The 230686-nt window shown below is 29.0% G+C and carries 226 protein-coding genes, 1 other RNA gene and 1 pseudogene (2 of these 228 only partly in view); 80 read left to right on the top strand and 148 right to left on the bottom strand.

Annotated features, from left to right (window positions below):
• The 4 genes in view from LXD69_RS13120 to LXD69_RS13135 are tightly spaced (at most 58 nt apart) and all read left to right on the top strand, a layout consistent with a single transcriptional unit that may run on beyond the window.
• Nucleotides 1-541: the end of a CusA/CzcA family heavy metal efflux RND transporter gene (locus LXD69_RS13120; protein ID WP_246915739.1), read on the top strand. 3809 nt of this gene lie to the left of the window's left edge; the window shows 541 of its 4350 coding nt (coding positions 3810-4350); its start codon lies beyond the left edge, outside the window; the stop codon is at nucleotides 539-541.
• Between the two features lie 8 nt (nucleotides 542-549).
• On the top strand, nucleotides 550-1779 hold the full coding sequence (locus LXD69_RS13125) for an efflux RND transporter periplasmic adaptor subunit (protein WP_045966961.1): 1230 nt from the start codon (nucleotides 550-552) through the stop codon (nucleotides 1777-1779).
• Nucleotides 1780-1819: 40 nt separating this feature from the next.
• The gene (locus tag LXD69_RS13130) at nucleotides 1820-2107 is read left to right on the top strand and encodes a heavy metal-binding domain-containing protein (protein ID WP_246915740.1); all 288 of its coding nucleotides are present in this window, start codon (nucleotides 1820-1822) and stop codon (nucleotides 2105-2107) included.
• A 58-nt stretch (nucleotides 2108-2165) separates the two neighbouring features.
• Nucleotides 2166-4139: a heavy metal translocating P-type ATPase gene (locus tag LXD69_RS13135; RefSeq protein WP_246915741.1), complete on the top strand. Its 1974-nt coding sequence runs from the start codon at nucleotides 2166-2168 to the stop codon at nucleotides 4137-4139.
• Between the two features lie 51 nt (nucleotides 4140-4190).
• Here the strand turns inward: LXD69_RS13135 and LXD69_RS13140 are convergent, their stop codons facing one another.
• Nucleotides 4191-5897, bottom strand: coding sequence for a M14 family metallopeptidase (locus LXD69_RS13140; RefSeq protein WP_246915742.1), 1707 nt, complete (start codon nucleotides 5895-5897; stop codon nucleotides 4191-4193).
• 186 nt (nucleotides 5898-6083) lie between these two features.
• Between LXD69_RS13140 and LXD69_RS13145 the strand changes: the two genes are divergently transcribed.
• From LXD69_RS13145 to LXD69_RS13155, 3 genes are all read left to right on the top strand, one after another.
• The gene (locus tag LXD69_RS13145) at nucleotides 6084-6290 is read left to right on the top strand and encodes a hypothetical protein (protein ID WP_246915743.1); all 207 of its coding nucleotides are present in this window, start codon (nucleotides 6084-6086) and stop codon (nucleotides 6288-6290) included.
• Between the two features lie 81 nt (nucleotides 6291-6371).
• Nucleotides 6372-7712 (top strand): radical SAM/SPASM domain-containing protein, encoded by a 1341-nt coding sequence (locus LXD69_RS13150; protein WP_246915744.1) that lies wholly within the window; start codon nucleotides 6372-6374, stop codon nucleotides 7710-7712.
• Nucleotides 7713-8159: 447 nt separating this feature from the next.
• A complete protein-coding gene (locus tag LXD69_RS13155; protein ID WP_246915745.1) occupies nucleotides 8160-9557 on the top strand; it encodes a DEAD/DEAH box helicase in 1398 nt (465 codons plus the stop codon).
• 578 nt (nucleotides 9558-10135) lie between these two features.
• Here LXD69_RS13155 and LXD69_RS13160 read toward each other — a convergent pair.
• A complete protein-coding gene (locus LXD69_RS13160; RefSeq protein ID WP_246915746.1) occupies nucleotides 10136-11023 on the bottom strand; it encodes an alpha/beta hydrolase fold domain-containing protein in 888 nt (295 codons plus the stop codon).
• Between the two features lie 129 nt (nucleotides 11024-11152).
• On the opposite strand from LXD69_RS13160, the gene LXD69_RS13165 reads away from it, so the two are divergent.
• Nucleotides 11153-11788, top strand: coding sequence for a class I SAM-dependent methyltransferase (locus tag LXD69_RS13165; RefSeq protein ID WP_246915747.1), 636 nt, complete (start codon nucleotides 11153-11155; stop codon nucleotides 11786-11788).
• Nucleotides 11789-12004: 216 nt separating this feature from the next.
• Here the strand turns inward: LXD69_RS13165 and LXD69_RS13170 are convergent, their stop codons facing one another.
• From LXD69_RS13170 to LXD69_RS13195, 6 genes are all read right to left on the bottom strand, one after another.
• Nucleotides 12005-12355, bottom strand: coding sequence for a hypothetical protein (locus LXD69_RS13170; protein WP_246915748.1), 351 nt, complete (start codon nucleotides 12353-12355; stop codon nucleotides 12005-12007).
• Nucleotides 12356-12398: 43 nt separating this feature from the next.
• Entirely contained in the window at nucleotides 12399-12890 is a 492-nt protein-coding gene (locus LXD69_RS13175; protein WP_246915749.1) for a GNAT family N-acetyltransferase, read from the bottom strand.
• 213 nt (nucleotides 12891-13103) lie between these two features.
• Nucleotides 13104-14006 (bottom strand): class A beta-lactamase, subclass A2, encoded by a 903-nt coding sequence (gene bla / locus LXD69_RS13180; RefSeq protein ID WP_246915750.1) that lies wholly within the window; start codon nucleotides 14004-14006, stop codon nucleotides 13104-13106.
• Nucleotides 14007-14176: 170 nt separating this feature from the next.
• Nucleotides 14177-14758 carry a hypothetical protein gene (locus LXD69_RS13185; RefSeq protein ID WP_246915751.1) on the bottom strand — a complete coding sequence of 194 codons (582 nt, stop codon included), beginning with the start codon at nucleotides 14756-14758 and terminating at the stop codon, nucleotides 14177-14179.
• 119 nt (nucleotides 14759-14877) lie between these two features.
• Entirely contained in the window at nucleotides 14878-15351 is a 474-nt protein-coding gene (locus LXD69_RS13190; protein WP_246915752.1) for a glycosyl-4,4'-diaponeurosporenoate acyltransferase CrtO family protein, read from the bottom strand.
• 524 nt (nucleotides 15352-15875) lie between these two features.
• Nucleotides 15876-17411, bottom strand: coding sequence for a SulP family inorganic anion transporter (locus LXD69_RS13195; RefSeq protein WP_246915753.1), 1536 nt, complete (start codon nucleotides 17409-17411; stop codon nucleotides 15876-15878).
• Nucleotides 17412-17770: 359 nt separating this feature from the next.
• Between LXD69_RS13195 and LXD69_RS13200 the strand changes: the two genes are divergently transcribed.
• Nucleotides 17771-18706, top strand: a complete 936-nt coding sequence (locus tag LXD69_RS13200) for a protein-glutamine glutaminase family protein (protein ID WP_246915754.1) — start codon at nucleotides 17771-17773, stop codon at nucleotides 18704-18706.
• 145 nt (nucleotides 18707-18851) lie between these two features.
• On the opposite strand, the gene LXD69_RS13205 is transcribed toward LXD69_RS13200, so the two are convergent.
• Genes LXD69_RS13205 through LXD69_RS13220 form a run of 4 tightly spaced genes read right to left on the bottom strand, consistent with a single transcriptional unit; the run spans nucleotide 18852 to nucleotide 21532 of the window.
• On the bottom strand, nucleotides 18852-19622 hold the full coding sequence (locus LXD69_RS13205) for a hypothetical protein (protein ID WP_052705083.1): 771 nt from the start codon (nucleotides 19620-19622) through the stop codon (nucleotides 18852-18854).
• 2 nt (nucleotides 19623-19624) lie between these two features.
• Complete coding sequence (gene coaD, locus LXD69_RS13210; protein WP_045966989.1) at nucleotides 19625-20083, bottom strand: pantetheine-phosphate adenylyltransferase; 459 nt, start codon at nucleotides 20081-20083, stop codon at nucleotides 19625-19627.
• Nucleotides 20084-20090: 7 nt separating this feature from the next.
• A complete protein-coding gene (locus tag LXD69_RS13215; protein WP_246915755.1) occupies nucleotides 20091-20555 on the bottom strand; it encodes a hypothetical protein in 465 nt (154 codons plus the stop codon).
• Nucleotides 20556-20560: 5 nt separating this feature from the next.
• Nucleotides 20561-21532, bottom strand: coding sequence for a D-alanine--D-alanine ligase (locus LXD69_RS13220; protein ID WP_045966992.1), 972 nt, complete (start codon nucleotides 21530-21532; stop codon nucleotides 20561-20563).
• Nucleotides 21533-21628: 96 nt separating this feature from the next.
• On the opposite strand from LXD69_RS13220, the gene LXD69_RS13225 reads away from it, so the two are divergent.
• Nucleotides 21629-22234, top strand: coding sequence for a PASTA domain-containing protein (locus LXD69_RS13225; RefSeq protein ID WP_045966994.1), 606 nt, complete (start codon nucleotides 21629-21631; stop codon nucleotides 22232-22234).
• 9 nt (nucleotides 22235-22243) lie between these two features.
• Nucleotides 22244-23278, top strand: a complete 1035-nt coding sequence (locus LXD69_RS13230) for an RluA family pseudouridine synthase (RefSeq protein ID WP_045966996.1) — start codon at nucleotides 22244-22246, stop codon at nucleotides 23276-23278.
• Nucleotides 23279-23351: 73 nt separating this feature from the next.
• Here LXD69_RS13230 and LXD69_RS13235 read toward each other — a convergent pair whose 3' ends face one another.
• From LXD69_RS13235 to LXD69_RS13275, 9 genes are all read right to left on the bottom strand, one after another.
• On the bottom strand, nucleotides 23352-24833 hold the full coding sequence (locus LXD69_RS13235) for a S41 family peptidase (RefSeq protein ID WP_246915756.1): 1482 nt from the start codon (nucleotides 24831-24833) through the stop codon (nucleotides 23352-23354).
• A 324-nt stretch (nucleotides 24834-25157) separates the two neighbouring features.
• A complete protein-coding gene (locus LXD69_RS13240; protein ID WP_246915757.1) occupies nucleotides 25158-26603 on the bottom strand; it encodes a hypothetical protein in 1446 nt (481 codons plus the stop codon).
• Nucleotides 26587-27984 carry a class I SAM-dependent methyltransferase gene (locus LXD69_RS13245; RefSeq protein ID WP_246915758.1) on the bottom strand — a complete coding sequence of 466 codons (1398 nt, stop codon included), beginning with the start codon at nucleotides 27982-27984 and terminating at the stop codon, nucleotides 26587-26589. The genes LXD69_RS13240 and LXD69_RS13245 overlap by 17 nt, the downstream gene beginning before the upstream one ends.
• Nucleotides 27981-28157: a hypothetical protein gene (locus LXD69_RS13250; RefSeq protein ID WP_246915759.1), complete on the bottom strand. Its 177-nt coding sequence runs from the start codon at nucleotides 28155-28157 to the stop codon at nucleotides 27981-27983. The genes LXD69_RS13245 and LXD69_RS13250 overlap by 4 nt, the downstream gene beginning before the upstream one ends.
• A gap of 84 nt (nucleotides 28158-28241) precedes the next feature.
• Entirely contained in the window at nucleotides 28242-28697 is a 456-nt protein-coding gene (locus LXD69_RS18105) for a c-type cytochrome (protein WP_246915760.1), read from the bottom strand.
• Nucleotides 28698-29158: 461 nt separating this feature from the next.
• Nucleotides 29159-29605: a DUF417 family protein gene (locus LXD69_RS13260; protein ID WP_045967000.1), complete on the bottom strand. Its 447-nt coding sequence runs from the start codon at nucleotides 29603-29605 to the stop codon at nucleotides 29159-29161.
• A gap of 74 nt (nucleotides 29606-29679) precedes the next feature.
• The gene (locus LXD69_RS13265; protein WP_246915761.1) at nucleotides 29680-30228 is read right to left on the bottom strand and encodes a carboxymuconolactone decarboxylase family protein; all 549 of its coding nucleotides are present in this window, start codon (nucleotides 30226-30228) and stop codon (nucleotides 29680-29682) included.
• Nucleotides 30229-30308: 80 nt separating this feature from the next.
• Entirely contained in the window at nucleotides 30309-31151 is an 843-nt protein-coding gene (locus LXD69_RS13270; RefSeq protein ID WP_246915762.1) for a helix-turn-helix domain-containing protein, read from the bottom strand.
• Between the two features lie 13 nt (nucleotides 31152-31164).
• Nucleotides 31165-32376: a bifunctional alpha/beta hydrolase/OsmC family protein gene (locus LXD69_RS13275; RefSeq protein ID WP_246915763.1), complete on the bottom strand. Its 1212-nt coding sequence runs from the start codon at nucleotides 32374-32376 to the stop codon at nucleotides 31165-31167.
• Nucleotides 32377-32750: 374 nt separating this feature from the next.
• Between LXD69_RS13275 and LXD69_RS13280 the strand changes: the two genes are divergently transcribed.
• Nucleotides 32751-33164 carry a hypothetical protein gene (locus LXD69_RS13280; RefSeq protein WP_045967004.1) on the top strand — a complete coding sequence of 138 codons (414 nt, stop codon included), beginning with the start codon at nucleotides 32751-32753 and terminating at the stop codon, nucleotides 33162-33164.
• Nucleotides 33165-33460: 296 nt separating this feature from the next.
• Here the strand turns inward: LXD69_RS13280 and LXD69_RS13285 are convergent, their stop codons facing one another.
• The 13 genes from LXD69_RS13285 to LXD69_RS13345 form a co-directional block, all read right to left on the bottom strand.
• Nucleotides 33461-33988, bottom strand: coding sequence for a GNAT family N-acetyltransferase (locus LXD69_RS13285; RefSeq protein WP_246915764.1), 528 nt, complete (start codon nucleotides 33986-33988; stop codon nucleotides 33461-33463).
• A 24-nt stretch (nucleotides 33989-34012) separates the two neighbouring features.
• On the bottom strand, nucleotides 34013-34603 hold the full coding sequence (locus LXD69_RS13290) for an HD domain-containing protein (RefSeq protein ID WP_246915765.1): 591 nt from the start codon (nucleotides 34601-34603) through the stop codon (nucleotides 34013-34015).
• 218 nt (nucleotides 34604-34821) lie between these two features.
• On the bottom strand, nucleotides 34822-35289 hold the full coding sequence (locus LXD69_RS13295) for a DinB family protein (protein ID WP_246915766.1): 468 nt from the start codon (nucleotides 35287-35289) through the stop codon (nucleotides 34822-34824).
• Nucleotides 35290-35460: 171 nt separating this feature from the next.
• A complete protein-coding gene (locus tag LXD69_RS13300; RefSeq protein WP_246915767.1) occupies nucleotides 35461-35826 on the bottom strand; it encodes a nuclear transport factor 2 family protein in 366 nt (121 codons plus the stop codon).
• 267 nt (nucleotides 35827-36093) lie between these two features.
• Nucleotides 36094-36645: a hypothetical protein gene (locus LXD69_RS13305; protein WP_045971359.1), complete on the bottom strand. Its 552-nt coding sequence runs from the start codon at nucleotides 36643-36645 to the stop codon at nucleotides 36094-36096.
• Entirely contained in the window at nucleotides 36635-37126 is a 492-nt protein-coding gene (locus LXD69_RS13310; RefSeq protein WP_246915768.1) for an RNA polymerase sigma factor, read from the bottom strand. Before LXD69_RS13310 ends, LXD69_RS13305 begins: the two co-directional genes overlap by 11 nt.
• Nucleotides 37127-37972 carry an alpha/beta fold hydrolase gene (locus LXD69_RS13315; RefSeq protein ID WP_246915769.1) on the bottom strand — a complete coding sequence of 282 codons (846 nt, stop codon included), beginning with the start codon at nucleotides 37970-37972 and terminating at the stop codon, nucleotides 37127-37129. It lies immediately after the preceding gene.
• A gap of 248 nt (nucleotides 37973-38220) precedes the next feature.
• Complete coding sequence (locus tag LXD69_RS13320; RefSeq protein WP_246915770.1) at nucleotides 38221-38784, bottom strand: hypothetical protein; 564 nt, start codon at nucleotides 38782-38784, stop codon at nucleotides 38221-38223.
• A gap of 327 nt (nucleotides 38785-39111) precedes the next feature.
• The gene (locus LXD69_RS13325) at nucleotides 39112-40221 is read right to left on the bottom strand and encodes a GNAT family N-acetyltransferase (RefSeq protein ID WP_246915771.1); all 1110 of its coding nucleotides are present in this window, start codon (nucleotides 40219-40221) and stop codon (nucleotides 39112-39114) included.
• A complete protein-coding gene (locus LXD69_RS13330; protein ID WP_246915772.1) occupies nucleotides 40221-41213 on the bottom strand; it encodes a polysaccharide deacetylase family protein in 993 nt (330 codons plus the stop codon). The genes LXD69_RS13325 and LXD69_RS13330 overlap by 1 nt, the downstream gene beginning before the upstream one ends.
• 6 nt (nucleotides 41214-41219) lie before the next feature.
• On the bottom strand, nucleotides 41220-41783 hold the full coding sequence (locus tag LXD69_RS13335) for a T9SS type B sorting domain-containing protein (protein WP_246915773.1): 564 nt from the start codon (nucleotides 41781-41783) through the stop codon (nucleotides 41220-41222).
• Nucleotides 41780-43075, bottom strand: a complete 1296-nt coding sequence (locus LXD69_RS13340) for a hypothetical protein (protein ID WP_246915774.1) — start codon at nucleotides 43073-43075, stop codon at nucleotides 41780-41782. Before LXD69_RS13340 ends, LXD69_RS13335 begins: the two co-directional genes overlap by 4 nt.
• 173 nt (nucleotides 43076-43248) lie before the next feature.
• Nucleotides 43249-43740: a hypothetical protein gene (locus LXD69_RS13345; protein WP_246915775.1), complete on the bottom strand. Its 492-nt coding sequence runs from the start codon at nucleotides 43738-43740 to the stop codon at nucleotides 43249-43251.
• 557 nt (nucleotides 43741-44297) lie between these two features.
• Between LXD69_RS13345 and LXD69_RS13350 the strand changes: the two genes are divergently transcribed.
• Genes LXD69_RS13350 through LXD69_RS13360 form a run of 3 tightly spaced genes read left to right on the top strand, consistent with a single transcriptional unit; the run spans nucleotide 44298 to nucleotide 45151 of the window.
• Nucleotides 44298-44477, top strand: coding sequence for a hypothetical protein (locus LXD69_RS13350; RefSeq protein ID WP_246915776.1), 180 nt, complete (start codon nucleotides 44298-44300; stop codon nucleotides 44475-44477).
• Nucleotides 44478-44492: 15 nt separating this feature from the next.
• Nucleotides 44493-44750, top strand: coding sequence for a hypothetical protein (locus LXD69_RS13355; RefSeq protein ID WP_246915777.1), 258 nt, complete (start codon nucleotides 44493-44495; stop codon nucleotides 44748-44750).
• Nucleotides 44751-44761: 11 nt separating this feature from the next.
• Nucleotides 44762-45151: an IS110 family transposase gene (locus tag LXD69_RS13360; RefSeq protein WP_246918883.1), complete on the top strand. Its 390-nt coding sequence runs from the start codon at nucleotides 44762-44764 to the stop codon at nucleotides 45149-45151.
• Nucleotides 45152-45484: 333 nt separating this feature from the next.
• Here the strand turns inward: LXD69_RS13360 and LXD69_RS13365 are convergent, their stop codons facing one another.
• The 16 genes from LXD69_RS13365 to LXD69_RS13440 all read right to left on the bottom strand — a co-directional run bounded on the left by LXD69_RS13365 (nucleotide 45485) and on the right by LXD69_RS13440 (nucleotide 56539).
• Nucleotides 45485-45931: a hypothetical protein gene (locus LXD69_RS13365; RefSeq protein WP_246915778.1), complete on the bottom strand. Its 447-nt coding sequence runs from the start codon at nucleotides 45929-45931 to the stop codon at nucleotides 45485-45487.
• Between the two features lie 181 nt (nucleotides 45932-46112).
• A complete protein-coding gene (locus LXD69_RS13370; protein ID WP_246915779.1) occupies nucleotides 46113-46631 on the bottom strand; it encodes a hypothetical protein in 519 nt (172 codons plus the stop codon).
• Nucleotides 46632-46832: 201 nt separating this feature from the next.
• On the bottom strand, nucleotides 46833-47930 hold the full coding sequence (locus LXD69_RS13375; protein ID WP_246915780.1) for a DUF418 domain-containing protein: 1098 nt from the start codon (nucleotides 47928-47930) through the stop codon (nucleotides 46833-46835).
• An 11-nt stretch (nucleotides 47931-47941) separates the two neighbouring features.
• The gene (locus LXD69_RS13380) at nucleotides 47942-48457 is read right to left on the bottom strand and encodes a GNAT family N-acetyltransferase (RefSeq protein WP_246915781.1); all 516 of its coding nucleotides are present in this window, start codon (nucleotides 48455-48457) and stop codon (nucleotides 47942-47944) included.
• A 104-nt stretch (nucleotides 48458-48561) separates the two neighbouring features.
• The gene (locus LXD69_RS13385) at nucleotides 48562-49122 is read right to left on the bottom strand and encodes a Crp/Fnr family transcriptional regulator (RefSeq protein ID WP_045967018.1); all 561 of its coding nucleotides are present in this window, start codon (nucleotides 49120-49122) and stop codon (nucleotides 48562-48564) included.
• A gap of 232 nt (nucleotides 49123-49354) precedes the next feature.
• Nucleotides 49355-49747: an ACT domain-containing protein gene (locus tag LXD69_RS13390; protein ID WP_246915782.1), complete on the bottom strand. Its 393-nt coding sequence runs from the start codon at nucleotides 49745-49747 to the stop codon at nucleotides 49355-49357.
• Nucleotides 49748-49930: 183 nt separating this feature from the next.
• Nucleotides 49931-50383 (bottom strand): DUF1569 domain-containing protein, encoded by a 453-nt coding sequence (locus tag LXD69_RS13395; RefSeq protein WP_246915783.1) that lies wholly within the window; start codon nucleotides 50381-50383, stop codon nucleotides 49931-49933.
• Entirely contained in the window at nucleotides 50380-50802 is a 423-nt protein-coding gene (locus LXD69_RS13400; RefSeq protein WP_246915784.1) for a VOC family protein, read from the bottom strand. The genes LXD69_RS13395 and LXD69_RS13400 overlap by 4 nt, the downstream gene beginning before the upstream one ends.
• Before the next feature lie 48 nt (nucleotides 50803-50850).
• A complete protein-coding gene (locus tag LXD69_RS13405) occupies nucleotides 50851-51303 on the bottom strand; it encodes a helix-turn-helix transcriptional regulator (protein WP_246915785.1) in 453 nt (150 codons plus the stop codon).
• Nucleotides 51304-51485: 182 nt separating this feature from the next.
• Nucleotides 51486-51881, bottom strand: coding sequence for a hypothetical protein (locus tag LXD69_RS13410; RefSeq protein WP_246915786.1), 396 nt, complete (start codon nucleotides 51879-51881; stop codon nucleotides 51486-51488).
• A gap of 223 nt (nucleotides 51882-52104) precedes the next feature.
• Complete coding sequence (locus LXD69_RS13415; RefSeq protein ID WP_246915787.1) at nucleotides 52105-52698, bottom strand: hypothetical protein; 594 nt, start codon at nucleotides 52696-52698, stop codon at nucleotides 52105-52107.
• A 175-nt stretch (nucleotides 52699-52873) separates the two neighbouring features.
• Nucleotides 52874-53557, bottom strand: a complete 684-nt coding sequence (locus LXD69_RS13420; protein ID WP_246915788.1) for a hypothetical protein — start codon at nucleotides 53555-53557, stop codon at nucleotides 52874-52876.
• Nucleotides 53558-53735: 178 nt separating this feature from the next.
• Nucleotides 53736-54272 carry a DUF2199 domain-containing protein gene (locus tag LXD69_RS13425; RefSeq protein WP_246915789.1) on the bottom strand — a complete coding sequence of 179 codons (537 nt, stop codon included), beginning with the start codon at nucleotides 54270-54272 and terminating at the stop codon, nucleotides 53736-53738.
• Between the two features lie 460 nt (nucleotides 54273-54732).
• The gene (locus LXD69_RS13430; RefSeq protein WP_246915790.1) at nucleotides 54733-55020 is read right to left on the bottom strand and encodes a hypothetical protein; all 288 of its coding nucleotides are present in this window, start codon (nucleotides 55018-55020) and stop codon (nucleotides 54733-54735) included.
• Between the two features lie 246 nt (nucleotides 55021-55266).
• Nucleotides 55267-55908, bottom strand: coding sequence for a hypothetical protein (locus LXD69_RS13435; RefSeq protein ID WP_246915791.1), 642 nt, complete (start codon nucleotides 55906-55908; stop codon nucleotides 55267-55269).
• A 187-nt stretch (nucleotides 55909-56095) separates the two neighbouring features.
• Nucleotides 56096-56539: a DUF6896 domain-containing protein gene (locus LXD69_RS13440; protein ID WP_246915792.1), complete on the bottom strand. Its 444-nt coding sequence runs from the start codon at nucleotides 56537-56539 to the stop codon at nucleotides 56096-56098.
• 618 nt (nucleotides 56540-57157) lie between these two features.
• On the opposite strand from LXD69_RS13440, the pseudogene LXD69_RS18110 reads away from it, so the two are divergent.
• Nucleotides 57158-57520: pseudogene (locus tag LXD69_RS18110) on the top strand (transposase); the annotation flags it as partial.
• 284 nt (nucleotides 57521-57804) lie between these two features.
• On the opposite strand, the gene LXD69_RS13445 reads toward LXD69_RS18110, so the two are convergent.
• The 7 genes from LXD69_RS13445 to truA form a co-directional block, all read right to left on the bottom strand.
• Complete coding sequence (locus LXD69_RS13445; RefSeq protein WP_045967037.1) at nucleotides 57805-58224, bottom strand: hypothetical protein; 420 nt, start codon at nucleotides 58222-58224, stop codon at nucleotides 57805-57807.
• 889 nt (nucleotides 58225-59113) lie between these two features.
• Complete coding sequence (locus tag LXD69_RS13450) at nucleotides 59114-59875, bottom strand: YoaK family protein (protein ID WP_045967038.1); 762 nt, start codon at nucleotides 59873-59875, stop codon at nucleotides 59114-59116.
• A 142-nt stretch (nucleotides 59876-60017) separates the two neighbouring features.
• Nucleotides 60018-60185 (bottom strand): tyrosine-type recombinase/integrase, encoded by a 168-nt coding sequence (locus LXD69_RS18095; protein WP_369793052.1) that lies wholly within the window; start codon nucleotides 60183-60185, stop codon nucleotides 60018-60020.
• Between the two features lie 312 nt (nucleotides 60186-60497).
• A complete protein-coding gene (gene lpdA, locus LXD69_RS13460) occupies nucleotides 60498-61886 on the bottom strand; it encodes a dihydrolipoyl dehydrogenase (RefSeq protein WP_246915793.1) in 1389 nt (462 codons plus the stop codon).
• Between the two features lie 134 nt (nucleotides 61887-62020).
• Entirely contained in the window at nucleotides 62021-63838 is a 1818-nt protein-coding gene (locus LXD69_RS13465) for a BamA/TamA family outer membrane protein (protein ID WP_246915794.1), read from the bottom strand.
• Nucleotides 63839-63874: 36 nt separating this feature from the next.
• Nucleotides 63875-65626, bottom strand: coding sequence for an ABC transporter ATP-binding protein (locus tag LXD69_RS13470; protein ID WP_045967045.1), 1752 nt, complete (start codon nucleotides 65624-65626; stop codon nucleotides 63875-63877).
• A gap of 59 nt (nucleotides 65627-65685) precedes the next feature.
• Nucleotides 65686-66420 (bottom strand): tRNA pseudouridine(38-40) synthase TruA, encoded by a 735-nt coding sequence (gene truA, locus LXD69_RS13475; protein ID WP_045967046.1) that lies wholly within the window; start codon nucleotides 66418-66420, stop codon nucleotides 65686-65688.
• A gap of 135 nt (nucleotides 66421-66555) precedes the next feature.
• Between truA and LXD69_RS13480 the strand changes: the two genes are divergently transcribed.
• A complete protein-coding gene (locus tag LXD69_RS13480) occupies nucleotides 66556-67050 on the top strand; it encodes a metallophosphoesterase family protein (protein ID WP_246915795.1) in 495 nt (164 codons plus the stop codon).
• A 116-nt stretch (nucleotides 67051-67166) separates the two neighbouring features.
• Nucleotides 67167-69554, top strand: a complete 2388-nt coding sequence (locus LXD69_RS13485; RefSeq protein WP_246915796.1) for a hypothetical protein — start codon at nucleotides 67167-67169, stop codon at nucleotides 69552-69554.
• Between the two features lie 90 nt (nucleotides 69555-69644).
• Here the strand turns inward: LXD69_RS13485 and LXD69_RS13490 are convergent, their stop codons facing one another.
• Entirely contained in the window at nucleotides 69645-70058 is a 414-nt protein-coding gene (locus LXD69_RS13490; protein ID WP_246915797.1) for a DUF4293 domain-containing protein, read from the bottom strand.
• Between the two features lie 188 nt (nucleotides 70059-70246).
• Here LXD69_RS13490 and rho point away from each other — a divergent pair, with 188 nt between their 5' ends.
• Nucleotides 70247-71971, top strand: a complete 1725-nt coding sequence (gene rho, locus LXD69_RS13495) for a transcription termination factor Rho (RefSeq protein ID WP_045967053.1) — start codon at nucleotides 70247-70249, stop codon at nucleotides 71969-71971.
• 129 nt (nucleotides 71972-72100) lie between these two features.
• Here the strand turns inward: rho and LXD69_RS13500 are convergent, their stop codons facing one another.
• The 4 genes from LXD69_RS13500 to LXD69_RS13515 all read right to left on the bottom strand — a co-directional run bounded on the left by LXD69_RS13500 (nucleotide 72101) and on the right by LXD69_RS13515 (nucleotide 76059).
• Entirely contained in the window at nucleotides 72101-72889 is a 789-nt protein-coding gene (locus LXD69_RS13500) for a hypothetical protein (protein WP_246915798.1), read from the bottom strand.
• Between the two features lie 486 nt (nucleotides 72890-73375).
• A complete protein-coding gene (locus LXD69_RS13505) occupies nucleotides 73376-74719 on the bottom strand; it encodes a hypothetical protein (RefSeq protein WP_052705088.1) in 1344 nt (447 codons plus the stop codon).
• Between the two features lie 4 nt (nucleotides 74720-74723).
• The gene (locus tag LXD69_RS13510) at nucleotides 74724-75215 is read right to left on the bottom strand and encodes a T9SS type A sorting domain-containing protein (RefSeq protein WP_045967080.1); all 492 of its coding nucleotides are present in this window, start codon (nucleotides 75213-75215) and stop codon (nucleotides 74724-74726) included.
• A 265-nt stretch (nucleotides 75216-75480) separates the two neighbouring features.
• Complete coding sequence (locus tag LXD69_RS13515; protein ID WP_246915799.1) at nucleotides 75481-76059, bottom strand: DJ-1/PfpI family protein; 579 nt, start codon at nucleotides 76057-76059, stop codon at nucleotides 75481-75483.
• Between the two features lie 191 nt (nucleotides 76060-76250).
• Here LXD69_RS13515 and LXD69_RS13520 point away from each other — a divergent pair, with 191 nt between their 5' ends.
• Nucleotides 76251-76565: an HPF/RaiA family ribosome-associated protein gene (locus tag LXD69_RS13520; RefSeq protein WP_045967084.1), complete on the top strand. Its 315-nt coding sequence runs from the start codon at nucleotides 76251-76253 to the stop codon at nucleotides 76563-76565.
• 161 nt (nucleotides 76566-76726) lie between these two features.
• Here the strand turns inward: LXD69_RS13520 and clpB are convergent, their stop codons facing one another.
• Nucleotides 76727-79318, bottom strand: coding sequence for an ATP-dependent chaperone ClpB (gene clpB, locus LXD69_RS13525; RefSeq protein ID WP_045967086.1), 2592 nt, complete (start codon nucleotides 79316-79318; stop codon nucleotides 76727-76729).
• Between the two features lie 217 nt (nucleotides 79319-79535).
• On the opposite strand from clpB, the gene LXD69_RS13530 reads away from it, so the two are divergent.
• On the top strand, nucleotides 79536-80456 hold the full coding sequence (locus LXD69_RS13530) for an archaemetzincin (RefSeq protein WP_246915800.1): 921 nt from the start codon (nucleotides 79536-79538) through the stop codon (nucleotides 80454-80456).
• 93 nt (nucleotides 80457-80549) lie between these two features.
• Nucleotides 80550-80945, top strand: a complete 396-nt coding sequence (ytxJ, locus tag LXD69_RS13535; RefSeq protein WP_045967088.1) for a bacillithiol system redox-active protein YtxJ — start codon at nucleotides 80550-80552, stop codon at nucleotides 80943-80945.
• 39 nt (nucleotides 80946-80984) lie between these two features.
• On the opposite strand, the gene LXD69_RS13540 is transcribed toward ytxJ, so the two are convergent.
• From LXD69_RS13540 to fahA, 4 genes are all read right to left on the bottom strand, one after another.
• A complete protein-coding gene (locus LXD69_RS13540; RefSeq protein ID WP_246915801.1) occupies nucleotides 80985-82457 on the bottom strand; it encodes an N-acetylmuramoyl-L-alanine amidase in 1473 nt (490 codons plus the stop codon).
• 7 nt (nucleotides 82458-82464) lie between these two features.
• Nucleotides 82465-83325: a TolB family protein gene (locus tag LXD69_RS13545; protein WP_045967097.1), complete on the bottom strand. Its 861-nt coding sequence runs from the start codon at nucleotides 83323-83325 to the stop codon at nucleotides 82465-82467.
• Between the two features lie 139 nt (nucleotides 83326-83464).
• A complete protein-coding gene (locus LXD69_RS13550; RefSeq protein WP_045967098.1) occupies nucleotides 83465-84643 on the bottom strand; it encodes a hypothetical protein in 1179 nt (392 codons plus the stop codon).
• A gap of 167 nt (nucleotides 84644-84810) precedes the next feature.
• Entirely contained in the window at nucleotides 84811-86097 is a 1287-nt protein-coding gene (gene fahA / locus LXD69_RS13555) for a fumarylacetoacetase (RefSeq protein ID WP_045967099.1), read from the bottom strand.
• Nucleotides 86098-86207: 110 nt separating this feature from the next.
• On the opposite strand from fahA, the gene glyA reads away from it, so the two are divergent.
• Complete coding sequence (gene glyA, locus LXD69_RS13560; RefSeq protein ID WP_045967101.1) at nucleotides 86208-87482, top strand: serine hydroxymethyltransferase; 1275 nt, start codon at nucleotides 86208-86210, stop codon at nucleotides 87480-87482.
• A gap of 62 nt (nucleotides 87483-87544) precedes the next feature.
• On the opposite strand, the gene tyrS is transcribed toward glyA, so the two are convergent.
• Nucleotides 87545-88753 (bottom strand): tyrosine--tRNA ligase, encoded by a 1209-nt coding sequence (tyrS, locus tag LXD69_RS13565; RefSeq protein WP_246915802.1) that lies wholly within the window; start codon nucleotides 88751-88753, stop codon nucleotides 87545-87547.
• 474 nt (nucleotides 88754-89227) lie between these two features.
• Between tyrS and LXD69_RS13570 the strand changes: the two genes are divergently transcribed.
• A complete protein-coding gene (locus LXD69_RS13570) occupies nucleotides 89228-89752 on the top strand; it encodes a hypothetical protein (protein ID WP_152640684.1) in 525 nt (174 codons plus the stop codon).
• 196 nt (nucleotides 89753-89948) lie between these two features.
• Here the strand turns inward: LXD69_RS13570 and LXD69_RS13575 are convergent, their stop codons facing one another.
• The 16 genes from LXD69_RS13575 to LXD69_RS13650 all read right to left on the bottom strand — a co-directional run bounded on the left by LXD69_RS13575 (nucleotide 89949) and on the right by LXD69_RS13650 (nucleotide 103871).
• Nucleotides 89949-90971 carry a hypothetical protein gene (locus LXD69_RS13575; protein WP_246915803.1) on the bottom strand — a complete coding sequence of 341 codons (1023 nt, stop codon included), beginning with the start codon at nucleotides 90969-90971 and terminating at the stop codon, nucleotides 89949-89951.
• A 543-nt stretch (nucleotides 90972-91514) separates the two neighbouring features.
• A complete protein-coding gene (locus tag LXD69_RS13580) occupies nucleotides 91515-92177 on the bottom strand; it encodes an HAD family hydrolase (protein ID WP_045967109.1) in 663 nt (220 codons plus the stop codon).
• Between the two features lie 320 nt (nucleotides 92178-92497).
• On the bottom strand, nucleotides 92498-92704 hold the full coding sequence (locus LXD69_RS13585) for a tautomerase family protein (protein WP_045967110.1): 207 nt from the start codon (nucleotides 92702-92704) through the stop codon (nucleotides 92498-92500).
• A 59-nt stretch (nucleotides 92705-92763) separates the two neighbouring features.
• On the bottom strand, nucleotides 92764-93582 hold the full coding sequence (locus LXD69_RS13590; RefSeq protein WP_246915804.1) for a nuclear transport factor 2 family protein: 819 nt from the start codon (nucleotides 93580-93582) through the stop codon (nucleotides 92764-92766).
• A 186-nt stretch (nucleotides 93583-93768) separates the two neighbouring features.
• Nucleotides 93769-95244, bottom strand: coding sequence for an FAD-binding protein (locus tag LXD69_RS13595; protein ID WP_246915805.1), 1476 nt, complete (start codon nucleotides 95242-95244; stop codon nucleotides 93769-93771).
• Entirely contained in the window at nucleotides 95241-96077 is an 837-nt protein-coding gene (locus LXD69_RS13600) for a TauD/TfdA dioxygenase family protein (protein ID WP_246915806.1), read from the bottom strand. The genes LXD69_RS13595 and LXD69_RS13600 overlap by 4 nt, the downstream gene beginning before the upstream one ends.
• Before the next feature lie 13 nt (nucleotides 96078-96090).
• A complete protein-coding gene (locus tag LXD69_RS13605; protein ID WP_246915807.1) occupies nucleotides 96091-97092 on the bottom strand; it encodes an L-tyrosine/L-tryptophan isonitrile synthase family protein in 1002 nt (333 codons plus the stop codon).
• Nucleotides 97093-97499: 407 nt separating this feature from the next.
• Nucleotides 97500-97919 carry a MoaF-related domain-containing protein gene (locus LXD69_RS13610; RefSeq protein WP_045967113.1) on the bottom strand — a complete coding sequence of 140 codons (420 nt, stop codon included), beginning with the start codon at nucleotides 97917-97919 and terminating at the stop codon, nucleotides 97500-97502.
• 13 nt (nucleotides 97920-97932) lie between these two features.
• Nucleotides 97933-98115 (bottom strand): hypothetical protein, encoded by a 183-nt coding sequence (locus LXD69_RS13615; protein WP_246915808.1) that lies wholly within the window; start codon nucleotides 98113-98115, stop codon nucleotides 97933-97935.
• A 78-nt stretch (nucleotides 98116-98193) separates the two neighbouring features.
• On the bottom strand, nucleotides 98194-98787 hold the full coding sequence (locus tag LXD69_RS13620) for a Crp/Fnr family transcriptional regulator (protein ID WP_045967114.1): 594 nt from the start codon (nucleotides 98785-98787) through the stop codon (nucleotides 98194-98196).
• Nucleotides 98788-99475: 688 nt separating this feature from the next.
• Nucleotides 99476-100057, bottom strand: a complete 582-nt coding sequence (locus tag LXD69_RS13625; protein ID WP_045967463.1) for a Crp/Fnr family transcriptional regulator — start codon at nucleotides 100055-100057, stop codon at nucleotides 99476-99478.
• 60 nt (nucleotides 100058-100117) lie between these two features.
• Entirely contained in the window at nucleotides 100118-100870 is a 753-nt protein-coding gene (locus tag LXD69_RS13630) for a LytR/AlgR family response regulator transcription factor (protein ID WP_246915809.1), read from the bottom strand.
• A gap of 3 nt (nucleotides 100871-100873) precedes the next feature.
• Complete coding sequence (locus LXD69_RS13635) at nucleotides 100874-101893, bottom strand: sensor histidine kinase (protein WP_246915810.1); 1020 nt, start codon at nucleotides 101891-101893, stop codon at nucleotides 100874-100876.
• A gap of 66 nt (nucleotides 101894-101959) precedes the next feature.
• Nucleotides 101960-102694 (bottom strand): hypothetical protein, encoded by a 735-nt coding sequence (locus tag LXD69_RS13640; protein WP_045967118.1) that lies wholly within the window; start codon nucleotides 102692-102694, stop codon nucleotides 101960-101962.
• 148 nt (nucleotides 102695-102842) lie between these two features.
• Nucleotides 102843-103289 carry a GNAT family N-acetyltransferase gene (locus LXD69_RS13645; RefSeq protein ID WP_246915811.1) on the bottom strand — a complete coding sequence of 149 codons (447 nt, stop codon included), beginning with the start codon at nucleotides 103287-103289 and terminating at the stop codon, nucleotides 102843-102845.
• Between the two features lie 12 nt (nucleotides 103290-103301).
• Entirely contained in the window at nucleotides 103302-103871 is a 570-nt protein-coding gene (locus tag LXD69_RS13650) for a hypothetical protein (RefSeq protein WP_246915812.1), read from the bottom strand.
• A 180-nt stretch (nucleotides 103872-104051) separates the two neighbouring features.
• Here LXD69_RS13650 and yaaA point away from each other — a divergent pair, with 180 nt between their 5' ends.
• The gene (yaaA, locus tag LXD69_RS13655) at nucleotides 104052-104810 is read left to right on the top strand and encodes a peroxide stress protein YaaA (RefSeq protein ID WP_045967122.1); all 759 of its coding nucleotides are present in this window, start codon (nucleotides 104052-104054) and stop codon (nucleotides 104808-104810) included.
• A 233-nt stretch (nucleotides 104811-105043) separates the two neighbouring features.
• On the opposite strand, the gene LXD69_RS13660 is transcribed toward yaaA, so the two are convergent.
• From LXD69_RS13660 to LXD69_RS13750, 19 genes are all read right to left on the bottom strand, one after another.
• On the bottom strand, nucleotides 105044-105934 hold the full coding sequence (locus tag LXD69_RS13660) for an HAEPLYID family protein (RefSeq protein WP_246915813.1): 891 nt from the start codon (nucleotides 105932-105934) through the stop codon (nucleotides 105044-105046).
• An 85-nt stretch (nucleotides 105935-106019) separates the two neighbouring features.
• On the bottom strand, nucleotides 106020-106406 hold the full coding sequence (locus LXD69_RS13665; RefSeq protein WP_246915814.1) for a hypothetical protein: 387 nt from the start codon (nucleotides 106404-106406) through the stop codon (nucleotides 106020-106022).
• Between the two features lie 480 nt (nucleotides 106407-106886).
• Nucleotides 106887-107357, bottom strand: coding sequence for a zinc-binding dehydrogenase (locus tag LXD69_RS13670; protein WP_317236321.1), 471 nt, complete (start codon nucleotides 107355-107357; stop codon nucleotides 106887-106889).
• A complete protein-coding gene (locus tag LXD69_RS13675; protein WP_246915815.1) occupies nucleotides 107254-107853 on the bottom strand; it encodes an alcohol dehydrogenase catalytic domain-containing protein in 600 nt (199 codons plus the stop codon). The genes LXD69_RS13670 and LXD69_RS13675 overlap by 104 nt, the downstream gene beginning before the upstream one ends.
• 59 nt (nucleotides 107854-107912) lie before the next feature.
• Entirely contained in the window at nucleotides 107913-108485 is a 573-nt protein-coding gene (locus tag LXD69_RS13680; protein WP_246915816.1) for a Crp/Fnr family transcriptional regulator, read from the bottom strand.
• A 592-nt stretch (nucleotides 108486-109077) separates the two neighbouring features.
• Complete coding sequence (locus tag LXD69_RS13685) at nucleotides 109078-109566, bottom strand: DUF7000 family protein (protein ID WP_246915817.1); 489 nt, start codon at nucleotides 109564-109566, stop codon at nucleotides 109078-109080.
• Nucleotides 109567-109662: 96 nt separating this feature from the next.
• A complete protein-coding gene (locus tag LXD69_RS13690) occupies nucleotides 109663-110148 on the bottom strand; it encodes a hypothetical protein (RefSeq protein WP_246915818.1) in 486 nt (161 codons plus the stop codon).
• A gap of 420 nt (nucleotides 110149-110568) precedes the next feature.
• Entirely contained in the window at nucleotides 110569-111348 is a 780-nt protein-coding gene (locus tag LXD69_RS13695; protein WP_246915819.1) for an alpha-ketoglutarate-dependent dioxygenase AlkB, read from the bottom strand.
• 10 nt (nucleotides 111349-111358) lie between these two features.
• On the bottom strand, nucleotides 111359-112585 hold the full coding sequence (locus LXD69_RS13700; RefSeq protein ID WP_246915820.1) for a hypothetical protein: 1227 nt from the start codon (nucleotides 112583-112585) through the stop codon (nucleotides 111359-111361).
• 228 nt (nucleotides 112586-112813) lie between these two features.
• Nucleotides 112814-113431, bottom strand: coding sequence for an alpha-ketoglutarate-dependent dioxygenase AlkB family protein (locus LXD69_RS13705; protein ID WP_045967130.1), 618 nt, complete (start codon nucleotides 113429-113431; stop codon nucleotides 112814-112816).
• Nucleotides 113418-113663, bottom strand: coding sequence for an Ada metal-binding domain-containing protein (locus tag LXD69_RS13710; protein ID WP_045967132.1), 246 nt, complete (start codon nucleotides 113661-113663; stop codon nucleotides 113418-113420). The genes LXD69_RS13705 and LXD69_RS13710 overlap by 14 nt, the downstream gene beginning before the upstream one ends.
• A gap of 2 nt (nucleotides 113664-113665) precedes the next feature.
• Nucleotides 113666-114373, bottom strand: coding sequence for a 2OG-Fe(II) oxygenase (locus LXD69_RS13715; protein ID WP_045967134.1), 708 nt, complete (start codon nucleotides 114371-114373; stop codon nucleotides 113666-113668).
• Nucleotides 114370-115122: an SDR family oxidoreductase gene (locus tag LXD69_RS13720; protein ID WP_246915821.1), complete on the bottom strand. Its 753-nt coding sequence runs from the start codon at nucleotides 115120-115122 to the stop codon at nucleotides 114370-114372. Before LXD69_RS13720 ends, LXD69_RS13715 begins: the two co-directional genes overlap by 4 nt.
• Before the next feature lie 68 nt (nucleotides 115123-115190).
• Nucleotides 115191-116042: a bifunctional helix-turn-helix domain-containing protein/methylated-DNA--[protein]-cysteine S-methyltransferase gene (locus tag LXD69_RS13725; protein WP_246915822.1), complete on the bottom strand. Its 852-nt coding sequence runs from the start codon at nucleotides 116040-116042 to the stop codon at nucleotides 115191-115193.
• Nucleotides 116043-116190: 148 nt separating this feature from the next.
• The gene (locus tag LXD69_RS13730) at nucleotides 116191-116682 is read right to left on the bottom strand and encodes a hypothetical protein (RefSeq protein ID WP_052705100.1); all 492 of its coding nucleotides are present in this window, start codon (nucleotides 116680-116682) and stop codon (nucleotides 116191-116193) included.
• A 595-nt stretch (nucleotides 116683-117277) separates the two neighbouring features.
• Nucleotides 117278-117805, bottom strand: a complete 528-nt coding sequence (locus LXD69_RS13735) for a hypothetical protein (protein ID WP_246915823.1) — start codon at nucleotides 117803-117805, stop codon at nucleotides 117278-117280.
• Nucleotides 117806-117943: 138 nt separating this feature from the next.
• Complete coding sequence (locus tag LXD69_RS13740) at nucleotides 117944-118894, bottom strand: hypothetical protein (RefSeq protein WP_246915824.1); 951 nt, start codon at nucleotides 118892-118894, stop codon at nucleotides 117944-117946.
• A 152-nt stretch (nucleotides 118895-119046) separates the two neighbouring features.
• Nucleotides 119047-119982 carry a S41 family peptidase gene (locus LXD69_RS13745; RefSeq protein ID WP_246915825.1) on the bottom strand — a complete coding sequence of 312 codons (936 nt, stop codon included), beginning with the start codon at nucleotides 119980-119982 and terminating at the stop codon, nucleotides 119047-119049.
• Between the two features lie 141 nt (nucleotides 119983-120123).
• Nucleotides 120124-120726 (bottom strand): tyrosine-type recombinase/integrase, encoded by a 603-nt coding sequence (locus LXD69_RS13750; RefSeq protein ID WP_246915826.1) that lies wholly within the window; start codon nucleotides 120724-120726, stop codon nucleotides 120124-120126.
• Nucleotides 120727-121038: 312 nt separating this feature from the next.
• On the opposite strand from LXD69_RS13750, the gene LXD69_RS13755 reads away from it, so the two are divergent.
• Both LXD69_RS13755 and LXD69_RS13760 read left to right on the top strand, forming a co-directional pair.
• A complete protein-coding gene (locus LXD69_RS13755; RefSeq protein WP_045971329.1) occupies nucleotides 121039-121560 on the top strand; it encodes a helix-turn-helix domain-containing protein in 522 nt (173 codons plus the stop codon).
• A 268-nt stretch (nucleotides 121561-121828) separates the two neighbouring features.
• Entirely contained in the window at nucleotides 121829-122239 is a 411-nt protein-coding gene (locus tag LXD69_RS13760; RefSeq protein WP_246915827.1) for a hypothetical protein, read from the top strand.
• A 581-nt stretch (nucleotides 122240-122820) separates the two neighbouring features.
• On the opposite strand, the gene LXD69_RS13765 is transcribed toward LXD69_RS13760, so the two are convergent.
• Nucleotides 122821-123636, bottom strand: coding sequence for a tetratricopeptide repeat protein (locus LXD69_RS13765; RefSeq protein WP_246915828.1), 816 nt, complete (start codon nucleotides 123634-123636; stop codon nucleotides 122821-122823).
• The gene (locus tag LXD69_RS13770; protein WP_045971323.1) at nucleotides 123621-124181 is read right to left on the bottom strand and encodes an RNA polymerase sigma factor; all 561 of its coding nucleotides are present in this window, start codon (nucleotides 124179-124181) and stop codon (nucleotides 123621-123623) included. Before LXD69_RS13770 ends, LXD69_RS13765 begins: the two co-directional genes overlap by 16 nt.
• 313 nt (nucleotides 124182-124494) lie before the next feature.
• On the opposite strand from LXD69_RS13770, the gene LXD69_RS13775 reads away from it, so the two are divergent.
• From LXD69_RS13775 to LXD69_RS13840, 14 genes are all read left to right on the top strand, one after another.
• The gene (locus tag LXD69_RS13775) at nucleotides 124495-125811 is read left to right on the top strand and encodes a S8 family serine peptidase (RefSeq protein WP_246915829.1); all 1317 of its coding nucleotides are present in this window, start codon (nucleotides 124495-124497) and stop codon (nucleotides 125809-125811) included.
• An 81-nt stretch (nucleotides 125812-125892) separates the two neighbouring features.
• Entirely contained in the window at nucleotides 125893-128673 is a 2781-nt protein-coding gene (locus tag LXD69_RS13780) for a CHAT domain-containing protein (protein WP_246915830.1), read from the top strand.
• Nucleotides 128674-128864: 191 nt separating this feature from the next.
• Entirely contained in the window at nucleotides 128865-130631 is a 1767-nt protein-coding gene (locus LXD69_RS13785) for a T9SS type A sorting domain-containing protein (protein ID WP_246915831.1), read from the top strand.
• Between the two features lie 222 nt (nucleotides 130632-130853).
• Nucleotides 130854-131273: an IS1/IS1595 family N-terminal zinc-binding domain-containing protein gene (locus tag LXD69_RS13790; RefSeq protein WP_045971315.1), complete on the top strand. Its 420-nt coding sequence runs from the start codon at nucleotides 130854-130856 to the stop codon at nucleotides 131271-131273.
• A 98-nt stretch (nucleotides 131274-131371) separates the two neighbouring features.
• Complete coding sequence (locus LXD69_RS13795) at nucleotides 131372-132607, top strand: hypothetical protein (RefSeq protein WP_045971811.1); 1236 nt, start codon at nucleotides 131372-131374, stop codon at nucleotides 132605-132607.
• Nucleotides 132608-132631: 24 nt separating this feature from the next.
• Nucleotides 132632-132889 carry a DUF4212 domain-containing protein gene (locus LXD69_RS13800; protein WP_045971313.1) on the top strand — a complete coding sequence of 86 codons (258 nt, stop codon included), beginning with the start codon at nucleotides 132632-132634 and terminating at the stop codon, nucleotides 132887-132889.
• Between the two features lie 25 nt (nucleotides 132890-132914).
• Nucleotides 132915-134669, top strand: a complete 1755-nt coding sequence (locus tag LXD69_RS13805) for a sodium:solute symporter family protein (RefSeq protein WP_045971311.1) — start codon at nucleotides 132915-132917, stop codon at nucleotides 134667-134669.
• Between the two features lie 364 nt (nucleotides 134670-135033).
• Nucleotides 135034-137724, top strand: coding sequence for an ATP-binding protein (locus tag LXD69_RS13810; RefSeq protein ID WP_246915832.1), 2691 nt, complete (start codon nucleotides 135034-135036; stop codon nucleotides 137722-137724).
• Nucleotides 137725-137739: 15 nt separating this feature from the next.
• The gene (locus LXD69_RS13815; RefSeq protein WP_045971307.1) at nucleotides 137740-138102 is read left to right on the top strand and encodes a response regulator transcription factor; all 363 of its coding nucleotides are present in this window, start codon (nucleotides 137740-137742) and stop codon (nucleotides 138100-138102) included.
• Nucleotides 138103-138288: 186 nt separating this feature from the next.
• The gene (gene acs / locus LXD69_RS13820; protein ID WP_045971305.1) at nucleotides 138289-140199 is read left to right on the top strand and encodes an acetate--CoA ligase; all 1911 of its coding nucleotides are present in this window, start codon (nucleotides 138289-138291) and stop codon (nucleotides 140197-140199) included.
• A gap of 97 nt (nucleotides 140200-140296) precedes the next feature.
• Nucleotides 140297-142732, top strand: a complete 2436-nt coding sequence (locus tag LXD69_RS13825) for a WG repeat-containing protein (RefSeq protein ID WP_246915833.1) — start codon at nucleotides 140297-140299, stop codon at nucleotides 142730-142732.
• A 77-nt stretch (nucleotides 142733-142809) separates the two neighbouring features.
• Complete coding sequence (locus tag LXD69_RS13830; RefSeq protein WP_246915834.1) at nucleotides 142810-143382, top strand: DUF2867 domain-containing protein; 573 nt, start codon at nucleotides 142810-142812, stop codon at nucleotides 143380-143382.
• Nucleotides 143363-143722, top strand: coding sequence for a cupin domain-containing protein (locus tag LXD69_RS13835; RefSeq protein ID WP_246915835.1), 360 nt, complete (start codon nucleotides 143363-143365; stop codon nucleotides 143720-143722). Before LXD69_RS13830 ends, LXD69_RS13835 begins: the two co-directional genes overlap by 20 nt.
• 7 nt (nucleotides 143723-143729) lie before the next feature.
• Complete coding sequence (locus LXD69_RS13840; protein WP_246915836.1) at nucleotides 143730-144218, top strand: AAA family ATPase; 489 nt, start codon at nucleotides 143730-143732, stop codon at nucleotides 144216-144218.
• A 24-nt stretch (nucleotides 144219-144242) separates the two neighbouring features.
• Here LXD69_RS13840 and LXD69_RS13845 read toward each other — a convergent pair whose 3' ends face one another.
• The 4 genes from LXD69_RS13845 to LXD69_RS13860 all read right to left on the bottom strand — a co-directional run bounded on the left by LXD69_RS13845 (nucleotide 144243) and on the right by LXD69_RS13860 (nucleotide 147980).
• Nucleotides 144243-144536, bottom strand: coding sequence for a hypothetical protein (locus LXD69_RS13845; protein WP_045971298.1), 294 nt, complete (start codon nucleotides 144534-144536; stop codon nucleotides 144243-144245).
• 150 nt (nucleotides 144537-144686) lie between these two features.
• Nucleotides 144687-145937, bottom strand: a complete 1251-nt coding sequence (locus tag LXD69_RS13850; protein WP_246915837.1) for a hypothetical protein — start codon at nucleotides 145935-145937, stop codon at nucleotides 144687-144689.
• 19 nt (nucleotides 145938-145956) lie between these two features.
• The gene (locus LXD69_RS13855; RefSeq protein WP_246915838.1) at nucleotides 145957-146706 is read right to left on the bottom strand and encodes a hypothetical protein; all 750 of its coding nucleotides are present in this window, start codon (nucleotides 146704-146706) and stop codon (nucleotides 145957-145959) included.
• A gap of 11 nt (nucleotides 146707-146717) precedes the next feature.
• On the bottom strand, nucleotides 146718-147980 hold the full coding sequence (locus LXD69_RS13860; RefSeq protein WP_246915839.1) for a hypothetical protein: 1263 nt from the start codon (nucleotides 147978-147980) through the stop codon (nucleotides 146718-146720).
• A 216-nt stretch (nucleotides 147981-148196) separates the two neighbouring features.
• Here LXD69_RS13860 and LXD69_RS13865 point away from each other — a divergent pair, with 216 nt between their 5' ends.
• The 4 genes from LXD69_RS13865 (at nucleotide 148197) to LXD69_RS13880 (ending at nucleotide 150981) form a co-directional block, all read left to right on the top strand.
• Nucleotides 148197-148826: a response regulator gene (locus tag LXD69_RS13865; RefSeq protein ID WP_246915840.1), complete on the top strand. Its 630-nt coding sequence runs from the start codon at nucleotides 148197-148199 to the stop codon at nucleotides 148824-148826.
• Nucleotides 148827-148831: 5 nt separating this feature from the next.
• Nucleotides 148832-149539, top strand: a complete 708-nt coding sequence (locus LXD69_RS13870; protein WP_246915841.1) for a hypothetical protein — start codon at nucleotides 148832-148834, stop codon at nucleotides 149537-149539.
• Nucleotides 149540-149887: 348 nt separating this feature from the next.
• Nucleotides 149888-150187 carry a hypothetical protein gene (locus tag LXD69_RS13875; RefSeq protein ID WP_246915842.1) on the top strand — a complete coding sequence of 100 codons (300 nt, stop codon included), beginning with the start codon at nucleotides 149888-149890 and terminating at the stop codon, nucleotides 150185-150187.
• Nucleotides 150187-150981 (top strand): sensor histidine kinase, encoded by a 795-nt coding sequence (locus tag LXD69_RS13880; RefSeq protein ID WP_246915843.1) that lies wholly within the window; start codon nucleotides 150187-150189, stop codon nucleotides 150979-150981. Before LXD69_RS13875 ends, LXD69_RS13880 begins: the two co-directional genes overlap by 1 nt.
• On the opposite strand, the gene LXD69_RS13885 is transcribed toward LXD69_RS13880, so the two are convergent.
• The 11 genes from LXD69_RS13885 to LXD69_RS13935 form a co-directional block, all read right to left on the bottom strand.
• Entirely contained in the window at nucleotides 150978-151778 is an 801-nt protein-coding gene (locus tag LXD69_RS13885) for a TatD family hydrolase (RefSeq protein WP_246915844.1), read from the bottom strand. The genes LXD69_RS13880 and LXD69_RS13885 overlap by 4 nt on opposite strands.
• A gap of 114 nt (nucleotides 151779-151892) precedes the next feature.
• Nucleotides 151893-152348 carry an SUKH-3 domain-containing protein gene (locus LXD69_RS13890; RefSeq protein WP_246915845.1) on the bottom strand — a complete coding sequence of 152 codons (456 nt, stop codon included), beginning with the start codon at nucleotides 152346-152348 and terminating at the stop codon, nucleotides 151893-151895.
• A gap of 5 nt (nucleotides 152349-152353) precedes the next feature.
• Nucleotides 152354-153037: a hypothetical protein gene (locus tag LXD69_RS13895; RefSeq protein WP_246915846.1), complete on the bottom strand. Its 684-nt coding sequence runs from the start codon at nucleotides 153035-153037 to the stop codon at nucleotides 152354-152356.
• A gap of 7 nt (nucleotides 153038-153044) precedes the next feature.
• Nucleotides 153045-153752: a DUF434 domain-containing protein gene (locus LXD69_RS13900; RefSeq protein WP_246915847.1), complete on the bottom strand. Its 708-nt coding sequence runs from the start codon at nucleotides 153750-153752 to the stop codon at nucleotides 153045-153047.
• Between the two features lie 69 nt (nucleotides 153753-153821).
• The gene (locus tag LXD69_RS13905; RefSeq protein ID WP_246915848.1) at nucleotides 153822-154841 is read right to left on the bottom strand and encodes an RNA ligase; all 1020 of its coding nucleotides are present in this window, start codon (nucleotides 154839-154841) and stop codon (nucleotides 153822-153824) included.
• A gap of 118 nt (nucleotides 154842-154959) precedes the next feature.
• Nucleotides 154960-155670, bottom strand: coding sequence for a hypothetical protein (locus LXD69_RS13910; RefSeq protein ID WP_246915849.1), 711 nt, complete (start codon nucleotides 155668-155670; stop codon nucleotides 154960-154962).
• Between the two features lie 157 nt (nucleotides 155671-155827).
• Nucleotides 155828-156748, bottom strand: a complete 921-nt coding sequence (locus tag LXD69_RS13915; RefSeq protein WP_262916270.1) for a phosphatase domain-containing protein — start codon at nucleotides 156746-156748, stop codon at nucleotides 155828-155830.
• Between the two features lie 167 nt (nucleotides 156749-156915).
• Nucleotides 156916-158100, bottom strand: coding sequence for a hypothetical protein (locus tag LXD69_RS13920; RefSeq protein WP_246915851.1), 1185 nt, complete (start codon nucleotides 158098-158100; stop codon nucleotides 156916-156918).
• 150 nt (nucleotides 158101-158250) lie between these two features.
• Complete coding sequence (locus tag LXD69_RS13925; RefSeq protein ID WP_246915852.1) at nucleotides 158251-159528, bottom strand: methyltransferase domain-containing protein; 1278 nt, start codon at nucleotides 159526-159528, stop codon at nucleotides 158251-158253.
• 79 nt (nucleotides 159529-159607) lie between these two features.
• Nucleotides 159608-159790, bottom strand: coding sequence for a hypothetical protein (locus LXD69_RS13930; RefSeq protein WP_246915853.1), 183 nt, complete (start codon nucleotides 159788-159790; stop codon nucleotides 159608-159610).
• A gap of 323 nt (nucleotides 159791-160113) precedes the next feature.
• Nucleotides 160114-160608: a DinB family protein gene (locus LXD69_RS13935; RefSeq protein WP_045971259.1), complete on the bottom strand. Its 495-nt coding sequence runs from the start codon at nucleotides 160606-160608 to the stop codon at nucleotides 160114-160116.
• A gap of 669 nt (nucleotides 160609-161277) precedes the next feature.
• On the opposite strand from LXD69_RS13935, the gene LXD69_RS13940 reads away from it, so the two are divergent.
• The gene (locus LXD69_RS13940) at nucleotides 161278-162303 is read left to right on the top strand and encodes an alkaline phosphatase D family protein (protein WP_246915854.1); all 1026 of its coding nucleotides are present in this window, start codon (nucleotides 161278-161280) and stop codon (nucleotides 162301-162303) included.
• A 366-nt stretch (nucleotides 162304-162669) separates the two neighbouring features.
• Here the strand turns inward: LXD69_RS13940 and LXD69_RS13945 are convergent, their stop codons facing one another.
• The 3 genes from LXD69_RS13945 to LXD69_RS13955 all read right to left on the bottom strand — a co-directional run bounded on the left by LXD69_RS13945 (nucleotide 162670) and on the right by LXD69_RS13955 (nucleotide 167047).
• A complete protein-coding gene (locus LXD69_RS13945) occupies nucleotides 162670-163167 on the bottom strand; it encodes a hypothetical protein (RefSeq protein ID WP_246915855.1) in 498 nt (165 codons plus the stop codon).
• 611 nt (nucleotides 163168-163778) lie between these two features.
• Complete coding sequence (locus LXD69_RS13950; protein ID WP_246915856.1) at nucleotides 163779-164330, bottom strand: hypothetical protein; 552 nt, start codon at nucleotides 164328-164330, stop codon at nucleotides 163779-163781.
• Between the two features lie 185 nt (nucleotides 164331-164515).
• Nucleotides 164516-167047: a zinc-dependent metalloprotease gene (locus tag LXD69_RS13955; RefSeq protein WP_246915857.1), complete on the bottom strand. Its 2532-nt coding sequence runs from the start codon at nucleotides 167045-167047 to the stop codon at nucleotides 164516-164518.
• Nucleotides 167048-167254: 207 nt separating this feature from the next.
• On the opposite strand from LXD69_RS13955, the gene LXD69_RS13960 reads away from it, so the two are divergent.
• The 5 genes from LXD69_RS13960 to LXD69_RS13980 all read left to right on the top strand — a co-directional run bounded on the left by LXD69_RS13960 (nucleotide 167255) and on the right by LXD69_RS13980 (nucleotide 170407).
• Entirely contained in the window at nucleotides 167255-167884 is a 630-nt protein-coding gene (locus LXD69_RS13960; protein ID WP_045971248.1) for a hypothetical protein, read from the top strand.
• 82 nt (nucleotides 167885-167966) lie between these two features.
• Complete coding sequence (locus LXD69_RS13965) at nucleotides 167967-168917, top strand: NAD(P)H-dependent flavin oxidoreductase (protein WP_045971246.1); 951 nt, start codon at nucleotides 167967-167969, stop codon at nucleotides 168915-168917.
• Nucleotides 168918-168980: 63 nt separating this feature from the next.
• Nucleotides 168981-169433, top strand: coding sequence for a DUF4442 domain-containing protein (locus LXD69_RS13970; protein WP_246915858.1), 453 nt, complete (start codon nucleotides 168981-168983; stop codon nucleotides 169431-169433).
• Nucleotides 169434-169526: 93 nt separating this feature from the next.
• On the top strand, nucleotides 169527-169892 hold the full coding sequence (locus tag LXD69_RS13975; RefSeq protein ID WP_045971243.1) for a hypothetical protein: 366 nt from the start codon (nucleotides 169527-169529) through the stop codon (nucleotides 169890-169892).
• 56 nt (nucleotides 169893-169948) lie between these two features.
• Nucleotides 169949-170407, top strand: coding sequence for a hypothetical protein (locus LXD69_RS13980; protein WP_246915859.1), 459 nt, complete (start codon nucleotides 169949-169951; stop codon nucleotides 170405-170407).
• A gap of 267 nt (nucleotides 170408-170674) precedes the next feature.
• On the opposite strand, the gene LXD69_RS13985 is transcribed toward LXD69_RS13980, so the two are convergent.
• Together LXD69_RS13985 and LXD69_RS13990 are read right to left on the bottom strand one after the other, a co-directional pair.
• The gene (locus LXD69_RS13985; RefSeq protein ID WP_246915860.1) at nucleotides 170675-170881 is read right to left on the bottom strand and encodes a hypothetical protein; all 207 of its coding nucleotides are present in this window, start codon (nucleotides 170879-170881) and stop codon (nucleotides 170675-170677) included.
• Between the two features lie 6 nt (nucleotides 170882-170887).
• A complete protein-coding gene (locus LXD69_RS13990) occupies nucleotides 170888-171964 on the bottom strand; it encodes a glutaminyl-peptide cyclotransferase (protein WP_246915861.1) in 1077 nt (358 codons plus the stop codon).
• 89 nt (nucleotides 171965-172053) lie between these two features.
• On the opposite strand from LXD69_RS13990, the gene ffs reads away from it, so the two are divergent.
• The 3 genes from ffs (at nucleotide 172054) to fsa (ending at nucleotide 173789) form a co-directional block, all read left to right on the top strand.
• Nucleotides 172054-172152: signal recognition particle sRNA small type (gene ffs, locus LXD69_RS13995), an RNA gene on the top strand.
• An 86-nt stretch (nucleotides 172153-172238) separates the two neighbouring features.
• Nucleotides 172239-173042: an SDR family oxidoreductase gene (locus LXD69_RS14000; protein ID WP_246915862.1), complete on the top strand. Its 804-nt coding sequence runs from the start codon at nucleotides 172239-172241 to the stop codon at nucleotides 173040-173042.
• Between the two features lie 90 nt (nucleotides 173043-173132).
• Nucleotides 173133-173789 (top strand): fructose-6-phosphate aldolase, encoded by a 657-nt coding sequence (fsa, locus tag LXD69_RS14005; protein WP_045971233.1) that lies wholly within the window; start codon nucleotides 173133-173135, stop codon nucleotides 173787-173789.
• An 87-nt stretch (nucleotides 173790-173876) separates the two neighbouring features.
• Here fsa and LXD69_RS14010 read toward each other — a convergent pair whose 3' ends face one another.
• Nucleotides 173877-175280: a thioredoxin-like domain-containing protein gene (locus tag LXD69_RS14010; RefSeq protein WP_045971231.1), complete on the bottom strand. Its 1404-nt coding sequence runs from the start codon at nucleotides 175278-175280 to the stop codon at nucleotides 173877-173879.
• A 162-nt stretch (nucleotides 175281-175442) separates the two neighbouring features.
• Between LXD69_RS14010 and LXD69_RS14015 the strand changes: the two genes are divergently transcribed.
• On the top strand, nucleotides 175443-177059 hold the full coding sequence (locus LXD69_RS14015) for an ABC-F family ATP-binding cassette domain-containing protein (RefSeq protein WP_045971229.1): 1617 nt from the start codon (nucleotides 175443-175445) through the stop codon (nucleotides 177057-177059).
• Between the two features lie 47 nt (nucleotides 177060-177106).
• Here the strand turns inward: LXD69_RS14015 and LXD69_RS14020 are convergent, their stop codons facing one another.
• Genes LXD69_RS14020 through LXD69_RS14030 form a run of 3 tightly spaced genes read right to left on the bottom strand, consistent with a single transcriptional unit; the run spans nucleotide 177107 to nucleotide 178547 of the window.
• Entirely contained in the window at nucleotides 177107-177313 is a 207-nt protein-coding gene (locus LXD69_RS14020; RefSeq protein WP_045971227.1) for a (4Fe-4S)-binding protein, read from the bottom strand.
• A gap of 57 nt (nucleotides 177314-177370) precedes the next feature.
• The gene (locus tag LXD69_RS14025) at nucleotides 177371-177652 is read right to left on the bottom strand and encodes a GNAT family N-acetyltransferase (protein ID WP_246915863.1); all 282 of its coding nucleotides are present in this window, start codon (nucleotides 177650-177652) and stop codon (nucleotides 177371-177373) included.
• A gap of 13 nt (nucleotides 177653-177665) precedes the next feature.
• Nucleotides 177666-178547 carry a pirin family protein gene (locus LXD69_RS14030; RefSeq protein WP_246915864.1) on the bottom strand — a complete coding sequence of 294 codons (882 nt, stop codon included), beginning with the start codon at nucleotides 178545-178547 and terminating at the stop codon, nucleotides 177666-177668.
• Between the two features lie 115 nt (nucleotides 178548-178662).
• On the opposite strand from LXD69_RS14030, the gene pyrR reads away from it, so the two are divergent.
• The 4 genes from pyrR to LXD69_RS14050 all read left to right on the top strand — a co-directional run bounded on the left by pyrR (nucleotide 178663) and on the right by LXD69_RS14050 (nucleotide 181593).
• Nucleotides 178663-179208, top strand: coding sequence for a bifunctional pyr operon transcriptional regulator/uracil phosphoribosyltransferase PyrR (gene pyrR, locus LXD69_RS14035; RefSeq protein ID WP_045971219.1), 546 nt, complete (start codon nucleotides 178663-178665; stop codon nucleotides 179206-179208).
• 28 nt (nucleotides 179209-179236) lie between these two features.
• Entirely contained in the window at nucleotides 179237-180166 is a 930-nt protein-coding gene (locus LXD69_RS14040; RefSeq protein ID WP_246915865.1) for an aspartate carbamoyltransferase catalytic subunit, read from the top strand.
• 116 nt (nucleotides 180167-180282) lie between these two features.
• Nucleotides 180283-180615 (top strand): hypothetical protein, encoded by a 333-nt coding sequence (locus LXD69_RS14045; protein ID WP_045971215.1) that lies wholly within the window; start codon nucleotides 180283-180285, stop codon nucleotides 180613-180615.
• Nucleotides 180616-180684: 69 nt separating this feature from the next.
• Nucleotides 180685-181593: a ribonuclease Z gene (locus LXD69_RS14050; protein ID WP_246915866.1), complete on the top strand. Its 909-nt coding sequence runs from the start codon at nucleotides 180685-180687 to the stop codon at nucleotides 181591-181593.
• A 60-nt stretch (nucleotides 181594-181653) separates the two neighbouring features.
• Here the strand turns inward: LXD69_RS14050 and LXD69_RS14055 are convergent, their stop codons facing one another.
• Complete coding sequence (locus tag LXD69_RS14055) at nucleotides 181654-182523, bottom strand: cation diffusion facilitator family transporter (RefSeq protein WP_246915867.1); 870 nt, start codon at nucleotides 182521-182523, stop codon at nucleotides 181654-181656.
• Between the two features lie 312 nt (nucleotides 182524-182835).
• Here LXD69_RS14055 and pdxH point away from each other — a divergent pair, with 312 nt between their 5' ends.
• The gene (gene pdxH, locus LXD69_RS14060; protein ID WP_045971209.1) at nucleotides 182836-183483 is read left to right on the top strand and encodes a pyridoxamine 5'-phosphate oxidase; all 648 of its coding nucleotides are present in this window, start codon (nucleotides 182836-182838) and stop codon (nucleotides 183481-183483) included.
• Between the two features lie 594 nt (nucleotides 183484-184077).
• On the top strand, nucleotides 184078-184575 hold the full coding sequence (locus tag LXD69_RS14065; protein ID WP_045971207.1) for a CAP domain-containing protein: 498 nt from the start codon (nucleotides 184078-184080) through the stop codon (nucleotides 184573-184575).
• Between the two features lie 92 nt (nucleotides 184576-184667).
• Here LXD69_RS14065 and LXD69_RS14070 read toward each other — a convergent pair whose 3' ends face one another.
• Genes LXD69_RS14070 through LXD69_RS14080 form a run of 3 tightly spaced genes read right to left on the bottom strand, consistent with a single transcriptional unit; the run spans nucleotide 184668 to nucleotide 195215 of the window.
• Complete coding sequence (locus LXD69_RS14070; RefSeq protein ID WP_246915868.1) at nucleotides 184668-186575, bottom strand: OmpA family protein; 1908 nt, start codon at nucleotides 186573-186575, stop codon at nucleotides 184668-184670.
• An 11-nt stretch (nucleotides 186576-186586) separates the two neighbouring features.
• Nucleotides 186587-187495, bottom strand: a complete 909-nt coding sequence (locus LXD69_RS14075) for a PorP/SprF family type IX secretion system membrane protein (protein ID WP_246915869.1) — start codon at nucleotides 187493-187495, stop codon at nucleotides 186587-186589.
• A 37-nt stretch (nucleotides 187496-187532) separates the two neighbouring features.
• Nucleotides 187533-195215: a T9SS type B sorting domain-containing protein gene (locus LXD69_RS14080; protein WP_246915870.1), complete on the bottom strand. Its 7683-nt coding sequence runs from the start codon at nucleotides 195213-195215 to the stop codon at nucleotides 187533-187535.
• A 791-nt stretch (nucleotides 195216-196006) separates the two neighbouring features.
• Here LXD69_RS14080 and LXD69_RS14085 point away from each other — a divergent pair.
• Genes LXD69_RS14085 through LXD69_RS14095 form a run of 3 tightly spaced genes read left to right on the top strand, consistent with a single transcriptional unit; the run spans nucleotide 196007 to nucleotide 199521 of the window.
• Nucleotides 196007-196522 (top strand): SixA phosphatase family protein, encoded by a 516-nt coding sequence (locus LXD69_RS14085; RefSeq protein WP_045967407.1) that lies wholly within the window; start codon nucleotides 196007-196009, stop codon nucleotides 196520-196522.
• Nucleotides 196491-198602, top strand: coding sequence for a polyphosphate kinase 1 (gene ppk1, locus LXD69_RS14090; RefSeq protein WP_246915871.1), 2112 nt, complete (start codon nucleotides 196491-196493; stop codon nucleotides 198600-198602). The genes LXD69_RS14085 and ppk1 overlap by 32 nt, the downstream gene beginning before the upstream one ends.
• A gap of 28 nt (nucleotides 198603-198630) precedes the next feature.
• The gene (locus tag LXD69_RS14095; RefSeq protein WP_045967406.1) at nucleotides 198631-199521 is read left to right on the top strand and encodes a Ppx/GppA phosphatase family protein; all 891 of its coding nucleotides are present in this window, start codon (nucleotides 198631-198633) and stop codon (nucleotides 199519-199521) included.
• 95 nt (nucleotides 199522-199616) lie between these two features.
• Here LXD69_RS14095 and tpiA read toward each other — a convergent pair whose 3' ends face one another.
• From tpiA to LXD69_RS14120, 5 genes are all read right to left on the bottom strand, one after another.
• On the bottom strand, nucleotides 199617-200366 hold the full coding sequence (gene tpiA / locus LXD69_RS14100) for a triose-phosphate isomerase (protein ID WP_246915872.1): 750 nt from the start codon (nucleotides 200364-200366) through the stop codon (nucleotides 199617-199619).
• A complete protein-coding gene (locus LXD69_RS14105) occupies nucleotides 200366-200863 on the bottom strand; it encodes a TlpA family protein disulfide reductase (protein WP_246915873.1) in 498 nt (165 codons plus the stop codon). Before LXD69_RS14105 ends, tpiA begins: the two co-directional genes overlap by 1 nt.
• Nucleotides 200864-200969: 106 nt before the next feature.
• Nucleotides 200970-201377, bottom strand: coding sequence for a hypothetical protein (locus LXD69_RS14110; protein ID WP_045967403.1), 408 nt, complete (start codon nucleotides 201375-201377; stop codon nucleotides 200970-200972).
• Entirely contained in the window at nucleotides 201377-202486 is a 1110-nt protein-coding gene (locus LXD69_RS14115; RefSeq protein ID WP_045967402.1) for a BT_3928 family protein, read from the bottom strand. Before LXD69_RS14115 ends, LXD69_RS14110 begins: the two co-directional genes overlap by 1 nt.
• 67 nt (nucleotides 202487-202553) lie before the next feature.
• Complete coding sequence (locus LXD69_RS14120; protein ID WP_045967401.1) at nucleotides 202554-203096, bottom strand: DUF1599 domain-containing protein; 543 nt, start codon at nucleotides 203094-203096, stop codon at nucleotides 202554-202556.
• Nucleotides 203097-203190: 94 nt separating this feature from the next.
• Here LXD69_RS14120 and folP point away from each other — a divergent pair, with 94 nt between their 5' ends.
• Nucleotides 203191-204018, top strand: a complete 828-nt coding sequence (folP, locus tag LXD69_RS14125; protein WP_246915874.1) for a dihydropteroate synthase — start codon at nucleotides 203191-203193, stop codon at nucleotides 204016-204018.
• Between the two features lie 18 nt (nucleotides 204019-204036).
• Nucleotides 204037-204774, top strand: a complete 738-nt coding sequence (locus LXD69_RS14130; protein WP_200894125.1) for a hypothetical protein — start codon at nucleotides 204037-204039, stop codon at nucleotides 204772-204774.
• A 58-nt stretch (nucleotides 204775-204832) separates the two neighbouring features.
• Here the strand turns inward: LXD69_RS14130 and LXD69_RS14135 are convergent, their stop codons facing one another.
• The 3 genes from LXD69_RS14135 to uvrA all read right to left on the bottom strand — a co-directional run bounded on the left by LXD69_RS14135 (nucleotide 204833) and on the right by uvrA (nucleotide 209108).
• On the bottom strand, nucleotides 204833-205279 hold the full coding sequence (locus tag LXD69_RS14135) for a hypothetical protein (RefSeq protein WP_045967398.1): 447 nt from the start codon (nucleotides 205277-205279) through the stop codon (nucleotides 204833-204835).
• A gap of 107 nt (nucleotides 205280-205386) precedes the next feature.
• Nucleotides 205387-205860, bottom strand: coding sequence for a 23S rRNA (pseudouridine(1915)-N(3))-methyltransferase RlmH (gene rlmH, locus LXD69_RS14140; protein ID WP_045967397.1), 474 nt, complete (start codon nucleotides 205858-205860; stop codon nucleotides 205387-205389).
• Nucleotides 205861-206318: 458 nt separating this feature from the next.
• A complete protein-coding gene (gene uvrA / locus LXD69_RS14145) occupies nucleotides 206319-209108 on the bottom strand; it encodes an excinuclease ABC subunit UvrA (RefSeq protein WP_246915875.1) in 2790 nt (929 codons plus the stop codon).
• Between the two features lie 344 nt (nucleotides 209109-209452).
• Here uvrA and LXD69_RS14150 point away from each other — a divergent pair, with 344 nt between their 5' ends.
• Nucleotides 209453-210037 carry an RNA polymerase sigma factor gene (locus LXD69_RS14150; RefSeq protein WP_045967394.1) on the top strand — a complete coding sequence of 195 codons (585 nt, stop codon included), beginning with the start codon at nucleotides 209453-209455 and terminating at the stop codon, nucleotides 210035-210037.
• Nucleotides 210038-210089: 52 nt separating this feature from the next.
• The gene (locus tag LXD69_RS14155; RefSeq protein ID WP_200894124.1) at nucleotides 210090-210233 is read left to right on the top strand and encodes a hypothetical protein; all 144 of its coding nucleotides are present in this window, start codon (nucleotides 210090-210092) and stop codon (nucleotides 210231-210233) included.
• A 15-nt stretch (nucleotides 210234-210248) separates the two neighbouring features.
• Here LXD69_RS14155 and LXD69_RS14160 read toward each other — a convergent pair whose 3' ends face one another.
• Nucleotides 210249-210908: an endonuclease III domain-containing protein gene (locus LXD69_RS14160; RefSeq protein ID WP_045967393.1), complete on the bottom strand. Its 660-nt coding sequence runs from the start codon at nucleotides 210906-210908 to the stop codon at nucleotides 210249-210251.
• A gap of 67 nt (nucleotides 210909-210975) precedes the next feature.
• Between LXD69_RS14160 and bcp the strand changes: the two genes are divergently transcribed.
• Nucleotides 210976-211428, top strand: a complete 453-nt coding sequence (gene bcp / locus LXD69_RS14165) for a thioredoxin-dependent thiol peroxidase (protein WP_246915876.1) — start codon at nucleotides 210976-210978, stop codon at nucleotides 211426-211428.
• 36 nt (nucleotides 211429-211464) lie between these two features.
• Here bcp and LXD69_RS14170 read toward each other — a convergent pair whose 3' ends face one another.
• Nucleotides 211465-212919, bottom strand: a complete 1455-nt coding sequence (locus LXD69_RS14170; protein ID WP_045967479.1) for a hypothetical protein — start codon at nucleotides 212917-212919, stop codon at nucleotides 211465-211467.
• Nucleotides 212920-213039: 120 nt separating this feature from the next.
• Between LXD69_RS14170 and LXD69_RS14175 the strand changes: the two genes are divergently transcribed.
• From LXD69_RS14175 to LXD69_RS14215, 9 genes are all read left to right on the top strand, one after another.
• Nucleotides 213040-213804: an MBL fold metallo-hydrolase gene (locus LXD69_RS14175; protein WP_246918887.1), complete on the top strand. Its 765-nt coding sequence runs from the start codon at nucleotides 213040-213042 to the stop codon at nucleotides 213802-213804.
• A gap of 4 nt (nucleotides 213805-213808) precedes the next feature.
• Nucleotides 213809-214306 carry a hypothetical protein gene (locus tag LXD69_RS14180; RefSeq protein WP_052705112.1) on the top strand — a complete coding sequence of 166 codons (498 nt, stop codon included), beginning with the start codon at nucleotides 213809-213811 and terminating at the stop codon, nucleotides 214304-214306.
• Between the two features lie 72 nt (nucleotides 214307-214378).
• The gene (locus LXD69_RS14185; protein WP_045967391.1) at nucleotides 214379-215404 is read left to right on the top strand and encodes a quinone-dependent dihydroorotate dehydrogenase; all 1026 of its coding nucleotides are present in this window, start codon (nucleotides 214379-214381) and stop codon (nucleotides 215402-215404) included.
• A gap of 30 nt (nucleotides 215405-215434) precedes the next feature.
• Nucleotides 215435-216298 (top strand): hydroxymethylglutaryl-CoA lyase, encoded by an 864-nt coding sequence (locus LXD69_RS14190; RefSeq protein ID WP_045967390.1) that lies wholly within the window; start codon nucleotides 215435-215437, stop codon nucleotides 216296-216298.
• 1 nt (nucleotide 216299) lies between these two features.
• Nucleotides 216300-216686: a hypothetical protein gene (locus LXD69_RS14195; RefSeq protein WP_246915877.1), complete on the top strand. Its 387-nt coding sequence runs from the start codon at nucleotides 216300-216302 to the stop codon at nucleotides 216684-216686.
• Between the two features lie 135 nt (nucleotides 216687-216821).
• Nucleotides 216822-218024, top strand: a complete 1203-nt coding sequence (locus LXD69_RS14200) for a DUF4856 domain-containing protein (protein WP_246915878.1) — start codon at nucleotides 216822-216824, stop codon at nucleotides 218022-218024.
• A gap of 59 nt (nucleotides 218025-218083) precedes the next feature.
• The gene (locus tag LXD69_RS14205; RefSeq protein ID WP_235270881.1) at nucleotides 218084-219199 is read left to right on the top strand and encodes an imelysin family protein; all 1116 of its coding nucleotides are present in this window, start codon (nucleotides 218084-218086) and stop codon (nucleotides 219197-219199) included.
• Between the two features lie 89 nt (nucleotides 219200-219288).
• The gene (locus LXD69_RS14210) at nucleotides 219289-220578 is read left to right on the top strand and encodes an HTTM domain-containing protein (protein WP_246915879.1); all 1290 of its coding nucleotides are present in this window, start codon (nucleotides 219289-219291) and stop codon (nucleotides 220576-220578) included.
• Entirely contained in the window at nucleotides 220559-222997 is a 2439-nt protein-coding gene (locus tag LXD69_RS14215) for a TonB-dependent receptor domain-containing protein (RefSeq protein ID WP_246915880.1), read from the top strand. The genes LXD69_RS14210 and LXD69_RS14215 overlap by 20 nt, the downstream gene beginning before the upstream one ends.
• 221 nt (nucleotides 222998-223218) lie before the next feature.
• Here LXD69_RS14215 and recG read toward each other — a convergent pair whose 3' ends face one another.
• From recG to LXD69_RS14240, 5 genes are all read right to left on the bottom strand, one after another.
• Nucleotides 223219-225318, bottom strand: coding sequence for an ATP-dependent DNA helicase RecG (gene recG / locus LXD69_RS14220; protein WP_246915881.1), 2100 nt, complete (start codon nucleotides 225316-225318; stop codon nucleotides 223219-223221).
• A 166-nt stretch (nucleotides 225319-225484) separates the two neighbouring features.
• Nucleotides 225485-226084, bottom strand: a complete 600-nt coding sequence (locus LXD69_RS14225; RefSeq protein WP_045967383.1) for a hypothetical protein — start codon at nucleotides 226082-226084, stop codon at nucleotides 225485-225487.
• 135 nt (nucleotides 226085-226219) lie between these two features.
• Nucleotides 226220-226915 (bottom strand): aspartyl/asparaginyl beta-hydroxylase domain-containing protein, encoded by a 696-nt coding sequence (locus tag LXD69_RS14230; protein WP_246915882.1) that lies wholly within the window; start codon nucleotides 226913-226915, stop codon nucleotides 226220-226222.
• A 1-nt stretch (nucleotide 226916) separates the two neighbouring features.
• Nucleotides 226917-227417 carry a hypothetical protein gene (locus LXD69_RS14235; RefSeq protein WP_246915883.1) on the bottom strand — a complete coding sequence of 167 codons (501 nt, stop codon included), beginning with the start codon at nucleotides 227415-227417 and terminating at the stop codon, nucleotides 226917-226919.
• A gap of 9 nt (nucleotides 227418-227426) precedes the next feature.
• The gene (locus tag LXD69_RS14240; RefSeq protein ID WP_246915884.1) at nucleotides 227427-228152 is read right to left on the bottom strand and encodes a Dph6-related ATP pyrophosphatase; all 726 of its coding nucleotides are present in this window, start codon (nucleotides 228150-228152) and stop codon (nucleotides 227427-227429) included.
• Nucleotides 228153-228238: 86 nt separating this feature from the next.
• Between LXD69_RS14240 and LXD69_RS14245 the strand changes: the two genes are divergently transcribed.
• Nucleotides 228239-230296: a M1 family metallopeptidase gene (locus tag LXD69_RS14245; RefSeq protein WP_246915885.1), complete on the top strand. Its 2058-nt coding sequence runs from the start codon at nucleotides 228239-228241 to the stop codon at nucleotides 230294-230296.
• Nucleotides 230296-230686 carry the 5' portion of a patatin-like phospholipase family protein gene (locus LXD69_RS14250; RefSeq protein WP_045967378.1) on the top strand. 518 nt of this gene lie beyond the right edge of the window, so 391 of the gene's 909 nt are visible here — the first part of the coding sequence; it begins with the start codon at nucleotides 230296-230298; its stop codon lies beyond the right edge, outside the window. Before LXD69_RS14245 ends, LXD69_RS14250 begins: the two co-directional genes overlap by 1 nt.

A 230686-nucleotide genomic window follows, 5' to 3' on the forward strand; every position in this document is an offset into this window, starting at 1 on the left:
ATTGCAATTAGCAAACAATCAAATTAAAATAGCAGAAGCAAATCATAAGCTTGAAAAATCAGCTTTGTATCCTGAATTTAGCGCGGGCTATTTTATGCAATCTATGGTTGGTAATCAAGAAGTTAATGGACAAACCGTTAATTATGGAAACAACTTAGACTTTAAAGGGTTTTCAGTAGGAATTGCACTACCCATTTTTGTAGGAAGTACTGTTGCAAAATCAAAAGCAACCAAAACAAGTATTGAAGTTGAACAGAAAAACTTTGAATACCTTCAAGAGCAAATAAAAAGTCAATATGACCAGCAAATGGAACAATTAAATACTTATAAATCATTAACAGATTATTATAGTACCATTGCCATTCCAAATGCAAACGATATTATTAAAAATGCTTCAAAAGGATATCAAAATGGAGCAATATCTTATGTTGAATATGTTAATAGTTTAGAAACAGCTTTACAAATTCAATTAAATAATACAGAAGCTGTTCGTAATTATAATCAAACTGTGATTAACTTACAATATTTAATCAATCAATAACATTAGAAATGAAAAAATCAAAAATCATATATATAATACTTGCTATTGCTACACTTGCTATAATTCTTTATTTTGCTTTTCGTCATACTGAAAATGACGGACATAATCATGATGGGCATAGCCATGATGAAACAGAAACTTTAGCAGAAGAGTCAGTATCAAATATTAAAGAAGTAGAACTAAATGAAGCTCAATTTAAAGCTGCAAATATTGAATTAGGAACTTTTTCTTTAAAAAATTTAAGTGAAGTAATTAATGCTAATGGATATACAAAATTGCCTCCACAAAATCAAGCAGATGTCTCAGTTCATACCACAGGAATCGTAAAATCAATTTTAATAGAAGAAGGGCAATATGTAAAAAAAGGGCAAACAATAATAACTATTGAAAGTCCAGAATTTACAAAGTTGCAAGAAGCGTATCTTACTTCAAAGAGCAATTTAGAATTTTTAAAATTAGAATTTGAAAGACAAAAAACATTGAATGATGAAGAAGTGAATTCTAAAAAAGTATTTCAAAAAACAAAAGCAGATTATGAAATAGAAAAAGCTCGTTTTAGCTCTTTGCAAAAACAACTCAATGTATTTAATATTAACGCAAGCGGACAAACTACTTCAGTTGTAAGCGTTGTTGCACCTATTTCAGGTTATGTAACCGAAATATATATTAAAATAGGTAGTAATGTGGAAATAGGAAAACCATTATTATCTATTGTAGATAATTCAAAATTACATGTTGACTTATTAGTCTATGAAAAAGATTTATATAAAGTAAAAGAAGGACAACAAGTACGATTTATATTAACAAATCAAGATAATGCTGAGGTTAAAGGAAAAATTTTTAGTGTAGGAAAAGCATTTGAAAATGATACCAAATCAATAGCGGTTCATGCCGATATTATTAATAAAGAACAAAGACTTATTTCAGGAATGTATGTAAATGCTTTAATAGATATTGGAACCAATGCAGTAAGTGCTTTACCAATTGATGCTATAGTAAAAGCCGATGGTAAAGAATTTATTTTTATTTTAGAGGAAAATATAGATGAATCAACCAAAAAAGAAAAAACGTTTCATTTTCAACGAATAGAAGTGAAAACAGGAACAAACCAATTAGGTTATGTACAAGCATCATTATTGCAAAAAGTAGATAAAAATGCAAAAATAGCTCTTAAAGGAGCTTATTATATTCAAAGTCACTTAATCAAAAATGAAGGTGGTGGAGGACATTCACATTAAGAACACTAAATATATTTATAAATTTTTAAAGACAAGAAAAATGAGAAAATCAATTGCAATTATGGTATTTGCTGTTGCAACATTATCAATGACATCATGTAAAAATGAAGAAAAGAAAGTAGAAACAACAGAAGATCACACAGGTCATGATCACACAGAAGGAGAGATGCACCTTGCCCATTATGTATGTCCTATGGATTGTGAAAAAGGGAAAGTTTATGAAGAAAAAGGAGCTTGCCCTGTTTGCAAAATGGATTTGGTTGAAGTAGAAAAAAATACTGAAGGACATAATCATTCTGAAGAAGGTCACGAAGGACATAATCATTAATAATAATGCACTTGGAATTACTTTTTAATTCCAAGTGCTATTTTAAACCTAAATTATTATGATTTCAAACAATATTAATTCCACTGATTGTTGTTCAAATGAAACAAAAGTAAATCATAATCATAAAGAAGAAAGCGATCATAATCATGATCATTCAAATGGTAATGAGAGCACTTTTAAAATGTTTTTGCCAGCAATAGTTTCATTTGTATTACTTATAATAGGAATATGTTTTGATAATTATTTTCCTCAGTCATGGTTTTCTGGCTGGACAAGAATACTATGGTATAGTATTGCTTATTTACCCGTTGGATTTCCTGTACTAAAAGAAGCTTTAATTAGTATAAAAAAAGGAGATGTGTTTTCAGAATTTTTTCTAATGTCGATTGCAACACTTGGAGCTTTTGCAATAGAAGAATATCCTGAAGGGGTTGCAGTTATGCTTTTTTATACTGTTGGAGAAGTATTTCAAAGTTTAGCTATTACTAGAGCTAAAACAAATATAAAAAGCTTATTAGATCAACGTCCAGATGAGGTTACTATTTTAGATGAAAACAATAAAACTACAACGGTAAAATCAGAAACTGTAAAAATCGGACAAATCATCCAATTAAAACCAGGAGAAAAAGTAGGATTAGATGGCGTTTTAATATCAGAATTAGCTTCCTTTAATACTGCTGCTTTAACAGGAGAGAGTAAACCTGATACTAAAAAGAAAGAAGATATTGTATTAGCAGGAATGATAAATCTAAATACTGTTTCTCAAATAAAAGTGACAACAGCTTATTCAGATAGTAAATTATCTAAAATTTTAGAAATGGTTCAAGATGCTTCTTCTAGAAAAGCACCAACGGAATTATTCATAAGAAAGTTTGCTAAAATTTATACTCCAATTGTGGTTGTTTTAGCCATTTTAATATGCTTGTTGCCTATTTTATTTGTTCAAGACTATATCTTTAGTCAATGGTTATATAGAGCTTTAGTCTTTTTAGTAATTTCTTGCCCTTGTGCTTTGGTAATTAGTATTCCATTAGGTTATTTTGGAGGAATTGGAGCAGCAAGTAAAAACGGTATTCTAGTGAAAGGAAGCAACTTCTTAGACATTTTGGCTACAATTCAAAATGTGGTTATGGATAAAACAGGAACCATGACAGAAGGCGTTTTTAAAGTTCAAGAAGTTGTTTTAAAATCAGAATCTAATAAAAATGAAATTTTACAAATAGTAAATACATTAGAAAATCATAGTACACATCCTGTTGCCACAGCTATTCATGAATTTGTTGGAGAAATAGATACGACTATACAACTTGAAAATGTAGAAGAAATCGCAGGTCATGGTTTAAAAGCAACTATTAATAACAAAGAAATATTAGTTGGTAATTTTAAATTAATGGATAAATTTTCTATTTCTTATGATATTGATCCAGCGAGTATTGTATATACCACTATTGCTATTGCTTATGGTAATGAATTTATAGGATATATAACTATTGCCGATAGTATAAAAGAAGATGCTTCATCTACAATTAATAAGCTTGAGACATTAGGAATAAAATCAACTATGTTAAGTGGCGATAAAAGTTCAGTTGTACAATTTGTAGCCAAAACATTAAACATTAAAAATGCCTTTGGAGATTTATTACCAGAAGATAAAGTAAATAAAGTTAAAGAAATTATTGCAAAGAACGAAACAGTAGCTTTTGTAGGGGATGGAGTAAATGATGCACCAGTAGTAGCTTTAAGTAATGTAGGAATTGCAATGGGAGGATTAGGAAGTGATGCTACAATTGAAACAGCAGATATAGTCATTCAAGATGATAAACCAAGTAAAATACCAATGGCTATTGCTATAGGAAAACAAACTAAAAAAATTGTTTGGCAAAATATTATTTTAGCATTTGGAGTTAAAGCAATTGTTCTAGTTTTAGGAGCTGGTGGTTTAGCAACTATGTGGGAAGCTGTTTTTGCGGATGTAGGTGTTGCTTTATTAGCTATTTTAAATGCAGTTAGAATTCAAAGAATGAAATTTTAAATTATATAAGCCTCAGGTATAAAAATCTGAGGCTTATAATAATATTTTTAACTATTTTATTCTATAAACAGGATATTGCAAGTGGGCTTTTTCATAATATGGAGAATGTTTATAAACCCAATCTAATTGAGCTGTTCCGTTTTCAGCAAAAGCCTTGTCAGTTTGTTTTTTAGCGTCGAATTCGGCTTTTATAGTAGGGTTTTTATCTAAAAAAGCTTTCGCTAAATCTTCAAAAACATAGGCTGAAAAATATTCTTTTTGCTGTAAAATAGGGTCAAAGAAATTCCAGTTGAAATAACTATCAATCGCTTCAGGTTCTAATGTTTCAAGTAAATATTTAACTCCTTTTTGTTGCGTTTTAATTAAAAAATCACCTTTTCTAAAGGCTATTTTTTCTATAGATTTAGAAACTTTAGTATTATAATGACCGTAGTGACCTTCATAAGAGTATCTTGAAGTTTCATAAGCCGTTATTTTATAGCTTTCTACTTCTATTATAGTATCATTTGAAAGGGCTTTCATTTCTATAGCATTCAATTTTAATAAATCTAAAATGGGCCATTGTGATTTTGAAACCACATAATATTCAGGAATTACGACTTCTTTCGTAGCTTTATAATCATTATAAAAAGGTATTTTTTTAGTAAAAGGCTGTTTTTTATCATAATATAAACGATTTTTACCTGATATTTCACTAGGTTTATAATCACCTTTGTATCCTTTAAATTCAATCTTAGAAACTTTGCTAGAATCAATTTCCCATTGTAATGGATATTTCATTCCAACTTTATAGTTCTTCAGGTTTTCCGATTTTAGTTTTTTTATTTTTTGATAATTAGCATCTACATAATTAACTGTACTAACCATATACTCATACGTAACATGAACTCTATCTTTATACGGTTTTAACATGTGTGTTTCTGGAACAGAACCAAGCGAATTAAACAAAGTTGTATAGCCTGTTGCATAGCGTGGAGAGTCCATAAACTGAGCAAAACCATCATCTGGTTTATCACCATGAACATTAACATAAGGAACACTTTCTATTTTTTTCTTTTTCAAATCTTTCATGATACTTGGATGCATTTCATTTTTATAAAATTCTCCCAATTTCCCGCCTAAACGTTCATGCTGAGTAGCAATACAAGTAAATGTGTATTGATAGTCAGCACCATTAGAAACATGATTGTCAATAAACATATCTGGATTAACTAAATGAAAAATCTCTTGAAAACTTCTCGAATTTTTAGAATCTGATTTTATAAAATCTCTATTTAAATCATAGTTACGAGCATTTCCTCTAAATCCATATTCTTCAGGTCCATTTTGATTGGCTCTCGAATGTGAATTACGGTTCAAACTTCCTCCAATATTATAAACAGGAATAGTTACAATAATAGTGTTTTTAGGTACTTTTATTTTAGCAGTTGCTAAATCTCTGAAATACATCATTGTAGCATCAATACCATCTGGTTCACCAGGATGAATACCATTATTAATTAAAATAACAGCTTTATTTTGATAATAATCAAAACTAGTATTTTGTGAGAAAGTAACAATATGTAAAGGTTCTCCACTGTCTGTTAAACCCATTTCTTCTATCTGAATAGTATTAAATAGGCTAGCTAAAGTCTTATAATAAGCAATACAATCTTCATAAGTAGTAGATTGATTTCCATTTCCATTTTCGAAAGGAGTTTGTAAATTTTGTGCTATAATTAAAGATGAGGTTAAGAGAAAGAATAGTAGTTTTTTCATGTAGTTTTATTTTTTAATATTTTTCTAGCTTTTTAGTAAAAAATAAAGTTACACTAAAAAACGATATTTTAATTTTTGCATTAAACTATTTTAGTCAAACTAAAAAAAGTTTATATTTCTTATATTATATAAGTAAGAAATGTATTTTTATTGTTTAGATTTGTTTATTAATTTAATTTTAATTTTATGTTTAAAGACAAGTTTAGAAAAGAATCATTCAAAAATGAAGATTTTGAAGTAATCACAGTGCAACAAGCCCGTTCAATAGTTGGTGGAGCATGTTCAGTTTTAGAATCATGTACTACATATAATGGTTCGTGTCCACACCTTACTTCATGTGGGACTTATAGTAGTAAAGAGATCACTGATCCAGGGACCCCTATTGAACCTTAATTTATTTTAGAGGAGACGTTTTAGAACTACTCCTCTAAATTTATTTACTGAATTTGTATTGTAAAACTTTAAATTAGATTAATGAAATTTTCAAAATACCATATTGCTACTGACGAATTAAGTGAAGTAGATATGAAGAATAAACGTATTATATTCTCTACTCGTTCATCTACTTCAATTTTAGTAGAAGAAGAATTATATCAAAAGGCTATTACAAATGATTTTTCGGGGATGAATAAAAAAATTTTTAACACATTAGTTGAAAAAGAATTTATAATACCTGTAGATGAAAATGAATTCAATTATGTAATTAGTACAAATAAGGAAGCAAGGGATAAGGTTAATTTTCTATCGATGACTATCCAACCAACAGCTAATTGTCAATTAGGTTGTCATTATTGCGGGCAAACACATTCTAAAGATACTGCGAATGAGAATGTCATTAATAAATATGTTGAAAGAATAGAAAATGTGTTTTCAAAAAATGAAGTTTACAATGGTCTTTCAATTACATGGTATGGAGGAGAACCATTAATGGGATATTCTTCAATAATAAAAGCATCAAAAAAAATGATTGAAGTATGTAAAGTAAGAAACTTTACATATATTTCAAATATGATAACCAATGGTCTTAGTCTAAAACCTAAGTTATTTGAACAATTAGTTAGAGAATGTAATATAACAGATTATCAGATCACATTAGATGGTACTTCTGAAAGTCATGATACAAGAAGAATAACAAAAAAAGGTGAGCCTACTTTTGATCTTATAATGAAAAATATTGTTGATGTTACTAGTACAGAGACTTATTCAAATTATAAGTGTAATATTTCTATAAGGGTAAACATTGATAAAACTAATTATCAATATGTTGATCCTTTAATAGAATTGATTAAAGAACTTGGATTACAAGATAAAATATCAATTTATTTTGCACCTATAACTGATTTTGGAGGTAATGATGCTGGTAAAGAATCTCTTTCTCTTGATTTCTTTGCACAGAAAGAAATAGAATGGTTATTTAAATGTTATGAATATAAGATTCGTATTAATAATATTTTACCTCAAAGATCGTATAGTGTTTGTATGGTTCAAAATAAAAATGATGAAGTTTGGGATGCTTATGGAAATATATATGCTTGCTGGGAGTTTCCATACTCTGAATATGCTAAAGGAGATAGTTTAATAGGAAATTTATTTGATACTGAAGAAACTTATAATAAAAATGCAACATTACGTAATTGGGATGATGTTTTAGATTCTGGAAAAACTTGGTGTAAAACATGTAATCATTTACCTGTATGTGGAGGCGGATGCCCTAAACTTTGGCATGAAGGAACCCCTGCTTGCCCTACATTTAAGTCTAATTATAAAGATAGATTACTATTAGATTATTTCATAAAAAAAAATGAAAAAAAATGAAACTTAATTATATTAAATGATTGATGTTTTAAAATTAAAACTAAATTATTGAGGAGGCTATAGGGATACTATCAAGTACTGATTTTTGTATAAAATTAGTACTTGATTAATTAAAGATGAAAAATAGTGTTACATTTTTTTATCCATGGTATAAAGCTTGCTAAAGCTTTCAAGAATAAGATCATTTTATACAAGGTCAAAGATTCTTTTATCATTAAATGTTTGTGTTAAATTTGAATTAAATATTATTTTTGATTGAGTATATTCAAAAACGGTTACATTTTTATTTAGCCATGAAACAATAATAGAATCATTTTGGGCATAAAAAATATTGATAAAGAAACTTTTTCACTGTGATTATTTTCTCAAATGTAAGGAAAAAATACATTCTTCAATTAATTGAATATCAAAATTCGGAAATCGTAAATCAAAGCCTATCTTTGCCAGATGAATAGAAATCCACTTTCCAATAATGTTCTTTTGAATTTAGACCTTCAAAGACTAAACGAAATGCAAGAAGTAGCTCAAAATGCTATTTTAAATGATGCGAATGTTTTATTACTTTCTCCAACTGGTTCAGGCAAAACATTAGCTTTTTTATTGCCTATTTTCCAAATGTTGGAAGAAGAAATAAAAGGTGTACAAACTGTAATTTTAGTTCCTTCTCGTGAATTAGGTTTGCAAATTGAACAAGTTTGGAAAAAAATGGGAACTCATTATAAAGTAAATATGTGTTATGGTGGTCATTCAATTGATACCGAGATTAATAATTTAAGTAATCCACCTGCATTATTAATTGGAACACCAGGAAGAATTGCTGATCACTTGGATAGAGGAAGTTTTCAGACTGAAAATGTAAAGACATTAGTTTTAGACGAATTTGATAAATCTTTACAACTAGGTTTTCATGAAGAAATGTCTTATATCATTGGAAAACTAACCAAATTAAATAAACGTGTTTTGGTTTCGGCTACTTCCGGAGTTGAGATACCAAAATATACAAAAGTGGTTAACCCAACTATTCTTGATTTTATTGAAGAGGATAAACAAAATGTAAATTTAGACACTCGTATTGTTTTTTCGAAATCAAAAGATAAATTGGAATCGCTTTTTCAATTGATTTGCTCGTTAAATTCAGAATCGGCTATTATTTTTTGTAATCATCGAGAAGCGGTAGAACGTATTTACGATATGTTGCTTTCAAAAGGAGTACTTTCCACTTTTTATCATGGTGGTTTAGATCAAGACGAACGTGAACGTGCTTTAATACAATTTAGAAACGGAAGTGTTTCGTTTTTAATTACAACCGATTTAGGTGCACGTGGTTTGGATATACCAGAAATGAAACATGTAATTCATTATCATTTGCCTTCCAAAGAAGATGAGTTTACGCATAGAAACGGTCGTACAGCTCGTATGCTTGCAACAGGAACGGCTTATGTAATTATTCATGAAACGGAGAAAAAAACAGACTATTTTGATTATGGGAAACGAAGATTAGATGTTTCTAATGCGAAATCGTTACCTAAAGCTCCTATTTTTCAAACCCTTTATATTAGTGGAGGGAAAAAGAATAAGTTGAATAAGTTTGATATTGTTGGTTTTCTTTCTCAAAAAGGAGAACTAGAAAAAGACGATATTGGTTTAATTGAAGTGAAAGATTTTATTTCGTTTGTAGCTGTTCGTTATACGAAAGTAAAAGAGTTACTTACCAAAATTAAGGACGAGAAAATGAAAGGGAAAAAGTATAAAATTGAAGTTGCAAGACAAGTGATGAAAAAAGAAGAGGAAGATGTGGAAACACATCCGAAATTTACTTCTAGAAAAGAGAATAATAGGAGATAATTAATTTTTTTTCTTTTTGAACCATTAAGAGATTAAGTTTCATTAAGTCTTAATTTTCTTAATTCCTTACTGGTTAAAATTCAGTAAACTTAAAGTTTTTCTAGTCATTCAATTGCGCTTTAATTTGTTTTAAATGAGACATTTTTCAGTTTTTATAAAATATTTTGCAATTATTTCAATTGTTATATCCTTATTAGTAAATTTTGGATTATGTTTAAATGAAAGTAACTTTCAGTGTTTAATTTCTTTTAGAAATGTATTTCTTTATTTATTATTGCTTTGCTTTGTAGTTCATAATAAATTTACTTTAGTACTGTTAGTTCTTTTAAATACTTTATTTTGGCTTCAGTTTTTTCAATTAGAAAGTAATATTACTTATTTCAATAATCCAATATTATATTTTAATCAGAATTTGTATAGAATACTGAATTTAGCGAATTGTAACGAGTCAGTTTTAAAAACTGTAATAATTATTCCTTTTGTTTTAAACCTATTTTTTTTATTCATCGAAATACCTTATCGAATACTTGTAATATTTAGTGAGAGAAATAAATCGTATTAATGAAATTTTGAAGAGTTTAATCATTCAATTGCGCTATAATTTGTTTTAAAGCTGTTTTTGCCTCTTTCATAACCGGTAGATAAGGCCAAATGTGAGGCATATTTTTTCCTTCAATAACTTCAATAGTATTTTGGGCTTCAGTTAATTTCTGAACGACTATTTTTTGGTCAGGATACGTAATGTCATTTTTAGCTAAAAATAAAATAGTGTTTGGAAATCCGTTAAAACTACCATTTATAGGAGATAACATTACATTGTTTAAGTCATTATTTGTAGCACACATTTTTTTAGCACTTAGGACACCCTTTTTAGACAACATAGGATCAATGGCTTCTATTTTGTCTATTTGCGGATGTGACATAGTTGCATCCATTACAGGTGAAACGAGTATAATCTTATTGGGTAATTCGCTATTCTTCTCAATTAATCTTTGAATTAAAGCGGTAACCAAAGTTCCTCCTACAGAATCACCTATAAGTGTAATTTGTTTTGAGGAATACTTTTCTAGTGCAGTTTTGTATACTAAATCTATATTTTCTGATATTTCTTGAATCTTGTTTTCAGGGGCTTTTGGGTAATCACACATCCAAACGTTGTGATTGGTTTGTTTTACTATTTCTTTAATAGTGTCCCAATGATGTTTTGCAGGACCTGAAATAAAAGCACCTCCATGAATAAATAGAAGCAGTTTAGTACTAGTTTCATTTTGTTGTATTTCGGTGATTTGGGTTTTTAAAATGGAAAAACGTGCTACATTACTTTTTCTAAAAAAAGCCTCTTTAGGATGGTGAATATCTTCTTTTCTTATTTGTTTATAATCAATTGGGTCTTGACTAAATTTTTTTTTAATACCTTTTAGTTTTATAACTAGCAAAGTAATATAATAGCTTAAGCTTTGTTTCATGACTAGTATTTCAATTATAGGTAAATATATTAAAAAAACAACATATAAAGCCATACCGTTTATGTCTGAATTTAAAGTTATATTTTTTTAATACATTCGCATAAGAACGATAAATAGGTTCAATAAAATATGCAAAAAGAAAAGTGTTTATTATGTAATTCAACTGCAACGGTTTTTTGCGAAAAACCACATCATTTATTTCACAGATGTGATACTTGTCAAGGTATTTTTAGACCTAAGCATACTTTTTATGATGCTTTTACAGAAAAGAATCATTACGAACAACATAATAATGATGTGAATGATATTGGTTACCAAAACTTTGTTGCTCCAATAGTGAATCAAATTCTTAGCGATTTTTCTCCAGAAGACAAAGGACTAGACTTTGGCTCAGGAACAGGACCAGTCATTTCTAAAATGCTAAAAGAAAAAGAATATCAAGTTGAGAATTATGATATATTTTTTGAAAATGTACCAGAACGATTAATTCAAAAATATAATTATATTTCTTGCTGTGAAGTGATGGAACATTTTCATGAACCTTTAAAAGAATTTGCATTACTACATTCTATGCTTTTACCTAATGGGAAATTGTATTGTAAAACAGAACTTTTTAAAAATCAAATACCTTTTGAAAATTGGTATTACAAAAATGATTTAACTCATGTTTTTATTTATCAAGAAAAAACATTAGATTGGATACAGGAAAAGCTACAATTTAAAAGTGTAGAGGTAAAGGATAAGCTAATTATTTTTGAGAGATGATTTTACTATTGATATTAAAATGATGATTTATTTTTTATTATATCGAGTATAAAGTTCTTTCTGTTTTCAATGCTGTCTTTTAAAACTTCAATCATTTTATAATCATATTTTAAATAAGTTTCTTTCATTTTATCAAATGTAAATAAAGCTTCTTCCCAAGTTTGTTTTCGTTCATTATCAGTTTCATATTTTGGATGTTACTTAAAGTATAGTAGGTTAGGATTTGTAAGTATTAAAATTCACTTCGACTTTTTCAAATTTTTTATCTTTTGATAGAATAGAGTTTATTTTGTGTAAACATTCTTGATTATCTTTAGACATTAAGAAAGCTAAGTCCCAAATGTCTTTTGAATATAAAAATGTTCCCATATCTGAATCAATTTCAAATAAATATTCATCATTCATCCAAAGATCGCTAATTTCTGTAATTTTTGGATTTATTTCTATAATTGAATTAAATAAATCAGATATAAAATTTTCATTCTCAACGCCACTAATAAAAGCAATTAATAAATTTTTAGAATTATATTCGGGACGAAAATGGTATTTATATTTTTTGCTTTCCATAGAATTAGAATAGATTCAATTTTTATTGAAATAGTTTAACTTTTTATAGTGTTAGTTCTAGAATTTCACCAGGAAGCCCATCAAAATCTTTAAATTCTTTTGATGTAAATCCATTGTTTGTTAATATTTTTCTTGATGCTAAATTTTTAGGATCTATAATTGCAAAAATTCGTTGAATTGATTCTTGATTTCTCCCAATTTTTATTAATTGTTCTCCAATTTTATTTCCAATTCCTTTTCCCCAATATTTAGGAAGAATCATATAGCCAAGTTCAACTTCTGGACTATTCTTTTCTTTAATTTCAAGTTTTGCTAATCCGATAAATTCGTTAGTTTCAGCGTTGAATACTTTAAAACTTCCAAAATGTTCATTAATTTTATTTTTTTTAATTAACTTCTCAAAATCAATTTTTGCTTCATCTACTTCAATTGCTCGTTCAGTAATCATTTCCATTACTTTTTCATTGTTAACCAATTGAAAAAAATAAAGAAAATCTTTTTCATTGAATTTTTCTAATTTAATTTTATTATCCAAAGTTTTAATTTTTATTAACTATTAGTTTGTAATAATTAATTCACTGTTGTGTTATAATTTATACATAAAGTATTACAAATATAAAACTATCTTTTAGAAAAATATCAGAACTGATTAAGCTTATTTTTAAATAGAGAAGGAGTTATTTTTTATGATTATAATAGTAATGTGTTTTGTTATATGAATGAATAAAAGTGTCTATAAATGGTAATTTTATTTGTTTTTTGCTTCGAAATAATCCCAAGTTAGTTTTGCAATATCAGCAATTATTTTTTCGTTTGTTTCTGTACTTTCTTTTGAGTTTGTTACAAAAATGTTAATAAAAAAGTGTCCATTTTTTGTAAATACAATACCAATGTCATTTACTGCTGGAGTTAATCCTTCACTGTTTGTATCTGAAGTTCCCGTTTTGTGAGCAACAATTGTTCCTATTGGCAATTTTCCTTTCAATCTTTTATTTCCTGTCCAAGTTTCTGACATCACTTTCCAAATAAAATTATGGCTTTCTTTAGAAAGTAATTTTTTCTTGTTATAATAAAATAATTCTAATAACTCACTTGCGGCTTTAGGTGTTATCCAGTTTTGAAATTGCACATTCCATTCTTTGTGCATTTCTTCTTCTGTTGCTTTTATTGAAATATTTTTAAAATTTATTGAGTAGAAATAGTCTTCAACTTTTTTTGTTCCTCCCAAGAGTTTTAATAATATATCGCAACCAATATTGTCACTGTCAGATACTGTGTATTTAATAACCTCAGATAACGATAATGTTGTTCCATTAGGATATTTTTCTCGAATAGGACTCCATGTATTTTGATGTAAATCTTCTTTTGTAATATTTATTTTTTGATTTAAAGATAATTTTCCTTTGTCAACTTCTGAAAGTACAGCTAGAGCAATAGGAAATTTATATACACTTTGCATTGGCAGGTGTTTGTCTCCATTAATAGATAAAGTATCTTTTGCATTATTTCCAATTATTGAAATTCCAATAGTGGCATTTTTTGTTGCAACTATTTTTTGTATTTTTTGTCGTAATGGTTCTATTGTTTGAGCAAAAGTCTGACAAGAGAGATATAGAATTAGTAAAGTTGTAAAGCGAAATGTCTTAATCATTGTTGTTTTAAATATTTTTAAGTGATTGACAAAAAGTAATTAATATTCAATAATTTGTAATAGTTTATAATTGGTATAAGCTATTATTTTGTTTATCAATTTACAAAATTAAGAAAACGACTTAAAATAAATATCTAAATCGTTTCTGTTTTTATAAACCGTTAATAGCATTATATTTCATCTTCATCATTTTCTAGAAATCTAAATTGATTTGCTTGTTGAAGTTTAGCTAATTGTGTTAATTCTGCTAAATAGTTTTGTTCTTGAATTGAAAAAGTAGTTGCTAATTTTGCAGAACCAGCAGAGCCTATTGCATCAAAAATTTCATCAATAATATTTAATAATGCATCTAACCATTTAGGTAGTTTTATTCCTAATGCTTCTAAAATCATTCGAAATATTTTTTTAATCTCTTTTACAATTCTTGAAAGTCCTAATTTTCCAAAAAGTGATCCTAAACTAGGGAAAATTCCTTTCGCATTTTGTACAAGAGAGATTCCAGAAGTAATATTTATAATTTGATTTACTTCTTTAATTTGTTGTCTTGAAGATTGCTCAACACTCTCTTTTACATACTTATTTAGTTCGGTTACTTGACTAATTAAAGTAGGAGAGAATGCTCTAATAACAGCTTTTTCATCTTCATCATTTGCATAATCAATTGCTTTTTTAGTATAACCAGATGTTAAATCTAAAAAATCATTTAAGAACTGTTCAAGTACATTGTTGCTTTTTGTTTCTGACGTTGCCATAATATTTCTTTTAAAGTTTAGACAAAATTCAGAATATTTATTTGGTTGATTCAGAGTTGTATAACCCTTTCTGTAAGGTTGATTCACTTAACTTTAAATAGATTGTATTTATTAAGTGATTAATTTGGGGTTTCATCTCTTAAATGTAGTATAGTATTTTTTTTCCTTTTGATAAGTTTGTCAATTCGTCTTTTGTTCTCTTGTTGCAATAATGAAGGATATAAATTCATTAAAATATTTACAAACATTATTGTTAATCCAAATAAATAGTTGTGAGAAATACTTTTATATATGGCAATAACAGTTACAAATATAAATCCAATTAGATGACTTATTTCAGCAATTGTCATCTCTTTTCGTATTTCAACCAATTCGGTTTTATTAGTCAACTTAATTTTTTGATTGAAGAATTTGAAAAAGGTATTTTTTACAATCCATTTAAAGTATTCAATCCCAATATTTTTATTCTCAATAAAATTTAGGTTTGATATTTTTTTGTAGTATTCAGTTTTCATTATAATACCATTAAAAATCATTCCAATTATCCAAGAGATAAATGATACTGATACTCCGAATGTCAAATATTTAATCATAAGTTGTTTTCAAATTGTAAAAATATTAGACTGTTTGCAGTTGTTGCGTAAATTTAGAATAAAATTTTAAAAGATAAAGTCCGTTCTCTAGTTTATATCCTATTCCAAGCATTAACACCAAAGTCAACCTTTTTTAAAACTATATCCTTGTCTAGAATATAAAATTTCAGTTTGAAAACAAAATTTGTCTGTAATAGAAATTTCACTCATGATTCCAAAATTTAAAGCTGAACAAGTTCTAATCTATTAGTATTCTCCACTAATATTTGTAAAATTAAGACCTCATTTAATATTAAATTTGATATTTTGAGCATTGATAGTTGTTAATCCAAATACTGCAATTACAGCTACTAAAAGTAATTTTTTCATAATTTTTTAAGTTTGTTTAATTTGATACAAAGCAAACTTGTTTTTGGAGTTTAATTTTTTAGAATACTTTTAACTTTTTAACAAGGTTTAAGAAATGAGTTATATAATATTAAGCTTTCAAATATTTGATTTGGAATTGTTTAATATTCTTTATACTATTTTCCAGGAACTACCTTATAAGTAGGATCTTCCATAATATTTACATCGATAATGGCTTCTGCATTTTTAAGTAATTCTACGCAGTCATTACTTAAGTGTTTTAGATGTACTTTTTTACCAACAGCAGCATAGCGTTCTGTAATTTTGTTAACTGCATCAATGGCACTCATATCTGTAATTCTACTTTCTGCAAAATCGATAATTACTTCACTTGGATCGTTTTGTACATCAAATTTTTCTGAAAAAGCGGTTGTCGAACCAAAAAATAAAGGTCCGTATAATTCATAGTGTTTGACTCCATTTTCATCGATATATTTTCTAGCACGAATGCGTTTCGCACTTTCCCAAGCAAATACTAAAGCTGAAATTATTACTCCAATTAAAACGGCTAAAGCTAAATTGTGTAAAAAAACAGTAATTAATGTTACTACAAGCATTACGAAGATATCATGTTTTGGCATTTTGGTAAAGGCTTTAAAACTAGCCCATTCAAAAGTTCCAATGGCAACCATAATCATAACGCCTGTTAAAGCAGCCATAGGTAATAATTCAATTACAGGTGCACCTACTAGGATAATTACTAAAATGGTTAAAGCCGCTACTATTCCTGATAATCTAGCTCTTGATCCTGATGATAAGTTGACTAAAGTTTGGGCAATCATAGGACAACCACCCATTCCAAAGAAAAAACCATTGGCAATATTAGCGGTTCCTTGCGCTAAACATTCACGGTTGCTATTTCCTTTTGTTCCAGTGATTTCATCGACTAAATTTAAGGTTAATAAGCCTTCTGTTAAACCAACTGCCGCCATGATTAATCCATAAGGTAATATAATCTTTAATGTTTCTAATGTAAATGGAATTTCAGGAATATGAAAAGGAGGTAAGCTTCCACTTACAGAGGCAATATCTATAACTTGTTTTGTATCAATATTAAAAACTAGTACTACTGCAAAAACCACTATAATAGCGACTAAAGAAGCTGGAATAGCTTTTGTAAATTTTGGTAAAATTAAAATTATGGCAATTGTTAGAGCTACTAATCCTGCCATAATAAAGAGAGGAGAACCTGTTAACCATTCTTTATTTCCATTGATAACTGTTTTGAATTGTTCCAATTGAGACATAAAAATGATAACGGCTAATCCATTAACAAATCCAAACATTACGGGTTGTGGTACTAATCGGATAAACTTACCAAGTTTTAGTAAACCAACTATAATTTGGATGATTCCAGCCATGGCTACCGCAGCAAAAACATATTCTAAACCATTGGATTTCATTAAAGCAATTAAAACAATAACTGTAGCACCAGCACCACCAGAAATTAATCCAGGACGTCCACCTAAAACAGCAGTGATTAATCCCATGATAAAAGCACCATATAATCCTACAAGAGGAGGGAAGCCTGCTAGGATAGCAAAAGATAATGATTCGGGAATCATAGTCATAGCCACTGTTAATCCGGCTAAAATTTCGGTTCTGTAATCTACTTTTTGTTTAAAATCGAATAGATTGAGTACTTTTTGCATTAGAATTTGAGCTTTGAAAAAATTAAGCGGCAAAGGTAAGGTTTTCAAATTTAAGGAGCAGCATAGTGTTTTAATGTGTTTTTAGTTCTTTATATTTTAAGAGGTTAATTTTTAGTTGATAAGTATATTCCATTTAAAAAAATAAGGAAACAACTAATAGATTGATGTTTAAAATGGGATAAAAACAATTCTCTTTATTGATTTCATAGTTTAATTTTTTCTAAAATTCCAATAAATTAAACAAAATAAGGTATGATTGTTATAAAATTTTATTTTTTGAATAAATTACAGAAAACCTGCCACTTAACTATTGGTTTTGTTTGGTACATTGCGTTATAATAAACAAACAAATAGATAATATGAAAAAAAATCTTTTAAAGCTAACCTTACTATTAGGTTTGGCAATTGTACTAGGATCCTGTAACAATGAACAGGAAAAGAATCCTCAAGAAGTAAATCCACAAACTTCTGATGATTATATAATAGGTCTAATCAAAAAGTGTGACGATTGTGAAGTTTCAACTTCCAAAACTTTTTTTTATTGTGGAATAAAAGCGGGTGCTTCTTATGTAGAAAATGATAGCCCATATCTTAATGATATTAAAGAAAGTATTTCAAACGGAACTCCAATTAAAATTTATTTTGATGAAAATGAGCCAGAAAGAATAATTTCTGTAGTTAAAATTTCAAATAGTGAAGAAAAGAATTGGAATTTAAATGTGAAATATGATGAAACACCATTTAAAACTATTGAGGATTTAAATAGGAAGGTTTCAACTCAAAAAGCTTCTAGTTTTGATTTCACAACAACTGAAGCAGTCAACTTTTTTAATGCTATGAAAAATAAAAGTTGTGCTATAAACAATCAAAATTTGTGTATTCCATTTCAATATGCAAATGATGGTTGTTATGCAAGAGCCCACATGATGAGACAACACATGAATTATGCTAGTAAAGATTGTTATAAGATTTTTGCTTATGGAAATTTAAAAGTAAATACTTCGTCTACTGGAGTATGTGGTATTGCATGGAGGTATCATGTAGCTCCTTTAATTTCTGTTAATGGTGTTTGGAATGTAATTGACCCTTCTTTATTTAATCAACCTGTAACCATTACAACTTGGTTGAATAAAATGAAATATAACGGAGGTACTGTTGCTACAACAAGTTATCAAAATTCTAGCGTGTATTATTATGATTATGTTTCAAATTATACACAATATGATAATAACTATACAGATACTTATAGTACTTTGGCTAATTATAGATATAGACAAACTAGCTGTTCTTTTTAATACTAGTTGTTTTATTTGTGTAAAATCTAATTAGTAGTATATCAAATACATAATTGAGCTGTAATAATATTAATGGCTTTGTTAAAATTTTAATTTTTGACAAAGCTATTCTGATATTTAAATGTGAAATTTACGCACTAAGTTTCTATAATATTTTTTTTGCCTCTTTTGGATCGTTTAGATTTATCCAAAAAATATGCATAGCTTCATTTTTATCTCCTGTTCCGTTTTTATTAGTGTCTTGTTTGGCATAAATGTACATGATATCATTTTTATAATCATAAGTAGATTTAATGACGCCATAATCAGAAGGAATTAATTGAGTTTTTTTAGTATTTAATTTATCAAAGTGATATAATTTTCGTAAGTCTTTTTTATTGATTAATGTATCGTTATTTGTGTCTTCATCATAAACTGAAACCATGAAATAATCACGATGAATGGGTTTGTTTTTTAAAGAATCTTTTCTAACACCAGGATAATAGACTGTTTTTATTAAGACAGGTTTTTTGAATAGAAAGCTGCTTTTTTCATTAGCTAAATTATAATGAGCAATGTTTATTAAATTATATCCATTTATAACATCCATTCCAGGCATAAAATATTTATAGTTTTCATCATCATCTCTATAGTTATAGTAACTACTATCTTCGTAGTAATTTATATTTTTGTCTGCTTCGGGTTTAATTTTATATATAGAAATTAAACGAATACTGTCTAATCCAGTAAGAATTACTTTATTTGATGTAGTTGTTAGATTTCTACTTGTTGCAATTGTATTTATAGTATCGGTATTATCTAATGCCTTTTGCTCATCTAAAGTTAGATAATCTGCATTTTTTATTTTATTCGATTTATCACAGCTTATAATACTTAATAAAAATAATAATGCTAAAACAACTTTTCTAATATACATATTTACTTTTTAACAATTACCGATTGAGGAACTAGTTTGGTTATATCTCCACCGTTTCTCAGAACATCTCTCACAATACTAGATGAAATATAAGAAGTGCGAGCAGCCGTTAAAAGGAAAACGGTTTCAATTTTCGATAAACTTCTATTAGTATGTGCAATTGCTTTTTCAAATTCAAAATCGGCTGGATTTCGAAGTCCTCTTAAAATAAATTCGGCATTTTCTTTTTTGCACAAATCTATAGTAAGTCCTTGATAAGTAATTACTCTTACTTTGGGTTCGTCTTTAAAGGCTTCTTCTATAAAGTGTTTGCGTTCTTCAAGTGAAAACATGTATTTTTTTTCAGCATTTACACCTATTGCAACAATTATTTCGTCAAATAGTGAAACACCACGTTTAATAATATCAAAATGTCCGTTAGTTATAGGGTCAAAAGATCCAGGGAAAATAGCTTTTCTCATGATAAAATTATTTTAAAGAGTCGGTTATGTTTTGAATATCTATATATGAATATTCACCTAAAATGTATTTGTATTGTCCATTTTTATTAATGATTAAAACACCGTAACAATTTCCTTTTTTGTCAAAGAAGTTTTTTAAGAAATAAAAACCTATATCATCATAATGTGTTTTGTTATCAAGTATTTTTTTCGCGGCTAATTTATCAGCATATACAAAAATGTTTCGATGGTTTTCTGGATTTACTTTAGTGTATACTTTATTTGTTAACCAAGTATAACTCTTTTCTAATTCACCATAATTTTCATAAGAACAATAATCTTTAGGAAAACGATAGTTGATAATAATATATTCTTCTTCTGTCCAGTTGTAAGCGTCTTTTATAGCTGTTATTTGGTTTTGTGGAATTGTTTTTTCCTGTGCAAAGGTAAACTGTACAGTAATAAAAAAGAAAAGGATTAGATTTTTCAGCATTTTAATTAATTTTTTAAGGCTTCTTCAATAGCATTTTCAAAAAGTTGGGCTAATGAAATTCCAGCTTCATTAGCTTGTTGAGGTAAAATACTTTCATTAGTTAGTCCAGGAACAGTATTCATTTCTAGCATGTGAGGTTCATTGTTAACAATGATAAATTCACTACGAGAAAAGCCTTTCATTTTTAGAACTTCATACGCTTTTTTTGCAACAGTTTCTATTTTATGTTTCAATTCGTCAGAAATTCTTGCAGGAGTAATTTCTTGTGATTGCCCTAAATATTTGGCTTCATAATCAAAGAAATCGTTGTCAGATACAATTTCGGTTATAGGTAATACTTTGGTCTCTCCTTTGTACTTGATAACACCTACAGAAACTTCAGTACCATCTAAAAAACTTTCTATAATAATTTCATTATCTTCTTTGTAGGCTATTTCAATTGCAGGTAAAAATTCTTCAATTGTTTTTACTTTTGAAATTCCAAAACTTGATCCTGATTTATTTGGTTTAATAAAGCAAGGTAATCCAATGGTTTTTAAAATTTCATCAACATTTATTTCATCACCTAAATTTAAATAATGCGAAGTAGCTGTTTTTATTCCGTATGGTTTTAAAACAGATAATAAATCACGTTTGTTAAAGGTTAGAGCTGCTTGATAATAATCGCAAGATGTATGAGGCATTTTTAATAACTCAAAATAGGCTTGCATTAATCCATCTTCACCTGGTGTACCATGAATCGCATTAAAAACCACATCAAAAAATATTTTTTCACCATTAATTGTAGTAGTAAAGTCGTTTTTATCAATAGGATATTCAATATTTTCTTTTACACAAACCCATTTTTCTTTTAAGATATGTATTGGGAATGCATTATATTTTTCTTTGTTCAAATTATTATATACAACACCACCGCTTGTTAATGAGATTTTATATTCGCTTGAATAGCCACCCATTATAATTGCAACGTTTTTCATTCTTATAATTTTTAATCGTATGACCACAAAATTACATTATTTATTCAAACTAAAAATCTTTTCGATTTCTTATATTTGCTGAAATAACTATAAATTATGAGTGTTATACATTTTTTAAAGAGCAAATCGTTTTTTATACAATTAGCTATAGCTTTTACTATAGTAATTGTATTAGGTTTTTTATTAATACAATTTTTAGATTTTAAAACGAATCATGGTGAAGAGATTACAGTTCCAGATTTGTCTAAGATGCAAATTACAATTGCAGATGAAAAATTAAAAGAATTAGGGCTAGAATTATTGCTTTTAGATACAGTAGATTATAGAAAAGATATGCCTCCTTATTCCGTAGTGGAACAAGATCCTAGAGCGGCAACAACAGTTAAAAATGGAAGAAAAATATATGTTAAAATAAATTCTGGAGGTTTTACAGAAGTTATATTGCCTCCATTTAAAGATAAAACATATCGTCAAATTAGTGCTAATTTGAAGTCATTAGGATTAAAAGAAGGAAGAGTTACGTATCGAAATTATATTGCAAAAGATGTTGTTTTGAGTATTTCTTCTGGAGGAAAAAATCTTAATGCAGGAGATAAGATAAAGAAGAATTCTACGGTTAATTTTGTTTTAGGAGATGGAAAAGATGTTTTTGATGGAACAAATTTAGGAGAAATGCCATCTATAGAAAACGATTCAATATAATAAAAGATTATGAGTGATAAAAATGTAGAGGAAATTGATGACGATTTGCATGAGCATTATCGTTTTGAGGTGTCAAAAGGACAACAAGCTTTGCGTATTGATAAATTTTTAATGAATTTAATTGAAAATTCAACACGAAGTAAAATTCAGAAAGCAGCCGATTCGGGAAATATTTTTGTAAATGATAATGTTGTAAAATCAAATTATAAGGTAAAGCCAGATGATGTAGTGACTGTAATGTTAGAACATCCACCTTATGAACATTTATTAGTAGGTGAAAATATACCTTTAGATATTATTTATGAAGACGACCAACTCATTGTAGTAAATAAACCAGCAGGAATGGTAGTTCATCCAGGTCATGGTAATTATTCTGGAACTTTAGTAAATGCATTAGCTTATCATTTTGATAATTTACCAATGAATAGTTCTGAGCGTCCTGGTTTAGTTCATAGAATTGACAAAGATACTTCAGGGTTGTTAGTAGTTGCTAAAACTGAGCTTGCAATGGATTATTTATCGAAACAGTTTGCTGCTAAAACATCAGAAAGAGAATATGTAGGAATTGTTTGGGGAGATATTAAGGAAGAAGAAGGGACTATAGAAGGAAATATTGATAGACATCCAACAAATAGAATGCAAATGACGGTTTATCCTGATGGAGAACAAGGAAAACCAGCAGTTACGCATTATAAAGTTTTAGAACGTTTAGGGTATGTTACGGTTGTTTCTTGTAAGTTAGAAACAGGTAGAACACATCAAATAAGAGTGCATATGAAATATATTGGCCATACTTTGTTTAATGATGAGCGTTATGGCGGTAATTTAATTTTAAAAGGAACAACTTTTACAAAATATAAGCAGTTTGTGGATAATTGTTTTAAAGTGTTACCTAGGCAGGCATTACATGCTAAGACATTAGGGTTTGAGCATCCTGTAACTAAAGAGTTTATGCGTTTTGATACCGAAGTTCCTACTGATATGCAAGAATGTATAGAAAAATGGAGAGTGTATTCTAAAGCACAAACTTTTACTGAGGAATAATATAAAAGACAAAAAACATCGATTATAAAACGTTTTATAATCGATGTTTTTTTGTGTCATATTTGAAACACAATTATTTTTTGTTTATGATTTTTAATGTTTCCATTATTTCAGGGTCTTCTTCTTTTATAAAATAATTGTATCGCGTTTTTTCAGATAGTGTAACATTAGGAGTGATTTTTTTTTCAGGAACTTTTTTGTAAACTTCGTCTGAAAGCGATAAAACAAGTATAGGAATTGTCATTGTTAAATTTGAAGTAGGTAATTTATATTCAAGAGAGTAACCTGCTGTTATTTCATGATGAGAACCGCCTATTTGTTCTCCAATAATTTCACCTCTTTGATTTAATTTAAATTGAGAAGAAAAGTAAGCTGAAGCAGATATTGTATTTCCACCTATTAACAAATAAACGTTTCCTTTAAAAGCATTTTCTTTAGGGTTTATAGTTTTATTATCAATATACTTTATGATGTATTGATCTCCAATTTTTTCTGCTCCTTGTTTTATATATTCAATAAAGCCAGGTAATGTATTGTTTTCATCTATTACTACTTCACTAGCTGCTATAATATGCTCAGTATGTGGGAAATTAAAATGATTAATTTTACCTATTACGTTATCAATAAATGGAGATTTAGCAATATAAGAATATAATAAAGCAGGTATTTCTATGTTTCCGCCAGAATTGAATCTTAAATCTATAATTAAATTTTCCGTTTTTTTATGTTTTATATCATTAAAGGTTGAATCTAAAAGTTTATTAAATTCAAGATAAGAGTTTTCTGTTTCACTTTCTATCCAGTTAAACGAATTGAATTGTAGATAATATGTATTTGAATCTGTAAAATAATTAGTGTTGATTTGATTTCTTAGTTCTTTTCTATGTAAAGGATAAATTCTCTCATTATTCATAACATTTAAGTAATCTTCAATTTTAATTCCATCAATTGTTGTTTTTAAAATTTGTGAATCATTCAATGATTTTCTATAAGTAATTTTAAATTGATTTGGGTTTCCAATTCGTAATAAATAGACTAAAGAAAATTGGCTTTCAAACATTTTGTAATCGTATGTTTCGTGTTCACCTTCTCTCATTAATTTTTTATATAAATCTGAAATGTTAACATCATTAATGCTTTCTATAATACTACCATATGGTATGCTTGTTTTTTTAGAATTGACAATTAGTTTCTTATTTATTACTTTTATAGGAATAGGAAAAACAGTATTGTTCTTTAAAAATGGCATCATTACATCTTCAGGAATATTGAATGCTGCATGTTCATCAAATTTTGAATTGATTTTAGAATCAAAAATGAAATTAAAAAAATCTATAATGGTTAATGAGTCTTTTTTTAATTCTGATGCTTTAACTTCAAAGAAGTTGTTTAAATTTATTTTATCTTCTTTAGTTAATTTAGTAGATAGTTGTAATGTTATATCTCTAATTATTTCTAAATCTTTTTTTAGATCTTTTGTAGCTTTCTTTTCTTGTGAAAAACTAAAGTTGAAGTAGTTTACTGAAATTAATAGATATAGGATTGTTTTTTTCATGATAAAAAATTTAAGGTTATTCTTTATCAAGAATTAGGCCATTGTTTAAAATCATATTGATTTTTTCAAATGAGAATTGATATTAATCTCTTTTTTTAGAATTACTTAGGCTAGAATGTACCTTTTAGAAATTTATGAAATTTTTTTGAGTAGTAAAGTAAACTATCTTTCATAATTAGATAAATAAAATTTAAATAGCTTTTCAATTTATTTTGATATAATAATTCGATTGCTTTATTCTTATCTATTTTGAAAGAATATGAGAAAGTAATTAGTAGGATTTTATTAACAGGTATTCTTTGTAAAGTGATTTGATTTATAGTTCTATTCTAAAGCTTTATATACTTTACTATCATCATTTTTATCATATTCAGCATAACTATCGTCTTTTTGATAGTTATTAATTAAATTTTTATTTTCGCTTAAATATGAGAATAGTGTACGAAATAGATTTACAGAGGTCTTAAGTTTTTTGTCATATAGAGTATGAGATTTTTCGAAACTATTCCATTTAATAGCTAATTTTGCTCCAAAAATAGAATTTAACAATATTTTATTTTCTGTTTTTTTAATAGATTCTAATGTGTAATTAAATCCTACAAATCCACCATGATCGGCAGCTATTATTATAATTGCTTCGGAATCATTATTATTTATAAATGTAATAGTTTCTTTCAACCATTGATTTGCGGATTTAATTTTTTCTTTATATTTTTCTCTTTCTTTTTCTTTCCCTAAACTTCCGTTTTTATGAACAGCTATATGACTCGGTGTAAAGCTTTCTATGAAGTAGAAGTTTGAAGTTTCTTTATTTTTTAAAATTTGATTCTTTAATTCAGGAAAAATTTCTTTATAAATTCCCCATCCATCTCTTATATACGGAACTTCATTATAATTAAAATTGCAATAGTCAAATTCTATTTTTGGTCTATTTGATAAAAGATAAGGCCTTTCTGTTATAAATAAGGTTTTATAATTATTCTGTTTAAATATGTTTAAAGTAGGATTATTTCCTAATATATAATCTCTTGCATTCTTAAATCCTGTTTTCTCTTTTGAGTAATGATGTTTCATCATGAAAGAAGAAGAATTAGATTTTAGAGTAGTACTATAATTGCTTCTAAATTTTTCATAGTGTGTGAAATTATTTACAGATAACCAAGAATCAAATTCTGAATTGTCTATATCATAGATTTGATTTCTTAAATTGTATTGATTTGTATATCCATCCATTTGTATATAATAAATGTTAGGTCTCTTTTTAAATTGACATTTTTCAATTTCATCTGGTTGGATAGTCCAGTTATTATTGTTATTAAAAAGTTCAGAAAAGATTATTCCTATCTTAAATAAAGGGATTAATGACATGATTGAGACAATAACAAGCATGATTTTATAATTATTTATTTTATACGAAATAAGAACTATTAATCCAAATAAAATTAGAAATATCTTATAAAAGGTATGATGAAAGTTGATGTTCTGTCCAATATAAAATGTAAAGGATGAAGATAATATAATGAATAAAATTTGTCTTCTTTTATTTCTAAACCTTGTTTTAATTATTATTTTATCAATAAAGAAGCAAAGTATTGATGGAATTAAAATATAGTATCCAATGAAAAACAAAAGTTGAGAAATGGAATTTGCATTTTCAAAATTATTTGAATAATAAAACAAGAAAGCATAAAGACCAATAATTATCCCTCCAAAAAGAGGATATTCTTTCTTATTTTGTATAAAATCACTAAATTTAGATTTCAAACTCATTGAAAGTAAATGTTTTACGTTTTAAAAAATATAAAATTCTATTTGATTCAGTAATCGATTCTTTTCTTATAATGTCAAAATAAATTGTATATTCTTTTTCAAAATTAGTTTCATTATAAAAATGAAAATGTTCTTTAAAACCTCTTTTACTTTCTAAAAGAAACTTTACCCATGAATCTTCTCTTGTAGGAAATTCAAGAAGTAATTCTGGCGCTAATTCTGCAAAAAAAGAAGCTGACATTTGAAATGGAATATTCCCAGAAAGACTAATATGATGTATTACTGCTAATGCCAAGCATCCGTCTAATTTTGTTGTTTTTATTCGTTTAATAAATGAAAAACGTTCTTGATTATTAAATCCATAGTTAGAAGAAGGGTTTAAAATATCAATAACAAGTGGAATATTTTTTTTCTCTTTATTTTTAAGTATTTTTTTATAGTTTTGTTCAACAGCATTTGGGTCAATATCTGGGACAATTGCAAAATCCAAATCATTTAAGAGTTCTCTAGAAAAAGTGCCATCATTCCCTCCAATATCAATAATTTTTTTACCATTTATTGATTGTAACCACTCATATGTTAAATCCTTTTTCTTTTGATAAGAAGTTTGATTATAATTAGTTTGATTATAATAATTATCCCACTCTGTATGATTCTTTTGTTTTAAGTTTTGTATAAAAATGTACAATGAATCTATTAATTTTAATTGAGATTTTTTTGAAGTGACGCTCTTAACTTCTTTATTTGTTTTAGCATATTTTGTATCATATTTTGCTAATAAATGAATATTTGTTAAAATTGTAGGACTACAATAACTTTTTATGGGCAATAATTTTGAAAGTTTTTTTAATGAGATTCCATCAATTTCGCTAGACAATGTTTTTAGAAAATCTAATCCATAGTAATGACTTAAAACTAAAGGACCTAAAAAATGAGTGATGAATTGTTTATATGCAAGCCAAGGTTTATTTTCTTGATAGAAATCAAATGATAAGCTATCAATGAAAATTGGTTTTCCATTGTGAAAAGTAATATTAAACGCTGATGCATCTTTTAATGTAAAATTATTTTCTAGGCAAAGTTTTTGTATTTTTAAAGTTAATAATGCAGCATGCTTATATTGTAGAAAACTCCATTCATATGGGTAACTAATAAAAGGAATTTTTTCTGCATTTATAATTATTTCTTTGTTAGATTTAGAAATTTCTGAATGAGGGATTAAGTATTTTTTTTTAAATAATTCAGTATAAAACCCTTTATCAGTAAGCTTATTATATTGCTCAAAATAAATAGGATGTATGACTCTTTTAATTAAATCTTCATCAAGAAAAACATATCCAGAAGGATCTCTAAAAGAAGAAGTTATTCTTTTTGAATTCATTTGTTATCTTCTGTTTCATCCATAAAATCATCATTTCCATGATTTTTAACTCCAAAAAATGATTTTATTTTTGTTATTAAAGTTTTATAAAAAAGAGTAATACCAGCTATTGCACCAACAATAAATTGAACAATTAAAGCACCAGTTCCTGGGTCAAAGTATAAAGAAAACATTTTTTTTTTCAAATTTAGTTAATTTATTTGATTTTATATACTATAAACGTATTATGATGATTTCGTTTACTCTTTTTAAAATCTTCATTCTAAATAGTCTAACAAAAATCCATATTCTTCTTTTGATAAATTAAAATTATGATTGTATTCATAATCAGAATATTGGGTTAAATATTTTAAATCTGAATTGTTTATTTTGATTAAAGAATCTTCCTTTGTAATAAAATGAAACCAAAATTCTTCGGAACATTTCTCATATTTTAATTGTAAATTTCTAAGTGCAGGTCCAGTCATGTTTCTATCTAAACTGTGACAAGCTGCACAATTGCTGTTAAATAACTCTTTTCCTTTGATTGCATTTTCTGAGTAATTTTGTGACATAGTACCACAAATCATAGTGGATTCTGTATTTCCACAAACAAAATAATGTGAAGTGTTATTTTTATAAATTAGATATGAAATACCAATTGTTATAGCTAGAAAAGAACTAGATAAGAATATAATTTTATTTATGAATTTTGTAATGTGTGCTATTTTCAATATTGTTATGTATTAATAATAGAAAATAATTTTAGACTTCTTTATATTTTAATTTTCAAGTAGGACAAACTAATTCTGAGTTCTCTTCTTGTAATTGCAATCCTGATACGTTTTCTTTAAAAAGGAGTAATCATTTCTAATTACTCCAAATTTACATTTTTTAATTTTATTTTTCAGTATGTTTTTAGATATTCTCTAATTCCATAACAAGCAAGTACATCTTCTTCTGTAGCTGCTACAACTTATGTATTGTCTATTTCAGTAAGCTTCTCAATATAAGTTTTAGATGCGAAAATGGTTTTGTTACGGTTTATAATTTTTACATTTTTGGTAAATCCAGATTAAAACATTCTTTCTTCAAGAATTGAATTGTTTTTATTCTTTTATAATCTTATCTACTTTTGATTCATTTATATCAATTTTTCTAGTTGTTTTTGAGTGAAGGATTATACAATTATTTTTTAGGCTTTATTCTTTAATTTTTTATGATTTTTTCCCCACACTAAAAGTGAAATAGCTAAGAAAGGAATATCTTTTACTAAGAAAAATTCGGTTACAGGAAATCCATCTACCATTTTCCAAATACCAGGAGTAGTAGCTAAAAAGCTTAAAGTAGTTATAAAAATAATAGTAGAAGCTATACCTGCTATCTTACCAATTTTTACATTCCAAAATGAGACAATTAATCCAATGGCAATTATAATTTCTGAAATTCCTATTAAGTTTGATACTCCTTGCACTGATAAAATGGAATATAACCAATTCATTCCAAAATGATTTGCGACTAATGGTTCAATTGCTTTAGCTTCAAAAAGGGTAAATTTAAATAGTCCAATCCATAATAAAGTTATTGCTACACCAATTACACCAATTGTATATCCTAGTTTTTCTATATTTATATTTTTCATAAGTATTTGATTTGTATTTTTTAAATGATTTTTTATAGTTGGACAACAAAGTCGCCCAACTATTAGATTTTCTATTATTTTACTTCTGGAGCTAAAGGGAAGTCAATTGCAAAACCAGTAAGATTGTGAATGTAATTACTAATGATTTTATCTCCTACAATGATCACCACATCAATTAAGTTTGATTCTGTGTAACCTGCTTCAAAGAAAGTATTTTTAATTTCATTTGAAACATTTCCTTTGTTCTCAACAACGGCTTTTGTAAAAGTAACTAAGGCATTTAATTTTGAATCAAAAGGAATATTCCCTTGTCTAATTTCAATTATTTGGTCATCAGTAAAACCGTTTAATTTTCCTAAAGCAGTGTGAGCTGATTGACAATATCTACATCCATTAATTTGGCTAGTTATTAAATTAATAATTTCTCTTTCTTTTGCTTTTAATGTAGATTTTCTATTTTGAAGAGCAAGATAATCGGCAAGTGCTGTATCATTTTTTGCAAAATAGGCATATAAATTTGGAACAAATCCTAGTCCTTTTTCTAAATTATTAAAAATAACTTGATTGTTTTTTGAAACTTCATTCTTTGTTGGAATCGAAAATTGTAAATCTGTAGTGTTCATATTATTCTTTTTTTATGTTATTAATTATGTACACTGCAAAGATGCGATAGAAAACAAGGCTAGGAGTAGACGTAAAATCCTTAGGTGTTAACAATTTTTCCCATAACGGATTTTTCTCTAAATTCTGAAGGCGAAACACCTTCATTGTTTTTAAAAAAACGACTAAATGTTTGAATGTCTTCAAAACCGATTTCATAAGTAATCTCTTTAATACTTAGATCAGTATATATTAAAGTACGTCTTGCTTCAAGCATAATTCGTTCTTGAATTAATTGATGTGGTGTTTTATCGCTCACTTTTGAGAAATAATTGGAAAGTGTTTTAGAAGATTTATTCATTAATGTAGCATAATCTGCTAACCTGTGATACGATTTAAAATGTTTCTCTACTAAATAATTAAATTCCCTTATCATATCAAGTTGTTTAAAATTGGGGATTTGTTTTTGCTCCTTATATATTCGAGTACACAAAATGAGGAAACGTTTTAACATTACTTCAAGCATTTCTAATTGCAGGTTATCTTTGGAATCGAGTTCCATTTCAAACATTCTCAATAGAATTGTAAATTTTTCGAGTTCTTCAGGTGGAATCATAAATGCAGGAACTTGTGAAGCACCAAAGAATAAAATTCCTTTGCAACCTACTTCACTATCATGATTAGCAATGCAGAAAAAAGCTCTGTTAAATCGAATAAGTTGAACTTCATTAATTTTGTTTATTTCAAGTTTATGAAATTCTGTCAGAAAGATAATAGTGCTTTTATTCGCTTTAAATTCAATATTGTCAATAGTTATATTATTATTATCAGAAGTAAACCACAATATCATTAAAGATTCGGGAATTTGTTCTTTTAGTATAATACAATTATCTTGAACAATGGTTTCAATATGTAGGTATTCATTGTTTTTTCCAGTATAAATCATAAAAAGAGACTATTTATATAAGTTCTGTTTCAATTACTACTGATGAAACTAATGTTTTGTGAACAGGACATCGTGATGCTATTTCTTTTAATTTTAGTCTTTGAGATTCGTCTAAATTTCCTTCAAAAGTTAATTTTTTAGTTATATAATCAATATATTGAGGTTGCTCATTATCCATATCTACTAGGTGTTTTTTAGAATGTGTTAAGTAGACATATACCTCTTTTAAATCCCATTTTTTTCTTTGTGCATATAATTTTAAAGTCATGGCAGTACAAGCTGCTAGACTAGCATTTAAAAATTCATAAGGACTAGGTCCAAAATTATCACCACCAAAACTTTCAGGTTCGTCTGCTACTAAATTATGAGAATTAGTTTGAATTTGTGTAGTAAAATTATATTCATTTAAATTAAGATATCCTACTACTTGTTCTCCTTCTGTAGAAAGCATTATATTTTCTTTTTCGGGAAGATAATGTAATACCCAATTGCTTATTAAATTGCCTGTATAACGACTATCTTTTTCATTTGTAAGTAAATGATCTGCTTTATTTAAGCTTATAAAGCTTTTAGGATGCATGGCATTATGATATATTTCATGAGCATTGTTTATACTCACAATGGTATCAATAGGACTGTGAAGAATTAGAATGGGTTTTCTTAACGAATGAATAACTTCGTTTAACTTAATAGTACTGAATCCTTCGATAAAATCATTATCAATATAAAATGGTCTGCCACCAATGTTAACTTTAACTTTTTCATTTGGTTTTAGATCTTCTATCTGAGTAATAAAATGTTTTTTTGTGTGTTCAATATTTGAAGGTGTTCCAATGGTTGCTACCGCTTTTATATCTGTTAATTTTGAAGCAGCAACAATAGCCGCAGCACCACCTAAGGAATGACCAATAAGTAATGAAGGAGCTTCAAAATGCTCTTTAAAATAGTTGTGAACAGTAATAATATCTTCAATATTAGCAGAAAAATGGCTTTCGGCAAATTCTCCTTCGCTTTTTCCTAAACCTGTAAAATCAAATCGAATTACACCAAAGCCATTTGCCGTTAATGATTTACTAATATTCCGAACTGCATTAAAATTGCTATGACATGTAAAACAGTGTGCGAACAATGCAAAATAATTGGGTTTTTGATTAGCTGGTAAATCTAAAGTGGCTTCTAAAAAAAATCCTTTAGTATTTTGAATTCTAATAATGTTACTTTTCATAATATCCTGTTTGTCATAAAAATACTAAAAATATTCAATAAATCAATGCATTAGAACTAATGTATGGTTGTCTAAAAAAGAGAATAAATGCATAATACATTTTACTTTTAAATTAAGGTATATTTTATAATTCTATTTTTTTAATTTTTAATATTGTCTTATTAAGACTCAAATGGATGAAAAAATATCATTAAATATAAGTTATATCTAATTTTTTTTAGAAAATAAATTATAAAAAAGCTTTTTTGGTGTTTTATAATCAGGATGAATGAAATTTTTTAATTTATTAATAATGTTTTGTTAATAATTCTATTATAGATTTTAATTTTAAAATTCATAAGTTAGCAGTATATAAACAATTAAATATACAAATAATGAAATTTATTGGAAAAGTATTGATGCTTACTGCATTAAGTCTATTCTTTTCGTGTGAAACAGAAGACAGTGTTCAGGAAATGGCTACAGAAGCTAAAGTAGAAAATCAAAAAGTTGCAAGTAGAGTAGCAAGTTTTGATGTGTACATTAAATTGGTAGATTGGAGAACAGGTCAGGATGTGCCTGCTAGTACATTACCGGGATATGGTGCTACTAATTTAGCTACAGGAGAAACTTTTTTTGATTCTCAATATGAGCCAGGTCTTTTCGAAAGTCTTCCAGCAGGAACGTATAGATTTGATGCTCGTGATGGATATTTTGATGGAGCTTCATCTGCGGTTGTAGAAGTTAGTGCTGCTAACGAAACACCAGAAGGATGGGTTGTAGCAACATTAAGATATTGGTCAGAATAAATTACAATGCTATAATATTAAAAAACCTCGTTTTATATAAAATGAGGTTTTTTTATGAATTTCTGTAGTTAATCTTTTTTAAAATTGATGATTATGGAAGTAGTACAGTCTTAGCGTTTGTAGTAGCTACTTGATAACGATCAGTTTATATTCTTCTATTTTTTGCAATAAAGCAGGACAAATTGGCTTATCCATAACCTTTTCTTTGATTAAATTTCTCTAACTGTATTAACTTTTAGAATTTCTTTTCTGGATAGTTTTTCTAACAAATAGGGTTTGTTATGTATTTATCGTTTTTATAATGAAGTAATTATATGACTATTCATTTTTAATTTCCAATTAAACAAGGTCTCTGTTTCTCCAACTTTAATAAAATTATTTCTTTCAAGAACTTTGAATGATGCAGTATTTGTTTTGTCTGTAGAAGCTAGTATTGATTTTACACTAGACTGTGTTTTAGTCCATTTAATCATACCACTTACGATTTCTGTCATAAATCCTTTGTTCTGAAATTCATCATAAGTACCGTAACCAATTTCTATTTCGCCATTTGTATTTGGTTCTCCAATAATACATAAATCTCCTATTATTTTGTTATCTGCTTTTGAAATTGCGGTCCAAAGTGTTGAATATAAAAAGTTTTTAGTTGAGTCTGCTACATTTGGAAGGATTGTTTGTTCAAACGCTTCTTTTAGTTCAGGTGAAATTGCTCTTGTAGTTGTATTTAAGTTGAGTTCTTCCTCTAATGAATTATCACATTTAGTATATTTTACTAATTGATTATATGTTAATGGTTTTAAAATAAGTCTTTCTGTTTCTATCATTTGTTTGGGTTTTTTATAAGTCAATTATTTTTTTAAAATTCCTTTTTCTACACTTTCATTAATTAAATTCTCGGCATAGTTCCAGATGGCTGTTGAACCGTTTTTAATTGCCTTCTTCTTATCGTAAACTTTTTGATAAGGGACATTAAATTCTACCCATGTTCCACCATTATTAGAGACGTTTTGTAGCAGTGGTTCAAATCGGTCCATTGATTTTGCAAATTTTGCTTCATTTGTGATTCCTTCTTCAAATTCTTCCCAAATAGCGATAAATTCTTTTGCTTGTTCTGTGGGTAAAAGTCCGAAAATTCGCTTTGCGGCAATGAGTTCTTCTTCTGTATTTGTATGGTTTTTTGTAGTGTCATAAATAAATGTATCACCTGCATCAATTTCTACGATATCGTGGATTAGAACCATTTTTACAACTTTAAGTACGTCAATTGGTTTATCAGAATGTTCTGCTAAAACAATTGTCATCATGGCTAAATGCCAACTATGTTCTGCGTCATTTTCGCATCTATCACTGTTGAACAATTTAGTTTTACGTTGAATGTATTTTAATTTATCAATTTCTTTGATAAAATTTACTTGTTTTAATAAATTTTCAACTTGCATTGTTCTATAAATTTTTAATTGTTACTATCATGTTTATTAAAACGACTTGTAGAATTTTAGAAGAAACTTACACATAATGTGCTTGTATAAGATTAGCCATCTGATTTAAACACCTAATTTAGCAAATAAAAATGAAATAGAAAATTTGCAAGAACTTTTAGAAGTAGGAGAGAAAAAACTATTATTTATAGCTTATTGTTGTACATCGTTTTATATTTTTAATCCCATATTTCAGGTCTATTAATTTTCATAGCTCTTAAGTATGAAAGGAATTGTCCTGCGTGAACAGATTCGTGATATCCAATCCGCAATAAATATTTTCCAAGGATTTTTTTTTCTCCATTTCCAGGATGAATGATTTCAGTTTCGTTTAATTCCTTATCCGAAAATTGTCTAACACTTTCTAAAAATGTTTTTCTATAAGATTCGGCAAATTCAAGTTCATCAGCAACGCTAATAAATGGTCGATTTTTCCAAGGTGTTTTATAATTAGTCATATTACCTTTATTAATAATGATATTCCACCCATAATCGGCTTCTAAAACATGTCTAATCATTTCTATCGCGGTCATTGCTTTTTCATCAGGTTTCCAATTGTAATAATCTTTTGGAAGTCCTGTCCAAAGTTTTATGCTTTTTCTTCTTATTTCTGTAAAATTTAAAATTATAAGTTCGGATTGCGTCATTTCTTTTATTTTCTAGAATATTGTTGTTTCACATTACAGGCGAAGTTCTGGTGTTACAAATGGTTTGAGACTAAATTAACCTCATTATTTGTATTTATCAAACTATCGAATTCCGTCATAATAGTTGTTAGTAACTCAACTCGTTTTTTGTGTCTTAGTGTTGATGGATAGCTAAATTTGAATTCCACTTCCTGCAATTATTTTCCACGAAGTATCAAATAGTTTCCATACTCGTAAATATCTAAATTTTCCATCGATGATTTGGTCAGCATATTTTGTTTTTAAATGAAAAGTAACTGCAACAGTGGCAATATTTTCAATTATTTTTATTGTTTGGTCAGTGGCCAAAATGTCATAAACAGTTATAATACCAGAACGATAATTTTCGATGTCCATTTCTTTAGTGATTGTTTGTCCTGTGGGGATATTGAAAATTAGGCTGTCATGCAAAAGTTCGTCAAGAATTTTGATGTCTCCAGATATCATTGCTTTTAAAAGTCTGTTTTCACATTCAATTATTTGCTTCTCTTTTGTCATAATTTATTGTGTTAATTTGTTTAAAATTAATGCCTTGCTAAAACTATATTATGAAAAATTAAGTAGCTTTATTTCAGGATGAGTCATACTTGTTTATAACGGTTGTGTGTATGAGCAGTATCGGAATAAGAATGTCGAACTTTTTGGTTTAGACTAATGTAAGTTACTTGCAAATTTCATTCTTTAAATTTAGAAATAATAAATGAATTTGCAAGTAAGGATAAGGAAAGTACAAACTTTTTATTTCGGTTATTTAAATTAAGTAGGCTACTTTATATTTAGTTGTTTTAAAAAATTACTTTCTTTTATTATGTTGTTCGCAATAATTATTGCTAATATAAAAAGTGATATAATTCCAGAGATTAGGATGTAAATATAAAACCCTTCAGAAAACTCTCGTTTAAAATAGGGCAACAGTTTTGTAAATCCAAAAACATATATAGTAAAACAGATAGGTGTAATTATATAGTTTATGGTCAATCTTAGTTTGTAATGTCTTTTTAGATATTTTTTAAACGATACATTATCTAATGAAATTAATTGATTTTCTTTTTGATAAAGTGAAGCGAATTCTAAAATAATGCGAAAAGTTAGACTAGAAATCATCAATACAAGACCAAAAGTAAAATTATTCCATTGATTATTGATGTTATAAATAGAATAGATTAACAATATTAGGACTGTTAATGCCATAACTGTTATTGCTATAAATTGTCCATACCGTTGTTTTTTAGCTTTTTTGATAATGGTTTCAGGAGATACTATGGTGAAATTACTTTTGTTCTGATTCCATAACTGAGTTAATTTATCATTTTCCATTTGTAATACATTTTAAAAGTGATTGTCTAATTCTGTTTAGCCGAGTTCTTAATGTACCGTGTGTCAAACCTACGGTTTCGGCAATTTCTAATTGAGAAATTTCTTCTAATTCCATTAAAATAATGGTTTTGTTGTTTTGGGTAAGTTGACTAATACAATGGTACATTTGTTCTAGTTGTTCTTCCTTTTTTGTGTATTCCGGTTCTGTAGTAGCTGAAACAACCAGTTTATCGCTAATTTGGGTGTGTAGTTTGGTTTTTCTCAAATCAGCCAAACATATATTGACAGCAATTCTATAAATCCATGTACTTATGGAAGATTTTCCTTTAAAGCTTTTTCTGTGTTGCCAAACTTTTATAAAAGTTTCTTGTTGCCACTCTTTTGCCAAATCTTCATTACCAGAGGCATAACCCAAACACAATCGGAATACTTTAGAAGCATGTGCTTCATATATTTCTGTGAATTGTTTTTCTAGGTTCATTTAATTTGATGCTAAAATCTTTTGAATTTGTTCTATAAACCATTCTGGTTTGTCGAACATCACAAAGTGTGCAGTATTATCTGCAATTATCAAATCATATTTTGATAGATTACCATATTGACTTTGATAAGTTTTTGTAACCATTTCTTTTCCAAATGGTTTATCCGCTGCAATTATTGTTACAGGAATAGAAATATTTTTCAAATCCTCTCTCAAATCTAGTTTAAGATAATCGGTATATCCATAAACATAGGTTTTTCTATCCGCAGAAATTATCCAGTTTTGAATTTGTTTTTGAATTTCTGGATTTAGGCTCATTCCTTTTGCTATACCCTGAGCCATCTGTTCAAAATCATTCTCATTCATAGACAATTGTTGGTTATTAAAAGGGCTGTCATAGGTTAAATTTTCAGGATTAAAATTTGGAATCATAATTGCACCTGCGGCAGGAAGCGCATCTACCAATACAATTTTTGATATTTCATTGTTTTCTCTGCTTGCAAGCCATATTGCAATTGTTCCCCCTAAACTATGTCCAATAACAGTTAAATTTGTCAATTGATTTTGTTTTATATGCTTATCGAGAGCTTCATTTACTTTTGGTAACCAAGGGAAATCTATTGTTTTTTTTCTTCCAAAACCTGCAAGTGTTACCACATGACATTCGTAATTGTCTTTTAATTGATTAACTATACTGTCCCAACTTTCACCTGGTACTGTAAAGCCAGGGATTAACATTATAGGCTTACCCTTACCTATAATTTTTACATGAATGGGTTGATTATTTTCTTGTGCCTGAGTTGACAGAGAAAAAAGGATTGCTAGGACTAAAAAAATATTTTTCATAATTTCTATATTTAAATTTAGCTTTAGATGCAGAAATTATAAAATGTTACATCTCTATCTTTTTTATTTTTTGTCTGCGAAGTTTTTTATCATGGAATACACAACGTTTCTCAGCTATAAGTAACGGTGTGGGTTAGCGGTTAATTTTGCAAGTATACACCAAACTGAAAATCCGCAAGGATTTTCAGAAGTAGGTGAGAATAAGCAATTACTTATAACCTTATTGTTATATAACGTTTTTATTCTGTTTAAAATCGGTATCCAATTCTCAAATGTAAATTCGCTGCTGCTTCATTTTCATTTTCAAGAAATCCAGCTTGTTTAGCAAAAATGTATCTATATCCAATCCCAATTCCTGCTTCATAATTGAAGTGTTTTCCGATGCTTCTTCGTATTCCCCAAGTTGGAATTATTGAAATGTCACTTATTACATTTATATTGTCTGTATTTGAAATTACAAACCAGTCTGGATGATAACTTGTTTTCAATGACACAAAATTCCCACTATTTCCGTCGATTTTTTTTGATTTACTTTCTCTTTTGTTCAGGTTGTAATACCAACGAGGTTCCGCAGTAATTACCGGTGTCATTAAAAAACCTGTTTTATCGTAAAAATCACCGCCCCAAATTCCGCTGTCAAATCCTATTTCAGTCCGCAATGCTATCGAGTTTGATAATTTCGATTCGTTGTGAACCCAAATTCCAAGAAAACCAGTTTGGATTCCATAAGTTGATTTTTCTACACTAGAGTTTTGAGCTTTAGCTATAAAAGTCAGCCCGCAAAAGATTAAAGTTAAAAAGATTCTTCTCATTTGGTTTGATTTTTGTTTTTAAGCTCAATTTTTGTTAAAATGTTTTATAATATTGAAATGTATGACTCGTTGCGGGAAAATCAGCTATGATTTTCTATTGAAAACAAAATATAATGAATTGCAAACCGCAATGAGCTATACACGCTGTTATCAATACTTATTTTTTCAGTTTTCTTAAATGACTGGCAACGTTCCGCGGCTTCACACCGTAGCGGCAATTTAGCAAAAAATATTATAAAAAAGATGAAATAGGAGTAAACAGAGTATTTTCCAAGAATGATAAACTAGCTATGGCTTGAAACCGCTGTTACAGGAAGCCTTTATTATCTATGCGAATGAACAATCTCCATCTCCAAAATTCATTCTCACATTACTAAAATCGGTTTTATTAAATTTTTTAGAAATAATAGATTGTTTAATTTTTTTGTTTTTGTACAAGAACAAATTTGATTTTTTGAGGTTGTGGCAGATGGCTTCATCATAACAGATTATTTCCCTAGTGTTTTGTGTAGCGGCCTGTAGTTTTATAATATTTGAAATAGCAGCTGTATTTTTTAAATCATAATATGTAAATAACACTTTTGTGACATAATTTCTTTTCTGCAGAACAACAAAACCTATGCAAACATTTTTTTCAATTATCTTAATTAATGAAAATTCAAATTCATTATCATAAATTGAAAATTCGTATTTTATTTTGTTTGTTAGGTTTATTAATGGTGCCTTTTGTACCCAGTTATATGCTTTTAGCCATTCAAAAAAGGCTTTGCCTTTATTTGAGATGTCATTTTTATTAAATTGATTTATGAGGCTTAAAGTTTCGTCATCAATAATATTAACATACTCTAAAGATATACCTGTTAGTTTTCCTGAAAGGATTATTTTTTGAAAGTATAACTTTATGTTTATAAAAAAATTGAAAAAATGATCAATTTGATTAAAAAAAGATGAAAGTCTTTTTGTTTTGGGAAAAAGGGTTGGTATGACAAAAGAAAGATTACTTCTTAAAACGGCTTTTATTCCAATGTTTTCTTTTAAAGTTGTAAAATACCCTGATTTATCGTAAACTCTTCTTGCGCTTGGCGTGAACTGTGAAATACCAATTTTACCATTATTTTCTGAATACATGGCATTTAAGATTTCACGACCAATTCCCGTACCTTTCGTCTTTGGGTGTACCCACCAGGTTGATAACCAACCAATTTTTTCTAAACGATTGTTGATGTTTATTTTATCCATGAACAGGCCCATGTAGCCCACTAATTCATTATTTAAATAAGATAGTATTAACACTATATCATTGTCTTCAAGATTTGGATTTTTATGATGCGCATACAGCCGATGCTTACTAATCGGTAAAAAGGAATGGTTCCAGAACTGATTATCTGACAATAGTTCTGGAATGTCTTTTTTATTAATTTTTTTTATTTCAATCATTATCTTTTAATGTTGTATTTACCAATAAATTTATTGAAAAATTTATATAAGTTTTCTGTAACAATTTGTTTTTCTACTTGTTTTGTGGGATTTTCCAAAGAAAACCTTTGAATTATCCTTTTATCAATATCTTTTTTTAAACCCGAATTCCCAAATATCCTTATCGTATTGTCATACTCAAATAATTCGTTTAATAATTTTTTTGAAATTGATTTGTCTGAAAAAGGAAATGCAAAAAAAGAGTAGTCAATTTTGAAATTTTCCTTAAGCCAATCAATAGAATTGATTATTTCTTTTTTTTGTTCCTCGTGTGTTAATTGATTTAACGGTGGATGTGTCATTGTATGGCCACCAAAATAAAAACCGTCATTGATCATTTCCTGTATTTGTTCTTTTGTAACGTAGGGTTTGTGCTCTTTTAGAAATGTTTTGATTTCAATAGTTAACAGCTCTAAAATTTCATTTACTTTTTCTCTTTCTGAAAATTTGATGTTGATGAATTTTTGTTTGAATTCTTCGATAGTTGTATACTCAATAGATAAAATTTGGCTTATTTGGTCTACTACTGATTTTTCAAAATTATTTTTCTTTAGATGTGAAATGATGATACTGATATAATGTTTGTATAATCCTTCGTTATTGTCTACAAAATTTGGGTTGATAAAGAATATTGCTGTAAGGTTATTCTTTTTTAGGATTGGGTAAATGACAGAATAAATTTCCTCTAAACCATCATCGAATGATATTAAAAAATTATTTTCAAGCTTTTTATTTTCTAATAAATCATTAGGGCTTATAGGTTTATAATTTGCAGTTAAAACATTTATATCATTTAAAAATTGTTTGCTATTTTTAAATTCGTATAAGTTTTCTATGTGTGGAACTTGATTATCTCTTACTAAGTGATAGTAAGGAAAAATAGATTGTTTTTTAAATGTTGACAAAAATCCTTTTTTTGATACTTTATACAAAGCGTTCTTAACTATTCCCATAATATATTATCTTTTTAAAGAAAAATGTGATTTGTATTCTTTTTGGTTACCATTACAATCTGTATATACAAGTTTAAACCAATAGTCAGATGAAAATAGATCTTTTGAATTGTACTTTCCATCCCAGTAATCTTGGTTATTCATTAGTGTTTTAACTAATTTACCATACCTGTCATAAATATAAACATTGGAAAAATCTAATTGGTTAGCCCAATTTACTTTCCAAAAATCGTTATAACCGTCTTCATTGGGTGTGAAAAAATTGTTATAGAAAAAGCTTAATGGACAAACCGTGCAGGGTTCAATTCTTGCTAAATATACAGAAGCTTTTTTAATATAGGTGTTTGGCTTTAAAACAATCACTTTCCCTGCTTTCATTCTTATCTCATTATTTGATGCTATAACTTTATAATTGTTTTCTGTTGTAATTGAATTTTGAGCGTTGTATGTATAATTGGAACTATTTTCAATATCGGATAACAAATAACTTTCATTACAGTCGGAGTTGATTGTCTGACTTAATGACAAATTGCAAATAATTAAAAATAGTAATAAAAGGAATTGCCTCATTTTGATTTCAATTTTTTAATTTCTTCATCTTGTTTTTCCACTTTTTTATTCAATTCAATTAAATACAAAGTTAGTTCTTCTACTTTAAGTAATAAAAGTTTATTCATTTCTCCAAGTTCAATACCGTCTTTTTTTACCTCTTGGGCAGATGGAATATATTTTAAATGCTTATTTTTTTTAATGAATGTTTCAACATTTTTCAAAGGCTCTAATTTATATTCTTTATCAAATACAAAATCAGCCCAGTCAGAACTTAATGCAACTCGCACTTCTTCTGTTAAAATTCCACCTTTTGCAAACAAACTGTATGATGAAACATCGACATCACCAACCTGGTTAGGAAAAATACTGGTATTGATTCCAACTTTTCCATTAGTATAAATATTATCACTGATAGAAGTTGCAAAAGTATTGTCGGGCCTGAACCAATCATAATCATTTGTTCCGCCACCAATGAGTGTCGAGGGATTATATTCAAACACATTCCCGGCATTATCGGTTCCTAAAATTCTAAATGGGTTAGTCGCATCGGTCAAATTTTCAAATCGAACTGTTCCATTAATATGAAATAATGAGGTAGGAGTAGCAGTACCGATTCCGACATTGGTACCGTTATCAAATATCTGTGAACAAGTCAAATCTGTCGCGCTTTTTTTGAGCAAAAAATTTGTATTAGCGCAGCTATTGGTTAAACCACCGCCGAATGAAGTCGATAATTGTCTGCTTACATTTCCATTGGCATCCGTTGTTAAGACATAAGTATTTGAAGTTGTTGTGGCTATGTTTTCAAGTCGAACCGTTCCATTAGTATGAAATAATGAGGTAGGAGTAGTGGTCCCTATTCCAAGATAACCATTTGCAAGCATTCTCATCAGTTGAGTATTTCCATTTTCCCATGCAAACAATGGCCTGTTAATTACATTTGTGGCAGTTGTACCCCAAGGAAAATTTCCACTCGGACCTGCTGTTAAATTTAAATTATTTCTTATTTCAGCTCTATAAATCATCATTGGAGAATTGCCATTATCCTGCGCTGAATTAGTAGTAATAAAATGACGGAAAACGTACCTATTATCCGCTTGATGATGTGCCCATAATGATGGAATGAATTGACCATCAATATTTGTTGAGTTGGTGATTTCAAGTAGTTCATTGTTAGCATCAGTAACACTAAAATTTGTTATTCTTTCAGCATTACCAGGACTACTTGTACCTACATTTTGAAATTGACTTTGACTAAATACAAATAGGTTCGTCAATATTGTTAATAATGATAAGATTCTTGTTTTCATTTTTTATATTCTACGGTTTTAAGGTTTCCTGTAACGGTTTCGGTTATTAGTAATTGTTTGGTTTAGTACTTAATTAACTCTGCAAGTATACACCAAACTGAAAATCCGCGAGGATTTTCAGAAGTAGGTGAAGATAAGTAATTACTTATAGTCATTGTTGGCAGTTCGTTTTTTTAATTTGTATAACATCTTATTAGTTTGTCGTTTGATTTCATCCATTCGAAATACTTTTCAGGAAATGGATTGATTTTCAAAATCGAATCATAATGTGTTTCCATAAAATCTTTTTCATATTCAAAGTCGTAGAAGTTATTCAGCGATTTATGTTTCTTAATTAATTCAGTTTTATGGGTCAAGTATAATTCAAGCATAAAGTCAAACCGTATCATTTCATCAAGTATGTTATTTTTCCCGATATATACTTCAGGAAAGTCGTAACCTTGATTTACAATGGAAATATAAATTTCAGATTCATTTTTAAAGGTTTCAAATCCTATTTTCTGATTAAAAACTGTGAATCTGTTTTTCAACAAGTAAATACTTGCATTTTTTTTTAATTGAATAAATAAAGGGTGGATATTCGCTTCCCATCGATTTTCATTAATATTAAGTTCTACTTTGGGTTTACTTTTAAAAAGGTCAGAAATGAATTTTCTAATTTTCAATGTGTTTTCTCAGTTTTCTTAAATGACTGCCAATGTTTTGCAGCTACACTTCAGTGGCGTTAACTGATAAGCGAGCCATTACAAATATAGACAAACTTTGGAAATCCGAAGGATTTTCCAAGTAAAAACAGCCCAAACCATTGAGTGTAACTGCTGTTATGGTGCGTAAACTTATGAAAGAAAGACAAATAACGTTACTCAAAGTATTTTCACGACGAAGTATATTCTTTTCAGATTTAATTTTCCGTAATATTTTCTTTCTGGAATAGAGTAGAAGCAAACATTTACGTTTAGCTTTTCAAAATCATTAAACTTTCCAAACGCTGGTGCTTTCGTTAGCCGAAAAATTCGCGAATGAGACTAACAATTCGGCGATAGAAATTCCGCAAAGTATTTTCAAAACGTTATTTTTCTTTTCTTACTTTTCTAAGTTTAGAATTTCATTAATTTTTTTTCGGAAAGCTGATACGTGTCTGCGGAGTATATGCACTATAACGTTCCGATGCTCGTTATTTTTTAAACTTAGGTTGGAACGTTTTGGTTTTTAATCCAGCGATGTGAAGACAGGAGATAAGGAGCGTTATCAAAAAACAGATGCTTTAGATTCCAAGAATTTGTCTAATCAACTAAAAGCAGGAGTTTTAAAAGGAATTTATATTCCAACGGAAGCGCAGGAACAATTTATGAGCTTAGCTCGACACGGCACTCAGATAACCAAAAAGCTTCGTCAAACATAATCACATATAAAGAGTATGTTGCTTTTTCATGGTATAAAAGTTCCAGATCAGTTTGATAATTTGAATTGGAGTAATGATTTTATTAGTTGGTTAGAGCAATTAAAGTTTAGCACGAGTTGTGGTAATTTGGCTTTACAAGGTAAAATAAGACTTTATAAATTTATCAAATCAGAATATTTAGAAATTGCAAATCAGATGCGATTGCATTGTAGAAAAAATAACAAAAAAGATTATTATCTTCTAAAATCCATCCCAGAATTGGCGGTTATTTAGCCAGTGTAATTATAGCCGAATGTGGCGATTTACGGAGATTTAATACCGAAGCGCAATTTAGCTCTTATATTGGATTAGTTCCTGGAGTTTATAATAGTGGAGATAGTGAAAAATGTTTGGGAATCACACCAAGAAGTCGCTCACAATTTAAAAGTTACTTGATAGAAGCTGTTTGGGTTGCCATTAGAAAAAACATTGAAATACAAAAATATTATAGAAAACACCAAGATAAAAACGTAAAAAGCATCATTTTTAAAGTAGCTCATAAAATGGCACGAAGAATATTATCTGTCATCAAAACCGAAACACTTTATCAAATAAATCATAATTTAGGTAGTAGAACAATAAAAAATAAACAAAGTATAACTATCTTAATAAGCTCAATCATACAAGAGAAATAGACTACAAAACAGCCGTGGTGGCTCGCCTTGTCGAGGCCACATCGCCAAGCAGGTAGCTATTTTATTTATTCTTACAATCATACCGATACTGGTGACTGCGATTAAAAGCAGATCACGTATAGGAGCTGGCTGGAGCTTTAAGAATTTAAAACAAAGAAATATGAAGTAAAAGAGGAAAATCTTTCTTAGCATCATTGATAAAGTTAGTTGCCAACTTTACCAACAGGCCGTATTATGGACTATTTAACTCGAGAAAAAATTAAATACAACCTTATTCAAAGTTGTTAATAACTTAATGGTGCTTTACATAGGAACGGTTGTTAGCAGTAGTTTTTAAAACTTTCTTGAATAACTTCGTCTTAAAAAATCTCGGGTCAATTTACTTTTCAAAATAAATAAGTTAACTTCAATTATTTTTAAATATGAACTGTCAGTCAATTTTGAATATTCATTTATATCTATTTCATTTAGATATAATTTATGTTCAGAATTTAATTCGTTGTAAAATATTACAGTTTTATTTCGGGAATCTGTATTTATTGTCCTGATTTCTTTTTCAATTCTTTCATTAATTTTTCTCAAACTATCATTTAGCCCATCAATTACAATATCCTCTTGAGCTCTTGCTTTTAATAAAGAATTATCATATTCTGTCATCTCTATTGTATAATTTTTAAGCTCATCTAATTTTTCATAAAAAATCTGTTTTTCATTATTCTTACATGATGAAAATAGAGAAATGAAAACGGATAATAATATTATTGAAGTAAAGTTTTTCATAAAATTACATACAACGTTAGACCGCTTGTGGCAGTTGCATAAATTTAAGGTAAAAGATTACAAGTACAAAACTCTTCGTAGAATTTTCGGAGACTTGAGCACTTTGTGCGAACTGGCGTAGCAAATTCCGAATACAAACTAAACCTAGCAATTGCTACAAATGGCTGTTGTGCGTTCGGCTTTATTTACTTTTATCATCGAGGTTTTCTAAAAATTTGATTGGATTATTCAAAAAACTATGAGCGTCTGAATTCTTAATACTAGCTTTGATTTCTTCAAAATCAGCGTTCATTAATTTGCCTTTTCTATCCATAAACATCCAATTGTTTTCTTTACTCAATTCAATCATATTTTTCAAGAAAGTAAATCCATCTTCGCGTAAATCCGCTCTAAAGGAAAATTCAGTTATTGAGAAAGTCTTTTCATTTAGACCCATGAAAGCATCATTATCTAATACTTTAGATTTAGTTTTCCAATTAAAATTTGTTTTGTCGTTACCCCAATCAGCTCTTTTTATAAACGAGTCAATTTTTGGTGTTATTTCATCAGCTTTTTGGTCAATTTCTTTCCAATATAGTTCTGCATCAGATTCAAAATATCCAGTTTCTGTGTTAATTCTTATTTCGTTGGGAATCAAATTATGTTTTTTTAAAATTCCTTCTTTAGAAACAATCGCTAAATAATATTGATAAATTGCCATTTATTTTCGTTTTTTATAAGCTTACGTACAACGTTCCGGTGCTTGGCGAGGTTGCGAGCTTCGGAACTGATTATTTTCTGTTAAAGATAAAATTTCTTGCGAAATGTAAACGTGTATTTACTACAAAATTAGCAATCTTCCCAAACGCTTGTTAGCAGAAGTACTATTTTTTAATGATTATAAAAACAGAAAGTGTAGCCATTATTTCAAACGAAAAGACTGCATTTTACCGTATGTGAAAGACCGCCAGAACCATTCCATAGGTCCGTATTTGAAACGTCTTAACCACCATCGACTATACAAAAGTTGAAATCCGTAAATCATAAGTGTCATTAGCAAAAGCAGACCTGCATTTACTTTGCCTTCCAAATCAAAAATGCGGAAAAAGCCTACGCAAATTATTGTTTGTACAATGTAATTGGTTAAAGCCATGCGACCAACATAGCCCATAGGATTTAAGTATTTTGCCATGTTTTCACGCAAAGAAAGTAAAGACAAGGCACTCACATATACCGCCGCCAAAGCCATATCACTTAATCCCTTCAGGTGCGTTTCTATTCCGCCAGGTTTTGTAGTAAAAACCGAAACAATTACTCTTAATCCCACCGAAATAATTAATCCGAAGATGATAATTTTTGGAAGTAGGTCTTTGTATTGTCGCAATTTTTCAAAGACTTTGATTTGTCCCGCAATTCTTCCCAAGAAAAACATTCCCATTACGAAAGGTCCCATATGTGTTAACCCAAACAAGATGCTTTTTAGAATGCTATCAGACGGAGCACCGGAACCTTCACCAAAAACAGCAGGAAAGGCTGTAACTAAGCCCGATAAGACAAAGCATAATGCTGCCAAGACGAGTAGCCATTGATTGGACAATTTCCGAAATGCCAGCAAAACGAAGCCTAACAAAGCATAAATTCGCAATACATCGCCCCACCAAAAGAATGAATGTAAAATACCAAAGCCTAAGAGTATCAACAATCTGCGTGGATAAAAGGACAGAATATTACTTCCTTTGGCTTCGGCTCTTGATAATTGTACCGAAAATCCTAAACCAAATAAGAAGGAGAAGATGATATAGAATTTACCTTCCGTAAAATATTCGTTAAACCATAAAGCCAATTGGTCGTACCATTTTGGAGACTCCGAGTTTATAATCATTTGCGAAAAATCGTGATTGGGCAATGAAAACGCCATAATATTCACCGCCAAAATTCCAAATACAGCAAATCCACGCAGGATATCCAAAATGTAAATTCGCTCACTGGGTTGTACAATTTGTTGATTATCTTTTGTCATTAGAACTTATTTTAATGGTTAATCATTACTTTTTCAAAACGGAAAGAATAATCCAATCCATCGCTACTTGTATGTGGCATATGAGGATCTTGGTTGCGTGGGTTGAAAAACTCTACAATCTTAAAACCGCATTTATTCACATAAAAATGAATGTTCCGCTTCTCAAAATAAGGTGTGTGTGTTTCCCAAACCTTGGTTTCGGGATACATCTTTTCCACCATCGCCCACGCCTTAGTGCCCACACCTTTGCTGTGGACATCGGGGTTGATGAAAAATAAGTCTAAAGAGTTGTGATGAGTTATTTTATGTATGGAAAGTATGATTCCGCCCACCCAAACGCCATTGTTCAGAATACGGTAAGCTACCGATTTTTCTCTATTAAGTGAATTCTCGATATCATTTTCTGGCAAAATCATTTCATCTGATTCTCCAAATTCTTCTGTATAAGCTTTTTGAAAAGCAATTTGATTGTATTTAATAAACTGCTGCTTATGTTCTTTTTCTAAAAGTTCTAAGGTGATTTGCATTTCATTTTATTTTGGGTAAAAATACAACGAAAGGAAAGGCAAGATTTTGACATTTGTCAAAAAAGGAGCTGACAGGAGAAAGGGATTGAAATGAGAATGTTATGTTACTTTTTGCGGATACGGCTTATTGTTTCGAGTGTTACACCCAAGTACGACGCGATGTGCCCCAACGATACACGCTGCAATATTTGAGGATTATCTCGTACTAGTTCATCATAACGTTCGGTAGCTGAAAGAGTTTGTAAGGAGAAAATTCGGTCCTCCAGAGCAAGTGAATAGGCTTCGGTAGCCAATCGTTCTATAGTGTTGATTTCAGGATAAAGGTTGCACAATTCATATAAATTTTTCCTTGAAATAGAATGAATGATACTATCTTCCAAGAATTGTATATTTTCTTTGGCAGGAAATTTAAAAAAGAAGGTTCTTGAAGAAGTAACTACTTCATTTTCTGTTGCGAAAAGGGAGTTTATTTCTTTATCTCCTTTTCGATAAAACATTCGAACTAATCCTTTTTCAATAATAAAAAGTCCAGAAGAAGTTTGTCCCTCTTTGATATAAAAACTACCTTTTTTATACTCGTGTCGCACGACTCTATTCTGAAAATCCAGTTCAGCTTCTGGGGATAAACTTCCAAAATTTTTAAACTCTTTAACTAATAGATTCATTTGATATGCTAAACTTTTGTTGTTTGCTAAACTTTAACGGGAAGTCAAAGTATTTTTGCTAACGGTTGGTTGTGGCAGTTGCATAAAATTATAACAAAAGTTTACAAGTACAAAATTAATCGTAGAATTTTCGGAGACTCGAGCACTTTGTGCGAACTGGCGTAGCAAAATTCCGAACATAAACTAAACCTAATAATTGCTACAAATGACTGTTGTGCGTTTGCTTTTATATTTATTCTGAAAATTTATTTAGGATTTCCATTGCTTTTTCAGTGTCATTTTTGTCTACAAAAATATGGTCGTGATAGAATGCTGCAACTACATTACAACTAATTCCATTTTCTGACAAAGCTTTTGAAAATGCAGCAGTTAGTCCAACAGCTTCTAATGAAGAATGAACTGTTAATGTAATCCACGAAGCAATAAAAGAATATTTTAGATTCAATTTGTCTGCAATTTCTATTTTAGTAATTATTGTAATACTTTCTTCTTCTCTGAAAGACATTACAATTTCATTCAATTTTATTTTTTCTAAATCTTCGATTTCGCAGAATACAAATTCGCCTACATTGTGTTTAGGTTTCATTGTTTTTAAAAGTATTTCTAAATTTTTTTCTCCGTTCATTTTTTTATTTTTTTTCTAGCGTTTTATTTGGCTAAAGTGATGCACAACGGTTTGAGGCTTGCCGAAGTGGGGGAATTAGACGAACAAATGTTCAGTTTTGCACAGGTACCAAATAGAATTACTAATGTTCAATTTAGCACATCTGCCCTCATTTTGGCAAATCCTTGTTAGCGGTTCGTTGTTCTACGCATTAAATTGTCTTAAATGGTGGTCATTATGTTTAAATGCAAAAATTCCGATTTGCTCCTTGGTCATTTTGCCAAAGAAGTCGTGAATGAAATTGTCGTTTGAATAGTTTTCGTAGGATTTAATCTGTTCTATCCAAATTGATTTTAGAGTTGTTAAGTCGTTAACTTTTTCCTTAACTGTAAATGCTTTTCCTGCTGGCATATTTTTGCCGATTGGCTTATCGTCTTTTGTGTTGCTCTTTAATGCCATTCTGCCAAATATTTTTCCAATAAAATCTTGTTTGTAAACAAAATCTTTCGTTCCTAAAACCCACTCGTTCCATATTGTACAGTGCTTGTGCATTTGATAAACATTCATCTTACCCCAAACAGGTTCGTTTTTTTCATTTAGTGAATTAATTCTCTGAACTAACTCATCTCTTGTAGATTTGTCAAATATTGTTTTCATTTGTCAAAGTTGTTTAAAGGCTGTAATGAAAAATAGTTGCCTGAATCATCTCTAAATAATGCTTCTGTACCATAGAATTCTTTTGTAGGAGGCTTAATAAATTCTACTCCTTTTTCTTTCAGTTCTTCGTATGTAGCGAAAATGTCATTGCAGGTCAATACACCACAACCAAATATTCCTTTCTTAATAAGGTCAATTAATGATTCCGCAACTTCTTTTGGAAACATTTTGCTTACTTTGACTGGAAACAATACAAGCTGTAAGTCTGGTTGTTCAGGTGGTGAAACTGTCAACCAACGACTATCTGCTCCCATTGGAATATCGTCTACAAGTTTGAAGCCTAACTTGTTTACATAGAAGTCATAGGCGCTATTTTGGTCTATGACGTGAATGTTTGTAACTGTCAATTTTGTTATCATTGCTTTTTCTTTTTAATTATTAAACTCAATGCAAAGGTTAGCAATAAATTATTTATTCTCATCTCCAAAATTGCTATTCTTTGTCCAACCGTGCATAAATGAATAACAACTTGGTACAAAAGTTAAAGGCGAAGTTTCAATTTTCGCTTTTCTTTCATTGTATTGGTTTGTGTAATCGGAAGGAGTCTTGCCAACTAACTTGGTAAAGAGTCCGCTAAATGTGCTTACGCTATCAAAACCAACCAAAAAGCAAACATCTTTGACAGATTTGTTTAATTGCAAATATTGTTGAGCTTTTTCAATTCTTACTGTTGTGAGATATTGGTGTGGCGTTTTTCCGTAAATAGATTTGAATAATCTTATAAAATGAAATTTGGAAAAATATGCTTCGTTCGAAATGTTGTCAAGGTCAATTTTTTCAGAATAGAATTTGTCAATGTAAAGTTTGGCTTGAACAATTCGTCTGTACAAATAGATTTTTGGATATTGTTCTGTTGTCATTTTCTTGTCTTGTCAATATTTGTAGGATGTCGCTTTACAATGACCGCTAACGGTTTACAGCTAGCCGTCTGTGGCGACGATTTAAGAGTAGCTTTAACAAATATAAAATTTTTTTGGTTATCTGCGGTTTTTCCGAAGGAAAACCAAACCCAAGCCATTAGTTTAACTACTGTTGTAGGTAGTTAAAAAGTAGTTTTATTAAATTTGTTGTCTTTTAATTCGTAACCCAAAATATCGTTACCAATTAGTTTTTCTTTTTCACTACAATCAGCACAAATAAATTTAGTAAATTCATTTTCAGAGGTTCTGGTAAAGCCGCGATAATTGTCATCTATTACCCAAAATATATCAGTATTTTTTATTCGTTTAAAAATTTTAACATCTTTAATTTCAGACCAAAATTCGATTTCAAATTCTTTGGTATCATCAATTATTCTTATTTTTTTGTAGTACTCTGGATCTCTGAATACTAATAAGTTTTCTGAAATTGATATTTTTATTTTGACATTTTTATCATTTATCTCATAACTTTCTTTAGGGAAGTTTGTAGCTAAAAAATATAAGCAAATCGAAATCAAGGTAAATATTATTAGTCTTTTCTTCAAAATTCAGTTATTAATTACCTATAACGTGTTGTCGCTTATGGCAGTTGCGTAAATTTAAGACAAAAGTTTACAAGTACAAAAGTCCTCGTTGAATTTTTGGAAACCCGAGCACAAAGTGCGAACTGGCGTAGCAAAATTCCAAACATAAGCCAAGTTTAGCAATTGCTACAAACCGCTGTTGGCAGATCAGTTTCTTTCAGATAATATTTACATTTATATTTTCTCTTAAAAAGTTTTTTGTAGTTTCAATTTCTGTTAAATTAAGTTCTAGGTGTGAAAATATATAATTTTTGTTTTCACTTTGTTTAAATTCAATATTGTTTTCATTAATAATTACTTTTTCGACAGTTTCAATTTTAAGTGTTTCAAAAACTTTTCCATTTTCAAGATATAAGTTTCCATTTTCTTTTCTTATTAAAACGCTTGGAATAAAGATTAGTCCTTTAAAAATTAATATTATTCCTGATAAAAAAGTTAATATTACTGTAGTTTTTCCTTCATATTTAAAAAACAATATTAATGAAATTAAACAAAAAAATACGCCACCAATAAAAGGTAAAATATGATAATAGCTATCATTTTTACTTCTAATTCTGATTTCGTTTTTAGGTTTATTTTTTAGATATTTATTTGATTTGTAAATGTCAAGAATTAAGAAGAAAATCCAAATAAAAGGAAAAATTTGACTTAATTCTGGAATGTATTTATCAATATCAATAATAAATGAAATTACAATAAATAGTAATACTACAATTGTAAGTATTATTTCTGATTTTGATTTAGTTTTCATCGATTTTTCTGTTTTTTAGCAAGTTTCCCAAACTGTCTGTCAACGGTTTCGGCTATGTGAAGTGGCGTGGTTTAGCGTTAAACATAGCTAGTATACACCAAACTGAAAATCCGCAAGGGTTTTCAGAAGTAGGCGAGAACAAGTAATTACTTATAGCCATTGTTGTAGTGCGTTTTTATTTTTCGTTCATATTTATTAAAATCCATGGAAATTTATCTGGATTTGGACAAGTCCCAATTAGGTTTTCACATTCTTCATTATTCAGAAAATCGGTAAAATTCAAAATTGTTACTTCTCTTATACAGAAACACTCCGCACAATCATCTTCGATATCCATTCCGTGATACTCCTTTTCGTGTTCCTCGATAAATCTGTTTATCCAGTCTAAACTTGGAAATACTAATTTTACAAGGTCAGGTTTAACAGGTACGCTATCCGTTTTAATTCTCCATTCACGTTCCCAAGTAAAGTCTAACCTTCCATCCATCACTGGGTCATAACTCACATATCTCCAATTTATGTCAGCATTAGCTCTCTGTTTTTCCGCCTCTTCACGTGTTGAGTAAATTACAGGTCGACCACCATTTTGAAAAACATCTTTTTTACAATATTGAAGTCCAAATGGTGTGTATCGCGAGAAATATTTTGATTCCAATTGTCCGTTGTTGGTCAGACATCTTATGGGCGATTCTGTATAACATACGCAATTGTGTCCGCCTAATATCATTCCATTGCTACCTTTTAATTCTCCTGCTTTTATAATATTTTTCAGATTTTGGTATGCACTTTCATACTCCAAAGATTTATCCTTTCCTTTGGTGAAATGAATTAAATTTTCGCAATGGTCAATTCTAATCATAAGTTTAGTTCAAATGGTACACAACGGTCTGCCGCTTGTGGCAGTTGCTTAAATTTAACACAAAATATTACAAGTACAAAACTCCTCATGGAATTTTCGGAGACTCGAGCACTTTGTGCGAACTGGCGTAGCAAAATTCTGAGCACAAACCTAACTTAGCAATTGCTACAAATGGCTGTTACCCGACGTTTTTAATCATTTCGTATATTCTGTTTTCTGCTTCTTTTTTTAAAATTCCGTTATAATAATCTCTTACAAATGGATGATCAAAATCTTTGTGAGGAAAAATTTCGGGTCTATCATTTCCTTTTTTTGTCATTACATCGCAAGGAATTGAAGACGTATCTCCATATTCAGCAATATTGCTACATAACCAACCAAAATAGCCAGTTTCGTGATTAGGATTATTGAAGTTAACTTTATAGTCTGAATAGTTTTTTTCGCTTAAAGAAACCCATAAACCATATTCTAGGTTTTCGCAAGTATCATTAACTTTTTGAGTTAATGTTACTCTTATAAATCGGTCAGTTTGGTCTTCATAATGAATTTCACAAAAGTCGGTTTCCAATTTTCCAATTTCGGATTTTTCGTTTTCCGAAAGATTGTGATAATTTACAGGTGAATTAAATGCCAATGCTGGCCATTCGGCATGTGTTTTTTCACATTCAGAGCATTTAAATTCTGTTGATTTATTTTTCTTTCTTTTCCAGAACATTGTTAAATTATTTGAAAAAATAGATATAAGTTAAGAACTAAACAAATTCCGAAAGCTCCTAACATAATTTTTGTCAATATATTTCGCCAACTTTTATTGAAAAAACAGAACCCAACGCATAAAATCCCAATTCCAAACAGCCATTTTGAATATTTCAATTCTGGTGGGTCAAAACTAGTTTCAGTCAAAAAATTATTGTGATTGTAATATATCAATACAAAATCAAGAATTCCTATAATCAGAAGTATGTATTTTGTTCTAGTTTTCAATTTTTGTCAAATGTTGGGTAACGATCCGCGGCTATAAGTAGTGGCGATGAGCCAAGACCAAGCCAAAACAAATATAACGCAAACTTTTGAATTTTCAGAAACCCGAGCACTTTGTGCGAACTGGCGTAGCAAAATTCGGAAGTTTGCCCTTGCCTGAGCCATTACTTTTAACTGCTGTTGTAACTAGTATTTTATCTTTTTAAGTTAGCCATAAATTTTTCGGATAATTTAATGTCTCTTAATAAAAAAAGACCTAAAATATAATCAACATTTTCATATTTATAGTTTAGTCTTTTCAGATTGAAATTAACATTTTCTTTTTTCCAATCAATTTCGTTAATGACTTGAGGATTTGAATTGTTTTTTTCATAATTAAATTTACCAAGTTCTGCAATTAAGTTTTCTCTAACTTTTTCAAATTCTGTGGTTTCAAAGCTATCTTTTGTCAGTGGATTACCAAAATTTATTTCAATTGCCATTAATTTATTTTCAAAGTAAACAAGATTAATGTTGTTTATTTCGATAGTCCCGATTTTAAATATTTCATTCCCAATATAAGTATATGAAATAATTCCATCTTTTTTAGACCTTTCTTCTATTCAGTTGAATTTTCATAGCTTGAACCAAATTTAAATTTATCTAAAATATCTGATGTTTTTGTTTGACAAACACAATTAATACTTATTAGCATTGTTATGAAAAGAATACTTTTTTTCATCGTTTTTTTATTCTCCACAATGCATTATTCTTTGTCTTTCTTCAAAGTGTTTTAAAATAATTCCACTTACTGGATTTATATGCAAAATTTCTTCATCAGAGAAACACTTTTCTTTGTAAAGAGTATTGAATATAATCCAATGATACTCCTTTGTTTTAGTGTCAAATTCTAGCCTTCTTGAAAATGGTTCAACAGGGGTTTTCAAGTTTTGTTTCTTAACGATGCTATCAATCTTATTTTCGGATAACCAGTCAGAAGGTTTGTTTTTTAAAAGAAATTTAGGAATTTGGTCAATGTAAACTCCTCTAATTAAATTCAGGTTTGAGTCCAATTCTACATAAACAGTTTTTGTTGTGTACGGATATTTAAAATCAGGATGATTTAACACAAAATTTATATGTTTCCCATCGATGAATTTTCCTTTCGTTTTTCTCCCTTTGCTAATATCTTTCCATTTATATTTTCCAAAGTTAGTTTGGTATTTATAGTCAGAATTTGCTCCAAGTTCAAAGTATTTAAACAAGGAATCTCCAACCGCTTCTTTCAAATATAGTTCGGCTTTTTGAATTACTTCCGAAGTTGGATAAGACTGTGAAAAAGAGGATTGACAGATGAATGTTAAAATGAAAATTGTTAATATTCTATGCATTTCTCAAATGTGTGGCAACGTTTTGGTGCTTTTGGCAGTTGCGTAAATTTAATACAAAATATTACAAGTACAAAACTCCTCATGGAATTTTCGGAGACTCGAGCACTTTGTGCGAACTGGCGTAGCAAAATTCTGAGCACAAACCTAACTTAGCAATTGCTACAAACGGTGGTTGTGCGTTCGTTTTTTATTCATTTATAGATTCTATTTCACCAGTTTCGTATAATTTTTCAATTAAAGATTTAAGTTGTTGCCAATTAATTCCTTCTATTTCTTTTTTGTATTTTTCAGTAGATTTCATGTAAGATAAAAGAAACCAAGAATTAATTTGTCCAAATTCAGGTTGATTACTTAGGACAACTTCAACTTGTTGTTTATGTTTCTTATTATAAAATCCACATTCACAACCATGAAAAGCGTAATTCCAGCGTTTAGAAAGTTCACCATTTATTGGTATTTCTTCGTTATTTCTTGAAATTAATTTTTCATAATCTTTTTTATTTTCAATATCAAGCCCATATTTTTCTGCAAGTTTACGCATCAATTTTTTTCCGTCACTTCTATAATCAATTATGGCTTCTTTAACAACATCAAGTTTTATTTTGATATTGTTATTTTTAAAGAATTCCAACCAATTTTTTATTGTTTTTTTGATGTATATTTTTTGTTTAACGGTTTTCCGAAAATGAAGCACAACTAGTTTATAAACGCACAAATCAAACTAGTTTTATCCCTAATTGGCATGTTATGCGTATGTTTTTGTTTGAATTTATGCGTATAATTTTTAATTATGTAATTCAAATATAAAAATATTTGCTATATATCGAATGGATTGATAATGTTTTTCAATGATGTGCTGCTGACGTGTGTGTATCATTGTTGCTTTTGGACTACTGTTCCCTAATAAATCTTGAATTTAGCGCAAATCAGTTCCGTTTTTACTTCGGTTTCTTGTATAATTTTAAAAAAAGCTTAATTGCATTTATAAATTGTCTTTGATAAGGGCTCAAAAAATTATTGTTAATAATAGATTCAATAGTTATTGTGGACGGTTGTTAGTAGACAATTTTATTTTTAGGAAAAGTTGTGACAATTTTTTTTTGTTTTTTTTGTTTTGTCACAAATCTGTGACAATTCATGTTCATGAAAATAATTTTGTCACAGATTTGTGACAAAACTTTTTTAAGTTAACTATTTTGTCACAGCTTTTGATTGGATATAATTTAGTAGCATCTAACTTATATAGTGAAAAGAACATTATAACTAATGCATCAAAAGCTTATTCAAAATGAAACCTATGCCAAGAAAATGGTTCGATTGCGAAGTCAAATAGTAGAACCTGCTTATAGGAATACTAGTAAATTTTACAAATATGAAGCGAGTCAATACAAAAGGTATTAAAAATGCAAACAAACATGTACTCATGGCAAGTTTAACCTATAACTTGAAGAAATATTTACGTTTTACCATCTAAAAACCAAGTGTTTTAGCCCAAGTTATTTCCTTAAAACAAGAGAAATACCTTCTCTCTATAAAAACGATGTTTTACAACTTTAAAAACACGATTGTAAGCTATTCTAATAGTAGCATTTGTATGGCAACTAAAAAATAACCTCCTTTAAATTGCTTTAAAAGAGGTCAAAATTTATGATTTAAAAAAAATAAGGGTTGTGTAACAGCTACCGGTGTTGTATGATGGGGCTATTTTAAATTAAAAACCCTATTTATTTTTACTTTATACAAGCTAAAACTTTAGAAGTTTTCAGTAAGTGCTAAACACAAAATATTTCAACTAGTTAAAGTAATTTTTAGAAATATATCTTTAACTAAAGATTTTAGTCTTAAAATTGTAATTAAGATTTTGCTTATGTAAAGTAAATGTTGCAGAGAATTAATTTATCTCATAGTTCTCTTAGATATATCCTCGTTATATTTTAATACAAATAAGTCAATCTTATCTTCAACTAAATTACCATCTTTATCTATAACATTATTTTCAATCAAGAATTTAACTCTTTGCTTCCAAGAATCGAAAGGTTGAGCTACTTCTAGTTTTTTATTATATTTTATAAAAAATATTTTTAAATAATCATCATCACGAGTTTCTCTAGTTTCGTTATCGTGATAAAAAATAAAAATTTCTTCATCATTTGTATTTAATCCATATAAATGAATTTCACCACTGTAATTTTTTAATTCATAATTCATAATTTCTTTATCATCTAAAATCAACTTGTTTTTTTTAAGTTTTACATTTTGAGAAAAAACTGAATAATTAATTGATAATAAAAGCAATAATAATAATTTTAATTTCATCTTGTTTTATTTAATTTGTGAGTATTTAAAATCTACTGATACAGTAAATTTTATAGTTACTAATAGATTAATTACTTTAATTTGCTAATTTAAAAATATTTTTGAGAAAAATATAAAAGCTAACGCGAAATTTTTTTGTTAACGATTTTCAAGGCACTATTATATGACGTCCAAGCCGACTGTTGGGAGACCGTCGTGCGAATACAACAATATTTTCACGACGGTCGAGCGAAGTCGAGCCTGACATTGGGAGAAAGAGTCCTAAAGGGCGATTTTTCCCAACTAGTTTATAAGCGCACAAATCAAACTAGTTTTATCCCTAATTGGCATGTTATGCGTATGTTTTTGTTTGAATTTATGCGTATAATTTTTAATTATGTAATACAAATATAAAAATATTTGCTACATATCGAATGGATTGATAATGTTTTCCAATGATGTGTTGCTGACGTGTGTGTATCATTGTTGTTTTTGGACTACTGTGCCCTAATAAATCTTGAATTTAGCGCAAATCAGTTCCGTTTTTACTTCGGTTTCTTGTATAATTTTAAAAAAAGCTTAATTGCATTTATAAATTGTTTTTGATAAGAGCTCAAAAAATTATTGTTAATGATAGATTCAAGAGTTATTGTAGACGGTTGTTAGTAGACAATTTTATTTTTAGGAAAAGTTGTGACAATTTTTTTTTATTTTTTTTGTTTTGTCACAAAACTGCGACAAAATAATTTTTATGAACATGAATTGTCACAGATTTGTGACAAAACTTTTTTAAGTTAACTATTTTGTCACAGCTTTTGATTGGATATAATTTAGTAGCATTTAACTTAGCAAGTACACACCAAACTGAAAATCCGTGAGGATTTTCAGAGAAGTAGGTGAGAACAAGCAATTACTTATAGCCATTGTTGTGTGCCGTTTTTTTTCTCTGTTTATATTTTCTTTTTGTACGGATTAATTTATATCTAAAATCATCGTAAAATAAACTAATTAATAAAATTATTGCTCCAAAAATCAGAGTGTTTAATTTTAAGTTAAGTCTTGAGTAAAGATAACCACCTATTATTCCTCCAAGAAAGAAGAAGCAAATTATATAAATCCGCAGTTTTATTGTCGATTTAATTTTTTCACTATTCGGATGAGATTCAGGAAAGAAAAGTTGCGATAGTTCAATTCCTAAATCTGTGAATAGTCCTGTCAGATGTGTTGTCCTTACGATAGCATTTGAAATTTTTGTCACAAAAGAGTTTTGAAGTCCCATTGCAAAAAGTAGCAGGCAAACAACTAAATCAGGGTATTTTATTTCTCCAGTATTGCTTAAGATAGCAATTGATAATAAAATCAGACATTCAATTATTGTTGGTAAAACAAAAACATTAAGTTTTCTATTTTGCTTGAATTTTTCGATTAGGAAACTTGATAAAAAAGAACCAAAGAGAAAGGAAAAAATAAAAAGAAAGTAAACTGTTCCTTTCCAAAATTCGAAATTTGAAACATCACTAATAAAAAGAGCAAAATGACCAGTTACATTGGTTGACAATTGTTTAAAAGCTAAAAAACCTGTAACATTCACAATTCCAGCGACAAAAGACAAAATCGTAGCAATTCGCAGATTGTGTTTTAAAGTTCTGCTTTTGCCTTGATGTCTAAACATTTTATTTCCATTTAGTTTGGTTTTTCAAATTGCACGCAACTAGTTTATATACGCTATTCTATTTCGCTTATCGCATGCTATATTGTTGTATATGCAATACAGAGTACCATTTTCATATACTCTCAAATATACTAAAAATACATTATAAGTCATCAAACGGGCTTTTAATTTTTTGAATAGAATTGATACTTACGTGAGTATATATTTCGGTAGTCTGGCTACTGCTATGCCCTAAAAATTCTTGTATATAACGTAAGTTGGTTCCGTTTTCTAGTAGGTGTGTTACATAGCTGTGACGCAGCCATTTAATGTAACGGGTTTGTTAATTTTGGCTTCTTTTGTTGCTTTTTTTATAAGTGGGTTTACCTAAATAATGTCCTTCAAGAAGATAGGTTTTGGGCTTATGTATTTTATAATACTCGGTAAAAGTTCAAGTATTTTTGGACTTAACGGAACAATTCTGTCTTTTTTTATTTGGCTTTTTATACGAAAATAATGCTTTTTTTAAATCAATATTTAATATTTTTAATGTCAATAATTCGCTCGACGCCATATTTGAGAACGAAAAAGTCCGGTTTGTATATACACAAACCGGACTTTTAAATATATTGTTTCTTGTTTTCTATAAGTGAATTACTTCTCCATAAGCATCGGCAACAGCTTCCATTACTGCTTCACTCATTGTTGGGTGAGGGTGAACAGCTTTTAAGATTTCGTGTCCTGTAGTTTCTAGTTTACGTGCTACAACTGCTTCTGCAATCATATCAGTAACTCCAGCACCTATCATGTGACAACCTAACCATTCGCCATATTTAGAATCAAAGATTACTTTTACAAATCCGTCTGGTGTTCCAGCTGCTTTTGCTTTTCCTGAAGCTGAGAAAGGGAATTTACCTACTTTGATTTCATATCCTTTTTCTTTAGCTGCTTTTTCGGTTAATCCAACAGATGCAATTTCTGGAGTAGCATAAGTACAGCCTGGAATATTTCCATAATCTAATGGTTCAACATGTAAACCAGCTATCTTTTCTACACATAGGATTCCTTCGGCAGAAGCAACGTGTGCTAATGCTTGTCCTGGTGTAACATCTCCAATTGCATAATATCCAGGAACGTTTGTTTGGTAGAAATCATTTACTAAGATTTTGTCTCTGTCTGTAGCAATTCCTACTTCTTCTAGTCCTATGTTTTCAATATTTGTTTTGATTCCAACCGCAGAAAGTACAATATCAGCTTCTAAGATTTCTTCTCCTTTTGCTGTTTTAACGGTTGCTTTTACACCTTCTCCTGTAGTGTCTACTTTTTCTACAGATGAGTTTGTCATTATTTTGATTCCTGCTTTCTTTAAAGAGCGTTCAAATTGTTTAGAAATATCTTCATCTTCAACAGGAACTACATTTGGCATAAATTCTACAATAGTTACTTCTGTACCCATTGCATTATAAAAATGCGCAAATTCCACTCCAATGGCACCAGAACCTACTACAATCATTTTTTTAGGTTGTTCTGCTAGTGTCATTGCTTGGCGATAACCGATTACTTTTTTACCATCTTGTGGTAAGTTTGGTAATTCACGAGAGCGAGCACCTGTAGCAATGATAATATTATCAGCAGTATATTCTGTTACTTTTCCATCAGCAGTTGTAACGGCTACTTTTTTACCTGGTTGTACTTTTCCAAAACCATCAATTACATCGATTTTGTTTTTTTTCATTAGGAATTGTACTCCTTTGCTCATACCGTCAGCTACGCTTCTTGAACGTGCTACTACTGCCGAAAAATCTTTATCTACGTTATCTACTTTTAATCCGTAGTCTGAAGCGTGTTTAAGATAGTCAAAAACTTGTGCCGATTTTAATAAGGCTTTTGTTGGGATACATCCCCAGTTTAAACAAATTCCACCTAAATTTTCTTTTTCAACAACGGCTACTTTAAAGCCTAATTGTGAAGCTCTAATTGCTGTTACATATCCTCCAGGACCACTTCCTAAAACTATGATATCGTATTTCATTTCGTTATTTTTTAACTTTTAGTATCAGTTTGCGAATTTAAGGAAATTTTTTAGAATTTTTTATTTTGTTTTAAGTTAACTGCTAACAGAAGTTTGATATTTGTTTGTTAAGTATGTAATATACCGAACTAAAATTATTCATACTTTATATATTCTGGTTTTGATAGTTGAAAAGTAGGCATTTGTATTTCTGTGTTGTCTATTGCATTTGTTTTGAATAAATTTTCACCTTCAAATGGGATAGAAGGGTAGTAGGCAAAAGAGATTTGGAAGCTATTAAAGACTAAATAGTCATTGTTTATAAGTACGCCTATTGCTACTTTAGAGTATGTTTTACTTTTTAGAAATGACTTTGAATTATCGGTTAATGAGCCTAGCGATAGGTTCATGTATGGACTAAAACGGAATCCTATCCAGCTTTTAGGAATATAAGTTTGCGTTTGTAGTGTTAAGAGCCATTTTTTTGTTCCTGTAATACGCGATGTGAATTTTCGTAAACCATAGTCTCCATCTAAATTTAGTTTGTCTTTTTCTGAAGGGTTTCGGTTATTCCCAATGATGAAATAGGGTACAATAAATTGACGTACTTTCCAACTACCAATATGCCATAGTGGACTTAAATAATTGAATCCAATTTTATAAGCTAATTGATTTGTGTTACCATTGTTTAAAAAGCTTCCCCATTCTGAAAAGCCGCTTAAATATCCAAAATTAAATTTTTTACCATAGGAAATTTTAGCACCAATATAAAAATTATGAGTATCGTTTCTGTCTTGATATCCTAATGTAAGTGCATAAGTATAGCCATAAGGAACATCTTCTATAATATCATAGTTATAGATAAATGTGTCTTGATAATATCTTTGTGAAGAAATACCAATATGTGCTATAAAGTTTTTTGAATTGCTAAAATAGTGATAGGGATCTAAAAAGGTAGGAGGCCCTTGAGTGTATTGCTTATTATTGTAAGTGAATGCTGCAATTAAATTTTTTGTCTTGTTTTTATATGTTTTTTCTTTATTTAGTTTAAAAGCTCTTCCATACCAATATTCTTGATATTCTGATTTTACTGGGCTTGTGTTGAGTGTGTCTGCAATATAAAAATATTCAGTTGCTAATCTGTTTTCAAAATAAATACCACCTGCGTTTTTGGTTAAAGGAGAAAAGAAGGGACGTGATAGTCCAACACTACGATTGCTATCTCCATTAAAATCGTTTTCATAATTTAAATTTAATGAGATATAAGTTCTTCTAATATTATTAATATTATAATTGGTACTTATGGCTTTCTCATTGGTATCAATTTTCTTTTTGTAATTAGCAGAAATTTGATGACCTATTCCTAAAACATTTCTTTCAGTTAGTTTTGCATTCCATTGATTTGTAGAAATATTTCCCGATGGAATCAACGTCCATGAGTCTAAAACTCTAACAGCAATGTCAATGGAATCATTAGCTTCATCAATAGGAATTGGTGAAATAATTACTTTTCTAGCATAGCGTTGGCTACGAATTAAACGTTCTGATTCTGTTAAAAAAATACTATCGCAAATATCATTTTGTTTAAAAAGCAATAGGTTTTTAATAGTCTGTTCTCGTGTTTTAAAATGCAAACTATTTCCAATTTTATCTATTTTCTTTTTAGGTTTTTTAGCACTATCCTCTACAGAATAACCAAAAGGGTCTAATGTTTCTATATAAATATTACGAATGATTTTTCCATTGGCAATATTATGTTTGATATTATTATTAGAGGTTTTAGTTTCTTTTTTTGATTCCTTATTGATTGCTGAAGCTTTAAAAATCAGGTCGTAAACCCATTTGTTTACTTTTCCTTTTTTAGAAATTTTGTGTGCTTTTTTGTATAGTGCTAGTGAATCTTTTTCTGTTTGTGTGCTTTTTTTTATGGTATCGTTTGTTTGCGCAGAACAAATATGAAATGTGCAGAGCATTAGAACTATAAAAAAACAATGCTTCATAATTGTTCTTTAAATTACTTTTGTTTCAAACTGCGCTTCATAAAGGTTTTTATAATATCCGTTTTCTAGTTTTAATAATTCATTGTGAGATCCAGATTCGACTATTTTTCCTTTATCCATTACAATAATTTTATCTGCTTTTATAATAGTTGCTAAACGATGCGCTATTACTATTGAGGTTCTTCCTTTTGTAATTTTTTCGGTTGCTATTTGTATCAATTCTTCCGAATAGCTATCAACTGAAGAGGTTGCTTCGTCTAATATAAGAATACTTGGATTACTAACGTAGGCTCTCAGAAAAGCGATTAATTGTCTTTGACCAGATGATAGCATTACACCGCGTTCTTTTACATTATAATCATATCCATTTGGTAAACTCATAATAAAATTGTGAACACCTATTTTTTTAGCAGCAATTAATACATCTTCTCTGGTTATTGAAGAGTTGTACAAGGTAATATTGTTATAAATTGTATCGGCAAAAAGGAAAACATCTTGTAAAACAATGGCTATTTGTTTTCTTAAACTATCTAATTTATAATTTTTAATATCAATTTCGTCTACACAAATAGTTCCAGAATCAATTTCATAAAATCGGTTTAATAAGTTAATGATTGTTGATTTTCCTGCTCCTGTGCTTCCTACAATTGCAATGGTTTCTCCAGAACGAACGTTCAAATTAACTCCTTTTAATACTTCTTCACCTTTTATATAGCTAAAACGGATGTCTTTAAATGAAATATTTCCTTTAAATTGAGTAGCATCTTTGGTTCCCTTATCTTGAATTTGACTATCTGTTTCTAAAACCTCAAAAACACGTTCGGCAGCAATAATCCCCATTTGCATTACATTAAACTTATCGGCTATTTGACGTAATGGATTGAATAACATAGAAATTAACATGGTATAGGCAAATAAGTCTCCGAAAGTTGTTGCAGAGTTTCCACTTAAAATATCTAATCCACCATACCAAACTATAGCTCCAAGTGTTAATGATGAAACAATATCAGCAATAGGGAAGAAGATGGAGTTATATAAGATGTTTTTTAACCAAGCTTTATTGTGTTTTTGATTAATTTCTTTGAATTTTTCAGCTTCAATAGTTTCACGATTAAAAAGTTGCACAATCTTCATACCTGTTAATCGTTCTTGTACAAAAGTATTTAAATTGGAAATTTGATTTCGCACTTCATTGAATGCTACTTTCATTTTCTTTTGAAAAATATTAGTAGCGTAAATTAAAATTGGCATGGCCAAAAGTACGATAAGGGTTAATTTCCAGTTCATATATAGCATAATACCAAGAACCACAATCATTTTTAAAATATCACTTACAATCATGAAAAGTCCTTGACTAAAGATACTAGCAATAGATTCTATATCTGAAACAGTTCGTGTAACAAGTTTTCCAACAGGCTCGGTGTCAAAATATTTCATTTTGAATGAGGTAATATGTTTAAAAAGTTTGTCTCGAATGTCTTTTATAATATCTTGGCCTAACCAGTTTGCCCAATAGGTGAAGTAGAATTGTGAACTTACTTCAAGAATTAATACAAGACTCATTAAAATAATATAGTATAATAAGCCTTCTGCATCATGATTTTTCAAGTAATCATCAACAGTTTGTTTTAATAGATAAGGTCTTATTGCAGCAAAAATGGATAATAGAATAGCCCAAACAATAACCCAATTAAACCTTTTTTGATATGGTTTTGAATATTGTAGTACTTTTTTTAATGATTTGGACTTTATTGCACTCATATTTTTATTTTCACTACTGAATTTTTTATTCTTTTCTGTTTTTTTAATTGCTTTTCGGCTTAAATATATGGATATTTTACTTTTACTAAATATAATCCGTGTGCAGGAACTGAAAAACCAGCTTCTTTTCTGCTTTTACTTTCAATTATTGCTTTAAAATCGGTAATAGAAACTTTTCCTATTCCTATGTTTATCATTGTTCCCACAATCGCTCTAACCATGTTGCGAAGAAATCGATCTGCTGTAATTGTAAAGACTAAATGATGTCCGTTTTGTTGCCAAAAAGCTTCAGAAATTTTACAATTAAAAGTATTAACATCGGTATGTACTTTTGAAAAACATTCAAAATCTATATATTCAAATAGAATTTTACAAGCCTCATTCATTTTATTTACATCAAGTGTATTGTAGTAATGCCAACTTCCTTCGTGTAAAAAAACGTCTTTAAAAGTATGTATATAATATTCATAAGTTCTACTTATGGCATCAAAACGAGCATGAGCATCATTATGAACCTTAAAAATAGTATAAATGACAATATCTTTTGGTAAGTATGAATTTAGTTTTTTTATCCAAAAAGCCGTATCAATTTCATTGTCATAATCAAAATGTGCATACATTTGTTTTGCATGAACACCGCTGTCAGTTCTGCCAGCTCCAACAATTTCTATAGTGGTTTTAAATAATAGATTTAAGGCTTTGTCTAGTGTTTCTTGTATAGAAATAGCATCAGGTTGTTTTTGAAACCCAAAATAATTTTTCCCATTATACGCGAACTCAATAAAATATCTCAAGATAGGTTTATTTTTAGCAAAGCCACAAAGTTACAAAATTCCAATTCCAAAAATCAATTTATAAATCCCAAACTTTGTTAAGAAAGTATAAAATTTTGTACAATTGAATTACAAACAATGTATTATTTTTGCTAGATGAGAAAAATACTATTACTTTCAGATACCCATAGTTATATAGATGATCAGATCATGAAATATGTTCGTCAAGCAGATGAAGTTTGGCATGCAGGAGATATAGGAGATTTGATAGTAACAGATACTATTAAAAAAGAGAAACCTTTACGAGCTGTTTTTGGCAATATAGATAATCATGAAGCTCGGAAAGAGTTTCCTTTGCATAATAGGTTTATGTGTGAAGGAGTTGATGTTTGGATTACTCATATAGGAGGTTATCCAGATAAGTATAATGTTGAAGTAAGAGAGGAAATAAGAAAAAATCCTCCAAAGCTTTTTATTTGTGGACATTCGCATATTTTAAAAGTGATGCCTGATAAAAAATTGAATTTGCTACACATGAATCCAGGAGCAATAGGCAAACATGGATTTCATCAAATACGAACAATGTTGCGCTTTGAAATTGATGGTGATAAAATTCAGAATTTAGAAGTGATTGAAGTAGGGAAGAAGTAGTAATTAATTTTTGTTTGTAAAAGCAAAAATGAATGTTTAATTTTTCTAAATTTTTTTCTATATTTGACATGCTTCATAGTTACTATTTCGCATAGCGACAATTTTAAATTTTAACTATGAATACAGACTTAATAAAACAAAAGAGTAAAGCTAAAAAATATTCTGAAGCTCTTAATCTTTTATTAGAACACACCCAAGAGGACATTATTAAAAGTAATCTTCTCGATAATTTATTATTTAATTATTTTTCGAAAGAGGAAGTACATTCTGAAACACTTGAAATAAAATTATCAGAATTATTTCCTGAAAACTTTGTAAAAGCTGTTAGAACAACCCAAGTTTTTCTTGATACTAATCGATTAACTTTTTTTAAGAATCTTCCATTATTACAAAAGTTCATGGAACATTTAATGTTATGGGAAAATCTTCAAAAAGAGGAGCTCAAACTGTGGAATACTATTTCAAAAGAATCATCTGAATTATTTAAATTTGAAGTAGATTATGTTTTGTCAGAAGTTGTATTTTGGCTTGAAAATGAAAGATATTCGGATAATTCTCAACAAAAGCTAACTAAATTAGGCACTATTTATAATTTTTTTATAGAATTCTATTTGCATTCTGCAAAAGAACCTGTAACCATAGCGGCAGAAAATTTCAATCAAACTTTTCACAAATTAGTATTAGAAAAAATAAAAAGTAATAAAATAATTGATCCCAAAATCCATTCTATTTTAACAGCTATTAGGCATTGGATCTCATTTAATGAAGATGTATTGCAAGCATATTGCTTTGATTTAGAAATTAATCCATTAATTGAAAATGATTGCCTTTACTTTGTTCAAAATCCGAAACATTATTATAAGTGGAAACTCGATGGATTACGATATAATAAAGTCAGTTTTGATTACCAATTAAAAGCGAAAGAAGCGATTTCAAACCTGATTATCCAAAATAAATTGATAATTCCAGGGAAAACCGAATCTGATTTTGAGATGAATTTTGATGCTGCCGTCAAGTTGAAAAAAATTGAACTTTTTCTGCACGATGCAACAATTCCTAATTATATACATAATGGAAAAAAAATAAGCATAGATAGGATTTTTCATGGTATTATTACTGATGCAACTCATAAATTATATCGATATGAAAATAATATTGAACAATTTAAAAGCGTCAGTACCGATTGGTTTGATAATTATTTAAAAATAATAGCACTTTCAGTAAAAAATAAAATAGAAATACTTCCCTATGTATTAATAAAAAAAGAGACTTATGTAGCGCTTGTTAAAGAGGTAACAGGTATTTCTGAAGAAGACACTTCGCTTTCATTCGACATACTGTCCTACAAAACAAATAAAAAGAAAGGCTTTAACCGGTTTAACATCAAGTATAACGTTTGGACTAAACCATTTTTTAAAATGGGTAGTTCCTTTTTTTGTCCCATGCTTTTTTTTGCAACTAATGATTGGTTTTTTGCGGCTACACAAATGGCTATTCAGCATTTAAATTGGAATTTTTCAGAAAGAAAAAGTACAGCAACTGAAATGGAAATATATTTAGGAGATAAGTTTGAACAAAAAGGATACAAAGTAAAAGTAATAGAAGACAAAGAAGCAAAATTGGTTAAAGGAGATGTAGATATTATAATTGAAGACGCAAACACAACGCTATTTGTGCAATTAAAAAGGACTTATTTCAGGTTGTTGACAAAAGACGCTTTTAATGAATCAGTACAATCCGATAAGAAAGCTAGTCAACAATTGAATGATGCTGAAATATCACTTAAAGAAGAAAATAATATTTATAACTTGAAACAAAAACCTGTTAAATGGATTGTTTCTACTTCTTTTGAAGGTATAAATACAAATATTAAAGGCTGTAGAAAGATAAACTATTTTGATTTGCTTTTTGCTTTAGAAAATAATAAAATAAAATCATTAGCAGAATTAATTGCTCATCTTGAAAAAGACAGAAATATGATTAGTCTTGATGATTTAGAAAATAATTTAGATGTTTTAAAAGATTTTGGCTTACCATTAGAGCTTAAAGAACCAGAAACTTTCAAAAAATGTCTATATTGTTTTAAAAAAGACATCAATTACCTTGAAATGTTAAATAAAGGAATTTCATTATATAACAAGAATGATATTAAAGCAATAAAGATACTTGAACAGTGTGCAAAGATTAATGAGAATGATGTTATTGTTTATGCGACTTTGGGTAATTGCTATGCTAATTTAAAAGAAGTCACTTCTATGAAAAAGGCATTTGAAAACGCATTGGCAATAATTCCAAATGATCCTTATGTAAAAAGAAATTATGCTTTGGCTTTAATTGAAAATGAAAGCTATTATGATGGATTAATCAAACTATTAGAACTAATAGAAGACTATGGTTATATTGAAGATGTTCTTTTTATCTTTAAGAATAATTTTTCTACTTATAAAAATAGACTTACTATTGAAGAAAGAAAAGCAATACAAGAACGATACAATTTTATTTAAGTATATTGAAATAACTACAAGTATAAAAATAAAAATCCGAATCAATTAAGATTCGGATTTTTAACGCACTAATAAACTAAGATGTTAGGTTTATCGCAATCGATCCACAGATTTTACGAGATCTTCGTCCTTTTTAATTGCTCTGTTTGCCAGAACAAGTAAAACGATAGAAATGGCAGGAAGTACAATCCCAATACCTTTCTCTGAAACTTCCGTTTCTCCAGATAAGCTTAGTGTTCGATACACAAAAAATCCTAGTAAAATAAAGTTTAATATTATTGACAACCTGTTTAAAACAAATTGTGTTTGTCTTTTTTTATAACTAAATATACTAATTAGGGTTAACAATGATATTGATCCAAATAAAACCATATATGATACAGACGAAGTAAAGTATACGGCAACTTCATTTTCTGCTTCTTTCCACAAAGGGAAAAAGAAAGGGAGTATTGCTGTCATTGCAATACTAATAATCAAATATAAAGTTTGAATTCTTTGAATCATTTATTCTTACTTATTAACAAAGCAAAAATAGTTTTTCTTTTTTTAAAAAACTATTGTTTTATTCAATTTTATTCGTATTATTGCATAGTACAAGCGTAAGTACTTCATTCTACGATTTGTATAATCTCAAAAAAAATCTCATTATTTTTTTGTTAACCTATCAAAAATAATTTATTCATTATATATCCATGTTTGATATTGAAGTATTAAAAGAGATGAAACTCTCTGACTTACAAGAAATTGCAAAAGTTGCAAAAGTTAAAAAATATAGAACACTAAAAAAAGAAGACCTTATTTATCAAATTTTAGATGTTCAAGCGGCTAACCCTGATACAATTAAGGCTGAAGATAGCTTTAAAAAGGAAGTAGAAGCCGATACAAAGCCTAAAAGAACTAGGGTTTCAACTACTAAAGTAGAGAAGAAAGTTCAGCCAGTTAAAGAAGAAACTCTTTTCTCAGAAGAAAAAGAAATTCCTGTAAAACCAATAGCTAAACCAATTCCAAATAAACCTGTTAAACAGGCTCCTGCTAAAGTAGTTAAAGAGAAGCAAGCTCCTATTGCTAAAGAAGAAGTTTCTAAAGAGGTTGTAGAAAAGAAAGATAATCCCAAAGAAGTATTATCAGAAGCAACAAAACAAAGCACTCCAGAAACACCATCTGCTAAACAAAATTTACCTCAAAAAAATGTAAATCATAAAGCAAATCAGAATAATCCAAATCATCCTGCATATAAAAAGCCAAATGGTAATAATGGAAATTCAAATCCTAAAGCAAACTTTAGAGAACCAGATTATGAATTTGATGGAATTATTGAAAGTGAAGGTGTTTTAGAAATGATGCCAGATGGTTATGGTTTTCTTCGTTCATCAGATTATAATTACTTAGCTTCACCAGATGATATTTATTTATCAACTTCTCAAATAAGATTATTTGGATTAAAAACAGGAGATACAGTAAAAGGAGTAGTACGTCCTCCAAAAGAAGGAGAAAAATATTTCCCATTAGTTAGAGTCTTAAAGATAAATGGTCATGATCCTCAAGTTGTTCGTGATAGAGTATCATTTGAACACTTAACGCCTGTTTTTCCTAAAGAAAAATTTAGACTAGCAGAAAAAGGAAGTACATTGTCTACTCGTATTATTGATTTGTTTTCTCCAATAGGAAAAGGACAACGTGGAATGATTGTTGCCCAACCTAAAACAGGTAAAACAATGTTGCTAAAAGATGTAGCAAATGCAATTGCAGCTAATCATCCAGAAGTATATATGATTGTTTTGCTAATTGATGAAAGACCAGAGGAAGTTACAGATATGCAACGTAGCGTTAAAGCAGAAGTTGTAGCCTCTACTTTTGATAGAGAACCACAAGAGCATGTGAAAATTGCTAATATCGTTTTAGAAAAAGCAAAGCGTTTAGTAGAATGTGGACATGATGTTGTAATTCTTTTAGATTCAATTACTCGTTTAGCAAGAGCTTATAATACGGTACAACCTGCTTCAGGAAAAGTGTTGAGTGGTGGAGTTGATGCAGGAGCTTTGCAAAAACCCAAACGTTTCTTTGGAGCTGCTCGTAATGTAGAAAATGGAGGTTCTTTAAGTATTATTGCAACTGCACTTACAGATACTGGTTCTAAAATGGATGAAGTTATCTTTGAAGAATTCAAAGGAACAGGTAATATGGAGTTACAATTAGACAGAAGAATTTCTAATAAACGTATTTTCCCAGCAATTGATCTTGTTTCGTCTAGTACGCGTAGAGATGATTTACTATTAGATGATAATGCTATTCAAAGAATGTGGATATTACGTAAATATTTAGCAGATATGAATCCTATTGAAGCTATGGAGTTTATTGAGAAAAGAATTAAAACTACTCGTAATAACGAAGAGTTTTTAATTTCAATGAATGAATAGTTAAAAACAGATTTACTATATAACAAAAAAGTTGTGATTTTATAATCACAACTTTTTTGTTATATATGCTTTTAAAAAACAGAGATAACAAACCTGTTATCTCTGAACCTCGTTGATTGACATTGTAATTTATTCGCACCAAACAACTAAGTTTACCACTATTATTCCATTTTCGTTTTCTAAACTTCTTGAAAGTGTTATATTTTTTGAAGAAGTGCCACAAAAATAATCATCATAAGAATCAAATGTATAGTTTCCTGGTTCTAAAGAAGTAAAACAAGTACCCTCTTGATTATCTGGATACAAATATTCTCCAGTTGTAGTATTGTGGCAGTAAAACCCAGCCGTATATGTTGTTGGATTTCCATTATTGTCGACAGCTTGAATGCAAACATTGAAAGGTTTTATCGCTTGTTTTATTGCTTCAATTTGATTAATAATATTTGTAGCAGTATTGTTTTGAGCGTTTAAGGTTGTTCTAAAATCAGCTAATAAGTTAATTGCAGTATTTGTATTTCCATTATTAATTGCTGTTGACATATTGTTAGTTAAAACCAATAATTCATCATTAAAACTTAATAAAGAATTAACTAAAGGCGTAATTTCTAAAGCAGAAAAAGGAACTGTGGAATTATTACTAGCAATAGCGATGTAATTGTTTATTTCATCTACGAAATCTTGCACCATATTTACATGGTAATTTACTTTGGTTGCAAATGCCGTAGCATTTGGATTTCCTAATATTGTTAACTCTTTTCCTAATTGATTAACCGCTTCATTAGCTATTGAAACTTCTTCTTGTACATTTTCTGTTGATTGTATAGCATAGTCTAAATTTTGTTGAGTAATTAGCTGTGCTACAGATTCTTTAATACTAAAAATAGATAGTACTAAAGCAAATAAGATAATTTTTTTCATGTTTGTTTATTTGTTTTTAAATTTGTTTGTAGTTCAAAGATATTACTTTGTTTTCAAATGTAAGCCCTCATTTATATTACTAAATCTTTAAATATGTAAGATGTTTACTATAAAATGCATTTTAGTAAACTATAAAATGATATATTTTTAACGTCTATTAGATGAAGTTTGCCTTAGCCTTACTTATAAGATGATTGTGTATAATATGATTTTGTATGTAGTAAAAAAAAATCACCCAATATTAAACTGAGTGATTTTAAGGTTGAATAGCGAGTAATTTTTAAAAAAGAACATTTTCAGAATTATCTTTATAATAAGTATTATACTTATCTGTTATGTTTTAAAATTAATCAAGACAAAAATAGGTGATAGTTTGGGTTTGTTTATAGGTATAAATACCTGTTTTTATACTTTATTAAAATAAAAAACACCTAATATTGTTTTACAAATATTAAGTGTTTTCATAATTAAAAAAGTAATTATTTGTTATTGACCATCTGCATTGTTGGTTTGAGTTGTAGCTTCTTTAATAGCTTTTTGATTTCTTACGAAATTTTCTGATTGCTCTTCACTAGCACCATATAATTCAGGATGTAAGTATGTACCTTTAAATTCTTTTTCTTTTTCAGGAATGATTCTATTTTCATTTGCAAATTTATCAGCTCTTACTGCTGTTATTTGCCAGCTTACTTCAACATTTGGAGTACTAGTTTGTATTACAAATTTGTTTCCTGAAATTTTTTCTTTAATAATTGCTTGTGAGAAAGAACCTATACTAGTTAATTGATATCTAAAGTCTTTATTTGCTGCTTCAAAATACTTAGGTAAAGTTACAGTAACGTATCCATTGTTATCAGTTGTAGCATTTCCAGAGTAAATATTCATCATTTCAGGTGATTCTACAAAACTGTGGATTAAATATTGGTTTTTAGGATCTAATGGATGATCAATTTTAAATGTACCACCGCCTTTTGCTATATTACCTGTAACATTTAAATTTCCAATAATATTTACATCTCCTGTAAAATCTGAATTTCCATCTACAGAAAGCTGAACTCCAGTGTTCATATTGTAATTAGTTCCTAATCTCAATTGTCTTAAATTAGTATTTCCTTCTCTACCGAATCTTGCAATTGTATCTGAAGTTGGACATCCTCCTATTATATAAAGGTTGTTTAAGGCTCCATTGTGTTGAAGTTTGATACCACATTCAGAAGAAGAATAATTAGTGTCTTCTGCAAAATGTAGTTCTCCAGAGTTTACATTGTTAAAATTGTTCATGTTACCAATAGCCATTTTTGGTGATCCTGTATTGGTTACATAAAAATTTAAGTTTGAATTATTTACATTTGGACCTACTACAACACTTCCAGTATTTGTATTATTAATATTGTTACCATTAGTAGTCCATTCTGCACCTGCAACTCCACCTGAGTTTTTTGAAAACAATGCATAAGGCACACTTAGTAATTGACTTTCTCCAGTTATAGTATAAGAAGTTCCACCAGTTGGATCTGTTTCAGTTTTAATAAAATAAGAACCCGTAGACCAATCAATAGTTGTGAAATCACCAGATACTACTGTTCCATTTCCTATTTCAATGCTAATAAGACCGTTTGTATTTGTGGTTGGTGTTTGAGTTTCAACATAAACAGGTGTCCCTGTAGAAGATCCTTCTAAAATGCTTATTTGCATTCCTACAGTAGTTGAAACGATTAAAGCATCACTAGCATCTCTTACTACTGCTTGATAGCTCATTTTTTCTGGAGCTTGACTAAATATATTTAATGAAAATGCAATAATTGCTAAAAAAGAGTATAATTTTTTCATGGGATTATTTTTTAATTATTTTATATGTTTTTATTTCTTGATTTTGGTTTAGGATTTTTAGAAAATAGATTGATGATGGTAGTGAAGAAACAGATATATTTGTTTCATTGCTCGTAATTTTTTCACTTTTATATACTTTACCATTTAAATCTATTATTTGGAAGTGTAAAGCTAAATTGTTGTCATTAATTAAATTTAATGTAAGGTTATGGGCTGTTGGGTTTGGATATATTTTTACATCTTGTATTAAGTTTGTAAAATTTTCAGTACCTAAAACTTCTGAAATTTCGTAAGGTTGTTGAACACCTTGAGAAATACTTCCATTTGATCCAGTTTGAGTAAGGTATACGACTTGTCCTACTGAGTAGGAAACAGAGCCGTTAGAGCCTGTTAAGTTTCCGCCAGCCGAGGTAGGGGATTCTTGCGCTAAACAATTTAATATACTGAATGTACAGCATGTAATTGTTAATAGTAGTGTTTTTTTGTTTTTTACCATAGTATCATTTTTTTAATTACATTAATATAATTGACAAAAATTAGTAGGTTAAGTAATTTAAGTATTATGTTAAATAATAGATTTAAATTAAATATTTATGTTAAAATTAATTAAAAATATTTATTTTTTTAGCTTTTATTTTGTTTTTATGTTATCTAATACAAAAATACTTATAAAAAGAAAAAAGGAAATAGGTATAAATACCTGTTTTTATCATATAAAAAAAAATCCTCAAGTTAATGAGGATTGATATGTAATGAATAATTTATATGGAATATTCCATATATTCGGCTGTTTTCTTTGCTATCTCTTTACCATGTAATTTTTCTACTATATGAAATGATAAATCAATTCCAGCAGATATTCCACCAGAAGTATATACTTTATTAGATGAAACAAATCGCTTTGATTTTTGTGGAAAACCATTTGTTACAATTTTACTCATGTGTTTATAAACGTCTTTATGTGTGCAGTATGGTTGATTATCTAAAATACCTAATGCTCCAAGTAATCGTGATCCAGAACATATACTTAATGTAAATTCTGTGTTTTCATGGATTTTTTTAATCCAATTTAAAATTTCATGATCTTTCATTTGTTCAACAGTTCCAATTCCTCCTGAAATAATTAAAATATCAATAGGAGGACAGTTATTAAAGTCAAACTTTGGATTAATTGATAGACCGTTTACTGCTGAAATAGGTTTAAGTTCTTTCGCTATAGTGAAAACATTGAATAGTTTATAATTATTTAGTTCTGAAGTAACAGAAAAAACTTCAAATGGTCCTGCAAAATCTAAAACTTCTGCTTCGTTAAAAATTAATATTCCAACGTTTCTCTTCATATAAATTTAGTTAGGTATTTTTCTTCAAATATAAAAAGAATTCTTCCTATATATAGTCTATTTTGTTTAGGATTCTGTTCTCTAAGTTTCCAAATATTTTTAAAATAAGATAGTTTTCCTAAACTTATGCTAAATTTTTTGTAGAGATTTTTATTGTCAGTAACTTTATACAAATCAATAAAAATATAAGTATGCAGATTCAAATAAACACGGACAAAAACATTGAAGGAAACGAGCGATTAGTTAATTTCTATACTTCGGAATTAAAAAATGAATTATCTCGTTTTGATGATAAAATAACTAGAATAGAAGTTCATTTTGGAGATGAGAATAGTGAAAAATTTGGTAAAAATGACAAAAGGTGTTTAATTGAAGTTAGAATAGCTAAAAAACAACCCTTAGCTGTTACGGATTTTGCCGATACTATTGAGAAAGCATTTTTTGGAGCACTTGAAAAAGTTAAAAAAGTTATGGGAACAACCTATGAAAAAATGCGAGAAGCTTAATAAGTGATACTCTTTACAGTTAAACCCAATCATTTAAAATGATTGGGTTTTTTATTTGATTGTGTTTTATAATGGACTGAAAAAGCAAAAACACCCAACATTTTTTCACAAATGCAAGGTGTTTTTTAACCAACTATATTATATGTTTACTGTTTCTTTTTTTAAGATTGATTTCTAAAAACTAATTTTCCATCAAAACTGTCTAATAAAATAATACTATCATTACTAATTGTACCAGAAAGTATTTCTTTAGATAATTGATTTAAAACCTCTCTTTGAATAACTCTTTTTACAGGTCTTGCTCCAAATTCTGCATCATATCCTTTTGTAGCTAAATAATCAATAGCTTCAGGTGTTGCATCCATTGTAATATGTTGATGCGCTAACATTTTAGTTAATCCTTTTAATTGTAATTGTACAATTTGACGAATATTATCTTGTGTTAACGGTGTAAACATTACAATTTCATCAATACGATTTATGAACTCTGGTCGAACTGTTTGTTTTAATAATCCTAAAACTTCAATTTTAGCAGCTTCAGTTGCAGCATCTATACTTCCTTTTAAATTTTCAAATTTTTCTTGTATAATATGACTACCCATGTTTGAAGTCATTATGATAATTGTATTTTTAAAATCAGCTAAACGTCCTTTATTATCTGTAAGACGACCTTCATCTAGTACTTGTAACAAAATATTAAAAGTATCTGGATGCGCTTTTTCAATTTCATCTAATAAAACTACTGAATATGGTCTTCTTCTTACAGCTTCCGTTAATTGTCCACCTTCATCATATCCTACATATCCAGGAGGAGCTCCAACTAATCTGCTTACGCTATGGCGTTCTTGATATTCACTCATATCAATACGTGTTATGGCATTTTCATCATCAAAAAGATATTCTGCTAATGCTTTTGCTAATTCGGTTTTACCAACACCAGTTGTTCCTAAAAACAAGAAAGATCCTAATGGTTTTTTTATGTCTTGTAAGCCAGCACGACTTCTACGAACAGCATCAGAAATTGCTTCAATAGCTTCTTCTTGTCCTACAACTCTTTTGTGTAATTCATCTTCTAATTTTAAGAGTTTTTCACGATCGCTTTGTAGCATTTTAGTAACCGGAATTCCAGTCCATTTTGCTACAACTTCAGCAATATCTTCATTTGTTACTTCTTCTTTTATTAAAGAAGTTCCAGATTGATTTTCTTGTAACTGAATTTGTAAAGCATCTAATTTCTCTTGAGATTGTTTGATTTTTCCATATCTAATTTCAGCTACTTTTCCATAATCACCATCTCGTTCAGCTCGCTCAGCTTCTCCTTTATAATCTTCAATTTCTTGTTTAATAGATTGAATGCTATCTACTACATCTTTTTCTGATTTCCATTTTGCATAGATTTCATTTCGTTCTTCTTTTAAGTTTGCTAACTCTAAACCAAGTGCTTTTAGCTTTGTTTCATCATTTTCACGTTTTATAGCTTCAATTTCAATTTCCAATTGCATAATTTTTCGATCCAAAACATCTAATTCTTCGGGTTTTGAATTAATTTCCATACGCAATTTTGAAGCGGCTTCATCCATTAAATCAATTGCTTTATCTGGAAGAAAACGATTTGTAATATAGCGTTGAGAAAGTTCTACTGCGGCAATGATGGCATCATCTTTAATACGAACTTTATGATGTGTTTCATATTTTTCCTTTATTCCACGTAAAATTGAAATTGCACTTTCAGTGTCAGGTTCGTCAACATTAACTTTTTGAAAACGACGTTCTAATGCTTTGTCTTTTTCAAAATATTTTTGGTATTCATCTAAAGTAGTTGCACCAATAGCTCTTAATTCTCCGCGGGCTAATGCTGGCTTTAAAATGTTTGCTGCGTCCATTGCGCCTTCTCCACCACCTGCACCAACAAGTGTATGGATTTCATCAATAAAAAGAACGATGTCTCCTTCTGCTGAAGTTACTTCTTTTACGACTGATTTTAAACGCTCTTCAAATTCACCTTTGTATTTAGCTCCAGCAATTAATGCTCCCATATCTAAAGAGTAGATGATTTTGTCTTTTAAGTTTTCTGGAACATCACCATCTACAATACGATGTGCTAAACCTTCTGCAATAGCTGTTTTACCAACTCCAGGTTCACCAATCAACATTGGATTGTTTTTTGTTCTTCTTGTTAAAATTTGTAATACTCTTCGGATTTCTTCATCACGACCAATAACGGGATCTAGTTTACCATTTTTAGCTAATTCGCAAAGGTTTTTAGCATATTTGTTTAATGCATTATAGGTTTCTTCGGCTGAAGCTGATGTTACTCGCTCTCCTTTTCGAAGTTCTGTAATAGCACTATCTAATCCTTTTTCTGTTACACCTTGATCTTTTAAAATTTGTGCAACTTTACTTTTCGATTTAAAAATAGCTAATACAAGGTGTTCAATGGATACAAATTCATCATTTCTTTTTTTAGCAATGATTGAAGCTTCATTTAAAGCTAAACTTGCTTCTCTAGAAAGCATAATATCTGTTCCTGAAACTTTAGAAAAACTTTGTAAAGTGCTATCTAAAACTTTTTTGAACAACTCAACATTTACATTGAGTTTTTTTAGAAGGAATGGTGTCACATTTTCATCGACTTCTAGTATTCCTTTAAAAATATGTTCATTTTCTATTTGTTGATGACCATAACTTTGAGCAATTTGTTGCGCTTGTTGTATGGCCTCTTGTGATTTTATTGTAAAATTATTAAAGTTCATATTGTCTTATTTATTTTATGTAGATTGATTTAGTCTATTCTTTATATTTGTAAAGTTTGTATTATTATTAATTTCAAATGTATTTAGTCAATTTACGTTCCAATTCATTTTTTATGTCAAAATGACGTATTTTTTGCTATTTTTATCTTTTTAAACATCGAAAACAAGTCATATTGGCTTATTTTTTGCTATTTTGACTGAACCAATATTCAATATTATGAAACCAATATTTTTATTTTTCTTAATTTTATTTTCTTGTAATGAGAAAGCGAAAGAAACTGAAACTATAATTGAACACATAAAATTAGAGAAAGGGGATTTAAAATTGCCTAATTATGAGTTACTAACAGATTTGAATATAAAACTTGAACAGCCCAAACCAGGTGAATGGTTATATAATAATCATGAAAAAGAACAATCTTATAGTGATTATATAAAATCAAATCCTGTTTCCCCTTTTAAAGATATAAATATCATTTATATTCAACCTATAGGTACTTTTACTCCTTGGGAACAAAAAATAATAAATTGGAACACAGAATACATTGAACTTTTTTTTAATTTAAAAACGGTTCAACTTCCTTCTATTTCAGAAAATAGTATACCTAAAACTCAGCAAAGGTTTCATAATGGTAATAATCAGTTAAATGCATCATATATTATTAATAGTATATTACCTAAAAAAACACCAAAAGATGGAATTGTTATTATGGGAATTACTGCAAAAGATTTGTATCCTAGACCATCATGGAATTTTGTTTTTGGATTGGCTAGCTATAAAAAGAGAACTGGTGTATCTTCTATTTTTAGATACTCAGATGGATCAATAGATGAAACAAATTATTCCAAATGTTTAATGCGTATTATAAAAACATCGGTTCATGAAATAAGTCATATGTTTACAATTAAACATTGTACTTACGCTATTTGCTTGATGAATGGTTCAAATAATTTAAGAGAATCTGATTCTAGACCAAATGCACTTTGTACTGAATGTTTGTCAAAATTATCATGGAATTTGAATTTTGATAATGTGGCTAGATTAAATAAATTAATTTCTTTTATGGAGAAGCATCATTTAAATGAAGACGCATCTATTTTAAGTAAACAAAGAGATATTATGCTTATTAATAAATAACCTTTTTAAGGAATTTTTGTTATGTAAATATGTAAAAAAGCTAATTTTAAAGCTTTTGTATTTTAGTAACTTTGTAAAAATAAAAAGATAATTATGAGTTTTTTAAAAAATATATTTGGTGGAAGTTCAAATGAGGATAAAGAAAATAGGGAAGAGGCTAAGTTTTACACTTTAGACAGTCAGTCGCAATTAGATGAAATTGATGCTATTTCAAAAGATAAACCTGTAGTGCTTTTTAAACATAGCACAAGATGTATTATCAGTAGAACTGTTTTGAGACAATTTGATAATGGATTTAATTTTAGTGATTCGGAATTAGATTGGTATTTACTGGATTTATTAAATCATAGAGATATTTCTAATGAAATAACAAATCGTTATGGAATAATGCATCAATCTCCTCAAATTTTAGTTGTAAAAGAAGGAAAGGCAGTTTATAATGCTTCACATGAAGGCATTGCTGTTGAAGATTTAAAACAATTTGTATAAAAAAACGCTTTCAAATTTGAAAGCGTTTTTAATTTTTAATTATTGTTTAACGAATTTCTTTAAGTATTCTTTATTATCAATAGTGAAATTGATAAAGTAAATACCACTAGCAAATTCAGAAATATTAAGTTGTTGTTGGATTAAGTCATTATCTGAATTTAATTTCATGTTTTTAATACGTTTTCCAGAAATGTCAAAAATATCTAAAGTAACGTTTTTACTTTGAACATTATTAATTTCAAATGTAATTTCATTTATTGCAGGATTTGGATAAAGTGAAATTTCACCATTAAATTCTAACTGTTCATCATTCTCATTACTCGCTTTTGCAGCACAACTAGTTGCTGTTACAGATCTGCTTCCATTTGAGTTATTTAATGTTCCAGAACTATTTTTAGCCTTAATATAATAGGTATAAACTGATCCTGCATTAATTAAATATGTATTTAAAAATGAATTTCCTGTTACATTACTAGCATATAGATTTCCGTTTCTATAAATATCATAAGAAGTTGCATTTGCAGAAGTAGTCCATGTTAAGTTAATTGCACTTGTTGATCCACTGCATGTTGCTGAAGCTGTTAAAGTAAATGATCCTGGAGTACAAGCAGCAGTTCTAGTTAGTGTTCCATTTGAATTATTTATAGAACCAGATGCATTTTTAGCTTTAATATAATAAGTATATGTAGTTCCAGAAGTTACGTATGTATTTAAGAAAGAAGTTCCTGCTATGTTACTAGCATATAGAGAACCATTTCTATATATATCGTAAGAAGTTGCATTAGCAGATGATGTCCATGTTAAATTAATTCTACTAGAATTGTTAACACATTCTGGTGTTGCAGTTAATGAAAAACTACCAGGAGCAGAAGATGCGCTACAAGTAATATTTAAGTTAGATTTTAATGAATTGAAGTAAGATAATGCAAATTTATCTCTCCAAGTATTACTATTTAACTTTGCAGCATCTGTGGAGTGGTCTACAAACCCTATTTCGTTTAAACAAGCTGTTGCTGATGAATAACGTAAAACGCCTAAATGATAAGATAAATAAGAATTATCTTCTACACAACGTCTGTTATTAAAAGAACCATTAGTAACCATATCTGCTTGAATTTTTTTAGAAAAATTGATATCTGGAGTAGTGCTAGTATCATCATAAGTACAATAGAAAGTTTCAGTACCAGTTCCGCCACCAGCATTACAATGAATACTAATAAGTCTATCTGCATTCCAGTTGTTTGACATTTGCGCTCTTTGTGTAACTGAAGTCCAACCATTTATGTTTGTTGTTCTAGTCATATTTACAGTTAAAGCAGAACAGTTATTTTGTATTAATGTTTTCGTTTTTAAACCTACTGCTAATGCAGTTTCTATTTCTGTTGCAGTTCTTCCATCTGGATTGTTACTTGTAGAAGAGCCATATCCATGACCTGGATCTATTACTATTATTTGTGCATTTAAGCAAAATGAAAACAATAATATGGTAAGTAGTGTATATAGATTTTTCATAATCGTCTTATTTTATGTTAAATGAATATATTCGGCCTGTTTTATCATCAGAGAAAAGTATTCTATCATTTTCTATAAATGAAGGAAACATTTCTGAAAAAACTTCTGTATTAGTAAGTTTCTTTGGACTATATTTTGCTGGACTGAATATATAAATTTCAGAATTATCTATAGTGTGACCATCAGAGCTTTGGTCTAAAAAGCCAATTAAATAGTTATCGTTTGGAGACCATGATGTGGCAATTCCAGTTCCTATTTTTATACTTTCTTCTTTCCCATATATATCATATACATATATATCTGCACCGTTGTGTACTGCTACTTTTTTTGAATCATGAGATAATAGTGCATTGTAAAATTGTCCCTCATCATTAGTTACAACCCAATCTTTTTGAGAAATTAAATCTCTAGCATGAATTTTTAATGTTTCTAAATTTGTATAAACAACGATTTGAGATTCATTCTCTTTGTAGAAACCATTAAAGGAAGGTAAATAATTATGATTAATCTCAGGAAGTTCAGTAATTTCTTTATTGTTTATAGTATAGCTATACGTTTTTGAATTAGAATAGAATTCATCCTTGTTTTTTTGTTTAAAATAGAATGATTCGCTATTTCTATCCCATGAATAGCCGTAACCACTACCTTGTTTTTCAGAAATTTTATTGACTTCTTGCGTGCTTAAATTTAATAAAAACACACCGTTAAAATGTTCATTGGTTAGTAATACAAATTTCCCATTTGGTGATACTACAGGATTTGTAAAATAACCTTCTAAATTGATTCTTTCAAGATTTTTTAATTCTTGAGCATTGCTTATAGTAATACTAAAAGCAAACAGAAAATAGTAAAATAGTCTTTTTTTCATGTTTATTTGTTTTATATTATACAAGGTAAATGTAATATATTATTTAAAAAAAATGTTAATTATTTTGTAAAATAAACATTAAAAACAAAAAAACACATTGTTTTGGCAATGTGTTTTAACTATTATATAGATAATATTACTATCTAAATCTATTATTTGTTATAATTCCTTTTAGTTTAATTTTTAAATCTTCCCCTGTATCATATATCATCTGTTCATTACTAGGAAAAGGAACAGCTCGTCTTTCAAAATATTGGTAATAATCAGCTTCACAAGCACGTTTGTCACCATTATAATTAGCATAGATGTAATCAAAAATAAATTCACTAGTAATAGGAAAAGCATTAATTAATTGATTGGTTCTAAAATCTACATAATCTATTTTAGCTGTTACTTGGCATGATTTGAATTGTGTAAATTCGTAAATATTAACTTTAATTGTTTTGAAGTTGTCTACTTTAATTGCGTTTCCAATACTATCTTTCACTACATTTCCATTCGAATCTAAAAGTGTTTTTGTTCCATCTTTAATTTGCTTTTCTTTAATGAATTGTTTTTCACGAACCTGTTCAGGAGAAATAACAATACCTCTAAAGTTAACAATCATCCCATAGTCATAGTTAATGTTTTTTTGACGATTGTTATGATATACAGTCCATTTATCATTTATTCCATACGTACTAAAATCTAATAAATCATCTTGTAAACGAGTAGGAATAACCATATTTGTTTCATTTTTTGTATATACATGAACAAAATCGGTTCCTTTTAATTGAGCTTGATCCATTAAAGCTCTCACGTCTTTATAATTAGGATTTAATTCATCTAAATAACGTAAATCATCAAAAGCTTGGCGAAAATCCATTTTGTTTTGAGAAGTCATTAATTTTTTTGCATTTATGTATAAAAAACCAGATAAATTATTTTTACTACTAATAATTTCATCAGAATAATCATCCATAGGAAAAATAGCATTTCTACCTTCTTTTAATAAAGGAAGAGGGAGTAATGGTTTAATTCTTTCCTGACGCGATCTCATTTTACTATACAAATTGTAAATACGTTCATAATTTGCAGGATTATTTTCTTTAATTAATAAGTTTAAAGAAGATTGATCACGTTCTTTAGCTTTAGCAAATGATTCTTCTAAAAGATAAACATAGTCTTGTTTTCCTTTGGCTGTTTTGTTTGTACGTAATGCATCTACTGCATTTTCAATTGCACCGTCGTAGTTTCCATTACTAAGCATAGATTGTGTTTGTTTTACACCACAACTAATGATTAATAAAAATAGAAGAATAAAAGTAATTTTTTTCATAAATAAATTATTTTGGCAAAGATAAAATTTTTTAGAAGTAGAAAGGCGGCTCTCTGTTATATCTTTTTGTTTTTTTTAGCAAGACAAAAAAGATGCCAGTTTTATTTGATCTAAAAAAAACTCCAAAAAATATTTTTTGGAGTTTTTTATGAATTTTAATTATTATTTTAAAATTTTAAATCTACAGCAGGAAGTAGTTTACTAGAACATTCACCAAACCCAATTCTTATGTCAGAATTTTGGCAATATCCTCTAATGATTACAGTGTCATTATCGTTAATAAATTTTCTTTCACTACCATCATTTAGTTTTATAGGATTTTTTCCACCCCATGTTAATTCTAGCATTGAGCCAAAAGAATCTTCTGTTGGTCCAGAAATAGTTCCACTTCCCATCATGTCACCAGAATTCACTCTACAACCATTGACAGTATGATGAGTTAACTGTTGGCACATTGACCAATACATATATTTAAAATTAGAATTAGAAACCACAGTTTCTTCTGCATTTTCTGGCTGAATCGCTACTTGTAAATTAATATCAAAAGCATGATCGCCACTTTGTTGTAAATAAGCTAATGGCTCTGGATTTTGCTCTGGACCTTTAGTTCTAAAAGGTTCTAAAGCATCCATTGTTACAATCCATGGAGAAATTGACGAGGCAAAGTTTTTAGCTAAAAATGGTCCTAATGGAACATATTCCCATTTTTGAATGTCACGAGCACTCCAGTCATTAAAAAGAACCATTCCAAAAATATAATCTTCTGCTTCACCTATAGGAATTGCTTCACCCATTAAGTTTGCATCAGTAGTTATAAACGCTGTTTCAAGTTCAAAATCGACTAATTTTGATGGTCCAAAAACAGGTTGTGTTTCACCAGCAGGTAATGTTTGTCCGTTAGGTCTTCTTACTGCAACTCCACTAGGAACAATAGTTGAACTTCTACCGTGATATCCTACAGGAATATGAAGCCAGTTTGGTAATAATGCATTATCTGGATCTCGAAACATTTTACCTACGTTTGTAGCATGTTCTTTAGAGCTATAAAAATCAGTATAGTCACCTATTTGAACAGGTAATAACATTTCTACATCTTTCATGTCGAAAATAATAATATCGCAATGTTTTTTATTATCACGAAGTTTAGGATTTTCAGCATCAAAAATATGTGCTAATCGGTTTCGTACTAATCGCCATGTTTTTTTACCATCAGAGATAAAATCATTAAGAGTATCTTGCATGAACATATCATCTGTAAGCTCAATTCCTTCAAAATATCCTAATTGTTGTAATGCCCCCATGTCTATTGCAGAGTTACCTATTCTAGTTCCTATAGTAATTACATCTTCTTTAGTAATGAAAACACCAAAGGGAATATTTTGAATAGGGAAGTCACTGTTTTCAGGGACATTTATCCATGATTTTCTCTTCGGATCGTTTGCTATATTTGGCATAATATAATGTTAATTTGTTGTTGAAAAATTATATACCAAATATAAACTTTACTGGTTATTTAACAAACCTTTTTTGTAAATTTGAATAAATTTTAACGAATTACTAAGAAATGCAACGCGACGAACAAATTTTTGACCTGATTCTTGACGAGCAAGACAGGCAAATTCACGGAATTGAACTAATTGCCTCAGAAAACTTTGTAAGTGACCAAGTGATGGAAGCTGCGGGTTCTGTATTAACAAATAAATATGCTGAAGGATATCCAGGTAAGCGTTATTATGGAGGATGTGAAGTAGTAGATATTGTAGAACAAATAGCAATAGATAGAGCAAAAGCATTATTTGGGGCTGAATATGTAAATGTACAACCGCATTCGGGTTCTCAGGCAAATACAGCAGTGTTTGCAGCTTGTTTGCAACCAGGTGACAAAATATTAGGTTTTGATTTATCACATGGTGGTCATTTAACTCATGGTTCACCAGTTAATTTTTCAGGTAAGTTATATTCTCCTTCATTTTATGGAGTAGAAGAAGAAACAGGATTATTAAATTACGATAAAATTCAAGAAATTGCATTAGCTGAAAAACCAAAAATGATTATTGCGGGAGCTTCTGCTTATTCTAGAGATATGGATTTTAAACGTTTTCGTGAAATTGCAGATAGTGTAGGGGCTTTATTATTAGCAGATATTTCTCATCCAGCAGGATTAATCGCAAAAGGATTATTAAATGATCCAATTCCTCATTGTCATATTGTTACTACTACTACTCATAAAACATTAAGAGGTCCTAGAGGTGGAATGATTATGATGGGTAAAGATTTTGAAAATCCATGGGGTTTAAAAACACCTAAAGGTGAAACTAGAATGATGTCTCATATTTTAGATATGTCTGTTTTTCCTGGAAATCAAGGTGGTCCTTTAATGCATATTATTGCGGCTAAAGCTGTTGCCTTTGGAGAAGCTTTAACAGATGAGTTTTTCAGATACACTATGCAAGTTAGAAAAAATGCACAGGCTATGGCTGCTGCATTTGTGAGTAGAGGATATAAAATTATTTCTGGAGGAACAGATAATCATATGATGTTGATTGACTTAAGAAATAAAAATATTACTGGAAAAGAAGCTGAAAATGCATTAGTAAAAGCTGAAATAACAGTAAACAAAAACATGGTTCCTTTTGATGATAAATCACCATTTGTAACATCAGGAATTCGTGTAGGTACATCAGCAATTACTACTCGTGGTTTAGACGAAAACGATATGGAAGTTATTGTAGCTTTAATTGATAAAGTAATCATGAATCATACTGATGAAGCAGTCTTAGAACAAGTTGCTGAAGAAGTAAATGATTTAATGGGTGAAAGAGCTATGTTTGTTTTTTAATTGAAAAGAAACAATATAATTATAAAAAACTCCTGAGAAATCAGGAGTTTTTTTATGTTTAACTATTCTTGTAGTTCGTAGAAATCGAGTTTGCCGATTTTTATTTTTAAATTTTTTACTACTTCAATTGCTTTGTAGGGTTCTTTCATTTTTTCATTATTAATTTGAACTGCTCCGCTTTCTATAAGTCGTCTAATTGCAGAATTGGATAAATCATTTTTAAAAATTTTGCATAATTCTACTGTTGTTATTGCTTTTGTCTGTAAGTTTAAAGTACTTATTGAAATTTGTTTAAAGTTTTTATCTTCAAATTTTTTATTTTGAAATTGATTTGTAAAAAAAGCTTCTGCCTCTATTGCTGCTTTTTCACTATGATATTGTGTTATAATATTTTTTGCAATTATCTTTTTAATATTCATTGGATTTTCTCCATTTGTCAATTGTAGACTTATCTGTCGTTTTTCATCTTCTGAGAAATGGGTTGTTAAATTTAAAAACTCCATTATTAAACTATCAGGTATTGACATGGTTTTTCCAAACATATTGTTAGGCTCGTCGGTTAGTCCGATAGTGTTATTTAAAGACTTACTCATTTTTTCAACGCCATCAGTTCCTCTTAAAAGAGGCATACACATTACAGTTTGCGGTGCCATTTCATGTGCTTCTTGTAATTGTCTTCCCATTGCACAGTTAAATAATTGATCAGTTCCTCCCATTTCAATGTCGCATTTTAATTGAACAGAATCAAAGCCTTGTAGAATAGGGTAAATGAGTTCATGCATTGCAATAGGTGTATTTTCGGTAAAGCGTTTGTTAAAATCCTTGCGTTGCATGAGTTGAGCTAGCGTTATTTTAGACATAAGTTGTAAAACTTCCGAAAACGGTAAACAATCTAACCAATCGGAATTGAAAACGATTTTTGCTTTATTTATGTCTATAATTTTGGAGAGTTGTTCTATATAAGTTTCAGCATTTTGTTGTACTTCTTCTATACTTAATGGTTTTCGGCTTTTATTTTTTCCTGTTGGATCTCCAATCCTAGCAGTAAAACTACCAACTAAGATTATAATTTGATGCCCATGATCTTGAAATTGTCTCATTTTTTTAAGCACAACAGCATGTCCTAAATGTAAATCAGGAGCAGTAGGGTCAAAACCTAATTTGATTTTTAATTTTCGATTTTCATTTTTGGCTTCTTGTAGTTTTTGTTCTAATCCGTTTTCAGGTAATATAATTTCTACATTTTCTTTTAGTAATTCTAGTATTTCCATTTTTTTTAAAATAAAAAAGCCCGAACGTTATGTTCGGGCTTTAAGTTTATAGTGTATTAATTTTATATCAACAATGTTGTTTAGTCTTATATACATATACATTTATGCCCATTATTGAGCAATAATAGGTACTGAAAAAAGGCAAACGTAATATGTTTTTTAGGAATTTCATTCTAATACAAATATACATTTTTTTTTAAATTCTTACAATTTTTTGTTTTTTAGTAAAACTGATTTATAATTTTTTTAAAAAATTTAGATTGGCATCTTTTTTGTTTTTCGATAAAGTAGTGTTCCATATTTTTATAATTCTTGTGTCATTTCTTTTTTTTATTTCAATTTGCCACGCTTTTTGTTGCAAATTCAAAAAAAAAATAAAATTTGCAACAAAAAGCGTGGCAAATTTATTTTTTGAAAATTAAAGACACAAATTTTAGGAACGAAAGTAAAACATCACTACAAAATAATTTAGATATGAAAAAAGAAACCATTTTTAAAGCAAAAATGCTGATACCACAAGAAGAAATGGCAATGTTGCTTAATGTAAGTAGGAGCCAATGGTCTATGCATAAAATAGGATATCGTGGTTTACCTGTTAAATCGAGAGAAAAATTTGGTTTTTTATTAAAGGTTGCCAGTGAATTGCCATTGGAAAGTCTCCATAGAAAAACAATTGAAAAACAACAAATACAAGAACAACTTGTAAAGTTAGAAGCAGAATTAAAAGATGTTGTTATAAAGCAATTTCGTTTACAAAAAAAGTATAAAGAAACAGAAAACAAATACCAAGCAGCAATGCGAACAATAGATTTTGTAAATTTAGCATTGTCTAAAAAAAAGTTTGTGGATTTTGAATATGAAACCTTAAAAATAATAGAACGTAAAGCTATGGAAACGGTAAAGAGGTATAGTCTATATGAACAAACTCAGTTAAAAATAAAACTTAAAACTTTAGAGCTTCAGCATAAATTATTAGAGAAAGCGTTAGTTAATAAGTAATGTCAACTCTTCTATCAACTTACAGTTAAAACCAAATTATATATTAAACATTGTAGTGAGAATATAAACGGTTTACTTCATTTTGTCTATTTATTCTGGAGTTTAGTAACCCGAGCTAAAGACGAACTGAGGAAGTATTTTAATTCATTGTTTTTGCTTCGCATGCAATAAAACCTTAGCTGTGTTCACGTAGTTTTTATTTATAGAATTCATATTTGTAGAAATATTTATTTACAATTTTTTCATTTGATCTATAATATTTTATTTTTTCTTTAATGATACTTCCTTTTTCATTATAATAAAATTCTTGAATTATAGATGGTTTTTGAGAGTTATACAGATATGTAATTATTTTTTTAATGTAATCATCTTTCCCGTATTTATAATCATATTTATAATCTACTTTACCATCTCGTATTATCATTTCTTTTATTAATCTGCCTTTTTTATCATATTTATATAGCATTATATAATCAACTTTTTTTAACATTTTGATTTTATCTTGAGAAATTCTTACACTTTGTGAAAGCTTATTTTTGTTGTAAGAATATAAAAAATTAAAAGTATTTTGAGATTCTTCAGAAACAGAATATATTAAATTATTGTCATCATCATAAAAAGAATGTTCTGTCCATTCTTTTTGATTTAAACTATTAAAAGACATTTCTTTAATTAAATTTCCAATTGAGTCATATTCTTTTTCGAATTCTAAATATTTATCTGCAAGTTCTTCAATTCGGATTATTTCATCATTATTTATCAAATCATTTATAGATTCAATTTTAAAGATGTAAGAATATGGATTTGTATTAGTTAATTTTTCATCATCTTCAAAATTATTGTTCTTCGTATATATTTTTTTATTAAAACCATTTTTATCATACTCATAGTAATCAATATTTATTCCAACGTTAGAATGGAGATAATATTTTTTAGATATTTTGTTGTTTTTTTCAAAAATATTTGCTCGTATAGTTGTTAAATATTTATTATTCCAATTTTCACCAACATATTCATTTGAATAACTAAATACCAAATTTTTTACTGAATCAAATTCGCGAATATTTATAATAGTATCTGATTTATACTGAGTGATTTTTTTAATCTTTTCAGGAATATTCTTTTTTTCAAAGGTTAATTCGGTTGGATTAACTTTTGATTGACTAAATAAAAAAAAATGAAAAAGAATAAATATTAATGTTAGATTTGATTTAAGCATTTCTTTAAATTATGTACAACGTCAGTTTGTATAAAACCTCCATTTATTTTAATTTGTATTATAAAATCAATTAAAAATAGCGTATTTAAGCTACACTAAAAAACTTTTTTGAATGTAATCATTCAACATTAATTGGCTTAAGCTAAAAAATAAGTTTTTGTAAAAGATAATTTTATAGGTAAGGTCAAGTATGTCTAAAAGTGAAGTTAAACATTAAAAAAACAACAGAAAAACTACTCTAAAAAAAAGAGGCATAATAGCCTCTTGATTTTCTCTTTCATAATTTTTTGATAACTCCATAAGGGTGAATTCGGAGTCGGTTTGCTTCATTTTTTCTATTTATTTTGGAGTTTAGTAACCCGAGCTAAAGACGAACTGAGGAAGTATTTTAATTCATTGTTTTTTTTTCAAAGATAGTATTGTGTGTGGGGTATTTCACAAAATAATAAAAGGGTATTGTTGTTGGTTTTAACCCAAATTATGCATTAGACATTATTTGGGTTTAAAACATTTGTTTTCTTTTTTTGTGGAAATGGTACTCTTTTAGAGTAAATAGTTTTTTAATTGATTGGTTTCGCTAAGGATATATTTTGGGGCTACTATTTTTAGTTCTTCTTCATCTCTGAATCCCCAAGTAACGGCAATGCTATCGATATCTGCATTTTGTGCGGTTACTATATCAACTTCTGTATCGCCAACAAGAACTAATTTATCTAGAGGTAGTTTTAATGTGTTTGCAATGGCTAATGCTCCTTTTGGATCTGGTTTTTTATAGCTATCGGATTGTCCTATTATTTGTTTGAATTTTATTGTTGGGAAAAAATGTTCGGCACATTTGCAAGTGAGTTCATGGGATTTATTAGAAAGCAGTGCTATTGGTTTTCCAGTTGATTGTAGTGTTTCCAGAAGTTCTAAAATGCCTGTATAAACTTCGGAATGTGTTGTGTAGTTGTTTTGATAGTTTAGATGAAATTCCTTTCCTATTTGCATTATTGTTTCTTCTTTTCTATGGTTTTGCGGAAGACATTGTGCTATGAAGTTTTGGGCTCCATTGCCAATAAATTTTCGATATTTTTTTGAGGTGTGTGTTGGGAAATTATTTTTTTTCAAGAGTTCGTTCATGATATGGGTATAAATTCCTAGTGTATTTAGTAGGGTTCCGTCTAAATCGAATAGTATTCCGTCATATTTTTTTTGGATCGTCATGTCTTATTTGCTTTTTGAATTATTGGAAGTTTGTTTTAAGTGTTTTTTTATAATATTTTCAATTTTAAAAGTAATTCAATTATTTTTGAAAAAACTTCCAGTAACGTATATTTTATTAGATTTAAATCGGGCTGTTATTTAATTAATGAGAGGCTGTCTCAAAAGTTAGATCTTATTCAACTAAACTTGTTTACTACGTTAGTTCACTTTGTTTGTGCTTGTTTCTTTAAAATACAGAATTTCAGCATTCATTAGATTCCAAAATAAATCCGAAATGACAAGTTTCATTACTTTTCAGACAGCCTTTTTGCTTGCAATTTTTATTTGTTTTTTTTCAATTCATTTTTCATTGCTTCTACTGTTTTTCCACCAACAGCAATGTCGCTGTCTGGTATTTCTTTTATGGAAACGAAGAAATATTCTTTCGGAATTCCAGTAATTTCTACTGATAGTTGTGTTAATTGTGCTATTAGTTTTTGTTTTACTTTTTCGTCGAGCTGACCAGATTCGAATGATAGGTATGGCATATTGTTTTCTTTTATTAATTATATACTTGTTGTTTGTACTTTTATTATAGAAAAATGTTCTAAACTACGGTTGGTTTTTGTGTACTTTTCTTTGTTGTTTTTTGAAAATTAAACATGGTATTATTGTTGGCTAGGTCTTGGGTTGGAATTTCTTGATAAATGTTCCAATGTGCAGCAATTTGTCCGTTTTCCATTTGAAAAAGATCATATAAAGCCGATTCTTTTCCAGCATATATTCCTTCGCTAATAGAAAGGACAAAGTTTCCTTCTCCAAAAACAGCATGTTGTTCTTTATAGTGTGGGAAGAAAACACCGTCTTGGATGGCTTTTATCAAACTAGGAATTCCATCTACTAGTTGTGGATGATGTTGTTGAAAATTGGCTTTAAAATATTGAGGTATGCTTGTTATTGTTTTGTTTATGTTTTTGCTAATGAGCTGATTAAATAGGGCTGTTATAGTTGATTTATTGGCTGCTGTTTTTTCTTTATCTTTTATTTTCGTTTCACCGTCAAACAAAGATCTTTTAGATGGGTTTAGTGGTGTTGTTTCTGTCATTACATTCCAATGTTCTGTAATGATTCCAAAGGTATCGAAACGGATGATATGAAAAGCCACTGCTTCGTTGCAACCCAGTGGAGTTGCGTTTTTCCATTTGTGATGCATTATTATGTGAGAACCATCTTCTAGCATACGAATATTTTCTATTTTACTGCCATGCTCTTTTAGTTTGGGTAGCATGGCAACAAATGCGGCTCTGCCAGTTGGAACTTTTAGATTGTGTTGAATATAGTTTTCATGTATCATATACTCAATAGTTGCCTCATCGTAGGCGTTCACTGCGGTATAATATGCTTTTGCTTTTCTTTTATTTGTCATTCTTTGTTTTATTTATTGGTTGCTTTTTATGTAAAGCTTTACAAGAGAAAACGGATATTATGCGTTTGCAACAAACTTATTGTTAATGGTGATTTCATATCAAGAAAAAAATCATCATTTTCTTTTACAGTAAATTCAAATCACAACTCGTATAATATTTACTTTTTGGACTGTTTTGTTTTTTAATTAAACGAGCATTGAATTTTCATTTTTAGTGTATTTATGGAGAAAATGATTTATTAAATCATCAATTTCATTTAAAGTTCCCGCTGCTTCAATATAGGAATCGGGTCTTACTAAAATGATTTGATTTTTATAATAATCACTTGCTGTCCAAAGTTCGTTGGCTGAATTGTTGGATTGAATTTGTATTAATTCTACAAAACTGGGCAATTCTATTTCTATTTTTTTATTACCAAAACAGAGTAGGGTGAACTTTGTATAGTTTAAAAGCGTATAGAGACGATATTGTTTGTTTCCATGGTTTACATCGATGTCATAGACTCTTGAACCCGCTAATCCACTTTCACTGTAGCGAATTCCCATACCTGTAATATTTCCTGCTCTTTTTTCTACAATTTTGACATAATCTTTAGCGTGTGTGCCATCTTCTGAATATTTTGTTGAACGAACAAGTTCTCCAGAACTTTTTATTACACTTAGTGCTACTGGTTTTCTTTCATTTTCATAGGATTGGAGTAGGCTGCTGTCGACTCCATGATTTTCTATCATGCTGATTTTCCAAATTAGGTTGAATGCATCTGCTAAACCAGTATTAAGACCTTGTCCTCCGTTTACTGAGTGAATATGACAGGCGTCTCCTGCAAGAATTACTCGGTCTTGAATAATATAGTTTTCGACTACAGATTCTTTTACTGAGAAATGTGAAAACCAAACGAGTTCTTTAATTTTTATGGTGTGTGGTGCCATTGCAATATTTATTCTTTCCATTGCATCTTCTATAGCAAAATCTTTTCTATCCATTCTAATGTAGAATCGGTCTATTTTTCCTTCTCTAGGAATCCAAGCAACGTCTGAAGTTTCCGATTGAAAAACAATAATTTCTGGAACTTTTGTAAAATCGGTTTCAAAAACAGCATCGATTACAGCCCATATAATTTGTGGACGTGAAATTTCAAACGGTATGTTGAAATGGTTTCTAACAAAGGAGTGCGACCCATCGGCTCCAATTAGATAGTTTGATTTTACAATATCTCCATTAGAAAGGGTACATTCACATCCTTTTTCTGTCACTTGAATAGTTTCTATTTTTGTTTGTCTGATTACAGGAGCATTAATTGCTTTTAGTTTTTCATCTAATAGTTTTTCAATAAATGCTTGTCCTAACATTAAAAAATGTTTGTGGAAACAACCTTCAAGTTCGTCCCACCAATTCGATTGACGAGAGACAAATTTTCCCTTTTCCCAAATTGAACTGGTGTTGCAGGGTAATCCCTGTGGGTATAGTTCTTTAAATAAATCAACAATTTCTAGTAGTTGCAATGTTCTTGCATTGAGTGCGTCTGCTCTTCCTACTTCTAATGGTCCTTCCGATTTATCTATTATGGTAGTTTTTAAGCCTGAAAGCGCTGCTAAATAGGCACAAGCTAGTCCTACTGGTCCAGCACCTACTATGAAAATATCTGTTTCTATTGTTCTCATTTTGTATATATTAGATGGGGATTGTTTAGTGGAGGTGTTCCAAGTAGTTGTATGCGTCTAAGATGTCTTGGTGCTCCTTTGGTAAAAGGTTCTCTTCCGTGTAATAATGTACTATTGTCTGAAAACACAATATCTCCTGTTTCCCATTGGTGAGTGTATAGGTATTGTGGTGAATAAAGGGTTTGGTTAAGGTTTTGAATAAAATTTGCCACTTCATCTTCTGGTATGCCTTTTACTTCAAAGCCTGGGTGATTTACGAAAGAAGTATCGTTACTGTTTGGTGGTTCACAAAAGCGTATTACTGAATATTCTTTTTCATAGTGTTTATCAATGATTGGAGCTATTGTTTTACTATCATAGAACTCCATTTTTCGAGAATATTCACAGGTTATTTTACCCCAATATTCTTTCTCGGTTGCCGATGCGTTTTCTAAAATTTTTTTGGTGTTGGTAAATGTGGTTCCACCGCCATTATTCTCTCCTGGTGCGTTTACGCAATGAAATACTTGTGTTTCACAAATTTGTTTGCGATACATGCCGTCCCAATGTAGTGGAATATAGCTATTGTCGAAAATATGATCTTCTGGATTTTCTTTTTCTACAAGTTCTAAGACTTTTCCAAAAGGCCAAAGGCAAATTTCTCCAAATTTCTCGCAATATTCTGAAAACTCTTCTGCGCTAGCAAAGCTTGTAAAGCCTCTCAAAGCAACTAAATGCTCATTGGATAGGATCTCTCTTAGTTCTTTAATGTCTAAATCGAGAATATTTGTTTTTTCATTAATCGGTTCGATCAATAGACCGAACGGATTTAATTTTGTTGTTTTAAAGTTCATGTTTTGTTGTTTTTTAGTTTTGTGAAATAAGCTCATAGTGACTAGAACGTCCATATTCGTCAAGTACTAATTTTGAATTTAATTTTTTTACTTCGCTGTGTTTCATTAGTATGAATCCTTTGTTTGTGTTTACTGCTACTGCGTGCCAAGGTGTTGTCCAAGTTTCTATTCCTAAAAGTTGTATTCCAATTTTTTTGGCACCACAGGCTTGTGGGTGGATTGATAAACGAATAGCATCGGGAAACTTTTCTGCAATTAAGTCAGTCCAAGCATTACTTCGTATAATGGCTAAGTAGGCTTTTTCTTTACACTCTTTTTGTATTGCACTTTTAGATCGTGTTTGCCCAGGGAACATTTGATCTTCAACTAAAAAACGAGTAAGACCACAATACATTCGGTTGGCTTCTATATCATCTGGATCTATTGCATCTTTTCCTCCTCTTTTTATTTTATCTTTTAAAAGATTAAGATCTTGACCGTAGTTTTTTAGTAATTCTGTACGTGCTTGATCAAAATCATGTATTTTTTTTATATCATCGAGGTTGAATGTTGAAAGTGCTGTTAACTTTAATTCATCTATGAGGCGGTCAATTTCGATTTGATATGCGGTTAAATGTTCTTCTGAAATGCCCACAATATCACTAAAAACCCTTCCGTCTGAACATATAATTACTTCTGCTCCAGGTTCGTAAATTTCTTGTATTTGTGAGCATAGGTCATTTAAAAATTGTAATGCTTGTTTTTCTGCCATGTCTGGAAGATATCCTAAAACTTTGGCTAGGTTGGGAGATTTTCCTGGAAACCCAGGTAATACAAATCTTATTTTTTTGTTTTGCATTATTGCTGTAGCCACTTTGTTTTTATGTGGGGCATGACATTTTGGACATTCTGTTGTGCAATTATCTTGACATTCTTCAATCATTCTTCGAAATTGCATAACTCTACTTAAAACTGATTTGGCAAGATGGGTTGCTTCATTGGTACTAACGGCTGTTTCCTTTTTGATTTTTTCCATAATAATTTGTTTGATAGTTTAAGTGAATTCTAATTATAGGGCGTTTTCTTTTTGTGGATTTGTTGTGTATTGTTTTTTCTTTTTTTAAAAAATGGCAATAATTATCCCTTCAAAAAGTTGACTTTTTTAAAATTTTTGTAATTTTTAGAATTTAACTTTGCTTAATTTTTTGTTTGTTTGAAGTACAAAGTTTGTTTTTATGTGTGTAAAAAACATTGAACTAGTTCAATAAAAAGGATTGTTTTACTACCTTTTTTAGGGTATTTTGTTTTAAAAAACATTGATAGTTTGTCCTTATTGAAAAGGGAGTTTGGGTTTGATTTTTTTAAAATAGGAGGGAGTAATACTAAAAAAGACTTCTGAGAATATTCAGAAGTCTAATGATATTTATTGTTGTTACTAGTGGTTTAATTATTGAATTCGAAACTACCTTCAATAGGTATTCCTGTCCTTTTCCCTCTTGGGCTTTCTTCGTCTGTATAGCTTAAATAAGTGATTACTTTTTTACTTTTGGTGTCAACTACTTGACTTATTGTTGTTCCATCTATTTCAATCCAATTAATAAAAAATTGATTTTGATTTAACAGGTTGTAATTTACTTTTTCGTCTCCTTCGGCTATATTTCCTGCACTATCTGTTGTTTTCCAGTGTAGTGTACTATCTGAAATGTAAAAAACTTCTGCTTTTAATTCTGGATAGGTAATGATTGCTTTTTTTCCTATAATGCTATAATCATTAGTGGTGGTGGTTGGTAGAATTTCTCCTTCTTTTTTTTCGCAAGCAATAAAAAGTGTTAGGAGGCTTATTTGTGCTATTATTTTTTTCATGGTTTGAATTTAATTAGGAAATGGATTGTTTGTATTCAATGTTTTTACTTATAATGACTTCTTGATAGAAAGCTCTTGCAATTGCTACTGAGGATTGAGATTGCTTTTCTTTTACTAAAGAATCATCGTCATTATTACAGCTTATACTACATGTTAACAAAATGGCGATTGATAGTAGTTTAAAAATGTTCTTCATCTTTATTCTATTTTTTAATGAATGCAAAGTTGAGGTTTATTGATGTTATATGCATTGAACAAGTTCAATAAATCATTTTTACAGTTTGTTTTTTTGACATTTTGTGATTTTTCTGCGAATTTTGCTTAAAAACTCATGACTGATACCAAGATAAGCTGCAACTTGAACATTGGTGAGTCGTCTGTGAAGTTCAGGGTATTTTTCTATAAAATCAATATAGCGTTGATCTGCTGTTTTGCTAAGATTGTCTATCATTCTTCTTAGTAATGCTACATGCGATTTTTGGGTCATTATTCGGAACAATTTTTCTACTTGTGGTAGGTTTTCATAGGCAAATTCTTTGTCTGCATTAGATATTATTAATATTTCGCTATCTTCTAGTGCTTCAATAAATAAACCAGAGGGTTTTTGATTTGTAAAACTATCAATATCGGTTATCCACCAATCTTCTATAGCAAAATGGAGTACTTGTTTTACTCCTTTTTTGTCGATGTGGTAAACCTGAAAGAGCCCTTTGTTTACAAATCCTTCAAATTTGCAAATTTCTCCTTTTTGTAATAAAAATTTTTTCTTCTTGATTTTCTTAATTTTAAATAAATTACAGAATTGATCCATTTCAGTATCGGAAAGGTTTATATGTTTTTGAATGTTTTGTTTAAGTTGGTTTGTCATAAAAATTATAAGCTAATACTGTGAGTTTATTCGATTGAAATTGTAAAAAAGACTTTGTTTTTTAGTATTCTTCTGTAACGTTTTGTTGGATATAATTTTCAGAATTGTAATCGTTTATATATGGTAATTTATGAAGAGTTCAAGTGTTTATTTGAACTCCTTTTTTTCCTTTTTCCTTTAATTTTTGGTTATTTTGATAGTTTTTTTGAGATCATTACCTATAGTTTTATAGGAACAATATTGTGGTATTGATCCTGATTTTTGATTAGTTTCCATTTTGATGTTACAAATTTGGAAGTTTGGAAGTTGTTGGGTTCCAATAACAAACTAGAGTAGTGCGTTATTATGAATTTTTATGTTACTCTAATTTTTTTTGTATTGTAACGTTTACTTGTATAATGATGCTATACTATCCGTAATAGGCTAATGTTATTAGCTTATTATTCCCGTATCTATTTAATTTTTAGAAGTATCACTTCTTGAAATAAACCTTTTAGGATTTCGATTTAAATTTCGATTTGGATTTTGTTTTTAAGAAATTTGAGACATTATTATTACTGTTGTAGCTTATTGAAATAATGTGAATTGATAGTGTTTTAAATGTGTTTTTCATATTTGAACTTGTTTGTAATACAAATCTCCGATGTATAATTGTAAAAAACATTGAACTAGTTCAATAAATATAAACTTATTTACTATTTGTAATTTTTCTACGAATTTTACTTAAAAATTCGTGGCTAATACCTAAATAAGCAGCAATTTGCAGATTACTGAGTCGTAATTGAAGGTCGGGGTATTTTGTTATGAAATCGAGATAACGTTGATCAGCTGTTTTACTAAGGTTATCTATCATTCTTCTTTGTAGTGCTACATGTGTTTTTTGTGTCATTATCCGGAACAATTTTTCTACTTGCGGCAAATTTTCATAGGCAAATTCCTTATCTTTTTTTGCTATTAAGAGTATTTCGCTGTCTTCAAGTGCTTCAATGAATAGGTTAGAGGGACTTTGGTTTGTAAAGCTATCAATGTCTGTAACCCACCAGTTTTCAATTGCAAAATAGAGTACTTGTTTTCCTCCTTTTTTGTTAATATGGTAAATGTGAAACAATCCTTTGTTTACAAAGCCTTCAAACTTGCAAATTTCTCCTTTTTGTAATAGAAATTTTTTCTTTTTTATTTTCTTTGCTTTAAAGAGGTTGCAAAATTGCTCTATTTCATTTTCTGAAAAGTTTACGTTACTAAGGATGTTTTGCTTAAGTAGATCTTTCATCAAATATAAATGGATAAGAAGAGAATATTGTTTTGTTACAAATTTAATAGAATTTAGCAATTATTTATCTAACCATCTTTTAAATTCGGGCGTAATTGAAGTACTGGTTGTTACTTTATTTTTATAGTTTTTTATTTTTATAAGTAATCTATCATTGAAATACGTTTCTATTTTTTCAATGTAATTGATGTTTATTATTTCTCCTCTATTTATTTGAAAAAAAGTATTAGGATTTAATTCATCAACTAAATCACTTATTTTTTCTCTAAATATATGCTCTTTTCCATTTTCATCAATAGCAACACATTTTCCTGAATCAGATAAAAATGCTGAAATAGTATTAGCATTTAGAATAGTTATTTCGTTGTTATTTTTAACTATAATTCGTTCTTTATATACTTTGTTTGTTTTAAGTAGAGTATTGGCGATTTTTTCCCAGTTTATATTTTTTTCTTTTCCTTGTAACGTTTTAAGTTTTTGCATTGCAATTTCAAATCGGCTATAGCTTATAGGTTTTAATAGGTAGCCAATTCCATTTACATCAAATGCATCTTGATAGAAAGTGTCATAAGCTGTTGTGAAAATAATAGGACATTTGATAAGATCATTTTTTAATACAGAAAACACATTTCCATCAAGTAGTTCTATATCTGAAAAAACAAGATCTACCTGATCGTTTTCATTGTACCATTTTTTTATTTCTTCTTTGCTTTTTAAATGGGCAACAATCTCTATTGAGCTATCAAATTTTTGAAGATGATTACTTATTATTTCAGCATTTAGATCTTCATCTTCAATGATTATAACTTTCATAATTTATTTTATAATAGGAATTCTAACGAAATATTCTGTTTCTGTCTTTTCAAATTCTAAAGTGCAATTGAATAATAATTTATATTGATCTTTTAAATATTGATTGCCTATGTAAGAACTTGTATTTGTTTCTATTGGTTTTAGTTTGTTTTTTATGATAATTGTGTCTTCAATTCGCTCTAAATATACTTCTAAGGGATTATTTTCATTTCCGTAATTATGTTTTATTGCATTTTCAATACACAATTGTAAAGAGCAAGGTAAGATATAGCCTAATTCGTTTTCTATTTTAATATGTATAGTGTAAGCATTATTAAATCGTTTCTGAATTAATAATATGTATGATTTTATAAACTTTATTTCTTCGCTCAATGTTACTATTTCTTTTTGATTATGCTTTAAATAGTAGCGATATACATCTGAAAAATTGTCAATAAAAGTTTCCACTTCGTCAGGTTTCTTTTTGATTAAACTAGATAATATACTTAGGTTATTAAATAAGAAATGTGGTTCTAAATTTTTTTGTAACATTTTTGATTTAAAAACTTCCTTTTCTTTTTCTAAATGCTCAATATTAACCGCTAGTTTTTTAGAATTTGAAAAATGAAGATAAGCAATAGTATATCCACTAATATATAAGTGATTCATTGTTATTCCAAATACTATATTGCCAATTATCATATTAATACTTGTACTGAAATTGTAAATTAAATATCTATAAAGAACGTAATAAACACTAACCATTATAGAAAAGATAAATAAGGCTAATAAAAATGTCATTCCAATTTTTATAATTCTTTGAGTGTATATTTTTGAAATAATTTTCCAAGATAAATAAGTACTTAGAAAGGAAATTATAGAAATAATTATACTAAATATATGACCATCAATGTCATAAAAATCAACACTACCAAATTTTTTAGTTTGATGGAGTGTATAGGTCTGAATAGTACTTAATATAATTATAATAACTAAAACGACAATACTATTTTTAAGAAGTGAAATAATCTTTGCTTGCTTCATTTTGCAAATATATTGGTTGAAAGATAAAAAAGTGCAGCGAATAACTACACTTTTTTATCTTTTAAATTATTTTTCTACTATTAAAAAATCTTTTGTTTCACCTTTATCGTTTATAGTCTGAAATTTTGGTTCACCTTTATCATCAACATAAATCATCATTTTTAATTGGCCATCTGAATTTGCTATAAATAATCCTTGCGAATTTCCTCTTGTTTTACCAAGGAAAACAAGTTGCTTACTGCCATATTTTTTATGAATTTCATTCATCTTTTGTTTTCTTAATTTAACATCTTCAATCTTTTCAGCTTCAGTTATTAATTCATTACTTTTGCTATAAGTACTTTCTTCTGGGTAATTATTAATTTGTAAACCTCTTTGCGATTGTATTTTGCCTTCTTTAACAAATTCTTGATTTGATAATTGTACTACCTGATCATTTTCATATTGATCCATAGATATAGACATTCCAGCTATAATTCCTTCTTCTGTTTTTTTAGATTGGTATATTAAACCACCACATTCATCTCCTTCATCATTAAAAAATATCATTCCTGATGGTCTTTCTCTTTTTTCTGTATCTTTTCCATTCATTCTCCCTGAATGTTGTTTTTCTCTATTACTAATTACCATTCTAATAGTTCCATCATTCTCTAGAATGTTAATTCGTTTCACATTAATTTCTTCAAAACTTTCTATTTTTTTCATTTTATGAAATGAAAAAAGAAATAGTGACGCCATAATAATTGTCATTAGTGTTGAATAGGCTGTAAGTGCTTTTACTTTTGATGCTGTTGTTCTCATTTTTTTTGTTTTTAAATTGATAATTATAAGGCAAATCTACAGGAGCAGCTTTAATTTTAAAATCAAAAAGAGATGAACTGAGGTAAAAATGAAATGAAATAGGGGAAAAGTAATTTGAAGCTTTTTTATTATTGTTTTTAAAAGAGTATTAGGTTTGCTTTTTCAATTTCATATATAAAATAGGAAAGGGCTTTCCTGAAAAATCTAATTCTGAACGATTAATAATTTCAAAACCAAAATGTTTGTAAAATCCAACAGCTTGCTCGTTTTGCTCATTCACATCTACATTGGTTATTTTTAGTTCATTTATAGCATAATGCAATAGTTTTTTGCCAATTCCAATTCCTCTTACATTAGGATGAATAAATAACATTTCTAAATTTTGTTCTGCTACGCCAAGAAAACCAATAATTTCATTTTGTTCGTTTCTTGCACTTCTCAATTCTACGGCATCTAAATAATTGTTTAAAATGAGCGGTTTAAAATATTGAATATCTTCTTCTTTTAAAAAATGATGAGTTGCTCTTACTGATGCTTCCCAAACAGCAATAACATTTAAATACTCCGATTTTTGTATTGTATCAATTTTAAACATTGCTTTTTAAATTTATTTTAATTTATAATATTGTTTAATACTATAGATTATTGCTATAATTAATCCGATAAAACCACCTATATAACTGAAATTATGCATAGAGCTAACCATAATGAAGCTATTTGTATCAAGAAGATTTTTTGGAAAGAACCAATGGGAAGGAATATTATTTATAAGGAATATTTTACCATAGAGTAACCCTATGAAACCTACAAATAATGCAATTCCAGTATTGATAAAAATAGCAATGAATGTTGTTTGTATCATTTGTTTTCCATTTTTATGGATAAACAACCCGATAATTCCTAAAAAAGAACCAATTATTAAACCAACCCACCATGTTGCAAGTGTTCCTACAATAGTTGCTCCAAATCTAGGGTTTCTTAGTTTTATTTCTGGATTTTCAATTGTTCCAATGTTTTCTCCTAATCCCCAATTTTCTAATCCGAATTGAATGAATTTAAATTTTGTATAGTATTCTTCTGAAATTGTATAAGTAATTTGATCATGAATAATACCATATAGTCCTCCTAAAAATGGAGAAATAATGATAATTAATAAGAATGCTAAAAATTTATACATTTTAATAGATACTTAAAATTTATATAAGAATTGGATTTATTAGTAATTTTTTTTACAAAAATAACTCTTTTCTGACAAAATATGATTTAGATACTATATGCAGTTATAATTTTTTTTGATACAAATTACAAACCAAAAGATATTGTTTTTCGTACTTTTGAAAAATAGAAAGTTAAGAATATGAAAATAGTTATATCTCCAGCAAAATCATTAGATTTTGAATCAAAATTACCAACAAAAGTATTTACACAATCTGATTTTTTATCTAAATCAGAGACCATTCATAAAACCTTAAAAAAGAAAAAACCAAAGCAGTTAATGGATTTAATGTCTATTTCTGAAAAATTAGCCGATTTGAATTGGCAACGCAATCAAGATTGGCAAACTCCATTTACTCCAGAAAACGCTCGACCTGCTGTTTATGCTTTTAATGGAGATGTTTATACGGGCTTAGATGCTTATACTATTCCAACAGATAAATTAGATATTTTACAAGATAGATTACGCATTCTATCAGGTTTGTATGGTGTTTTAAAACCATTAGATTTAATGCAACCTTATCGTTTAGAAATGGGTACATCACTAGCAATAGGTGCAAAGAAAAATTTGTATGAATTTTGGAAAAAAACAATTACAGATGCTTTGAATAAAGAACTTTCAAAAGATGAATTGTTTTTAAATTTAGCCAGTAATGAATATTTTAGTGCGGTTGATACAAAAGCTTTAAAAGTACCTGTTATTACTCCAGAATTTAAAGATTATAAAGATGGAAAACTAAAAATGATTAGTTTTTTCGCTAAGAAAGCTAGAGGTTTAATGGTGCGTTATATTATTGATACTAATGCAGAAACAATTGAAGATTTGAAAAAATTCAATTATGAAGGCTATGCTTTTGATGGAAATTTGAGTAAAGGAAATACTTTAGTTTTTACAAGATAGAAATTATAAAAACTACAATTATAAATGATGATTTTTATTATTGTAGTTTTTCTTTTTTAATAGCATATTTTTTAACTGTAGAACAAAGAAAAGTATACTTTTTCTAAAAGCGCAATTGTATAAGTTAAAAATAACTTTTTTAAGCGATACTATTTTTATAAAATTGTGCTAACCTCAAAAAACAAACCTCTTTTAACGTGATTTAAAAAAGGTTTATTTTAAAAAATTAGTTTTTAGATGGGTTGCTCAATAGTTACCGATATTTTATTTGGTCTGTGGAGTGGTTCCCAAATGAGTCTTATAAATGCACTGAAACGTTGGTTTTCCCTTGCAATAGGTATTCCCGTTACAATTCCAAGCATTGTTTGGTTAGTAATTTCAAGTCGCATTTGCGGTCGTATAGTCATATCAAAATCTTTTTTGTCTATGGTCTTGTTAAGTTCAATTCCTACAAAATTTCTCGTTCCTGTTATCATATAATGAAAACTGGTGTTGATATCGTAAGTGGTGTGAAAATGATTGGTTTTAAAATTTTGTTCAATCATTGGACCGGTATAAATTAACGAGTGAAAATTGTTGCCCCATCGTTTGGCAACGACCAAAAAGGGGTTATAAACATTTCCTTTTATGAATGGTTTTCCAAAATTCCTAAAGTCGGAAAGTTCAAACTCGTTGATGTAACCGATTGCCATTGAAGTGGCTATTTTTTCATTGACAAAAAACGACCATTGGGTTGCCAATTTTATGCTGTTCAGTTTGTTGGATGGCATGGAATCTTTTGGCGTTCCGTTTATGTCCGAATGAAAGGTAAATGGCAATTCTACTTCAAACCCGAGTCGGTTTATCGGTGCCCATTCGTACTCTACAAGCGCTTCGTATTCATCAAATTTTAGTTTGTCGGTCATACCAAAACCGAGATTCCATTCTTTTTCGCCCTTTCTCGCTCCAAGGTCTCGTATTAGGTCAATGTATAAAGGTTCTGCGTGTAGCACTTTTGGCAGTTCGTGGTGCAATTCTACTTCTTCAATGTAAAGGCTGTCTTTTGTAGCGTTGGTTATTTGGGCCAAAACGCAAGTTGATGATGCCAAAAATAGTAAAGGCATCAAGATTTTTTTGATATTCATTTTCTTGATTTGGTTTTTATAAATGAAAAATGTCGTCTGAGTTTCTTTTACAGAATAGACGATTAACTTTTACTTTAAAGGCAAATCAAACTTCGGGTGGAGGACTGAATATTTTACAGAATGCTTGGGAAGCAGGTTCTTTGTAATGTGGTAATATTTTTTGGGTTGCTTGATATAAAGTGTTTAAATCGTGTTTGAATACAGGATTAAGAACAACCCAATCTATGCTTATTGTCTTTTTCTTGCTGTGTTCTTCAGTATCGGGGTCGTCATATTCGGCAATGGCATTTTCAAAGCCGAGCAATTTTTCAATTACAAATTCTACAATGCTTTCTTGTTCGTTATAGGTTAAATCTTCCGGAATGTGGTTTGGATTTGGGTCGGGATTGTCAATGCTAACATTGAGTAAATGCAAAGCCAATAAGCCCCAAATTAAACGATAAAATGTACTATTTCGGATTTTGTCTATCAATTTCCTTTTGGTGTTTTATATGTTTGCTAACGTTTTTCCACTTGGAGAGGTTGCGAACTTCACAAATATAACAAAAAGGAAAATATTGAAAAGCGTATTTTTTTGTAAATTTATTCATGTAAGGAAAGAAGAATTTTACTCCACAATTATTTGTTTCGTTTAATTTGTTGGACATGATTTAAACAATATCAACTCTTTATTAGTAGAACAGGTGTTTTTAAGTTTGTTCAAAACAGTGTTGAAAATGTGTATAACCAAACGCAAGTATCCAAGTAGTGAGACTGATTAAACAAGCTAATAAACATTTACTAATGGGAAAAAAGTACACCTTTTTCTAAAACCACAATTGTATAAGTTAAAAATGGCTTTTTTAAGCGATACTATTTTTATAAAACTGTGCTAACCTCAAAAAATAAAACTCATTTAAAGTGATTTAAATGAGTTTTATTTTATTTATTTAGTAGACAACTATGTCGCCAATTAATTATATACCATGTTATTTGGTTGTTCTTCTTCTATCTTTATAATTACTTTTCCTACTGTTTTTGATGCTTCAATATAATCATGAGCATTTACAATATCATTAAGCATGAATTCTTTGTCAATTTCTACTTTAAGAATGTTTTCTTTCATTAACCTCAAAAGGTCTTTAAGTGCTTCTTGGTTTGGGTGCACTGATACAAATTTTGCTCGTTTATATCTTAATAATTCCTTTATCATTGTTCCTGTTGGAGTTGTCCCAATATATATCCCATTCGGAGCTAAAAGATGCTTTGTTTTTTTATAAGAGGTATTAAATACAACATCAAAAATAATATCGAAAGTCGACGTCGTTTTTAGAAAATCTTCATTTTGATAGCTTATAGTAAAATCCGCACCTAGCTGTTTGCAGAAATCTAGATTTTTGGTACTTGATATACTTGTAACTTTTGCGCCATATGCTTTTGCTATCTGGTATGGCTATATGACCAACTCCACTGCTTCCACCATTGATTAAAACCCTATCATTCTTTTTCAGACCGCTTAATTTTAATAGTGCTAACCATGCAGTTGTTCCAGCCATTGGTAATCCAGCTACCTGATTAATAGGAATGTTATTAGGGATTTTAACTACACTATCTGCTTTTACAACAATATATTCACAAAGAGAACCTCCTTCAAAATTACCTAACAATCTGACAACTTTATCTCCAATATTTAAATTTTTAATATCATTTGATTTCTCTTCAATAATGCCAACAACATCAAACCCTTGTTTTGTTCTTGGTTTTATTAAACCTGAAACTAATCTAAAGTCACCTTTGCGATTTTTCCAATCTATTGCATTTAAAGAAGAGTAACATATTCTAATTAGTAACGAATTTTTCTTTCTTATACTAGGTTTTTCTGTTTCTTCGATTTTTAAGACACTACTGTTCCCGTAATTACTGTATAAAACTTGTTTCATTATCTATATTTTTTGCAAATATAGATTCAAGTTTTAATGTAATTATTGGTATATACCAACTATTCGATTACCACATTATTAAATAGTTTTGAAAAATTTGTTGGATTCATACCTAAAAAATTAGCAATGTCTTTATGAGGTATAGAATTAATAAGGTGTGCATTATATCGCATGAAATCTTTATATTTTTCCTCAATAGAATAAGTTGACTGCTTAATAAACCTATCTGTTATATTGTTTACTAATCCCATTAGTGCTTCAATTAAAAAATCTTGGATATCTTTATGTTTAGTGGTTTGATTAATAAAGTTATCATATGATATTCTATAGAATTTACTGTCCGTAATGCATTCAAAATAGTACTTCGACGGTTTTTGTGTTAGAAAAGATTCTGGAGCACACGTAAAATGATTAGCTTGAGTAAAAGAAATAATGCATTGTCTTTTATCAACAAAATAATAGGCTTTTTGAACACCTGATATGGTAAAATATAAATATTTATCTTTCTTTTCGGGTATGGATAAAATAGAGTTTTTAGAGAACGAAACAATCTCAAATTGAGCAACAAAGTCATTAAGAGCAGTAATAGATACTTTATGTGTATCTGTTATTATTTTTTTAAGTTCTTCCATATTTTATTCTTGTTAATCGCCCTCTTCGAATACCTCTCAACGTGTTGCCACTATATTCCTGTGGTGTTAACTGAAAATTGAGCCATTACAAATATAGACAAACTTTGGGAAATCGGAAGATTTTTCCAGGCGAAAATCGGCCAAACTATTGAGTGTAGGAGCTGTTAAGGCTTGTTGCTTTTTTAAATTGCTACGTGAATTCGATGCGAATTTAACGCAAAGTAATTTCAAAATTTATGTGGAAAGTAATTCCATAATCAATTTTCAATGTTTATTTGGAATTTTCCTTTTCGATTATCGACAAAGTTTAGAAAAAGTTAGCGTAAAGTTTTCAAACGTATTTTCAAATTGCAGTTATCTGCTTAAGTTCGGGAGCATTTCCACAACGGTCTCTCATATAAGCGTAGTGTGGGATAAAGAAGCCGAAACTTCTGTTTTCGCTCGAACTCAAGTGATCCATTTTTATATTGGTTAGTTTTATTCTATTAATATGCAAGTGATAGCGATGTAACAAGTATGAACTTTCACTTTTTTGCTGAAACTCATGCTATTTATAACCTTTGTTGTGTATAGTCTTTTGTTTTCATTTTAGTTAATTCAATGTTTTCAAATAGTCCAATATTTCGTCCGAAGCCTTCATCATTTGGGTTTCTATTTGTTCGATTAGTTTGTCTAAATTGTCAAAATCAGGATTTTTTACAATAATGCTCTCAAGAATTGAATATTTAGGCATTTCAGTTTTGTCTTTATTCCACTTTGTGTTTTTTGATAACTCCCAATATTTTTGTTGAATTGGTTTTGTATTTCCAAGTAACCATACCTCGAATCTCATTTCCATATGATTTAGAATAAGTCCGAATTTTAGTTTTTTACTTTTTAAAAAATCGTTTGAATAGTAGAAATATGTAAAGTCTAAATATCCGTGAAGAATTCCAGTAAATGAATAGTGGTCAGAAAGACTTTTAATAAAATCCGTTCTTAATTTCATAACAAACTTTACTAACTCGTTATATGCAATTAATATGTCTCCTTTTTTTAATTGTTCTTTATAAATTGAAATATATTTGTTTAAATTTTCCATTTCTATTTTTATAAAATTTTTAAGTGCACGATTTTGTTAGCTTAATCAGAATGTCTAGTATAATTACGGTTATATATTGTTCGTAGCTGTTTTTTTTCATAATTCTGCCGTCATTTTTCCAAGGTTTATTTTTTCGGCTTTGGTGAACTTTATTTCACGAACAAACTCCATTTTTTTCCATAAGTATGTGTTTCCTTTAAGTCCGTTGGTAATTTTCATTCTGCGGTTTAGTCGTGCAATTTCCTTTTCGGTTGCCATTCTTTTTTCTCCGAGCTCTCCATAGAGTTTAATTGCAGGAAAGTCCGTAAACTTTTCTTTAAATAACGACTTAATCCAAAAAATCAGTCCACTATTCACTCCGAGTAGGCATACTTTTGGGTTTATCTTTGCGTGTTCTGGTAATTTTGACGGAAATTTCTCAAAGTAAAATCCAGTTTGGTTGTCATTAAGGAATAATGATCCGATTGGCGTTATGGTGGGATTATTTTCTGAATCGACCGAAGCGATTGAAATATAAAAGTTTGAACTGAAACTTTTATTAAAATGCTTTCTGATTTTATCCCAATTCGTTTTTATGTCCATTCGAAGTTCTGTTTTTAGCTTGATGCCAACATTTTGCAATTATACTTTAGTGGTGTTAACTGAAAATTGAGCCATTACAAATATAGACAAACTTTGGGAAATCGGAAGATTTTTCCAGGCGAAAATTGACCAAGTTATTGAGTGTAGGAGCTGTTAAGGCTTGTTGCTTTTTTAAGTCAGTTGCCTGAATTCGGTACGGAAAAGTAATTCTGCAATCAATTTTCAAAGCTCGTACGGAGTTCAGTATTTCAATTTTCTATGTGCTGATTTTAACGTATCGATTTACTTTCTGCGTTCGCTCGATATTCAGTGTTACGTTTATTGATAAAGTTCGGAAAAATTAAACGTAAAGTTTGCAACTTAAATGAAAAAATTAACTGTAATAGTTTTATTTCTTATGTATCAAATGCAAATATCATTTTAACGAATAGGCATTAATGTGTCAGCCTTACTAATTGTGAAATTAATTTGAGGATAAGTAAAATTAATGCTTCTGTTTTCTTGACTTCTTAACATAAAAAACTCTTTCTTTTGATTTTCGTCAGCTAATTCAAGTAAACTTCCACATGAAAGGTATGGCATTTTATTTTTAAATTTAATAAAGGTTTTAGATTCTCTAAAAGTTATACCTAACCATCTATTATCAGTTTGTTTTTCTTTCTGATTTAGTGTTGAATCTAAGATGATTTTATGTGAAAAGTTTGTATTAGCTTTTACTGAAAATAGTACAAATGAATTATGCGTTAAAGAAATATCAAATTCTTCATTTGTGGTCTTATTCTGTATTTTTAATATTCTAATATGTGGTTTCTCTAACTTGCTAGGTTTTTCATAGCATGAGAATAATCCGATATAAGAATCATCTACTAAATCGAGACATTGGTCAGAATGGTATTTCATTTTAGAGTATGAGTTGTCATAGATTTCAATTAAAGCATTGTTAAACTTAATTTCAGGAAAATACACAAAATTACTATTAATACTTTTTATTATTTTACTATGCAAATCAGAGAATTCATGAGATGGAATGTTATATTGAGTCGTTGTTCTAACAATAGGAATACCTTTATCACTTGCCTTAACTAAATGATTTCCAATCCTACCTTTTCCAACATTTTCAAAATTGATTTGTGTGGATAATTCATTGAAGAGATTATGTTCAAATGGTAATGTTATTTTTTTAAATTCATTTTGATTCATCTGTAATCGTTTAATATATGGGTTTTTGATAATCTCCAGAATTCATACTGAAGTGAACTATACCATAATCTATATTTTTTTCAGTTTTATTTTCTTTATAATAAGAATCTCTTAAATCCTCCATGTTCTCATTATTCATGAGTTCTAATGGAATTAAATTCCCATTTTCCTTTATGTAGGTTTTATTATTTTCATATACTGCCTCTAAGTTTGAACAACGGATTACATAGCCCATTCTTATAGGAGTTTTATCGATATTTAATACAGAAGGTTTTATTTCATGCGTGTAAAGTCTATTCGTAGAAAGTGGTATTGAAAAAACAGAATTTGGGTATAAGGTTACACTAAATTCCTTAACTAAAGATTCATCTTTGACTGTTTTTTTTAGCTTAAAGAAAAGTCTGGTTAATCCACTCGATTTTTTGTAAACCCAATCAAACTTATCTGTTTTTGAAGGTGACAATTGATCAAAATTTATTTTATCATAAAAAGTACAAAACGTTATAAGACCTTCTTTTGCCATATCTTTAGTTTTATCTGAATGAGCACTAATTTTTGCTTTGACTTCTTTTGAATTTAAGTCATTTTTTTTGTTTAAATAAATTTGTGCAAGCACATGATTCAATTCTGTTTTTTTCTCAAAATCAAATTTTATGGCTTCATTTAGAGAGTCAATAATTAGGTTATCAGTTTTTCTGAAATTATCTGTTGGACCTGTTAAGTTACTTGAACACCTTAATAGATGAAAATTTAGAGATTCATTTTCTCCTTTTATTTGTTTTGTAATTTGACTTAAATAAATTCCTTTTCTCAAAGCCATTGATTCTTTGTTTGACTCTGTTAAATTTTGAAACTCGTGTTCTGATTCTATTTTTTCAAAAAAATCATCATTATCGAAAAACCGTCTATAATAAACTCCTGCATCATGTATATTTATTGGCACTTGTCCAAGTCCAATTATTGAAAAATTTTTAGTTGTTAAATCTTCATAATTTGAAGATAAATCTCTGACTATAAAAATTGATTTTGTTTCATTTTTTAAATGTTTAGTATCTCCAATTGCGTAAAGTCTTACTTGGTTTTGAATCTTTGGAATTTCTGAAAGTTTTTTTACAACTATACCACAAAAATTATTTACTAGATATTTTAAATCGTCTGAATCATCGTTCTCTTTTGATAAGTCAATTAAGTAATTTTTGTTTTTAGATATGCTATTTTCAAAGTCAAATTTATTCATTATGTTTAGATTCTACAAGGTTTTGTTTAATTGTGAGTAACGGTCTGTGTACATGTGTCAGGAACGGAAAAAGAAGCGGAAACTTTCAAATTTGCACTGATCTAAGCAAAACCGAATTTTTTATTTGCTAATTTACATTTTTCAAAGTAAATAAAAAATGATTTTTACGATATAGAAAACCGAAACTTCAATTTAGCACAACCTGCTTTTGCTCATATACGATGTTAGCTACAGTTCTTTTTCTTCAATCGTTCTGAATGTTAAGTTTACTCTCAGTTTTGTTACTTTTTTGGTGGGTGGAAGTCTATGCAACCAATTTGTTTGCGTGGTGTTTTTCATTACTAATAAACTTCCGTGTTGTAGCATAATTTCTACTTTTTCTTTGACTTGTTTGTGTTTAAAAGCAAATTTTCGTTCTGCTCCGAAACTCAATGAACCGATTGCTCCATCTTTCTTTAAATCGGTTTCACTATCGCTGTGCCAAGCCATTCCTTCATTTCCATTGTGATATAGATTAAGCAAACATGAGTTAAAAGTTTCGCTTGTTTCTTTTTCAATTAATATTTTTAATTCTAACAGTTCTTTTGTCCAAGGCAAAGCGTATTTTGAAGTATTGGAATAAGTGTATTTAAAAGGCTTGTCGCCATACCAAGCAACTTTTCGTTTGGTAATGATTTTCTTTCCGAAAATAATAGCTTCATCATTGCGCCATTCGATAGTTTCCAATAGTTTTTTAAGATAGAAATCTGCTTGCTCTTTTTCTAAAATTTGTCCGTGATAATTGACAGTTCCGTCTTGTGGTAACCAATTTTTTGTTTTGTCTATAGTTGGGTTAAATAAGTCCATTCTTCCATTTTTTGTATTCTGTTTTCATACAATGTCCGCAAGGTCGAAAGTCGTTTTCAATAGCTTCTTTCTCTGTCATAAAGAAAACTCTGTTTTCTCTTTTCATTCGTTTGCCAGATTTGCAGTTGAGTAAACCGTAAATTTTTAGTTTAATATTACCCCCTAAACCAATTTTCTGTTGTTTGATTTTACTTTGCAAATCGCTATCGGATATTTCGCTGTGCCTTATCATTATTAACTTAAAGCATCGTGAAAAATAATTCCCAAAGTAAAACGCTCGCCCGATTTTACTTCGCTTACACCGTGTTTCATATTTACCCGATAATAACCTTTCGTTCCTTTTTCGGGTTTGAAATTGGTCGTAAAAATCAGCATATCGCCTTTTCTCGGTTTTAGAACTATGGCTTTGGATTGTGCTCTTGGAATTTGCTGTGTCAATACAAATTCGCCACCTGTAAAATCTTGATCGGGTTCGTTTAAAAACAAAACTGTTTGAATGGGAAAATAAATATCTCCATATAAATCCTGATGTAATGTATTGAAACCGCCTTTGCCGTATTTCAAAATCAAAACAGTTGCTTTTTGTTGTTCGTTTTGGTGGCATTGTTGTAATAATTCTGCGTGTTCCAATGGAAATTGCTTGTCAATATTTAACGCCCTAAACCACGTATTTGCAATGGGTGCAAGTTGCGGATAAATGTTTGTTCTGATTTGCTGAATAATTTCGGGCAACGGATAGTTGAAATACTTGTATTCGCCTAAACCAAAACGGTAGCGTTCCATTACTACCGTTTTTCTGTAAGTGTTTGGGTTGTTATATTCTGCTTTCAATGCATCGCATTGTTGGTCTGACAACAGATTGGGAAGAATGGCATAACCGTTTGTGTGCATTGTTTCAGTTATGTTTTGCCAATCTGCTTCCTGTAACTTTTGCTTTATCATCTTATTACTGAAATTCCTGCGTCCACTGTTAATTCTGTGCCGTGAATGTAACTGGCTTCCTGCGATGCAAGGAACAATACTGCGTTAGCGATTTCGGTAGGTTCGCCTAATCTTTTAAAAGGTATCGTTGGAACAATTCCTTGCAAAGCACCTGCAATTTGTTCAGCATTCAAGCCTGTATTATTAAAGATGTTGGTTTTGATGTGTCCAGGACTAATGCCGTTTACACGGATACCTTTTTCCGTGAACTCTGAAGCAAAAGTTTTGATGAATGACTGCACTGCTGATTTTGCTGCTGAATAAACAGAAAAATTTGGTGTTCCAAATTCTGTAACAAATGAAGTATTGAATACAACAGCACTTCCGTTTTTCATTAAAGGCAAGATTTGCTGAACGGTAAAAAATGTTCCTTTTACCAACAAATTGAACAACTCGTCAAAATGGACTTCATCTGCAAACTCAACAGGAGCAAACTTTCCATAACCAGCATTGGCAAAAAGCAAATCAATGTTTTCCGTATACTGTTTTACTTGTTCCTGCAAAAGCAATATGTCTTTCATATTACCTGCGTTTGAAACGATGCCAAATGCATTTGTTCTTAATTGTTCTACGGCTTTGTTTACGGTTTCGGCACTTCGTCCTGTAATGATTACTTTACCACCTTCGTTGATGAATTGTTGGGCTGTGGCAAATCCCATTCCGTTTGTTCCGCCTGTTATCAGTGCGAATTTGTCTTTAAATCTTTGCATTATTTTTTTGTTTTAAAATTCTGATGCAAAGATTGCAATGTATGCTGTGGCAGAAAACCCGAAACTTGCTACATTTCCAAAATATCGGTTTTTGCACTTTCCCAACCGATGATAGCTGTCTTTCGTGTATTGCCCCACATATAACCGCCAATATTGCCCGTTGATTGGATAACACGATGACAAGGAATAAGAAACGCAACGGGATTGTTACCGATAGCCGTGCCAACGGCTCTGGAAGCATTTACGTTGCCGATTTGTTCGGCAATGTTGCCGTAAGTAGAAAGTTGCCCCATTGGAATTTTCAAAAGTGTTTCCCAAACTTTCAACTGAAAATCTGTGCCTTTTAAATGCAATTTAATTTCAGGTAATTTATTCCAATCGTTTTGGAAAATGAACAACGCATTTTGTTGTATTAAATCTAATTTTCGCTGAAATGTTGCGTTGGGAAATTTTTGTTTAAGGTCGTTTAATGCGTTGGTTTCACCATCGTTGAAAGCCATATAGCAAACGCCTTTTGTGGTTGAAGCAACAATCAAATTCCCAAAAGGACTTTCTGCAAAACTGTAATTGATAGAAAGATTTTTTGCACCGTTTTTATATTCGGCTGGTGTCATTCCCTCAATGTTTACAAATAAATCGTGCAGCCGTCCTGTGCCTGAAAGCCCTGTTTCAAAAGCGGTGTCAAAAAGTGTAGCTTGTCGGTCAGTCAATAATTTTTTAGCGTGTTCAATGCTGATGTATTGCAAAAACTTTTTGGGTGTTGTTCCTGCCCATTCGCTAAATAAACGCTGAAAATGAAACGGACTTAAATGCACTTGTTCGGCAACTTCGTCCAAATTTGGTTGCTCTTTGAAATTGTCCTTTATATAATCAATCGCTTCCGCAATTCGATTATAATTGAGTTGTTGTTGCTCGTTCATTGTCCTGAATTTTATAATGCAAATGTCCGAATGGTTTTGCTTTTATAAAATCCGAAACTTGCTATGTTTTTGTCAAAGTGTTTTTTTGCAGACGTTTTTTAGAGTTATAGCTAAGGTTTCGTCTTTAGTTTGCTGCTTGTGGCAGTTTTTATTTATAGCATAAATTACCATTTTCTTCATTTAGATATTTTCTAAATTTATTCAAAACTTCAGAATATTGATTTTTATCGAAGATTATTTCACTCGAATTCATAAACCATTGTACATTTTTTCCAATTGATTTAGGCATATTTTCACCATTCCCAATATCTAAGCCAAACCTTTTCCAATATACATAATTATTATCTGTTACTGTTTCCGCAATTATTACATCGCAAAGTAAATCTAAATCTTCTCCACACATTAGAATAGGTAAAAATGTAGTTTGATCTATTTCTGGTAAAGTTCTTTTCCATATAGTTTCTCTTTCAGAAGGATTGCTTAGCCAATTTAAGAAGGTACTCACTAGACCTTTTTTTATTTCAATATTTAAATTTTTAAGAATCGTTTCTTCCAAAGAAATGCCATCTATTAAAATATCATAATAGTTATAATTTGTAAATGGATTTACTAAAATATTTGTTTCTATTCTGCTTATCATAAAATTGCCACTAAAGGTCAAGTATAAGCGCAGTAGCGGAGAAGAAAAACTTGAGTTTTTCGTTTAGTAACTGTTTAGCCAAAACCTTATTTTATTTACTAATTTACAAAAAAGGAAATGAGAATAAGGTTTTGGTGGTGTAAAAAAATACAGACTTTGGTTCAGGCTCTTTCCCCGCTATTGCATTTATACAATGTGCTTGTTCCACAACTCTCTCAAAGATAACAAAAAGGATATATTGAAAAGCGTATTTTTTGTAAAATTCTTCATGTAAGAAAAGAAGAATTGTATTCCACAATTATTTGTTTGGGTTAATTTGTTAGATCTAGTTCCAGAAGATAATTTATATATATAATTACTAACCGAACTCGATTTACATTTTATTTATAAATCTACTCAAAAATGCTATGAAAAAGAAGGACAGAAGAGTATTGATTCCGTTGTGTTTTTCAAGATTTTGTTGGAAAGGTTATTTAAACAACATCAACTCTCTATTAGCAAAACATGTGTTTTATATAGAGATGAAGTATTTTTAAGTTTCTTCAAAGTAGTGTTGAAAATGTGTGTAACCACTTTGTTTTTACAAAAATGGTTTTTATTTCTTTTTAGGTTTCATTACTTTTCTTAATGTTTTAACCCACCAACTCCATTCACTCCTTTTTTTGTCCTTTGTAAACTGGTTTTCAACCTTATCAAATGCGTCTTCAATATAAGCGTTGTGTAGCCAACGAATTGCTAACATCCATTTTAAAGTCGCTAAACCTGTTGTTGTCATATCAATAATATGTGAAATTTCAGTTTTTTTTGGCTCTAACTCATTTATGTCAAATCTGTGATAACCATTAAAACCTGTCAAGTCAAACTGAAAAGTGATTGATTTTTCAGGCTGATAATCTGTTACAAAATATGTAATTGGTCCGTGTCCACCTTTTGAACCAACTTGTAACCCATTATCCAACTTCATCGGTGACCATTTGTCTGTTGCTAACATCAAATCATTGTCGGTCGCCAAAGTATTGAATAACTTAACAAGTTCGGTCTTTGGTTGTTGAATTTCTCTTTTATGGATATTTATTACTTTCATTTTCTTTGTTGAATAGTCATATTGGTTACTGTTGTCCATAAATTACGTACAGTGTTCTCACGTTTCTAGACGTTTGCAAGTTATGAAAACGAGTATTTTAGACTAAACGAAAATACGACAAAAAACGGTAATTCCACTAAATTTGCAAATGTCTAGAATGTGTGTTGGCAGAAGTAATCATCTTAAGTCTACGATATCTCCGTTTGTATAAATTATTTTAGAAACATTATAAACGCTTCTACCTGATTCTTTAATTTTGCCGTCATCATCCATTTTTTGTTTAGTTTCGATGTCGCAAATTAACTTTGTGCCGTTAGAAAAACTTAAATTTTTATTGAGTATTAAATTTTTAAAATCATCATCTTTTAATTTAAAAGTAATATTTTGATTATTGTAAATAGCTTTCCAGCTCATACGGTTTCTCTTAAGAACAGGCGAAACTATTTCTAAAGTTACATTTTCCTTGTATTCCGGCTCTACTACTGTTTCTTTAACAATAAAAAGATTAAAGTCAGAACGTGGTACAATTTTTTCAATTGATTTTGGTTCAAAATTTTCATTAAGTTCTTGAGTGGAAATTTTTTCAATTTTACCTTCTTTTGATAAAAATGTATAAAATTTGGATTTAGAAATTTTAACTTTATTATTTTCAGAAATATAAATTGCTAATGAATCAATTAATTCTTGTGTAACAACAAATTCTTCTTCATTTTTTAAATTTGTTTTTAGAGCTTCTAGACTATCTTTCTCAAAATCTTGTTTTAATTTCTTAATTTGTAGATCTAAAAATTCATTTTTCTTTTTTTCTGTTTCTGAATCTGTATTTATAGAGTTGGATATAACATCTGAAATTACGGATCCTATTATTGATGCTAAAAAACTTCCTACAACAATTATTTTTGCTCTATTTTTCTTTTTATTTATGAATTTATATACTGATTTTATTCCACCTTCTTCAAGAGCGAAAGTTTCAACAGATATTTCTAAACCTAAAATATTTGATACTTCTTCTAAAATTTTGAGTAATTCTCCTTCAACTTTATTTAATATTTTCGCATCCATCGAATGCGAATTATTACTCAAGTAATAATGAATTTGCAAGATTTCAGAATCAGTAATTTTCTCCATTTTTATTTTATAATTTATTAGTTCTACTTCTGTAAATATAATTTATATTTCAAAGTGATTTTTATATATTTTATGCTTTTTTGCGACATAGAAAATCGAAACTTCGATTTAGCACTTAACCCGCTCTTGCACATGCATGATGTTAGTGGCAGTTATTTTTTGTTTATATAGTTTAAAGTTTCATTCAGCCAATCATTTGATGTTAGTTTTACATCTGGAATTACACCTTTTGCCTCAATAGACTTACCTTCATAAGTTACAATTTCACAAACAGGAACATACATAAAATATTCTCCCATAGAAACCATAGTTACTGGATTTCCTGCACCAGCTGTTGTTTGTCCAAGAATTGTAGCCCTTTGCATTTCTTGAGCGATAAAGGCAAAATATTCGGAAGCTGAACCTGTGTTATTAGAGGTAATAATGTAAAGTGGAATTTCAAAAAACTTAGGTGCATCCGAATAGTTGTAAGCGACTTCACTTTGATACCAATTTTCTTCTCCAACACATTTCTTCATTAATAAACTTTGGTAACTTTGGTCTTCATACAAATGATAATTGATAAAACCACCACTTCGTCCATCTCCACCAGGATTTTCTGAAATGTCTATAATAAGTTTATCAACTCCTTCAAGAAAAACTAAAGCACTTTTTATTTTTCTAAAAGCTTCGTCATTTGCAATACATCTATCCCATTTTATGTAACCAATATTGTTTTCCAAAATCTTAACTTCAGTAAACCCTCCATTAAAATTTTGCTTTGGTGTTTCCTTTATTGGGTCTTTTTCAATGTTTGGCTTAGATTTTCCAATATAAAAATGGATATCGTTTGTTTGGTTTCTGAGTAACAAAGTCAATTTTTTAGTTAATGAATCTGTTGGGATATTATAAAATTCACTTTTTTTCAGTTTCTTTTTAAAAATACTATTCAATGCTTTTGCCTTTTCAGAGTCAAAGTAATTTTGTTCAAGATTATTACATATTTGATTTACGAGCTCATCTGTTTCTAATTTTGTTAAAGTCTTGCTTTTTTGTGCAAAAGTAAAAAAGCAATTGCATAATAGAATGGTTAATATAATTTTTTTCATTTAGTTTCTATGTTGAGTTTGATTTCTACTTCGACTGTTATAATTGCCACTAACTAGTTTATAAGCGTACAAATCAAACTAGTTTTATCCCTAATTGGCATGTTATGCACATGTTTTTGTTTGAATTTATGCGTATAATTTTTAATTATGTAATACAAATATAAAAATATTTGCTGCATATCGAATGGATTGATAATGTTTTTCAATGATGTGCTGCTGACGTGTGTATATCATTGTTATTTTTGGGCTACTGTGCCCTAATAAATCTTGAATGTAGCGCAAATCACTTCCGTTTTCTAATAAATGTGTGGCAAAACTATGACGAAGTGTGTGCAAAGTAATTTGTTTTGTAATTCCCGCTTTTTTTGCAGATTTGTGTAATACAGATTGTGCACTTCTACTGCTATATTGTTCTCCATATTGTCCTTCAAACAAGAATGTTTTGGGCTTGTAAATGGTGTAGTATTCTTTTAGTAATACTAAAACTTTTGTTGATAATAGGGTATATCGATCTTTTTTACCTTTTGCATTTTTAACATGAATCAACATTCTTTGACTATCACTATCAATAATTTTCATGTTTATTGCTTCACTGATCCGGAGACCCGAGGAGTAAATTAGGGCTAATAATGTTTTGTGTTTTATATTGGTAATTAAATCGATAAGTTTGAAGGTTTCTTCTTTGCTTAAAACGTTTGGTAATGTTTTTACATTTTTAGGACGGTGAAGCTCTGCTATAACCATTTTTGAATCATGAATAATTTTAAAGAATGATTTAATAGAATTGATGGTTTGGTTTTGATAAGATGCCGAAAAATTATTGTTAATAATAGATTCAATAGCTATTGTGGACGGTTGTTAGTAGACAATTTTATTTTTAGGAAAAGTTGTGACAATTTTTTTTTATTTTTTTTGTTTTGTCACAAATCTGTGACAAAATTATTTTCATGAATATGAATTGTCACGGATTTGTGACAAAACTTTTTTAAGTTAACTATTTTGTCACAGTTTTTGATTGGATATAATTTAGTAGCATTTAACTTAATATAGTAGATTATGAAGAAACGTAAAATATTTAAAACACCGATGTTGTTTTCTCAGGAAGAAATGGCAATGTTACTGGGTATTACCAGAAGTCAATGGGCAATGTTTGAAATTGGACAACGTGATATTCCTAGTAGTGCCAAATTGAAATTAGCAACTTTAATTAAAGGCGTTAATGTGCTGTCAAAGGTTGCTACTAAAGAATTGCCTCATCATAAAATTCAGCAAAGCAAAAAAGAAGAAATACTATATACTCAATTAAAGGAGAATAGGTTACAACAATTGATAATAGAAAGAAAGCTAGCAAAATTGAAGAAAAATTATCAGGAAGCAGAAAATACATTGCAGTTTGTGGCTCTTTTGAAAGGAAATAAAAATATTACTGTTAGGGAAGAAGCAGTTTTAAATGTAGTGCAAGCTAAAGCGTTAGTTGTATTAGATCGAAATGGTTTGCATTTACAGTTAGAGCAACAATTGAGATTGAGTACTCTTGATGCGCAGACAAAATTTATTGAGAGAGAGATGGGAGAGTGAGTTTATTGGTTTTCTATTGTGGTGAGGATAAGTTTTTGAGAATTACAAAAACGGTACTAAACTATTTTAAACTTCCTTAATTTTCAAATTTGAAACAAAAAAAGATCTAGTAAAAACGTGTATCCTTTTATTTTCGTATAAATTTTAACTTAAAATTAAAATTTTTCTTACAGAAAGTTAAACTTGTTTTAAACTTGAAAATTCTGGCACGCTGTGGCACTTGGTTTGTAAGACTCTTAGTAGTATTAATCTTTAAATTTTTATTATTATGAGTTATTCAATTAGTAATGTAACAGAGTTAGCAGATTGCGACGTGTTACTAACATGGGCAGGGAAAGAGAAAGCTGAATTAGAATTCAAAAGGCTTTTTGAGGAGCGTTTGACTACGAAGTATGGAAATACTTCGATAGAGGTGGAAGCAGTATTACAAGGGGTTATTATAGAGATAGCAGCAATTGATACTATTATTAATGTATTACCAGAAGGATCTGCAAAAGAGGAACAAATTAAGAACAAAGTAAAGTTAGAATACAAGAAATTCTTACTTGAAAATCGTAAGGAGAGTTATGGTACGGTAGCTTTGTTACAAAAGGAGTTAGATCTTGAACGAATAGGTAAGGAGCTAGAAGAGGTTGATGCTTTTATAGCAATTGTTACAGCTCATAAAGCTACTTTGTAAATGAGAAACATTTTAAAATGGAAAAGGGTTGCCCTGGAATGGGGCAACCCTTTTATTTTTTTAAGTTATAATCTTTTTAGGTGTAATTTGTTATTGATAAAATTTTTCTCGTTAGTTTCAGTGGTTTTCGATAGAAAATTGCATCGAGAATAAGGAAAAAGTCATAAAAAAAAAATAGTTCTTTATATACGTCTATTTCGAATTAACGAAATGAATATTATGTGTATATTTTACGTTATTTAGAGCGCAAAGCGTATTTATAGCTTGTTTCATTTCTCTATACAAAAAATACAATTTTAAGGTTTAGTACAGTTTTGTTTGGAAAAAAGCCCATTCTACTGTGGTTTTTCTGAAACTTTTCCAAACATGTCTAGAATAAAAAACTATAAATCTGTATTAAAACATTTAAAATCAGTCAAATTTCTATTTAAAATCACTAATACTAATATAAGTAGTTTTTAAAAATAGTAAACTAGTTTGTATATATGAGTTGTTAAGTGGAATTGTTCAACATAAGGTTTGGATATGTTCATGACATACTTTTCTTAAAAGGAAAAATAGTATAAAATTTAAAAAGAAGACTATAAATTTAGTTGCAAAGCTTTTTTATAGTTATAATTGTTTTTGTCTTTTAAAATAATTGTTTTCATTTCTTTTGCTTTCTCTTTGTTGTTTGTTTTTAAGTATAACAATAAAGAATACCAATAACCTTTTGAATGTTCTTCAAAATCAGTTAGTTTGGCTACGTTTTCAAAAGCGTTTAAAGCATTTTCATTTTCGTTTAATTGGTCATAACTAGCTCCTATATAGAGAAGAGAATAAGGATACAATTTGTCATTTTTAGGTATTGTTTTAAAAGATTCAATAGCCTTGTAATAGTCTTTCTTTTTAAAATGGATTTCTCCTTTTGAAAAGTTATTTTCAGTATCTCCTTTTGTTGTAAATGAAGGTAGGTTTTCCCAGTTTACGTTATCATTATAATACTCTTGTAAGCTAGGTTTACTATTGATTAAAAATAATGTAGTGGTTAATAATATAGCTATGGAAGCTGCAATATAATAGTATAAGTGTTTTTTTCTACTTTTTTTAATAGTAGGTTTTTCAGCTATGTAAGTTTTGCCTGCTTGACGTATTTTATTTGAAAGAGCTTGTATTTCCTTGCTTTTTAATGTTTCTTTTAGTTGGTGTAATGTTTCCTCATCTACTTCTAATGGCACACTATTTTTTGTAGGAGTATGGTGCATGGCATATAATTGTTTTTGAATTATTACTTCTTCTCGTAATAATTCATCAGCAAACATCTTTTCTTCAAAAGCCTTATGTTTGGCTTCTGTCAATGTACCTTTTAGGTATTGCTCTATTTCTTCTAGTATTTCTATGGTTATTGCTCTCCCCATTTTATCATTTTTTGAAACTTACTGTCTGATTTTATAAGTTCAATTAATTTAGTTCTACATTTAAAAACGCGTTGCCTTACGGTATTAATACTGGCATAAGAATGTTCTATTACAATTTCTTCATAAGAAAGACCATTAAAATAACTACTTAATATGTCTTTGCAGTTTGTTGATAAAACATTAAATTTAGCTAAGTAAAAATCAAAACATTGTTGTTCTAAGATAAAAGAGCTTAAATCAGTTTCTTTTTCTTCTAGTGTAAGAATATCAGTTTTTATTACCTTGTTTCTTAAGGTTTTTTTCCAAATATTTTTACAAACAACAAATAAATAAGCCTCAAAAGATTGTATGATTGTCTTTTTTTCTTTTTGTGTAACTATAATATATAATAAAGCATCATGAAAAACATCTAAGGCATCTTCTTCCTTTCCTTTATTAGATAAGATAAAAGAGGCTATTTTAGGATATATTTTTGAATAAATTTCTTTTATAACAACATCTTCACCTTGTATAAGTGCATTGATATATCGCTCTGTGTTTTCCATTTATCTAATTGTATAGGTAATGTAAAAGAAATAGATCGTAATAATTAAGTATATTTAAATAAAAGTTAGTTATAAGCATGTAAAATTATATTTTTTGTATAGAAAAAGTTAATAGATTCATTTTTGTTTTATACAATAAGGTAAAAATACATAAATATTTTACATTGTAATTAAGATAAGTATAAATATAAAAAGAAGGATAAATTTATAAAACACATTGAAATGGAGTGTTTGTAAAATAAAGATTCAAAAATATTGGGTAATATTTTAGATAAAATAACCCTATTAAAAGTAATTAAAAAAAACTAAAAATATGAGAGAATTAAAAAAAATCACAATGCTTTTGCTTTTAGCTATTGCTTTTTTTTCATGTGAAAAAGAAGACTCTTTTTTGAAAGATTCCAATACTCAGAATGAACTTTTAAAAGGAACAAATAGTGCTAATGAAAGAATTAATAGAAGAAATAAGCCTGTTTATTCTAGTGATAAACTTATTGTGCAATTTGCAGGAGGAACACCTAATTCTGTAAAAGCAGGATTACGTACATTTTATGGAGTAACAAATTATGAATTATGTAAACATTGTAGTGACGATACTATTGAATTATGGATGTTTGGTGGATCAATAGATATTGAACCTAAAAAATCAGCTATTGAGCAAGGCAGTGGAGGTGGAATTGAAGCAATTATAGATGTAGATTATGAATTCACTTTTGGTATAGACTTAAGTAATCCTAATATAGGGACAGCTTTAGATTATAGCTATATATCTTACATAAAATCTAGTAATGATGGCGTTACTATTGCAGTTCTTGATACAGGGATTGCTCCTACGATAGGAGAAGGTACTTCTCCTGTTTTTACAGAGCCTTTTTTGTACAACGCTTCCGATGATGGAAATGAACTTATCTTTTCGGGTTGGGATTTTGTAAACAGCGATGCCAATTGTTTTGACGATAATAATGGACGACATGGAACAGTTGTGTCTTCTATCATAACTAAAATTTTAAATGGAAATAATCCTGCAATTCCACATCAAATAATGCCTTTGAAAGTGTGTGATGAATATGGAAAAGCTAGTTATTTTAATTTTTTATGCGCTACTAGTTTTGGTTTAGAACATGCTGAAATATTGCAAATGAGCTTAGGATGGTATGATGATGGTTTTGGAGATTTTGTAGCAACTATATTTTCAAGTTTGGTAGCAGCAAAACCTGAAGTATTAATTATTACTTCCGCAGGAAATATATCCAATAATAACGATTTCTGGGCACATTATCCATCAGGTTATGAACATAATAATATTATTGCTGTAGCTGCTTCTAATAAAAATACAATACTCGATTTCCCTTTTGGAGAGTCAAATATTGCCACTTTTTCAAATTATGGAGTCACTAGTGTCGATTTTTTTGCGAAAGGTGAAAATATTCCATTTTTAGGGTATGAAATGAGAGGTACTTCTTTTGCAGCTCCTATAGTTGCAGCAGTTGCAGCCAGAAAGAAATATGAAAATCCTACTTTTAGTGCTAGTCAAATTAAAAATCTTTTAATTAATGAAGGAATACCATGTCCTATTAGTTTTGATTCTCTTAAAAAGGTAAAATATAATAAAATTATTATGCCATATTAGTAGTAAAAGAAGAGAGACAAGCAAAATTTAAGATGTAATTTTAAAAAACAGATTAGTTTTGCTTGTTTTTTCATAAATTACGTGGAAAAAATAGCCATGTTTTCTTTTATAAAAAAGATTTTTCTTTTTCTTTTATTCTGCTCCTATACTGCTTTTTCTCAGAATGAATTAGCACAAGAAATAGATGCAATATTGCAAACAGAGCATCCAGATAAGGAAGTTGGTAATAAAGAAAAACTACAACAGCTATTGTATTTACTTTCTAAACAAAATAAAACAACTAAAACACCTCAACTAGGAAATTTATATGCCGAAATAGGGAAATATTATTATAAAAACAAGAGTAATGAAAAGGCAATTGTAATGCTTAAAAAAGCTCTTCAGATTCAAGAGTTGTATAAGAAAGAATCGTTAGAAATACTTAATAAAACTAGAAACAACTTAGCCTGGATTTATTCTTATGAAGGAAGAGAAAGTGAACGTTATAAAGTATTAGAACAATTATTACATGATGATGGAAATGATAAATATACCTTAAATGCAGGTATTGATGTAGCAGTTTTAGAAACTAAAAAAGGTGACTTTTATTCAGGATTAAATAGATTAAATGTTCTGTTAGCTAGAAATAATGCTATTGATGAAGAAATAAGATTACGCACAGTTATTGTTTGGATTTATGGAAAGATGTATGAAAATGTTTTTGCTTCAAAAAGACCTTCCGATTTTCAAATAGTAAAGAAGCATCAATTAAAAATTGAAAAAGAATTTAATAATACGTCTTTAAATACGAATGATTTATATACTGCTTATAATAATTTAGCCAATGTATATGATGCTTTTGGAGATACTGAGACAGCCTTACAATTATATTCAAAAGTAGAATCGTATTATAAAACACAAGGTGATATAGATAAAAGTTTAACCGCTTTAAATAATATAGGGCTTCTGTATTCTAAACAGGGGAAGCACAAACAAGCTACACGTTGTTATCAAGAAGTAATTCATGGTGCTACAGCTATAGCTCAGATTGCCACCGCTTATGATAACACGGGATATTTTTTAAATACCAATGTACCTTTAGATAAAATTCCTTATTTTCAAAAAGCCATACAAATTCTTTTAGAACAAAAAGAAACAACATTTACAGTTCCTTCTTTGGCAATAATTAGAGAATCAGGCTATCAACAAGATCTATTAGTGTATTTAGTAGATTTAGCCTATCATTATGTTGAAGCTTATAAAAAAGACGGAAACAAGGCTTATTTGTTCCAAGCTAAAGCAGTTTTATATCGTATAGATGAGTTAGTGTCTCTTATGCGATATGAAAGTAATACGGAACAGTCTAAATTGTTTTGGATTGAAAAAGGAGTAAATACTTATATGTTAGCAGTAGAAGTGTGCTACGGTTTAAAAAAGCCAGATGAAGCGTTTTATTTTATGGAAAAAAACAAGGCTTTGTTGCTGCAAGAAAACATTAAACTATTTCAAGCAAAATTAGAATTAGAAGTACCTAAATCTTTACAGGAACGCGAATATAAATTGCACTATGAATTAATGGCCTTGAATAAACAATTTCAAGAATATCCTAATGATCATTTATTAAAACAAAAATATAGTAAAAAGCATAAAGAATTTCAGCAGTTCATGGATTCATTACAGCAAAAATATCCTGATTATGTAAAAATTAAAAAAGAAATCGAAACAATTACTATAGATAAAGCCATTGCTACAACCATTTCAAACGAAGATTGTTTTGTAACCTATATTTTAAATGAAAAAGAAGGGTATGGTATTTTTTGTACAGCCAAAGAAAAGATAATGTTTAAAATTTCTGATGTTCCTGCTTTTCAAAAGAATTTAGTTGTTTTAAAAGATTATATGAAACAGCCTATTTTAGATAAGAACGAAATGGTTCATTTTAAACAATTGGGTTATGACGTTTTTAAATCACTATTCCCTTTTAAAGGTGCATTAGAAAAAATAACAAATAAAAAAATAATCATTGTCCCTGATGACACGTTATTAAACTTGCCATTTGAAGCCTTGCCTATTCGAACGAATGGAGTTCTGTCTGAAAATTATTTGGTATCTATAGCAGAAGTATCTTATTTGCAATCGTTTTCTGTTTTTGAAAAAATAAAGCAGAAAGAAAACAAACCTGCAAAAAAACTCTTAGCAATGGCTCCTTATCAATTTGAAAATAAAGCATTGCAGGAGTTATTACGCTCTAAAGAAGCTATGGAAGCCTTAGGTGTTTATCAATCATCTGATATTTTTACGGGAAAACAAGCCACAAAAGAAAACTTCTATAAATACAGTTCAGATTATGAAATTATTCATTTAAATACGCATGCTGGTATTGATAGTATTACTCAAACACCTTGGATATCATTTCAAAAAAATCAATTAACACTCAATGAATTATATGGTATTAATAGTCAAGCTGAATTGGTTATTTTAGATGCTTGTAAGACAAATGATGGCGAATTTGCTTCAGGAGAAGGAATAATTAGCTTGTCAAGAGGTTTTTTCTACAATGGATCAAAAAGCGTATTGGCATCTTTATGGAATGTTAATGAAAAAGCAGGAAATGAAATTATAGATGCTTTTTATGCTAAATTAAAACAAGGGAAATCGAAATCAAAAGCGCTACAATTGGCAAAAACAAAATATTTAAAAGAGCATCAATTTTCAGAAGTATTACCTTATTATTGGGCTTCTTTTACTCTTACAGGAGACACAGAATCTATAAATATTTCTAAAAAAATGTCTTATGTGGAAATACTATTTATTGTTTTACTATTGGGATTGGTTTTAGGGTATTTATACTATAAGAAAAAAAGATTCTTTTTAAAAAAATAAAGAACTTTAAAAAGTTCATTTTTTAAACTCAGCAAGCACTTTGTTGGGTTATTTTTTGGGTAATGAATTTTAATTTTTCACACTTAGATATAGATCGATCTAAGTGGTGGAACCCGAAAAACCATTTAAAAGAGTAGGGAACAAACAACTTTATTTAATTTTTTAAGTTAAATAATGCAAAACAGTATATCATGAAAAAACTATTTTATTTATTAATTATTATTCCCTTTATGTGTATTGGGCAAATGCCAAATCTGGTTGTTAATCCCGATTTTGAACAGGGTTCTATTCCTAATTTACCAGGACAAATAAGTTATGCTACAGGCTGGAATGATCAATGTACAGATCCGTTAATGTTTACAAATGGAGGTGCAGGAGTAGATTTGTTAGACAGATCTTCTTCAAACCCTAGTTTAAAAGTTCCTACAAATCTTTGGGGAAGTATAGATGAAAGAACAGGAGATAGGCGATATGCTCATTTATGGCAAACACAAAATGCAGGACCATTAGGTAATCAGCTTGCAGGAGAACGATTAAAAGGGAGTTTAACAACATCTTTGGCTACAGGTGATTATAGAGTGTGCTTTTGGGGAGCTAGAGCAACAACAAGTTTATTATCTTTAGATAATCCATATCAAATTGTAGAAGTTTACCTTGTTAATAATAATAACTGTGAAACTAGTGGAAAATTAATATTGACTACAGCAAATATGACCTATGATGGTGGAGGTAACTCTATTTGGAGGTTATATTGTGCAAATTTTACTATTTCTTCTTCTGAAGCAGGACAGTTTAATAAAATTCTATTTAAAATAAAAACACCACCTAACACACCGAGTTATCGTCATAAGCAATCTGTGTATATAGATGAAGTAAGTATAACGAAAGGTTGTGAAGATATAGTATTAAATCTACCAAATGAAATTGAAGTTTGTGATAATAATTTTGAAGAATTATGTGGACCATATAGTACATTTCCTACTCCTATTTATACTTATGAATGGTGGGGACCTCATCCTACATTACCAGTAAGTACTCTTTTATCTACATCAAGGTGCTTTACGCCTAATCGTTATGGAAGTTATAAGTTTAAAATAACAGATCAAAATGGATGTACTACCGAACATATTATTACAATTAAAAAACCTAAAATAGTGCTGCCAGAGATTGCAAATATTGAATGGTGTCCTGGTGTTTCAAAAGATCCTATTTTTGCAGGATGGCCTACTAATCCTTTTATAGGTTATAACTGTGATTATTCAATTCAATGGACTTTTAATGGTTCAATTTTAGGTGGATATAACGATTACCGTATTCCTTTTCAAGGTGAAGGTGTTTATTGTGTTTTAGTAACATTTTCAGATTATTCAGTAGAGAAGTGTTTTACTGCCACAAAATGTTGTAAACCAAAAACTGAGTTTGCAGTAAGTTGGTATGCAGGAGCAAATCCACACACTATCACAGTGTCTAATTATGTTGCCAATATTGGAGATTATGATTCAGAAACATTCTATGTATATAAAGATTGTAATAATGATGGAAACTCTGGACCTTGGACCTTAGTAAATTCGATATCAAGAAGTAGTAATTTTAATACTCCATTACATTTTGAAAATTTAGATCCAAATTGTGCTTATAAAATAGTACATGCCGTATCAAAAATATGTTTAAGACAATCTTTTATTCATACAGAATATGTAGGAGGTAATTTAGGAAAAATAGTTTTTTCTTTATCACCTAATCCAGCTATTGATAGGGTAACTATAAGTATTGAAGATTATAACTCAACGCTTAATTATCTTCTTTCTATTTATGATTTTTCAGGGAATAAGCTAGAAGAAAAGAATATTAATTTGTCAAGAACTTCTATTAATATTTCTAATTATAATAAAGGAATCTATTTTATTAAGGTTTCTAATGGAAAAGAAACTGAAACTTTGAAACTAGTAAAAGAATAGTTTTCTTTTTTCAATACAAGAATATCTGATTGTAGCATTGCTATAATCGGATATTTTTATTTAGTAATTGAACCTTCTATTTTATAGATTAAATTATTTAATTGATATTTAGTTGTATTTTTATGTATAAAAATTAATAAATCATATTTTTTTACAAAAATAAATGATGAATCCATAATTTAAATTGTGCTAATTTAATATATTTATGCAAAATTTATATATATGGAGATAGTTGCTTGTCCAAAATGTCAAAATACTAAAGTTGTAAAAAGCGGAATTATAAAGGAAAGACAACGTTATTTGTGCAAATCATGTACTTATTATTTCACAGTAAATAAAGTAGGGAAGAAGATAGACGACTATTATGTAACTAAAGCACTACAACTATATTTAGAAGGATTAAGCTATAGAGAAATTGAACGTATTATAGGTGTTTCTCATGTATCAATTAGTAATTGGGTAAAAGAATTTAAAATAAAGAAACCTCCACATCCTAATTATCATCCTAGCTATAAGATATTTAAGCATGCAGAATTAGTGGAATATTTAAAGAATAAAGACCAATTATCTGGTGCAGGAATGATTATTACAGAGTTAGGAGATAAATTTATGTTAATAAAATGGGAACGTTTTAAAGATTAACTATACTTACTTTACATTTATATATATACTTTATTACAGGATTGGAAAATAATTCTAAAATTTGGTTGAATCAAAAACAAACAATCAAATTTTATAGTATGAGAAAAATGTTGATTATTACTGGATTATTTCTTTCAATTTTGGGATACTCACAAGGGTCTCCAGATTATGAAGGAGGCTTAAAAGTAAAAATAAATGAAGATGGTTCTAAATATTTTAGAATCATATCATGGGCGCAGTTTTGGGCGCAACATAATTCAGACAGACCTTTAGATGTTAATGGCAATGAACAAGCCGATTTAAATTTTAGTTTGCGTAGAGCAAGGCTTCTATTGTATGCGCAAGTGAGTAAAGATTTCTTAATCCTAACACATTTTGGATTAAACAGTTTAAATGCTGATAACATGAGCCCAACAGGAACAGGAGATGCTTCGCAACTATTTTTTCATGATGTTTGGGCGCAATATAGCTTAGGAAAAAATCACGCTATAGGAGGTGGGTTGCATTATTGGAATGGTATTTCTCGTTTAAATAATCAGAGTACATTAAATTTCATGACACTGGACAATCAAAGACAATCATGGGCCACGCTGGGTTTGTCAGATCAATTTGCTCGTCATTTAGGGGTTTATTTAAAAGGATCTTTCGGAAAATTACAATATAGAGTTTCTGTTAATGAAGCAGAAACCAATAATTTACAAGCAAGTACTACTCCTGTAAATGGAGGAAGTGCAACTTATACAGGGAGACGTTTATTAGGATCAAAAGAAGCAGGAAAAACCTATTCGGGCTATTTTGAATATGGTTTTTTAGATAGTGAGAGTAATTTTTTACCATATAAAGTAGGTTCTTATGTGGGAAGTAAAAAAATATTTAATGTAGGTGCTGGTTTTTTTATGCATCCAAAAGGTTCTGTTATTGCAGATGCATCAGGTACTTTAAAAGGTGAAGATGTAAACATTCTTGCAGTAGATGCATTTTATGATGCACCAATAGGAAATAATGGTGGTGCAATAACAGCTTATGCTTTGTATCAAAATACCGATTATGGAAAAGATTTTAGATTAGGTACTACTTATGAAACAGGATCTATGCTTCATGCACATATAGGTTATGTATTACCTGTAAAAACTAAAACAAAGTTTCAACCTTATTTGTCTTATGATGATAGAAAAATAGACGCTATTAATGACAATGCTTCTCAATTAGGTATTGGAACTAATTTCTATTTAAGTGGACATAATTCTAAGATTACATTAGAATATCAAACGTTAAAATACGCACAAAATGATGCTGTAAATACACTTACACTTCAGGCTATGATTTATCTATAAAATCTCAATTAAAATAAAATTATTATGAGCGATCAAAAACACGCAACAGCGTACTGGAAGGAAAACTTAAGATACCTTCTCATACTATTAAGTATATGGTTTATTGTTTCTTATGGAGCAGGAATACTTTTTAAAGATCTGTTAAACGAAATAAAAATAGGAGGTTTTCCATTAGGCTTTTGGTTTGCCCAACAAGGATCTATTTATGTGTTTGTCGTTCTCATTTTTGTCTATGTTAGGTTAATGAATAAGCTAGACAAGAAATATGGATATGACGAATAAAAACTAATACTTTAAAGAAAAAATCATGGATGTACAAAATTGGACATATATAATTGTAGGCATTACGTTTGCCATATACATAGGAATTGCTATTTGGTCTAGAGCTGGTTCCACAAAAGAGTTTTATGTAGCAGGAGGAGGTGTTTCTCCATTAGCGAATGGAATGGCAACAGCAGCTGACTGGATGTCTGCGGCTTCGTTTATTTCAATGGCAGGTATTATTTCATTCGCAGGCTATGATGGAGCTGTTTACCTTATGGGTTGGACAGGTGGTTATGTATTACTAGCATTGTTATTAGCTCCTTATTTACGAAAATTTGGAAAGTTTACAGTTCCTGATTTCATAGGAGAGCGCTATTATTCAAAAACGGCTCGATCAGTTGCTGTTTTCTGTGCTTTAATTGTATCGTTTACTTATGTAGCAGGACAAATGCGAGGTGTAGGTGTTGTATTCTCTCGTTTTTTAGAAGTAGAAATTGAAACAGGAGTTGTTATTGGAATGATTATCGTATTATTTTATGCTGTTTTAGGAGGAATGAAAGGTATTACATATACTCAAGTGGCACAATATTGTGTTTTAATATTCGCTTTTATGGTACCTGCTATTTTTATCTCTATTCAAATGACAGGTAATCCAATTCCGCAATTAGGAATGGGCAGCACGGTTACAGGTTCAGATACATATTTACTAGATAAATTAAACGGATTATCTACCGAATTAGGTTTTGCAGAATATACTTCGGGTTCTAAATCAATGATTGATGTTTTTGCTATTACTTTAGCATTGATGGTAGGAACAGCAGGATTGCCACATGTTATTGTTCGTTTCTTTACTGTGAAAAAAGTACGCGATGCTCGTAAATCTGCTGGATGGGCTTTATTGTTAATTGCTATTCTATATACAACGGCTCCTGCGGTTTCCGTTTTCGCAAAAGCAAATCTTATTGATACAGTTAACGATAAAAACTATGCCGATATGCCGCAATGGTTTACTAACTGGGAAAAAACAGGTCTACTAAAATATGAAGATAAAAATGGAGATGGTAAAATACAGTATTACAATGATAAATCAAAAGATGCAGCTTTTATAACGGCATCAGAAACGAAAGGATTAAAAGGAAATGAGTTAACTATTGATAATGATATTATGGTATTGGCTAATCCTGAAATTGCCAAATTGCCAAATTGGGTTATTGCTTTAGTAGCAGCCGGAGCTTTAGCAGCCGCTTTGTCAACTGCTGCTGGATTGTTATTGGTTATTTCATCTTCTGTTTCTCATGATTTAATTAAGAAAATGATTAATCCATCTATTTCTGAAAAGGGTGAATTATGGGCAGCTCGTGGTGCAGCGACTGTAGCAGTTGTAATTGCGGGTTATTTTGGAATTAATCCACCTGGTTTTGTAGCAGCAGTAGTCGCTTTAGCTTTCGGATTAGCAGCCGCTTCATTCTTTCCTGCTATTATTTTAGGAATCTTTCATAAGAAAATGAATAAAGAAGGTGCTATTGCGGGTATGATAGTGGGAATGTTGTTAATGCTATATTATATGATGAAATTTAAATTTGGACTATTTGATGGGGGTAAAGAAGCTGTTGCAGGCTTAAAAGAGTCATGGTGGTTTGGTATTTCACCAGAAGGTTTTGGTACAATTGCTATGATTGTGAACTTTATAGTTGCTTTTATTGTAAATAAATTTACTCCAGAACCACCAGCAGATGTACAGGATATTGTAGAGAATATAAGAATCCCTTCGGGAGCTGGTGAAGCAACAGGACATTAATTTTATAAATCAAAAAGGAAAAGGAAACATAATGGTGTAATGAATTATTTTAATGCGCTATTTTCCTTTTTAATTAATAGTTATGATTATTAGCACTAAAAATCGCTGTAAATATAATACAGCGATTTTTTTAGGTTAAAAAGATATATTGTATTTTTAAGCAGATAAATCAGTAAAATGAAAAAACGACATCAACAAAAATTAGTTGTATTAACGGTTTTTATTTTTTTAGCGCTAAATCTCCCTTTGTTACTATTATTTGATAGTAGTGATGCATTGTTAGGAATTCCTATATTTTACATATATGTGTTTTCAATTTGGTCGCTTTCAATTTTAATATCCATTATAATTGTTAATAGATATTATGAATAGTATTACATTAATCTTTATTCTATTAGTTTACCTTCTTTTTCTTTTCTTTATTGCACATTGGGCAGAAAAGAAAGAAAATTTAAAATGGGCTAATAACTCGTATGTATATTCCTTTTCATTAGCAGTGTATTGCACGGCTTGGACATATTATGGAAGTATTGGTGTAGCAGCAAATTCAGGATTAAATTATTTAACCATTTATGTAGGTCCTATTATCATTATTCCTGCTTGGATTATTATTTTAAGAAAAATTATTCGTATATCTCGATTAAATAATGTGTCTAGTATTGCTGATTTTATTTCACTTCGCTATGGTAATAGCCGGTTTTTAGGAGCTATTGTAACGATTGTGTGTTTAACTGCTATTTTGCCTTATATAGCTTTGCAATTAAAGGCTATTTCAGAAACTTTTCATGTAGTTACAAGAACAACAGAAGATTCTTTAGTGTTTTTTGATACAACAACTTATGTGGCTATTGCATTAGCTTTGTTTGCTTCTTATTATGGAACGCGCTATGTGGATGCTTCAGAAAAAAGAAAAGGAATTATTACGGCTGTGGCTATGGAAAGCATACTTAAATTATTGTTTTTTATAATCATTGGTATTTATGTTACGTATTTTGTTTTTGATGGATTTGAAGATATTTATGCAAAAGCTTCTGTTTTAGAAAATTTTGAACAGAAAAATACAATAGGCGGATTAGAGCAAGGGATGAATTGGTTTTTTCTATGTATGTTATCTTTATTTGCAATTTTTTTATTACCTAGGCAATTTCATGTTTCAGTAGTAGAAAATAATAGAGAAAGACATATTAAAACTGCTCTTTGGTTATTTCCATTGTATTTGTTAATCTTTAATGTATTTGTTTATCCTATTGCTTGGGGAGGCAATGTGCTTTTTGATGGAGATTCTAAAAACGCAGATACCTATTCGTTATTAATTCCTCAATATTTTAATAATACTTTTTTAACTATTATTGTATTTCTTGGAGGTTTTTCGGCTGCTATTTCTATGATTATTGTATCTAGTATTAGCTTGTCTACAATGCTAAGTAATAATTTATTAATTCCATATACTTTCTTAGGGAAATTAAAAAATGAAGAGCAAGTCATTAATAATAAAAAGATAGTCAATATTAGAAAAATAGGAATCTTTTCATTGATTATCATTTCTTATTTAATTTATCGCTTTTTTGCATTAGATTATAGTTTAGGATCAATAGGGTTAGTTTCATTTGTTATTATTGGTCAATTGGCACCTGCATTTTTTGGTGCTTTGTTTTGGAGAAGAGGTTCGCGTTTAGGTGCTATTTGGGGAATTATTATAGGTTTTGCTGTGTGTTTTTACACATTGTTAATTCCATATTCTTTTGGAATAACAAATGCAGCTAATACTTTTATTGCAACAGGGTTTATGAATATCGATTTTTTAAAACCGCTAGCTTTGTTTGGGTTAGATTATTTATCGCCTATTTCTCATGCCTTTTTTTGGAGTATGTTTTTTAACGTAATGACCTATTTTGCTGTTTCGGTAAGCTTTAAAGGAAATTATCGCGAACGCAATTATGCAGAAATGTATATTGATATAGATAAATATAGCATGAATCATGAAAATGCTTTTGTATGGAAAGGAACTGCTTATACAAGAGATATAGAAAAAGTACTCATTAAGTTTTTAGGTGTAGAAAGAACCAATAGAGCTTTAAATATATTTAATGTTAAATATAATGTAGATAAAAATCAGGAATTAGCAGATGCACGCTTGGTAAAATTTGCAGAAAATTTATTGACAGGTCACATAGGAACAGCATCAGCACGTATTCTAATTTCGAGTGTAGTAAAAGAAGAAAAAGTAACACTACCCGAAGTATTGAAGATTTTAGAAGAATCAAATGAAACTATTTTAATTAATAAAAAACTAACTGAAACATCTAATGAGTTAAAAAAAATAACAGCACAATTGCAAAATGCAAATGAAAATTTAATAACGAAAGACAAACAAAAAGATGAGTTTTTAGATACGGTAACACACGAACTTAGAACACCTATAACTGCAATAAGAGCAGCTAGTGAAATTTTAATTGATGATGATGATATTCCTGAAACTTTAAAAAAACAATTTCTTCAAAATATTATTTCAGAATCGGACAGACTCAATCGATTAATTGATAAAATACTCGATTTAGAAAAATTTGAAACAGGAAAACAAACATTAAATCTAACAGAAAATAATTTAAATGAAACTATTTTAAAAACAATTGAACCCTTACAACAATTAATTAAAAATAAAGGAATTACTTTGCATTTTGAAAATGAAACAACCTTCTCCTTTTTTTATGATGAAGATAGAATAGTACAAGTAATAACAAATTTACTTTCAAATGCTATTAAATTTTGTCCAGATGATAATGGAATAATTAACATTAGGATTAAGAACAAAAAAGAAGAATATGAAGTTTCAATTTTAGATAATGGAAAAGGAGTAAACATAAATGACTTTGAAAACATTTTTGACAAATTTTATCAATCAAATAATCAAAATATAAAAAAACCAGTAGGAAGTGGTTTAGGATTAGCTATTTGTAAACAAATTATAGAACTGCATCAAGGAAAAATTTGGGGACAAAATAACGATAAAAATGGTGCTTGCTTTACTTTTACATTGCCCAAAATAAATGTTTAAACAAAAAAGTTAAGAATGAAAAAGATACTTATTGTAGATGACGAACCTAATATTATTATGTCTCTTGAATATACATTTAAGAAAAATAATTTTGAAGTGTTTATAGCACGAGATGGACAAGAAGCATTAGATATATTAAAAAATCAAATACCAGATGTTATTATTCTTGATGTGATGATGCCAAATGTAGATGGTTATGCAACACTTGAAGAAATTAACAATGATAAAAAATTAGATAATTGTAAGGTTATCTTTTTATCAGCAAAAAATAAAGAATCAGACATTCAAAGAGGAATAGACTTAGGAGCAAGCGCTTATATGACAAAACCTTTCTCATTAAAAAAATTAGTAGATAAAGTAAAAGAATTACTAGAATAGAACTTATAATTTAAATAAAACAGTAATAAAATGTGAATTGTAAAAAAAATAGTTTCTTACATTGAATATTATTTAATCATAGATAGGTATTCAACTAATAGAACTATAGCAATTTAGCAACATAAAATTTATTTCTTGTTATAGAATTATTATCTTTACACTTCGATTAAACAAAACGTACAATATATGAGCTATTATAAAATTAAAGACTTAGAGAATTACTTTAAAATGTATAAGAAATCGGTTCGTGAGCCTAGAAAATTTTGGGATAAAATAGCCGATGAAAATTTTATTTGGTACCAACAATGGGACAAAGTCTTTGAGTTTAACATGGAGGAAGCTCAATTTAAATGGTTTGTTAATGCGAAATTAAATATTACGAAAAACTGTATTGATCGTCACTTAAATAAAAGAGGGGATAAAACAGCCATTATTTTCGAACCAAATAATCCTGATGAAGAAGCGCAACATATAACGTACAATGAGTTATATGAAAAAGTTGCAAAAATGGCCAACGTTTTAAAAGAACAAGGAATTAAAAAAGGAGATAGAGTTTGTATTTATTTGCCTATGATTCCAGAATTAGCCATTGCAGTTTTAGCTTGTGCTAGAATAGGAGCCGTTCACTCAGTCATTTTTGCAGGTTTCTCTGCGTCAGCAGTAGCAACAAGAATAAATGATAGCGAATGTAAAATGGTTATTACTTCAGATGGAGGATATAGAGGAAATAAAGTAATTGATTTAAAAAGTATTGTTGACGAATCATTATTTAATTGCTCATGTGTTGAAAAAGTACTAGTTGTAAAACGTACTGGTGGAAATGTGATTATGAAAGAAGGAAGAGATATTTGGTTACAACCTCTTTTAGATGAAGCACTTGGTAATCATGTTGCAGAAATTATGGATGCAGAAGACCCTTTGTTTATTCTTTATACTTCAGGTTCTACAGGTAAACCAAAAGGAATGGTACATACTACCGCAGGATATATGGTGTCTACAGCTTATACTTTTAAAAATGTATTTAGCTATGAAGAAGACGATGTATATTGGTGTACAGCCGATATAGGTTGGATAACAGGTCATTCATATATATTATATGGACCACTTTTAAATGGAGCTACTACAGTTATTTTTGAAGGAATTCCGTCTTATCCAGATCATAGTCGTTTTTGGGAAGTAATAGAAAAACATAAGGTAAATCAATTCTATACAGCTCCTACAGCTATTAGAGCTTTAGCAAAAGAAAGTGTAGAATACATACAACGTTTTCAGTTTAAAAGTTTAAAAGTTATTGGATCTGTTGGAGAACCAATAAACGAAGAAGCATGGCACTGGTATAATGACCATGTAGGTGGCAAAAGATGTCCACTAGTAGATACTTGGTGGCAGACTGAAACAGGTGGAATTATGATTTCTCCAATTCCTTTCGTAACACCTACAAAACCAACTTATGCATCTTTACCTTTACCAGGTATTCAACCTGTTTTAATGGATGAATTACGTAATGAAATTGAAGGTAATCAGGTAACCGGAAGTTTGTGTATTAAATTCCCTTGGCCATCAATGGCAAGAACTATTTGGGGCGATCACCAACGATATAAAGACACCTATTTCACAGCTTTTCCTGGAAAATACTTCACAGGAGATGGTGCTTTGAGAGATGAGGTTGGATATTATAGAATTACAGGTAGAGTAGATGATGTTATCATTGTTTCAGGACACAATTTAGGAACAGCTCCTATTGAAGATAATATAAATGAGCATCCAGCAGTTGCAGAAAGTGCTATCGTAGGATTCCCTCATGATGTAAAAGGAAATGCTTTATATGGGTTTATTATCTTAAAAGAATCTGGAGAAAATAGAGATAAAGAAAATCTGACCAGAGAAATTAACCAATTAATATCAGAACAAATAGGACCTATTGCAAAACTAGATAAAATTCAATTTGTAAAAGGTTTACCAAAAACACGATCAGGTAAAATTATGAGAAGAATATTAAGAAAAATAGCAGAAGGAGACTTTGCTAATTTTGGAGATACATCTACTTTATTAAATCCGGAATGTGTGGAAGAAATTAAAAACGGAAGAATAGAATAAAAAATAAATAATGACTATAAAAAACTGCTTCTCAAAAGGAAGCAGTTTTTTTATATCCATAATTCAATTATATTTGGTGAGCAAAAACAAATAAATTATGAAAAAAAGTATCGTGTTCTTCTTCTTTATAGCTTTTAATTTATATGCACAAGTCCCTCATAGACCTACAATGGAAGTGGCAGACGAAATAGGAGTTAAAGCTCCAAGAGAATCAGGAAATCGATATTCTATTTTTAGAGATAAAGAAAATAAAGTAGGTTATAAAAGAAATGATACGGTTATTATAAAACCTATTTATGATGAAATTGATTTTAGACAATCTGTTTTAGTACTAAGAAAAGATAAAAAAAGAGGTGTTGCCAATAGAAATGGAGAAATACTAATTCCTATTACCTTAGATTCAGTTTATGTAGATTATAATACTGATGCTATTATAGTTTGTGATAAAGGAAAATATGGTTCTTTTGATGATAAAGGAAATAGTATTTTGCCTATAAAATATCCTAAAATAGTTTATTCAAATCCAGTTAGTAATGTATCTTTAGTTAAAAATGAAAAAGAAAACACATTAGATATTTACTTATTTGATAAAAAAACAAAATACACAAGCAACGCTATTTTTCTGTTTACTAATGCTATGTTTTTTAGTCATGAAGGAAAGTATGGTCTTTTTATTGATGGAAAGCAAACATTAGATTTTGAATATGATGCTATTTCTATTGATGGAAAGCCCATTGGCAGTAGTTACACTCATTTGATTAATAAAAATAAGTTTGTTTCACAAAAGAAATACCTAAATATCTATATCGTTGAAAAAGATAAAAAATTCGGAGTCAATTTTCAAGAAAAAGTTATTTTTCCTGTTGAATTAGACAAAGCGTCTTACGATAATATTAGACAAATTGTACAAGTAGAAAAAGGAAAGTTAAAAGGAGCTTACTTAGTAAATTCAAAAAAGATAATAGAGCCTAAATATCAAAACATTTATTTAGATGGAACTCAGTACATTGAATTAAAGGAAAATAATAAAGTAGGGATGTTTACTTATGCTTTAGATACTGTTATTCCTATTGCTTATGATGACATTCAAATACAAGGATTTAATTCAGGATTTAAAGTAATGAATAATAATAAAAAGGGATGGTTCTCTAGAAAAGGAGAAGAAATAATACCAATAATTTATGATGATATAGAAGACTTTTCGTTGAGTAATTTAAAAGATGTTTTCTCTGTTAAACAAGATGGAAAATATGGACTTATTAATAAAAAAAATGAAGTCTTAATTCCAGTACAATACGAGCATATATTTGATAAATCAGATTTACTATTTGTAGTTACTCCAGAACCAGAGCGTAAATTCGGATTATATAATTCATATGGAAAAGAAATATTGCCAGCAGTCTATGATTTTATTACAGATACAGATATACAAAAAAGTAAAACAATTCTAGCTGTAAGAAACGGAAAATACACATTAGTAGATGAAAAATTAAAAATAATTTTTCCAGATGAAATAATAGAACATTCTTATTTACTGGATACTAATTTATTAAAAACACCACCATCAATTCATGATAATGCTTATTTAAGATTAAAAAACATTAAAAATAGAGTAGGTCTTTTTAATGAACATACTGGAAAATTAGAAATTCCTTTTGAATATGATGATATAATACAAGAATGTATTATGGATGGAAAAACATTATTTTTAACCTTAAAGAAAGGAAAATATGGCATTATAGATAATAAGAATACTGTTTTAATACCAAATTCTTATGATAATTTAGATTTAACCTTTCAAAATTATAACGAAGAGTATAAAATATTTCCCGCTCAAAAAAAAGGAAAATATGGTTTAATTGATAATCATAATAAAGTAATACTACCTTTTCAGTATGAACATATTGCTAAATTGAGCTATGATAATCTATTTAAAGCTAAAAAAGATGGAAAATACTCATTAATAGATGAAAAAGGTACAATTCTAAATGCAGGACCATTTGATGATATTGCAAACTTTGAAGAAGATGAAACCTTAACGTTCTATAAGGGAGACATGAAAGTGATGAATAAAAAAGGAATTTTTACAGGATTACAAGGTAAAATGGATATTCATGAAGGCTATGCTACTTTTGATATATTAAAAGAAGAATTAATCAAAGCTTTAGACAGTAAAGAAGACGATTTATTGAAAACATTTGCTAATAATATAGCACCATCTAAACATCTTTTATTTTATATCAATAAAAGTAGACCAGACAAGAATGATTTACTCTATTTGAATATTGAAGATATAAAAGAAAAATATTTTCAAAACCTATTAGAATTTAAATATCAAAAGTGGAATAATTATTATAAAAAATCTTCTTTAACAAAAGTGGTAGATTACACCATTTATTCAAGTGGAATTGTAACCAATAGAAGAGCTACTGATTGGGCCTTTGGAGATAGTTTCTTAGAAAAATTACTTCGAAATTCACTAAAAGTAAACGGTTATTGGATTAGTACATATTTTATGTATAGTAGATTTTAGTACTTGTAAAAATCAATACAGATGAAGGATTATTCTTAAAAAAAGAGTAACTTTATAGTTTCAATATTTAGTGAAAAATGGATACTGTAAAGTCACAACTTCCCAAAGAATCTTTGTTAAATGTAAACAAACAATCATATCATTATATTGATAGTTTTCAAGGTTCTATAATAGACAAAGAAGATATAATATTACCAATTGATGTTTTAAAAGCATTTTTTAACACAAGCCCTAAATGGATTGAAACGTTATTTACTTTTAGAAATAAGTTAGTACGTGTTTTTGGATTAAAAATCACAAATAAAATTCAAAACAAGAAAGAAATAGTTGCTAATTTAAAAGGAGAGCCTGATGAACAAATAGGTATTTTTAAAATTTTTGAAACAAGTAATCAAGAAATTGTTTTAGGAGAAAATGATAAACACCTTAACTTCCGAGTATCTTTATTCATAGAAAAAAATAAAGCAAACATAACGCAAAAGCAAATCACAATTACAACGACAGTTGTTTTTAATAATTGGTTTGGAAAATTATACTTCTTTCCAGTAAAACCTTTTCATAAAATAATTGTTCCCGTAATGCTAAAAGAAACGATTAAAAATTTAAACCAGAAAATAGAAGCCAACTATAATGAAAGTACAAAATATTAATCAGAAGTTAGAACTTTTTTCAGAACACTGGAGTCCAAAAATAGTAGGAGAACTAAACGGACAATATGTTAAATTAGTAAAACTAAAAGGAGAATTTGTCTGGCATAAACACGATAATGAAGACGAATTATTTTTCGTTATTAAAGGTGTTTTAAAAATGGAATTTAGAGACAAAACAGTAATAATAAATGAAAATGAATTTTTAATTATCCCAAAAGGAGTAGAACATAAACCTGTTGCAGATGAAGAAGTTTCTGTAATGCTTTTTGAACCAGCAACAACTTTAAATACAGGTAATATCGAAAATAAACGTACAAAACACCAACTCGATAAAATATAATAAATATATGATACATCTTATAGTAGGAAATACAGGTTCTGGAAAAACTACTTATGCAAATAAACTAAAACAAGAAAATAAAGGGATTATATTTTCAATAGATAAATGGAATAATACGTTATTTTTATCAGATAAGAAAGAAGAAGATGGGTTAGAGTGGTTTTTAGAAAGAATCAATCGTGCAGAAACTTTAATAATGGATCTAATCATCCAATTAGAAAATGCCAATACCCATAGTATTCTTGATTTAGGATTATCGAAAAAAGAACATAGAGATAAATTTAAAAAATTTGCAATTTCAAACGGATATGAAATAAGGCTTCATTTTCTAGATATTTCAAAAGAAATCCGATGGGAAAGAGTAAAACAGCGTAATAATGAAAAAGGAGTTAGTTATGAATTTGATGTTTCGCAAGCTGATTTTGATTTCATGGAAACTTGGTTTGAAAAACCTAATGATGATGAACTGAAAGATGGAATTATAATTAGAACATAATTAAAAAAAGTAAAAGTATAAGGATTAGTCCTTGAGAATCTCAATTACTTTTCCATATACTTGCTTGGTCCAACCGTTTATATGTCCGTGATTGTTGCCTATTTGTAAGCCTCTTCTTTCGTTTTTCGCTTTTACTAAATGCGTATACACGTTGCCTCTTACTTTACAATACACTATATCACCTACATTACATTCTTCCCAACTTGTGGGTGCTAATCGAACAGCTTGCTTGGACTTTAAAATAGGTAACATACTGTTACCGGCTTCTCGAGAAACAATGGTTTCTCCCTCTAATAGTTTTTGAATTTTGATATTCATTTTTAATAATTTATTGTTTTGGAAACGAAGATTTTTCTTTATTTTCAAAGCAATACTTTGCCTATTAGATTATGGTACAAAATAAAAACACTCCTGCGTAATTATTTTACGTAGGAGTGAAATTTGTATTTTGTAAAATGTGCTTATATTTTATTCAATTCCTTTCTCTAAACTTATTTTTTTAACTTTCGATAAATTATAAGTTATTCCAAAAAAGTGTCCAAATTTGAATTGAGTTTGCGTTGGTATTGTTCCTGAATCACCAAGGTTATAAGAATTACCAACATTATAGGAATCTGCAATTCTTTCTACTTTTCCCATAGCAAGACCTGTTGTAAAAATAATACGCTCTTGTTTCCCTAATATAGCTCCAACACCTAACAAAAATTGAAACTTTTGATTGGCAGTTAGAGCTGCTCCAAAATTGATTGAAGGGACTATCCAAGAATTCATTCTTATATAAGTATTTACAGTAGAACCAAAAGCAAAATCATAGTCACCTCTATTTTTTAAAGTAATAATTTTATTTCCTGGAACTGTCAAATCATCCTTTGTGTCAAATTCACGATCATAAACTGAACTAAAAAATATCCCTGCACTGACATCAATTTTTAAACCCCCTTTAATCCAAATATTATAGGGCTTAGATGCAAAATTGACATCTTCTTCTTTTGTTTCTTTGTCAAAACGTTTCAATTTAAATTCTATGGCATCAATATTTTGACCTTGAATATCAATTGGTAAGATGTATTGCTCTAAATTAAAACTAAATAATTTTTTTATAATATTTCCAGTGCTTTTTTCAGCTTTATCTTTTGTTTTTAGTAAGCTTTTTTGTGTACTTAAATATTTGGCATCCTTTTTAAAATCTTCCAATTCATTGATTTGTTTATAATTAAATCCGTAAATCTTTTTACTAATTTTAAGAAATAATTCTCTTTTATCTTTATAATCATTTTCTTTTAGTACATCTTTTTGTTTCAAAATTTCATAGAGAGTTTCTACTTCAATATTTAATGAGTCAATGTATTCATTTAGTTTTTTATTATTGTCTATAATATTTTGAATAGTAGTTGTTGTCTCAATTAATTCTTTAATCTCTTCTTGTGAATTTTCATTATTTTTAACTTCATCAAGTTCTTTTTTTAGTTGTTTTTCATCGTTAAAATAGGAAATACTTTTTGTGTTTATCTTATAATCATATTTTAATGGATTTCCATTTATTAATTGAATTGAAATCATATTTTTTGGTTTAACAGAAAGCCATTTAAAGTTATTTGTATTTGAAATACTATTTTCATTTGGCTTACCTAAATCGATCTTTATTATTTTGGTTTTTACTTGGCTATAACCAATAATTCCAAAGAATAAAAAATATAGGATAAATGTTGTTGTTTTCATAATATTAAAATTTTAATTGTTATTTTTTTAATTTGAATTCTCCTCCTTTTATGAGCCATGAAATACCAAAGCATTCTACAGCAATAGTTTCTAGCCAAAAAGTAAGATGATGGGTTTTGTGAAAGTCATGAAATGAATTAGGAACAATTTTATTAAAATAGTCGCTTCCTAAAAAGATTAAGATTATTGAAAAAATCATTATGACTCCAAGAATTCTATATATTTTATGTCTAAAATCAATTTGTTTTTTTGAATCTTCATAACCCTCACTTGTTTTTGTAAATCGAAAAATTGACATATAGGCTAACGACAATAAGAAAATTCCTGCGGATATGTAATGAGTGATTTCTCTAGTAGGGTCTTTTTCTAAAATAGTAATTATATGTTTTTTTGAAATATTTAAACAACCTTGTAGTAAGCTATCTGTGGGTAATAAAACAACAAGTAATGCAGAGATTCCTGTAATTGAAGAGATTATAAAATCGATGAAAACATTTCCTTTATACACAATAAAGAAAATAGCTAGTAAAGACATTATGGCAATAAATAGAGGACCCGATTTTGTATAATAATAATGACTTATTGAAGGGAGTAATTCTTCTAAATCATCGGTTAAATAAAGTAGTAGAGGTAGTAATAAAGGCAATAGAATGCCTAATATACCTATTAACCTTCGTAGCGTATAAGTACTTTTTAGCCATATATCTTTATCAGTATTATAATTAATATTAAGTAACTCATATTTATTGTTATGAATAGAGGTTTTCATAATATTATGATTTAATTAATTCTAACATAATAGTATACTGTAACATTTTTAGGTCTTGTTTCAGAACCACCTTTAGAATCAGTTTTTAATTGTAGATATCCGGCCCAATTACCTGGATCAAGGTCTTCGCTAGCAGGATAACCATGATTTCTATGCCCTAATGTTAGTTTTTCAGTTGTATGAAAATGTGATTCGAAAATATCCTTTTGAAAATCACCTGCAACTCTATTTTGACCATCAACATCTTTTTGTTGCTCACTTACTTGATTTGTATAAAAAGGATCAAATTGATTTAACCCTCTTAAAAAAACACCTCGAAGATCTGGTGTATTAGACCTACCTGTTTTTCTTGTATACTTAGAAGTAGAAATAGTTCTTCCATCGGCAGGTGCCCATTTAGACTTGCTTGCATCCCAAGCACTAGAACTAACATTTTCAGTAATTTGAGAAAAACTATTCCAATCTAAAATAGAAGTAATTATTGATCCTACTGGAAATTCTTTTTCAAAGCCAACATCGCTTCTTTCTACTAGATAAACTAAATTTTCTCTATCCGTATTTATGGATAAAATCAATTCGTTTTCAGGATATCTTTCACAGGAGATACTTATTTGATCGGGAATGTTTTCTCCAATAGCTATACCTTGTATGATTTTTGTACTCCCAATAACTTTAAAATCTTTAACTTTAGGCATAGGGTCTGTGCTTATACTTTTTTTATACTTAATATTGAAGATTACATTTTTTGGCGTTTCTATAATGTTTTCTATAAAAAAGCCACTTTTTTGATTAATAGTAACACACTGAACATAAGCTTTTGCTAATTCAACATCTGGTACAGCAGTAACTGAAGATTTATAAAACTTTTCATCGATTTGCAATGATTTTGCTATCCTAATTTTTTCTTGAAATTTATCTATTTCATTTTCAGAGGCACCAAAATCAAGACCAATTTCTGAAATTAAACCAGATTCTCCTACTGGAATAACTCCATTAACTCCTAAATTCCATTTGTTAGATTTAAAATGATCTTTAAAAGTTTGTGATTCAAAATATGTTTTTAAATCACTGTTAAACGAACTGGTTTCTGTTTTTAAAATATATTTATAAAGACCATCTTTTAATATTGGTAAACAATCATTATTTTGAGAATAAGTAATATTTAAGGCAAGAAGTGAAAGTAATAAAAAAGTAATTTTTACTTGATTATAAAATAATAAGATGTGGTTTAAATAAAAGTAATTAGCTTTTACTTGTTTTTCATTTTTTTTCATGATTTTAAAGTTTTAGTTATTGTTTCAAAGGTATCTACACAACACTATACCAATCAATTACCCTTTCGGGTGATATTGGTTACATTCCAATTCTTTTTTAAATAGTTTATTTCTTTTAAGATTTGTACATTTATTACTAATTTCCTCAATATCACCCAAAAGGGTAATTGTGTATGATTTGTTTATTGCTCAACTTTGTCCTGAAAATGTAACAACATGAAAATTAGAATTGCCATAGTAGAAGATGATAAAAACTATAACCAAGCTTTGAAGAAGATCATCGATTTTCAAAAAGATATGGAATGTGTAGCTCAATTTTATAATGGCAAAACGGCTTTATCAGAATTGGAAGATTTAGAACCAGACGTGGTTTTAATGGATATTCAATTACAAGATCTATCAGGTATTGATATTGTGTTTCAATTGACAGAAACAATGCCTAACACTACTTTTGTAATGTGTACGAGTTTTGAAAATGATGAGAAAATATTTTCAGCCTTGCGTGCAGGTGCTAGTGGTTATCTCGTAAAAGGAGAACCAATGGATAAAATTATACAAGCCATACAAGAAGCTCATAAAGGAGGTGCACCCATGAGTTTTGCGATTGCCAAACGTGTTTTACATCATTTTCAAGAATCTAAAATACAGATTCAAAGTATTGCGTTACTTACCGTAACCGAAAAAGAAGTCCTAGAATTGCTAGCACAAGGGCTGCTCTACAAAGAAATTGCCGATAAAAAGTGTGTCACCATTGACACCATTAAAAAGCATATTGGCAATATTTATAGAAAGTTGCAGGTAAACAACAAAATTGAAGCGATTAATAAGTTAAACCACAAAAAATAGAAATTATGGGTAAGCAAAAATTACAAGAGAAAAGTATTAATAAAGCATTTTTGGATATATTAAAAATTGATTTCCTTGATATCATGCCTGATGAAAGATTTCAACCAAGACATATAAGATTAGAAAACAAGAATATTAAAAACATGAAATATAATTTTTCAATCAATGCAGAAAGTTTTATTAACAAAATAATTGATTCTTATAAGAGTTTAGATGTTAAAATAAAAAATATTACAAACTACTTTAAAATCCACTTCATTGAAGATGATAATAAAAAACTTTCTATTTGTTTTTCTATTTCTTCATTAGAAAATATGGAAATAGGTGAAGAAGACATTTTTTTTAAAATTGATGGTAATGATGAATTAGAAAAACTTGAAAAAGATAATAATGGAGAAATACCATATTTTAAAAAAAGGCGTCAAGGATTTCAAGATAATTTACTAAAAGATATTAATTTAAATACTAAAATTAATGGTCAAGAAATGGAAAATACTGAAGTAATTAGTTTTAAACTTAAAGACGTTTATTTGTTTATCATTAGTCATTTTTTATTAGAAAATGATTATTCAAAGCTATATTTTCAAATGATAATTTTTGAGGAAGAATTTAGCGAAAAAAAGTATCGAAATAAATTGAGTTGTGTTGTTCGTGCAAAAAATAATTATCAAAAGCAAGGCGAAGCCTTCGATTTCGGAACTATTTACCCATAACACATGGAAATATTACAACTTTTATATTTAAGTTGTTTACTAGTAACAACAACAAAAGCACTAGTTTTGAGCTTGAAGTATTTCCTTCGAGCTCAAAACTTTTTAGTAATTTATTTAGTAATCACACTTTTTTTAGAAGTTTTTGGATTGATTAAAACCCATCTGAAACAATTTGACTATGCTATTTATTTTAATCTTTATGCTGTTTTTTGCATTATTTTCTTTAGTTTTTATTTCTCAAAGGTTTTCATTGGAATATTAAAAAAAATACTCCTAATAGTAAGTTGTATTTTATTATGCTATATCTTTTTTTATGTTGATTTTCTAAGCCAACAATTTATAACTGAATTGGGAATATTAGTTGCTCTATTTTATATTTTTAATGCTATTTTATGGTTTTATCAAAAACTAAAACTACCTGTTGAAGAAAAAATCACTAATGATCCTAACTTTTGGATTGCAACAGCTTTGCTTTTATGGAGTACGTATATTATTTTTAGATTTACACCCATGTATTTATTTGAAAAAGAGGATTTGTTTTTCTTAGGAATTTTAAGAAAAATAAGCTTAGTAGTTAATTTGGTAATGTATTTATTATTTTATATAGCTTTAGTAAAATATGGAGCTATAGCTAAAAAAGTAAACTAATGAACGAACTTCCACACGAAATAAAGCTTACCTATATCATTGCTATCATTGTAATGCTACTTTTTGTTGGGTTTATCATTATGGTGGTTTTTGTTTATAATAAAAAGCAACTGATTCAGCAGCAGGAAAATAAAATTAAAGAGAGTGAGTTCCAAAATCAATTATTACAAAAGGAATTAGAGCGTCAAAAAGCGATACAAGTAGAAAGAGAGCGTATTTCACAAGATATGCATGATGATTTAGGTGCTGGAATTTCGGCTATAAAGTTACAAGCTGAATTCTTAAAATATAAAATTAAAGAGGAAAGTTATATTGAAGATTTAGAAGCCATTATTACCACTTCGGAAGATATGAATTTGGCTATGCGAGAAATTCTTTGGAGTTTAAATTCTCAGCATGATACTATTGGTAACTTTATAGACTATACTAGTTTGTATGTTGAGCGTTTTTTAGATAAAACAGGAATAACATTACAATTGGATTCCAATATAATAGAGAGCGAAACCAATTTGCCTGTAAAAGCTAGAAGAAATCTTTTCTTAGTAGTTAAAGAAGCGGTTCATAATGTTTATAAACACAGTCAAGCAAAAAACATAAACATTCAATTTAAACAAACATCAGTTGATTTTAAGGTTGAGGTAATTGATGATGGCATTGGCTTGTCTGAGGCAATTAAAAAAGGAAATGGCTTAACCAATATGGAATTGAGAATGGAAAAAATTGATGGTAAATTTGAAATTAGTAAAACAACAAAAGGAACTCATTTGTTATTTCAATATACCTTTACAGCTTAAATCCTAAAGAAATCTTTTGCGTTTTTTGTAGTTGCCAAAGCTACTTCTTCCAAAGAAATCCCTTTAAAATGAGCAACAGTTTGTGCAACATAAGGTAGAAAAGCAGGTTCATTTCTACGTTCGTGATACTTGGTAAGACTTGTTTTAGGAACATTTTTGGGTAACATAAAAGGAGCATCGGTCTCAATCATTATTTTGTCTAATGGAACATACTTTACTACTTCTTCTAAATGAGCAAATCGTTTGGTATCGTTAATAGCTCCTGTGAAACCTAAATAAAATCCGTTATCTAGATACGTTTTGGCTTCTTGTAAAGTTCCTGTAAAACAATGTACAATTGCTTTTGGCAATTGCGGTAAATAGTCTTTAGTTACAGCCATGAAACGTGTAAAAGCAGCTCTTTCATGTAAGAAAAGCGGTTTTTGTACTTCGACTGCTAATGCTAATTGCGTTCGATAACACTTTTCTTGTTGGTCTCGTGGTGAAAAATCCCTGTCAAAATCGAGTCCGCATTCTCCAACAGCAACTACGTGTGGTAATTGTACTAATTTTCGAAGCTCTGAAATACTTTGGTTATTAAAACTTTTAGCATCATGCGGATGAATGCCAGCGGTTGAAAATAGGGTAGAAGGGTATTCTTTTGCTATTGTAGCTGCTGTTTTACTACCCTGTACACTTGTTCCTGTCAGTATCATTTGCGATACGTCATTGTCTAAAGCATTTTGAATGATAGTGTCTGTATCATTCTGGAATTGCCTATTTGTTAGGTTGATTCCGATGTCTATGTAATTCTTCATATTTATTATTTTATATTTTATATCTGACAGGTTTTTAAAACCTGTCAGATATAGTTGCAACAAATATTAGTAGGAAGTACGCAATTATTTTACGTTGATACAATATTTAATAAATTATTCTAAATTAGTCCATTCTTTGTTTTGGAAATCCCAATATAATTGATTTTTAAAATTCATTTCCAATAAAAATTCAAATCCTTCTTGTAAAGAATTACCTAATTTAGAGAGCATTTCATCGTATAAATAAATAGTTAAATTGTTATCACATAAGATCATGGTATTTTCTTTTAACCAATCTCCAATTTTATATAATTCAACATCGCATAAGTTTTTAAAAATTATAGTTTGATTTTTTAATAATCTAGTAGAAAAATCATATTCGTTAAAATGATCACTTTCATAAGGTTTTAAAATTAAATCTCCATATTCAAATAAAAAATTTCTAATGGTTTCTGGAAAATGTTTCAAATCTTTTACTTTTAAATATCGATTACTTATATCTCTATTTTCATACCAACCTGCTTTTATAAAAGATGTTTTTAATTTTTCATTTAATATAATCTTTTCCATTTTATTTACTCATTTAAAAATTGTTCCAGAAAACCTATAAATTGCTTTCCATCGCTACTCCATCGCATGCCTTGTCCGTTTGCAATTCTAATTTCGTAAACTAAACCGTGTTTGTAATGAAAAAAAACATTCCACCAAGTTTGATTTTCTATAATATAATCAATTTGCTTCTTTATCGTAATTTCTTTTTCTTTCTGATTACCTTTTAAAGTTTCGAAAATGCTTTCTGGATAACGACCTACATGCTTTTCCCAAGCTTTTACTACTACTGTTGTTTCTTTGTTTAAAGGTAGAAAGCAACTCTCTAATAGTATATTTCGCAAAGGAGGAATAGCTGTTTCATCTTGCATACTTGCAGAAGTAATACGTTGCCCCATGAGTAATAACAATTCTTTAAAAGGAGTTTTTTCAAGTAGTTGACTAACAATTTTTGGTTCAACAAACTCATTTTCATTAGCAAACACCTTTTTAAATTGGTTCAAAGCTTTTGCAAAATCTTGTTGTATTTCTTCTTCAAAATAGGGCAATCTGGTTTCGCTTGATGTCGAGTTTAATTGAATAAACAATTGTTTGGCAAAAAAAGACATCATCTCATCTTGTAGAAGAGCTTGATGTTTTATCGCCCAATCTTCTGAAATAAAGGCCTTTGCTGCTACCAGTGTTTTATGTAAGTTTTCTTGGGTGATCATTATCTGGTTAAAAAATCGTTTTACTGTCTATTTTTGTTTCAATTAAATAGGATGTCAAATTAAACCAATTAATTGCTTTATCCAAAACAATTCCGTCAGAAGAAGCTACTATTTGATTGGAGTTTACAAGGGCTTGATCGGCATTATCTTCTAAGATTACTTGCCAATTTAAATTATGGTCTGACGCTTTAGCTTCTATTTTAGCTTTAATTCGTCCACTGTTTGAAACTTGTTTATCGAAAATCCAAACGAGTCGCTGTAATTTACTTTCATTGTAAAAATGTACTACTAAATCAATAGCCTTTTCGGTTTGACTGACGGTTTTATAATTCCCATGAACGCTCGATAAATCGCGATAACAAGTATCTTGTCCTTTGAAAATGTATCCATTAGACAAGGTACTTTCTAATAAAATTAGAATATTGAATCCATCGATTACTAGTGTTTTGTTTTCCAAGGTCTCAAATACTACTTCTTTTGCTTTACGAATTCTTAATTGTTCGTTAGAAGCACTCATGCCTTGTACAGCTTTTTGTTGGCGACTGGCTAATTTATAACGTGTTCCTACAGTAAACAAGGCATTTTTCTCAGAATAACCTCTGGTTAATAGATAATTCATATCGACTAGGGCTTCTTTTAGGCTTTCTTTGAATTTGGGTGTGCCAAAAAAGAAATCGTCTTTGGCTTCTTTTCCTCTATTGCTTTGTTTTGACATGATTGTTTACTATTCTATGGTTGCAATTGAAATACAATAAGGTATTTTATGAATGATAATTTTCTTTTTTTATTCCTCTTCACTATTCATAAATGGTTTTTCAAAAGTAGGACGAATTCTTTTCCAAATTTCGTGATCGTAACTTTTGTTATCGAGCATTAAAAACAAAACTGCTGGAAATTGACAAGTATAAAAATAAACTGCTGTCTCTTTACGTGTTTCTAATATTTTAAAATCGTTTTTGCATTGTTCTTCAATTACTTGAAACTCTTTATTTAAAGTTTTAATTACATTTTTTACCCAGTTAAAAAACTCGTCTGGAACGTGCTCTAGCATAGCATCTAAAGGTTGTTTTTCTTTTAGATGTTCCCAAATATCAATACTTGTTAGTTGAGTAATAATACGATGCAAACGAACGTATTCATCAAATTTCACTTTCAATCGGAAACCGTTTTCAAACTTAATAACAAAACCTTCTTTGTTGTCATTTTGCAAACTTTTTAAAAAGGCAATATCTTTGATTCCATCATATTTTTCAACAATTGGGAAACCAATGTCTTCTAAAGGCAATTCTACACCTGTTTGCGTATCAATGATACCTAATAAAACCAAAGCTTCTGTAGCACCATAATCTAAAACAATTCTATTTTCTGGATAAATAATTTCAAAAAGGTAGGTTTTGGATGTATCTAAACGTGACCAAATTTCTTTATAAGTCGAATGTAACATTTCCGTTGCTTTAATGGCTTGATCGCTTGTAAAGGAGCCTCTACTCGCTATATATGGTTTTTTTTCAATCCAATATAAAATACCTAATGAACCATCCATTTTGTCATACACTTCAAAAGAGGTCTTTGGAATTTCTACACCTTCTTGTTCGCCCAAATTAAAAAACTTAGGAAAAGGTCTCGCAACAATATTTTGATTACCATCCATAATAATGCCACGACAGGCTAAGGTTACTTCGTTCCAAAGTTTTTCAAACTGTGTTGTTTGAGTATAGTTATAGATGTACAAATCCTGCTCAGGATGTTTGTTGCTCTTGATATAACCTTCTAAAATCATTTGGTTTAATAACGTAGTATTCATTTCTTATTATTTTACGGTACAAAGATGAAATACATGTACGTAATTATTTTGCGTAATACTTCAACGGATTAAAATCACGTTGCTACAATATGGGTCGTCTCTACGAGACTTGTATGTTTTAAAGTTCTGCGGTGACTTTCATTTTTGGTACTTCCACTTCAATAACAGCAATGAATTGAGTAACAAATTGTTGAATTGTTTCCATCTTTGTATTGGGTAATCGTTTTAAAAAAGGTTCTAATTCTGGAAAATAGGCAACAATTTCTTGCTTACTATACACTTCTACACCGTCATATAAAGCAAGTGTTTGCCCCAATTGAAAAGCCATTGACTTTTTTAAATCTAAAGCATTACTTCCTTTACCAAAATCTTCAACTGTATTAAAATCAATTGTTTTCAAGGCTTCTATTTTAACATAAATATCTTGTTTTAGAGACTGTTTTACGATTGTTCTGTATTGTGTTTTAGAGATAAAGGATAACAACATTCGCAAACAACGAATCATTTTCAAGTGAATATCTCGTTTTACAACATTAGTAATTCGATTATCAAAATCTTGTTGGTGCAAATGAAAAGTTCTTAGAATAGCATTGTTCAATTCGTCCGCTGTTCCTTTGTAAACCTGAATAATTTGACCGTTTTCACAAACCGCAAGATTGGCATTGATTGTTTTGGTTGGATATTTTTCAACTAATTGAGCGCTTAATTTTTTACTTAAAGCTAATTTATTAGCAATGGTTTCTGGCATTTTCTCAATGAAGAAAACCACATCACAATCTAATGAATCGACAGAACCGAAAAAATGATAAGGAGAATTAGTATTTTTCATGAGATGCTTAATTTTCACACTCAAACTTGTCATGCTGGAAGCATCTCATTAGTTGCTCACATATTTGTTTGCGGAATTACTAATGAGACCCTTACAGGGTGACAAGATTGTGTCATAATACCTGTTAGGGTTTTGAAACCTGACAGGTGTAAAGTTTTTAAAAATTCCCGTAATATACTTGGAAACAAGGTAGTTTTAAATCATTTCTCCACATATCAACTACTTGGTTTCTATCGTCTAATACAAATTCGATGAAATATTTGTTACGAATTTCGGTATCGAATAATTCCGTTTTAATTACGCTATCTTTTCGGCTGTCTTTACTTTTTCGCATGAATAAATGATCGTATTCAATGTTGTATTTTTCCAAAAATCGTAACGTAGGTTCTTTGTATTTATCTTCTCTTCCTGAAAGTAAAATAATTGTATGTCCTATGTTTTTATAATTTTTTAAGATATTCGCAACGGGTTCATTCAACAAATCTTCATCACATTTACTAGCATCAAAAGGGTTTCTTCCGTTCATTAAGGCTAATGTTCCATCTAAATCACAAATTATAGCTTTTGGTAATGAAGTATCTTGCGCTCCGTATTCTAAATCTTTTCGTCTAATTTTTTTTATTGGTTCGAAATCGAAATTCGTTTTCAGGTTTTCCAATTGTTTGAACATGTTTTCAATAACTGGTTTTGGTACTACTCGAGTACGTTTTGCGTTACGATCTAACAGTTCGTCTAAAGGAACGTCAAACAATTTGAATTCAATGTTGGCTAAATCACTATATTCTTTAATGGCTGTCTTGATATAGTCTTTTTTGGTATGACAATTATCCAAAACTACATTCCAGCCGTTAGATAATAGCGTTTTCACTTGCTCATGAACCATTTTAGTAATCATTTTCTCTACAGTATCATCTGTTTTTTCCTGGAATTGTGAAAATCGGATTTCATCTCGACTTACTCGAAATGTTTTTGGCTCTGATTTTACAAGCCATTCGGCAAACGTACTTTTTCCAGATGCTGGACAACCTATTAGTAGTGTTAGTTTTGGTGTTTTTTTCATTTTATATTTTTTTTGAATACGAATTGTACTTCTTATTCATGTTATTCTTTTATTTTTAAATTTCCTCGATTTACGTCACTTCGAGTGCGAAGCGTATCGAGAAGTTTTGTATTCATTACACGAGTTCTCGATACATTTCTATTCCGTTACACTCCACAAAATACTCGAACTGAAGTTAAAAAAAGCTATAATCTTGGATCTAACGTTTTTTCAATTTCTTCGTTATTGATTCGTTTTAACAACAATAATTTCATTAAATAGTTCTCTGCATTCAAGGATTTATATGGAATTTCTAACATTTGTTGGTTAATTTCCCAACCATTGATAGACTGTTCTAATTTTCTTTTGATGTTCCTGCGTTCTAAATAATAGTCAAAATTAGCATTAAAATTGATTCCGTAAATCATCGTGAGATAATTGTTGTTTCTTACTTTAAAGCAAGGTGGCAATCCTTTTACATAACTTTTCGCTGGTTTTATCATAATACCTTCCTCGTTTTCAGTAGTTAACGTATTAAAAAAATCATATATTTTAGCTAAATTATCGGCTTCATTTTCGGGTGTAAAATTCAAATGTAAAAAGACATCGTCATTTACTAATGTATAGGTTAAATTACTATTCGGAAGCGTTTCTTTACCGTCATTATGTACTACTTTTAAAATATTGAAGGGTTTAAAATGTAAACTATCTTCTTTACCAAACGTATCAATTTGTTTTTTAAAAATGGCTAATGATTCCTTTTGTTTTGGAATATCGACTACTTTCAAATTAGCAATAGCATCGTATTGTCTTATAACGTGACTTGGATATTTTTCTTTTAACTCTTTATTTTTCAATACTTTATTGTCTTCAAGATACTTAATATAGCTTTCTGAAGCTTTAACTGTATTAATTTTACGATACAAATTACTATTTTCTAAATAATTGGTATGTGTTTCCAAAGCGTCATGATAGGCATTGTATTCTCTTTCGATTAATCCACCTCCTAAAATGCTCCATGGCAATAATTCTGAAGCGATAATTAGCGTATCAAAATCAGGATATTGAATTAGCATTTTTTGGTGTAGCTCTTTCAAACTATTTTTAGCTATTTCCAAATCGATATGTTCTATTTTATGACCGTTTCTAGAAATAAAATAGGTGTCTGCTAAATTCCGTTTTAGATAAATACTACAATACGAACCCATGTACTTTTTTTGTACTACAATTTCGGTTTGATTTTCACGCAAGAAGAATTTTACTGCTTGCCGAATGCTTTCTATTTCGCTACTCTCCATATATTTCGGAGCTGGTGAAATGGTTGGTGCAAAATCGTTTATTTGATTGTTACTGAACCATTCTATTCTTTTTTTTATTTTTATGTCGATCATTTTTTAGTGATTAGTGATGTTGTTATTATTTATATGCTACGTCACTTCGAGTGCGAAGCGTATCGAGAAGTTTTTTTCAGTTCACGAGTTCTCGATACATTTTTAATTCCACTTTGTTTCATTAAAAACACTCGAACTGACGTCCTAAATTTACTGTTTGTAAACAATCATGGCGCTTGTTGGATAAACTCCGTTAACGCAATCTCCAATGCCATGATATTCCGTTTTATTTGGAAATATCGAAGCGATTAAGTTGATGAATTCTTGTTTCGTTAATTCGAAATCGTGGTCGTCATGACGAAATTCTTCTGTCATTTCATAGTTTACGTTGAATTCGCTATTAGGAGTCGTGATAAACAAGGTTGTAAAATGAATGTTCTCTTTTATCCAATACAACAATTCCGTAGCTTCTTCTAATGTATTGTGTTCGATAACTTCACTCAAGATTACTTGTCCTTCAAAACCAATTAAGTCTTCTTTATTGGCTATCCAATGCAAGTTCTCTACATTTTCATAGCCAATTATTTTATCTACGGTGTCTTCAAAATCCTCTTCATCGTGTGCCAAATATTCTGCTGTGAAACCACTTTTACGTAATTTCTTGAAATATTGTAAGTTTCCACATCCAAAATCTAAAACAGCTTCGTTATTCTCAATTCTATTGCAAATAAATTCTTTACGAGATTGATGCGTATCGGTAAAAACAAACTGAATTGTGTTGTTAAAATAAGCTTCTAATTGCGGTTTGAAGGTTCTAAACTGTTCTGGTGAACGCATTAATCGTTTGATGAACAAATAATACACAAAATAAGGAACATTTGGTAAATTAGCCAATATTGTAATGTGCTTTTGAATGAAATAATCATCAATGTACATGTACTCAGAATGTTTATTGGTAAAATGACAAAACAATGCGACAACCGAAAACTTATGCAAGGTTTCTCTAATGGTTTTGCCATCTACTTTCAAACTATAATTGTTTCCAATTTTTGGTACAACCGAAATACCCTCAATGTATTTGGATAACAAGAATGTTCCATTTTTATACCAACCCGAATCGATAAAAAAAGTAGGTACTACTACATTTGCTGGTAAAGTATCCATTTCAGCATAGGTTTTTCCCAACCAAGACAAAGTTGTGTTTTCTAATGTTTCGTTGCTTTTGAACAAATGATTGAAAAATTCCGTTGCCATGTTCAATGCCAATAACGGACTGCAATAGCTTTGAAAATCGATTGGATTGTCTTCGTCTGGTAAATAGCTGTTTTTGGTATCTTGAAACAAACAGTGGTATTCGTTTACACTCACTGCATTTCCAATTAAGACACCATTACGCAATTCTTTACAATATAGACCTAAATCGGTTGCAGGATTTTTGTAAAGTATGTCTAGTAAATGATTGTTTTTAGATTGTATAATAATTTGCATAACCTTTGTTTTTTATTTCTGATACAAAGGTGGAGTAGTAGTGCGTAGTTATTTTGCGTAGATGATTTGGGAATTGTTTTTAATTCAAAAGTTTGTTGAAAGATGAAAAATTAGTATTTTTAATTTGTTTTATTTCGATATCCAATGCTTTTATAATTTCTAATTTTTCTTTTGACCAAAGGAATTGAATGCTTTTTTCATTTATATTTACTAATGCAAACCATTCTTCATGCCAAAAATCAAAACTAGAATCTAAAATCAATCAAATTGATTTTAGATTCTAGTTTTAAGTATGTTTTTTAACTCTGATTCTTTCTTGAAATCTTCTGTTTGATAAATATAATAAAGTACAATTTTCTTGAATGCAGTTCCCAACTTAACTTATATTTATTCGCATATTCTGTAATTTGACCTGGCCAACCTGTTGCTTGTTTTTTAATCTTATATTGAGTAGAAAGTAATTTACTTATTACCCCAGAAAGTTGACATTCATCTTCTGTTCCTAGTTGATAGGCCTAATACAAAAGCAGTAAATGTTTCTTTAGATTTATTTTTTACAAACATTACTGTTAGTAGTTCGGTTTTTTACTTATTTTTTAATATTCTATTTAAAATTGCTATTTGTCCGTTATGCCAAGATTGGTGCTTTGCTAATGTCGTTAATGCTTCATATTTAGTTTTTGCACTTGGATTTGGGATTTCAGTTACATTATTTAATTCTTCAATTTTAACTTTATTTATTTCAAGATAAATTAGTTCAAAGATAAACTCATATAATTTCAATAGTTCTTCATTATTTGGCTTTTCATCTAAAAACATATTTGGAGTTGAATTTGGTCCATAAAATTTTATGAAATTTTGCATATTAATTCTTTCTCTGACTTTTTCATTTGCTCCTGAAATAGAAGCTATTCCGTGCAAATAGTTTGCTAAAATTAAATGCCCAATCTGCCAATTCATATTAGTTTCAAGTATCTTTGGAGAAATTTTCCAATCTTGTAAATCAATAATCTTAATTAAATTGTCTGTATTTTCTTTCACAGAAATGATTTGGTTTTTTATTATTTCAATTATATTCATTTTTTTGTTTGATTTATTTAAGGCTCGATATTTTAAGTTTATCGCTAACGTTTTGGCACTTGTTACAGTTGCATAAAATTATAACAAAAGTTTACAAGTACAAAATTAATCGTGGAATTTTCATAGCCTCGAATTAATCACAAGATAACTATCTGTTAAGCGTAAATACTAATATTCTCCTACTTTCGTAAGTACTAATGTCTTTTTCTAACATTTTTGAAACATCAAATATAAATGGTAATTGTACTCTATCTTTAAGATGTTTTTAGTTCTACGAATGAATGGTTTAGTTCTACTGAATTGAATTATCTTTTTTATTATTATAAATCTAATCGTTCTAATTTAAGCATGCAATAGATATAAATACTTTTTTTCGTGATATTTTTTTAAAAAAATATAATTTTGCCACAGAAAGCGTAACAATTTTAAAAATAAAATGCGTTTTGTCACAAAAAGTGTGACAATCTTAAAATAAAAATATATTTTGTCACAAAAAGTTTGGCGTTTTTGAAAAAAAATTAGAATTGCCACAGTGTTGAAGTTGTATGTAGAAAATGTTTTGGGCTGTAATTAGTTTTTTATAATTGCAGTTAGCGGTAAATTAATATTCTTTTAATACCAAGCTGAATTGTAAATGTTATTTTTGTACTATAAAATAATATTCCAAAAATGAAATTAGCACTTCAATTTTTATCACTTCTCTTTTTAGTAGTTCCTTTTTCAATATATGGACAAGATGAAACCCAATCCGATTTTACAATTGCGTTTGGTTCTTGTAATAAGCACAGTGTAGAGAATCTTTTGTGGGATGATGTTCTAAACACAAAACCAGATGTATGGATTTGGGGAGGCGATATTGTTTATGCTGACACCGATAATATGATTAAGCTAAAAAAAATATATGATGCTCAAAATGCAGTGAAAACTTATCAAGAATTAAAAGTAACGGTTCCTGTAATTGGCACATGGGACGATCATGATTATGGTTTAAACGATGGAGGAATAGAATTTACAGCTAAAAAAGAAAGTCAGCAAGCTTTTTTAGATTTTATGGATGTTGCCAAAGATAGCCCAAGACGCCAACAAGAAGGTGTTTATGCTGTACACGATTACACATTAGAAGAAGGAACAATAAAAGTCCTAGTTTTGGACACACGCTATTTTAGAACGTCTCTAACTAAAGATACTGCAACTAGAAAACGATTCAAACCTAATGTCTATGGTGAAGGAACCATTTTGGGTGCAACCCAATGGAAATGGTTAGAGGATCAATTAAAAAATAGTACAGCCGATTTTAATGTTATTGTGAGTAGTATTCAAGTATTTTCTAATGAACATGGTTATGAAACTTGGGGTAATTTTCCACATGAAGTTGATAAATTAGAACGCTTATTGGTGGATTCGAATGCTAAAGGAGTTATTCTTTTATCGGGTGACCGACATATTTCAGAATTTTCTAAAAAAGAAGTGAATGGTTTGTCCTATCCTGTAATTGATTTCACGAGTAGTGGTTTGACACATTCAAGTACCAATTTTTCGGGAGAACCTAATTCGTTTCGAATAGGAGAGGTGGTAACATCAAAAAGTTTTGGTACGTTAAAGTTTGATTTTAAGAGCAAACAAGTTGTTTTTAAAATTATTGGAAATGATGGATTTGTTTTGGGAGAATTGAAGCAAAAATACCCATCGAATTAATAGTAATTTCAAACACTAATTCCACTAATTATCACGAACTATTTTATAAAAAATAGTGAAATTATTATTTAATAGCAAAAAGACTATAATTAATACCTTTTTGCTATTGTTTAATATAAAAGCCTTAAAGTTAATTTTTAAAGTTTGATAGATATAGTAAAAGAGAAACTCAAAACCTTAACCACAATCTTGTTTTGCTGAAAGCATCCTATTTGTAACTTAAAAAAGAAGTAAAATTCGCAAAGTGAAACGGGGCATGTCATTGCCAGAGTCGAACTGGATAGTCTTGCTGGTTTTACAACTTCACTATTCCTCCCCAAATGTGGACGAAGTATCACTTTGCTACGACATTCTTTTATTTAGTAATTAGTTATTTATAATATTGAGTACTTTATTTTCTTTAATGACTTTATCAACAAATTCAATGATTATTGGATAAAAATTGGTTAAAAACAAATCAATATTCTCATTATTTTTAGAGTTTTTAATTACCTCCATTGCATTTTTAAAATCTATAGCATCTATTATTGAATTTGGATTAATATCATCATTATCCCATCCTTTACATTCATTAAAATCCTTTAGGAATTTAGGCAATGATTTGTATGCATCTTCGGTAATTCCATCAAAGTACCAATTAGACAAATAATTTTCAAATTCACCATCTTCAAAATGTATTGCTAATTTTTCATTTTCAAATTCTGCCCAAATAAACTTATCTCTAGCTCCGCAACATTGGTAAGCTTCGCAAATTGGACATTGTACTAAATTTTCATTAAAACGAGCAATAATTTTTAACTCATATTTGAATTCTTGATTATTTATAGTACAAGAATAATTATAAGTTTCATTGTCTACTTTCATTTTTTCAAATTTTATTTTTAGAAAAAGACTGAATATTACTTTCACAATAACAACAACTTAAATAGTAAAAATCCTTCTTCCTACTTCTAACTTCCATCTTAATAAAATCAAGGTAATATTCGAAAAGATACTATTGCAGTGTGTTACCATTACACCATTCCTCTCGGAATCAGGATTCGAACCTGAATTACTGAAACCTTAATCGAAGTAATTCTTTTCTACGACACTTGATATTTTTAGTATTTAGTTTAATTCTTAATTTAAAATAAAGAGGCAAAAAATGTAAAAAGATGGTCTAAGTAGGAATCGAAGGAACTCTTTTACCACGGCACTCTTTGGTTATAAGATTAATAGTCTAAAGGTGTTTTAATTTCTATCTTGGAACGAAGGAACACTCTTTATAACGACATCTTATATTTTATACTACAAATGTAGTTTTCTACTACGCAACTATTTTACGCTAGTCATTTAAAAACAAGGCAAAAAGCAAAAAGAGACTGTGATAGTGTTTTAATTAAACTAATAGTTAGTACTAACTATATGGCTCTACTTATAACTCTAGTGGGAAAAGCGAAGTAACTCTCTTTTACGGCACTTGTTTTAATTTTTCTTTATTTTGTTGAATTTTGAATTAATTCTTTCATAACTTTCATTTCATGTGAGTCTTTCCATTCTTCTAAAAGATAGTTATAATACCCTATGTTTATTGCTATCTTATTAATTGATTCGAAAGGCATATATGGAAATCTCTTTAAAAAATCAATATTATCCCATATTATTAAAGTTTGATCTTTACTAATCTTAATTAGTATTTGAAGTCTTTTTTCATAAGTATACCTTTTTTGTAAACCTCTAACTTTTAAATCTTCAAATAATCCATTTCCACAGGAACCATTAATAATACTGAGAGTAAACAATTCAATTTGATTCAGCGTCCAATTTTCAAGATCTTTCTCTAACATTTCCCAATCGAAATCACTAAAATTTCTTTCTAAAATTCCAACAACATCGTTGCAACCGTGGTCTTCATTCCACCAATCGCTATCAACGTTCTCTTTTTCTAAAATATATGAATACAGTAATAATACAGAACTGTTGTCACTTTTTGTTTTAAAATTATCCTTATATTTTAGTTTTAGAATATTTAGTTTCTCAGTCTCCATTTTATAAAATTTAACAGTACAAATATTCAAAACGGAGTACGTAATTATTTCGCGTAGTAAAAATTATAATAAAAATATTTTTATTATAATTGTAGATTATTGATTTGTAGTGTGTTTTTTTGTTGCTAATAATGAAAAAACCGCTTCATAAAAATGAAACGGTTTAAAATGGATGTGTTTTTAAATTATTTAGGATTTAAAGCAGTATCTATTCTTGAAACTAAATCTTGTAAGTGAAACTTGCTTAATCTGTCACTAGTTAGACTAGCGGCTACTTTTAATTGAGATTTTAGTTCTGTTAACTGACCTCTTGCAATTGAAGGGATATCTGTTTCGCTTAATTTTATAGTTTTTCTATTAAATCTTGCTGTTGCTTTTTTATCAATATCTAATGCTTTAATAACATTTTCAACAAAAAGTTTTTGTAAGTTTCTTCTATAAATATCAATAGGAGCGTTAGTTTTTACTTCTGAGAAAATTCCTTTTCTTAAATCGCTCATTAATTCATCTACTGAATAATTTTTTTTGCTTAGAGATGATGTTTCAATTAATCGAACTAATCTATCTCCATCTAATAAACTAGAAAGGGTTCTATCTTGAAGGCTTTTTATAGCTTCAACACCATTATCTGGATTTATCTTGGCTAATATGTTTTGGTCTAATAACCATGTTGGTGTTGTAAATAATTGTTCATTTAAGAATGATACAGCATCATTTTGAATACTTGAAGGTACTACTTCATATAAATCGCCTTCCATATCATAGGTTTTTGGTGTTTCATAAATTCCACCTACGTTTTTTGTAACGTGTCCCATATATCTTCTAAACTGACCTACTAATGAACCGTATAATCCTTCTAATTCTGAATAATCTTCGCCATCTTCTTTACTCCATTCTATTAAATTTGGTAAAATTCTTTTTAGGTTTTTAATACCATATTCTGAAGCTTTCATAGCATCGTCTCCTAAATCCTCTGTTTGATATCTTGGATCATACGGACTTGTTTCTGTACCAAACCATAGACGACGATTTTTGTAAGCGTCTTTGGTCATTTCATTAAGTTTAGCTTTTTCTTCATCTTCATTTTTAGCTCCATCAAAATATGAATAACCCCATTTGATTGCCCATTTGTCATAATCTCCAATTCTTGGAAATAAATCAGTTACACCGTCTTCTGGTTGAGCAACATAATTGAAACGTGCATAATCCATGATAGACGAAGTGTGTCCGTTTGCTTTTTGGAAATCTTTATCTCTTAATTTTTCAACAGGAGTTGCAAAACTAGCACCCATATTGTGACGTAGTCCCAGCGTATGACCCACTTCATGTGATGAAACAAATCGGATAAGTTCCCCCATTAGTTTATCATCAAATGTTTTATTTCTTGCTGCTGGATCTACTGCTGCTGTTTGAATTAAATACCAATCGCGTAATAAGCTCATGATATTATGATACCAACCAATGTGACTTTCTAGTATTTCTCCTGTTCTTGGATCGTGAACATTAGGACCGTACGCATTTTGAATGTCAGCTGCAAAGTATCTTAAAACTGAGAAGCGAGCATCTTCTAAGCTCATCGTCGGATCGTTTTCTGGCCAATATTCTCCACGAATTGCATTTTTCCAACCTGCAAATTCAAATGCTTCTTGCCAATCGTCGATTCCTGCTTTGATATAAGATCTCCATTTTTCAGGTGTTGCAGGGTCAATATAGTATACAATAGGTTTTTTAGGTTCAATTAATTCACCATTTTTTTGTCTTTGCGCATCTTCTTCAGATTTGGGTTCTAATCTCCATCTTACTGCAAAAACTTCTTTATCTGATTTTAATGATTCTTCTTCAAATACATCATAATGATTTGCAAAATATCCAACACGTTTGTCAAAAGCTCTTTTACGCATTGGTTTTTCTGGTAATAATAGCATTGAAGTGTTTAGTTCTAGTGTAACAACTCCTGCATCTAAACCAGAAGGTAGATTTACTCCAATTTTTGGTGTTGGAGTTCTTGAAATTCTTTGTGGTTCTGTAGAGAATGTTTTTACAGTTCTAATTTCAGTGTTTATAGGAAAACTTTTGATATCTTGTATAAAAGATTTATCTTTTTGAAATGACTGAATGCTTAATAATTGTTTGTTAACAGGGCTTAATGAGAAGGTTTGTACATCTGCATCAAAAGTAGCGTTCATATCTATAACGTATCCTGTATTTTCTTTTCCTGATCCATCTTTTTTGAAAGCTAAGATTTCGTAATTTCCAATGATAGGATTTGAACTTGAGTTTCTTACTGCTTTTGTAATAGGTTTGTCTTCATCTGGAGTCATAATTACATAAGTAATAGAACGTAAAAGAATGGTGTTATTCAGTCCTTTTTCAAATTTTACTACTTGTCTGTTTATTTCTTCTCCACCAAATATTCCTCCACCAGCTGGTGTTTTTGAATAACGAGTAATGGTCATTATTTCTTTTCCAATAAGAGAATCTGAAATTTCAAAGAGGAATTTATCTCCTATTTTATGAACATCGATTAATCCTTTTTGAGTTATAGCCGTTGAATCAATTACTTTATTATAAGGTTTTGGTCCTTTTTTTTCTTCAGGCTTTTTTACTTGTGCGGTTGCTGTTTCTTTTGATTTTTTTTTGTTTCGTTTTTGGGAGTATCCTTCAATACTACATAACAAAAGCAAACATGTTGAAATTAGCGTAATTTTTTTAAACATAATTTTTTGGTTATTAACTTTAGATTTGATAGTAGCCAAATTTATTTTAAAAACTTTACATTTTTATTTTTCTCTTTAAATTATTAGATATATTTAACATTTCAGTTTATTTTGAGCTTAAAATTTGAGTTATTGTTAAATTTATTGTAATTTTTTAATGTATTTGTGATTTCTTTTTTTGTACATTGGCGTCTTAAAAATTGAAAAATGAGAAAAATAATTTTGCTTTTATTACTTACTGTAACATCATTAGGCTATAGTCAAAAGAAGAAAACATCAAAGAAAACAACATCAACATCAAAATCAGTATTAGCAAAATTAGATAATCTTTCTGCTGAAATTATTACAGATAAAAAAGGTAAGAAGCTAGTTTTATTTGTAACAAACGGTTCTTCAAAAGATACTTTAGAATTGAAAAAAATAGAATCAGTTGTTTTTAATCCTTTAAATTTTACTATAAAATCATTTACTACAAATGGTGTAAAATTATATTGTTTAAATTGGCAAGAGAAGAATGCTATTGAAACAAAAGTTAAAAAAGAAAATCAAGATATAATGGAGTCTCAGATTTGGAATATTGAAAGTAAGGAATTATTAATTGGAAATACTCAAAAATCGAGTCATATTATTGAAACTGTTTTTTTAGATAAAAATAGAACAGCATCCGAAACACAAGAAAGAAACAGAAAAGAAGGTTTTGAGTTTGTTTTGTTACCAAATGGTGATGTGAATTTAAAAAATAAAACACAAAATAATACGTATAGTTTTCAAAATTCTTCAATGAAGTATGTAATCAATAAGGCAGCAGCTAGTAAGGCTACAAAAAAGAGGAGATAATATTTTTTAGGAATAAATTAAAATAGTATGCATGCATAGTAATTAATAATCTTTTCTTATATTTGAATCAAATAAATTTAAAATGGGAAAATCAGATTTAAAAACACTTTTAGGGATAAAATATCCAATTATTATGGCTCCAATGTTTTTAGTATCCAATACTAAAATGGTGATTGAAGGAATGAAAAGTGGTATTGCAGGTTGTATTCCCGCATTGAATTATAGAACATTAGAAGAACTAAGAGCTTCTATAAAAGAATTAAAAGCCGCAAAAGTTGAAGGTGGAAGTTTTGGATATAATTTAATTGTAAATAAATCAAATGTAAAATATAAAGAACAACTTAGAGTGTTATGTGAAGAAGGAGTAGATTTTATTATAACTTCTCTAGGTAGTCCAGAAGAAACAATTAAAGAAGCACATAAAGTAGGAATTAAAGTTTTTTGTGATGTAACCGATTTAGCTTTTGCAAAAAAAGTAGAAAGTTTGAATGCGGATGCATTAATTGCAGTAAATAATGTAGCAGGTGGGCATAGAGGAAATATTGAACCAAGTGAATTAATCAAACAACTTAACGAAGGAACTACTTTGCCTGTAATTTCTGCTGGTGGAGTAGGAAACAAGCAAGATTTTGAGTCTATGTTAAGCTATGGTGCTATTGGTGTTTCTGTAGGAAGTCCGTTTATAGCTTCAATTGAAGCAGGAGTTTCAGATGAATATAAGCAAGCTTGTGTAGATTATGGAGCTAAAGATATTGTAATGACAGAGCGTATTTCAGGTACGCCTTGTACTGTAATTAATACTCCTTATGTACAAAAAGTAGGAACAAGACAAAGTTGGTTAGAACGTATATTGAATAAAAATAAATCATTAAAAAAATGGGTTAAAATGGTTCGTTTTTATATTGGAATGAAGGCAACGGAAAAAGCAGCTACGCAAGTAACGTATAAAACAGTTTGGGTTGCTGGACCAAGTATTGAACACACAAAAGCGATTTTACCGGTCAAAGATATTGTTGCCAATTTAACCGTATAAAAAATGTATGATGCTGTTTTTATATTTTTAAATCGTTTTTTTAAGAAGTCTACATTATTTAAAATGATGTTTAATATTTCTCCAATGTATCGAAGAAGTTGTGGAAAAATATTTTTTGTATCAGATGATTTACATGTTGTAAAAATTAAAATTCCTTTAACTTATAAAAATAAGAATTATGTAGGTTCTATGTTTGGAGGAAGTTTATTTTCTGCTACAGATCCTATTTATATGATTCAATTAATGCAAATTTTAGGAAAAGAGTATGTGGTTTGGGATAAATCAACAGAAATTCGATTTAAAAGACCTGTATATGCTAATGCTTTTGTGACTTTTGAATTTACAAAGGAAGAAATTGCTGAAATCAAAGAGCTAGTAAATGAAAAACAAGAAATAGATGTAGTGAAACAGTTAAATATTTCCAATGGGAAAGATATCGTTTTTACGACATTAGATAAAACTATTTACATTAGTACTAAGGCATTTTACAAACAAAAAAGAGCAAAAAGGGATTAAAAAAGTCATTTTATTTTTAAGAAAATAAATTAACATCTTTTTAAAATATTTAATTTAAAATTGTAGTTACATTTGGTGCTAAATTGTAAAAATATGAGTAAGTACTTTAGATACTTATTTTTCTTATTAATCATTACTGTTTTTATAAATGGAAATAGTAATGATTCTCATGTTACCACTAATATCAATGATGTAAGTGAGTCTTTTTACAATGAATTTTCTCAGAAAGTTAATAATGTAGCGATACAAATTAAAGCGGAAAATCAATTTGTAGAGCATTTAAGTTCTGAAAATACTTTTTCATTTAAAAATACTTTTTCAAAATTTGTTGCCTCATTTTCTTTCAAAAAAGAGCTATATTTTTCTACATTAATAGATTTAAACAGAAAGAAGCAAAATAGCTTTTCTATATTTTTTTCAACAACACAAATAATATTTCCATTTCATAATTTTTGGTAAGATTTAGTTCATAACATACAATAAATTTAAAAGTTAAACTAAATATTATATATAAAATGGATACACCAAATATGATAATAGGGATAGTCTTATCCGCTATTATTTTGTTACCAATACTTTTAATCAATAAAAGTGTACTACAAAAAAGAAAGAGAATTATAGCAAAATTAGATGCCTTAGCAATTATAGATAATAAAAAAATAGGGGAATTAGACACTTGGACTGATAATTCAGTTATAGGTATAAGTACTGATAATTCTAAATTGTATTTTTCTAGAAATACTGATCATTATGAGAAAGAAATTGCCTTTGACTTGAAAAATATAAAAGAATGTACTATTGTTAATACATTTAAGCAAGGAACAAATAATATTGAAAAATTAGAATTATTATTAGAACTATATGATTCTAAAGACAGAGTTTCTCTTGAAATTTTCAAAGTAGATGAGAAAAATTTTATAATAGGAGAGGAGATGCGAATTGCTAAAAAGTGGTATTCTAAATTAGCTTCATAATTTTTTTAAATAATTTTCGTTTTTTAGAAAAAGAGAGAAGTAAAAAATACTTCTCTCTTTTTTATTTTGAATTGAGTCATAAAAAATGACCACTTAAACTTTTTTCTACAATACTCATTTTTATAGCAAGGAACAGTAATATTTATTTTATTGGGAAACATTTAGTAATTATTACTGTATCTTTTTGTTTGTTTTTATAGATAACGATGTTGAATTTTTTTTCTAGAACCGTTACTTTTTTAGTTTTATACCCTTTTCTTTTTATAATTAATTTTCTCCTAAATGTGTTATGAAATTAAATTCTCCATTTTTATCTGTATAGTAAATTTTGTTTGTTGGTTCACATTTTATTTTTTGTAAAACAACAGGTTTGTTATCATAGGTCATTATTTTACCTTCAATTGTTATTTCTTGAAAAGAATTATGAGCTATTTTAAAGAATGTAAATAAAAATAAAATGAATATTAATTTCATAATAAATTACTCTTCTAAAACAATTTCAAATGTTTTATCCCAGTTTTTTCCTGTAATCAATACTGTTTTTGTTTTAGGGTTATAGGCAATACCATTTAATACATCTACATCTGGATGTTGTGTAATTTTCGATTTTAAATCGCTTAAATTGATAATTCCTTCAACAGCACCGTGTTTAGGATCAATAACTGCAATAGCATCTCTTCCATATACATTTGCCCATATTTTACCATCAATCCATTCTAATTCGTTTAAAGCTTCTATTTTAGCATGCTTAGTATAAACATTTATATAGTCAATTTCTTTTAATGTTTCAGGGTCTAATATGTAAATTTTTTCAGTTCCTTCACTCATGTATAATTTTTCTCCATCATTTGCTAAACCCCAACCTTGCATTTTTTTAAAGTAGGTAAAAGTTTTAATTTTCTCAAAAGTATCAGCATTATATATATAGCCTTCATTGTTTAGCCATGTTAACTGATATACTTTATTATTTAAAATGGTTATTCCTTCACCAAAATATTTCGGAGCGAGTTCTACGGTTTTGTATACTTTACCTGTTTTATAATCTGTTTTTCTTAAGCTTGAAATTCCTCTCCTACCAGTTCCTTTTCCTTCACCATTTCCTGTACCTTCATATAAAGTATCTCTGTGAAATTCTAAACCTTGTGTGTAAGCTTTTATATCGTGAGGATATGTGTTTATTATTTTATATTTTAATAATTTAGGCTCAACATTTGAAGCAACAGTAAAATTTGCAGCAACATCTACATTGTTCCCTTCAAAATAAATTAAAGCTTTAACTTTTTGATATCCTAATTTTTGGTTTTCTAATGAAAATTGTAATGGAGTATTTCCTTTAACAGATCCAATGTTTTTATCATTGATGTAATAAATAATTGAATCAATAGTTTTGTTTTTATCGTTCTTTAAAGACAAATTTACACCTTCATTTAGCTCATATACCTGTTTTAATGCTGAAGTATCAATAGAAAAAAAACTTTTTAAATCTTTTTTTTCGTCATCACATGATATAATTGATATGCTTAAAAGTATGAAAGCGAATAGCTTAAGGTTTCTCATGGTTACATTTTTTTATAAGTACAATATACAATGAATTTTTAAAATTGCAATTGCACTTGCAAAAATATAAAATGTTTGTATATTTGCACTGGCAAGTCCTACACGACCAGCTCCTGCAGACTCCCCCAGGGTGGGAACGCAGCAAGGGTAAGCGGTTGTAGCGGTGCGATGTAGGTCGCTTGCCATTTTTTTTTAAATCTTCAATCTCCTTTTATGGGGATTTTTTTATACCCAAAAGTTGCTTAACTTCGCATCACAAAATCAAAGAATTATAATGAGTAAAGTTGTTTTTATTACAGGAGCTTCATCAGGTATTGGTAAAGCTATTGGAGAATATTTATTAGATAAAGGTTTTACAGTGTATGGAACAAGTAGGAATCCAAAGAATATAATAAATTCAAGAATCGAGTTAGTAGCATTAGATGTAAGAAATGTTGAAAGTGTAAAAAATGCAATTAAAGAAGTTATAACAAAGGCAGGAAGAATAGATGTGGTTATTAATAATGCAGGAGTTGGTATAACAGGACCTTTAGAAGAGATTCCAACAGAAGAGATAAAAAATAATTTTGAAACTAATTTATTTGGACCTATTGAAGTAATGAAAGCTGTTCTGCCTCAAATGCGTTTACAAAAAAGCGGATTAATTATAAATATAACGTCTATAGCGGGTTATATGGGATTGCCTTTTAGAAGTGTTTATTCTGCTTCTAAAGGAGCCTTAGAGTTGATAACAGAAGCGATGAATATGGAAGTAAAATCATTTGGTATACATATTACTAATGTGGCTCCTGGAGATTTTGCAACAAATATTGCTGCAGGAAGATATCATGCTCCTGTAATAAAGGGTTCTGCTTATGAAAAAACATACGGAAACACATTAGATATGATGGATAGTCATGTTGATTCAGGTAGTAATCCAAATGAAATGGCAGAAGCTATTTATAAAGTTATTAATACTTCAAACCCAAAAATTCATTATAAAGTAGGTGCTTTTATGCAGAAGTTCTCAATTGTTTTAAAACGTGTTCTTCCAGATACTATCTATGAAAAATTATTAATGAATCATTATAAGTTGTAAATCTTAAAATAGAAGATTGTTATTGCTATTTAAATTAGTAATTTTGCATTTTTAAAACAACACAACAAAATTTTAATAAAATCAAAACGTATGAAATTTTTTATTGACACGGCAAATCTAGAACAAATTAAAGAAGCTCAAGCACTTGGTGTTCTTGATGGCGTTACTACAAATCCTTCATTAATGGCAAAAGAAGGAATTACAGGGAAAAATAATATTTTAAAACATTATGTAGATATCTGTAATATTGTTGATGGTGATGTAAGTGCTGAAGTAAATGCAGTGGATTATGATGGAATGATTAAAGAAGGTGAAGAATTAGCTGAATTACATGAACAAATTGTTGTAAAAATACCTATGACAAAAGACGGTATTAAAGCTTGTAAATATTTTTCAGATAGAGGAATTAAAACAAATGTTACTTTAATATTTTCAGCAGGACAAGCATTATTAGCAGCAAAAGCAGGTGCAACATATTGTTCGCCATTTTTAGGAAGATTAGACGATGTTTCAACAGATGGTTTAAACTTAATTGATGAAATTCGTTTAATATATGATAACTATGCTTTTGAAACACAAATTTTAGCTGCATCTGTTCGTCATACGATGCATGTTGTTAATTGTGCTAAAATTGGTGCAGATGTAATGACAGGACCTTTATCTTCAATTTTAGGATTATTAAAACACCCTTTAACTGATATTGGTTTAGCTCAGTTTATTGCTGACTTTGAAAAGGGGAATAAATAAGAATTATTTCTTTGTATAAAAAATTAAAAAAGCGATTTTCATTAAATTGAAAATCGCTTTTTTACTATAAAAATTATGGAAACTTACTTATAAGTTTTTTTCAAAATTAGCATCGAATATATTAGAAAAAGCATTCTTTATTGTTCCGTCAGCATTAAGGATAATTGTTCTATGAATTTTAGTAATTACCCAACTCTTTTTTATTTCTTCAAAGTTTGTAGCTTTTAATTCTGGAATATTATTTAGATTGTATTTGTCAAGTGTTTTTAACCAGTTTTCTTTAGTATCATTGATATTTATAGCAATAAAATTGATATTTGGATATTTTTTCTGCAATAAAACAACTTTTTCATGTGCCAATTTTATATGTGATTCAGCACGAGTTGTCCAAAAGAAGATAACCGTTTCTTTATTATTAATCACTTCATTTAGGGTTATATCTTTAGAATTTCTATCCATCATAGAAACTTTTGGAAGTACATTTCCTACTTTTAAATTTTGTGCAGCATTATATATTTGAATTACTTCTCTATGTTGTTCTTCATCTGAAGAAAGTTCAATATATCGATCTATAAATTTTTTATTGTTATACATGTTTTGATCTTCTAACAAATACATATAAGCAATATTATTAAGGACAATGTTTTTAATATTCTGATTTTTAATTAAAGTATCAGCGATATTTAATTTAGTAACATTGTTTTCAAGTGATTTACCATCTTGTTTACATTTTCCTTTTTCATAAGTCATATTATTTAATAATGTTGTAACATACTTTATGAATGGGGAATAACTACCTAATTCTGGATTATTTAAGTTTAATGATTTTCGGTAGCTATAATAATCTTTTGGTAGTTTTGGACAAATATTTTCTCCTGTTTTATATTCATGTGCATAAGGATATAATTCCTTTTTATAGTAATATTCAAAATCTACACTAGCTTTAGCAACAGCATCAAAATGCTCATTCCAGTTAATTTCTGATTTCTTTTTTAAATAATATGCTTTTCTAATATTATAACTAGAATCTATAGATTTTGAATAAGTATCTAAATCTTCATTTAAAATATCATAAAGATTAGATCTGTTTTCTTCATTTTTAAGGAATAAATCAATTAAAAAATTATTTTTTTCGTCTCCTCTTCCACAAAATGCTAATGAGTTATCAAAGTCTAATGAATTTAAACGAATCATTAAACTATCATTTTTATCAAAATAGATATATTGATATTCCGGATTGTGTCTAAAAGTGTATAAACCAGGAGCTAAAGAATCAAATTTGTGAAAAAAACGATTGTTTTCATCTAAATAAATAGTATCTAATAAAGCATCATCCTTAAAAAATAACACATAATTATTTTGAGGATTTATAATTTCACCACCAAAGTAAGCCACAAAATTGTTAGAATCAAACGTTTTCTTACAAGATGTTAATGAGGTTAAAGCAATGATAGATAAGGGCAAAAAGTATTTAATGTAATTCTTAAGCATTCACTAAATTATTTAATTACAGGAACAAAAGTAATTTTTAGATGTTAAAGGTCTTGTTAAGGATGCGTTAAAATAAACTTATAATTAAGTTCTTGCATATATAAGAGCAAAACTGCATAATTTTTTCTACTTTTGCAACAATTTTATAAAAACTCATATATAATGTTAACAGTTTCAAATTTATCAGTTCAGTTTGGTAAACGTATTTTATTTGATGAAGTAAATGTAACCTTCACACAAGGTAATTGTTACGGAATCATAGGTGCTAACGGTGCTGGAAAATCTACTTTTTTAAAAATTTTAGCAGGAGAATTTGATCCTACTTCAGGTAGAGTTATTCTTGAACCAGGTAAACGTATGTCGGTTTTAAACCAAAATCACAATATGTTTGATGAACATACGGTTTTAGAAACAGTTTTAATGGGTAATAAAGTGTTACATACTATTAAAGCAGAAATGGATGCTTTATATTTAGATTATACAGATGAAAACGCAGATAGAATAGGAGAGTTACAACTTCAATTTGATGAAATGAATGGATGGAATGCTGATTCAGATGCAGGAGCCATGTTATCAAATTTAGGTATTTCTTCTGATTATCATTATACTTTAATGGGTGAATTAGAAGGGAAGTTAAAAGTTCGTGTGTTATTAGCACAAGCTCTTTTTGGTAATCCAGATGTATTAATCATGGATGAACCTACGAATGACTTGGATTTTGAAACTATTGGATGGTTAGAAAATTTCTTAGCTAACTATGAAAATACAGTTTTAGTAGTATCGCATGATCGTCACTTTTTAGATGCGGTTTGTACTCATGTTTCCGATATCGACTTTGGAAAAATCAATCATTTCTCAGGAAATTATACATTTTGGTACGAATCAAGTCAGTTAGCGGCAAAACAAAAAGCACAACAAAATAAAAAGGCTGAAGAGAAAAAAGCTGAATTAGAAGAGTTTATACGTCGTTTTAGTGCCAATGTTGCCAAATCTAAACAAGCAACATCACGTAAAAAAATGATTGAAAAATTAAATCTTGATGAAATTAAACCATCAAGTAGAAGATATCCAGCTATTATTTTTGATACAGAACGTGAAGCAGGAGACCAAATTTTAAATGTACAAGGATTGAGTGCTTCTATTGAAGGAGAAATATTGTTTAAAAACGTAGATTTAAACATGGCTAAAGGAGATAAAGTAGTTGTTTTCTCTAAAGATTCTCGTGCAACAACAGCTTTCTATGAAATTTTAAATGGAAATTTGAAAGCAGATTCTGGTACTTTTGATTGGGGAATTACAACATCTCAATCTTATTTACCTGCTGAAAATCATGATTTCTTTAAATCAGATTTAAATCTTGTAGATTGGTTACGTCAATGGGCTAAAACAGAAGAAGAAAGAGACGAAGTATATGTACGTGGTTTCTTAGGTAAAATGATTTTTTCAGGAGAAGAAGCATTGAAAAAATGTAATGTATTATCTGGAGGAGAAAAAGTACGTTGTATGTTGTCAAGAATGATGATGATGAGAGCAAATGTTTTAATGTTAGATGAACCAACAAATCACTTGGATCTTGAATCTATTACAGCATTTAATAATTCATTGAAAAACTTTAAAGGTTCTGTATTGTTTACAACTCATGATCATGAGTTTGCTCAAACAGTTGCTAATAGAGTTTTAGAAATTACACCAAAAGGAGTTATCGATAGATACATGACATTTGATGAATATCTTGATGATCCAAAAATTAAAGAACAACGAAAAGAAATGTATTCATAAAAGAAAAAATCCCAATGAAAGTTGGGATTTTTTTATGTTTATAGTTTTTATTTTTTAATGCTCAATGCTCCAGAAGGACATTTTGCAACTTGATTAATTAACTCTTCAGAATTAGTATTTTCTGGTTTTATCCAGGGTTTTTCTTTTGGGTTATACACTTTTGGAAGTGTTTTTACACAAATTCCTGAATGAATACATTTTTTAGGTTGCCAAATAATTGTAACCTCTCCATTGCTATACTCTTTAGTTTCCATAATCTAAGAGGATTAATTATATACTATAAAGTTACTTAATATATTGTTAGTTAAAATTTAAAATAAAACATCATGTAAATCTTTATTTTTATCAAAAACACTTTTTGTAAACGGACAAAGTGGTAAAATTTTTAAATTATTTTCTCTTGCAAAATCTATAGCAGCCATTACCATTTGTTTTCCAACTCCTTTTCCATTAAATGCCGAGTTTACTTCGGTATGATCTATTATAAGTTTAGTTGAACCTGCCCAACTATAAGTCATTCTTCCCGCTTCTTTATCATCTTCTATTGCTTTAAAAAAACCTTTACTTTCGTTGTTAATTTGTTCTATTGTCATAAAAATATAAGTTTTAAAATTTGACTTTTGGAGGAAGTGGTACAAATTCGGTTTCATTTGGGACTTTTGGGAATAGTTGTTTTTCCCAATTCATTTTTGCTTCTTCAATTTTATTTTTATCTGATGAAACAAAATTCCACTCTATAAAACGATTTTCAGGAAAAATTTCTCCTCCAAAGATATATATAGTGGTATTTTCAGTCATTTCAAATTCACATAACGAGCTCTCTTTAGCAATTAAAATTTGTTTTTTTTCATATTCATGTTCTCCATTAATAATAGAACCTTCTAAAATATATAGAGCACTTTCTCCAAATAAATGCTGTCCAATATTTATTTTAGCTTTAGCAAAATTCTTAATTTCAATAAAGTACATTTTACTGTAAACAGGAACAGGTGATTTTTTACCAAATGCTTCTCCTGCAATCAATTTGAAATGTACATTATTTTCTGTCCATTGGGGCAAATCATCCTTTTCAATATGAGTAAATGAAGGGTCAATATCTTCTAATTCTTTTGGTAATGCAACCCATATTTGTAATCCATGTAATACTTTTTCAGATTGACGTAAATATTCAGGAGTTCGTTCAGAATGCGTAATTCCTTTCCCAGCAGTCATCCAGTTTACAGCACCAGGTTGAATCTCAATTTCAGTACCTAAACTATCACGATGCATAATACTGCCTTCAAATAGATACGTTAAAGTAGATAATCCAATATGGGGATGAGGAGGAACATCTAGATTTTGATAATCTTTTAAATATGCAGGTCCCATGTGATCGATAAAAACAAAAGGGCCAACTGTTCTTTTTTCTCTAAACGGAAGTAATCGCCCTACTAAAAAATTACCAATATTAGCCGCTCTTTCTTCTATAATTAATGCTATGTTTGACATAAGAAGAATTTATTTAAGATTGTTTACTTTCAAAAGTAGTGTAAATACAAATTAAATCTACTAAATTTAATAAAAAATATTGTAAATTTACCCACCAAACACAATACACTACTTTATGAGTCAAAAAGTATTACTCAATGCTAAAGAAGTTAATATTATTCTACATCGTTTGGCCTGTCAATTAATTGAAAATCACTTAGATTTTACAGATACAATATTAATTGGGATTCAACCAAGAGGAAAATATCTAGCAGAACGATTAGCAAGTATTTTAAAAGAAGATTATCAAATAAAAGAAGTAAAACTCGGATTTTTAGACATTACTTTTTTTAGAGATGACTTTAGAAGAGGAGAAAAAACACTTGAGGCAAACAAAACAGAAATTAATTTTATTGTTGAAGATAAAAAAGTAGTTTTTATTGATGATGTATTGTACACAGGAAGAAGTATTCGATCTGCACTTACTGCAATTCAGTCATTTGGAAGACCTTCTGAAATAGAATTATTAACATTGATTGATAGAAGATTTAGTCGTCATTTACCTATTCAACCTGATTATAGAGGAAGACAAGTAGATGCTATTAATAACGAGAAAGTAGTGGTAAAATGGAAAGATAATGATGGAGAAGACGCTGTTTACCTAATTACTAATGAAAAATAAAACAACAACGCGCAACACAGCTATATAAATGAAAGAGTTATCTGTAAATCATTTAATCGGAATAAAATACATTACTAAAAATGATATTGATTTAATTTTTGAAACTGCCGATCATTTTAAAGAAGTAATTAATAGACCCATAAAAAAAGTCCCTTCACTACGAGATGTAACGATTGCCAATATTTTTTTTGAAAATAGTACACGTACCAAATTATCATTTGAGTTAGCTCAAAAAAGATTATCAGCCGATGTAATGAGCTTTTCAGCGGCTCAATCTTCTGTTAAAAAAGGAGAAACATTAATAGATACGGTAAATAATATTTTATCTATGAAAGTAGACATGGTAGTAATGCGTCATAGTAGTCCTGGAGCTGCTCATTTTTTATCTCAAAATGTAAATGCAAGTATTGTAAATGCAGGTGATGGAGCGCATGAGCATCCTACTCAAGCATTGTTAGATAGTTTCACAATTCGTGAAAAATTAGGAAATGTTGAAGGGAAAAAAGTGGTTATTGTAGGAGATGTTTTGCATTCAAGAGTTGCATTGTCAAACATATTTGCATTGCAAATGCAAGGAGCAGAAGTTAAAGTTTGTGGTCCCAAAACATTAATACCTAAATATATAGAATCATTAGGAGTTAAGGTAGAACCTAATCTTCGTAAAGCACTAGAATGGGCAGATGTTGCCAATATGCTTCGTGTTCAAAACGAACGATTGGATGTGAATTATTTTCCTTCAACAAGGGAATATGCTCAACAATATGGTGTAACCAAAGAATTGCTAGATTCTTTAGATAAAGAAGTAGTAATTATGCACCCAGGACCTATTAATAGAGGTGTTGAAATTACATCAGATGTTGCCGATTCTCAGCAATCAGTAATTTTAAACCAAGTAGAGAATGGAGTAGCAGTTAGAATGGCAGTTATTTATTTATTAGCAAGCAAGATTAAACAATAATAAAAAAAGAGAAGTATAGACTTCTTTTTTTATTTCAAATTTTGGAAATCTATCTTATTTTTTTAAATTTAAAAACCGAAAATAAAATTTTTAAAGTTTCAATTTAATGTTTTTACATGAAAGTAGATAAAAAAGGACACACAACTATAATTAAGGAAACAGGAGGTAATGTAATAACCTTTATTGAAAATGTAACAAATCAATATGCTACATTTAAAGAACAAAACTTAATTTTAGACATTTCAAAAGATAAAAATATTGTTATAAATGATTTAATAAACTTTAAAAGTTTAGCAAAAAATCATAATAAGGCAAAAAAATCATTAGTAATCGTTACGAGTCATATTGATTTTAATGATGTTCCAGATTATTTAACAGTGGTTCCATCTATTTTAGAAGCACAAGATATTATTGAAATGGAAGAAATAGAACGCGATTTAGGGTTTTAAATCTAAATTTTGAGCAGTTATCAATATTTAGTTATTGTTAGCAAAATATTGACTCTGAATATATAAAAAATGAAATTAACCATATTAGGCTGTTATGCAGCAACTCCAAGAACAATAACTAATCCAACATCGCAAGTATTAGAAATTAAAAATCAAATGTTTTTAATTGATTGTGGAGAAGGAACTCAAGTACAACTTCGCAAGCATAAAATTAAATTTGCGAGAATTAATCATATCTTCATTTCTCATTTACATGGAGATCATTTTTATGGATTAGTAGGGTTAATATCAACTTTTATGCTTCTTAATAGAGTAAATGATTTACATGTTTATGGACCAAAAGGAATTAAAGAAATTATTTTATTACAATTAAAAGCCTCAGGTTCATTTACAGGATATAATTTATATTTTCACGAATTAGATTCAAAAGAAAGTGAAGTTGTTTTTGAAGATGACAAAGTATTTGTAAAAACAATTCCATTAAAACATAGAGTATATACAAACGGATATTTATTCAAAGAAAAAAATACACAGCGTAAATTGAATATTGAAGCTGTTGAAAAATATGAAATAGAAACCTGTTATTATCAAAAAATTAAATCAGGTGGAAATATTACTTTAGATAATGGAGAAATTATTCAAAATGAACTCCTAACTTTTGATCCAGAAGCAGAGAAAAGCTACGCTTTTTGTAGTGATACACTATACAATGAAACAATTATTCCAATAATAAACAGTGTAGATGTATTATATCATGAATCCACATTTTTAGAATCAGAAGCACATTTAGCAGAAAAAACAATGCATACAACAGCTATTCAAGCTGCAACGATAGCTAAAAAAGCAAATGTAAAACAATTAGTTATAGGACATTATTCCACTCGTTATGGTAATATTGAATTATTTAAAGAAGAAGCCCAAACTATTTTTGAAGATGTCCTTTTGGCCGACGATGGAAAAACGTTTGAATTTCAGTAGTAGCTTTATAAATTGAATACACGGAAATTTTAAATTTAATTTCTAAAGTAAGAGTTGATTTTATTCATTTGGTTCAATATGAATTAAAACATGTCCTAATTCTAATATTTCACTTCTTAATCTGTCTTTTAATTTATGTGCTAAATCGTGTCCTTCTTTTACAGTAATTTTAGCATCAACAATTGCATGTAAATCAACATGATATTTCATTCCAGATTTTCTTATAAAGCATTTTTCTGTTCCAATGATTCCGTCTACTTTTACTGATATTTCTCTAATATTTTCAACTAAATCATCATATAAATGTTCGTCCATTATTTCTCCAAGTGCAGGTCTGAAAATTAAATAACTGTTATATAAGATAAAAAATGAAGCAAAAAGAGCAGCCCAATCGTCGGCAGATTCATACCCTTTCCCAAAAAATAAAGCAATAGATATTCCAATAAAAGCAGCAATAGAAGTAATGGCATCACTTCTATGATGCCAAGCATCTGCTTTTAAAGAAGAACTGTTTGTAAGAATGCTTTTTTTCATTATAGTTTGAAAAGAATATTCTTTCCAAATAATAATTAATCCTAGTACAATTAATGTCCATGATTTTGGTAAATCGTGTGAGGTTCTAATATTTTGAATGCTTTCATAAGCAATTATGGTTGCCGATGTAATTAAAAAACCTACAACAAGAAACGTAATTAAAGGTTCTGCTCTTCCATGTCCATACGGATGATTTTCATCAGCAGGTTTATTAGAATATTTTATACCAAACAAAACTAAAAAAGAAGAAAAAATATCTGTTGTTGATTCAATTGCATCTGCAATTAAAGCATAGGAATTTCCGAAAAATCCTGCCAATCCTTTTATAATAGCTAAACTGGTATTCCCGATGATACTAAAATATGTTGCTTTGATTGCTGTTTCTTCCTTTGTCATTATAGCATTGCTTTTACGATTGCGTACAATATTTGTATCGCTTATGAGCAGTAGCGTAAATTTAAGACAAACTTTTCAAATACAAAAAGACTGAACGCAATTAGTTTTTAATGAAATTTTTTGTCAGCTTGAGTGATTTTCGATAGAAAACCGTATCTAGAATATGAAAGATTTGATTAAAAACGGTTTTGAACAAAAAGTACTCAAACTGGTATTTGAAATAATTTCACTAAACGAATTATTATTTTATTATTTGTTTATGAAGTTGAATACTATCAAGTTCGTAACTTTATCCTCTTAAAAATTTATAAGATGAAAGATTTAGGAAATTATAGAAAATCATACGAAAAGAGTGAGTTACTGGAGAGTAACATTCCAGAAGATCCAATAAACCTTTTTAATCGATGGTTTCACGAAGTAGAAGAATTTGGAGGAGTAGACGAAGTAAATGCTATGACAGTAGCTACAATAGGGTTAGATGGTTTCCCTAAAAGTAGAGTAGTGCTGTTAAAGAAATTTAATGAGGAAGGATTTATTTTTTACACAAACTATACTTCTGAAAAAGGAAAAGCTATTTTATCTAATCCGAATATTTGTCTTTCCTTTTTTTGGCATTCAATGGAACGACAAATTATTATAAAAGGAGTTGCTGAAAAAACGTCACCTATTATTTCGGATAATTATTTTGCTTCTCGACCAGATGGAAGTAAACTTGGTGCAATTGTTTCAGATCAAAGTGAAGTAATTCCGAACAGACAATTTTTGGAAGATAAATTAAAATCATTAGAAAAAGAATTTGAGGGTAAAATTGAAATTCCTAGACCAGAATTTTGGGGTGGATTTTTGGTAAAACCTGTTGAAGTTGAATTTTGGCAAGGACGACCGAATAGGTTGCATGATAGAATTAGATATAAATTGTCAGAAAATTCTTGTTGGAATGTTGATAGATTATCCCCGTAAAGTCTTAAAATGATAAAATATGTTAAAATTTGCTGTATTTTATCGATTTTACTTGCTCGTAACCGATTTTTATGTACATTTGTATTGTTAAACATTGATTTAATTTCATTTGATTTTTACGATTTAGAATCCTTTCTAAAGAGAATAATTAAAAGATATAGATTTTCATGTTTGTTTATTTGTTTGTAAAATGGCATTACTTTCCCAAAGTAATGCCTTTTTAATTTAAATAGTTTTAGCTGAAATATTAAATCAATTTAATATTACTTTTATAGTAATTTTTTTTCTAAAAAATTATATTTTCTATAGTTATAAAATTGTAGCATGATATTAAATCTCTTATTTTAAGTTTAACATGCACTTCTTTTTATACGTTTTTTATTCTTTTTACGAGGTTTCAATGCAATAATTTATCGTAATTTTTTTGTTATTTTTATTATAAATTTTATATGTTATATGTTAAAATTTAATGTATTTTACCTGTTTTATTTGCATATAAAAGATTTAAATGTAAATTTGTCAATATTTTAATCATTTAATCGATGATTTTAACCTATTTAATAATAACCTAGAATAAAACACTAAACAAACATTTTGAAAAAACAAGTAGCTATCCTTTTTGCCCTATTAGCCAGTTTTTCTTTATTAATTTCTTGCTCTTCAGATACTGAAAGTATTGAGGATATTGCAAATATTGAGACTCCTAAGAGTTATTCGCATGATGCAGTAGAATTAGAACTTTTAGATTTAGTAAATGCTTATCGAGTTGAAAATGGATTAAATCCTTTAGATATTATTGAGCATATTTCGTATAAATCTGAAGAACATAATGAGTATATGATAAGTACAGGTACTCCAAATCATGATGGGTTTGAACAAAGAAAACTAAATTTAGAACAAGTTTTGAATGCAACAAGAGTAGGAGAGAATGTTGCGTATGGATATTTAAATCCGCAATCAGTATTAAATAACTGGAAAATTAGTGAAGGACACAAAGCTAATTTAGAAGGAAATTATACTCATTTTGGAGTTTCTATAAGGATGAATTCTGAAGGCAAAAGGTATTATACAAATATTTTTATAAAAAAATAGATTGTATAATTATTGAAAAATTAAAAGCCGTTTTAAAATTAATTTTAAAACGGCTTTTTTATAAAATGGAAAAGGGTAGAAGTTAAAGAAAACTATTCCATTTTAGTTACAATAAATTCACTTCGTCTGTTTTTTTGATGTTCTGCTTCAGAGCATTTTACACCATCAGAACAGTTATTAACTAATTGTGTTTCTCCATATCCTTTAGCAGTTAAACGAGATTTTTCAATGCCATTTTTAACTAAATATTCTAATGTTGATTTAGCTCTTCTATCAGATAGAATTTCGTTATATCGATGAGTTTGACGACTATCTGTATGGGAGCGAATATCTACTTCCATTTTTGGATGTTTTTTCATTACCTCAAGAATTTTTTGTAAATCTTTAGCCGCATCAGGTCTAATATTCCATTTGTCTAGATCAAAATAAATGATACTAATATCAAATATCTTAGCTAAATCAGTTCCTTCTTTTATAGGGAATATGTTGCGTTTTAATTCTAAATTGAGTTCAGTTTCACCTGTTTCATTTTTAGATGTAAACGTTTTTTCAGTTGTTTCATATTCTTCTTTAGAAGCTCTTACATGATATTTTGTACTACACTCAATTTCAAAAGTATATTTTCCAGTTTCATCAGTTGTCATTTCTGTTATTTTTTTCATATCAGAATCAAATAATATAACTTTTGAATTGGGAAGTATCTCTTTTGTATCAACATCAGTAACTATTCCATATAGTTTTTGAGCACAAATAGTAAAGGAATAAATATCATCATAACCACTTCCTCCATCACGATTTGATGTAAAGAATCCAGATTTGTCTTTATTGACAATGAATCCGAAATCGTCCATTGAACTATTAATTGGTTTTCCTACATTTTCTGGTTTTTGAAATTGGTTATTACTAAACTTAGACTCAAAAACATCTAATCCACCAAGTCCTAAATGACCATCAGAAGCAAAGTATAATGTATTATCAAAAGCGATGTTAGGGAATGTTTCTCTTCCTTCTGTATTGATTGTATTTCCTAAATTTTCAGGCGTTCCAAACGTTCCATCATCGTTTATTTTTACTTTATAGATATCTGAATTTCCAAATCCTCCAGGTATATCAGAAGCAAAGTACATGGTTTTATTATCTGTGCTTAAAGTAGGATGAGCTGTACTATAATTATCATTATTGAAAGGAAGTTCTGTAATGTTTTTCCATTCATTATCAATGAAACTAGCTTTGTAAATTTTAACTAAAGTACTTTTGTTATCGTCTTTACCTTTTTTACCATCTAAATAGTTATTCCGAGTAAAATACATTGTTTTGCCATCTTTTGTAAATACTGGTGACGATTCATTGAATTTTGAATTTATACTTTTTGAAAAATTTTGCGGTTCAGATAATGATTTATCACTGTTAATAGTAACGCTATATAAATCTGTAAAATTTTGTTTTGTCCAATCGTGAATTTTATTAAAAAGTGCGCCTTCTTTTCTAGCAGAAGCAAAGACTAATTGATTCCCAAGATAAGATGGACCATAGTCGGAAAATTCAGAATTTATTGATGTTTTTCCAATAGTGTATTTACCAGAAATGGCTTCAATATTTTTTAAATAATCTTTGTTTTTAGCAAATTCATTTCCTCTAGAATCATTTGTTTTTTCATTGAATAAACTTAGATATTTATTAGCATTATCATAATCTTCAATTGCTTTTAAAGCCTGTGAATATCTGAAATAGTATTCAGGATCAACGTCCTCATTCATTGCAAATAAGTCTTTATACCATTTTGCGGCTTTGTCTAACTCGCCATTGAAATAATAAGCGTTTCCTAATTTTTTAAATAATTCGGGTGACTGATATCCTTTTTCTGCTACTTTTTCATAAATTTCTATAGCATCTACATAAGAGTATTTATTATATTTTCTATCAGCAGTAGCTAATTGAGAAGATTGCGAAAAACTTATACAAGAAATACCTATTAATATAATTGAATATATTGCTTTCATAATTAATCGTTTTAGAAGAATCTAGGAGTACTAATTCTATTATTATTAAATATTTCAAATCGTAAAAATATTTCGTGCGAACCCGAATTATAATTCGATAATTTGGTAGTTTCCATATCATATCCATATCCTATAAATATTGAATTTGATACTTGAAATCCGACTAATCCGCTTACAGCAGCATCCCATCTATATGCTGCTCCAATTGTAAATTTTTCGTTTATTAAAAAATTTGCGGTAACATCTACTTGTAAAGGAGCTCCTTGTACTAATTTTGTTAGAAGTGCGGGTTTGAATTTAAAGTTTGGGTTAAATTCAAAAACATGTCCTGCTATGAAATAGTAGTGCATTCTCTCTTTGGTAATGGCTATATCATTATCATTGTAATGATTAGTTTCAAAAAAATTAGGTACAGATAAACCTATATAAGTGTTTTCAGAATATAAAAACAATCCTGCTCCAATGTTTGGAGAAAATTTTGTGCTTAGGTTTTGAAATTGAGGGTCATTCTGATCGTAGATGTTTAGTTTGTTAACATCTAAATTGAATAAGTTTGCAGTTCCTTTAAGACCTAAGGCTAATTTATAATTATTTGAAATTTGTATATGATAGGCTAAATCTGCTGAAATAGCATTCTCATTTGACGGACCTATTTTATCGTTTAAAAATGATAAACCAGCACCAAAATTAGAGTCGCCAACTTGAGTTTGTATGGATGCCGCATTTGTTACAGGAGCACCATCTAAACCAACCCATTGATTTCGATGTAATAAGAATATGCTTAATGCTTCTCTTGAACCAGCATAAGCAGGGTTTATATTCACAGTATTGTACATATATTGAGTATATTGAGAATCTTGCTGAGCAAAGCACAATGACTGAGATAAAACTAACATTATGATTAAAAATTTTGCTTTCATGATTAATTCTTTTTAGTTAATTAAATTCTTCTCTAGATTATTTACTTAGATATAAGTATCCAGATTTATCGTGCATTGTATTCATTATATCTCTATATTTTAATATATAGTAGTAAGTTCCATCAGGTAATAATTCATTTTTATTTACAGTAGATCTTCCCTCAGAATATCCTTTAAAAGATTTGAAACTATTATCATATCCAGTTGTATCATAAACTAATATTCCCCATCTATTGTATATTTCTATAGAATTATCAGGATAACATTCTATTCCGTCAATGAAGAAGAAATCATTATATCCATCATCATTTGGTGATACGGCATTGTATATTTCAATTGAACAAGCTGGTAAAACAATACAATCATCGTTTACATTTAAATAAATTTCAAATTTCATAGGGCAACTGCTTTCATTTAAAGTAACTATATATTGTAAAGTGTAATAACCAATAGGAATATTATTTGGATTATAAATACTTCCTGTTAATCCACCAGTATTATTCACATCAATCCATTCTCCATTTGTAGGAATTGAACTATCTAATATACTAAATAAATCGATAGGCTCATCATTTTGACAAATTGAAAAAGGAATAGCATCAAATGGTTCCGAAACACTAACATTAATTGTTTGTGAGAAATCAGATGCATTACCACAATTATCACTTACACTCCAATTTCTTGTGATGATATATTCATAGATGGAAATTGTTGTTGTGTTTTCATTATAAGTCACTTGATAAATACCTGAACAATTATCTTCAAATTCTAATTGAGGAGCACTAGGTACTTCATCACACGTTACATTTAGTTCAGTATCATAAGGAGTAATTAATGATGGAGGTGTTGTGTCATAAACTGAAATAGTTTGACTATACGAATCATTATTTCCACAATCATCAGTAATTGTCCATGTTCTAATGATAGTATAATTACCAGCACAATTCTCACCGTCAGAAACAACTTCATCATTAACTAAAATTGTGACATTTGTTGAACAATTATCTGAAGCTGTTACTTTTTCTGGCTCCGGAATATTATCACATGAAGCAGAAATATTTTCTGGTAAATCAGATGTAAATACAGGATTTGTAGTATCGATAATGGTAAAGGTTGCTGTTGTGGTTGAGAAGTTTCCACAATCGTCAGTTGCTGTGAAAGTTACCGTTACAGCACCTGTTTGTCCGCAAGTATCAGAAATTTGACTGAAATCATTTGACCAAGTTACGTTTGAACAATCATCAGAAGCTACAGCACCACCATTATTAGTTAACCAATTGTTTAAATCGGTAGTGTTTCCGTTTCCATCACATTCTACGCTTAGATCATTAGCTTGTGTGCTGATGTTAGGGTTTGTAGTATCGATAATGGTAAAGGTTGCTGTTGTGGTTGAGAAGTTTCCACAATCGTCAGTTGCTGTGAAAGTTACCGTTACAGCACCTGTTTGTCCGCAAGTATCAGAAATTTGACTGAAATCATTTGACCAAGTTACGTTTGAACAATCATCAGAAGCTACAGCACCACCATTATTAGTTAACCAATTGTTTAAATCGGTAGTGTTTCCGTTTCCATCACATTCTACGCTTAGATCATTAGCTTGTGTGCTGATGTTAGGGTTTGTAGTATCGATAATGGTAAAGGTTGCTGTTGTGGTTGAGAAGTTTCCACAATCGTCAGTTGCTGTGAAAGTTACCGTTACAGCACCTGTTTGTCCGCAAGTATCAGAAATTTGACTAAAATCATTTGACCAAGTTACGTTTGAACAATCATCAGAAGCTACAGCACCACCATTATTAGTTAACCAATTGTTTAAATCGGTAGTGTTTCCGTTTCCATCACATTCTACGCTTAGATCATTAGCTTGTGTGCTGATGTTAGGGTTTGTAGTATCGATAATGGTAAAGGTTGCTGTTGTGGTTGAGAAGTTTCCACAATCGTCAGTTGCTGTGAAAGTTACCGTTACAGCACCTGTTTGTCCGCAAGTATCAGAAATTTGACTGAAATCATTTGACCAAGTTACGTTTGAACAATCATCAGAAGCTACAGCACCACCATTATTAGTTAACCAATTGTTTAAATCGGTAGTGTTTCCGTTTCCATCACATTCTACGCTTAGATCATTAGCTTGTGTGCTGATGTTAGGGTTTGTAGTATCGATAATGGTAAAGGTTGCTGTTGTGGTTGAGAAGTTTCCACAATCGTCAGTTGCTGTGAAAGTTACCGTTACAGCACCTGTTTGTCCGCAAGTATCAGAAATTTGACTGAAATCATTTGACCAAGTTACGTTTGAACAATCATCAGAAGCTACAGCACCACCATTATTAGTTAACCAATTGTTTAAATCGGTAGTGTTTCCGTTTCCATCACATTCTACGCTTAGATCATTAGCTTGTGTGCTGATGTTAGGGTTTGTAGTATCGATAATGGTAAAGGTTGCTGTTGTGGTTGAGAAGTTTCCACAATCGTCAGTTGCTGTGAAAGTTACCGTTACAGCACCTGTTTGTCCGCAAGTATCAGAAATTTGACTAAAATCATTTGACCAAGTTACGTTTGAACAATCATCAGAAGCTACAGCACCACCATTATTAGTTAACCAATTGTTTAAATCGGTAGTGTTTCCGTTTCCATCACATTCTACGCTTAGATCATTAGCTTGTGTGCTGATGTTAGGGTTTGTAGTATCGATAATGGTAAAGGTTGCTGTTGTGGTTGAGAAGTTTCCACAATCGTCAGTTGCTGTGAAAGTTACCGTTACAGCACCTGTTTGTCCGCAAGTATCAGAAATTTGACTGAAATCATTTGACCAAGTTACGTTTGAACAATCATCAGAAGCTACAGCACCACCATTATTAGTTAACCAATTGTTTAAATCGGTAGTGTTTCCGTTTCCATCACATTCTACGCTTAAATCATTAGCTTGTGTGCTGATGTTCGGATTTGTAGTATCGATAATGGTAAAGGTTGCTGTTGTGGTTGAGAAGTTTCCACAATCGTCAGTTGCTGTGAAAGTTACCGTTACAGCACCTGTTTGTCCGCAAGTATCAGAAATTTGACTAAAATCATTTGACCAAGTTACGTTTGAACAATCATCAGAAGCTACAGCACCACCATTATTAGTTAACCAATTGTTTAAATCGGTAGTGTTTCCGTTTCCATCACATTCTACGCTTAGATCATTAGCTTGTGTGCTGATGTTAGGGTTTGTAGTATCGATAATGGTAAAGGTTGCTGTTGTGGTTGAGAAGTTTCCACAATCGTCAGTTGCTGTGAAAGTTACCGTTACAGCACCTGTTTGTCCGCAAGTATCAGAAATTTGACTGAAATCATTTGACCAAGTTACGTTTGAACAATCATCAGAAGCTACAGCACCACCATTATTAGTTAACCAATTGTTTAAATCGGTAGTGTTTCCGTTTCCATCACATTCTACGCTTAGATCATTAGCTTGTGTGCTGATGTTAGGGTTTGTAGTATCGATAATGGTAAAGGTTGCTGTTGTGGTTGAGAAGTTTCCACAATCGTCAGTTGCTGTGAAAGTTACCGTTACAGCACCTGTTTGTCCGCAAGTATCAGAAATTTGACTGAAATCATTTGACCAAGTTACGTTTGAACAATCATCAGAAGCTACAGCACCACCATTATTAGTTAACCAATTGTTTAAATCGGTAGTGTTTCCGTTTCCATCACATTCTACGCTTAGATCATTAGCTTGTGTGCTGATGTTAGGGTTTGTAGTATCGATAATGGTAAAGGTTGCTGTTGTGGTTGAGAAGTTTCCACAATCGTCAGTTGCTGTGAAAGTTACCGTTACAGCACCTGTTTGTCCGCAAGTATCAGAAATTTGACTAAAATCATTTGACCAAGTTACGTTTGAACAATCATCAGAAGCTACAGCACCACCATTATTAGTTAACCAATTGTTTAAATCGGTAGTGTTTCCGTTTCCATCACATTCTACGCTTAGATCATTAGCTTGTGTGCTGATGTTAGGGTTTGTAGTATCGATAATGGTAAAGGTTGCTGTTGTGGTTGAGAAGTTTCCACAATCGTCAGTTGCTGTGAAAGTTACCGTTACAGCACCTGTTTGTCCGCAAGTATCAGAAATTTGACTGAAATCATTTGACCAAGTTACGTTTGAACAATCATCAGAAGCTACAGCACCACCATTATTAGTTAACCAATTGTTTAAATCGGTAGTGTTTCCGTTTCCATCACATTCTACGCTTAAATCATTAGCTTGTGTGCTGATGTTCGGATTTGTAGTATCGATAATGGTAAAGGTTGCTGTTGTGGTTGAGAAGTTTCCACAATCGTCAGTTGCTGTGAAAGTTACCGTTACAGCACCTGTTTGTCCGCAAGTATCAGAAATTTGACTGAAATCATTTGACCAAGTTACATTTGAACAATCATCAGAAGCTACAGCACCACCATTATTAGTTAACCAATTGTTTAAATCGGTAGTGTTTCCGTTTCCATCACATTCTACGCTTAAATCATTAGCTTGTGTGCTGATGTTCGGATTTGTAGTATCGATAATGGTAAAGGTTGCTGTTGTGGTTGAGAAGTTTCCACAATCGTCAGTTGCTGTGAAAGTTACCGTTACAGCACCTGTTTGTCCGCAAGTATCAGAAATTTGACTGAAATCATTTGACCAAGTTACATTTGAACAATCATCAGAAGCTACAGCACCACCATTATTAGTTAACCAATTGTTTAAATCGGTAGTGTTTCCGTTTCCATCACATTCTACGCTTAAATCATTAGCTTGTGTGCTGATGTTAGGGTTTGTAGTATCGATAATGGTAAAGGTTACTGTTGTGGTTGAGAAGTTTCCACAATCGTCAGTTGCTGTGAAAGTTACCGTTACAGCACCTGTTTGTCCGCAAGTATCAGAAATTTGACTGAAATCATTTGACCAAGTTACGTTTGAACAATCATCAGAAGCTACAGCACCACCATTATTAGTTAACCAATTGTTTAAATCGGTAGTGTTTCCGTTTCCATCACATTCTACGCTTAGATCATTAGCTTGTGTGCTGATGTTAGGGTTTGTAGTATCGATAATGGTAAAGGTTGCTGTTGTGGTTGAGAAGTTTCCACAATCGTCAGTTGCTGTGAAAGTTACCGTTACAGCACCTGTTTGTCCGCAAGTATCAGAAATTTGACTGAAATCATTTGACCAAGTTACATTTGAACAATCATCAGAAGCTACAGCACCACCATTATTAGTTAACCAATTGTTTAAATCGGTAGTGTTTCCGTTTCCATCACATTCTACGCTTAAATCATTAGCTTGTGTGCTGATGTTAGGGTTTGTAGTATCGATAATGGTAAAGGTTACTGTTGTGGTTGAGAAGTTTCCACAATCGTCAGTTGCTGTGAAAGTTACCGTTACAGCACCTGTTTGTCCGCAAGTATCAGAAATTTGACTGAAATCATTTGACCAAGTTACGTTTGAACAATCATCAGAAGCTACAGCACCACCATTATTAGTTAACCAATTGTTTAAATCGGTAGTGTTTCCGTTTCCATCACATTCTACGCTTAGATCATTAGCTTGTGTGCTGATGTTAGGGTTTGTAGTATCGATAATGGTAAAGGTTGCTGTTGTGGTTGAGAAGTTTCCACAATCGTCAGTTGCTGTGAAAGTTACCGTTACAGCACCTGTTTGTCCGCAAGTATCAGAAATTTGACTGAAATCATTTGACCAAGTTACGTTTGAACAATCGTCAGAAGCTACAGCACCACCATTATTAGTTAACCAATTGTTTAAATCGGTAGTGTTTCCGTTTCCATCACATTCTACGCTTAAATCATTAGCTTGTGTGCTGATGTTAGGGTTTGTGGTATCGATAATGGTAAAGGTTGCTGTTGTGGTTGAGAAGTTTCCACAATCGTCAGTTGCTGTGAAAGTTACCGTTACAGCACCTGTTTGTCCGCAAGTATCAGAAATTTGACTGAAATCATTTGACCAAGTTACGTTTGAACAATCATCAGAAGCTACAGCACTACCATTATTAGTTAACCAATTGTTTAAATCGGTAGTGTTTCCGTTTCCATCACATTCTACGCTTAGATCATTAGCTTGTGTGCTGATGTTAGGGTTTGTGGTATCGATAATGGTAAAGGTTGCTGTTGTGGTTGAGAAGTTTCCACAATCGTCAGTTGCTGTGAAAGTTACCGTTACAGCACCTGTTTGTCCGCAAGTATCAGAAATTTGACTGAAATCATTTGACCAAGTTACGTTTGAACAATCATCAGAAGCTACAGCACTACCATTATTAGTTAACCAATTGTTTAAATCGGTAGTGTTTCCGTTTCCATCACATTCTACGCTTAGATCATTAGCTTGTGTGCTGATGTTAGGGTTTGTGGTATCATTGATTAATATGATTTGTTCACAATTCGTAGTGTTTAGAATTGTATTTTCTCCTAAATCTCGAATTCCATTATTGTTTGAATCTTCATATTCTGTAATATTATATGTTCTAGTAACATTTGTATTACATCCTAAATATGCACTATTTGAAGCTGTAATTTGAATAATACCACAAGGTGTATCTCCAATATCTCCATCACCATTTCCTAATGCTTCAAATTCTTGTATTGTATAATTAACTTGTGTAGGGAGTTCATCATAACATTGTAAACTTGTCATTGAAAAAGTTGGACATATAACATTGAAAGAGCAACAGACAATAGGAGATATTGTAGTACTATAATTTTTAGTACAGCCAAGATCATCAGTTACAGTTACACTATAAGTTCCTACTCCTAAATTGGTTAAATCTTCAGTAGTTGCACCAGTATTCCAAAGAAAAGAATATGGTGGACTTCCTCCAGAAATGGATAAATCTATTGAAGCAGTAGATCCTATATTACAATCTAACTCTTCAATATTTGCATTAATAATGATTTCAGATGGATAATTGATAGGTACAATGTATACATTCGTTAATCCATTCGAATCTGTAACTTTTAGCTCAGCTGAATAAGGAATTGAATTATCATATGTATGACTAGGGTTTTCAATTGTTGAATCAACTGTACCATTGGAATCAAAATCCCATTCGTAAGTATATGGTGGTGTTCCACCATTAGTTGTAGATTGAAAATTAATAGATGAAGATGTTCCAGAAGTACATCCTGTATATGTAAACTGAACAGCTAAAGGAGCTGAAATTTTAGTTCCGCCAGGTAATTCACATTGTGATTTTGTATATGAATTACAATTATAAGGTACTAATTCGTTTCCGTTTCCACTAGTTTTCCAAACTATTAATATTTTGTCAAGTAATAATTCTTGACCACAAGTCCAATTAAAAGGGCCATATAATAATCTTTGACCTGAACCAGGAGCAACAGTACCAAAATTAACATTTAAAGGAGTTGTTATTCCATCTATAATAAGGTCTGCAAATATTCTTGCATGATATATATCACTATTTGAATTAGATGTATAATTCAACATAATATACATAGTTTGTGTTGTTCCAGGAATACAAGTTGTATTATCTAAAGGTACACCGTTTATGTTAGTTAGACTTAAAAAAACATTATTTAATGTGTAATTGTTTGATGTACAGTTAAAATAATCTGTATAATAATTTGGAGGAGAACCACATAATCTTAAATCGGGTTTATCAGCAGTAAATTGAGAATAAACTGAGTTTATCCCAATAAAAGCATAAAGTATTAATAGCGTAATTTTTGCTCTCATAACTTCTACATTTTTTTATTAAAAAAATAAATAATAATTTATTCTAAATTGTATTTAGAATAATAGCCGGCATTTATTAGGAATTACTTTACGTAATTTCTAATGACATCTAGTTAAGAGGTAATTTTTGAAATTTAATTTTAAAAGAAAGTTAAACAGTTAATAGGCAGTATAACATAAATCTTTTACCTGGTTAGAGTAAAATAAAGTTCGGAAATAGGATTTTACCTGATATAATTAATTTAGTAAATATTATATACAATTCATTTTTACTAGTTTAGAAGTAAAATAAACTTGCAACACAAAGCATTTTATTGATTTATAAAACAATAAAGGCTTAACATTCAATTGTTTGATATAATATGGAGGGAGTGTAGAAAAACTTCACTTGTTTGGTTAATAGCATATTATAACAAAAAACTCTACTTATTTTGATAGAATAAGAAATCAAAAACAGAAAATTTTAATATAGTAAATTAAAATATCTGAAAGAAATTAGTAGTTGTTTAAAATCAGGAATAAAATAATAATAATTTTTGGTTAAACAATTAATAGCATATTGTAAAAAATAATTTACTTGGTTAGAGTAAAATTGAACTCATAAAAGAGTATCCCGTCACTAAATCATATACTAATTTAGAAATTAAATTTAAAGATTGCATATAAACATAACTATTTTCGATAAACGGTTTAAAATAATCTATGAATTATCTTCTTTTTTATAATATATTCTTAGATTTTTTGATTTTTTTTCACGTACTTTATAATGGAACACTTAAAAATATGAACTTATGAAAAATTTGATTCTCATTCGTCACTCAAAATCTAGTTGGGAAACTCCCTTGAAAGATATTGATAGACCATTATCAAAGAGAGGAGTTAATGATGCACATTTAATTTCATCTCAAATAAATGCTATTTTACCAAAATCGTTCATAGTGTGGTGTAGTATAGCAAGAAGAGCTAAAGAATCTGCTATTATTTATTCAGAAAATTTAAATTTTCCGTTTGATAATATTATGATTAAGGAAGAGTTGTATACTTTTGATGAATATAGATTAGAAGAAATCATAAAAAAATGTGAAAATAGGTATGATAGTCTAATTCTTTTCGGACATAATGAAGCTATTACAAATTTTGTTAATAAATTTGGAAACCTTTTAATAGATAATGTCCCAACATCTGGAGTTGTTTCTTTACAATTTAATATTGATGAATGGAAAAGTCTAGAAAAAGGACAAACAATTAAAACGCTTTTTCCAAGTCATTATAAAAATGAACAACATATCACAAACAAAATACATTGATAGAGAGAAGAGTTGGTTGACATTTAATGCTAGAGTATTACAAGAAGCAGCAGATGAATCAGTTCCATTATTAGATAGATTACGTTTCTTAGGTATATTTTCAAACAATTTGGATGAATTTTTTAGAGTTCGTTATGCGGCAATTCGTAGAATGAGGTTTGAAAATATAGATGATGAAAAAATTTTAGGAGGAATTACTGCTGATAAGTTATTGAAAGAAATTACAGAAATAGTAATTGAACATCAATCAGAAAGTTTACGTATTCTAAGTGAAATAGAACAAAAACTCGAGAAAGAGAATATTTATATTCTAAATGAAAAACAAATTTCAAGAGAGCAAGGAAATTTTATACGTGATTTTTTTATTCAGAAAGTCAGTCCAGCAGTTGTAACAATTATGTTAAATAATTTGGATAGTTTTCCTTTATTAAAGGACACATCGGGTTATTTGGCAGTAAAATTAGTTATGAATACTTCAAGTGAAGCATTAAATAATAATGTAAATGAAGAAGATAAAATCCGTTATGCTGTTGTAGAAATACCGAGTACTATTAACCGTTTCGTTGTATTACCTTCAAATTCAGAAAAACAATATATTATTTTACTTGATGATGTAATTAGGCTAAATCTTAATTATATTTTCAATATTTTTGATTACAAGAGCATGTCGGCTCACATGATAAAAATTACTCGTGATGCACAGTTAGAATTCGATAGTGATTTAAGCAAAAGTTTTATAGAAAAAGTATCTGATAGTGTTAAAGAACGTAGAGTAGGAGAGCCTGTTCGTTTCGTTTATGACCAAGCCATTGAAGATGATACATTAGCTTTTTTTCTAAATCGAATGGAAATTGATAGCTCGGATAGTATTATTCCAGGTGGAAGATATCATAATCGAAGAGATTATATGAGTTTTCCTAATTTAGGAAGGTATGATTTATTGTATAAACAAAATCTACCATTATCTATTCCAGGATTAGATCTTGAAGGAAGTATCTTAGAGAAAATAAAACAAAAGGATTATTTATTAAATGCTCCTTATCAATCTTTTTCATATATTATTAAATTCTTGCGTGAAGCAGCTTTAGACCCAAAAGTAGTTTCAATAAAAATTACACTATATCGTTTAGCTAAAAATTCTCAAATTGTAAGCTCATTAATAAATGCAGCTAAAAACGGTAAAAAAGTAACCGTTCAAATAGAATTGCAAGCCCGTTTTGATGAAGCTAGCAATATATCTTATGCAGAGCAAATGCAAACAGAAGGTATTGATCTCATTTTTGGTATGAAAGGATTAAAAGTACACAGTAAAATTTGTGTGATTGAACGAGTAGAAGAGAAGAAAGTAAAACGTTATGGATTTATTTCAACAGGAAATTTTAATGAAAATTCTGCCAGAATATATACTGATATAACCTTATTTACTGCAAATACGTCTATTTTAAAGGATGTTTCAAAAGTATTTGATTTCTTTGAAATAAATTATAAAATTCATCGTTACAAGCATTTGTTTGTATCACCTCATTATACCCGTTCTAAGTTTGTAAAGCTTATTGATAGAGAAATTGTAAGTGCTCAATTAGGAAAAAAAGCCTTTATTAAACTGAAAATGAACAGTCTTTCAGATTTTAAAATGATTGATAAATTATATGAAGCTAGTAATGCAGGAGTAAAAATAAAATTAATTATTAGAGGAATTTGTTGTTTAATTCCTGGAGTTAAAGGAATGAGTGAAAATATTGAAGCTATAAGTATTGTAGATAATTATTTAGAACATTCAAGACTTTATATTTTTGGTAATCAAGGAAATCCAGAAGTTTATATTTCTTCTGCAGATTTTATGACAAGAAATATTGATGCTAGAGTGGAAGTAACTTGTCCTATTTATGATAAAAATATTAAAGAAGAATTAATTGAAACTTTCGAAATAGGCTGGAGAGCAAATGTAAAAGCCCGATTACATTCGGAAGATTTGAAAAATAAATATAGAAAAAGAGGGGATGAAAAACCATATAGAGCTCAATTAGAAATGTATAATTATTACAGAAATATGCTAGAAGTTACTACTTCCAAACTTTAATTATACACTTTTCTTAAAAAGAATATACATGATTACATTAAAAAAATATGCTGCAATAGATGTGGGATCAAATGCTATGAGACTTTTGATTACTAATATTGTGGAACAAAAAGGGAAACCAACACAATTTAATAAGAGTTCACTAGTTCGTGTGCCTATTCGTTTAGGACAAGATGCCTTTACTGTAGGAGAAATTTCAGATGAAAATATACAACGAATGTTAGATGCGATGAAAGCATTTAGTCTTTTGATGAAAGTTCATAAAGTTGAAAAGTATAAAGCTTGTGCAACATCTGCAATGCGAGAAGCTTATAATGGAAAAGAAATATCAGATTTAATTAAGAAAAAGGCAGATATTAGAATTGATATTATTGATGGAAAAAAAGAAGCTTCAATAATTGCTGGTTCAGATTTAAAGCATTTTATTAATTCAGATAAAACGTTCTTATATGTTGATGTAGGTGGTGGAAGTACTGAATTTTCTATTTTCTCGCAAGGTAAAATGATTATATCTAAATCATTTAAAAATGGAACTGTTCGATTATTGAATAATATGGTAAACGATATTGTTTGGACAGAAATTGAAAAATGGATTAAAACGAATACCGCTCCTTATGAAGAAATTACTTTGATAGGTTCTGGTGGAAATATAAATAAATTATTTAAACTATCTGAAAAACATCAAGATAAACCATTGTCTTATGTGTATTTAAGTTCGCAATATCAAAAGTTGAATAATATGACATACGAACAGCGTATTGCAGAATTAGGACTTAATCCAGATCGGGCTGATGTTATTATTCCTGCAACTCGTATTTATTTAAATGCAATGAAATGGAGTGGAGCAAGGCAAATTTATGTTCCTAAAATAGGTCTTTCAGATGGAATAGTGAAAGCAATGTATTACGGAAAAATATGATGTAAGAAAATAAGAGTGCGTTAAAAGAAAACACATTTTATAATCCTAAAGAAATAGAGTTATAAAATGTGTTTTTTATTAGGTATTGACGTTTATTAAAAAGCATTAACAATAGCTAAGAAATCATCAGCGTGTAATGCTGCACCTCCAATTAATCCACCATCTACATCAGGTTTTGAAAAAATTTCTTTTGCATTGCTTGGTTTTACACTTCCACCATATAAAATACTTACATCGTTAGCAATATCAGAACCGTACACTTTTTCAATAATACTTCTTATAAATTTATGCATTTCTTGTGCTTGTTCTGGTGAAGCTGTTTCTCCAGTTCCAATAGCCCAAACAGGTTCATAAGCTAATACAATATTTTTCCAGTCTTTTTTCTCTAAGTGAAATAAAGCATCTCTTAATTGATATTCTACAATATTAAAGTGATTGTTTTTTTGACGATCTTTTAACTCTTCACCAAAACAAAAAATAACTCTCATATTGTGTTTTAAAGCAGTATCTACTTTATTTGCAAGTAATCCATCAGATTCATGGAAATAAGCACGTCTTTCACTGTGTCCTAGGATAACGGTGTTTACGTTAATATCAGTTAGCATATTTGCAGCTATTTCACCAGTAAACGCTCCACCTTCAGCTTGATGCATGTTTTGAGCGGCTACTGTAATTCCTTTTCCAACTACTTCATCATTTGCAGCTTTAAGATTAATAAATGTAGGTGCTACAATAATTTCTGTATCAGAATTTTGTTTCTTAGAGAGGATCTCGTCTAATAATGCTAAAGTTTCAGTATGCGTTTTGTGCATTTTCCAGTTTCCTGCAACAATATGCTTTCTCATTATTTTAGTTTGTTTAAGGTTTCTATTAATTTGTTATCATCTGCTTCAATAACTTTGAATAAGGCTATTTTCCCTTCTTTATCAACAACCATATATCTAGGAATCCAATCTAAGTTTATAGATTTTCCAAAAACACCCTTCATTCCATCAGAAGTTAAATAATGCTCTCCTTTTACATCATATTTTGTAATTCCTTTTATCCATGCATCATAATTTTTATCCATTGAAATGAATAAATATATTGCATCAGGATATTGCTCTTGTAAGGTTTTTACTTTTGGCATTCCTTTTATACAATCTGAACACCATGAAGCCCAAACATCAATTACAATTGTTTTTCCTTTATATTTATTTAGAATGTCTTGAAAAGTAATAGACGTATTGTCTGTAGTAGTCATTACATTCTCTAAAGCTTCTTTCTTAAATTCTGTTTGTTGAGCATTTGTACAAGATAATATTGAAAATGTAAATGCTAATAATGTTATTATTTTTTTCATTTTATGTTTTTTTTTGTGTAATCAAATTTACGTTTTCTAAATTTTAAATTTCTTAATTAAATGTAAAATACAAAATTTCGTTAGAATTCTAACTTAAATACCAACGTTAGTATATTTTAATGCTATATGATTTACTGGTAGTATTTCCACATAAATGATCATCATTGTTTTCATTGTCATAATCATTTACATATAAAACTGTAATTTTTATATTAAAATCATAGGTCCCTATTGCAGTTGGAATTCCTTCAAAATATACCTTTCTGCCATTAAAGAAAGATGTAATACCACTAGGTAAATTCCCTTCAATTTCAACATTATCAATTTCATAATTTGAAGAGTTAGCATTTTGTATGTCTACAGTAATGTAATCTTCATAATTTTGGGAAACAATTCCATCAACAAAACCATTATCTACTATATTTGGTTTAATATCAAAGAGACAATCTGTTATATCATTACAACTTATAAATAAAAGAACTATTGTAATTATGAAACATTTAATCAAACGCATTATTTCAGTTTAACGTTGTCTATATCATTAAAATGCGCTTTTTGAATAATAGTTCCTTTTTCTAAAACTACAATACTAGGATTTGCTCTTTCAATTGTTTTTAGAGTTGTAGCATCGCAAAAATAATAATCAAAAGTGTGTCCGTATTCCTTTTTATATTTTTCTATTGTTTCAACGTCTGATGCTGTCATTCCAATTACTAAATATCCTTTTTCTGCTGCTTTTAAATGAAACTCTTCTAATTTTTTCATTCCTTTTTGTTTAGATTTATTTAAATCATAAGAAATGAACATAATTACTTTTGGTTCATCTAAAACACTATCGATATAGTCAGATCCATCTTTTTCTATTGAGAAATCATGAATAGGAGGAACGTATCCTTGTTTTAATAATTTATCTTTTCTATCGATAAATTCAGCTCCTTCAGGAACTTTATTATCCATAACATCTTTGTAACTAATTTCAGTGTCAACACCATTTACTTTATAAATAAATACCATCTCATACTCACTTTTTTGAGCTCCTTCTGGTATTTCCATTCCTTTTCTAATATTAGTTCCTACTTTATATGCTCTAAAGTCTTTAATAGGTAAATGTTGTAATACATAATATGCCATAAACAGACAAAGTGAATACACAGCAAAAACGGTTAAATTCATAGGTGTTTTTCCTAATAATGGATTAATGAATTTTTGATTAAAGAATAAGATTAAAATAAAGAAAAGAAGTGTTATATCTTTATAAAATGATTCCCAAGGTGTTAGTTTTAAAGCATCTCCAAAACATCCACAATCTGTGACTTTATTAAAATAAGCGGAGTAAAAAGTTAAGAAAGTAAAAAACACAATCATAGCTAATAAACTCCAAACAGTAAATTTGGGTTTAAAACCTATTAATAACATCACGCCAAGTACAACTTCAAATATAACTACAAAACAAGCAATTACTAAAGCAAATGGAATTAGAAATTCCATATTTAAAACATTAGCATTGAAATATTCTTCAAGTTTATATGAAAATCCTACAGGATCATTTAGTTTTATTAAACCCGAAAAAATAAATAAAAGACCAACAAATACGCGTGAAAATTGTGTAATAATATTTCTCATAAATTCTATTTTCTCAAAAATACTTTTTTATAATGCTACTAATTGTAAATGATTTGTTAATTTGATGTTAATGATTATTTTCCATTAAAATTAGAGCGAAAATGGAATAGTTAATCATATCTTGATAATTGGCATCAATTCCTTCTGAAACTAAAGTTTTTCCTTTATTATCTTCAATTTGTTTCACACGAAGTAATTTTTGCAAAATTAAATCCGTTAAGCTACTCACTCTCATATCGCGCCATGCTTCACCATAATCATGATTTTTGTTTTCCATTAATTCTTTGGTTAAAGCTACTTTTTCATCATACAGTTGTATTGCTTCGTCATATTCTAAATCTGGTTGTGTAGCAATTCCTTTATCAATTTGTACAAGAGCCATAATGCAGTAGTTAATAATTCCAATAAATTCGGAAGTTTCATCTTCATCTACTTTTCGAACTTCATTTTCTTGAAGACTGCGAATGCGTTGCGCTTTTATAAAAATTTGATCTGTTAATGATGGCAAACGTAGTATTCTCCAAGCTGTGCCATAGTCTTTTGTTTTTTTAGCAAACAAATCGCGACAAATTGCTATAATAGCATCATATTGTTGTGAAGTATTCTTCATTATTTAGATATCTTTGTAGTAAATTTTTTCAAAAGTAATTAAATAAGAAGAAAGAACAAAGACGAAACGGAAAAGAGAAAAAAATGAAATTGATATGACAATAAATTGTAAAGGAAATTTAATCGATTTATCTACTCCTAAAGTAATGGGAATCTTAAATATTACACCAAATTCTTTTTTTGATGGAGGAAAATATAAAGGTGAGTCGACAATTTTAAATCGAGTTGAAAAAATGCTTAATGATGGTGCTTCTTTCATTGATATTGGTGCTTATTCTTCAAAACCAGGAGCAGAGTTTGTTTCAGAAGAGGAAGAATTAGCCAGATTACTTCCTGTTTTAGAATTAATTCTATTAAAGTTTCCTGAAATTTTACTTTCTATTGATACTTTTAGAAGTGAAGTAGCCAAGAAGTGTATTGAAAATGGAGCAGCAATTATTAATGATATTTCGGCAGGTTTGTTAGACGGAAAAATGATAGAAACAATCTCGAAATTACAAGTTCCTTATATTATGATGCACATGAAAGGAAATCCTGAAACGATGCAATCCTTAGCAAATTATGAAGATGTTGTAAAAGAAATGATGTTTTATTTTTCAGAACGAATAAATAAAGCAAGAAGTTTTGGTTTGAATGATATTATTATTGATCCGGGCTTTGGCTTTGCAAAAACAATAGAACATAATTATGAAATAATGCAAAAATTGGATTTTTTCTCTATTTTAGAGTTGCCAGTTTTAGTAGGAATATCTAGAAAATCAATGATTTATAAAGTATTAGAAAACACTCCTGAAGAAGCATTAAACGGAACCACTATTTTAAACACAATTGCTTTACAAAAGGGAGCTAATATTTTAAGAGTTCATGATGTGAAAGAAGCAGTAGAATGTATTAAAATAAATAGTGTATTAAATGCTAATTAAATTGAAGCAACCATAAAAATGAAAATAAATATTATTATAATGAGAAAATTGAGTCTAGTAATTTTAGTTCTACTTTTTATTTCTTGTAAAAAAGAAGATGTTCAATTACCCAAAACGAATGCTTCAGTGATGACTGAAATTTTAGATCATTCACCTATTTATATGTTCTTTAGAGTAGAGGATAATGATACTATAGCAGAAGTTAATGCAAAAAATAGTATTAGTACAACAAATTGGATTTTTAATATTGATAAACGATTACCACTAGATTTAGTTATTCCTGAAGTTAAATATTTACAAAAGAAAAAAAAGCAAGCATCACACAAAAACGAAGCCGCTATAAATGTTTTTTCTTATGCTGATAGTACAAAGCAAAATTTAGCTTTTTTACCATTTACAGAAGTGCAATATAAATATGATAATAATTTTTCTAAGTTTTATATTAAAGAACATGCCGATTTATATTCAGCTTATAATAATTTGACTATTAATTTTAATCATGAAAATAAAATTACTGTTGATGGAAATGATATTTCAAGAGAAGAATTAGTTGATTTTATTAAAGACTTTTCTGATTTTATGAGTGATGGAAAAATAACAATTATTCATTTAAATTTTGATAAGCGTTTAAGTTTTGACCATTATATTCAAGATAAAATTTTAGCATGGCAATTAACGTCAAATACGATTCAATTGTCTTCTTACGAGTTTATTTATGATTTAGATAAATTACCTGAATGTGGTTGTAAATTATAAATAAAAAAGGCTTGATTCTATATAAAATCAAGCCTTTTACTATTTAAACAATATTGTTTTAGATTTTATTCTTTTGGAAAAGTTTAGTAATTTGATCTAAACTAAATGCTTTAGAAACACCTGTAACTTCATTTGTTTTGTTTTTACACATGAATTGAACATAAGTACGATCTAAATTTTTAGAAAAATGCAACCATACAAATTCTTTTGGTAATTCTAGTTTTATATCTAGTAAAGGATCTGCATTAAATCCGTTTACAATTATATCATATAAATTATTGTAATCATTGTTTAAATCTTTAAAAGAAAAAGTTCTTGTACTTGTTTCTTCTTCTTTCTCAATATTTTTATATGTAAAAATGTACTGATCACCCTCATTTTGGATAAACATATCATTTTGATTAATAGCTCCTAATCTAATAATTGGAGTAGTTTCAATAACTTTAATTTGAGAAAAAGACACACATGAGGCAAATAGGGACAATGCAAAAATAATTTTTTTCATAAAATTTAAAATTTAGTAAGTGTTTTTAGTGTTAATTTTTGTTAAAAATATACTAAAAAATAAGAATAACAAAAAAAAATGAAAGTAAAAACTAAAATTAATTTAGTTTATTGATGATGATAAGGCTCATTCCTTAATATAGTAAAGCCACGGTAAATTTGTTCAATAATAAACAAGCGTACCATTTGATGTGAAAATGTCATTTCTGAAAGCGAAATTTTACCTATTGCATTCTTATAAACAGTTTCACTAAACCCATAAGGACCACCAATTACAAAAACTAATGTTTTAATACCAGCATTCATTTTTTTTTGAAGAAATTCTGAAAAGCCAATGCTTGAAAATGTTTTTCCATTTTCATCTAAAAGAATAAGATGATCAGTAGATGTAATTTTTGAAAGAATTAATTCACCTTCTTTTTCTTTTTGTTGGGCTTCACTTAAATTCTTTACGTTTTTAATGTCTGGAATAATTTCTACATCAAACTTGACATAAAAAGACAAACGTTTTGTGTATTCATCTATTAATGATTGCAAGTTTTTATTGTCTGTTTTTCCTATAGTGAGTAGTTTTATGTTCATTTTTTTATAAGTGAGAAAAAAAGATTGAAAACAAAAAGTAATTGGCTTAAAATGAATAAAATTAAAACACCAATCATTGTATATGTTATTTTATCATTGAATTCATCATTCTTTAAAATGGTAAAAATATCATAACTAATTTCATTTTTATAGAACAAACTTACTAAATAAATTGTAGGAAATGTTATCAATGAAATCAATAGATGTGTTTTAGTTAAAAAAGAAATTAAATTAATTTGAAAATGATTAAATAAAAAATATACCAAACCAATTAAACAAAAATAAAGACTAACAATAAACGAAAGTGTTTTAAAGGTTGTGATATAATACGTGTCATGAATATTTACTTCAATATTTTTTTTAGTGTTTAAAAATCCAATAATTAAAATTATTGGGACAAAAATCCAAAAAATAAAAAAAGGTTTTTTCAAAATAGTTTTCATTTTCAAATCTACAATCTATAACTTCTCAGCTAAATACTTCCCAGTAACTGAATTTTTATTATTTGCTACTTCTTCTGGAGTACCAAAAGCCATTAATTTTCCACCATATTCACCACCTTCTGGACCTATATCTATAATATAATCAGCACATTTTATTAAATCTAAATTGTGTTCAATAACAATAATAGAATGTCCTTTTTCAATTAAAGCATCAAATGATTTTAATAGTTTTTTGATATCGTGAAAATGCAAACCAGTTGTAGGTTCATCAAAAACGAATAGTGCTTTGTCTTTTATCGTTCCTTTTACTAAAAACGAAGCCAGTTTAATACGTTGTGCTTCACCACCTGATAGAGTAGAAGAAGATTGACCTAATTGTACATAGCCTAGCCCAACGTCTTGTAAAGGCTGTAATTTTTGCGTAATTTTTGTTTGATTATACTCTTTGAAGAATGCTAAAGCTTCATCAATTGTCATTTTTAAAACATCATCTATGTTTTTTCCTTCAAATGTAACTTCTAAAATTTCTTTTTTGAAGCGTTTTCCATTACATGTTTCACATTCTAAATGTACATCGGCCATAAATTGCATTTCAATAGTAACTTGTCCGTCTCCTTTGCAGGTTTCGCAACGACCTCCATCTACATTAAATGAAAAATGTTTAGGTTGATAAGCTCTTAATTTTGATATGTTTTGTTTAGAAAATAAATCACGAATATCGTCATAAGCTTTGATATAAGTAACAGGATTTGAACGAGAACTTCTTCCAATAGGATTCTGATCTACATATTCAATGTGTTTTATATTTGAAAAATTACCCGATAATTCTGTAAATTGACCTGGTTTATCTCCAACACCTTCTAGCTTTTTTTGAATAGCTGGAAATAATATTTTTTTTACTAATGTACTTTTTCCACTACCAGAAACACCCGTAATTACGGTTAAACAATCTAATGGAAAAGTAAAATCTTGGTTTTGTAAATTATTTTCTCTTGCTCCAATTACATCTACATGATTTTTGAATTTCCTTCTGTTTTTAGGAACTTCAATTTTTTCTTGTCCATTTAAATATTTAGCAGTTAACGAATCGGCTTTTAATATTTCTTCATAAGTTCCTTGTGCAACTAAATATCCGCCATTTGTTCCAGCTTCAGGACCTATATCAATGATCATGTCTGCTGTTTTCATGATGTCTTCATCATGTTCTACTACAATTACAGTATTTCCTAAATCACGTAGGTTTTTCAATACTTCTATTAGTTGCTCAGTATCTTTTGGATGTAGACCAATACTAGGCTCATCTAATATATACATTGAACCAACTAAACTACTACCTAGTGAAGTGGCTAAATTAATACGTTGTGATTCTCCTCCTGAAAGCGTTGCAGAATTCCTATTTAGAGTTAAATAACTTAATCCTACATTAGAAAGGAAAGATAAACGATTATTTATTTCAATTAAAAGTCTTTTTGCAACTTTTGCATCATATTCGTTTAATTCTAAATCTTTAAAAAATGTAATTAATTTTATAATAGGCAAATCAACAAGTTCTGTAATTGTTTTATTTGCAATTTTAATATAATTTGCTTCAGGTCTAAGTCTTTTTCCTTTACAAACAGTACATTTCGTTTTTCCTCTATATCTAGAAAGTAAAACTCTGTTTTGTATTTTATAATTTTTCTCTTCTAATTCAGTAAAAAAATCATGTAAACCTGTAAAGTATTTATTTCCGTCCCAAATTAATTGTTTTTGTTCATTAGTTAACTCAAAAAAAGGCTTATGAATAGGAAAATCAAACTTATAAGCATTATTAACTAATTGCTCTTTATACCAACTTAATGTATCTCCTCTCCAAGGAAAAATAGCATTCTCATATACGGAAAGTGCAGTATTTGGAATTACTAATTCTTCATCAATACCAATAATATTTCCATAGCCTTCACATTTTGGACAAGCTCCATAAGGATTATTGAAACTAAATAAATGGACATTAGGCTCTAAAAAGGTAATACCATCAAGTTCAAAATTAGTACTAAAATGATGTCTTACTTCTGTATTTAATTCTTGTAAAAAACATTCTCCTTTACCTTCATAAAAAGCAGTCTGAATGGCATCTGCTAAACGATTAAAAAATTCTTCTTCTTCTTTTACAATAATTCTATCAATAACTAATAAAATGTCTTTATTATCTAATGAATGTTGGTCAATTTCATCAAGACGAACCATTTCATTATTTATCAAAATACGAGAAAAACCCTGTTGTAATAATACTTTTAATTTATCTTCTAATGGTCTACCTTCTTCTAAATGAATAGGAGATAAGAGTAACCATTTGCTATTTTGTTCGAATTTTTTTATTTCTAAGATAACATCTGAAACAGTATCTTTTTTTACTTCTTTTCCTGAAACTGGAGAATATGTTTTTCCAATTCTTGCAAATAATAATTTAAGATAATCATAAATTTCTGTAGAAGTTCCTACGGTAGAACGAGCATTAGTAGTATTTACTTTTTGTTCTATTGCAATTGCAGGAGCAATTCCTTTTATATATTCAACTTTAGGTTTATCTAAACGACCTAAAAATTGTCTTGCATAAGAAGACAAACTTTCCACATAACGTCTTTGTCCTTCTGCATATAAAGTGTCGAATGCTAAGCTCGATTTTCCTGAACCAGATAATCCTGTAACAACAACAAGTTTATTCCGTGGAATAGCAACATCAATATTTTTAAGGTTATGCAATTGTGCACCTTTTATTAAAATATTTTTTTTAGGTTCAAGTTTTGAAAAGTCAGTTGTTTGCATTGTTATTTTGTAAGATTTGCAAACTTACATAAATTAAGAACATTAGCCAATATTATAATGTAGTTGTGTGTTTTTATATATACTATTAATTCAGAATAAAATAATTAAGAAATAGTTAGTTTTTTATGTAATAAAGTAATAATATGATTAACATAATAGCCTCATTATCATGTTTTTTTTGATTTTTATGTAATAAATTAGAATAAAAGTTAAAAATAATTTGGTAAGTAGAGAATAAATGCTTTATTTTTGAAACGAAATAACCACTTTAACCAAAAAGATTAGCCTATAGCAAAAAAATACTTTTAGAGATACTAATGCAATTTAACTAAAAGTTATTTATTATGGATAATCTTGCACTTTCTGATGCAATTCTTGTTAAAAAATATATTGAAGGTGATGAATCATCTTTGTCAGTTCTAATAGAACGTCATCAATCAAAAATCTACGGCTTTATTTATACCAAAATTCAAGATAGAGATATTTGTGATGATATATTTCAAGATACTTTTATTAAAGTTATAAAGACTTTAAAAACAAAATCATATAATGAAGAAGGGAAGTTTCTACCATGGGTTATGCGAATTGCTCACAATTTAGTAATTGACTATTTTAGAAAATCTAAAAGAATGCCTATGCAAAGAGATTCGAAAGAATTCTCAGTATTTTCTTTTTTGTCTGATTCTAGTTTAAATGTAGAAAACAGAATTATAACCGAACAAATTGAAAATGATTTAAACAAACTAATAGATGAACTTCCTGAAGATCAAAAAGAGGTTTTAATAATGCGTATTTATCAAGATTTGAGTTTTAAAGAAATTGCAGATTCAACAGGTGTAAGCATTAACACTGCATTAGGTAGAATGAGATATGCAATAATGAATTTGAGAAAAGTTATTGAAAAGAACCAAATTATTTTAACTGCCTAAAACAATATTTGATTTTTTGTTGCGTTATAGATGAAAACAATTATTATTTCCTATGGCAAAACTTTACTCAAAAGAGAAATCAAAATCTAAAGGTATGTTACCAAAAAAAGAAACGATTTCATTTCTACTTAATTATTCAAGATCATTAAGTATTGTTAAAATCAATAAAATTTCATTTGAAATTATAGCAAATTAAAGAAAAAGGCTTCTTTTATGAAGCCTTTTTCTTTTTATATTCATCTAAAACTGATTTTCGTCCAATGGTTTTGGTGATAATATCTTTTTCTAAATCCCAACCACGAGCTGGAGAATATTCTCTTCCATACCAAATAATTTGTAAGTGTAAATCATTCCAATGGTCTTTTGGGAAAATTCGTTTTGCATCTTTTTCGGTTTGCTGAACATTTTTTCCATTTGTTAAATTCCAACGATACATTAAACGATGTATATGAGTATCTACTGGAAAAGCAGGAACTCCAAATGCTTGACTCATAACTACACTAGCGGTTTTATGACCAACTGCGGGTAAACTTTCTAGTGCTTCAAAACTTTGAGGAACTTTTCCATTATATTTTTCAATTAATATTTCAGATAAACCATGTATCCCTTTTGATTTCATAGGTGATAAGCCACAAGGACGTATAATTTCTTTAATTTCTTCTATGCTCATTTTCACCATATCATAAGGGTTATCTGCTTTTTCAAATAATAAAGGTGTTATCTGATTTACTCTTACATCAGTACATTGAGCAGAAAGTAAAACCGCAATTAATAATGTATAAGGATCTTTATGGTCAAGTGGAATAGGAATTTCGGGATATAATTCGTTTAACGTATTTATAACAAACGTTATTTTCTCAGTCTTCGTCATTTTTGTATTTTTATAGTTTAATAAACTTTACACAAAGTTAAACTTTAAACACTTTAAACAAAATAGAATGACAACATTAAAAAAAGGGGATAAAGCTCCTAGTTTTTCAGGGTTAGATCAAAATGGAAAAAAACATACTTTAGAAGATTATATAGGTAAAAAGTTAGTCGTTTTCTTTTATCCCAAAGCAAGTACACCAGGTTGTACGGCAGAAGCGTGTGATTTGAGAGATAATTTTGAGCGTTTTAAGGCTAATAATTATACATTATTAGGAGTTAGTGCAGATAGTGCAAAAGCACAAACAAAGTTTATTGAAAAGCATGAATTGCCTTTTCCTTTATTAGCAGATGAAAATAAATCAGTCATTGAAGCATTTGGAGTTTGGGGACCAAAAAAATTCATGGGAAGAGAATATGATGGAATTCATAGAACTACTTTTATAATTGATGAAAATGGAATTATTGATGAAGTTATAGAAAAAGTGAAGACAAAAGAGCATGCAGCTCAAATATTGAAATAATAAAAGTGCCAAGTAAAAACTTGGCACTTTTTGGTTTTACTTTATTTTATCTTTTACTGGTTGATAACCAAATAATTGATGTGTTTTTATTAAATTAGGAATTCCTTCTGGAAGCATTTCTTCCCAACCTGGTTCTCCATTTCCAATCATTTTTAGTACTTGTCTTGAGAAAATATCTAAATTTTTTTCATCGAAATCGGTTATATCAACTACTTTTCCATTGAATTTAAAGAATTTGTATAATTCTTTCATTCTAGGATGTACTTTTAAGTTGTCAGAATTTACAATAGTTCCATCATCTTCTTTCATTGGATATAAATAAACCTTTAAATCACGATAGAATAGTTTACCAAACGCTTCAAGTATTCCACCAGATAAATGGCGATAATATTTTTCATCAAATATGTCTACTAAATTGTTTACACCCATTGCAAGTCCCATTCTTGCTTTTGTATAATTAGAGAAATATTCAACTACTTTAAAATATTCTTGGAAATTAGAAATCATAACAGTTTGTCCTAATGAACATAACAATTCTGCTCTATCTAAGAAGTCTCTTTCGTCAATTTCTCCTTCTGCTTTTAAATTTGAAAGTGTAATTTCAAAAACTACAAATGTATTTTCAGGATCTACTTTCTTTTCTTCAATAAACATATTATATGACTTTTTGTACATATTCATGTTTACTTTAGTTACAGGTCTAAAACTACCTCTTAGTGCTAATATATTTTTTTTATATAAAACAGCAGCAGGTAATATATTATGACCATCTGGACCAAACATTACGGCATCGGTCATTCCATTTTTAACTAATTGCAGACTCATAAGTCTATTGTCTACATCAGCAAAACGAGGACCAGAAAAATTGATAGTATCAATTTCTAATTGATCTTTATCTAAATGATCGTATAAATAACGTAATAATTTTTTAGGATCATTATATTTATAAAAAGCACCATATATTAGGTTAACTCCTAAAATACCTAATGTTTCTTGTTGAAGTTTAGCATCTGTTTCTTTAAAACGAATGTGAAGTGTTATTTCGTTATAATCTTCATCTGGTTCAACTTGATATTTAATACCAACCCATCCATGTCCTTTATATTGTTTTGCAAAATCTATTGTAGCAACAGTGTTTGCATAACTAAAAAATATTTTATTTGGATGTTTGTCTCTTTTTAAACGCTCTTCTGTTAACTGATTTTCATGTGCTAACATTTTTTTTAGCCTACTTTCAGTAACATATCTTCCATCATCTTCAACACCATAAATAGCATCACTAAAGTCTTTGTCATAAGCAGACATAGCCTTAGCTATAGTTCCTGATGAAGCACCTGCTCTAAAAAAATGACGAACCGTTTCTTGGCCTGCACCAATCTCTGCGAAGGTTCCATATATGCTCTCATTTAAATTGATTCGTAAGGCTTTATCTTTTATAGAAGGAATTTGTTCAATAACTTTATCTCCTCTTACTTTTATGTCTGTAATTATACTTTTCATTAAAGTGTTTTTTTATTGGTATTTGCAGTGGTTGATTCTTACTTTATGCAAAGTTAATTAAAATGATAAAAACTACTACAAATATTCTTATTTTTGTGAAGTATGAATGATATAAAAGTATATTTTTTAGGAACTGGCACTTCTCAAGGTATTCCTGTTATTGGAAGTAATCATTCGGTGTGTTTAAGTAAAGATAAAAAAGACAAGCGATTAAGAGTGGCTGTATGGGTCTATTCAGATGATTTTTCAATAGTTATAGATTGCGGTCCCGATTTTAGACAACAAATGTTAACTTCAAAATGTCAGTATATAGATTCATTATTAATTACTCATGAACATGCAGATCATACTGCTGGATTAGATGATATTCGTCCTTTTTACTTTAAACAAGGTGATATTTCAATTTATGCACATACTAGAGTCCTTAAAAATTTAGCAAAACGATTTGATTATATTTTTGAATCTGAAAATAAGTATCCTGGTGCTCCATCTGTTATTCCTATTGAAGTTAAAGAAAATGAAAGCTTTAAAATTAAAAACCAAATAATAGAACCTATTAATGTTTGGCATGGTAATTTACAGGTTTTTGGATATAAAATCAGAGATTTTGTTTACTTAACAGATGTTAAAAAAGTAGATCAAACTGAAATTGAAAAAATAAAAAAATGTAAAGTATTAGTAGTTAATTGTTTAAGAGAGGAACCTCATAATACACATTTTAATTTAGAAGAAGCTTTAGATTTTATATCTTTGGTACAACCAAAAAAAGCATATTTAACACATATAAGTCATCTTTTAGGATTTCATGGGGAAGTTCAAAAAAAATTACCTAAAAATGTGTTTTTAGCCTATGACAATTTAGAAATTTCAATATAATATTATGAAGAATACTTTTTTATACCTATTTATTTTTTCTTTACTAGTTAATATTTTTCAATATGTAAATTCTAATAAAATATTAGATGCCAAAGAAAAAGAAGTAGTTTCTACAAAGGAAAAACTAGAAGTTGTTAAAAAATCAATTGATTCAATTCAGTATAATGATTATTTTGATATTCAAAAAGATCAAGATGCTCAAGAATATTTTTATTCAAGAAATCTTGATTATGTTAAAGTAATGGAAAAAGTAAATGAAGATTTAGTTACTTTGAATACTAATGAAAAAGGAAACCCTTTAATTCCTTATGAACCCATTGATAATAAAAATTTTATTGTAAATAAAGCTAAAATATTAAACCATAGATGGATTATTGCAGAGTTTTCAAATGGAAATCTTTGGGGACAAATTTTGGTAAAATATTTTTATAATGATAATGAGCCAACAGATTTTGAAACAGTAGAAACTATTCTGTATGAAAAACAAAGAGTAGAAAAATAAATAAAAAAGCTCCATATCGGAGCTTTTTTATTGCACAGTAATTTCTATTTTTGCACAACACAACACACTATTATGTACAAGATATTTATTAGACCTATTTTTTTCTTATTTGATCCTGAAAAAATACATTATTTCACTTTCTCTTTAATTAAATTTCTTAATTCTATAGGATTTAATACAATTTTTAAAAGTATTTATGAAGTAAAAGATACTCGTTTAGAAAGAGAAGTTTTCGGATTAAAATTTAAAAATCCAGTAGGATTAGCTGCTGGTTTCGATAAAGATGCCAAATTGTATAAAGAACTTTCAAGTTTAGGTTTTGGTTTTATAGAAATAGGTACTTTAACACCAAAAGGACAAGAAGGAAACCCTAAAAAAAGACTTTTTCGCTTAAAAGAAGATAGTGCTATTATTAATAGAATGGGCTTTAATAATGGAGGAGTGTTAGAAGCAGTCGAAAGGTTGAAAAAAAATAATGGAGTACTTATAGGAGGAAATATAGGAAAAAACAAAGTAACTCCAAATGATGAAGCAGTAAAAGACTATGAAATTTGCTTTGAAGCCCTATTTCCTTATGTTGATTATTTTGTAGTTAATGTAAGTTCACCAAATACACCAAATCTACGAGAACTTCAAGATAAAAAACCACTTACAGAGTTATTACAAACATTACAAAATAAAAACGAAGTAAAGTCAGAGCCAAAACCAATACTTTTAAAAATAGCTCCAGATTTAACAAATGAGCAATTATTAGATATTATTGATATAATCAATGATACAAAAATTGCAGGAGTAATTGCTACAAATACAACAATTTCACGAGATGGTTTACAATCAGAAAATAAAAAAGAAGTAGGAGGATTGTCAGGAAAGCCTTTAACTAATCGCTCTACAGAAGTAATCCGATTTCTTTCAGAAAAAAGTAATAAAGCATTTCCAATAATTGGAGTAGGAGGAATTCATACTGCAAAAGATGCTTTAGAAAAACTAGAAGCAGGAGCAAGTTTGGTGCAACTCTATACAGGATTTATATATGAAGGACCAAAATTAATTAAAGATATTAATAAAGCAATTTTAAGTGCTAAAACGATTTCGTAAAACGCAATTCTTTTTTATCTTTGGTATCCAATGAAAAAAGTAAAAATTATAGAATGTCCACGAGATGCCATGCAAGGTATAAAGGACTTTATTCCAACTGAAAAAAAAGTACAATATATTCAATCTCTTTTGAGAGTAGGCTTCGATACAATTGATTTTGGTAGTTTTGTTTCCCCAAAAGCAATTCCGCAAATGCAAGACACTGCTGAAGTTTTATCTAAATTAGATTTATCACAAACAAAAAGTAAATTATTAGCAATTGTAGCTAATACGAAAGGAGCAGAGCTAGCTTCTGTTTATAATGAAATACAATATTTAGGTTTTCCTTTTTCAATTTCTGAAAATTTTCAGATGAGAAACACGCATAAAACAATTGCAGAATCAATCGTTACTCTTCAAGAGATTTTAGAAATAGCAAATAGTACAAATAAAGAAGTAGTAACTTATATTTCAATGGGATTTGGTAATCCTTATGGAGATCCTTGGAATGTTGATATTGTAGGCGAATGGACGGAGAAATTAGCCAATATGGGAGTTAAAATTTTATCATTATCTGATACCATTGGAAGTTCAACACCAGAAGTAATAGATTATTTATTTTCAAATTTAATCCCAAAATATAAAGAAATTGAATTTGGAGCACATCTACACACAACACCAGATTCTTGGTTTGAAAAAATTGATGCCGCATACAAAGCAGGTTGTATAAGGTTTGATGGAGCTATAAAAGGATATGGAGGATGTCCAATGGCAAAAGATGACTTGACAGGAAATATGCCAACAGAAAAAATGTTATCTTATTTTACTTCAAATAAAATTGAAACGAATTGTCATGCAATTAGTTTTGAAAGTTCTTATAATGAAGCACTAAAAATTTTTAATAGTTATCATTAAAATGATTGATTTCACCCCTTATTTGAAATACTTAGGATTATATACTGTTTTTATCCCTTTATTTTTATTCATTTTTATATCTCTTTACTTTATTATAATCTTTTGTAAATATAAAGGGCCTAATGAACTGTTTGTAAATTATACTTTTTATATACCGATTATTGGCTCTTTAGCATTAGGAGCTTTACTTTTTTATACATCTTTTTTTTGGATTACACTTGCTATTTATACTCTTATATTTTTTGCGCTTCATCTGGTTTCTTTTAAGGCATTAGGTGCTGCGGTGAAAGATAAAACAAGTATGGGTGTAACTATGGTCTCAGGTTTAATAGGAATGTATATCTTTTTTTCTTGTGCCTTAGCCTGTTTTATTAAAATTTTGTTTTAAATAATTGATTATAAATTATTTAGTATTTTTTACGCCTTACAATTTTAATTTATTCTAAATAAAGTTTGTAAATTACTTTTTACTTTATATTTTTGCAATATAAATTATTTTAAATAAATCTAAATAAACAACAAAATGCGTTTTAATAAGTACATTTTAGGATCACTTTCGCTAGCTTTATTCACATTTACATCATGTTCAGATGATGATAGTACCATAGAAGAAACAGGTATTTCAATTCCTCAAACTTATACATTTGAAAGAAATGGAACTACAACAGTAGATTTTGAAGGTCAATCAAGCAGATTGTTAATGTTACAAGAAATGGGTAACTATATTAAAGATCAAGCTGCTGCAAATGCAATTGTAGATGCTACAGTATTGGATAATATGTATACTAATACAAATAATCCGTTTTCAACAACAGATTTAAATGAATCAGGAAAACAATTAAGAAACAAAACGGCAGCTTCAAGAGATTATTTTGTAAATCTTGGAGGTGGTTCTTCAGTAGAGCAAGATTCTGTCAGAAGTTATTTTGAAGCACAGTTCGATGATGCAAATGCTGCAAGTCAAGGTAATACTGCATCAGCAAGTGTTCCAGGATTTTACGTTGATGGATCTTCTACACGTCTTTTTGCTGCAAATGGATTAGAACCACAACAAGTTTTATTAAAAGGAATGATGGGAGCTTGTTTTATAGACCAAGTTGTAAATAACTATTTAAGTCTTGCTGTTTTAGACGAATCTACAAGTAGAGATGATAATACTAATAAGGTATTAGTATCAGGAAAGAGCTACACAAACATGGAACATAAATGGGATGAAGCTTATGGTTATATTTATGGAGCAGGCGGAGGAAAATATTGGGATAGTTATATTAATCAAGTGGCTGCTGATGCAGATTTTAGTTCGGTAAAAGAAAATATTGAAGTAGCATTTAGAAAAGGAAGAGCAGCTATTGTAGCAAATAACTACACTTTAAGAGATGAGCAAATTGCAATTATAAAAAGTAATTTGGCAAAAGTGCCAGCAGTAAGAGCGGTATACTATTTAAAAAATGGTAAAACAAACTTAGTTACAGATAATGGAGCAAAAGCATTTCATGCGATTTCTGAAGCTTATGGTTTCATAATGTCATTACGTTATACAAACAATCCAGAAACAAATGCACCGTATTTTACTAAACAAGAAGTTGACGACTTATTAGCAGAATTAATAGCTGGTACAAATGGATTATGGGATGTAGATTATCTAAATATCCACTTAGATATTATTGCTACAAAAATTGCAACACGTTTTGGGTTTACTGTTACACAAGCTGAAACAGTTAACTAAAAAATAATAGTTACTAAATTGTTATTGCAACTATTTTAAATTAATTTTGCAAAAAAAATATGATGAAGAAATTTCTTTTTTTAATCGTTCCAATATTCGTTCTAGCTTCATGTTCTGGAGACGATAATAATACCAATACAAGTGGTGATGATTACAACAGAACAGAGTTGTTGACAGATTGGGCAGATAATTTAATTATTCCTAGACTAACAAATTATCAAACGAAAGTGGAAACATTGAAAACAGATGCTTCTACTTTTACAACAACACCTAATCAAACTAATTTAGATATATTAAGAGCATCATGGTTAGAAGCATATACAGCTTATCAATATGTAGGAGCATTTAATATAGGAAAAGCAGAAGAAATTAATTTGAATAGTACTACTAACATTTATCCAACAAATACAGTAGGTATAGAATCAAATATTGCAAGTGGTGCTTATAATTTTTCATTGTTATCTCAATATGACAGACAAGGTTTCCCAGCATTAGATTATATGTTAAACGGTTTAGCAGTTACAGATGCTGAAATCATAGATTTCTATGTGTCAAATGCTAATGCTACAGGATATAAGCAATATTTAAACGATTTATCAAATCAATTAAAAACAAATATTGATGCAGTAGTTACAGATTGGAATACGTCTTACAGAACAGCTTATATTGCCAGTAATGGTAATGCAATTAGTAGTTCGGTTAATAAAACGATAAATAGTTTTGTAAAATACTATGAGAAAGATATTAGACTTGGTAAAGTAGGATATCCAGCAGGTAAGTTCGGTAATTCAATCTTTCCAGAAAAAGTAGAAGCATATTATAAAAATGATGTTTCAAAAATTCTTTTAAACGAATCGATAAAAGCAACGCAAGATTTTTTTAATGGAAAATATTTCAATAGTAATACAAATGGTAAAAGCTTAAAATCATATTTAGATTATTTAAATGCAGTTAGAGATGGTCAAAATTTAAGCGATATAATTAACAACCAATTTGCAACAATCAATTCGACAAATGCACTTTTAAGTGATAGTTTTTCAAATCAAGTAACTACAAATAATTCTGTAATGTTTGCAAGTTATGATGAGTTACAGAGAAATGTTGTTTATTTTAAAATTGATATGATGAGTGCTTTAAATATAACAGTTGATTATGTTGATAATGATGGAGATTAATTTTATACGTATTAAAATTGTTTAAAAACTATTTAAATAAAAAATCACAGTCCATAACGCTAGCTTTTTTTAGGCTAGCGTTTGGTTTAATGATGCTATTTAGTATCATTAGGTTCATTAGTTATGGATGGGTTGACAAATTCTACATTCAACCGAAATTTCATTTTACATATTATGGATTTGAATGGGTAAAACCAATAGGGATTTATACTTATTTATTATTTATTATTTGTGGATTATCGGCTTTCTTTGTCGCTATTGGTTACAAATATAAAATAGCAATTATTACTTTCTTTTTAAGTTTTACTTATATTGAATTAATGGATAAAACTACCTATTTAAACCATTATTACTTTATATCTGTAATAAGTTTTATCCTTATTTTCTTGCCAGCAAATGCTACACATTCAGTAGATGCATATAAAAATACAAAGATAAGATTTCAAGAAGTGCCAAGTTGGACAATTGATATTCTAAAGTTAATGCTAGCTATAGTTTATTTTTATGCAGGATTAGCAAAATTAAATTCAGATTGGCTTATTGAAGCTATGCCACTAAAAATTTGGCTACCAAACCAATCAAACATTCCATTAATTGGAAGTTTTTTGCATGAAACATGGATACAATATGCATTTAGTTGGACAGGAGCCATATACGATTTAAGTATTCCATTTCTATTATACAATAAACGAACTAGAAATTTTGCCTTCTTTTTAGTTGTAATTTTTCATATACTAACTAAAATATTATTTCCAATAGGAGTATTTCCTTATGTAATGATAATTAGTACCTTAATCTTTTTTGATGCTTCCTTACATAAAAAATGTATGGATTTCATTTTAAAAATAATTCAAGTTGATTTTACACAATTTAGTAATGGTTTATCTTTTAAAGTAGACACAAATCGACTTTCTACAAAAATTAAACTGACTTTTTTAGCCTTATTTATGGTATTTCAGTTAATTTTCCCGTTTCGATATATGTTATATCCTGATGAATTATTTTGGACAGAAGAAGGATTTAGATTTTCATGGAGAGTAATGCTAATGGAAAAGGCAGGTTATACTCAATTTTATGTTATTGATTCTAAAACAAAAAGAAAAACGTACATTGATAACAGTCGCTTTTTGACACCATTTCAAGAAAAACAAATGTCTTTTCAACCTGATTTTATACTGCAATATGCTCATTATCTACATGATTATTATAAGGAAACAGGAATAAATGAACCAATTGTAAAAGTAGATAGTTATGTAGCTTTAAACGGAAGATTAAGCAAACGATACATTGACCCAAATATAGATTTAGCAAAAGAATATGAATCATTCCAACACAAAACTTGGATTTTACCATTTAACGATGAAATTAAAGGCTTTTAATATTTTATTTCTTTTAATTACTACTACTTTTTTCGCACAAAATAGCGTTAAAGGAATTGTAATCAACAAAGCAGGAAAGGCACTAGAAAACGTAGAAATCTACAATAAAACAAATTACCAATCTTTTAATTCAAATGCTAGCGGACAGTTTGAGATTAAATCATTGAGCACAGGAAATAATGTTATTGTTTTTTTTATTGAAGGATATAAAGTAGAAGAAAGAACCTTCAATTCACAAGAAAATAATGTAAATATCAAAATTACTTTGGAAGAATTAACAACAACACTTTCAGAAGTAGTTGTTATGAAAGAAAAAGAAAAACAGTTTGCATTAAATAAACTTAAAGATATTGAAGAAACCGCAATTTATGCAGGTAAAAAGACAGAAGTAATTACATTAGATAAAATTACAGCAAACAAAGCCACAAACAATGCTCGTCAAGTATATGCACAAGTAGTTGGATTAACAATTAATGAAAGTAATGATGGAGGATTACAATTATCAATAGGAGGAAGAGGATTAGATCCAAATAGGACCTCAAACTTTAATACAAGACAAAATGATTATGATATTAGCGCAGATGTATTAGGTTATCCAGAGAGTTACTATGCAACACCGACAGAAGCTTTAGAATCGATACAAATTGTTCGTGGAGCTGCATCATTACAATATGGAACACAATTTGGAGGAATGATTAATTTTAAAATTAAAAAGCCAAGTACAAAACCTATTGAGCTAATTACAAGAAATACACTAGGATCTTTTAATTTGTTTACCAATTTTACAAGCCTAAGTGGAACAAAAGGTAAATTTAGTTACTATACGTATTATAATTACAAACAAGGTGATGGATTTAGACCTAATTCAAAATTTGATTCAAAATCATTTTTTACTAATTTAAATTACCAGTTTACAGAAAACACATCACTACATTTTGATTATACCCATTTTAGTTATTTGGCGCAACAACCAGGAGGATTAACCGATTTTATGTTTAATCAAAATCCAGAACAAAGTAATCGTACACGAAATTGGTTTGATGTAGATTGGAATCTTTTTGCCTTACGCTTTAAACATCATTTTCAACATAATGCCGATTTTTCATTGCAATTATTTGGTTTAGATGCTTCAAGAAAAGCCTTAGGATATCGATCTAATAGAGTTTCTAATCCAGATGTGTTAGGAACAGAAAGAGATTTGATCTTAGGTGATTTTGTAAATTGGGGAGCAGAAGCACGTTATTTAAAAAAATACAAGTTCTTCGGTCAAGATAATGCTTTCTTGATAGGAGCTAAATATTATCAAGCTAAAAATACAGGAATACAAGGACCAGGAAGCTCAGGGAACAATGCTAATTTTAATTTAGCAACTGATGAATTTCCAAATTATAGAACCCAGTCTAATTATGAATTTCCAAATTTAAATATTTCAATTTTTGGAGAAAATATATTTAAAATATCGCAAGCATTCTCTATCACGCCAGGGTTTAGGTATGAAAATATAAAAACGAAAGCAAACGGGTTTTATAGAAGGATTAATAATGATTTAGCAGGAAATGTCATTTCAGATGAAACAGTTAATGAAGAAAATGTAAAAGAAAGAGACTTTTTCCTTCTTGGACTAGGACTAAGTTATAAGATGAAAAATGGAATAGAATTGTATGCAAATGCATCTCAAAATTATCGTTCTGTAACTTTTAATGATATTCGTACAGTAAATCCAAGTGCTGTAATTGATGAAAATATTACTGATGAAAAAGGATACACGTCTGATATAGGTATGAGAGGGAAAATTTTAGATAATCTTTCATTTGATACTAGTGTATATGCATTATATTATAATTATAAAATAGGTGAGTATCTTACGGAAGCACCAAACACTGCTGCGGTTGTAAGATATAGAGATAATGTGGGAACAGCATTGACTTATGGTTTTGAATCTTTAATAGATTGGAATATAAACAAAACATTCTTTAGAGAAAATGAAGATTTTATTTGGAGTTTATTCTCAAATATTGCAATAACAGATTCAGAATATTTAAAATCAGATACTAAAAATATAAAAGGAAATAAAGTAGAATTTGTACCAAATTACAATTTGAAATTAGGAACAGGAATAGGCTATAAAAACTTTCTCACAAGTATTCAATTTAGTTATGTGTCTTCACAATACACAAATGCAGAGAATAATCCTATAGATATAAATGACAATACTTATGGTATTTTTGGAGCAATTCCATCTTATAGCGTTTTAGATTTTTCAGCTTCTTATAAGTATAAAAATTTTAAATTAGAAACAGGAATAAACAATGTGTTAAATAATTGGTATTTTACAAGAAGAGCTACAGGATATCCAGGACCAGGAATTATTCCATCAGAACCAAGAGTATTTTATGCAACACTTGAAATTAAGTTTTAAAATATAGAATGCTTTTTTGTGATATAAAAAAGTAAATAAATTATTTAAATAGCCTAAAAAAATATCATCCTAAATTCATTTTAGACTTGGAGTGTATTTTTAAGTTTTATTTGATTATTGGATGATAAATTTTGACTAGACCTACTTGTTTCAGTTTGTTTGTAAATCTATTCTACTAAAAATAAGTAAGTGTAAGTGTTATTATGTAGATTTATAATAGGTTAGCTAATATAATTCCATATATTTTTTTTCTTGCTTAATTCTATGAAAACTTTTCGGAGAGTTGTATGTTCTGGCTTTTCCATAGGAGCATCATTTTTTAATAGTTTTATAGCATGATGTCTTGCTAGTTGAAGAATATCTTTGTCTTTAATAATATCTGCGATTTGTAGATTTAGCACACCACTTTGTTGTTTTCCCATTATGTCTCCAGGTCCTCTTAATTTTAAATCAACTTCTGATATTTCAAAGCCGTCGTTTGTTCTCACCATAGTTTCCATTCTGGTTTTACTATCTTCACTTAGCTTAAATCCGGTCATTAAAATACAATAACTTTGTTCTGCACCACGACCTACACGCCCTCTTAATTGATGCAATTGTGATAATCCAAAGCGTTCAGCACTTTCAATAACCATTACAGATGCATTGGGAACATTTACACCTACTTCAATCACTGTTGTGGCAATCATGATGTTTGTTTTTCCTTCTGAAAAACGTCTCATTTCTTCATCTTTGTCTGCTGGTTTCATTTGTCCATGAACAATTGAAATAGAGTAGTGTGGTAATGGAAAATCTCTAGAAATACTTTCATAACCATCCATTAAGTCTTTGTAATCCATTTTTTCAGATTCCTGAATTAATGGATAAACGATGTAAACTTGTCTGCCTTTTGCAATTTCATCTTTTAAAAATTTCCAAACTTTTAAACGGTTACTATCGTATCTATGAACAGTTTGTATTGGTTTTCTTCCAGCTGGTAGTTCATCGATCACAGAAATATCTAAATCACCATATAAACTCATGGCTAAAGTTCTTGGAATTGGAGTAGCAGTCATCACTAGAATATGTGGAGGAATCTCGTTTTTTTTCCAGAGTTTACTTCTTTGTTCAACTCCAAATCTATGTTGTTCATCTATAATGGCTAATCCTAGATTTTTAAATTGTACTTTATCTTCTAATAATGCATGTGTTCCTATTAAAATATCTAAACTACCATTTTCTAGTTCTTCATAAATTATTTTTCTATCTGAAGTTTTTGTTGAACCAGTTAGTATTTTTATGTTTATATTCAGTTCTTTAGCTAAATCTGTAACTCCATTAAAGTGTTGTGTTGCTAGTATTTCTGTAGGTGCCATTAAACAACTTTGGAAATCATTATCTTTTGCTATTAGCATTGCTAATAATGCTACTATTGTTTTTCCTGAACCAACATCTCCTTGAAGTAAGCGATTCATTTGTGCATTACTTCCTAAGTCATTTCGGATTTCTTTTATTACTCTTTTTTGTGCATTTGTTAGGTCAAATGGTAAATAATTTTTATAAAAATTATTAAAGTTTTCACCTACTTTTTCAAATGGATGTCCTTTTATTTTATGCTTTCGAATGAGATTTTTGGTAATTAATTGCAATTGAATAAAAAACAATTCTTCAAACTTTAAGCGAAATTGTGCTTTGGAAAGTAGATCTTGGTTTTTTGGAAAGTGAATATTAAATAAGGCTTCACTTTTCGTAATTAATTTTAATTCTTCAATTAAATAATTAGGCAGTGTTTCAGAAAATAAAGTATGAGTTTCTAGAAATAATTGTTGCATTAATTTATTGACAACTCTATTTGAAATTCCTTTAGTATTAAGTTTTTCTGTACTTGGATAAACAGGTTGCATTGCAGAACGAAAATTAGCTTTGTGTTCCGCTAATAATTCCATATCAGGATGAGCCATATTAAATGTACTACCAAATTGGCTTACTTTTCCAAATATTACATATACTTCATTTATTTTTAAGCCTTCTCTTATCCATTTATGACCTTGAAACCAGACTAATTCCATTTCTCCAGTGTCATCAATAAAAGTAGCTACTAATCGTTTTCCTCTCTTTTGTTCAACAGTTTTTATATTGATTATTTTTCCAATGATTTGAACTTCAGAGTTATTATTTTGTAATTGATTGATTTTAAAGTAACGTGTTCTGTCAATATATCGATTAGGGAATAAGTTAAGTAAATCACCATATTTATGAATACTTAATTCTTTGCGTAGCAATTCACCCCTGTTTGGGCCAACTCCTTTAAGATACTCAATAGGTGTTTCTAGTAGACTCATTAATTTGTTTTCTGCAAAGCGAAGATACTGTATAATTTAAAAATTAAAAAATATCTGTGCTAAACAAAACATTTCATTCAACTAGATGGTATATATAGGAATATTTATAAACTCATTATGGAATAGTTTCTCTATGAATAGAAAACAGAATTTAGTAATAACTTAATTATTTATTAGTAATGGCAACTCTTTTTACAGCATAGTTTAATGACTTTATTTTTTCATTTGCTGAAAATCTTAATTTTTTATTGGAGTTAGAATCTAAAATTATTTTATAATTAATAGCCATTTCCTTTTTTAAATTTTCAATTTCAGCTATTCTTTCAGGTTTAGAATTTGCAATTGTAAGCGTTGCTTTTATACTATCTAATGCCTTATTTTGCTTGTCAATAATATCTTGCATTGCCATTTTTATAGAGTCATTATTAGTTTGTGAATCATTAACATTAATAATTTGATCTATTTTGTCATTATTTTCATCAAGTCCTTTTACAATTTCAAAGTTATTTTTATTTGATAATTGTGTAACACTTTCTTGAAGCTCAACATTTCTATTAAAAAGAGGAAGTGAAATAAAACCATTAAGAATAACCATAAAAATGGTCATTAGCATGAATCTCCAAATCATAGTAATAATAAGTGGTCTAGGTTCTCGGTCTTTATTTTGTTCAGCTCTTAATAATAAAAAGGTTAGTAATACTAATAAAAAACTAAACCCTGAAATACCATAGCCTAAAATTTTTATAACATCTAAATTTTTAAACATAATTTTTTATTTTGATATTTAAAATTGAAATATCTTGTTTATAGTTACACAAAGGTGATGTAATTATGAATAAAAAATAGAAGGTAAATTATGGTTTTTTGATGGGTATTTTTCCCCAAATTCAATAGTTAGAAACTATTTGTTTTGGATCTTAGAAATTAATTCATTTGCAGTATTTGAGTTCATTCTCTTTAATTCTTCAATAATTAATTCTTTTTCATTATCACTCATTTTCTTCTCAGGTTTTAAAAATTGTTGTTCATTAGCTTCTTTAAAGAATAACTCATCTGTCCATTCATTTCTTATTCCGTCAATTACTAAATGGATTCTGTCTTCTTTTCCATGATTAACAACAGAATGAGTGAAATTGGCATTTATATACCAACATTCTCCTTCGTTCATTATAAGTCTTTGGTTGTCTAAAATAAAAATAACATCTTTATTTGTAATAATTGGAATATGAATTCTAAAGCAGTTGTCTTCATATCCTAAACAATTGTCTACATGTGGTTTTATTTCACCACCAACAGCCAATCTTAATAGCCTAACGGTAGTTTTTTCAAATAAAAATTGATCTATTATTTCTTTAAAGTAATCACAAGATTCAATTATTTCAGTATAAGTTACTTTTTCTGTTCCCTTATTATATGCATTAATATTTTCCGATTTTCCTCCTTCAGAATATAAAGAAATAGAGGACCAATTTCCAGTATAATCATTTGTGTTATAATGATTAATCCATTTTTTACTTAGTATTTTTTGAACATCCTTTTGTAAACGTTCAATATTAAATGTAATGGGGAATTTTATAAATCGAATTAGATTTTCCATATTAATCTCTTAACCATTTTATCATGTGAGGGAAAGGTTTTTCATTTTGTTTTTCTGCCTTTTCTTGGCTTAATGTTAAACCACACCATTCTAAAAAAGGTAAACCAATGTAAATATCACTATTGTATGAATTGATTAACCAATTATAACTTCCTTTATAACCATTTGAATGAAACACAACTTCTAGTGGCATTTTTAAGTATCGTGCTGCTGCAAAAGACCATAACATTGCTCCAATTTCATCACCTTGCGTTGGCCATTCTTTTGGCATTTTTTCAGTGCCAATAAGTTTTCGTTCTTTAGCAGTTGTTACTGCAATGTGTCCTGCTTCATGTAAAATATCTCCGGGATAAAGTAATTTTTTAAAATCGACTAAAATACCTTTATTTGAAAGCGACAATCCTGGTAAAAAAGTATCATTTGGTAATTCTTCTTCAATAATTGAAATTCCAATTTCTTTTAAAAAGGTTGTGATTTTTATAATGATTGCATTTTCTTCCATAAAAAAAATCTAAATTAAATCACAATACCAAAAGCCATAACTAGGTGTTGTATCATCACTATTGCATACTGTATTTGATTCTGTTGTTTTTGGTTTTTCATACTTTCTATAAACAATTTCACCTATCTCAAAAGGAATTGGTTTTGAAAAAATAGGTCCATCAAAAGTAAAAGTATGAAATTCTCCATTTTCTCCACAAACATCTACATTTTCAGGTAAATCCTTAATAAAGTTTTCATCTATAATTCTTCCAACAAAACTTTTATCTAAATATTTTTCATTAACACAAACTACTATTGTTTTGAAACCTAAAGATAAGAATTCTTGCAAAAGAGTTGTTGTATTTTGTTTCCACAATGGAAAAACGCCTTTAAAATTTACAGAAGCAAGTTTATCTTCTCTGTATTTTCGCAAATCTTCAAGAAAAATATCACCAAAAATAGAATGAGTAATTCCTTCTTTTTGAAATTCTGAAAGTGTGTTTTTCATTATTTCATCATAAATTTCCATAGTTGGCATTTCAGGAATTATCATTTTGGTTAATGGTAGTCCAATACTTTCGGCTTGTTTTTCTAAAAGTTCAACACGAATACCATGCATTGAAATACGTTGAAATTGCTTATTTACACTAGTTAATAGTGTTAGAATTTCATATTCATTTTGTTGTAATATTTTATATAAGGCTAAGGCAGAATCTTTTCCGCTACTCCAGTTAAAAAGTGCTTTCTTTTTCAATTTTGATTATAATTTTGAAGTAAACTTACAAAATTTGGCTTATTATTTGACTAAGCTTTGTAAATTTGGAACAATATATTTTTAACATGAAGCACTTTTTAATTTGTACCCTTTTATTCTCATTACATCTTTTTTCTCAACAAACCAAAAAGGTTGATTTTACTACTTGTCATGCTATAATAAAGCCAATTCCTGAAGATAAATCAATTTCAGGAAGAGTTACTTATGAATTTAAGTTGTTAAAAGATAGTGATACTATAAAAATTGATGCTATTAATATGGATTTTAAAGATGTTTATCTAAATGATAAAAAAGTAAATTTTAAAAATTCAGGTAAAGCATTATTGTTGTTTGAAGGATATAAAAAAGGTAAAAACAGTGTTTCGTTTGAGTATTCTGCAAAACCTAAACAAACCTTATACTTTAGTGGAGAAGGAGAAGATTTACAAATTTGGACGCAAGGACAAGGAAAATATACAAGTCATTGGTTACCAAGTTTTGATGATGTAAATGAAAAAGTGATTTTTAATATTGCAATTGATTTTAACTCTAATTATGCAATTTATTCGAATGGAGTAGGAATAAATATAGATAGAAATATTTATTATTCAATGCAAAAACCAATGTCTTCTTATCTTGTGATGATTGCTATTGGAAAATTTGAAAAAATGTATGAAAGCACTAATTCTGGAACGATTTTAGAATTTGTTCTTGATAGAAGAGATATTGACAAATTTGAACCAACTTATCGTTATTCTAAACAAATGTTTGAGTTTTTAGAAGATGAAATAGGAGTGAAGTATCCTTGGGTAATTTATAAACAAATTCCTGTGAGAGATTTTTTATATGCTGGAATGGAAAACACTACTTCTACTATTTTTTCGCAAGATTTTGTAGTAGATTCAATAGGTTTTAATGATAAAAACTATGTAAATGTAAACGCTCATGAATTAGCACATCAATGGTTTGGCGATTTAATAACAGCAAAAGAAAGTAAGCATCATTGGCTACATGAAGGTTTTGCTACTTATTATGCTTTATTAGCTGAAAAAGAAGTTTTTGGAGACGATTATTTCTATAATCAATTGTATGAATCGGCACAATTATTACAACAAGCAAGTGAATATGATACTATTCCTATTTTAAATGAAAAGGCAAGTTCTCTTACTTTTTATAAAAAAGGAGCTTGGGCTTTGCATGTACTGAGAACTGATATAGGAGAGGATAACTTTAGAAAAGCAGTTAAACGCTATTTAAAAAAATACGCATATAAGAATGTCGATACTAATGATTTTTTGAAAGAAATAAAAAAAGTTTCAAAATACAATGTAGCACAATTTAAAGAGGATTGGTTAGAAAATCCAAAATTCAATTTTAAAGATGCTCTTCTTTATTTAATTAAAAATAATTCCGTAAAAGAACTTATTCGTTTTAATGAGAATAATAATTTAAATCAAGATAAATTATTTGAAAGATTTAAAACCATATTAGAATCGGATGTATATTATACGGTTAAGAGAGAAGTTATATATCAATCTCAAAATGTATCAGTAGAAGAACAATTAGATCTATTACGATTAGGATTACAAACCAATGATATAAAAATTCGCCAAGCAGTTGCAGAAGTTTTAAATAGAATTCCTATTGAGTTTAAACCAGAGTTTGAAACTTTATTGCAAGATAAATCTTATATTACAAGAGAAATAGCATTATTTAGACTTTGGACAAACTTTAAAGACGATAGGGAAAAGCTAATTGAAATGTCGAAAAACTGGATTGGAGTTAATTATAATTTAAAAATTGCTAATTTAACACTTCAAATTGTAGGGTCGAATGATAATTTAGATAGAAGACAAAATGCAATCACTGAATTAGAAGAATATACAAAGCTTCCATTTGAATCATCTGTAAGAGAAGCAGCTCTACAAACGTTTGTAGAATTAGGAATCATTACAGATACAGTTATTGAAGAATTAATAAATGCTTCACTACATCATAAATGGCAATTTGTAAAGTTTGGAAAAGACAATATTAGAAAATTAATATCAAGCGAAGAGATAAGAAAACAATTCATTAATATTGAGACAAAGTTGGCTAAAAATCAATCTGATAGAATAAAATATTTTTTAAAAGAAACAGAATAATGCGAGCACTAGTAATATCAGGAGGAGGAAGTAAAGGAGCCTTTGCAGGTGGAGTTACTCAATATTTAATTGAAGATTTACATAAAGAATATGATTTGTTTATGGGAACTTCCACAGGTAGTTTGTTAGTTTCTCATTTAGCATTAAACAAAGTTGAAAAAATAAAAGAAATATATACATCTGTAAATCAGAATAGTATTTTTAGTAATTGCCCTTTTGTAATTAGGAAACGTTTTGGAGAAGATACTATTGCTATAAATCATTTTAAAGTATTACGTAACTTTATAAGTGGATCAAAAACATTTGGAGAAAGTAAAAATTTAAAAAGATTAATCAAACAGATTTTTACTGTTGAAGAATTTGAAGAATTAAAGAATGGTCCAAAAGAAA

The organism is Flavobacterium sediminilitoris (assembly GCF_023008245.1).
Lineage (GTDB): Bacteria > Bacteroidota > Bacteroidia > Flavobacteriales > Flavobacteriaceae > Flavobacterium > Flavobacterium sediminilitoris.

Bases quoted from the DNA above. Each gene is read 5' to 3' on its own strand.
- LXD69_RS13125 (WP_045966961.1), top strand. From the start codon at position 550: ATGAAAAAATCAAAAATCATATATATAATACTTGCTATTGCTACACTT.
- LXD69_RS13130 (WP_246915740.1), top strand. From the start codon at position 1,820: ATGAGAAAATCAATTGCAATTATGGTATTTGCTGTTGCAACATTATCA.
- LXD69_RS13135 (WP_246915741.1), top strand. From the start codon at position 2,166: ATGATTTCAAACAATATTAATTCCACTGATTGTTGTTCAAATGAAACA.
- LXD69_RS13140 (WP_246915742.1), bottom strand. From the start codon at position 5,897: ATGAAAAAACTACTATTCTTTCTCTTAACCTCATCTTTAATTATAGCA.
- LXD69_RS13145 (WP_246915743.1), top strand. From the start codon at position 6,084: ATGTTTAAAGACAAGTTTAGAAAAGAATCATTCAAAAATGAAGATTTT.
- LXD69_RS13150 (WP_246915744.1), top strand. From the start codon at position 6,372: ATGAAATTTTCAAAATACCATATTGCTACTGACGAATTAAGTGAAGTA.
- LXD69_RS13155 (WP_246915745.1), top strand. From the start codon at position 8,160: ATGAATAGAAATCCACTTTCCAATAATGTTCTTTTGAATTTAGACCTT.
- LXD69_RS13160 (WP_246915746.1), bottom strand. From the start codon at position 11,023: ATGAAACAAAGCTTAAGCTATTATATTACTTTGCTAGTTATAAAACTA.
- LXD69_RS13165 (WP_246915747.1), top strand. From the start codon at position 11,153: ATGCAAAAAGAAAAGTGTTTATTATGTAATTCAACTGCAACGGTTTTT.
- LXD69_RS13170 (WP_246915748.1), bottom strand. From the start codon at position 12,355: ATGGAAAGCAAAAAATATAAATACCATTTTCGTCCCGAATATAATTCT.
- bla (WP_246915750.1), bottom strand. From the start codon at position 14,006: ATGATTAAGACATTTCGCTTTACAACTTTACTAATTCTATATCTCTCT.
- LXD69_RS13185 (WP_246915751.1), bottom strand. From the start codon at position 14,758: ATGGCAACGTCAGAAACAAAAAGCAACAATGTACTTGAACAGTTCTTA.
- LXD69_RS13190 (WP_246915752.1), bottom strand. From the start codon at position 15,351: ATGATTAAATATTTGACATTCGGAGTATCAGTATCATTTATCTCTTGG.
- LXD69_RS13195 (WP_246915753.1), bottom strand. From the start codon at position 17,411: ATGCAAAAAGTACTCAATCTATTCGATTTTAAACAAAAAGTAGATTAC.
- LXD69_RS13200 (WP_246915754.1), top strand. From the start codon at position 17,771: ATGAAAAAAAATCTTTTAAAGCTAACCTTACTATTAGGTTTGGCAATT.
- LXD69_RS13205 (WP_052705083.1), bottom strand. From the start codon at position 19,622: ATGTATATTAGAAAAGTTGTTTTAGCATTATTATTTTTATTAAGTATT.
- coaD (WP_045966989.1), bottom strand. From the start codon at position 20,083: ATGAGAAAAGCTATTTTCCCTGGATCTTTTGACCCTATAACTAACGGA.
- LXD69_RS13215 (WP_246915755.1), bottom strand. From the start codon at position 20,555: ATGCTGAAAAATCTAATCCTTTTCTTTTTTATTACTGTACAGTTTACC.
- LXD69_RS13220 (WP_045966992.1), bottom strand. From the start codon at position 21,532: ATGAAAAACGTTGCAATTATAATGGGTGGCTATTCAAGCGAATATAAA.
- LXD69_RS13225 (WP_045966994.1), top strand. From the start codon at position 21,629: ATGAGTGTTATACATTTTTTAAAGAGCAAATCGTTTTTTATACAATTA.
- LXD69_RS13230 (WP_045966996.1), top strand. From the start codon at position 22,244: ATGAGTGATAAAAATGTAGAGGAAATTGATGACGATTTGCATGAGCAT.
- LXD69_RS13235 (WP_246915756.1), bottom strand. From the start codon at position 24,833: ATGAAAAAAACAATCCTATATCTATTAATTTCAGTAAACTACTTCAAC.
- LXD69_RS13240 (WP_246915757.1), bottom strand. From the start codon at position 26,603: ATGAGTTTGAAATCTAAATTTAGTGATTTTATACAAAATAAGAAAGAA.
- LXD69_RS13245 (WP_246915758.1), bottom strand. From the start codon at position 27,984: ATGAATTCAAAAAGAATAACTTCTTCTTTTAGAGATCCTTCTGGATAT.
- LXD69_RS13250 (WP_246915759.1), bottom strand. From the start codon at position 28,157: ATGTTTTCTTTATACTTTGACCCAGGAACTGGTGCTTTAATTGTTCAA.
- LXD69_RS13260 (WP_045967000.1), bottom strand. From the start codon at position 29,605: ATGAAAAATATAAATATAGAAAAACTAGGATATACAATTGGTGTAATT.
- LXD69_RS13265 (WP_246915761.1), bottom strand. From the start codon at position 30,228: ATGAACACTACAGATTTACAATTTTCGATTCCAACAAAGAATGAAGTT.
- LXD69_RS13270 (WP_246915762.1), bottom strand. From the start codon at position 31,151: ATGATTTATACTGGAAAAAACAATGAATACCTACATATTGAAACCATT.
- LXD69_RS13275 (WP_246915763.1), bottom strand. From the start codon at position 32,376: ATGAAAAGTAACATTATTAGAATTCAAAATACTAAAGGATTTTTTTTA.
- LXD69_RS13280 (WP_045967004.1), top strand. From the start codon at position 32,751: ATGAAATTTATTGGAAAAGTATTGATGCTTACTGCATTAAGTCTATTC.
- LXD69_RS13285 (WP_246915764.1), bottom strand. From the start codon at position 33,988: ATGATAGAAACAGAAAGACTTATTTTAAAACCATTAACATATAATCAA.
- LXD69_RS13290 (WP_246915765.1), bottom strand. From the start codon at position 34,603: ATGCAAGTTGAAAATTTATTAAAACAAGTAAATTTTATCAAAGAAATT.
- LXD69_RS13295 (WP_246915766.1), bottom strand. From the start codon at position 35,289: ATGACGCAATCCGAACTTATAATTTTAAATTTTACAGAAATAAGAAGA.
- LXD69_RS13300 (WP_246915767.1), bottom strand. From the start codon at position 35,826: ATGACAAAAGAGAAGCAAATAATTGAATGTGAAAACAGACTTTTAAAA.
- LXD69_RS13305 (WP_045971359.1), bottom strand. From the start codon at position 36,645: ATGGAAAATGATAAATTAACTCAGTTATGGAATCAGAACAAAAGTAAT.
- LXD69_RS13310 (WP_246915768.1), bottom strand. From the start codon at position 37,126: ATGAACCTAGAAAAACAATTCACAGAAATATATGAAGCACATGCTTCT.
- LXD69_RS13315 (WP_246915769.1), bottom strand. From the start codon at position 37,972: ATGAAAAATATTTTTTTAGTCCTAGCAATCCTTTTTTCTCTGTCAACT.
- LXD69_RS13320 (WP_246915770.1), bottom strand. From the start codon at position 38,784: ATGAGAAGAATCTTTTTAACTTTAATCTTTTGCGGGCTGACTTTTATA.
- LXD69_RS13325 (WP_246915771.1), bottom strand. From the start codon at position 40,221: ATGATTGAAATAAAAAAAATTAATAAAAAAGACATTCCAGAACTATTG.
- LXD69_RS13330 (WP_246915772.1), bottom strand. From the start codon at position 41,213: ATGGGAATAGTTAAGAACGCTTTGTATAAAGTATCAAAAAAAGGATTT.
- LXD69_RS13335 (WP_246915773.1), bottom strand. From the start codon at position 41,783: ATGAGGCAATTCCTTTTATTACTATTTTTAATTATTTGCAATTTGTCA.
- LXD69_RS13340 (WP_246915774.1), bottom strand. From the start codon at position 43,075: ATGAAAACAAGAATCTTATCATTATTAACAATATTGACGAACCTATTT.
- LXD69_RS13355 (WP_246915777.1), top strand. From the start codon at position 44,493: ATGTTGCTTTTTCATGGTATAAAAGTTCCAGATCAGTTTGATAATTTG.
- LXD69_RS13365 (WP_246915778.1), bottom strand. From the start codon at position 45,931: ATGAAAAACTTTACTTCAATAATATTATTATCCGTTTTCATTTCTCTA.
- LXD69_RS13370 (WP_246915779.1), bottom strand. From the start codon at position 46,631: ATGGCAATTTATCAATATTATTTAGCGATTGTTTCTAAAGAAGGAATT.
- LXD69_RS13375 (WP_246915780.1), bottom strand. From the start codon at position 47,930: ATGACAAAAGATAATCAACAAATTGTACAACCCAGTGAGCGAATTTAC.
- LXD69_RS13380 (WP_246915781.1), bottom strand. From the start codon at position 48,457: ATGCAAATCACCTTAGAACTTTTAGAAAAAGAACATAAGCAGCAGTTT.
- LXD69_RS13385 (WP_045967018.1), bottom strand. From the start codon at position 49,122: ATGAATCTATTAGTTAAAGAGTTTAAAAATTTTGGAAGTTTATCCCCA.
- LXD69_RS13390 (WP_246915782.1), bottom strand. From the start codon at position 49,747: ATGAACGGAGAAAAAAATTTAGAAATACTTTTAAAAACAATGAAACCT.
- LXD69_RS13395 (WP_246915783.1), bottom strand. From the start codon at position 50,383: ATGAAAACAATATTTGACAAATCTACAAGAGATGAGTTAGTTCAGAGA.
- LXD69_RS13400 (WP_246915784.1), bottom strand. From the start codon at position 50,802: ATGATAACAAAATTGACAGTTACAAACATTCACGTCATAGACCAAAAT.
- LXD69_RS13405 (WP_246915785.1), bottom strand. From the start codon at position 51,303: ATGACAACAGAACAATATCCAAAAATCTATTTGTACAGACGAATTGTT.
- LXD69_RS13415 (WP_246915787.1), bottom strand. From the start codon at position 52,698: ATGAAAACTAAATCAAAATCAGAAATAATACTTACAATTGTAGTATTA.
- LXD69_RS13420 (WP_246915788.1), bottom strand. From the start codon at position 53,557: ATGATTAGAATTGACCATTGCGAAAATTTAATTCATTTCACCAAAGGA.
- LXD69_RS13425 (WP_246915789.1), bottom strand. From the start codon at position 54,272: ATGTTCTGGAAAAGAAAGAAAAATAAATCAACAGAATTTAAATGCTCT.
- LXD69_RS13430 (WP_246915790.1), bottom strand. From the start codon at position 55,020: ATGGCAATTGAAATAAATTTTGGTAATCCACTGACAAAAGATAGCTTT.
- LXD69_RS13435 (WP_246915791.1), bottom strand. From the start codon at position 55,908: ATGCATAGAATATTAACAATTTTCATTTTAACATTCATCTGTCAATCC.
- LXD69_RS13445 (WP_045967037.1), bottom strand. From the start codon at position 58,224: ATGAAATTAAAATTATTATTATTGCTTTTATTATCAATTAATTATTCA.
- LXD69_RS13450 (WP_045967038.1), bottom strand. From the start codon at position 59,875: ATGTTTAGACATCAAGGCAAAAGCAGAACTTTAAAACACAATCTGCGA.
- lpdA (WP_246915793.1), bottom strand. From the start codon at position 61,886: ATGAAATACGATATCATAGTTTTAGGAAGTGGTCCTGGAGGATATGTA.
- LXD69_RS13465 (WP_246915794.1), bottom strand. From the start codon at position 63,838: ATGCTCTGCACATTTCATATTTGTTCTGCGCAAACAAACGATACCATA.
- LXD69_RS13470 (WP_045967045.1), bottom strand. From the start codon at position 65,626: ATGAGTGCAATAAAGTCCAAATCATTAAAAAAAGTACTACAATATTCA.
- LXD69_RS13480 (WP_246915795.1), top strand. From the start codon at position 66,556: ATGAGAAAAATACTATTACTTTCAGATACCCATAGTTATATAGATGAT.
- LXD69_RS13485 (WP_246915796.1), top strand. From the start codon at position 67,167: ATGAATACAGACTTAATAAAACAAAAGAGTAAAGCTAAAAAATATTCT.
- LXD69_RS13490 (WP_246915797.1), bottom strand. From the start codon at position 70,058: ATGATTCAAAGAATTCAAACTTTATATTTGATTATTAGTATTGCAATG.
- rho (WP_045967053.1), top strand. From the start codon at position 70,247: ATGTTTGATATTGAAGTATTAAAAGAGATGAAACTCTCTGACTTACAA.
- LXD69_RS13500 (WP_246915798.1), bottom strand. From the start codon at position 72,889: ATGAAAAAAATTATCTTATTTGCTTTAGTACTATCTATTTTTAGTATT.
- LXD69_RS13505 (WP_052705088.1), bottom strand. From the start codon at position 74,719: ATGAAAAAATTATACTCTTTTTTAGCAATTATTGCATTTTCATTAAAT.
- LXD69_RS13510 (WP_045967080.1), bottom strand. From the start codon at position 75,215: ATGGTAAAAAACAAAAAAACACTACTATTAACAATTACATGCTGTACA.
- LXD69_RS13515 (WP_246915799.1), bottom strand. From the start codon at position 76,059: ATGAAGAGAAACGTTGGAATATTAATTTTTAACGAAGCAGAAGTTTTA.
- LXD69_RS13520 (WP_045967084.1), top strand. From the start codon at position 76,251: ATGCAGATTCAAATAAACACGGACAAAAACATTGAAGGAAACGAGCGA.
- clpB (WP_045967086.1), bottom strand. From the start codon at position 79,318: ATGAACTTTAATAATTTTACAATAAAATCACAAGAGGCCATACAACAA.
- LXD69_RS13530 (WP_246915800.1), top strand. From the start codon at position 79,536: ATGAAACCAATATTTTTATTTTTCTTAATTTTATTTTCTTGTAATGAG.
- ytxJ (WP_045967088.1), top strand. From the start codon at position 80,550: ATGAGTTTTTTAAAAAATATATTTGGTGGAAGTTCAAATGAGGATAAA.
- LXD69_RS13540 (WP_246915801.1), bottom strand. From the start codon at position 82,457: ATGAAAAATCTATATACACTACTTACCATATTATTGTTTTCATTTTGC.
- LXD69_RS13545 (WP_045967097.1), bottom strand. From the start codon at position 83,325: ATGAAAAAAAGACTATTTTACTATTTTCTGTTTGCTTTTAGTATTACT.
- LXD69_RS13550 (WP_045967098.1), bottom strand. From the start codon at position 84,643: ATGAAAAAAATTACTTTTATTCTTCTATTTTTATTAATCATTAGTTGT.
- fahA (WP_045967099.1), bottom strand. From the start codon at position 86,097: ATGCCAAATATAGCAAACGATCCGAAGAGAAAATCATGGATAAATGTC.
- glyA (WP_045967101.1), top strand. From the start codon at position 86,208: ATGCAACGCGACGAACAAATTTTTGACCTGATTCTTGACGAGCAAGAC.
- tyrS (WP_246915802.1), bottom strand. From the start codon at position 88,753: ATGGAAATACTAGAATTACTAAAAGAAAATGTAGAAATTATATTACCT.
- LXD69_RS13570 (WP_152640684.1), top strand. From the start codon at position 89,228: ATGAAAAAAGAAACCATTTTTAAAGCAAAAATGCTGATACCACAAGAA.
- LXD69_RS13575 (WP_246915803.1), bottom strand. From the start codon at position 90,971: ATGCTTAAATCAAATCTAACATTAATATTTATTCTTTTTCATTTTTTT.
- LXD69_RS13580 (WP_045967109.1), bottom strand. From the start codon at position 92,177: ATGACGATCCAAAAAAAATATGACGGAATACTATTCGATTTAGACGGA.
- LXD69_RS13585 (WP_045967110.1), bottom strand. From the start codon at position 92,704: ATGCCATACCTATCATTCGAATCTGGTCAGCTCGACGAAAAAGTAAAA.
- LXD69_RS13590 (WP_246915804.1), bottom strand. From the start codon at position 93,582: ATGACAAATAAAAGAAAAGCAAAAGCATATTATACCGCAGTGAACGCC.
- LXD69_RS13595 (WP_246915805.1), bottom strand. From the start codon at position 95,244: ATGAGAACAATAGAAACAGATATTTTCATAGTAGGTGCTGGACCAGTA.
- LXD69_RS13600 (WP_246915806.1), bottom strand. From the start codon at position 96,077: ATGAACTTTAAAACAACAAAATTAAATCCGTTCGGTCTATTGATCGAA.
- LXD69_RS13605 (WP_246915807.1), bottom strand. From the start codon at position 97,092: ATGGAAAAAATCAAAAAGGAAACAGCCGTTAGTACCAATGAAGCAACC.
- LXD69_RS13610 (WP_045967113.1), bottom strand. From the start codon at position 97,919: ATGAAAAAAATAATAGCACAAATAAGCCTCCTAACACTTTTTATTGCT.
- LXD69_RS13615 (WP_246915808.1), bottom strand. From the start codon at position 98,115: ATGAAGAACATTTTTAAACTACTATCAATCGCCATTTTGTTAACATGT.
- LXD69_RS13620 (WP_045967114.1), bottom strand. From the start codon at position 98,787: ATGACAAACCAACTTAAACAAAACATTCAAAAACATATAAACCTTTCC.
- LXD69_RS13625 (WP_045967463.1), bottom strand. From the start codon at position 100,057: ATGAAAGATCTACTTAAGCAAAACATCCTTAGTAACGTAAACTTTTCA.
- LXD69_RS13630 (WP_246915809.1), bottom strand. From the start codon at position 100,870: ATGAAAGTTATAATCATTGAAGATGAAGATCTAAATGCTGAAATAATA.
- LXD69_RS13635 (WP_246915810.1), bottom strand. From the start codon at position 101,893: ATGAAGCAAGCAAAGATTATTTCACTTCTTAAAAATAGTATTGTCGTT.
- LXD69_RS13640 (WP_045967118.1), bottom strand. From the start codon at position 102,694: ATGAGAACAACAGCATCAAAAGTAAAAGCACTTACAGCCTATTCAACA.
- LXD69_RS13645 (WP_246915811.1), bottom strand. From the start codon at position 103,289: ATGTTTAAAATTGATACAATACAAAAATCGGAGTATTTAAATGTTATT.
- LXD69_RS13650 (WP_246915812.1), bottom strand. From the start codon at position 103,871: ATGTATAAATTTTTAGCATTCTTATTAATTATCATTATTTCTCCATTT.
- yaaA (WP_045967122.1), top strand. From the start codon at position 104,052: ATGAAAATAGTTATATCTCCAGCAAAATCATTAGATTTTGAATCAAAA.
- LXD69_RS13660 (WP_246915813.1), bottom strand. From the start codon at position 105,934: ATGAATATCAAAAAAATCTTGATGCCTTTACTATTTTTGGCATCATCA.
- LXD69_RS13675 (WP_246915815.1), bottom strand. From the start codon at position 107,853: ATGAAACAAGTTTTATACAGTAATTACGGGAACAGTAGTGTCTTAAAA.
- LXD69_RS13680 (WP_246915816.1), bottom strand. From the start codon at position 108,485: ATGGAAGAACTTAAAAAAATAATAACAGATACACATAAAGTATCTATT.
- LXD69_RS13685 (WP_246915817.1), bottom strand. From the start codon at position 109,566: ATGGAAAATTTAAACAAATATATTTCAATTTATAAAGAACAATTAAAA.
- LXD69_RS13690 (WP_246915818.1), bottom strand. From the start codon at position 110,148: ATGGACATAAAAACGAATTGGGATAAAATCAGAAAGCATTTTAATAAA.
- LXD69_RS13695 (WP_246915819.1), bottom strand. From the start codon at position 111,348: ATGAATCAAAATGAATTTAAAAAAATAACATTACCATTTGAACATAAT.
- LXD69_RS13700 (WP_246915820.1), bottom strand. From the start codon at position 112,585: ATGAATAAATTTGACTTTGAAAATAGCATATCTAAAAACAAAAATTAC.
- LXD69_RS13705 (WP_045967130.1), bottom strand. From the start codon at position 113,431: ATGGACTTATTTAACCCAACTATAGACAAAACAAAAAATTGGTTACCA.
- LXD69_RS13710 (WP_045967132.1), bottom strand. From the start codon at position 113,663: ATGATAAGGCACAGCGAAATATCCGATAGCGATTTGCAAAGTAAAATC.
- LXD69_RS13715 (WP_045967134.1), bottom strand. From the start codon at position 114,373: ATGATAAAGCAAAAGTTACAGGAAGCAGATTGGCAAAACATAACTGAA.
- LXD69_RS13720 (WP_246915821.1), bottom strand. From the start codon at position 115,122: ATGCAAAGATTTAAAGACAAATTCGCACTGATAACAGGCGGAACAAAC.
- LXD69_RS13725 (WP_246915822.1), bottom strand. From the start codon at position 116,042: ATGAACGAGCAACAACAACTCAATTATAATCGAATTGCGGAAGCGATT.
- LXD69_RS13730 (WP_052705100.1), bottom strand. From the start codon at position 116,682: ATGATAAGCAGAATAGAAACAAATATTTTAGTAAATCCATTTACAAAT.
- LXD69_RS13735 (WP_246915823.1), bottom strand. From the start codon at position 117,805: ATGGACAACAGTAACCAATATGACTATTCAACAAAGAAAATGAAAGTA.
- LXD69_RS13740 (WP_246915824.1), bottom strand. From the start codon at position 118,894: ATGGAGAAAATTACTGATTCTGAAATCTTGCAAATTCATTATTACTTG.
- LXD69_RS13745 (WP_246915825.1), bottom strand. From the start codon at position 119,982: ATGAAAAAAATTATATTAACCATTCTATTATGCAATTGCTTTTTTACT.
- LXD69_RS13750 (WP_246915826.1), bottom strand. From the start codon at position 120,726: ATGGTTATAGCAGAGCTTCACCGTCCTAAAAATGTAAAAACATTACCA.
- LXD69_RS13755 (WP_045971329.1), top strand. From the start codon at position 121,039: ATGAAGAAACGTAAAATATTTAAAACACCGATGTTGTTTTCTCAGGAA.
- LXD69_RS13760 (WP_246915827.1), top strand. From the start codon at position 121,829: ATGAGTTATTCAATTAGTAATGTAACAGAGTTAGCAGATTGCGACGTG.
- LXD69_RS13765 (WP_246915828.1), bottom strand. From the start codon at position 123,636: ATGGGGAGAGCAATAACCATAGAAATACTAGAAGAAATAGAGCAATAC.
- LXD69_RS13770 (WP_045971323.1), bottom strand. From the start codon at position 124,181: ATGGAAAACACAGAGCGATATATCAATGCACTTATACAAGGTGAAGAT.
- LXD69_RS13775 (WP_246915829.1), top strand. From the start codon at position 124,495: ATGAGAGAATTAAAAAAAATCACAATGCTTTTGCTTTTAGCTATTGCT.
- LXD69_RS13785 (WP_246915831.1), top strand. From the start codon at position 128,865: ATGAAAAAACTATTTTATTTATTAATTATTATTCCCTTTATGTGTATT.
- LXD69_RS13790 (WP_045971315.1), top strand. From the start codon at position 130,854: ATGGAGATAGTTGCTTGTCCAAAATGTCAAAATACTAAAGTTGTAAAA.
- LXD69_RS13795 (WP_045971811.1), top strand. From the start codon at position 131,372: ATGAGAAAAATGTTGATTATTACTGGATTATTTCTTTCAATTTTGGGA.
- LXD69_RS13800 (WP_045971313.1), top strand. From the start codon at position 132,632: ATGAGCGATCAAAAACACGCAACAGCGTACTGGAAGGAAAACTTAAGA.
- LXD69_RS13805 (WP_045971311.1), top strand. From the start codon at position 132,915: ATGGATGTACAAAATTGGACATATATAATTGTAGGCATTACGTTTGCC.
- LXD69_RS13810 (WP_246915832.1), top strand. From the start codon at position 135,034: ATGAATAGTATTACATTAATCTTTATTCTATTAGTTTACCTTCTTTTT.
- LXD69_RS13815 (WP_045971307.1), top strand. From the start codon at position 137,740: ATGAAAAAGATACTTATTGTAGATGACGAACCTAATATTATTATGTCT.
- acs (WP_045971305.1), top strand. From the start codon at position 138,289: ATGAGCTATTATAAAATTAAAGACTTAGAGAATTACTTTAAAATGTAT.
- LXD69_RS13825 (WP_246915833.1), top strand. From the start codon at position 140,297: ATGAAAAAAAGTATCGTGTTCTTCTTCTTTATAGCTTTTAATTTATAT.
- LXD69_RS13830 (WP_246915834.1), top strand. From the start codon at position 142,810: ATGGATACTGTAAAGTCACAACTTCCCAAAGAATCTTTGTTAAATGTA.
- LXD69_RS13835 (WP_246915835.1), top strand. From the start codon at position 143,363: ATGAAAGTACAAAATATTAATCAGAAGTTAGAACTTTTTTCAGAACAC.
- LXD69_RS13840 (WP_246915836.1), top strand. From the start codon at position 143,730: ATGATACATCTTATAGTAGGAAATACAGGTTCTGGAAAAACTACTTAT.
- LXD69_RS13845 (WP_045971298.1), bottom strand. From the start codon at position 144,536: ATGAATATCAAAATTCAAAAACTATTAGAGGGAGAAACCATTGTTTCT.
- LXD69_RS13850 (WP_246915837.1), bottom strand. From the start codon at position 145,937: ATGAAAACAACAACATTTATCCTATATTTTTTATTCTTTGGAATTATT.
- LXD69_RS13855 (WP_246915838.1), bottom strand. From the start codon at position 146,706: ATGAAAACCTCTATTCATAACAATAAATATGAGTTACTTAATATTAAT.
- LXD69_RS13860 (WP_246915839.1), bottom strand. From the start codon at position 147,980: ATGAAAAAAAATGAAAAACAAGTAAAAGCTAATTACTTTTATTTAAAC.
- LXD69_RS13865 (WP_246915840.1), top strand. From the start codon at position 148,197: ATGAAAATTAGAATTGCCATAGTAGAAGATGATAAAAACTATAACCAA.
- LXD69_RS13870 (WP_246915841.1), top strand. From the start codon at position 148,832: ATGGGTAAGCAAAAATTACAAGAGAAAAGTATTAATAAAGCATTTTTG.
- LXD69_RS13880 (WP_246915843.1), top strand. From the start codon at position 150,187: ATGAACGAACTTCCACACGAAATAAAGCTTACCTATATCATTGCTATC.
- LXD69_RS13885 (WP_246915844.1), bottom strand. From the start codon at position 151,778: ATGAAGAATTACATAGACATCGGAATCAACCTAACAAATAGGCAATTC.
- LXD69_RS13890 (WP_246915845.1), bottom strand. From the start codon at position 152,348: ATGGAAAAGATTATATTAAATGAAAAATTAAAAACATCTTTTATAAAA.
- LXD69_RS13895 (WP_246915846.1), bottom strand. From the start codon at position 153,037: ATGATCACCCAAGAAAACTTACATAAAACACTGGTAGCAGCAAAGGCC.
- LXD69_RS13900 (WP_246915847.1), bottom strand. From the start codon at position 153,752: ATGTCAAAACAAAGCAATAGAGGAAAAGAAGCCAAAGACGATTTCTTT.
- LXD69_RS13905 (WP_246915848.1), bottom strand. From the start codon at position 154,841: ATGAATACTACGTTATTAAACCAAATGATTTTAGAAGGTTATATCAAG.
- LXD69_RS13910 (WP_246915849.1), bottom strand. From the start codon at position 155,670: ATGAAAAATACTAATTCTCCTTATCATTTTTTCGGTTCTGTCGATTCA.
- LXD69_RS13920 (WP_246915851.1), bottom strand. From the start codon at position 158,100: ATGATCGACATAAAAATAAAAAAAAGAATAGAATGGTTCAGTAACAAT.
- LXD69_RS13925 (WP_246915852.1), bottom strand. From the start codon at position 159,528: ATGCAAATTATTATACAATCTAAAAACAATCATTTACTAGACATACTT.
- LXD69_RS13935 (WP_045971259.1), bottom strand. From the start codon at position 160,608: ATGAATATAATTGAAATAATAAAAAACCAAATCATTTCTGTGAAAGAA.
- LXD69_RS13940 (WP_246915854.1), top strand. From the start codon at position 161,278: ATGAAATTAGCACTTCAATTTTTATCACTTCTCTTTTTAGTAGTTCCT.
- LXD69_RS13945 (WP_246915855.1), bottom strand. From the start codon at position 163,167: ATGAAAGTAGACAATGAAACTTATAATTATTCTTGTACTATAAATAAT.
- LXD69_RS13950 (WP_246915856.1), bottom strand. From the start codon at position 164,330: ATGGAGACTGAGAAACTAAATATTCTAAAACTAAAATATAAGGATAAT.
- LXD69_RS13955 (WP_246915857.1), bottom strand. From the start codon at position 167,047: ATGTTTAAAAAAATTACGCTAATTTCAACATGTTTGCTTTTGTTATGT.
- LXD69_RS13960 (WP_045971248.1), top strand. From the start codon at position 167,255: ATGAGAAAAATAATTTTGCTTTTATTACTTACTGTAACATCATTAGGC.
- LXD69_RS13965 (WP_045971246.1), top strand. From the start codon at position 167,967: ATGGGAAAATCAGATTTAAAAACACTTTTAGGGATAAAATATCCAATT.
- LXD69_RS13970 (WP_246915858.1), top strand. From the start codon at position 168,981: ATGATGTTTAATATTTCTCCAATGTATCGAAGAAGTTGTGGAAAAATA.
- LXD69_RS13975 (WP_045971243.1), top strand. From the start codon at position 169,527: ATGAGTAAGTACTTTAGATACTTATTTTTCTTATTAATCATTACTGTT.
- LXD69_RS13980 (WP_246915859.1), top strand. From the start codon at position 169,949: ATGGATACACCAAATATGATAATAGGGATAGTCTTATCCGCTATTATT.
- LXD69_RS13985 (WP_246915860.1), bottom strand. From the start codon at position 170,881: ATGAAATTAATATTCATTTTATTTTTATTTACATTCTTTAAAATAGCT.
- LXD69_RS13990 (WP_246915861.1), bottom strand. From the start codon at position 171,964: ATGAGAAACCTTAAGCTATTCGCTTTCATACTTTTAAGCATATCAATT.
- LXD69_RS14000 (WP_246915862.1), top strand. From the start codon at position 172,239: ATGAGTAAAGTTGTTTTTATTACAGGAGCTTCATCAGGTATTGGTAAA.
- fsa (WP_045971233.1), top strand. From the start codon at position 173,133: ATGAAATTTTTTATTGACACGGCAAATCTAGAACAAATTAAAGAAGCT.
- LXD69_RS14010 (WP_045971231.1), bottom strand. From the start codon at position 175,280: ATGCTTAAGAATTACATTAAATACTTTTTGCCCTTATCTATCATTGCT.
- LXD69_RS14015 (WP_045971229.1), top strand. From the start codon at position 175,443: ATGTTAACAGTTTCAAATTTATCAGTTCAGTTTGGTAAACGTATTTTA.
- LXD69_RS14020 (WP_045971227.1), bottom strand. From the start codon at position 177,313: ATGGAAACTAAAGAGTATAGCAATGGAGAGGTTACAATTATTTGGCAA.
- LXD69_RS14025 (WP_246915863.1), bottom strand. From the start codon at position 177,652: ATGACAATAGAACAAATTAACAACGAAAGTAAAGGTTTTTTTAAAGCA.
- LXD69_RS14030 (WP_246915864.1), bottom strand. From the start codon at position 178,547: ATGTCAAACATAGCATTAATTATAGAAGAAAGAGCGGCTAATATTGGT.
- pyrR (WP_045971219.1), top strand. From the start codon at position 178,663: ATGAGTCAAAAAGTATTACTCAATGCTAAAGAAGTTAATATTATTCTA.
- LXD69_RS14040 (WP_246915865.1), top strand. From the start codon at position 179,237: ATGAAAGAGTTATCTGTAAATCATTTAATCGGAATAAAATACATTACT.
- LXD69_RS14045 (WP_045971215.1), top strand. From the start codon at position 180,283: ATGAAAGTAGATAAAAAAGGACACACAACTATAATTAAGGAAACAGGA.
- LXD69_RS14050 (WP_246915866.1), top strand. From the start codon at position 180,685: ATGAAATTAACCATATTAGGCTGTTATGCAGCAACTCCAAGAACAATA.
- LXD69_RS14055 (WP_246915867.1), bottom strand. From the start codon at position 182,523: ATGACAAAGGAAGAAACAGCAATCAAAGCAACATATTTTAGTATCATC.
- pdxH (WP_045971209.1), top strand. From the start codon at position 182,836: ATGAAAGATTTAGGAAATTATAGAAAATCATACGAAAAGAGTGAGTTA.
- LXD69_RS14070 (WP_246915868.1), bottom strand. From the start codon at position 186,575: ATGAAAGCAATATATTCAATTATATTAATAGGTATTTCTTGTATAAGT.
- LXD69_RS14075 (WP_246915869.1), bottom strand. From the start codon at position 187,495: ATGAAAGCAAAATTTTTAATCATAATGTTAGTTTTATCTCAGTCATTG.
- LXD69_RS14080 (WP_246915870.1), bottom strand. From the start codon at position 195,215: ATGAGAGCAAAAATTACGCTATTAATACTTTATGCTTTTATTGGGATA.
- LXD69_RS14085 (WP_045967407.1), top strand. From the start codon at position 196,007: ATGAAAAATTTGATTCTCATTCGTCACTCAAAATCTAGTTGGGAAACT.
- ppk1 (WP_246915871.1), top strand. From the start codon at position 196,491: ATGAACAACATATCACAAACAAAATACATTGATAGAGAGAAGAGTTGG.
- LXD69_RS14095 (WP_045967406.1), top strand. From the start codon at position 198,631: ATGATTACATTAAAAAAATATGCTGCAATAGATGTGGGATCAAATGCT.
- tpiA (WP_246915872.1), bottom strand. From the start codon at position 200,366: ATGAGAAAGCATATTGTTGCAGGAAACTGGAAAATGCACAAAACGCAT.
- LXD69_RS14105 (WP_246915873.1), bottom strand. From the start codon at position 200,863: ATGAAAAAAATAATAACATTATTAGCATTTACATTTTCAATATTATCT.
- LXD69_RS14110 (WP_045967403.1), bottom strand. From the start codon at position 201,377: ATGCGTTTGATTAAATGTTTCATAATTACAATAGTTCTTTTATTTATA.
- LXD69_RS14115 (WP_045967402.1), bottom strand. From the start codon at position 202,486: ATGAGAAATATTATTACACAATTTTCACGCGTATTTGTTGGTCTTTTA.
- LXD69_RS14120 (WP_045967401.1), bottom strand. From the start codon at position 203,096: ATGAAGAATACTTCACAACAATATGATGCTATTATAGCAATTTGTCGC.
- folP (WP_246915874.1), top strand. From the start codon at position 203,191: ATGACAATAAATTGTAAAGGAAATTTAATCGATTTATCTACTCCTAAA.
- LXD69_RS14130 (WP_200894125.1), top strand. From the start codon at position 204,037: ATGAAAATAAATATTATTATAATGAGAAAATTGAGTCTAGTAATTTTA.
- LXD69_RS14135 (WP_045967398.1), bottom strand. From the start codon at position 205,279: ATGAAAAAAATTATTTTTGCATTGTCCCTATTTGCCTCATGTGTGTCT.
- rlmH (WP_045967397.1), bottom strand. From the start codon at position 205,860: ATGAACATAAAACTACTCACTATAGGAAAAACAGACAATAAAAACTTG.
- uvrA (WP_246915875.1), bottom strand. From the start codon at position 209,108: ATGCAAACAACTGACTTTTCAAAACTTGAACCTAAAAAAAATATTTTA.
- LXD69_RS14150 (WP_045967394.1), top strand. From the start codon at position 209,453: ATGGATAATCTTGCACTTTCTGATGCAATTCTTGTTAAAAAATATATT.
- LXD69_RS14155 (WP_200894124.1), top strand. From the start codon at position 210,090: ATGGCAAAACTTTACTCAAAAGAGAAATCAAAATCTAAAGGTATGTTA.
- LXD69_RS14160 (WP_045967393.1), bottom strand. From the start codon at position 210,908: ATGACGAAGACTGAGAAAATAACGTTTGTTATAAATACGTTAAACGAA.
- bcp (WP_246915876.1), top strand. From the start codon at position 210,976: ATGACAACATTAAAAAAAGGGGATAAAGCTCCTAGTTTTTCAGGGTTA.
- LXD69_RS14180 (WP_052705112.1), top strand. From the start codon at position 213,809: ATGAAGAATACTTTTTTATACCTATTTATTTTTTCTTTACTAGTTAAT.
- LXD69_RS14185 (WP_045967391.1), top strand. From the start codon at position 214,379: ATGTACAAGATATTTATTAGACCTATTTTTTTCTTATTTGATCCTGAA.
- LXD69_RS14190 (WP_045967390.1), top strand. From the start codon at position 215,435: ATGAAAAAAGTAAAAATTATAGAATGTCCACGAGATGCCATGCAAGGT.
- LXD69_RS14195 (WP_246915877.1), top strand. From the start codon at position 216,300: ATGATTGATTTCACCCCTTATTTGAAATACTTAGGATTATATACTGTT.
- LXD69_RS14200 (WP_246915878.1), top strand. From the start codon at position 216,822: ATGCGTTTTAATAAGTACATTTTAGGATCACTTTCGCTAGCTTTATTC.
- LXD69_RS14205 (WP_235270881.1), top strand. From the start codon at position 218,084: ATGATGAAGAAATTTCTTTTTTTAATCGTTCCAATATTCGTTCTAGCT.
- LXD69_RS14210 (WP_246915879.1), top strand. From the start codon at position 219,289: ATGATGCTATTTAGTATCATTAGGTTCATTAGTTATGGATGGGTTGAC.
- LXD69_RS14215 (WP_246915880.1), top strand. From the start codon at position 220,559: ATGAAATTAAAGGCTTTTAATATTTTATTTCTTTTAATTACTACTACT.
- recG (WP_246915881.1), bottom strand. From the start codon at position 225,318: ATGAGTCTACTAGAAACACCTATTGAGTATCTTAAAGGAGTTGGCCCA.
- LXD69_RS14225 (WP_045967383.1), bottom strand. From the start codon at position 226,084: ATGTTTAAAAATTTAGATGTTATAAAAATTTTAGGCTATGGTATTTCA.
- LXD69_RS14230 (WP_246915882.1), bottom strand. From the start codon at position 226,915: ATGGAAAATCTAATTCGATTTATAAAATTCCCCATTACATTTAATATT.
- LXD69_RS14235 (WP_246915883.1), bottom strand. From the start codon at position 227,417: ATGGAAGAAAATGCAATCATTATAAAAATCACAACCTTTTTAAAAGAA.
- LXD69_RS14245 (WP_246915885.1), top strand. From the start codon at position 228,239: ATGAAGCACTTTTTAATTTGTACCCTTTTATTCTCATTACATCTTTTT.